Below are 230,686 nucleotides of genomic sequence, written 5' to 3'. Positions count from 1 at the left end.
GGCGGCACACAGTGGCGCGACCGTGCCGGGCTTTCACCGGACTTCCGTGGCGCCGTCGTCCTTGTCGCCCCAGATGTTAGGGGCAACGGGGACTTCGGCCAATATGGCGTGCACCACCTGCGACCGCCCGGGCCTCGGCCCGGGCATCTGACGAAGGGACTCTCCTTGACCGTCCGGCTCACGTTGCTGTGCGCCGCTGCCCGAGTGGAGCGCGTCGTACGGTTCGGCGACGCGTCCCTCGACGAGCGCGCGCTGCGGCAGGTTCAGGCAGCGGCTGGTTCGCTGCCCGCGGCAGCCGCCTCCTTGACGTATACGGCTCCGTCGGAGCGGTGCAGGCAGACCGCGGCGGTACTGGGCTGGGACGCGGCCACCGTCGAACAGGCGCTGCGCGACGTGGACTTGGGCGGCTGGCTGGGCCGGACGCTCGACGAGGTCGCGGCCGAGGACGGGGCCGGGCTCGCCGCGTGGCTGTCGGACCCCGATGCCGCACCGCACGGCGGTGAGTCGGTGACGCGGCTGTGCCTCCGGATCGCCGCCTGGATGGCGGGTCTGCCGGAGGATGCCGGGCGGGTGCTGGCCGTGGTCGAACCGGCCGTGGTGCGAGCGGCGGTCGTGACCGCGTTGGACGCGCCACGGCGGTCGTTCTGGCGTCTCGACGTCCCGCCCCTGGCTGTCGTACAGCTCAGCGGCCGGAGCGGGCGCTGGAATGTGCGGCTGGGCGACCTGTCCGCCGAACGCGGCCAGGGAGACGACGGAGACGGCTGAACGTCGCGCGCAGCGCCGCCGGGCCGGCCGCTGCTACTCGGCGATCTCCGTACGCTCCCACCATTCGTACACGCGCAGGGTGCCGTCCGCGGTGTCCTCCCTGCGCGGGGTCTCCCTGAAATGCTCGTAGCCGCCGCGGTGCAGGATCTTCAGATCCTCGCCAGGGGTCTCGATCGGGACGATCCGCTCCGGCAGGTCGTCCGGGCCGCCCTCCAGAAGTGCCTTCTGCGCCATGGCACCAGTCTCGCGACTTCCGCCGCGCCCCGCACGCGGGGGAGCGGGGGTGAGCCGCCCCGCCGCCGTACGAGTCGTCCGGGCGCGGGCTTGACGTCCTTTCGCTCCGTCGGCCCATCAGGGCCGCCCTCGGATGGCGCAGTGTCCCGAACTGCGCACTAGTTGTAGTCAAGGTGCACTCTCTAGTGCGAACGGAGCCTGCGACATGACCCCCGACCCCTTCAGCTTCAGCATCAGTCCGGCGGAGGACGACACGGAACGGAGCGCTGGGCCCGGCCCCGCACTCGACCCCCCACGCGCCGTCCCCCCGTACCCGGCTCCCGCTACGCCCCCTGCCCCTGCCCCGCCGGCCGTGCCCCCTGTCGTGCACAGCGCCCCGGTCGTGGCGGCGGCTCCGGTCGGCCCGAGCCATCCCTACGAGACCGTCCGTCCCGACGAGCCCAGCCGTCCCGACGAGACGGGCCGTCACGAAGAGACCGTCCGTCCCGACGAGCCCGCACGGCCGGTGCGGCCGGAGCGCGAGCCGGAGCACAAGCCGGAGCGCGAGCCGGCGGCGGGCCCCGTGGCCGCCTCGGAAGAGCCGGACAAGGACGAGACCGGCGACGAGGCGATACACACCCTCCTGTCGACGGCGGCGACCGAGCGCCCGGTGGAGGAGGTCGCGTCACTGGTCGCCCGGCTCCAGGCGAGCGGCGAGGTGTCCAGCCCCGCGGACGTGGCGCTCCGCGCCGCCGCCGTCTCGCGCCCCCTGGACGAGGTGCGGCAGCTGGTCGCACTGCTCAACGCCTCGGGGTACGACCTCCACCAGGCCGAAACCACGCTGCGCGCCGCGGCGGTGGGCCGGCCGATCGAGGACGTGGTGGAGCTCGTGAACATCCTGGGCACCGACGCCAGCGACTGGCGCTCCGCCGGCGGGCACGTCGAGGAGCGGAAGGCCGAGCCCGGCCAGGACGGCCGCGAGACGGCCGGCGGGGGCGCTGTCCCGGTCGTCGACGCCGCCCCGAAGCGGCGGCGAGGAGACGCGAAGCGGCCAAACTCGGGCCTGGACGGCGCACTGGCCTCAGGTCCCGGCAGCCACACCGCCTCCTCGGCGCTGCGGTCGGCCCTGCGCTGGCCGGCGGCGGTCGCGCTGCTCGCCTGCGGCCTCGTCCATGTGCCCTCGGATCTCGCGGATCTGCGGGCGGGCGGCCAGCCCGAGATGCTCTCGCTGGCGGTCACCGTGCTGTGCCTGCTGTGTGGCCTGTGGCTCGCGGTACGGGACACCATGATCCTCTGGGCCGCCGCCTCGGGCCTCGCCGTGAGCGTCGTCGTGCTTCAGGCGGTCGAGAGCGCCGGCATGACCGATCTGGTGAACAGCAGCCCGGCCTTCACGCTCACGTGGGCGAAGGCCACAGCACTGCTCACCGCCGCGGCCGTGGTCGCGGCGGCCGGTTCCACCCTGCTGCGCCACACGAAGACGACCGGCGCAGCGGACAACGCCTGACGCGCGGGGCGTGCCATCGGCACGCCCTCCGTCGGCACCATGAGCACGCCGACCCCGCGCGTCAGTCCTGGTGCGCGCTGGTCAGAGCGGTGCTGACCAGGCGGGTCGCGAAGTCGCGGTCGTCGGTGAGCCGGTTGATGTGCTCGGCGAGCAGGAAGGTCGTGGCTTCCAGGGCGTTCATCTCGTCCTTGGTCCAGTCACCGTACTGCTGGCGCCACAGGCTGGGGCTCAGCCCGGTGGCCGAGGCGATGACCAGGCCGGCCATGGTGGGGATGGCCTCGGGGCGGACGCTCTTCGGCATCATGCGCAGCGTGCCGACGAGGCTGGGCACCACGTACTCGATGACGTCCTTGTCGTGGTCCTCATAGGCCATCCGCAGCCACTTCACGAACATGAAGATGAGCGTGCACGCGCCGTCCAGCAGATCATGGGCTCCCCTGGGGCCCAGGGACGCGGCGAACTGGTCGATCAACTCCTGCAGTTCGGCGTCGGGCTCGGTCCTGCCGTCGTAGATGGCCTTGAGCCGGGAGTCGATCATCAGGAGTGCCGCACCCACATCGCCGGCGGGAGCGTTCTGGGGGTCACAAGGCGATGACACAGGATTCCTCCTCATGTGACAGCGGCAGGCACCGCGGCCTGTCCCTACGTACCGTAGACCGCTGATCGAGCGGGGGTCCGGCGAATGGCGGCGTCCAGCGGGGGGACCCTGCCATGCGTTCTGCGCCATATGCCCTATTTGCCCCGCTCTGGCGAGTGAAGCAGAACACTCTCTGCAACGCATTGCGCATGGATTTCAGGAGCCAGGGCAGGCGGCCGGATCGCCGGCACAACCGGCAGGGGGATTCAAAGGAACGAAAGGCCATACGCGACGTGACGGCAGCACAACAGAGCATCCATGTGGGCGGAGAGTGGCGCGCGGCCCTCTCCGGCGCCACGCGCGAGATCATCGACCCCGTCGACGCGACCGCCTTCGCGGTCGTGGCGGAGGGCGGTGTCAAGGACACCGACGACGCCGTGGCCGCCGCACGAGCCGCCTTCGACGACGGTGCCTGGCCGCGTACGCCGGTCGCCGAGCGGGCCGCGCTGCTGAGGCGCGTCGCCGCCCTGCTCGAGCGCGACCGCGAGCGGATCGGCGCCCTGGAGAGCCAGGACGCAGGCAAGACGCTGGAGGAGGGCCGCGTCGACGTCGACTGCGTCCGCGACGCCTTCCTCTACTTCGCCGACCTCGTGGCGAACGAGGACGGCGGACGGGTCGTCGACGCCGGCTCGGACGAGATCCGCAGTGTCGTCGTGCACGAGCCGGTCGGGGTCTGCGCCCTGATCACGCCGTGGAACTACCCGCTGCTCCAGGCCAGCTGGAAGATCGCGCCCGCCCTCGCCGCCGGCAACACGTTCGTGATCAAGCCCAGCGAGATCACCCCGCTGACCACCGTCGTACTGGTCGAACTGCTCCTGGAGGCCGGGCTGCCGCTCGGCGCCGCGAACATCGTCACCGGTCCCGGCGACACCGTCGGCGCCCGGCTCGCCGAGCACCCCGATGTCGACCTCATCTCCTTCACGGGCGGTCTCGTCAGTGGCACGAAGGTCGCCAGGGCGGCCGCCGACAGTGTGAAGAAGGTCGCCCTCGAACTGGGCGGCAAGAACCCCAACGTCGTGTTCGCCGACGCCTGTTCGACGCCCGAAGGGTTCGACACCGCCGTCGACCAGGCGCTCAACGCCGCCTTCATCCACAGCGGCCAGGTCTGCTCCGCCGGCTCCCGCCTCATCGTCGAGGAGTCGCTGCGCGAGCGCTTCGTCGCCGAGCTCGCCCGCCGGGCCGAACTGATCCGGCTCGGCCGCGGCACCGACGAGGGCGTCGAGTGCGGTCCGCTGGTCTCCGCGGCCCAGTTGGCGAGGACCGAGGAGTACGTGTCCTCCGCCCTCGGCGAGGGCGCGGTCCTGCGCGCGGGCGGCGAGAAGCCTGCGGGCCCCGGCTACTTCTTCCGGCCCACCGTCCTGGACCACTGCCACCGCCGCATGCGGGTCGTCCGCGAAGAGATCTTCGGCCCCGTCCTCACCGTGGAGACCTTCCGCACCGAGGAGGAGGCCGTCGCCCTCGCCAACGACACCGAGTACGGCCTCGCGGGCGCCGTGTGGACCGCCGACGAGGACCGTGCCCGACGGGTCGCGGCCCTGCTGCGCCACGGCACCGTCTGGATCAACGACTTCCATCCCTACCTGCCACAGGCGGAGTGGGGCGGCTTCGGGAAGTCCGGCATCGGCCGCGAACTGGGCCCCAGCGGCCTCGCCGAGTACCGCGAGGCCAAGCACATCTACCAGAACCTCGCTCCGCGCCCCGTGCGCTGGTTCGCGGGCGAGCAGCAGAAGGACCAGGCATGAACGACCAGCACGTGTACGACTACGTCGTCGTCGGCGGCGGTACCGCGGGCTCGGTGATCGCCTCCCGGCTGACCGAGGACCCGGACGTGAGCGTCGCCGTCATCGAGGGCGGCCCCAGTGACGTCGGCCGCGACGACGTCCTCACCCTGCGCCGCTGGATGGGTCTGCTCGGCGGCGAGCTGGACTACGACTACCCCACCATCGAGCAGCCCCGGGGCAACTCGCACATCCGCCACAGCCGTGCGCGGGTGCTCGGCGGCTGTTCCTCCCACAACACCCTCATCGCGTTCAAGCCCCTCCCCTCCGACTGGGACGAGTGGGCCGAGGCCGGTGCCGAGGGGTGGGACGCGGCGGCCATGGATCCGTACTTCGCCCGGCTGCGCAACAACATCGTCCCCGTCGCCGAGGCCGACCGGAACGCGATCGCCCGGGACTTCGTCGACGCGGCGCAGACCGCGCTCGGCGTTCCGCGCGTCGAGGGCTTCAACAAGCGCCCCTTCGACGAGGGCGTCGGCTTCTTCGACCTCGCGTACCACCCGGAGAACAACAAGCGGTCCTCCGCCTCCGTGGCCTACCTGCACCCGTTCCTGGACCGGCCGAACCTGCACATCGCCCTGGAGACCTGGGCGTTCCGCCTCGAGTTCGAGGGCACCCGCGCCACCGGCGTGCACATCCGTACCAAGGAGGGCGACGAGCACGTCGTACGAGCCCGGCGTGAGGTCCTGGTGTGCGCCGGTGCCGTGGACACCCCGCGCCTGCTGCTGCACTCCGGCATCGGGCCGCGCGCGGACCTGGAGAAGCTCGGCATCCCCGTCGTGCACGACCTGCCGGGCGTCGGGGAGAACCTGCTCGACCACCCCGAGTCCGTCATCGTGTGGGAGACCCACGGTCCGATCCCGGAGAACTCCGCGATGGACTCCGACGCCGGGCTGTTCGTCCGCCGGGACCCGGAGGCCGAGGGGCCGGACCTGATGTTCCACTTCTACCAGATCCCCTTCACCGACAACCCCGAGCGTCTGGGCTACGAACGGCCCGCGCACGGCGTGTCGATGACCCCGAACATCCCCAAGCCGCGCAGCCGTGGACGGCTCTACCTGACGAGCGCCGACCCCGAGGTCAAGCCCGCGCTCGACTTCCGGTACTTCACCGACGAGGACGACTACGACGGCCGGACCCTCGTCGACGGGATCCGCATCGCCCGGCAGATCGCGGCGAGCGAACCGCTGGCCGGATGGCTGAAGCGCGAGGTCTGCCCGGGGCCGGAGGTCACCTCCGACGAGGAACTCAGCGCGTACGCGCGCCACGTCGCGCACACCGTCTACCACCCGGCCGGCACCTGCCGGATGGGGGCCGACGACGACGAACTCGCCGTCGTCGCGCCCGATCTCAAGGTCCGGGGCCTCGACGGCATCCGGATCGCCGACGCGTCCGTCTTCCCGACCATGACCGCCGTCAACCCGATGATCGGCGTGCTCATGGTCGGCGAGAAATGCGCCGACCTGCTGGGAGGTACGACCCGATGAACACTCCGCCCCACCATACGAACGTCTTCTCCGTGCGCGACCTGTGGAAGGTCTTCGGTCCGAAGGCCGACCGCGTGCCCGCCGACGAGGAGCTCGCGACCCTCGGCGCCGCCGAGCTGCGCGAGCGGACCGGCTGCACGGCCGCCGTCCGCGATGTCTCCTTCGACGTCCGCAAGGGCGAGGTCTTCGTCGTCATGGGCCTGTCGGGCTCGGGCAAGTCGACACTCGTCCGCTGCCTGACCCGGCTCATCGAGCCGACCTCGGGCACGATCTCCATCGACGGCGAGGACGTGCGGTCCATGGACGCCGGCCGGCTCCGCGAGCTGCGCCGGCACCGGGCGGCGATGGTCTTCCAGCACTTCGGCCTGCTGCCGCACCGGACGGTGCTCGACAACGTCGCCTACGGTCTGGAGATCCAGGGCGTGGGACGCGGCGAACGGCGCGAGCGGGCGGCGGAGTTCGTCACCAAGGTGGGCCTGGAGGGCATGGAACACCGCAGGCCCAGCCAGTTGTCCGGTGGCCAGCAGCAACGCGTCGGGCTGGCCCGCGCGCTCGCCGTGGACCCCGAAGTCCTCCTGTTCGACGAGCCGTTCAGCGCGCTCGACCCGCTCATCCGCCGGGACATGCAGGAGGAGGTCGTACGCCTGCACCGGGAGGAGGGACGCACGATGGTCTTCATCACGCACGACCTGAGCGAGGCGCTGAAGCTCGGCGACCGCATCGCGCTGATGCGCGACGGCCGCATCGTCCAGCTGGGCACGCCCGAGGAGATCGTGGGCGCCCCCGCCGACGACTACGTCAGGGACTTCGTCCGGGACGTGCCGCGCGAACAGGTACTGACCGTCCGCTCGGCGATGCGCCCCGCGCTCGCCGACGAGCGCGAGGCCGGCCCCGCACTCGCCCCGGGCGCCACCGTCCACGAGGCCATCGAGGCCGTTGCCCGTACGGGCGAGAACGCGCGGGTCGTCGAGGACGGCCGCTGCCTCGGCGTGGTCGACCACGCGGGACTCCTCGGCGTCGTCGCCGGGTTCCCGGCCACGACGGGGAAGGCGGTGGCCTGATGTACGCCCATACGACCTGGCCCCCGCCGGGCGCCACGACCGGAGCCGACGCAGCGGGCGCGCGCCGCACCGCACGGCCTCTCCCGGGGCCTGCCCGTTGTGCCGGACGCACCATTGCCGGGCCGGCCGACGGGAGTACGAGTGTCCTCGCCCGCCGCGCGGGCAGGACGCACGACACTGGGCGGTGGGGCCGATGACCGCCACCGTCAGCCCCGCTTCTCCCGCGCCCACGACCGCCGCCGGGACCCGTGCGCTGCGTGCGCTCGCGCGTCACCGCAGCCGGCTGATCGGCGCGGGCGCGGCCGTCGCGCTCGTCCTCGGTGCCGTGCTTCTGGGCGGCGGCAGCTGGCCGGCGTCGCTCGCCGTCGATGTGTCCGGGCCGCTCGGACGCGCCGGCGACTGGATCATCGACAACCGTGACGGCCACCCGCTGTTCCTCTACTTCCTCGGGCACGTCAGCAACGTCGTGGTCGTCTCCGTCCGCGCCGTGTACCTCGTGCTGCTCGCCCTCGGCTGGGCGGGCGTCACCGCCGCCGCCGGGCTCCTGGCCTGGCGGGTCGCGGGCTTCCGGCTCGCGCTGACCTCCGTCGCCGCCTTCGCCGTGTGCGGACTGCTCGGCATGTGGGTGCCCACCATGCAGACGCTCGCCCTGATGGTGGTCGCCGTCGCCGCGTCCGTGCTGCTCGGCGGTCTCCTCGGGCTGGCCGCCGGCCTGTCCGAGCGTATGCACCGGGTCCTGCGCCCGGTCCTCGACACCATGCAGGTGCTGCCGGCCTTCGCGTATCTCCTGCCCGTCGTCCTCGTCTTCGGCATCGGTGTGCCCGCGGCCGTCCTCGCGACCGTCGTCTACGCCGCCCCGCCCATGGCCCGTCTCACCGCGCTCGGGCTGCGTGGCGCGGACGCCGGTGTCATGGAGGCCGCCGCGTCCCTCGGCGCGACCGGCAGGCAGCGACTGCTTACGGCCCGGCTGCCGCTGGCCCGCAAGGAGCTGCTGCTCGGCGTCAACCAGTCGATCATGATGGCGCTCGGCATGGCCGTGATCGCGTCCGTCATCGGCGCGGGCGGCCTCGGCGACCGGGTCTACCAGGCGCTGGCCTCCGTCGACGTCGGTGCCGCGCTCGCCGCCGGTGTGCCGATCGTGCTGCTCGCCATCGTCCTGGACCGGGTCACCGCCGCGGCGGGGGAGCGGATCGGCGCGGCCCCGGCCCGCCGGGCCGGGCTCCGCTGGGCCGTCGCTCTCGCGGCGACCGCTGCTGTCGCCGTCGCGGGCCGCCTGTCCGGCCGGCTCTCCTGGCCCGACGCGTGGACGGTGGACATCGCCGAGCCGGTCAACGGGGCGGTCGGCTGGATGACCGCCCACCTCTACTCCGGCGTACCCCTCGTCGGCGGTACGGCCGACTGGGCGGGACGTTTCACCACGTACGTCCTCAACCCCCTGCGTGACGGCTTGCAATGGCTGCCCTGGTGGGCGGTTCTGCTGACCGTCGGCGCGCTCGCCCTGCTCATCGGTACCTGGCGCACCGCCGCGACCGCCGTCCTCGCGATGGCCGCGATCGGCGTGCTCGGTGCCTGGGGCCCGGCGCTCGACACGCTGTCCCAGGTACTGGCCGCCGTCGCCGTGACGTTGCTGCTCGGCGTCGCGGTCGGGGTCGCCGCGGCCCGCAGCACCCGCCTGGAACGCGCACTGCGCCCGGTGCTCGACGTCTTCCAGACGATGCCGCAGTTCGTCTATCTCATCCCGGTGGTCGCCCTGTTCGGCGTGGGCCGCGCCCCGGCGGTCGCGGCCGCCGTGGTCTACGCGCTGCCCGCCGTCGTACGGATCACGGCCCAGGGCGTACGCGCGGTGGACCCGGCCGCTCTGGAGTCCTCGCGCTCGCTGGGCGCGACCGGACGGCAGCAGCTGTTCCAGGTCCAACTGCCGCTGGCACGCCCCGCGCTGCTGCTCGCCGTCAACCAGGGCGTGGTGCTCGTCCTCGCCGTCGTCGTCATCGGCGGCCTCGTGGGCGGCGGCGCACTCGGTTACGACGCGGTCTTCGGCCTCGCCCAGGGCGACCTGGCGACCGGCCTGGTCGCGGGCGCGGCGATCGTCTGCCTCGGCCTCATGCTCGACCGGGTCACCCAGCCGACAGAACGCCGCGAACTCGCGGGAAAGGGGGCCTGACATGGCTCGCACACGCCTCGCCGCACTCGCGGCCGCCATCGGACTGCTGGCCGTCACCGGCTGCGGCGCCGCCGACATGACCCGCCAGTCCTCCCCGTACGCCGACGCGAAGGGCGCCCGCACGGTGACCCTGTCCGTGCAGTCGTGGGTCGGCGCCCAGGCCAACGTCGCCGTCGCCCAGTACCTGCTCGAGCACGAGCTCGGCTACCGGGTCGACACCGTCCAGATCGACGAGATACCCGCCTGGGACGCGCTCAGCCAGGGCCGGGTGGACGCCATCCTGGAGGACTGGGGCCACCCGGAGCAGGAGAAGCGGTACATCGACGACAAGGGGACGATCGCGCGCGGTGGCGATCTCGGCGTGACCGGCCACATCGGCTGGTTCGTACCGACGTACTTCGCCGAGCAGCACCCGGACGTCACCGACTGGAAGAACCTGAACAAGTACGCCGACCAGCTCCGTACCGTGGAGAGCGGCGGCAAGGGCCAGTTGCTCGACGGCTCCCCGTCCTACGTGACGAACGACAAGGCGCTCGTGGAGAACCTGGACCTCGACTACCAGGTCGTGTTCGCGGGCTCCGAGGCGGCGCAGATCACGCAGATCAAGCAGTTCGCCAAGGAGAAGAAGCCGTTCCTGAGCTACTGGTACAAACCCCAGTGGCTGTTCGAGAAGGTCCCGATGACGGAGGTGAAGCTGCCCGCCTACAAGGAGGGATGCGACGCCGACCCGGAGAAGGTGGCCTGCGCCTACCCGCACACGCCGCTCCAGAAGTTCCTCAACGCCCGCTTCGCGGACGGCGGAGGTGACGCGGCCGCCTTCCTGAAGAAGTTCCGCTGGACGACCGAGATGCAGAACGACGTCGCCCTGATGATCGCGGACCAGAAGCTGTCGCCCCAGGAAGCGGCGGGCCGCTGGGTGAAGGAGAACGAGGCCACCTGGCGAGCCTGGCTCCCGTCCTGAGCACGAGGTCCGGAGCGCCTGCGCCCCGCGTCAGCGCGCGGCCGTCGGGTGCGGGCACTCCGGGAGCGCCGGCTGGTCCCTGGTGCGTACGGCGGGGAGCCAGGCCGCGGGGGGCTTGGAGCCGGGTGGGAGACGGACGCGGAACCAGGCGGTGGACCGCTGGTCCTCCTCGTCGATGATGGGCTGCCCGTCGGGCAACCGGCAGTCGGCGGCGAGGACGTCGCCGTGCCACACCCTGGTCCGTACGACGTTCTCCGCGGTGTAGGGCCGCACGGGATCGATCGCCAGGCCCAGACTGCACCGCGGGTCCCGGTCGGCCCGGTCCTGGCAGCCCCGCTCCGCGTTGAACACCCGGACCGTGCCGGCCGTCGCCCCCGCACGGGCGGCCGGCGCGGACGAGCTCACCCGTGCCGCGTCCGAGCACAGGGCCGCGCCGGCGATCCCGCACAGCGCGGCGGCGAGGACGGCGGCGCGGGCCCGGGCCCGCAGCCGCCCCGCCCCCGTCCCGGGCGTCCCCTCGTGGGCGGCGATGCGGGCGAGCAGCCTCTCGGCGGTGTGCGGGGCGCGCGCCGCGTGGGTCGGGGCGAGGCAGTCGGCGATCAGCGCGCGCCAGAACGGTGGTACGGCGTGGTCCATGCGCAACGGGGCACGCCCCTCGCCGTACTCCTGGACCGCGGCGCCCCGCGCCACGGGTGTGGCGCCGGAGAACGGTGAGGCGCCCGACGCGAACACCTCGTGGATGATGATGCCGAGGGCCCAGATGTCGGCAGTCGGCCGGACCCGCACACCGAGTTCGCCGAGGGGCGCCCTCCAGCGCTCGGGCGGGAGGTAGTCCAGGGTGCCCATGGGAGGCGCGTACCCGTGTGTCCCCGTCAGCTCGGTGGCGAGGCCGAAGTCCGAGAGCTTCACGGAGCGGTCCTTGCCCAGGAGGACGTTCTCCGGCTTGAGATCCGCGTGGACCCAGCCCGACCGGTGGAGATGGGCGAGTCCCTCGCAGATTCCCGCGATCAGCCGGCCGCGATCGGCCTCGGGCACCCCCGCGTCGACGAGTTCCCGCAGACTGCCGACGGCCCGTTCCATGACCAGCACGATCGCGCCCTCCAGGGAGGGGCGGTCGGGAGCGGTGAGAACGAACGACTCCAGGAGGCCGATCAGGCGCGGATGCCCGGCCCTGCGCCCGAGTTCGACCTCGCGGCGGGCGGATTCCACGATCCTGCGCGCCTGCCGCGGTGCGAGTCCGGCGGTCGGCATGATCTTGAGCGCGACGTCGGTGGGGCCCGAAGCCGGACTCTCGGGGGGCCCGCCGGTTCGGTCCGGGTGTCTGCGGTCCTGTTGCCCTTGGTCCCGGTGGCCGTGGTCCTGGGGCCCGTGGTCCCCGTGCCCGTCGGCCGGCCGCGCCGCGTAGACCGTGGACCAGCCGCCGGATCCGATCAGCTTGGTGACCACCCAGCCTCCCACCCGATAGCCGGGCGGGAGCAGGTCCGTTCGGTCCGTGGTGTCTCCCAGGCCGTACGGCGCTGTCATCGTGCGGCCTGCCGCTCCCGCCCGCCGGACCCTGTCAGAGGCGGCAGCAGCGCGAGGTCCTCCTCCCGTACGAGCCCGAACCGCAGCGCGAGCCCGACGATCTCCTCCCGCTTGCCGTTGCGGCGGTCGCCCTTGCCGGGTTCGCGGGCGTCCGGGACGCCGATGCGCAGTTTCTCCTCGGCGAGATAGTCGATGTGCGAGCTGACCGCCCGCGCGGTCAGCGCGCCGCAGGCGGCGTGCCCCCGGAGCCGCTCGACGATCTGGGGAGTGGTGGGGACCGCCACACGGGACTGGTCACGCAGGCGCGGTTCGCAGAGCGCGACCAGGACGAGGAAGTACGTGGCCGTCGCGTCCAGGGAGTACGCGGTGACCGTGCGGGCTCCCCAGGGGCCGCCCATGGCCTCCGGGTCCAGATAGACGTGGTCGGGGGCGAACACCTGGAAGGCGACGGGGACGTCACCGCGGGTGGGCAGCACCACGCGGGAGAACTCGAACGGGATGGGCGCCCCGACCCGTCGCGGCGGAACCCTCAGGTATTCCCCCGCTCCCTCCGGATTCTCCACGAGATAGCTGTGGGTGGTGCTGTGGTTCGTCAGCTGCCAGTGGTCGTCGGTCACACGAATCTCCCCGGCGAGCCGGGAGATCGCCGGATCGGCGAGGCGCAGCTCGACGGGGACCGTCGCGGAGCCGCGTCCGAAGCGGGCGACCTCGCCGGGGCCGAGCCGTAACGTCACCGCGTCACCGTGCGGTTCGCCCCCGTCGGCGCCACCGCCTCCCTGCGGCAGATGGACCACTACGCCACTCACCGCTCCCCCCGTTCCACGCGTCGCACTTGTCGGACGAGCGGAACGATACTCATCTGTCAGGGGAGTTCACCGGCGTACTTTGGCCACTTCGCCGGGCGGCAGTGGTCCGTCGAGGCCGGGGTGCTGTTTCCGGGCCTCTGCCGAGCTGCGCGGCCGGAGTTCTCACGCCGCCAGGCCCCGCAAGGTGGGGAAGATCACCGTGCGCGGAGGGACGGAAACGGGGTTGGGGGAGGTTCGTGGCGCCTGCGAAACCCCGATCGGCCCCGTTCACGTGGCGAGATCCGCACACTCTGGCGGGTCAGTCGAGGGCGGGGCCGGCGGTGGCGTTGAGCCAGGTCCAGTCGGACCAGGTGGTGAAGCCGGTCTGCCACGTGTGGAAGGTGCCGACGCGGTTGGTGCCGAAGACCTCGATGCGGCCGTCGGCGTTGGTGGCGGCGGTGACCTCGGTGCCGCCGGTGCCGAAGGGGGACCAGTCGCTGTAGGGGGCGTTGGCGGCGGTCTGCCAGGTGTGCATGGCCGTGTCGCCGTTCAGTGCGAAGACCTCGACGCGGCCGTCAGGGGTGCGTTCGCTGGTGAGCTGTGCGTCGGCGGGGCCGCCGGTGGGTTCCCAGCCCGACCAACTGGTGGGGCCGGTCTGGTACTTGTGGAACACGCCGACCGGGCCGGAGGCGAAGACCTCCAGGCGGCCGTCGGCGTTGTGGTCGACGGTCAGGTCGTGTCCGCCGCCGCCGAAGGTGTCCCACGCCGACCAGCCGCCGTTGGGGGCGGTCTGGTACTGGTGCTGGAAGGTGCTGCCGTTGAGGGCGAAGACCTCCAGGCGGCCGTCGGGCGCCTTCTCCATCTCCACGCGGCTGTCGGCGGGGCCGCCGCCCGTGGGCTCCCACTCCGACCAGCCGCCGTTCGCGGCGACTTGGTACCTGTGGAAGAGCCCGGCGGGTCCCGAGGCGTACACCTCGATGCGGCCGTCGGCGTTGACACCGGCCGCGGTGTCCCGGCCGCCACCGCCGAAGGTCTCCCAGTTCGACCAGCCGCCGGACGGGTTCACCTGCCAGCGGTGCTGGAAGGTGTTCCCGTTGAGGGCGAGCAGTTCCAGACGGCCGTCGGCGTTGGGCGCGATGGCCAGTTGGGCGTTGCCGGGCCCGCCGAGGGACTCCCAGGCCGACCAGTTGCCGTTGACCTCCTGCTGCCAGGCGTGGTGGACGCCGTCGGCTCCGGCGGCGAACACCTCGAGGCGCCCGTCCGCCGACCGCGCCGACACGACCCGGCCCGACTCCGCCGGATACACCAACGGTTCGGGCCGCGGACCGCTGCCCGGGGTGCAGGGCAGCACCACGCCGCGCTCCGCGAGGTAGGGCTCGGGGTCGATCCCGTAGGAGGCGGACGGGTCTCCCCAGATCCGCAGATGAAGGTGGGGTCCGGTGGAGTTCCCCTCGGCGCCCATGAGGGCGATCTGCTGGCCGGCCACGACGCGGTCGCCGACGGAGACGTCCCGCCGGGACATGTGACCGTACTCGGAGATCCGCCCGTCGGGGTGCTGGACGCGGATCCATTGGCCGTAGTCGCCGGTGTACCCGGAGATGGTCACCTCGCCGTCGCCCACGGCGTAGATCGGCGTCCCGACGTCGTTGGCGATGTCGACGCCGTTGTGGCCGCTGTGGAAGTGCTGGGTCACGATGCCGGCGGCCGGGCAGGCCGCGGTGAGACCGGCGGTCCGGGCCGCGGCCGGAGCCGCGGGCACCAGGGCCGGCAGCAGCAGGGCGGCCGCCGCCGCGAGAACAGAGGTCGGTGCGCGTCGGGATGGTCCAGGAAGCACGAGACGCTCCTCCCTTGGCCGTGGTCGGGGTGAGTGGGACGGACGTACGGGCGGACTGGAACGTAGCAACGGCACGGGGCTCGGGTGACCCCGGAAGATTCCGGACTGACAGGCGGGAGTACGTCGGCTAGGCCGCTTCGCTGGCGTCCCGGGGTGCGGCGGCATCATCGGGATTTCATCGGTCCTCCTTAGCGTGGCCGCGTTCGGACGACCGGCCTGTACGACAGGGGAAAGGAAGGCCCGATGGCGCGGAGGAGATTACGAGCGAGGCTGCCGATGGCGGTCATGGCCGCGGTGGCGGTGATGAGCACGATGGCGGCCACCGGTTCGACGGCCACGGGGGCGGCCGCCGCCGAACCGGGGCCGGACAAGCCGACGATCCGTTACACCGAGTACGGAATCCCGCACATCATCGCCTCGAACTGGGAGGATCTGGGAACGGGCTACGGATATGCGGCGGCCAAGGACAACATCTGCACCCTGGCCGACACCTATCTGATGGTCAATGCCCAGAGGTCCCGCTACCTGGGGCCCGAGGGGAAGGCGAGCCCCGGCCAGAACCAGAACACCACCACCAATCTCAACAGCGACCTGTACTTCCAGCGGATCAAGGACAACCGGGTGGTGGAGCGGCTGCTCGACCAGCCCGCCCCCAACGGGCCGGAGCCGGAGGTCGAAGAGGCCATTCGCGGCTACGTCCAGGGATACAACAGGTACCTGGCCGAGACCGGCGTGAACGACATCTCCGACCCGGCCTGCCGCGGTGCGGCCTGGGTGCGGCCGATCACGGAGCTGGACGTCTACCGGCACGCGCACGCCGAGATCATCATGGGCAGCGCCGACGCCCTCCTTGACGGTCAGGTGAACGCCGCACCCCCGGGGGCGTCGGCCGCCGCCGCACAACCGGCGTCCTCACCCGCGAAGACTACGGCGAAGACCGCCGCGAAGACCGCCGCGAAGACCGCGGCGAAGATCCGTGACGCGATGGCGGTGAGCCGCCAACAGAGCATGGGCAGCAACGCGTTGGCGGTCGGCTCGCAGGGCGTGTCCGGCGGCACCAGCATGCTGCTGGCCAACCCGCACTTCCCCTGGCAGGGCAAGAACCGGATGTGGCAGAGCCAGCTGACGATCCCGGGAAAGATCAACGTCTCCGGCGCCAGTCTGCTCGGCTTCCCCGCCGTGAACATCGGCTACAACGACGACGTCGCCTGGAGCCACACCGTCGCCACGGTGGCTCCGTTCGGTCTCTTCGACGTACAGGTGGATCCGCTGAACCCCACCAAGTACCTGGTCGACGGCGTCTGGGAGCAGATGACCTCGCAGCAGGTCGGAGTCGACGTACGCAACGCGGACGGCTCCATCGGCAAGGTCACCAGGACCTTGTGGTCCACCCGCTACGGCCCGATCACCACGTCGATGCAGGGCGTGCCCTTGCCCTGGGTGGTCAGCGCGCACGCCGTGCGCGACGTGAACATGGACAACCTGAGGGCGTTGAACACCTGGTTCCGCCTCGACCAGGCCAAGGACGTCCACGACGTGGTGAACACCCTGGAGACCACGCAGGGCGTCCCCTTCTTCAACACTGTCGCCTCCGACCGCAAGGGCAACGCCCTGTACGCGGACATCCAGGCCACCCCGAACATCACCGACGAGCACGCGCAGTCGTGCCTCACCATGACCGGTCAGCTGCTGTTCAACCAGTCGCTACGGCTGCCGAACGTGCCGCCGATCTCCATCTTCGACGGCAAGCGCAGCGCGTGCGACTGGCCCGACGACCCGAACGCGGTCGCACCAGGTCTCCTCGACCCGCACAAGCAGCCGCGCCTGATCCGGTCCGACTTCGTGGGCAACGCCAACGACAGCGCCTGGCTGGCCAACCCCGAGCAGCCGCTGTCCTTCCCCCGGGTGATGGGCGACACCGCCGCGCCCCGGTCGCTGCGCACCCAGGAGCTCATCCTGACCGCGCAGAACCGGATCAACGGCACCGACGGCCTGCCGGGCAAGGGCTTCACACCGGAGACCATGGGGCAGTTGCTGTTCGCCGACAACAGCCGGGCGGCCGACCTGGCCCTCAACGCCACGGTGACGATGTGTCAGAACGTCCCCTTCGGGCTCATTCTGGTGGACGGCACCCTGGTCAACGTCAGCGAGGCATGCCCGATCCTGGCCGCATGGAAGAGCCATGACTACTCGGCGGACAGCCGGGGATCCTGGCTGTTCGCGAACTACTGGTCCTTCCTGCTCGGTGGGAACGGGATCGAGAAACTGCCGTGGCGGGTTCCCTTCGACCCCAAAGACCCGGTGCACACGCCCAACTCGCTGGATTCCGGGAGTTCCGCCGTCCGTGACGCGTTCGGCCGGGCCGTTCTCGCGCTGCGCAAGGCGGGCATTCCACTGAACGCCCCACTGTCGGACATCCAGAAGATCACCCGCGGTGGTGAGCAGATCCCGATCCACGGCTCGCTCGGCCAACTGGGCGTGCTGAACGTGATCACTCCCGGCCAGGTCGACGGAAAGCTGGACATCGTCTTCGGCTCCAGCTTCATCCAGCAGGTGCGCTTCACCGCCGACGGCCCGCCACAGGCGCGCTCCGTCATGGCCTACTCCCAGTCGGCCAATCCGAACTCACCGCACTACGCCGATCAGACCAGGCTGTTCTCGGCAGGCCAGTGGGTCACCGAGCGGTTCACCGAGGAGCAGATCGCGGCCTCACCGGAATTGCAGATCAAGGTTCTGAACTGAGAATGCCGAAACACTCACGAGGGGGCACGCTGTGACAAGAAGCTCGAACTGGTGGCGCATCGTGGTGGCCTGGACGATCGCCGCGGTCGCCGTCGTCGCGCCGGCGGGTTCGGCACAGGCCGCCGACAGCGGCACCGCGCCGCCACCGATGACCAACGGGTTCGGACTGACCCAGGTCGGCACGGCGACAGGAAGTGCCACCGACTTCTACCTCACGGTGACCACACCCGAGGTCGCGGGCGAGCAGCACATCAAAATCATTCTGCCGAGCGGCTACTACGACGACCCGGGCAGGCGTTACCCGGTGATGTACTTCCTGCACGGTTCGCCCGACGACCCGATCCAGCAGAACTATCCGGCGCTGAGCATGTCGAACGAGATGATCACCGTCATTCCGGACGGCGGCGCTCGGGGCTGGTACGCCAACTGGCTCAACCAGAAGACCCAGGCCGGTGCCCAGAACTGGGAGAACTTCCACCTCAAGCAGGTGATTCCGTTCATCGACGCGAACCTGCGGACCCTCGCCACCAAGAAGGCCCGGGCCATCGCCGGCATCTCCATGGGCGGCTTCGGGGCCTTCCACTACGCCCAGGTCCGTCCTGACCTGTTCAGCCAGACCGCGTCCCTGTCCGGAGACATCGACCTGTCGGCCAGGTCCATGGACCTACGGCTGGCCGTCGTCGCCTCCCTCATCGACGCGACGGGCGCGATCTGCGGCTCGGCATCCGGAGCCTGCGACCCCGACGACTCCCCGTACAAGCCCGGTGTGGACAGTGACGCCGCGTTCGGCTCGCCCTACCCGGTGTTCAACGCCGACTGGCGGTGGAACGAGGTCGACCCGTCACAGCACATGGACAGGCTCGCCCAGGGCGGAGTCGGGGTCTCCATCTATACGGGTGACGGAGGCGGCTCGCCCCTCGAACCGGAGTTCTGGATCGCCGGCGCGGCCAAGAACGTCAAGGCCGCCATGGACGCTCTGGGCATGTCCTACTCCTATGTCAACTACGGCGACGGCTCCGGCTGGGGCACCCGGTGCAACGGCGGCCACAACTCCGGCTGCTGGGAAGAGGACCTTCGGGACCTGATCCCCAGGCTGGAAAGGGCCTTCGCCTCCTGACCGTACGAGCGCCCGCCGTCGTCCCGTCCACCGCTGGTGCGGTGCGGGACGACGGCAGGCGCGTTTGTCGAAGCGGTCAGTTGATCGCGGGGCCGGAATCGTTCAGCCAGGCCCATTCCGACCAGCTGGTGAACCCGGTCTGCCACCGGTGATAGACGCCCGCGTGGCTCGTACCGAACACTTCGACGCGACCGTCGGCGTTGTTGCCCGCACCGATCTCGGTGCCGCCGCCACCGAAGGTCTCCCACGGCGCGTACGACGCGTTCGGGCCGGTCTGCCAGGTGTGGCTCGCGGTGGTGGCGTTGATCGCGAACACCTCGACGCGGCCGTCGACCGACCGCGAGGTGGTCAGCTCGGCGTTGGAGATCCCGCCGGTGCCCGTCCACTCCGACCACGAGGTCGGGCTGGTCTGCCAGCGGTGGAACACACCGTCGGCGTTGGAGGCGAACACCTCCAGCCTGCCGTCCTGGTTGTAGCTCGTAGTGACGTCGTGTCCGCCGCCGCCGAAGTTCTCCCAGGCGGACCAGTCGCCGTTGACGCCGGTCTGGTAGAGATGCCCGAACGTCGAGTCCGACAGCGCGAACACCTCGAGTCGCCCGTCGGGCGCGTTCTCGACGGCGAGTCGGGCATTGGCGGGGCCGCCGCCGGCGCCTTCCCAGGTGGACCAGCCGCCGCTGGGCGCGGTCTGCCAGCGGTGGAACACCCCGTTGGTATTGGAGGCGAACACCTCGATACGGCCGTCGGCGTTGTTGCCCGCCGCCAGTCGGTACCCTCCGGTGCCGAAGTTCTCCCAGGCGGACCAGCCCGCACTGGGCGCCGTCTGCCACATGTGATCGAACGTAGAGTCCGACAGCGCGAACAGCTCAAGCCGGCCGTCCGCGTTGGACGCCACCGCCAGCTGCGCGTTGCGCGGACCACCCGCGAACCGCCACGGCGACCACGTGCCGTTCACCGCGGTCTGCCACGAGTGGTACACGCCATCGGCACCGGCGGCGAAAGCCTCGAGGCGCCCGTCCGCCGACCGCCCGGACACCACCCGGCCCGAGGCGTACGGGTGCCTGGGGCCGCCGCTCGTACCGGCCCACAGCGCGTTGGCGATGAGCGTGGCGTCGTCCGCCTCGATGCCGTAGAGGTGACGCAGGTCCTCCCTCGGCCGCTGAACGTTCCAGCACACGTAGCCGATCTCCGCGTCGTTCCACGAGCCGCCCGGGAACTGCTGCTCCATCGCGTCGAGGAAGGCGTTGGTGGCGTAGGCCGGATTCAGACGCTCCTCCCGCGTACCCCACCAGTCCTGCTGCTGGAACAGCCCGATGCTGGTGTGGTCGACGGCCTGGGAGTAGTTGTTCATGCTGCTCTCCACGATGATCGTGGCGATGGCGATCGCAGCCGCTCTCGGGTTGAGCCCCCTGTCCTTCACCGCCTGCGTGACCATCCGCGCGCAGGACATCTTGTACGCGTCCAGGTAGCCGGCCATCTTCGCGCGCAGCTGCGGGTTGAGCTGGTCGGCCATGATGCCGTCGGTGGCCGACGGGCCGGCCGGATCACAGGGCTCGGTCGGAATGGCCATCCCCTCCGGGCCACTGAAGTACCGGGAGACGCCCAACCGGTCCTCGCCCGGGCCCGGAACGGGCCCCGGCCGGGCGATGGCGACCGAGCCGGTCATCCCGATGACCAGCGCCCAGATTCCGGCCATGATGGCCAGTCCGGTGAATGCGCGGTATAAGCCACTTCTTGCCATGGTGTGCCTTTCCGTCGTGAACTCCGCTCGTATCGGCGGCCGACAGTAGAGGCCACCGATGAAATGCCGATGGAATCGCCCCCGCGCGGGTTTCATCGGGATGTCATCGGCCGCTGCCAATGTCATGACGCGTAGGCCGACCAGGTCGACCAAAAAGGGGAGGATCGAATGCGAGCAAGGAAAATCGCGGCCGCGTCAGCCGGACTTCTGCTGACAGCCGGGCTTTCGGTGGCACAGGGGTCCACGGCGCAGGCGGCGGCTCCGTGCGAGGGCACCTACACGATCGTCGTCGGTGGCACGGGCAGCTCGTGGAACAACGACGGCTTCACCGGCAACATCCAGCAGCACGTCGGGTACCCCACCCAGATCCCCAACGGCGCGAGCGCCCGGGCAGGCGTCAACGAGCTGAACCGGCTGGTCCGCGACCAGCGTGCCGCGTGCCCTGACCAGCACGTCAAGATGGGCGGGTACTCCCTGGGCGCCGCGGTGGTGCACATCTGGGTCACCGAGAACTGGCAGACGTTCGACAACGTCAACGCCGTTCTCATCGCGGACCCCAAGCGCCAGGGCCCTCCCGGCGCGAACGGCGGAGCCGTGCCGTTCGGCGGTTTCGTCGGCGCTCCGCTGGCCGGCGCCGACCGGTTCTTCGGAAACGTGCCGGTCAAGACGATCTGCCACTGGGACTACGTCTGCGACGAGTCCGCCGGCATTTGGACCTACCCGAACAACCACGTCAGGAACTACCCGAACGACTTCAACATGGATCACCACAACGACAGCGCCAATGAGCAGTGGTACAACGGCGCCTGGTATCCCGCCTCCTGGTAACCATGAGCCGCGGAAAGCTCGTCGGCCGGGTGCGGTGGCCGAATTCCCTCACCACCGGTCAACGCACCCGGCCGGCCACGGGGGTGAAGCCGAGGCCGGCTTCGTCACCGCGCAGAATCATCTGGTGTGTCCGCCGCAGCATCCGGCTCGGCGGCACCCCCAGGTCGTCGGCCAGACGGCGGCGGGCACGGTCGTACACGGTCAATGCGTCGGCCTGTCGGCCGTTGCGGTACAGCGCTCGCATCAGCATCGCCGCCAACGGCTCGTTCAGGGGGTGCGCCGCGGACAGGGCGAACAGCTCGGCGATCGCTTCCGCGTCCTGGCCGAGCCGCAGCTGCCACTCCAGCTTCCGCTGCACGATGGCGATCCTGCGCTCGGTGAGCCGCAGCCGCTCCAGTTCGGCGAGCGGCCCGGGCAACCCGGCCAGCGGCTCCCCGCGGAACAGCTCCAGCGCTTGGGCACACAGGCGGACCGCCTCGGCCGGTTCGCCCGCTCGCTCGGCCGTCCCGATGCCGGTGACCAATGCCTCCATACGCGCCACGTCCACGTCGACGGCGCCGGCGACCAGGTGGTAACCACGCCGGGCATGCTCGATGACGGAGTCCGGGCTGTCCCCGATGCGCAGGGCCTTGCGTAATCGGTAGATGTACACCGGCACCACGTTCGCGGCCGGCGGCTCCATCCCCCATACATCGTCGAGCAGTTCCTGCTGGCTGAGGGTCCGCCCCGGGCACAGCGCCAGCGCCGCCAGTACGGCTTGCTGGCGGAGATGCCCCAGGTCCAGGGGCCGCCCGTCCTGCCATGCCCGCAGCGGTCCGAGCACGGAGATCCGTACCTTCGGTCCGGCCGCCCGGCCGACGGCGGTCGGCGGCACCGGGCTCACCGACCGCGTCCGGGGGCCACGTCCGGGGACGACCAGGCCGCAGTCGAAGGCGTGGACGATGGCGGCGGCTCGGTCGCGCAGACCGAGCTTCACGAGGATCCGCGCGAGGTGTGCGGCCACCGCGCCCTCGGGGATCGCGAGGGCGGCGGCGATCTCGTCGTCCCGCAGGCCGCAGCCGACCGCGGAGAGCACCCTGCGCTCCTGATGCCCGAGCACGGTGGACGTGGGGCGGTCGGTGGTGGTGGTCGTCGGCATCGCTGCTCCCCCGGCGCCGTACTGGTCGGTCTGGCGGGCGCCGTCGACAAGGTAGAGGGGGGAGCGTCGGGCAGGGCATCCGGAACGATCCGGAGTGACACGCGGGGCCGGGACACCTGGGGAGGCGGTGGACGGCGCACGTGGTGCGTGCGACGGTCAGTGCGGGATGCGCCCGGTCGGCGCATCCGCCACCGGTATGCCGAAGTCGGGGCTGCCGTCGGCGTTCCACCGCAGAATCTGGATGCGGGTGTGCCGGTTCGGGTCGTGCAGCGGGTCGCCGTTGATCTCCTTGTACTGGCGGGCGTGGTAGACGAGGACGTCGGTGCGGCCGTCCTCGGCGACGGTGAACGAGTTGTGGCCGGGGCCGTACTGGCGTGTGGCGTCGCTGCTCGTGAAGACCGGGGCCGGGGACTTCCGCCACGAGGCCGGATCCAGCAGGTCGCTGCCGGCGTCGGCGGTCAGCAGTCCCATGCAGTAGCTGCTGTCGGTGGCGCTCGCCGAGTACGTCATGAAGACACGGCCGTTGCGGGCGATGACCGAGGGCCCCTCGTTCACCTTGAAGCCGCGGGTCTCCCAGTCGTACGTCGGCGAGGACAGCCGGACCGGGCGGCCGCTGATCGTCCAGGGGTTCGCCATCGGGGCGATGTAGAGGTTGGTGTTGTTGTCGATGCCGGGCTCGTGCTGGGCCCATGTCAGGTAGCGGACGCCGCGGTGCGTGAAGGTGGAGGCGTCCAGCGAGAAGGTGTCCCAGGCCGTCGTGATCTGCCCCTTCTCGGTCCACGTCCCCCGGAACGGGTCCGGGTGGGAGTTCTCCAGGACGTACATCCGGATCTTCCAGATGTCGTCGGCCCGGCCCGCGGCGAAGTAGATGTACCAGCGGCCGTCGACGCGGTGGATCTCCGGTGCCCAGATGTGGGCGCTCATCTCGCCACTGGTGTGCTTCCGCCACAGCACGGTTTCCGCTGCCCCGGTCAGGCCCTGCAGCGTCCTGGAACGGCGCAGGACGATGCGGTCGTACTCCGGCACGGTGGCGGTGAAGTAGTAGTGGCCGTCGGTGTGCCGGTGGATGTGCGGGTCGGCGCGCCGCGGCACCAGCGGGTTGGCGTACCGGCCGGCCGATGCGGCGGCCGGGCCTTCGGCGGCCCGGGCCACGGCGGGCAGACCCGCCGCCGTACCCAGGGCCAGGGCGCCCGCGAGCACTCCTCGGCGGCTGACGTCGTTGTGGTTCATGGTGTTCTCCTCAGTGCGTCTTGATCCGCATGAAGGTGATCGAGTGGGGCGGGAAGGTGTATGTGAAGGCGGTGTCGACACCGTCGATCGTCGACCGCCTCGGCCGGATCGGCTGCGACGAGGACGTGTTCTCGGCGTCGGGGTCGCCCTGGAGCGTGGTCAGGCGGGCGACCGGCGCGACGTCGGTCTCTCCGCCGAGGTCGATCCGCGTACGGGCGGCGGCGTCCTGCGCGTTGACGACCTTGACGATCAGCTCGCCGGTGGCCCGGTCGCGGGTGACGACCTGACGGAATGGTTCGGCCACCTTGTCGTCGGTGAAGCTGCCCCATTCCCTGCCGTCCAGGAACAGCGTGACGTGCCGTCCGCGGACCTCGATCCGCACGTCGTACGCACGGCCGCTCTCGATCGTCGTGCCGTCCTCGACCATGGTCTGCTTGGCGCCGCCGACGGATTTCTCCACGGCCGAGCGGGTGTTGCCCCAGCCTCCGAGGTTCCACCAGTAGTGGTTCCCGGTGTCCTTCACCCCGAAGGCGATCAGGAAGCCCTCGCGCCCGGACCGCTTGGTGGCCTTCAACCGCAGGTCGTAGTCCTGCCAGGCCGGGTCTCCGGCGGTGACCAGCGTGTTCTCGGCGGTGGCGTCGGACTGCACGTACGCGCCGTTCTCGACGGCCCACGCACCGCGTTCCGCGGCCCGCGTCCACTGACCGTCACCGCCCGAGAAGTCGTCGCCGAACAGGGTGCGGCCGTCGGGCGCGGTGACCGTGACGTCGTCGTACGCGGCGCTGGTGGCCCAGGTCGACAGGCCGACGGCACCGCCGATGGGGGCGATGGTGGCGGGCGTGGGGGAGGCCTCGCTGGGGACGACGTGGTCCCCGACGTTGGTCATGAACAGCTTCTGCGTCTCGTAGCTGGTCGACCCCCATGACCTCTGGTTGTCGAACCAGATCATGTCGGGGCGCCACTGGACGGAGTCCGTGCGCGCGAGCAGCGGGGCGTACGACGCCAGCTTGACGACGTCGGCGTTCCGCTCGAGACCGGTCATGTAGGCCGCCTCGGCCAGCGCGTTGGAGAAGCGGTTGTCGAGGGAGGCGTACTCGCCCAGGAACACCTTCGGTCCCTGGCGGTCGTAGGAGTCGTAGCGCCGGTTGTTCTCCAGGAACCACTGCGGGCTGTTGTAGTAGTGCTCGTCGACGAGCTTCACACCCGCCGCCCGGTTCAGCGCCCAGAGGCGGTCGAAGGTCCGGCCGGTGTCGTCGGGGCCGGAGTTGCCGACCACCGTGATCTCGGGATGCTCGGCCTCGATGGCCGTGCGGAACGCGGTGAAGCGCTCGAAGTACTCGTCGGGGAGGTTCTCCTCGTTGCCGACCGCGAGGTGGGTCAGGCCGAAGGGCTTCGGGTGCCCCATCGCCGCCCGCTTCGCGCCCCAGGTGGAGGTCACCGGCCCGTTGGCGAACTCGATCAGGTCGAGGGTGTCCTGGATGTGCCGCCGCAGGAGCTCGGGGTCGTCGGTCGCCCGGTTCTGGCCGCACCCGGTGACGAGCGCGGGCACGACCGGCAGGGGCATGGCGCCGATGTCAGCGGCGAACTGGAAGTACTCGAAGTACCCCAGGCCGTAGGACTGGTTGTAGCCCCAGAAGTTGGCGTTGGTCGCCCGCTGCTCGACGGGTCCGATGGTGTCCTTCCACTGGTAGGACCGCCGCCGTTCCCAGTTCGGGGCCTCGTACGCCTCGTGGCTTCCGGTGTTGACCAGACAGCCGCCGGGGAACCGCAGGAAGCCCGGCTTCAGTGCGGCGATCTTCTCGGCGAGGTCCTTGCGCAGCCCGTTGGGGCGGCCGCGGAACGTCTCCCGGGGGAAGAGCGAGACCATGTCGAGCCGGACCGTGCCGGAGCCGCCCGCGGTCACCGTGAGCCGGCCGGCCGTGCTCGTGGTACGAGCGGTGAGGGTGCCGGTGTACTTGGTCCAGCGGTCTCCGCGTACCGCGATGCGCAGGGGGTCGGCCAGGGCCGTGTCTCCGGAGGCGTCCCGCAGACCGACGGTCAGCGGTGTGCCGGAGGAGCGGTCGGTGCGCGCCCACACGGAGAAGTCGTACGTCTCGCCCGCGCGCACGGTCATGCCGGAGGCGTGGCCGGAGTTGGTCACCCCGAACCCGGCCCCGGCCCCTGCGCCCGTCTGGCCGTCGAGCCTCAGCCGCAGGTGGCGCCGGTTGCGCTCGGCCAGTCGGCCGTCGTCGTCCACGACCTCCGCGGTGCCCGTCGCGCCCCCGGTCGCGGTCGGGGACCACGCGGTCATCGGGGTGTACGAGCGGTGGTCCGCGGTGTCGTACTCGAAGGACCGATTCTGCACCAGCTCGGCGTACAGGCCTCCGTCGGCCGCGTGGTTGATGTCCTCGAAGAAGATGCCGTACATCGTGTCGTCGATGGCGGGGCCGGTACGGGCCGCGTCGACGGTGAGCGAGTAGTCGACCGCGGCTGCTTCCGACGCCGGCGCGCTCGACGCGGTGGCGGGAAGCGGAAGCAGTGTCGCGGCGAGCAGGACGCTCAGGGTGGGGGCGAGTCTGGACCCCCTGCGCGGTATGCCGAGTGTCATGGCGCGTCTCCCTCAGGTGGTTCGAAATATCGGACAACGTCTGGGATTTCGCTCGCCGAAGAATGTCGGTCCCGGTGACGTCACGTCAACACCCCCGAAATCCACGGGAGATGAATGACGCACGGACCGTTGACACGCTCCCCGCGGCGTCATTACGGTCACGCCACGATTTCGAACGTGTGTCGAAATATCGAACGTCCACCTAGAGGAGTCGGATCGGCATGACCATCAGCAGACGCACGGTGATGGCGGCGGGCGCCGCCGGAGTGGCGGCAGCGGCCGCGGGGACGGGCCCGGCGTTCGCCGCCGACGGCGCGGAACGGGTGGGCGGAAGGCCGGTGAGGGAGCACTTCGGGACCCTGGCCGACGGCACACGCGTCCACCGCTGGACGGTCGCCGCGGGCGGCACACGGCTGCGCGTGCTGTCGTACGGCGGCATCGTCCAGGCCCTCGAGATCCCCGACCGGCGCGGTCGGTACGCGAACGTGTCGCTGGGCTTCGACAACCTCGAGGACTACGTGGCGGGCAGCCCGTACTTCGGCGCGATCATCGGCCGCTACGGCAACCGCATCGCGGGCGGCGCCTTCACCCTCGATGGCAGTACGCACCAACTGCCCGTCAACGACGGCCCGAACAGCCTGCACGGCGGGGACGAGGGCTTCGACAAGCGGGTGTGGGACGTCGAGCCGTACGCGCAGGGAGCGGACACCGGCCTCACCCTGCGCTACGTCAGCGCGGACGGCGAGATGGGCTACCCCGGCACACTGCGCGTCCGGGTCGACTACGTCCTCACACTCCGCGGCGACTTCCGCATCCAGTACGAGGCCACGACGGACAGGACCACCGTCGTGAACCTCACCAACCACACGTACTTCAACCTGGCGGGAGAGGGCAACGGCAGCATCCTCGACCACACGCTGAGGATCGCCGCGTCCCGCTACACCCCCGTCGACTCCACCCTCATCCCGACCGGCGAACTTGCCAGGGTCGCGCACACCCCCTTCGACTTCCGCAGCGGCAAGCCCATCGGCCGGGACATCCGCGAGGCGCATCCGCAGGTCCTCTTCGGCCGCGGCTTCGACCACAACTTCGTGCTCGACAAAGGCCTCACCGACGCTCCGCAGCATGTGGTCACCGTGGCGGAGCCCGTGTCCGGCCGCGTGATGGAGATCGCGACCACCGAGCCCGGCGTGCAGTTCTACAGCGGCAACTTCCTCGACGGCACGCTGGCGGGCACCTCCGGGAAGGTCTACCGCCAGGGCGACGGCTTCTGCCTGGAGACCCAGCACTTCCCCGATTCGCCCAACCAGCCGTCGTTCCCTTCGACGGTGCTGCGCCGGGGGCAGACCTACCGCTCGACGACGGTGCACTCCTTCGACGCCCGCTGACGTGCCGGATCCTGCGCCGTGGTGCGAGCCTTCAGCCGTTCGTCGACCCGGGCGGCGGCGGCGCCGTGCTCTCGCGTACCACCAGGCGCGTCGGTACGAGCGTGGTGCCACGCTCCGCCGTGCTCCGGCGCACCTGGCGCAGGACGCCGTCGACGCAGAGTCGTCCCACTTCGGCGAAGTCCTGGTGAACGGTGGTGAGCGGCGGCAGGAAGGAGCCCGACTCCGGTATGTCGTCGAAACCGCCTCACTCCGCTCCGAAACCGGCCCCCGCCACCCACTGTCCGAGCTCCCCTTGGACGGCCGTGCGCTGCTCGGCCGTCGCCGGGGCGGCGCTCACCAGCGCGAAGTGGACTCCCTCAGGGGCGCCCGCGAGGAGGATGCGACGGGCGTCCGTGCCGCCGGGCTCGGGAGCGACCGTGATCGGTCCGGCGCCACCGGGTCCGGTCACCGTGCCGAGGTCCGAGACGACCGTGGTGGTGGCGGGATCGAAGCCGGCCGGGAGATGCAGCTCGGTCGGTGCGCTCGGACCGCTGCCACGCCAGACCAGCAGACCGTACGGAAGGTCCGAGCCGACCAGTCGCGCCAAGGCGGGCATGGTCGAAGGCACCTGACTCCACGTCACTACCTTGCCCGCGTCGCGTGAGCGGTCCTCGTAGAGGAACGCGAGCGTACGGCCGGCCACCGCGCTCGGATACAGACGGTCGAGGAGCCGTGCGTCCTGGCGGAGCCGGGGGACGCCCGCATCGTCCAGACGTACGGCGGAGAGGTCCTCGTCGTTCCAGGCGTCGCCCTCGGTGCGCAGCTTCTGCGGGTTGTCGTTCATCGCCTCGTGGTGGCGGCCGCTGTAGATGTCCCACTGCCACTGCGTCGCGGAGAGCACGGGCCCGGCGGCGGCCGGGTTCTGCCACCAGGTGCGTCCGCCGAGTCCACTGTCGAGTGCCTGGTACTGGCCCTTGAGGACGGAAGGCGCCTTGTCGGACGAGGTTCCGGTCAGGGGGTGGCCGAACTCGCTGACGACAGCCGGGGTGCCGAGCGCGGCGGACCGGCCGCGCACGGCGTTGAAGTCCCCGGCGTACTCACCGTCCTTCGCCTTGGTCAGATTGAAGAAGCCAGACATCCGCGCCTGGTCGTAGAAGTGCGTGTTGAACACATAGCGCGGCCCCAGGTCGCCCACGCCGGCGAGGCCGCCGGGCTGTTTCATGAAGGAGAGGTTGGAGTTCCAGAACATGTTCGGCTCGACCAGCGCGGGTTTGCCCTGCCAGCCCGCGGCGTCCATGCGTGCCCTGAACCTCTCGTAGAACGGCCAGAGCAGCCCCTGCTCCCAGCTGCCGCCGTCCTGCCCGCTCGCGTACTGGCCCGCGTAGGGCTCGTTGTACGGGTCGGAGCCGACGACCCCGGCGAACTCGGACCGGTCCAGGTGCTGGGCCAGGTACGTCATGGTCTTCTGCGCGGTGTCGAGAAAGGCGTCCTGGATGCCGTTCCGGTTGGTCCAGAAATCGCGCATGGCGTCCTTGACCGTCTGGTTCTGGGTGATGTTCTGACCCCAGTGGGCGCAGATCCCGCAGAACTCCCGTGGGTAGCCGCCCGCTCGGACGACCCAGGCCGGTGCGCCGTCGCCCGAGTACCAGCTGTCCTGGTCGAAGACGTGACGGGAGAAGAGGTCCTGGTGGAAGTCGGGGTACACGCGCAGCCCGACGGCCAGGAACTCTCGCATCTGTGCGGTCACCTGCCCCAGATACGTCTCGTCCACCTGCCCACGCGCGGGCTCGGCCGCCGCCCACGACAGCAGGAACCGCACCGAGTTGGCCCCGCCCAGCTCGCGGACCGCCCGGGCCGACTTCCGCGCGTCCTCGACACTGGCGAAGGGCAGCCCGCCGTTCTCGGCAAGCTTGGTCTCGCCGGACACGTTGAAGCCGCGGAGCACCACCTCACGACCGTAGCCGTCGACGAAGTGCGAGCCCTCGACGGTCAGTTCGGTCGCTCGATCGTCGTACGGCCCGACCTCGGCGGCACCCGCCGGCGCCCCCGCGCAGAGCGCCGAGGAGGTGAGGGTGACAAGCACCATGCCCCATGCCCACTGGATCCCCATGAGGCCACTGTCGGGCCGATCTGACGAACCGTCAATCATGCCCGCCGTCCGGGCCGGCGGGGAGTGGCTGTTCGGTCCAGATGACCTTGCCGTCCGCGGTGTAGCGGGTGCCCCAGCGGTCGGCGAACTGGGCCACCAGGAACAGGCCCCGCCCGCCCTCGTCGGTCGTCGCCGCGCGCCGCAGGTGTGGAGCGGTGCTGCTGCCGTCCGAGACCTCGCAGATCAGGGCGCGGTCGCGGACCAGACGTACCCGGACGGGCTCGGCGGCGTGGCGGATGGCGTTGGTGACGAGCTCGCTGAGGATCAGCTCGGTGGTGAACGACTCCTCCTCCAGACCCCATTCGGCCATCGTGCGCGCGGCGGCGGCCCGGACCTGGCCGACGGCCGACGGGTCGGACGCGACGTCCCAGACGGCCGTACGGTCCAAGGCGAGCGCACGCGTACGGGCGACGACCAGCGCGATGTCGTCCGAGGGCTGCTCGGGCAGCATCGCGTCCAGAACCGCGCTGCATGTCTGCTCGGGCGTGCGGCCGGGGTGAGCCAGCGTGCGCCGCAGGAGCTCAAGACCTTCATCGATGTCGCGGTTGCGGTCCTCCACGAGTCCGTCGGTGTAGAGCACGAGGCTGCTGCCCTCGGGGAGTCGTATCTCGGCTGTCTCGAAGGGGAGCCCACCGAGTCCGAGGGGCGGGCCGCCGGGTACGGCGGGGAACACCGCGCTGCCGTCGGGGTGCACCACGGCGGGCTCGAGGTGGCCGGCGCGGGCCATGGTGCACACCTGGGAGCCCGGGTCGTAGAGGGCGTACAGACAGGTGGCGCCGGTCACCGACGAGACGTCGCCGTCGCCGCTCTCGTCCTGGTCGATCCTGGTGACCAGTTCGTCGAGGTGCCACAGGAGTTCGTCGGGGGACAGGTCAAGGGCCGAGAAGTTGTGGACCGCGGTGCGCAGCCGGCCCATGGTGGCCGCGGCGTGCAGCCCGTGGCCGACCACGTCCCCGACGACGAGTGCGACGCGGGCGCCGGGCAGCGGGATGACGTCGAACCAGTCCCCGCCGACACCGCTGCCCACCTGCGCGGGCAGATAACGGTGGGCCACGTCGAGCGCATTCTGCTCCGGCAGGGCGCGGGGGAGCAGGCTGCGCTGCAGGGTGACCGCCATCGTGTGCTCGCGCGTGTAGCGCCGGGCGTTGTCGATGGTGACCGCCGCGCGGGCGGCCAGTTCCTCGGCGAGCGTCACGTCGTCCTGCTCGAACGGCTCGGGCTTGCGCGATCGCCAGAACGTGACGACACCCAGGATGACGCCCCGGGCGCGCAGCGGCGCGGCGATCATCGAATGGATGCCGGCCTCGACGAGTCTCCGGGCCCGTTCGGGGTCTTGGACCTGCCAGCCGGAGAAGGCGGTCATGTCCGCCTCCAGGACCGTCTCGCCCGAGCCGTAGCCGACGCTCTGCGGGGTGGACGGAAGGAAGTGGATGAGTTTGCCGGGCGCGTAGAGCGGTGTGTCGACCCGGATACCCCGGAACGCCACACGGCGCATGACCGCACCGCCCTCCGACGGCTCCTCGCCGCGCAGGACGGGGTCGGCCAGATCGACGGTGACGAAATCGGCGAACCGGGGGACGGCGAAATCCGCCAGCTCCTGGGAGGTCCGCTCGACGTCCAGGCTGGTGCCGATCTCCAGTCCGGCGTCGAACAGCAACTTCAGGCGTTCCTGCGCCACATCGGCCCGGCCGGTGACGGCCTGCAGCTCGGTGGTGTCCCGCAGCGTCACGACCCAGCCGGGCGGCCCGCCTCCCGGGTCGGTCGGCCGCTGGTTGACGGCCAGGAGGCGGCTCCCGGCCAGGTGCACCTCGTCGGTGGCCGAGCGCCCGGAAGCCAACAGCCGGGTGATGTCCGGGGTCAGTCCCAGATCACGGACAGGCAGCCCCTCGGCATCCGGGCTCAGGCCGAGGAGCCTGCGAGCCTCGTCGTTGGCCAGAGCCAGCCGACCGTCGCCGTCGAGGATCAGCACGCCCTCGCGTACGGCATGCAGCACCGCGTCGTGGTGCTCGTACATGCGGGTCATCTCGGCGGGCCCCAGGCCGTGGGTCTGGTGGCGCAGCCGCCTGCTGATCAGAGCGGTACCCAAGGTGGCGACAGCCAGCGCGGCCGCCGCGGCACCCAGCAGCAGGGGCAGCTGATCCTCGACCACTCCGCTCACCGCCTCGAGCGTGACCCCGGCGGACACCAGAGCGATCACGTCGCCCTCGGTGTCGGTCACGGGGACCACGGCGCGAATGGACGGGCCGAGGGTCCCGGTCACGGTCTCCCTGACGACACCGCCGGCCACCGCGGGGCCGATGGTGCCGATGTAGTGCCGTCCGATCTGTGCGGGGTTGGGGTGGGTGAGGCGGATCCCCTCCGTGGTCATCACCACGATGAAGTCCACGCCCGACGCCTCCCGCGCTCTCTCGGCGCGTGGCTGGAGCACCGCGGTCGGGTCGGGACCGGCCAGGGCCTCCTCGATGCCCGGCGCGGAGGCGAAGGTCTCGGCGACGGCGAGGGACCGGTTGCGCGCTTCCCGCTCGCTGTCGGCCCGGGACTGGAGCACGAGGGCGACCACGGCGGCTACGACGAGGAGCACCACGATCGCCGCCTGTAGCGAGAAGACCTGGCGGGCGACGGTGCGGACGCTCAACGCGGAGCGCAGGCGGCCGCGGAATCCGGCCATAGTCCATGTCTAGCACCGGCCCGTACGGCGGGCGAGCGATCGGACTAGTCCAACGAGCTCACGTACCGCTCGTGCTCTTCGGGGGAGACCCGGAGGCCCGAGGAGGGGAGGAGTTGCGGAATGCCGTCCACGATCGGGTAGCGGAGTCGCAGCCGCGGGTTGTAGAGCACGTCCTGCCCGGCCGGCAGTGTCAGCGGCCCCTTGTCGAGCGGGCAGGCCAGGATGCGCAGCAGCGGGTCGTCGGAGTTCATGAGGGTCCCCTGTGGTCGGTGGTGGGTGGGTTTGACGGTCGGGCGGTACGTCAGGTCTGCGGGTCGTGGCGCGGCATGACCAGCAGGACGGACAGGGCCAGTGTCGTCCCGGCGACGCGCAGGGTCAGCAGCAGCGGATCGTCCGGCAGCCTCTCGCCGAACGTCAGCGTCCCCACCACCGCCGTGAACAGGCACGTCACCGTCGTGCAGACGGGCACGATCAAGGAGGCACGGCACCTTTGCAGCGCCGCCTGGGACATGACGAGCCCGGCCCCGGCCGTGAACAGCAGCAGATACGGGTACGGGGAACCGAACAGCGCACGTGCGGCCGCGCCCGCGCTCTCGGCGGTCAGGCGGCCCGACGCTCCCTTGATGGCCAGCGAGCTGACACCGTAGAGCAGCCCTACGGCCACGCCGTAGCCGATGCCGCTGGTCGGCACCCGATGGCGTCTGCGCGCGCGCCGCTCGACCTGCCCGTACAGCAGCAGTCCGGCCGCGAGCGTCGGCACGCAGACGACGAGCACCAGGGCCCACGGCGCCCCTGTGCTCACCGCGTCGCCGCCCTCGCGCACCGACGCCACGACCATGAGCAGCGCGACGAGCACCGCCCCGAGCGCATGGCGCTCCCGGCCCGAGGGCTGTTCGCCGAGCACCGCCGACGACAGCAGGAGGAGAAGGACGAGGCCGGAGACGAAGATGCCCTGCGCGGCGGCGATCGGCAGCGCCCGGTAGACGACCAGCTGGGCCACGAAACCCGCGGCGAGCGCGAGGGAACCGGCCATCCACAGCGGGCTGGTCAGCAGCACCCCGACCACGCGCAGCGGCCGCCCGGCGGAGAGCGCGGGCAGCGAGCCGAGGGCCCGCTTCTCCAGCACGAAGCCGACGCTGTAGAGGAGGTTGGCGAGCAGCGCCGCGCCCACACCCCACCACATCCCGCTACCTCCGCCGGGCGTGCGCCAGCAGAATGGACGCCGCCGACGGCACGGCGCACGCGGCCCGGTCGATCAGACGCAGCCCGCGCGGCACCCCGTGGAACGGCGCCCCGGTGATCCGTACGTCCTCGAAACCGGCCGACAGCAGGAACGAGCGCAGCGCACGCGCCGTGAACAGCCGCAGATGGCCCACCACTTCGGAACCCGGCCGACCGTGGATGCCGCGCAGACTCACCTCGGAGAACACCGGCTGCCAGCCGGCGAGCAGCAGCCCGCGGTTGTACCAGGCGGCGAGGTTCGGGGTGGAGAGCATCAGATGACCGCCCGGCCGCAGGACGCGCCGCAGCTCGTCCAAGGCCCGGTCGGGGTCGACGAGATGCTCGACCACCTCGCTGAACAGCACCGCGTCCGCGCACCCGTCCGCGAACGGCAGCCCGCCGTGGTCCAGTTCGCCGCGCACTACATGGGCCAGGCGCGGCTGGGCGCGGCGCAGCGCGTCCTGCGACCAGTCGACCCCCACGATCCGGTGACCCGCGAGAATCGGCCCCGCGGTCGCGGCCGCCGTGCCGTCCCCGCAGCCGACATCGACGACGAGCGCGCCCGGCGCCGCCCCGAGCGCGGCGGCCAGCAGCCGCGCCTGCCGCCGACTCCGGGCGTCCCCGGACGCCACGGGCACGGCGGGGTTCTCGTAGAAGTCCCGCAGCCCGGGAGCGGGATCGGAACGGGTGCCCGCTTCGGGGGCCGTGGCCGCTTCCGCGGTATGCCTGTTCACAGCGCCTCCGCATCGGTCGCCGCCAGCCGGCCGGCGAACATCTCGCACAGCCGGGCGCCGTCCTCGTCGCCCAGCAGGGTCCGGGACCAGCGCAGTACCAGGTGGAGCCGGCCACCCGTCGACGCCGTGGTGAACGTCAACCCGCGCGGCATCCCGGCCGGCGCCGAGAACCAGACCGCGTGCGCGCGGCCCGCCGGGCCGAAGTCCAGCGGGTACGGGATCCGCCCGATGTTGCTGAGCAAGGTCGTGGACGTCCACGGCGCCGCGAGCCGCCGCACCCCCCGCGTCACCGCCGCCCGGGCGGCGACCGGCAGGACCGGGGCGGTCAGCACCGCGGCACCGCGCCCGAGTTGGGGACGGGCGCGTGCCTTCAGGGCGCGTGTGCGCTCCCCGGTGCTGCGTAACAGCGCGCCGAGGTCGGCGTCGGGGCCGGTCTCGGCGGGGGTGAATCCGACCTCGACCAGGCGGGTGCCGTTGCCGATCGGCATCGCGGGCCCGCGGGTGCGGTCGTCGACGGGCATGGTGATGCGCAACGGCCGCTCGGGAGCGCCCTGTCGCCGGTTCCATTCGGCGACGGTCAGCGCCGTGGCCACCATCAACTGGTCGTTCACGGTGTACGGGGCACCCGACTCCCGCCGGGGCACCGGGAGTTCGGCGACCAGCATCGCGTTTCCGGGCATGGGCCCGGGACTCCCCGCCGCGACCCGTGCGGGCCGCGCCACCGCCGGCACACCCCCTGGCCGGAGCGCCGGTCCAGCCGGTTTCGGGCGGACCGGCGCCGGGACGGGCGGCGCGGCGCGTCCGCTGTAGATCTCGGCGGCGGTCGCGGCGATCCGCAGGCAGGCGGGACCGTCGAGCGCCGTGTGATGGACCGTGAACAGCAGGACGCAGCCCTCGGAACCGGGCTCCTCGACCACCTCCAGAAGGAGGGGCGGCGCGGCGAACAGCGACGGAGCCTCGGTGAGGGCCCGCTGCCTGGCCCGTGCGAGGGCGCCGGGCGCGGCGGGCGGGAAGGAGACGGCGTCAGTGCCGGGACCGTCGGTCAGCTCCCACTCGTAGCGCCGTGCGAACGGTCTGCGCTCTCGCTCCCGCATCAACACCCGCGGATGCCGGGCGAGCGCCCGCTCGAACGCGTGGCGCAGCCGGTCCGGTCCGACCCGCCCCGGCAGATGGATCTCGATGTGCACCGTGTTCGGCTCACGCTCGTCGGCGCAGTGCCGGGCGATCTCGTCCACGACGGCGAACGGCACACGCGGCAACTCCCGCCCCGCCCCGGCGCGCGCGACGGCCGCGCCCTGATCGGTTGCCATCAAACACCCCTCCCCTCGGTCCGCCCCGCGTGGCCGCCCGGCGGCCCACCACGCGCGCGCCACCGGCCAGCTCCCTCGCCCGTTCCTCCACGACTCCAGGGACCGCCTGGACCGCTGGGGCCGCCTGGACCGCTGGGGCCGCCGGGGCCGCCGGGGCTGCCTGGGGCGCCGGGGCTGCCTGGGGCGCCGGGGCCGCCGGGGCCGCCAGGGCCGCCGGGGCTGCCGGTGCCGCCGGGGCTGCCAGGACCACTGGGGCCACCGGGGCTGCCAGGGCCGCCGGGGCTGCCGGTGCCGCCGGGGCCACCTGGGTCGCCAGGGCTGCCTGGGCCGCTGGGGCTGCCAGGGCCGCCGTGCGCCGCGTCCGGCCCGTTGCGCCCGTCCGGCCCGTCGCGCCCGTCCGGCCCGTCCGGCCCGTCCGGGGCCCGGGGGCCGGACGGCTCCGGCGTCCCCCTCGGTGCGCCCCCGCCCCGGCCCCCTTCGCGGTGCGCGCCCGTCCGGGTGCCGTGCTTGCGGCCGCGCACCGTCACGAGTGCCGCGAACAGCGCCGTCAAGGCCAGGAGTTGGGCTGTCGGCCCGTACGCGCCCCGGCCCAGCGCCGCCGCCTCGCCGCTGCCCGTGAGGGTGACGACTCCCGCGCCCGCCATCGCCGTGAAGGCGATCGGGCCGAGCAGCGCCGGACGCCACCAGGCGATCGCCGCGAGGACGGGTACGGCCACCGCGACGGGACCGGCGATCACCACGCCCACCAGCGTCAGCGCGACCGTTCCGAGCATCAGCCCAGGCGGGGGCGGCGCCTCGTCCGTGCCCGGCCCCGCACCCGCCGCGGCCGACGCCACCTCCGCCCCCTCGGCCGGCGCGCCGGACCGGCGGCGGCCGGCGAGCGCGAGCCCCGCGAGCACCACCAGCAGCGCCCCGGCGGCGATCAGCCCGGCGTCGTACACGCGGGACGGCTCGTACAGCAGCGTCACCGTGCCGCCCTGGCCGGCGGGAACGAGCCAGGCCTGCTGCCAGCCGTCGACGCGCAGCGGGCGCAGCTCCTCGCCGTCGAGCGTGGCCTTCCAGCCCGCGTTGTGGTTCTCGTGGAGCTGCAGGTACGAGGCCTCGCCCGCGCCCACCCGGAGGGTCCGCCGGTCTCCGCCGCCCGAGACGACCTCCACCGCGCGCGATGCGGACGCGGCGGCCCGCGCTTCACCGACCGTGAGCTCGATGCCGGTGACCGCCAGCGGACCGGTGTCACCCGCCTCGACGGTGTGCGTGCGGCGGTCGAGGGACACCCGGCTGCCGTCGGTGCACAGGGACACGGCGACCGGCCGGCGTTCCGTCAGGTCCCGTACAAGACCCTCGGCACGGGTCGCGAGGAACCGGCCGTCGACCGACACGATCGGACCCTTGCCACAGGGCAGCGTGAACCTCCTCGCCGGGTCCGGCTGCGGCGCCCGGTACTTCTCAAGGGCCGGGATGTGCAGCTCGCTCAGCCCGACCGGCAGCTGCAACTGCTCGTCGGCGACCGGGTTGTGCAGGGTCAGCGGCGCGACACGGGAGATCGTGATGTCCATCCGGTCGGTCTTGATGGGGGAGAACCGTGCCAGGCCGTTCTCGTCGACCGCCGCGATCGCCGTCCCGTCCGGGGAGCTGATCTGCACCTGCTCCGGCCGGGTCGCGAGCCCGCCGGCCGCGGCCAGGACGATCTCGCCGACCGCGGTCTTCTCCGGCCAGGTCAGATGCAGCACGGGCCGTTCGCCCGCGACCCAGGCCGTGGTCAGGTCGCCGTCCGTCAGATTGCGCGGACTGAGATTCGTCCCGAGCCGCGCGGTCGAGTCCGCGCTCACGACGATCTTCTTCCGTTGCCCGGTGAGGTCGAAGAGCAGGTCGTCGAGTTCCTTGCCCGGTACGGGCAGGGCGGTCGCGCGCACCGTGTAGTCACCGGCCCGGGCGGCCTCGAACCGCCGGTGCAGCCCCACCTCGGCGGACACGGCGGACAGCCCGCCGGGATCGCTGCCCCGGGACAGGGCGTACACGACCGGTCCTGCGACGTCGCGCGGCGCGTCGGCGGGCAGTTCCAGCATCCGGGTCACCTGAACGCCTGGGACGGAGATCTCGGTGAACCCGGCGCCGGTCAGCCCAGGGCGGCCCTGCTGCGACTGAAGGATCGTCACCTTCAGCCACGCCGCATCGCCCTCCGGCGCGGCGACCTGCTGGGTGCTGCCGTCCGGCCGCAAGGGGCTGACCCGGCTGCCCCGGTCGGTCTCCACCCGCACCACCGTGGGCGCGGCGCGCACGTTGCCGCTGGGCAGCGGCGTCAGGTCCAGTGTCCGGGGGATGCGGGTCGGGCCGGTGAAGTCGATCCGCAGCCACTCGCCCTCGGGGGAGCCGGGGGAGCCCTCGGCCCAGCCGGTGTCCGGATTGCCGTCGAAGGCGTTGACGGGGTCGTACTGCGGGAGATGGAACAGCCAGTTGCCCACCGAGGACGCGGTCACGGACGCCGCGCCGCGCAGTACCGCGGTCGTCTGGTGCCGGATCCCGGACAGGGGCAGGATCTGCCGTGGTTCGTCCCCCGGGTCCTGGACCGCCTGCTCCGCGTTGCGCTCCTCGCGGGTGTACGTGTGTGAGGTGCCCGAGTTCACCAGTCCGAACCGGGTGTCGGCCCGGCGCATCCCGTCGCCGGCCGCGTACAGCGACGGCCGGTCCACCCCCGGGTGCGCGTCGCCCGCGAGCACCGCCGGCCGGCCGGTCAGGGCGCCCGACGCGGACAGCGGCAGCAGGGACTCGGGGCCGCCGCTGACGACGGCGGTGCCGGAGACGGGCGTCATGCGTGCCGGACCGGGGCGGGCGGTTCCGGACGGCGGCTCGTAGATCTCGACCGCGCGCTGGCGCGGGTAGAGGCCCTCGACCTGGACGGGGGTGTCGTCGGCGATCCGGCCGTCGGTCAGCAGGGGGCCGAAGCCGGTCACGCGCCGGTAGCCGGAGGCCTCCAGCGTCCGCTTCACGGTCGCAGTGGGGACGTGCCCCAGCTGGTCCGGGTCCAGGTCGTTGCGTACGACGACGTGGTACAGCCCGGCCCGGGCGAGGTACGCGGCGAGCCCCGGCACCTCGCCGCCCGACGTCAGGGCCTTCTCCACGGCGTCCATCGCCCGCCGGTTGCCGGGGGTCCCGAACGGCACGTAGTCGCGCTGCGCCCACGGGGACCGGGCGAGGACGTCGAGGGGCTGGTCGATCGGCGAGCCCCAGGTGTAGATGCCGTGCGCGGTCGCCGGGACGACGAGGGCACGGTCGTCGGGCGCGTGCTCCTCCAGCCAGTCCGCGGTCGTCTCCCAGTACGCGGGCAGCCGGCTGAACGAACCCGGCTGCAGGATGGAGCCGTTGACGTACGGCCAGGCCAGGCCGGGCAGGACGAGCACGGCGGCCACGGCGGTCGCGAAGCGGCGGGACCGGACCGGTACGGACCGGGGGAGAGCCGTAGCCGTCAGGTGCATGAAGCCCAGCGCAAGCGCGAGGGCGAGCCCGGTCTGGAACTTGTAGATGTTCCGGAACGGCACCAGCGGCCCGTTCAGCCAGTCCTGCACCGTCTCGTGGAACGGGCCGCCCAGCGCGCCGCCGTACCCGGCGAGCGTGACCAGCGCGGCGACCGTCGCCGTCAGCACCAGCCAGCGCCGCTCGGGCAGGTCCCGCCGGGCGAGCCCGGCGAGGCCGAGCGCCGCGGCGAGGGCCGAACCGGCGATCACGACGGCCGACGTGGCGACGGTCCAGCCGGCGGGCAGCCAGGCCTCGCCGAAGTGCAGATAGCCCACCCAGTTGCCGGCCCCGCGCAGCACCTCCGCCGCCGACATCGTCGCCGTGGTGGTCTGCGAGGACTCCACGTACGGCATGAAGTTCTCGCCGTACGTCCCCAGGAGCAGCAGCGGCACGACCCACCAGGCCGTCGCGAGGATCACGCACGGCGTCCACCACGCGATCAGGGCGCGCTTGCGCCGGCCGCCCGGACGGGACAGCAGATACAGGCCGACGGGCAGCAGGGACGCCAGCGTCGACGCGGCGTTCACGCCGCCCATGAGCGGGATGATCAGCGCCGAGCGGGCGGCGGCCAGGCGCGGGCTCGTCCGCGGGTCCGTCAGTGGAAGCAGCACCCACGGCAGCACCGCGCCGGGCAGGGCGGCGGCCGACGTGGAGCCGACGACGATCGTGTACGTCGGCCACAGGGCGTACACCGCCGAGCCGACGAGCCGCGACCTGGACGAGCCGACGCCGAAGCGCTCAGCGAGCCGGAGTGCGCCCCAGAACGCGGTGGTGACCACGAGGGAGAGCCAGAGCCGCTCGGCCAGCCAGACGGGCAGCCGCACCAGGTCGGCGGCCGCGTGGAACGGCAGCATCGGGATCGCGTAGCCGACGTACTGGTCGGCGATGCCGCCGAAACCGGCCCGGTCGTGCCACAACTGGCCCAGGTCGCGCAGGAACCGCCATGGATCGGCGACGACCCCCAGCTTGGTCTCGAAGGTCATCCGCCCCGGTGACACGGCGAGGAACGCCACGAACACCGCCGCCCAGAAGCCGAGCATCCAGCGCCGGGAGCGCCGCCGCGGCTCCGGCGCCCCGGGCGCGGGCCCGGGCGCGGCCGGGGAGGCGGGCGGGCGGGCGTGGAGGGTGCTGGTCATGGACACCGCCGGAGGATGAGGAGGAGGTTCCACGTCGCGAACTCCCGCAGCCCCGGCACGCGCGGAACGACCGCCGGGAGGACCGGCCAGTAGCGGGAGCGGGCGGAGACGATCTCCACGTCGTCCCGGCTCCTGACGTGGCGCAGGGTCGGCCCGACCCCGATGGCGAACAGGTTCTCGCCGAGCCGGTGCTTGGCGGCCCGGCCGGTGCGCCGCTCGTAGCGGGCCCGGGCCCGCTCGGCGCCCAGGTAGTGCCACGGCGCCCACTCGTGGCCGCCCCACGGCGAGAGCCAGTTGGTGAAGGAGACGTAGATCAGGCCGCCGGGCCGGGTGACCCGGACCATCTCGCTGAGGAAGGTCCCGGGATCCCGCACGTGCTCAAGCACGTTGGACGAGAAGCAGACGTCGGCGGCTCCGTCGGCGAGCGGCAGCAGATAGCCGTCGGCGACGACCGTCCCCGCTCCCGGTACGGCAGCGAGTTCGGCGAGGTCCGGCTCGAACAGGTAGCCGTGGGCGCCGCGGCGGCGGAACTCCCGGGTGAAGTGGCCGCGTCCGCCGCCGACGTCGACGACGACCCGGCCGTCGAGCCGGACATGGCGTTCGACCTGGTCGGCCGCGTCGTGGGCCAGTAACTCGTACGCGGTGTGCGGATCGTCCTGCTCGCGCAGGAACGCCCGGAAGAGGGTGAGGGAACGGCGGAACGACGGGTCCTTCACGTCCGCGTGCCCTTCGCCTGCGCGGTCCGGGCCTGCGGGCGCTCCGCCTGCGTGCCCCGGGCCTGCGGGCGCGCGCGGTTCACCGCCTCCGCGGCGACGGCGCGGAACTGCCGCACCGTACCGCTCCACCGGAAGTCGGCGGCAAGCTCGGCGGCGGCCTTGCCCATGGCCTCGCGCCGGCCGTCGTCGAGCGCCAGCGTGCACCAGGCGGCGGCGAACGACGACTCCCCACGGGCCAGGAGACCGGTGACGCCGTCCTGGACCGAATCACGCAGCCCCGGCACGTCGAACCCGAGCGTCGGCGTCCCACGGGCACCCGCCTCGGTCACCACGAGACCCCAGCCCTCGACGGCCGCGGGATGCAGCAGCAGCCACGCCTCACACAGCAGCCGGTGCTTCTCCTCCTCGGACACATGCCCTCGGAACTCCACACCAGGTCCCGCGAGTTGTTCGAGCCGCTCGCGCTCGGGCCCGTCGCCGACGATGACGAGCCGGCCGCCGGTCACGGGCCGTACCCGCTCCCACAGCCGCAGCAGCAGATCGATCCGCTTGTAGTCGACCAGCCGGCCGAGGGCGACGAACATCGGCGTCGCCGACCGCGGGGCGCGCGGCCCCGGCTCGTGGACACCGTTGGGCACGACGCGGATCTGCTCCTGCGGCACGCCGATCGCGCGCAGCGCGCCCGCGGTCGAGGGCGACACGGCCACCAGCAGATTGCCGCGGTGGGCCCGGGCCAGGGCCCAGTGCTCAAGGAGACGGCCGGCGCGGGCAACGGGCCGGGGGAAGCGCAGGTCCCACAGATCGGTGTGCACATGGTTGACCAGGCACACCGTGGGGCCGTGATGCCACAGCGGGGACAGGTACGGCATCCCGTTGCACACCTCGACGAGCAGGTCGCAGGCGCCGACCTGTCGGGCGAAGGCGGAGCGCGCGCCGACGAAGTGGCCGAGCGCGCCGCCGGCCGACACGACGCGGTACGGCCGGTGCGCGGCGGGACCGCCGCACAGCAGCGTGACGTCGTGGCCCAGCTCGGTCAGTCCGGAGGCGAGCCGGTCGACCAGGAGCTCAGAGCCTCCCGCGGCCGGGTTGCCGAGGTCGCGATGGGCGAGAAAGGCGATGCGCCGGGGCGCTTCCGCCCCGCGCGCGCGGGCCGGGGTGCGGCTGTCCAGGGGCCGCGGGAGCGGCTGGGGAGCCAGGTGGAGCTGTGGGGGAGGAACGTGCTGGGGCATGCGTGCTCCAACTCGTGACGGGGTGCGGGGGGTTGGGGGGGAGAGAGACGAGCGGTGGGGGCGTGAGGTGGGGGGACTGCCTGGAGCGGTGGGGGGTGACCGGGGCGGGGCCGTGCTCGGTGGTGAAGAGCCAGTCTTCGGTACGTGTTCGATCCGCGGCTACTCACCGGTATGACAACTTCGGGTGAGCTCAGGCGGGTTGATTCGTCATCAAGTGAGCATCCGGGCGGTCGGGTTCGGTCCGACGCCCCCGTACGACGAGAGCGACGCCGACCAGTGCGAGCACCGCACCGAGCACCCCCGCCCCGAGGGGCGCCGTGCCGCCGAGCAGCTCCAGCTTCCTGCTGTCCGCCGAGGCCAGTTCCACCTGCTGCCGCTGGGTAGCGGCCGTGAAGGCGATCTTGTCGCTCGACAGCAGCACGATCGCGTCCTTCCCCGCGCCCGGAGCGCGCAGCGTCTTGCGCGGTCCGATCGCCGCGTAGACGATGCGCCCGGTGCGCCGGTCCGCGACCAGCTCGATCCGGCTGTTGGCGTACCACTCCTCGGCGAGCACCTGGGGCGTCTTCGGCCTGCCGACCAGCCGCCCCGGCACCTGCCGCACACCCGTCCTGGTGGGCGGGACACTGCCGGTGAAGCGCAGCCCCTCGTAGCCCTGCACGGTGCCCGGGCCCGCGTAGCGGAGTCGTACGACACCGCCGAGGGTGCTGTCCCACCAGCGGTAGTCGCGTTCCTCGACGTCGAAGGGGAACTTCAGGTACGCCTCGCCGTCGAAGGCCGGCGACTCGCGGCAGCAGTGCACCGGTTCATTGGTCCGCCGGTCGGTCACCCAGCGCTCGAGCGTCCACTGGAGGGAGTCGCGGGTGTCGGCGGCCGGAAGTGTGGCATCGGTGTCGACCGAGGTGGACACGTCCCAGACCGCGTTGCCGCTCCGCACGCTGTCCGCGACGTCGCCGCGGACCTGGCGCGTGATGGTGATCTTCCGGTCGTTCACCGTCCTGAGCAGGGAGGTGTCGAAGTAGCTGCCGGTGCCGGTGAAGACGGTCGTCGTGTCGATGTCGACCGGGGTGCGCTTGGCGTACGGCTGGACGTACGCCACCAACAACGGGGCGAGGACCAGCAGAAACACCCCTGCTCCCAGCAGGATCAGGGACATGGGTGAAGCGGTACGACGCATCCGGGCACTCCTGTTTCGAGAAACTCGCACGGAGACGCACGGACCCCAGGGCCGGTCGAGCCCTTGTGGCTGAAGACGGTAGGGAGCCCCTTGACGGATTGTCAATGACCTGCCAAGACTGACGTCCGGCCGGTGGGGGCCGGCCGGGGTGGGATCGTCTCCAACGAGGAGCTGACCCGACACAATGCGCAGACTGCTCGCCGCATCGACCACCGCGGTGATCGCCGCGGCACTCGCCGTGGGCACCGCCTTCGGGATCGTGGCACTGCTGAACGCCACCCCGGAGCAGCCCAACGTCCCCTTGATCACCTACGACACGGCCCCGCCCCTCCGATGAGCCGTCCTGCCTGGAGTGAGGTGCCCAAGCCGAAAGTGGAGCGGTTCGCCGCGATCGCCCTGGCCGAGGCGGCGGAGCTGGCCCAGGCGATCCTGCGGGAGATCCGGTGCGACTTCCCCGAACTACGGCTCGTGGGCGACGAGTCCGGCGAGCCGATGGCGCTCGTGGGCATCCGGCGTGCCATCGAGGGATTCGTCCAGCACCTGGCGTCCGGCGCGGCCGACCCCAGGGTGCCGCCCGAGGTCTTCCAGGAGTTCGGCAGGGGAGAGGGGCTGAACGGGCGCAGCCTCGACTCCCTCCAGGCCGTCTACCGGCTCGGGGTGCGCCTCGCCTGGCGCCGGTTCGCCGAGATCGGCCAGCAGGTCGACATCGCCGCACCCGCCATGTACGAACTCGCCGAATCCGGCTTCGAGTACCTGGACGGACTCGTCGAGCAGTCGGTGCGCGGATACGCGGAGGCGGCCGCCCGGCAGGCGAGCGAACGCCTGCGGCTGCAACGGCAGTTGATCGACCGCCTGCTGTCCGGGCAGCGCGGCGACCCCGCACACAGCCTCGGCGAACGCGCCGCCCGCATCGGCTGGGAGCTGCCCGCCACCATCGCCGTCGGCGTCCTGATCCGGCCGGCCAGGGAGGCCGTCGCCCCCGCCGTGGGCCAGGGCATCCTCCTCGACATGGAGAGCGAGCAGCCCCGCATGCTCATCCCCGAGCCGGACACCGCGGGCCGCGCGGACCTGGTGCGCCGGGCCACGACGGGCTGGTCCGGCGCGATCGGTCCTTCGGTGCCGCTCGCGGCCGCGGCGACGTCGCTGCGGTGGGCGGAGACCGCCGTGCGGCTGATCGAGGACGGCCTGCTGCCCCGGGGCGAGGTGCAGCACTGCACCGATCGCACGGAGGAACTCGTCCTGCTGCCCTCCAGGGAGCTGATAGACGCCGCGGCCCCGCGCTGCCTGACCCCGCTCCAGGACGTCGGCCCGGCCCAGGCCCGCCGCCTCGCCGCGACGTTGCTCGCCTGGATCGAGACCTCCGGCGGCGCCCCGGAGGTCGCGAACCGGCTCGGCGTACACCCCCAGACGGCCCGCTACCGGCTGCGCCAGATCCGCGAACTGTGGGGTGAGGCCATCGACGACCCGGACCGCCGCTTCGAGATGCTCCTCGTCCTCCGCGCCCAACGCCTACGTGGCGAACTCCCCGCGGGCCCCGACTGACGCGGGCGACGCCGACGGGGGCCTGCGCACCTCTGAAAGCCTTGCGTAGGTCGGGCATTAGCCCCTATAAGGATCGTGCAGGCATCGGTTGGGATGGCTGGAAGGCATCCATGCCACCGATCAGGGGGACCCTCCATTCCCGCCGGGATCAACAGCGTGCGCAGACCGACGGAGAGTGTGAGCACATGACCGACAACGCCTATCGCGATGCCATGACCCGGCTGGCGGTCGATCCCGCCTTCGCGGCGGAACTCGACGGTGACATCGACGAGGTGTCACGAAGACTCGGCCTGACGCCCGAGCAGGTCACCGAGCTGCGTGGGCTCCGCGTGGACTCCAGTACGGCCGACGGGCCGTCCACGCTCGACGCGCGGCTGTCCAAGTCGTCGCTCTTCTTCGGTAACGCGGCAAACGCGCTGGCGCACCACGACGTGTCCGTCGAGCCGGTTGCGGCCGATGCCGGGGCGCAGGACGTGGACGCGGCCGAACCGGGCGGCGACTACCGGGATCTGGCCGGTGACGTCGACGCGGAGACGGGCAGCCTTCTGAGCATGCTCGGCGATTCGATGGCGAACACGGGCTTCGGCGACGGGGGCGCCCTGTTGGACGACCTCGGTGACTCCGGCAACCCGGGCGGCTTCGGAGACTTCGGTTCCTTCGGGGACGCCGGCGGGTCGCTCGGCGACTTCGGCCCAGGCGGCCTGGGGGTCGACGGACCGGGCGGATTCGGCGAAGGCCCCGGCGGCGGCGACCTCGGTTCCGGCGGCGGGTTCGGCGGCGGGTTCGGGGACGGGTTCGGTGGCCACGGTGGTGGCGGCGACGGCTTCGGCGGTATCGGCGGCCCCGGCGGCGGCCTCGGAGGGGGCGGTGAAGGCGGCTTCGGCGACGGTCACGGCGGCGGTCCCGGTGGCGGCTTCGGAGGGGGCGGCGAAGGCGGGCTCGGAGGCGGCTTCGGCGACGGCTTTGGTGGCCACGGTGGTGGCGGCGACGGCTTCGGCGGTATCGGCGGCCCCGGCGGTGGCTTCGACGGTGGGCCCGGCGACGGCTTCGGCTGTGACGAGGGCGGTGCCGGCGGCTTCAGGCCCGGCGGCGTGTACGAGCGCGGCGAAGGCGGCGACTCCGGCGGTGGCAGCAGCGGTGGCAGCGGCGGCGACTCCGGTGGCAACAGCGGCGGCAGCCAGGAGAACGAACGACGACCCGGCCACGGCGGCAGTGGCGGAGGCGGCCAGGGCGGCGACAGCGGCAGCGGAGGCAGCCAGGGCGGCGGTCAGACCGGCCAAGGCGGCGGCCAGAACGGCGGTAACAGCGGCGGCGGTAGTGGCGGTTCCGGTGGTTCCGGCGGTGGTGACTCCGGTGGCAGCGGTGGCAGCGGCGGTGGCCAGGGCGGCGACAGCGGTGGCCAGGGCGGCGGCAACAGCGGCGGCGGTTCCGGTGGTTCCGGCGGTGGTGACTCCGGTGGCAGCGGTGGCAGCGGTGGTGGCGACGGCGGCGGCAGTGACACCGGCGGCGGAAGCAGCGGCGGCGGTGGGGACACCGGCGGCGGACGTGACGGTGGTGGCAACACCGGCGGCAGCCAGGAGAACGAACGACGACCCGGCCACGGCCCCGACGCCCCCGGCGGCGGGAGCGACGACGGTGGCGGGAGCGGCGGTGGCGACGGCGGCGAAGGGGGCGGCCGGGGCGGTGGCCACGCGGACACCCCGGCCCCCGACTCCGACGGCGCGGGCGGCGGAGTGTTCCGTCCCGGCATCGACCGCATCGGCAGCCACCTTCACCAGTCCGGCCCCGGCAATTCCGCCCCCGACGGCCTGTCCGGCGGTTCGTTCCTCCCCGGTTCCTGAGGCGACGGACCGACCGAATGCTCTGCCACGCCTGTCGCGTCCACGTACGGCGCGACTTCCCGTACTGCCTGCGCTGCGGCACGCTCCGCCGCGGCGCGGCGCCGACGTCGTTCGCCGCGCCCCAGCTGCGCGGCGTCGACGACCCCGCCCTGCTCGTACCGCTGACCGGCCAGGTCACGACCCTGGGCCGGGGCGCCGACAACGACGTCGTCCTGTCCGACGAAAGTGTGTCGCGCCGTCATGCCCGGATCGTCCGTGACGAGTCGGGCTTCCGGATCGAGGACCTGGACTCGTTCAACGGCACGGCCGTCGCGGGCGTGAACCTGCACGGCGGGTCGGCACGGCTCCCCGACGGCGCCGAACTGTCCGTCGGCGACGTCCGCATGGTGTTCGAGCAGCCGCGCGACGCGCGGATCGGCTCCCGCACCATGGTCGTCGGCACCCAGCTCACCGAGCTGCCCGCCGCCGTCCCCGAGGAGGAGGTGCCGGAGGCGACCGGCCCCCTCACCGCGCGGCCGCGCCGCCGCAGCGGGTGGGCGCTCAAGCAGGTGCCCACGGGCGGCGGCCGCGGGGGACCGCACTGGGTGCTGAACAACACGCGCACCGGCGCGTACCTCCAGCTGGACGAGCGCGAGGTGTTCCTGTGGAACGCCATCGACGGCGACACCACCGTGCGGGACCTGCTGTTCGCCTACGCCGACCGCTTCGGCGAGCTCGCGCTGCCGCGGATCGAGGCCGCGCTCGCGGCGTTCGCGGGTGCCGGCCTCCTTCGCGGTCTGCCAGGGCAGCAGGACGAGCAACAGACGACGGCCTTGCGGCGGTTCTGGCGGGCGGTGTACCGGGCCCTGCTCAAGCTGGAGCTGTCCGTACCGGGCCTCGACGGCGCCGTGACCCGCCTCTACGACGCCTTCGGCTGGCGCTTCTTCACCCGCACGGCGGTGACGCTCCTCTGGCTGTCGGTGGTCGGCGGCCTCGTCGCCTTCTTCACGGCACAGGGGCGGCAGAATCTGCTGGACTTCGGCGGAGCAGGCGTCTGGGGCCCGGTCACGCTCGTCGCCGGATACATCTCGGCCCTGGTGGTGCACGAGATGTCGCACGCGCTGGCCGTGAAGTCGTACGGTCGCAAGGTCCGGCGCGGTGGCTTCATGCTCATGATGGGGATGCCGTTCGCGTTCGTGGACACGAGCGACATGTGGTTCGGCTCCCGCTGGTCGAGGATCGTGGTCGCGCTGTCGGGACCGGTCTCCACCGCGGCCCTGGCGGGCTGGTGCGCCGTGGGCGCCGCGTACCTGCCGGTGGGACCGGTCTCGGCCGTGCTCTTCCACCTGGCCTTCGGGCTGTATCTGAACACCCTGTACAACTTCAATCCGCTGATGCCGCTCGACGGCTATCAGGCGCTGACCGACGCGCTGCGTGTGCCACGGCTGCGCGAGGAGGCCAGCGCGTATTTCCGCAAGGGGCTGTGGAAGGACCTGCGGGCGGGCCGTCGGCCCGGGCCGCGCCAGGCGGGCATGGCCGCGTACGGCCTCGCGGTGATCATCGGAACGTACGGCTTCCTGGTGCTCGCCCTGCTGGCCTGGCACTCCCGGCTGGGGGAGTGGCTGACGGGGCGGGTAGCGCCGCCCTGGGATTCGGTGATCGTGGCCGTGGTCGTCGGTCTCGTGGCGTTCCCCGTGTGGGCGGCGCCGGTCCGGTGGCTGATACGCGTGGTGAAGCGGCGTCGTCAGGCGGGCGGACGTCCGGCGCGCCTGGTGGACGGCGCGGCCGTGGAGGGGGCGGCATGAGAGACGTACAGGACACGCCGGGGAGCGGCGGCGACTGGGCCGTTCCCGGCTATGCCGCCGTGCGCAAGCTCGGGGAGGGTGCCGGGGGCCGTGTCGTACTGGCGCGGCACGAGGCTACGGGCGTACCCGTGGCGATCAAGTTCCTGAGCGAGCGGCTCCACGCCGACCAGGAGTTCCTGGCCCGCTTCCGCGCCGAGGCGCGGCTGCTCGGCGACCTGCGGCACCCGTGCGTGGTGCGGCTGTACGAGTACGTGGAAGCGCGCGCGGGCGCCGCGATCGTCATGGAGGCGGTGGACGGCGTCAGCCTCCGTGAACTGCTGCGGGCCCACGGGACCACCGGCCCGGAGGCGGCCCTGGTCCTGCTCAAGGGCTCGCTGCTCGGGCTCGGCGCGGCTCATACGGCCGGGGTGGTCCACCGCGACTACAAGCCGGAGAACGTGCTGGTCCGCGGTGACGGCACGAGCGCGCTCGCCGACTTCGGCATCGCCGTACGTACCGGCCGCGAGACGGAGACCGCCGGAACGCCCGCCTACATGGCGCCCGAGCAGTGGCGCGGCGAACCGGCGAGTCCGGCGAGCGACGTGTACGCCGCCGCGGCCGTGTTCTTCGAGTGTCTGACCGGCCGGCGGCCGTTCGCCGGCGACGACGTGACGGCGCTGCGGCTCCAGCACCTGCGGGCGCCCGTCGCGGTGGACGACGCCCCCGAGCCGGTACGCGACCTGCTGCGCAAGGGCATGGCGAAGGACCCGGCGGACCGGCCCGGCATCGACGCGTTCCTCGCCGAACTCGAACGCGCCGCCACCGAGGGGTACGGCGCGGGCTGGGAGGAGCGCGGGCGCCGCAGGCTCGCCCGACTCGCCACCCTGCTCGCCCTGTTGTTCCCGTTCGCGACGGCGACGGCGGTCCTCGAAGTGACGCCGGCGCTGACCGTACTGGGACGGCTCAAGCTCAACATCTGGAAGGCGGCGGCCGGGGTGGCCGTACTGGCGGCGGTCGCCGGGGGGCTGACGCTCGCGACGGCACGTACGTCCGACCCCGACACCACGACGACGACGGCCAGTTCCGTACCGTCCGGGACGCTCGCCCCCGGTTCGCCTACCGCGCCTTCGTCAGGTGCGACCACGCCGACGGCGAGCGGATCACCATCCGGCACCGCTACCGCCACCGCCTCGGCCGACCCGTCGCCGAGCGCCTCCCCGACCGACACGTCCACGGGCACGACGCCGCCCGTGACCGCCACCCCTGCCCCGGGCGGCGGGCCCGGACCGGCACCCTCGACCACCGCTCCGTCCCCGACGGCGAGCTCCCCCGCACCGCCGACACCGGGCACGATCACGATCGACATCGCCTCCTTGCGCCGGGGGCCGAACAGCACGCTGATCGCCGACGTGACCGTCCGCACCACCGGCACCGGGCCGCTGACGCTCACCGCGGACTTCTACGTCAACACACCCGCGGAACCCTACGGTTCGCAGAGCCGTCGACTGTCGGGCAGTACGGAGTACTCCGTGACCTTCACCGGCGACTTCTCGAACCACCCCTGCAGGGGCACCTGGAACATCGCCGTCACCAGCAGCCCGCAGTCCGCGAGCGGACGCCAGACGGCTTCCGCGGACGCGCCGCCGTGCTGAGCGACCACCGAGGAGAACGGAACACGATGACGACACCCGCGACGCCGCTTGCGGTCGCCGGTCGTGCCCTGTCGGACTGGTCACGCGACGGGCGGTTCGGCACCTGGCACGCCCTGGGGCCGGGCCCCGCCGACGAACTGCCGCTCGGCGTGCTGCGGATCGAGCGCGCGCTGATCGCTCCCCAGGGCGTACGGGAGCGGTTGGCGGCCGCCGTGGTCGCCGTGGCGAAGCTCCGGCTGCCGGGTGTGCCGCGTACGGTCGATCTGGTGCGGGAGGCCGGAGATGTCTGGCTGATCGTCGCCCGCCCGCCGGCTCCGACGGTCGCCGACCTCCTGACCGCCGCCTCCGCACCGGCGGACGCGGGCAGCGCGGCGAGCATCCTCAACGAGACCGCCCAGACCCTGCTCGCCCTGCACGCGGCCGGACTCGCCCACGGATCGCTCACCCCGGACTGTGTCGTACTGGCCCCTGACGGCACGGCCCTGCTCGCCGAGGCGATGCTGAGCACGGCACTGTCCGGCACATCGACCGTGTCGGCCCGCGAAGACGACATCACCGCGTGGGCGGCCCTCGCCCGTACGCTCGGCAACGCGTGGACAACGGCCGGCACACCGGCGGCCGACCTCTTCGCCCGCTGCTCCGCCACCGCCGAGTCCGGCGACCTCGCCGCGGCCCGCGCGACCCTCACCTCCGGACGCGCGGCACTCCCCCCAGACTTCCTACGCCGAACCGCCTTGCGCGCGGCGGCAGCCGCCGCCTTGACCGACCTCACCCAGCCGCCGCCCGGCCCCCGCGACACGCCGCCCCGCGACGCAACCGGACGGCAGGGGAGGGACGGTGGGTCGGTCGGCACCGGGTCGGTCGGCACCGGTACGGCCGGGACCGGGTCGGTCGGCACCGAGTCGGTCGGCACCGGGGTGGCGGGCACCGGGACGGCTGGCACCGGGCCGACCGGCGCCGAGTCGACCGGCACCGGGATGGCCGGCACCGAAGAGGCCTGCCCCGACACGACCAGCCCCGACACGACCAGCGTCGAGGTGACCGATGTCGAGGTGACCGACGCCGAGGCCACCGTTCTCGGTCGGCGTGGTCGGGCCTCGCAGCCTGCCACCGGCTCCGGCGAGCTGGCGACCGTGCTCGGCAAGAGGAATCGCGGTCCCGGCTCGTCACCGTCCCCGGCGACCGCCGGGGACGGTGACCGCGAGATCCTGTTGCGCTTCGGGCCCGGCGTTCCCCTCGGGGAGCAGGAAAGGCTGCGTGCCCTGTGGCCGGCCGCTGCGCCCGCCCCCACGCGCCGGCGCCGACGGCGAGCCGGCTGGCTCGGGGTGGGCGCGGTGATGGCGGCGGTCGCCGTCGGGCTGTGGCTGCTGTTGCGCCCGACGCCCGGCCCGGCCGTCACGGCGGCCGAAGTCAAGGCGCCCACACAGCGGTTGAGCTGCGGCGACACGGCCGACCTGGTCGGAGTCATGACCACCGACGGTCGTGGCGGGCCCATCACGTACCGCTGGCTGCGTAGCGATGGCCAGGCGTCCGGCGAGCTGACCCAGACGGCCCGCCGCGGCGACCGCACGGTCACCGTCCATCTCCGCTGGACAGTCCGCGGCCCCGGCGTGTTCCGGGGAACCGCCCGCCTCCAGGTCCTACGCCCCGCAAGCGCACCGATCGAGGCCGAGAGCACCTTCAGCTACTCCTGCACTTGAGGCGCTCATCAGCAGTCACCGCCGTGGAAGACGCACCCGACCGTGGCACCACCGCCCATGCTGACCACCCCCACGGCCGGATCCGTGCTGCCTCGTACGAAGCCTCCGGCGTACCCGTCGTCGTCGGCACTGCGTGCGCCCACGTAGATGCCCCAGTTGAGGAAGAGCTCCCGCAGGCCGCCGGCACCGTCGGGAAACGGCTCGGCGGCCGGACGTACACGGTGCTGGAGCACGAACGGGCCGTTCATCGCCGCGGTGACCCTGTCCTCCCACTCCGCCGCGTCCACCTTCCAGCCGGCGATGATTCCATTGCCCCCGTGCAGCAGCGTCGGCTTGAGGATCAGCTCGTGCTGGTGGGCCAGCGCGTGGGCGAGCAGGTCGACCTGGGTCCCGCCAGGGTCCGTGGCGCGTGGGCGCACGTACCGCGTCCATGGCAGGAGCCGGTCGATGCAGGCCAGTTCGGCGGCGTCGAACAGGTCACGGTGCCGCTCGTCGGAGAGCATCGCCAGGGTGCCCTTGTTGCCGTACAGTTCGGCGTCCAGCCGGCTGAACAGGCCCACCCTGCCCTGCTCGACCGCGGCCAGCAGCGGCTCCAGCAGGGCCGCCGAGGCGGGGTCGGTGAGGTCCTCGGGCAGGAAGTACCGGAAGACGACGTCGACGGCCCGGCCCGAGACCGTCGGGCGGCCGTTCGGGTACGTGAGCTCGCCGAGGTCGCACGCGATCCCCTCGACTCCGTGGTCGGCCAGCTTCGCGGCGAACACCCGCAGCCGGGGTCCCACGACGGCGAAGTTCTCCGCCGTGTCCACCACGGCGACGACGGGTGCCCGGTCGGTGGGGATGGCCGCGGCGCACTCGGCGTACATGGTCCGCACCATGCGGCCCAGCGTGTCCCGGTAGCGGAGCTTGTGCCGTCGTACGAACTCCTCGAGCGGTGGGTACGCCAGCATCGCCCGGTTGATGTCCGCGTTCTCGAAACCGCCGAGCGCGCTGGTGATATTGAATTCGAGAAGCCTGAACCCCGTACCGTCGTGATAGAGGTCGGCCCGCCCCAGCGGGAGGAGTGATCCGGTCCGGGCGCTCCGCGTGATCAGCGCGGATTGCAGGGGATCCATGCCGACTGCCGTGGCCAGTGCGGTGATGCTTCCGCCGAACACCCGCTCCGGCAGCGAGCGCAGCAGCTCATAGACGGTGTGGAGGTCTGCGACGACCGTGCGGCGCTCGGTCTCGCTGAGGAAGGCGGGGCTGTTCAGGAACCGGTCCTGGTACGCGAGCGTGAGTGTGGCCGACTCCCGGGCGGCGGCCGTGGGGTGGCCCGTCGGCGTATGCCGCGCGAGCTGCTCCCCGTACGCGTGGCCCAGGCGCGATCTGGGGGGCTCGGGCAGGCTCGTGGTCGTCATCGCATGTCCTTTCCGGAGCGGACCGTGTGTCAGGTACGGCGGTCCGGCGCACCGCGGCGCCGCGCCGGCCGGTCGCCCCGCTCAGTCCGTGTCCGCCGGTCGCGGAGTCTGTTCGGCGCTCTGCTCGGCGCGGGTGATCCACTGGTGGCGGGCGCCCACGAGGAGCGCCACCGCGACGACCGCCATGACGACGGCGCCGGCGCCGAACACGGCGCGGGTGCCGACCTCGGCGGCGACGATGCCGCCGGCCGCCGCACCGAGGGGCAGTCCGCCCCAGGCGACGAGCCGGTACACGCTGTTCGCCCGCCCGAGCAGGTGTTGCGGCACCAGGGTCTGCCGCAGGACGACCACGACGACGTTCCACGTCACCGTCCCGCACGCGAAGATCGCGAGGGCCGCGCCGGCCGCGTACACCGACGGCACGGCGGCCAGCACCGTCTCGCTCGTGGCGATCAGGACGGCGGTGGCGACCAGCGCCCCTTCCCGGCCGAGGCGTTCCGTCAGGGCGGGGGCGAATCGTGAGGCCAGGACGGCTCCGAGGGCCTGGCAGGCGAGCAGGACGCCGTACCCGAACGGGCCCAGGCCGAGCACCTTCCCGCTGTGCACCACGAGCACGGCGAGCATCGCGTTCCCGGCGAGGTTGATCAGACAGGACACCAGGGCGAGGCTGCGCAACAGGCGATGCGAGAACAGCCACTTGGCGCCGGCCAGCATCTCCGACAGCACGCCGCCGGCCCTGTCCGGTCCGCGCTCGACCGGCCGGGTGCGGCGGATGCGGCTGACCAGGACGGCGGAGCACAGGAAGGTGGCCGCGTCCACGCCGAAGGGCAGGGCCATCGCCACACCGAACATCAGCGCGCCGAGGAGCGGGCCGACGAAGCCGGTGCCGGCCTCCTGCGCGGCCATGATGCGGGCGTTGGCGGTGGCGAGCCCGGCCTGCGGGGTGATGAAGGGGACGAGCACCTGGGCGGCGTTGCGGCAGAGGACCTCGCCGACGCCGAGCAGGAACATGCACACGTAGAGCAGCGGCAACCCGCCCCAGCCGCCGAGGATCCCGACGGCGAGCACCGCGAGCAGGACGGCCCGTGCGATGTCGACGCGCACCATCATCGCCCGGATGTCCACGCGGTCGACCAGCAGCCCCGCCGGGATGCCGAACAGGATGAACGGCGCGGTGAAGGCGACCGAGGCCGCGCCGATCAGGCGGGGATCGTCGGTCAGCCGGGTGGCCAGCAGGGGGGCGGCGGCGATCGTGGCCCCGTCACCGAGCGAGGACACGGCGGCGGACCACCACAGCCGGGAGAAGTCGCGTCCCAGAAGCGGCCGTTGCGAACCGGCCTTCTCTGTCGTCGACGCGCTCATGACACCACGCAGCGCAGCCGGCAGTCCATTGCTCCCCCTTCGATTTGCCGCCCCGCCGCCGACGCCGCATCAGCCCGTCGTCGTTCGCCGAGGCCCGTACGGTCAGGTGCACGGGGTTGCCGAGAATAGTCGGCGTCCGCGGCGGCGTCGAGGGAAAGATCAGGTCCGTCGGCAGACAGTGCACCTGTCGCCCGAGCGGCCTCCGAGGAAGATCAAGTTCCATATGACTGAGGGGGGTTGCGTCCCCGAGTCTTCTGATATGTTCGCCGCCGCTGGCGCCGAAAACCGGCCGTCAGCGACAGGCGCGTGCATGGGAGGGCATGCCGTCGACGGGGCTTTCACACACTGCGCCAGGACCCCCGGTTCGTGCTCGGGGCCGATGGTTTCGGCCCGACGACACGTGGCCGAGTGGTCTTGGTTTCTTCGTCCTCCGGTCGCGCGACCACGCGTCGGCTTCCTCCCGCATCGTCTGGAGCGGACGGACATCCCGGTGAGGCACCTGAGTGCCTGCAGTCAGGGCTGCCCACAAGGCAGCCGCGCGCACATCGAAGGGTGAGGACAACGTTCATGGGAAGCTGCGCACAGGATGCGGCGAGACATACGACCGGCGCCCGCCGTTGGCTCTCACGTCATCCGCTGACCCGCCACCTCCGGTTCCGCGGAGGCATACGTTGAGTCCCGCGGCGGGCCTGGCGAGCGCCCGTCCGGACGTCGTCGAACCGGTGACGGTCGCCGTCATCGGCACCGGGGCGATCGGCCGGGATCTGGTCAGCAAGATCGACCGGTCACCCGCGCTGGACTGCCGACTGGTGGCCGGACGCAATCCGGAGTCGGCGGGCCTGCGGTACGCCGAGAGCCTCGGCTATGCCACCACCGCCGCCGGCATCGAGGCCGTACTGGCGGCCGCGCGCCCGTTCGACGTCGTCTTCGACGCCACCAGCGCCGCGTCCCACCGGGATCACTGGCCGCTGCTCGAGCCGCTCGGGACGCTGGTGATCGACCTGACGCCCAGCAAGGTCGGGCAGATGGTGGCGCCCACGGTGACCGGGGTGTCGGCGGCGACCGGACGCAACGTCAACCTGATCAGCTGCGGCGGTCAGGCGTCCGTCCCGGTCGTGCACGCGCTCGCGGCCCGCTTCCCGGTGACGTACTTCGAGGTCGTCTCGACCGTGGCCAGTGACGTCGCGGGCCGCGCGACCCGGCTGAACCTCGACGAGTACGTGGCGACCACCGGTCACGCCGTGACGACGTTCTCCGGCGTGACCGACGTCAAGGCGATCCTCAACATCAGTCCGGCGGTGCCGCCGGCGACCTTCCGGACCGCCATCCACGCCCGCATGGCCGGCGCCGACGCGGCGGCGGTGCGCGCGGTGGTCGACCGGGTGGCCGAGCAGGTGCGGTCCTTCGCTCCCGGGTACGAGGTCACCGCCTGCACCGCGGTCGACGACCTGGTGACGATCACCCTCCAGGTCATGGCGCACAGCGACGTCCTGCCGCCGTACGCCGGAAACCTCGACATCATCAACTCCGCCGCCGTCATGGTCGCCGAGCAGTACGCGGCCCGGCCGGACCGGGCGTCCCGGACAGGGGTGACCTCATGAAGCACGTGGTGCTCCACGACCCGACCTTGCGCGACGGCCAGCACGCGGTACGGCACCAGCTCGGGCTGACCGCACTGCGCCGTTACGCGGAAGCGGCGGACGCGGCGCGCATACCCGTGGTGGAAGTCGGCCACGGCAACGGTCTGGGCGCCTCCTCGCTCCAGGTCGGGACGGCCGCGGCGAGCGACGACGAGATGCTGTCGACCGTCCGGGAGGCGCTGCGCCACAGCCGGATGGGTACCTTCATGCTGCCCGGCTGGGGCACCTCCGACGACCTCCGGCGGGCGATCGCCCACGGGGTCGACGTCTTCCGGATCGGCGTACACGCCACCGAGACGTCACTGGCCGAGCGCCACCTGGGCTTCCTGCGAGACGCCGGCGCCGAGGCGCACTGCGTACTGATGATGAGTCACATGGCCTCCCCGGACGAGCTGGCCGAGCAGGCCGCGCAGGCCGTCGGATACGGGGCGCAGGCCGTGGGGATCATGGACTCCGCGGGCCACTTCCTCCCTCCGGACGTCACCGCGCGGATCAGCGCGATCGCCGAGGCGGTCGACGCCACCCCGGTGATCTTCCACGGGCACAACAACCTCGGTATGGCCGTGGCCAACTCGGTGGCCGCGGCCGACGCCGGCGCCCTGATCATCGACGGCTGCGCCCGGGGCTTCGGCGCCGGAGCGGGCAACACCCAGCTCGAGGTACTCGTCCCGGTGCTCGAGCGGAGCGGGTTCGCCACCGGCATCGACCTGTACGCGCTCCTCGACGCCGCCGACCTCGCCGAGCGCGAACTCATGCCCGCACCACCGGTGACCGCCTCGATGAGCATCGTCAGCGGCCTGGCGGGAGTGTTCTCCGGATTCAAGCACCGGGTCGTCGAACTCTCCGCGGCCGCCGGTGTGGACCCGCGCGACGTCTTCTTCGAACTCGGGCGGCGGCAGGCCATCGCCGGCCAGGAGGACCTGATCGTGGACGTGGTGGCGGAGCTCAGCGACCGCCGGACCGATGGCTGACGAATTGTCACCCGGCTTTGGAGAAAGGAGGACAGACGACATGGCAGTTCCCGAAGCTGTGCCCGAGTCGAACGGGTCGGCGGGTGTGGAGGTCACCCGCATGTCGTTCGACGCATTCATGGCCGTCGGCCCCAAGGGGCTGTACAAGGCCGACGTACCCGTGGTGATCGAGCTGCCGAGCAGCGTGCGGGGACTCGGCCGGGACGAAGTGGCGGCGCGCCTGGCCGAGATGACCGTCACCCTGTTCACCGAGCCGGGCGACAAGAACCACCCCGGGCGCTGGGAGACACGGGACATCAAGCTCCGCGAGTTCTTCGCCGACGAGCGGCACCTGACCAGCGCGGACACCTGGCACCGGGTGGTGTCGAACATCCGCAGTAGTCCCTCCGACGTGAACGCCGTCATCGGCTTCGACGCCGAGGAGTTCTTCGGCTACGGCGACTCCCTGTACGCGGCCAACCTGTGGATCAGCCACCGCGGCGTGTTCACCAAGAACCACTTCGACGAGTTCGAGAACTTCAACATCGCGCTCGAGGGCCGCAAGCGGTTCATCATCGCCCCACCCGGTGTGCGGGACTACTACCCGAGGTCGGTATGGCGCGGCTTCGGGGACAAGTCCCAGGTGGTCGACCTCGACGACGTCGACCTGAAGCGCTACCCGAGGCTGGCGGCCAAGCTCGCCCAGCGCCGTGACTTCGTCCTCGAACCGGGTCACATGCTCTACCTGCCGCTCGGCTGGTGGCACCAGGCCGAGTCGCTGGACGAGATGAACATCAACGTCAACTTCTGGCTCAAGTCCAAGAAGATCCTCCACCGGCCGCACGTGCTCGGCGTCGCCCTGTACACGTACGCCTACCGGAGATTCAAGGGCGTCTACAGCTACCAGCCCACCGAGGTGAACTCCTGATGAGCGAGCGCAAGACCATCACTCCCACCCACCGGTACCGCAACAACGACCGGCTTGTCGGGATCGGGAACACCTTCTGGAACATGTCCTACGAGCACGGGGTCGCCGGCATCGTCGGCGACCTCGAGGACGGCGTGTTCCACATGCCCGACGGGCACGAGTTCGTCAACTTCACGGTCTGCTCCTACCTGGACCTGGACACCCACCCCCAGGTCATCGACGGCGCGGTCGCCTCACTGCGCCGCTTCGGCGTGCTCGACCACTGCATCCCGCGCACCCGCGTCCAGACACCGGTACTCCTCGAGCTGGAGGAGTCACTGGGCGAGCTGTTCGACGCGATGGTGATCAGCGCGATATCCACCGCGGCGGCCAGCACCGGCCTGCTTCCGCTGATCTCGTCGGGGCACCTCGGCAACGGCACCCGGCCGCTGATGGTCTTCGACAAGAACGCCCATGTCTCGATGGCCAACGCCAAGCCGAGCTGCGCCGACGAGACCGAGGTCGTGACCTGCCGCCACCACGACCTCGACTTCCTCAAGGACATGTGCCGCACCTACGAACGCGTCTGCTACGTGGTGGACGGCTCGGACAGTCTCGGCGGCTACGCGCCCGTCGACGAACTGGCCGAACTGCAGGAGAAGTACAACCTCCTGGTCTTCTACGACGACTCGCACTCGCTGTCCGCGTACGGTGACCGCGGCATCGGCTACGTACGCTCGCACTCCCCGGTCCTTGACGAGCGGACCATCACCGTGGCGACCCTGAGCAAGGGATTCGGGGCCGGCGGCACGGCGATCCTGCTCGACGGATACCCCGAGGAGACGCGGCGGCTCATCGAACGGTTCGCGGGCCCGCTGGGCTACTCGCAGAAGATGAACGCCGCCGCGGTCGGCGCGGCGCTCGCCTCGGCCGAGATCCATCGCACCGAGGAACTCACCCGGCTGCAGGGGCGGCTGCGTTCCAACATCGCGCTGTTCGACTCGCTGGTCACGACCGAGCAGTCCGGCAGCACGTACCCGATCCGGGTGGTGCCGATGACCGACGAGACGGTCGTCGACGCCGCCCAGCAGGTCTTCGCGGCCGGGTTCTACACCTCGCCGGTGTTCTTCCCGATCGTCTCCCGCGGCACCGCCGGACTGCGCGTGATGCTGCGAGCCGGCCAGACCGAGGAGCAGATCAAGCGGCTCTGCTCCGCGCTGGTCCAGGCCGGGGCCCGCACAGCGGCCGCGCCGCCCGAGTCGGCGGCCCGGTGACCGGCGTGGTACGGGCGATCCCGCGCAGCATCCTGTACACCCCCGCCCTGTCCCTGGAGCGGGTGGTGAAGGCCTGGTCGTACGACGCCGACGTCCACCTGATCGATCTCGAGGACTCCGTACCGCCCGCCGACAAGCCGGCCGCCCGCACGGTCTGCCGGGCCGCGCTGGAGAAATCGGCGCGGCCGGCGAACGTCGCCGTGCGCATGAACGAGCTCGGCAGCCTCGCGGCGGTGCACGACGTGCTGATGCTGACCGACAGTCCGGTGAAGCCCGGCATCGTCATGATGACGATGGTGACGACGGCGGCCGAGGTCGACCTGCTGCGCCGGATCCTGGCGTCGGCGGGCGCGCATCCGGAGATCTACGTGACCGTGGAGACGGTCGAGGCGGTCACCGGCATCGACGCCCTCGCGCGCTCCGCCGACGGCCTGGTGCTCGGCTCGGCCGATCTGGCCGCCACGCTCGGGGTCGAGATCAGCTGGGAGGCCATGCAGGCCGCCCGGCAGGCGATGGCGATGGCCTGCGCCCGGTACGGCACGGCGTGCATCGACACGGCCAACTTCCGGCTCGCCGAGCCGGCGGTCCTCGCCGAGGAGACCACCCGGGTGCGGGCACTCGGCTTCCACGGCAAGGCGACGGTGCACCCGGGCGAACTCGACGTGATCAACCGCATCCTGCGGCCCCGGCCCGATGAGCTGGGACTGGCGCGCCGGGTGACGGAGGCCGTCACGGCGGCCGACGGCGGGATCGCCGTCCTGGACGGCAACATGGTCGGCCCGCCGTTCGCCCGGCTGGCCCGCACCACGGTGGCGCGCGAGGACGCCTGGACGAGCAGGTTCGGCAGCGACGGCGGGACCAGTCGGTTCGGCAGCGACGGTGGAACCGCATGACCGCGCCGGTGATGGTCCACGCCGCCGACATGTCCGGTACCCGGCGGATGACCCGCGTGATCGACGTGCTCGGCGAGATGTTCGCGGACCTGGCCGCCGGCCGCACCCGCTCCCCGGCCCGCACCGTCGTCGAGCACGGCGACCAGCGCGTGCTCCTGGTCAGCCCCGCCGTCTGGGAACAGCGCGGGGTGGGCAGCGTCAAGGTCACCACGCTCACCCCCGACAACCCGGCACGCGGGCTGCCGCTGATCCACGGCATCGTCGCGCTCACCGACCTGGAGACGGGGCGGATCACCGCCCTGCTCGACGGCGCCGAGCTCACCGCCGTCCGCACCGGCGCGGTCGCCGCTCTGGCGACCCGCTGGTGCACCCCCGACGACACCGACGACATGGCGGTGATCGGCGCGGGCGTGCAGGCGCGTGCCCTGATCCGGGCGGTGACGGCGGTCCGCCCGATCCGCACCGTCCGGATCCACTCGCGTACGCGTGCCGCCGCCGAGAAGCTCGCCGACTGGATCCGGGACACCGCACCCCACCCCGTCCGCGTGACGGTCTGCGACACGGCCCGGGACGCCGTCACCGACGCGCCGCTCCTCTGCACGGCCACCTCGACCGACGACAGCACTCCCGTGGTGGAGGCGGACTGGGTGGCCTCCGGGGCGCATGTGAACGTGATCGGGGGAACCCACCCGGACGCCGTCGAGCTCGACCCGGCCCTGCTGACCGATGCCGTGACCATCGTCGAGGACCGGGCTGCGGCGCTGGACGGCGCGGGTGAGATCCGGGCCGCGCTCGCCGGCGGCCTGATCAAGGCCGAGGACCTGTACGAGCTGGGCGGGCTGGTGACCGGGGAGGTCGGCGTCGCGGGCCGGACCTCGGTCCTGCGCACGGTCGGGATGGCCATCGAGGACACCGCCGCCGCGGTGGCACTGTGGGAGGGAGTGTCGGATGGACACGTATGAGGACCTCGGTACGGGAAACGGGCACCCGTGGTTCGGGAGTCACCGGCTGCGGCCCGCCGCGCCGGCGGACACGATCCGGCAGATGCTGCGGCACGAACTCCGGGACACCGGCTGGCCGTACCAGCGGCTCCTTCCCGCGACACCGATGGCGATCCCGCGCGCGGCCTACGCCGAGATCTTCCGGGCGAGCGTCGCCCTGACCGAGCTGTTGCGCCGTACCGCCCTGGAGACCGGACCCACCACCGCCGACAGGCTGGCGGCCTACGCCATGCCCGCCACCGAGGACCGGCTGTGGGTGCGCGACCCGTTCATCGAGGAGCGGTACGCCGACTGTGTGGTCCGACCGGATCTGGTCATCGGGCCGAACGGGCCGCAGTTCCTGGAGTTCAACGTCAGCGGCGCGCTCGGTGGCGTGGTGGAGACGCAGAGCCGTCTGTCGGTGTGGCGCAGGCTCCACGCCGACGAGGAGGGCCGGACCCCGTTCCGCTCTCCGAGCCCGTTCGCCGTACGCGCCGAGATGTTCCGGTCGCTCAGCGCGGAGCTGGCCCTTGCCCCGCGGGTGGCCGTCGTCGGCAGTGCCCGGGTGACCGGCGTGGAGCGGCGGTACTTCGAGATGGAGGCCGACTACTACAACCACCACGGCCTGACCGCACGCTTCTTCGAGCCGGAGGAGCTGCCCGAGGCGTGGGACTGCGCCCCGCATCTGCGTCATCCGGTCGGACTGCGGAACTTCACCATTCCGGACTGGCTCGAGGCGGGCCTCGACACCGCGCCGGTCCAGGACGCCCTGGACAACGGCTGCCTGCTTGTCGGCACCCAGACATCGACCTTCCTGCACAGCAAGGTCACCATGGGTCTCCTGTCGGAGGGGCGGCCCTGGATGACCGAGGGCGACCGCAGGCTCGTCGAGCGGTACCTGCCGTGGACGCGGGTCCTCTCGGAGCGCAAGACCGACCGCGAAGGGCAGCAGGTCGACCTGCTCCCGTTCGTGCTGGGGAACCGTGACCTGCTCGTGCTCAAGGCCGGCCTCGGGGAGAGCGGGAAACAGGTGGTCATCGGCCGTGAGGTCGACCAGGCCGGGTGGGAGTCCGCCGTCCGCGACGCGGTCGACGGCGGCACCAGCGTGGTGCAGGAATTCGTGCGGCCGCAGACCTGCCGGGTCGCGCTGATCGCCGACGGCTCCGACGAGCCGCACGACGTCGAAGTCGCCCCGGTCCTCGGCCCCCTGGTGTTCGGCGGGCGCCCGGCCGGGCTGTTCTGCCGGTTCTACGGCGACGGTTCCGCCGGCATCGTCAGCGTCCGGGCAGGAACGAGCAGCTCCGACAACGTGATGGTGGCGATCTGAGAATGACCCTGCGTCAAGTCAACGACAACGAGTACGTCGAGGAACACGGCGGGGACTACGAGGACTTCGAGCCCGGCATGGTGATCCGGCACTGGCCGGGCCGTACCGTCTCCGAGGCCGACAACACCTGGCTGACCCTGCTGACGATGAACCAGCACCCGCTCCACTTCGACCAGCACTACGGCGCCGGCACCGAGTACGGGAAGGTCCTGGTCAACAGCGGCATCACACTGTGCCTGATCGGCGGGATGACCGTACAGGCGCTGTCGGCGCGGGCGGTGGCCAACCTGGGCTGGGACAAGGTCCGTCTGAAGAGCCCCGTCTTCGTCGGCGACACCCTCTACGCGACGAGCCGGATCCTCGACAAGCGGCTGTCCCGCTCCCGGCCGGGGCAGGGAATCATCACGGTGGAGACGACGGGCACGAAGTCGACCGGAGAGACCGTCATCGTCTTCGAGCGGTCGTTCATGGTCCGCTGCCGCGAGGCGGTCGACCCGCCGATTCTGAGTGATCATCAGTTTGATCGAACAGGGGTCCGTATGGCTGACGGGTCTGCCAGGATGTCCGGCATGACGAGCGAGAATCAACCCAAGGCCGGCCACCGAGGCACCCCCACCAGCACCGAGTTCCGCGCGTTCATGGCCTCCGGATGGGCGACCGACGACCGTTCGCCCACGCCCCGTGCGGAGGTCGCCGACCACGCGGCCCGCCGACGGGCGGACCTGTCCCAGCGGTTCCCCGGCGAGCGGCTCGTCATCCCCGGTGGCGGCCTGAAGGTACGCAGCAACGACACCGACTACACCTTCCGGCCGCACACCGCCTTCGCCCACCTCTCCGGGCTCGGCGCACACGCCGAGCCCGACAGCGTCCTCGTACTGCACCCCAGCCCCGAGGGCGGACACCAGGCCGTCCTGTACTTCCGCCCGCCGGCGCCGCGGGACACCGAGGAGTTCTACACCGACTCCCGGTACGGGGAGTTCTGGGTCGGCTCCCGCCCGACCATCGCGGACGTCGAGTCGCAACTCGGCCTCACCGCCCGCCACATCGACTCGCTCGCCGACGACCTGGCCAAGGACGACGCCGCCGCCCGGCTGCGCGTGGTCCGGTCCGCCGATCCGCAGCTCACCGAGCTCGTCGACACCACCCGCGCCCAGGCGGGCACGTCCCTGTCCGGTGAGCAGCAGGAGGAGGCCGACGAGGAACTGGCTCGCCACCTGTCCGGCATGCGGATCGTCAAGGACGAGTGGGAGATCGGCGAGATGCGCAAGGCGATCGCCGCCACCCACGAGGGATTCGACGCGATGATCGCCACCCTGCCGGAAGCCGTGCGCAAGCGGCGCGGTGAGCGGTGGGTCGAGGGGATCTTCGGCCTGTACGCCCGGCACGAGGGCAACGGGGTCGGATACGAGTCGATCTGCGCGTCCGGCGACCACGCCAACACCATCCACTGGACGAAGAACACCGGCGAGATCCGCGAGGGCGACCTGATCCTGATCGACGCCGGGATCGAGATCGACTCCCTGTTCACCGCCGACATCACCCGCACCCTTCCGGTGACCGGTCGCTTCACCGACGTACAGCGCAAGATCTACGACGCGGTCCACGAGGCACAGCAGGCCGGCATGGCAGCGGTGAAGCCGGGCAACAAGTTCAGCGACATCCACGCCGCCGCGAACGAGGTCATCGCACGCCACCTGCACGCGTGGGGACTGCTGCCCGAGGGAGTCACGCTCGAGCAGACCCTCGACCCGGAGCACGGCGGCTGGCACCGCCGCTGGATGGTCCACGGGACCTCCCATCACCTGGGCATGGACGTGCACGACTGCCAGCTGCTGCTGCGCGAGGAGTACATGGACGGCGAACTGAAGCCGGGCATGATCCTCACGGTCGAGCCGGGCCTGTACTTCAAGGCGGACGACCTGCTGGCACCGGAGGAGTTCCGCGGCATCGGCGTACGCATCGAGGACGACGTGCTGGTGACCGAGGACGGTTACGAGAATCTCTCCGCCGCGATGCCGCGCGGTTCCCACGAAGTGGAGGAGTGGATCGCGCGGGTGCTGCGGTAGGGGCTCGCACATGGCCCTCCCGGCCGTGCCCCTGCCGGCGATCCGGCAGAGGCACGGCCGAGCTGTTTGCACGGAGGGTTCATCGGTTGCCCGGGCCGCGGAGTGAGTGGCGCTGGACGAGCCGGGCGATGTCACGTGCGGTGATGATGCCCACCAGAAGCCCGCCTTCCGTGACAAGGATCCGTATGCCGCTCCTGCTCGGGCGGACCTTCTCGAGCGTGTCCTCCACGAGGTCCTCCGGCGCGCAGGTCGTGCACTGCGACAGCGGGGTCGCCACGTCACGTACACGCAGTTCGGTGCGCTGCGAAACGGGGATCCGCGCGAACCGCGACAGGTCGACCAGGCCGCTGGGGCGGCCCTCGAAGTCGATCAGGGGCAGGGCGGAATGGCGGGCCCGCATCGCCACGTCCTCGACACACCGTTCCACGGTGAGCCAGTCGGGGCAGGTCTCCACAGGGCTCGACATGGCGTCGGCCGCCCGTACCCCGTGCAGGGCCGAGGACATTCCGGCCTGCCGTCGCTCCGCGTTGGCGACGATCAGGACGAAGAACCCGACGACCATCAACCACAGACCGCCCAAGGCGCCGAGCAGCACGTAGACCCAGCCGCCGGCGATCAGCAGGAAGCCGAGTACCTGCCCACTGCGGGCGGCCGCTCGTTCGGCCCGCTCCCGGTCCCCGGTACGCCACCAGATCAGCGACTCCACCACACGCCCTCCGTCGAGCGGCGCGGCGGGCAGCAGATTGAACACTCCCAGCAAGAAGTTCACCCATGCCAGCCACACCAGGACGGCCGCCGGCATCGCCCAGCCGAACAGCGCGTTCAGCCCGACGCCCGCACCGAGCGCCGCCCCGCCGACGACAAGGCTGGTGAGCGGCCCGCCGACAGCCACCAGAAAGGCCGCGCCGGCGGTGCGCGGCTTGCCCATCTCGGTCATCCCGCCCAGCGCCCAGAGCGTGACGTCCTCGACACGGATGCCCTTCCTCCGGGCGATGATCGCGTGCGCGGCCTCATGAGCCAGCAGGCTTCCGATGAGCAGCAGGGCCCCCACCATGCCCGCGACCGCGTACGCGGCGTTCGGCTGGTCCGGAACCCAGGCAGGGAGCGTCTGCGCCCCCAGGCTGTATCCGAAGAGGACCACGAGCAGGGGCACGGTCCAGTGGATGCGCAGCGGCACACCGAGAACTCGTCCGATCCGCACCGAGCCGTTCATCGCCGTCTCCTCTGGCTGAAGCAGTCGTCCTCCGCCCGAGCCGAGGCCGTCCGCCTACTCACAGTGTTGCTCGACCCGCGCACCCGGGTACGGACTGGGCACATGATGGAGACATGGCCGACGACACACAACGAGGCAGGCAGGGGGAGAGCGGTCACCGCACGGTCCCGCACACGGCCGATGTGCGGATCGAGGCGTGGGGAGCGAGCCGGGAGCAGTGTCTGGCGGAGGCTGTGCTCGGGATGGTGGCGTGCTTCGCGGACGTCTCCGGCGTGCGGCCGACCGCGGTGCGGCAGGTGGAGCTGGCCGAGTCCGACGACGACGATCTGCTGATCGCGTCTCTGGACGAGGTCATCTACCGGCTGGAGGTACACGGCGAGGTGCCGGTGGATGTGGAGGCGGAGGCGACGGACGGGGGACTCGACGTACGGCTGGCCGTAGCCGACCTGGCAGCGGTACGGATGATCGGCGCCACGCCCAAGGCCGTGTCGTGGAGCGATCTGCACCTTGCCCCGGGCCCGTACGGCTGGTCCTGCGCGGTGACGGTCGACGTGTGACGGAGTGATCCATAACGGTCCGATCCATGACGATCCGATCCGTGACGGCCCGGCCTACCCCTTCACCACCCCCAGCGGGACGAGCCGGACCACCTTGCGGCACAGCCCCGCGCCCTCGCTCGCCTCCACCACGGCGGAGACGTCCTTGTACGCCTCCGGTGCCTCCTCGGCCAGGCCCTGCAAGGACGCGCCGCGTACCGCGACCCCCTGCGCCTCCAGGCGGGACCGCAGCTCCCGGCCGCGCACCGCACGCACGGCCGCGTGGCGGCTCAGGACCCGGCCGGCCCCGTGGCAGGTGGAGAAGAACGCATCGCCGTCGGGGACCCCGGTCAGGACGTACGAGGCGGTGCCCATGGTGCCGGGAATGAGCACCGGCTGCCCGGCCCCGCGCAGATCCTCCGGCAGGTCGGGGTGGCCGGGCGGCAGCGCCCTGGTGGCACCTTTGCGGTGGACGCACAAGGTACGCGGTTTCCCCTGCACGAGATGGGTCTCGATCTTGGCCAGGTTGTGGGACACGTCGTACACCAGCGAAAGACGGGCGCCCAGCTCGCGGCGGAAGACACGGCGGGCCGCTTCGGAGAGAAGCTGACGGTTGGCGCGGCCGTAATTGGCCGCGGCTCCCATCGCGCCGAGATACGCGCGCCCTTCCGACGAGTCGACCGGGGCGCAGGCCAGCTGCCTGTCGGGAACGGTGATGCCGTGCCGAGGCATGGCCTGGTTCATCGTTCGCACATGGTCCGTGCAGACCTGGTGCCCCAGACCGCGCGAGCCGCAGTGGATCATCACGCAGATCTGGCCGAGGGCCAGTCCGAAGGCGGCGGCGACCGGCTCGTCGTAGACCTCGGCGACCTCCTGCACCTCCAGGAAGTGGTTGCCCCCGCCCAGGCTGCCGACCTGTCCGAGCCCCCGCTCCATCGCCCGCTCGCTCACCTGGGACACGTCCGCGTCGGGTACCGCCCCGTCGTCCTCGCAGCGGCTCAGATCGCGAGGCTCTCCATGGCCCTTCTCGACGGCGTACCGGGATCCCCCCTCCAGCACCCCCTTGAGCTGAGCGGTACTGCTCAGCTGCCAGACCGCGCCGCGTCCGGCACCGCGCGGAGTGTCCCAGCCCAGTCCGTCCATCAACGCGGACAGCGCAGGTGCGAGGTCCTGCCGGTCGCAGTCCGCGGCCAGCAGGCGCACGCCGCAGGAGATGTCGAACCCGACACCGCCGGGTGAGACCACCCCGCCCTCCTCGACGTCGGTCGCGGCCACCCCACCGATGGGAAAGCCGTAGCCCCAGTGAACGTCCGGCATCGCGTACGAGGCCGTCACGATGCCCGGCAGCGTCGCCACATTGGCGACCTGCTCCAAGGCCTTCTCGGCGTCCCGCAGCAGTACGGACGAGGCGAACACGATCCCGGGCACCCGCATGCCGGGCCGCGGATCGATGCGGTAGCGGTACGGGCGCTCCTCCACGAGCTCCATGGCAGCCTCCAGGGTTCTCCGAACCTGCCCCGCGGCGCGAGTGCCCGCTTTCGCGCCGCGGGATGCGCCGCCACTCCGGCCTCGCCCCAGGCAGGGCGAGTGAATGGCGCCTGACGGGCGAAAGCCCAGGTCAGGCGCCCGTCGTCGGGTCGGCACGGGGCGGTTCGACGACCGAGAGGGCTGCCCGATGCGCCTCGGCGTCGTACGAGATCACGGCCAGGACCGTACCGTCCGCGGACCAGGACAGTCCGCGGTCGGCGAGCCGGTGGTCGCGGGGGGCCCGGTAGTGGACCTCCCGTGCGCCGTTGACCAGAGGGTGGAGGACGACCGAGGCGCCGTCGGCCCGGGCGGTGTGCGTGCCGCTCGCGAGGTAGGAGCCGTCCGGGGAGGCGGCCACCGCCGTCGGTGCGTGCCCGGTGTGCCATACCCCCTTGCCGGACAGGTCCGCGGTCGCGAAGCCGTCGATGCGGTCCTGCGACCCGGCGGCCGTGTACAGCGTCGTCCCGCCGGGGCTGACCGCGAGGTCGGTGAGGTTGCTGCCGCCCCGGTCCTCGCGGACGCCCGGGACGAGGGCGCCGTCCTTCACCTCGTAGACCCGGACGTTCACCGGGCTGATGTGGGGTTGGCTCGCGACGAGGGTCGCCGGCGTGGATGCCCCGGCCGTCGGCCGGCTCGTCGCGAGGAGCGGGGCCCGTTCGAATCTCTGCGGGTCCGTGGCGAGGTCCTTGGGCGGAACCTGCTGGTCGAGCGTCACCTTCGCGGGCCGGCGCGCGTCGTCCAGCCGGCCGATCGCGCCTGTCCAGGCGTCGCATCCGTAGCCGAACCAGACATCGGTACCGGTACGGGTGAGGTGGGTCGGACAGGTGTGGGCACCGGTCGCGTGGCGCGCCTTCTCGGTGAGGGTCGCGGTGTCGAGGGCGACGATGGCGTCGGCGGCGGCGAGCGCCACGTAGAGCGTCGAGCCGTCCTCGCTCAGGACGAGGCCGGAGGCCCCGGGCAGGTGCTCCACGGTCTGCCGCAGCCGGCCGTCGTACCCGTAGACGTCGATCGCGGAGGCGGAGGGGCCCGTGCTGACGTAGACCTGCCGCTGTCCCTGGTCGACGGCGGAAGCGAAAGGGGCCGTCCCGTGGGCCGGTTCGCCGACGGCGGCCGGTACCCGGTCCGCCGCCCTGCCCGTCGCACCGGCCGCACTCGTCGCACCGGCCCCGGCCGCGACGATGCCGATCAGTACGGCCGCGCGCACCCGCTGTCTTCTCATGCTGCACCTCGCTTGTGTCGGTGATCTCTTCACGGCAGTTCCGGCAGCAGTGCCGGCCACGCGCCGACCTCGTCACGGAGCGGTCCGGGCTCCATCAGCGGATGGAGGTCGGCGATCGGCCTGAGGAGGTTCTTCAGCCGCCGCAGCGCGCGGATCTCCGGCAGCGTGCGCGCACGCCAGTCCCGCGCCGAAGTCCGCGCCTCGGACAGTGACATCCCCGCCTCCTCCAGGAAGGTCCGGGCGGCGTCCTCGGGATCGAGGAGCCGGACGCCGGGCGTCAGGTCCCCGGGGCGCAGCCGCAGCAGCAGCGAGGTGAGGTTCAGCCGGCGCACGAGGCATTCGTCGTGCGGCACCGCACCCGACGCCTCGGCCCGCTCCAGGAGGAGGTCGACCGCGATCGCATAGTCGCGGACCTCCGTTCCGTCGCCCGTCTCGGCGTGCGCGACCGCGCGCCGCGTCAGCGTCAAGATCAACGCAAGCCATTGGTTCGTCGCGGAGCTCGGATCGTTCGGCGATCCGGCGACCGCGACCCGTTCCCCGGATCCGAGCCGCTCGGTGAGTTCCCACGGGGCGAGGTCGCTCAGTTCGCGCATGCTCAGGGCCATGGCCATCAGAATTCCACCCCGTGCTTCCGGAACGCCTCTTTGCCGATCTCCAGGCTTTCGAGCGACGGCTGGAAGTGACCGCTGTGGTTGTTGATGTCCAGCCCGAAGTACTGACCGCGCGAACCGGCCACACTGGCCTCTCCCGCCGCGCGTACGGGAGCGCCTCCGCTGAGGACCGCGTGCGAGATCTCCTGGCCCTGGGCGAACTTCGGCATCACGACCAGGCGTCCGTCCTCCAGCACAGCCCATTTCAGCTGCTCGCCGCTGTCGACGAGGTCGTCGAACCCCTGCGTGCCGGGTGACACGGGGCGTACGCCGTGGCGCTCGGCTGTGGCCAGTTCCTCGCCGAGCGTCTTGTCCATCCGATTGGGGAACAGGCCGTTCCCGCCGCCCGGGCTCCCCGACTCCGACAGCATGCGGTTGACGTCGGAGCCGAACTCGGCCGCGCCGTGCATCACCATGCCGAACCCGAGGCCCGCGAGACCGATACCGGCGGCCGCACCGCCCGCTCCGGCGGCGCACGACCCCGCCGTCACGGGCGCGCCGACACCGGTGGCGAGCAACGGAACACTCAGCCCACAGGCGGCCGCACCGCCCGCGATCAACAGCCCGCCGCCCACCACGGCGGCGCCGCCGAGCAGGCCCTCCGCGACGTCGGTGGCGAGTTCGAGGGTGTCCAGGGCGACCTCGCCGACGTCCGCGAGGAAGTCGAAGAAGTCGTGACCGTCGATCTCCACGTTGCTGACGGGGTTGCCGCCCGCGAAGGCGTAGCGGTTCGCCGTCCACGGATCGGTGGTCAGGCGGAGGTCGGACAGGGCCCCGTTGTACATGTCCCGGGAGAGGAACTGGTTCAGCTCCGGGCGGTAGTCGCGGAAGCCCATGTCGTACGTCCCGGCGCGGGCGTCCCACCGCTTGGCGTTGTAGCGGTGGACGTTGTACGGCTCCTTGTCGGGATGCGCCGGGTCCGGCCGGTCGACGCCGGTGAAGGCCTTCTCGTCGTTCTGCCCGTAGGCGGTGTAGCCGTAGGTGGCCCTGGTGTCGCCGGACTCGTCGGTCAGCGTCTCGACGTCACCGCGCGATCCGTAGCCGAAATACGTGGTCTCCTGTTCGGCGCTCCCCTCCCTCCTCGGCTTCGTCTGGGACAGGCGCTCGCCGCCGGGCCCGTACTCGTAGCGGGCGCGCCGAGTGCCGTCGACCTCCTCCGAGAGCAGCCGATCGGTCAGCCCGATGTAGTGGGAGACGGTCGTCCTCCCCTTCGCCTCGGTGGTGATGCGGCGGTCCAGCGGGTCGTAGGTGTACTCGGTCGGGGACGTCTGCAGTCCGACGCCGGTGGGAGCGTGGTGCCGGACCACCCGGTCGAAGCCGTCGTACGCGTACTTCTCGGTCTCGTGACCGGCCTGGGTCACCCGGCTGAGGCGGCCGAAGGGGTCGTAGTGGTACGAGGCCGTGGCGCCGGACGCGCTCGCCGAGACCAGCCGGTCGCGGTCGTAGCGGAAGGTGGTGGTACGGCCGTCGACCGACTGGTGCACGACGTTGTTGCGGGCGTCGTGGCGGTACTCCTCGGTGCGCTCCGCGCCGTCGCCCGTCTTGGCGACCTTCTCGATCCGGCCGCGCGGGTCGTAGTCGAACGTCGAAGTGACGTCGCGATGGGCGCCGTGGTCGTCGGCGTCCATGGTGCGCGCCTTGTCGAGGCGGCGGTGGCCGTCGGGCGTGTACTCGAGCTCGTGCCGGGCGACGAGCGTGCCGCCGGACTTCTTCTCCTCGATCAACAGGGGGAGGCCGTCGAGGTGGTACGTGTGGCGCAGGACGTTGCCGTTGTCCTTGACCTGCCGGTCAAGGCGCCCGAGGAGGTCCCAGGCGAAGGTCGTGGTGGTCGTCTTCCCCGCGCCGGGCTCGGGTGTGGTGACGGCGGTGCGGAGCAGGTCCCGTTCGTCGTACGCGAACGTCGACTCCTCCTCGTCGTACGTCCGTCGGGTCGGGTTGCCGTTGGAGTCGTAGCGGTACGTGGTGGTGTGGCGGGGCTCCGGATCGTTCGGGGAGGCGTACTCGCCGACGGTCGTGGGGCGGCCCAGCTCGTCGTGGGCGACGGCGTACTTCGCGACCTGCGGGCTGGTCCCGGAGTCGTGCATGGCGATGAGGTTGCCGTCCGGGTCGTAGTCGTAGCGGAACGCCTTCCGGTCCTTCTCGACACCGGGGTTGTCGCGGACGAGCCGGACGGCGTCGGCCAGTACGGCGGCGTCGGGTCCGTCCGTGAGGGTGACGCGCCGGACCTTCTCGTCGTCGAAGGCCCAGCGGCCCAGCGACGCCCAGGTGCCCGCGGCCTGTTTCTGATCCACCGTCACTGTCGCCGTGCCGCCGTCGTGTTCGACGGTGTACGTGGCGCGTTCCGCCGTCGCGCCGACGGGCACGTGGGCGAACACCTCGTACGAACCGCCGGTCGGGATGAGGGCGTTCCAGGTGAAGGCGGCCGGGCCGCCGCCCGGCTCGTGGCGTACGAAGCGGTTGCCCCAGCCCCCGGTGGCCTGTGGTTCCCAGGGCCCGGTGGCGGTCGTGCGGCCGAGGTCGGCGTCGTCGACCAGGACCGTGTCCGATCCGACCGGCGTGCCCTGGTCCCGGCGGCTCAGGATGCGTCCGTCGGCCGCGTACTGCCAGTGCATCTCCCGGAAGGAGCCGCCGTCTCCGGTGAGCCTGCGGCTCGTCTGGTGGCCCACGGGGTCGTAGTCGTACTCCGTCCGGACCTGCCACGGGTCGGTGCTCGTCCGGACCCAGCCGTTGTCGAAGTGGGTGAAGACGGTCTCGTCGGGGGACGGGCTGCCCTGCGGCGCGGGCGCGCCCGTCCGGACGAGACGGCCGACCGGGTCGTACGCGTAGCGGAGGACGTCCGGCCGGTCGACCCGAGGGTGCGACGGGTCGTAGGGAAGGCGACGCTCCGTCAGTCGGCCGAGGGCGTCGAAGACGGAGACCTCGGCGAGGCTCTCCTTGTCCTCCGCGACGGCCCGGGGCGAGTACACCTTCGTCCGGTTGCCGGCCTCGTCGTAGACATAGCGGGTTGTGCGGTGCTCGACGGAGCCGTCGGCGGCGCGCCGGTGCGGCACCTTGACCTCGACGGGGGCGCCGAGGGCGTCGAGCGTGACGAGGGTCTCGTTGCCGAGCGCGTCGATGGTGCGCACGACGTGGCCGTCACGGTCATGGACCTGCCGCCGGGTGGCTCCCGCCGCGTCGGTGACGGCGACGACGCGGTGGGCGAGATCGTAGGTGGTGCGGGTGGTCGGCGCGTGCGGCTCCTCCAGGGTGTTGGTGCGCGGGTCCCACTGGGCGACGGCGTTGCCGACCGCGTCGTAGCGGAAGGTGGTCCGGCCGCCCAGCGCGTCGCGGTGCTCGACGACCTGGCGGAGCTCGTCGTAGGTGATGCGGGTGGTGAAGTCGTCGGGGTCGGGGGTCAGGGCGCCCTTCGGCGAGGTGCTGCGGACCAGGTTGCCGACCGGGTCGTACGCGTAGGTGGTGAGGCGTTCGGGGTCCTCCGCCCGGTCCTTGGGCTCCCGCGCGGAGACCATGAGGTCCCCGGCGTCGTACCCCAGGGTGGTGACGGCGCCGCTCGCGGAGGTGGAACGGAGCACGTTGTCGTTGCGGTCGTAGACGGGGGGAGGGGTCACGGCGTAGCGGCCGGCGGCCCGGTCGATCGGCTGACGGGTCTCCAGCGGGCGGCCGCGGACGTCGTAGCCGTAGGTGCTCGTGCTCCCGGCCGCGTCCGTGACGGAGAGGACGTTGCCGACCGCGTCGTACCGGAAGGAGGTGGTGTGGCCGAGGGCGTCGACGATGCGCCGCGGCGAGCCCGTCGGGTCGTGGTCGGCGAACCTGGTGCTGCTGCGGCGTGCGTCCACGCTCTCAAGCAGCCGGCCCGCCGCGTCGTACACGTTGCGGCCGGTGCAGCGGTCCGGATTCCCGCCCTCCGCGTTGCAGCGCGGGTCGGCGATCCGGACGAGGTTCCCCGCGGCATCGTGGCCGAACGTCCAGCGCCGGCCCTCCGGAGTCACCTTCTCGACGAGGTCGGCGACATGGCCGCCCAGCGCGGTGCGGTAGCTGAGGCCGGTGGAGGACCTGTCGTGGGCGTTGGCGACGGGATCGGTGATGGACAGCGGGTAACCGGTGGCGTGGTCGTACGTCCAGGTCGTGCGAGCGCCGTTGGGCTCGCGCTGTTCGATGACGTTGTGGTCGGTGTCCCAGCCCAGTCGTGTGACGCCGCCCTTGGCGTCGCGGGCGCGCAGCGGTCGGCCGAACCCGTCCACGGTGTAGGCGGTCGGGTGCCCGGCGGCGTCGGTCACGGTCATGGTTCCGGTAGCGCTCGCCGGGGAGACAGCCCGGCCGTCCCGTTGCGCCGCCCCCCACGCGAAACGGGTCGTGCCGCCGCGGCGGTCGGTGACGCCGCGCACTCGGGCGGGGACGGCGGACGGTTGCGTGTAGGCGAGCTGCGTGGGATGGCCGAGCGGGTCCGACACCCGGTGCAAGAGGGGCCGGGCGCCGTGCTTCGGGGTGAGGTAGGCGAGGCTCAGGGAGCGTTCCGCGCCGGTGCCCGCGGCGTCGGTGACGCGGGCCAGGTGCCCCTGCGCGTCGTAGAGGAATGTGACGCGGCGTCCGGAGACGTCGACGACTGCGCGGAGGCGGCCGACGTGCGGACTCCCGGCCGCCACACGGCCCGTGCGCACGGAGCGCGCCCCCGTGGGGAGATAGTCGTACGTGTCACCCGCGCGCAGGTGATCGAGTGTCAGGACCACGCGTCCGGAGGCGTCCCGGACCTGGTGCAGCCTGCGGTCCCGACCGGTGTCGTACGCGAACCGCAGGGTGTTGCCGTTGCGGTCGACGATCGCGGTGGGCCGCCCGTCGACGGCGTAGAAGAACTGGGTTCGGTCGGGGCGGGTGAACGACCAGGCCCGGTCCCGGTCCTTGCTGCCGGTGCGCTGGAGGTGGAGATGGACGCCCGGAGGGTGTTCGTAGTCCCAGGCGGCCGGGTCGTCGCTGCCGTGGCGGTCGAGCCGGAAGAGGTGGCCGGTTCCGTCGCCGTCGACGAGCCGGACCGTCGCGGGCAGACCCGCTCCGCCGCGATCGGCCGGCCCGAAGGCCAGGGGTGTGCCGAGCCGGCTCAGGCCGGCGGCCGCGACCGACCAGCCGGGTCCGGCCGCTGTACTGCCCCGAGCGTCGAGGCTGTTGTACGTCACCCGGAGGAACGCCGCCGGTCCGAGGGACGGATGGGCGAAGACGTTCCAGCCGAGCACGGCGTTCCCGGTCGCCGCCTCGACCATGAGGGCGGCGCCCGCTCCGACCGGTACCTGCGTGTACTGGCGGAACTTCTCCAGGCCGAGAGCGTCCGACGCGGGTGAAGAGCCGGAGCGCGGGGGCCGGTCCACCCCTGCGGGTGTCCGCGCGGGCGGACGGTAGGCGGGCTCGCGGTGCGGAACGGGAACGCCGGAGGGAATGAGCCGTCCTCGGTGCCGCCCCGGCTCGGGCTTCCAGCGGATCGACCACGCCGACCGCTGTGGAGAGACGGAAGCGCCGGTGCGACCGACGGCAGCCTCCGCGGCGGGCGCGAGCAGGCTCAGCGCGACCACGACGACGCAGGCGATCCGGAACCGGGGCATCGGCGCTCGCTCCTTCGACATACGGACTGGGGTTCGTATGGGGTGACTCGATTGTCACAGTAAGTGATCAAATGTCGCATTGAGTGACGGCGCGCTCGAGCGGGCATCCGCGGTCGTGGCCTGACGGCTCGGCGAGCTCGATCGCGAGAGCCGGCAGTCCGGACGGTGACCGGTCCGGCTTGACCGATGGGTCTGCGGCAACGTACGTTCGGGCGCGCCGACTCGTGAGCTGCCGGAAGGAGGCGACGTCGGATGTCGACCTTCTCCGATCTGCATCGCCTCGCCCGACAGGCGGCCTGGGTTCCCGGTCGTGTAGCACACGGCTGCTGAGCAGCCCTCTTCCCGGCGTGCCCGTCTGCGGCCCCGGCATCCTTTTTTGATTTCTTTCACCCGCCCTGCGGCACGTCGTTGCGTGCCGGTCTGCGCTGCGGGTTCTCGAGCTGCGCCACCGAAAGGGAAGGCTCTTCAAGAATGGCGACGAGGACAATCAGATCGACCCTGGACCGAACTGGGGACATGTCATGACGGCCGCACGGATCACGGTCAATGGGAAAGAAACCCCGATGTCACCGGCTGCGCCCCACACGACCGTGCTGGATTTTCTGCGCGAGCGTGGCCTCACCGGCACCAAGGAGGGCTGCGCCGAAGGCGAATGCGGCGCCTGCTCGGTCCTGGTGGCCCGTCCGGGGGTGAACAAGCCCACCGACTGGGTGGCGGTCAACGCCTGTCTGGTCCCGGTCGCGGCGCTCGACGGTCAGGAGATCGTCACCTCCGAAGGGCTCGCCACCGTCGGCGAGCCCGGCACGCCGCCCGAGCTGCACCCTGTGCAGGAGGAGATGGCGGTCCGCGGCGGCTCCCAATGCGGTTACTGCACGCCGGGATTCATCTGCAGCATGGCCGCCGAGTACTACCGGCCCGACCGCTGCGCGCACGCGGATTCCGACTCGGCCGACAGCACCGACCCCGAGCACGGTCCGAACGGCACCGACCCCGAGCACGGTCCGAACGGTTTCGATCTGCACGCGCTGAGCGGAAACCTGTGCCGCTGCACCGGTTACCGCCCGATTCGCGATGCCGCGTTCGCCGTCGGGGCACCCGCTGACGAGGACCCGCTGGCCCAGCGCCGCGAGCAGTTGCCGCCCGCGCCGGTCGCCACCGAGTACAGCCAGGACGACAGCACGTTCCTGCGCAAGAACACCCTGGCCGAGACACTGCAGTTGCTGCGCGAGCGGCCCGACGCGGTCGTCGTCGCCGGCTCCACCGACTGGGGCGTGGAGGTGAACATCCGTTCCCGTCGGGCGGATTGCGTGATCGCCATCGACCGGCTGCCCGAACTGCGGGAGCTGCGCGTCGAATCCGACCGCATCGAGATCGGCGCGGCGCTGACGCTCACCGAGATCGAGCGCCGCCTCGACGGTGACGTCCCGCTCCTTGCGGAGCTGTTCCCGCAGTTCGCATCCCGGCTCATCCGCAACGGCGCGACCCTCGGCGGAAACCTGGGTACCGGCTCGCCGATCGGCGACAGCCCGCCGGTGCTGCTCGCCCTGGAGGCGTCGGTGGTGCTCGCCGACGCCGACGGTGAGCGTGTGGTCCCGCTGGCGGAGTACTTCACCGGCTACCGGCAGAGCGTCCGTCGCCCCGGTGAGCTGATCCGCGCGGTGCGCATCCCGCTGCCGCTGTCGCCCGTCACGGGCTTCCACAAGATCGCCAAGCGGCGCTTCGACGACATCTCCAGCGTGGCGGTCGCCTTCGCGCTGGACATCGAGGACCGCGTCGTCCGCAAGGCACGCATCGGCCTGGGCGGCGTGGCCGCCACCCCGATCCGCGCGCTCGCCACCGAGGCGGCCCTGGAGGGCAAGCCGTGGTCGGCGGAGACCGTCGAGGCCGCGGCCCGGGTGCTGCGCGGCGAGGGCACACCGATGGACGACCATCGCGCCAGCTCCCTCTACCGTTCCGCGATGCTCGGCCAGAGCCTGCTGAAGCTGTACGCACAGACCACCGAGGCGGTGTCGTCATGAGCCAGTTGTCCGAGCGTCCCGAAAAGCCCGTCGTCGGCGTTTCTATGCCGCACGAGAGCGCCGTCCTGCACGTCACCGGCGCCGCTCTCTACACCGACGACCTGATCCACCGCACCAAGGACGTGCTGCACGCCTACCCGGTCCAGGTCATGAAGGCCCGCGGCAGGATCACCGCGCTGCGCACCGAGCCCGCGCTCGCCGTGCCCGGTGTGGTCCGCGTGCTGACCGGCGCCGACGTGCCCGGCGTCAACGACGCCGGCATGAAGCACGACGAACCGCTGTTCCCCGACGAGGTCATGTTCCACGGCCACGCGGTCGCCTGGGTGCTCGGCGAGACCCTGGAGGCGGCGCGGCTCGGTGCGGCGGCCGTCGAGGTGGAACTCGAGGAACTGCCCTCCCTGGTAACGCTCCAGGACGCGATCGCGGCGGGCAGCTACCACGGCGCCCAGCCCCTGATGGAGACCGGCGACATCGACGCCGGCTTCGCCGATTCCGCGCACGTGTTCACCGGCGAGTTCCAGTTCGCCGGTCAGGAGCACTTCTATCTCGAGACGCATGCGGCGCTGGCCCTGGTCGACGAGAACGGGCAGCTGTTCATCCAGAGCAGCACCCAGCACCCCTCGGAGACCCAGGAGATCGTCTCGCATGTGCTGGGCGTACCAGCCCACGAGGTGACCGTGCAGTGCCTGCGGATGGGCGGCGGCTTCGGCGGCAAGGAGATGCAGCCGCACGGGTTCGCGGCCGTAGCCGCGCTCGGCGCCAAGCTGACCGGTCGGCCGGTCCGGTTCCGGCTGAATCGGACCCAGGACCTGACCATGTCCGGCAAGCGGCACGGTTTCCACGCCACGTGGAAGATCGGCTTCGACGCGGACGGCCGCATCCAGGCCCTGGACGCCGCCCTGGTCGCGGACGGCGGCTGGAGCCTGGACCTTTCCGAGCCGGTGCTTGCCCGAGCGCTGTGCCACATCGACAACACCTACTGGATCCCCAACGCCCGCGTCGCCGGTCGCATCGCCAGGACCAACACGGTCTCCAACACCGCCTTCCGCGGCTTCGGCGGACCGCAGGGCATGCTGGTGATCGAGGACATCCTGGGCCGCTGCGCACCGCAGCTCGGCCTGGACCCCATGGAGCTGCGCGAGCGCAACTTCTACCGGCCGGGCCAGGGCCAGACGACGCCGTACGGACAGCCCGTCACGCAGGCCGAGCGGATCTCCACCGTCTGGCAGCAGGTGCAGAACGACGCCCGCATCGCCGACCGCAAGCGCGAGATCGCCGCCTTCAACGCCGCGCACCCGCACACCAAGCGGGCGCTCGCGCTCACCGGCATCAAGTTCGGCATCTCGTTCAACCTCACCGCCTTCAACCAGGGCGGCGCGCTGGTGCTGATCTACAAGGACGGCTCCGTCCTGATCAACCACGGCGGCACCGAGATGGGCCAGGGCCTGCACACCAAGATGACGCAGGTGGCCGCGACCACGCTGGGCATCCCGCTGCACAAGGTCCGGCTGGCCCCGACGCGTACCGACAAGGTGCCCAACACCTCGGCCACTGCCGCCAGTTCCGGGGCGGACCTCAACGGTGGGGCGATCAAGAACGCCTGCGAGCAGCTGCGCGAGCGGCTGCAGCAGGTGGCCGCCAGCCGGCTGGGCGCGAACGCCTCGGACGTACGCATCGTCGAGGGCGTCGCGCGCGCCCTGGGAAGCGACAAGGAACTCGCCTGGGACGACCTTGTCCGCACCGCGTACTTCCAGCGAGTTCAGTTGTCGGCGGCCGGGTTCTACCGGACCGAGGGTCTGCACTGGGACGCGAAGACGTTCAGGGGCTCGCCGTTCAGGTACTTCTCCTACGGCGCAGCCGCAACCGAGGTGGAGGTGGACGGCTTCACCGGCGCGTACCGCATCCGGCGGGTGGACATCGTGCACGATGTCGGCGACAGTCTGTCCCCGTTGATCGACATCGGTCAGGTCGAGGGCGGTTTCGTGCAGGGCGCGGGCTGGCTGACGCTCGAAGACCTGCGCTGGGACACCGGTGACGGGCCGAACCGCGGCCGACTGCTGACCCAGGCCGCGAGCACCTACAAGCTGCCGAGCTTCTCCGAGATGCCCGAGGAGTTCAACGTCACGCTCCTGGAGAACGCCACCGAAGAGGGCGCGGTGTACGGGTCCAAGGCGGTCGGCGAGCCTCCGCTGATGCTGGCGTTCTCCGTGCGGGAAGCGTTGCGGCAGGCCGCCGCGGCGTTCGGGCCGAGCGGGGTCAGCGTCGACCTGGCCTCGCCCGCGACGCCGGAGGCGGTGTACTGGGCGATCGAAGCAGCCCGCAGCGCCGACAAGGGGAGCGAGACCCCCGCCGACGCAACCGTTCTGAGCCATGCCTGACATGACCTGGGTCGCCGCGGTCGCGCGGTTGCGAGCACGCCGGGAACCCGGCGTGCTGGTGACCGTCGCGACCGTGCGCGGCCACGCCCCCCGCCGGGCCGGCGCCAAACTCGTCGTGGGTCGGACCGAGACCTGGGGCTCGATCGGCGGCGGCAACATCGAGGCCGTCGCGATCGACCGGGCTCACGAGCTGATCGGCACGCTCGATGCGGAGCCGGAGCTGATGGAGTTCGCGCTCAACGACAAGATCACCGGCCGACACGGCGTGCAATGCTGCGGCGGGGCCGTCACCGTACTGCTCGAACCGCTGCCGGTGGTCCCGGCGGTGGCGATCTTCGGCGTCGGCCATGTCGGGCTTGAGCTGGCTCGCATCCTGGCCCGCCACGACCTGGACCTGCATCTGACAGACACCCGCCCCGACATGCTCACCGACCAACGGCTCGACGTGCTCGCGGATGCGGTGGCGCAGATCCACGTGCGCCACACACCGCTGCTGCCGGAGGAAGTGCTCGAGGAGCTGGCACCCGGCACCCACATCCTGATCATGACGCATGATCACGCCGAGGACGCCGCACTGTGCGACGCCGCCCTGCGCACCACCGGTCTCGGCACAATCGGACTGATCGGCTCGGCCGCGAAATGGGCGCGCTTCCGGCAGCGCCTGGCCACCGAGGGCGGCCACGACCCCGCCACCATCGACCGGATCAAGACCCCGATCGGAATGACCGGGATCACCGGCAAGGAACCCGCCACGATCGCGGTGAGCGTCGCGGCGGACCTGCTCCGCATCTTCGAACGGGACAGCCACTGAGCCACCTGCCTCGGGCTGCGTTCACCGGCCCGCGGCACGGCCTCTCGCCGGCATGACATCAAGGCGGCGGCGGCGCGTTGCGGGGCCGTCGCGCGGGTCGATCGGCGATCCTGGGGCGACCATGCGGATGCTGCTCCTTGTCGTCTCGGTCCTTGCCGTCGCGAACGCGGTCATCAACCGGCTGGCACCCGGCCTTTACGTGCCCGTCTGCGTCACGACGACAGTCCTTCTCGTGCTGATCGCCCAGCGCTCCGGCCTGACGGCGGACGATCTGGGGCTCGGCAGGGACTCCGTCCGCCGCGGACTGCGCTGGGGGCTGATCCTGGCCGCGGCCGTCGTCATGGTGTTCCTGGTGGGGATCGCCGTGCCGTTCACCCGGGAGGCCTTCCAGGACGAGCGTGCCACGAGGCTGACCGCGACGGGGCTGGCGTACCACGTGCTGGTCCGAGTGCCGCTCGGCACGGTGCTGCTGGAGGAGCTCGCCTTCCGCGGTGTGCTGTGGGCCATGGCGGAACGACGGTGGGGCCACCTCCGGGCGACGGCCCTCTCCTCCTTCCTCTTCGGCCTTTGGCACGTCCTGCCGTCACGCGGGTTGACCCGTGCAAACGCGGCGGCCGCGGCGGTTTTCGGCACCGGCCCCGCCGGCGTGGCCCTGTCGGTGGCGACGGCTGTCGTCGGCACTGCCCTTGCCGGGGTGCTGCTCTGCGAACTCCGCCGCCGATCGGGCAGCCTGATTCCGCCCGTGGCGCTGCACTGCGCGCTGAACAGCACGGGGTACGTGCTGGCTTGGGCGGCGGGACGTTGGTGGGGCTCAACCGACTGCTGTTGATCCATTGACGTCCGGAGACTCCGCTCCTACGTTTTCGTTCGGACACACGGCCGTTGGCCGAAATATCGAACGAGAGGGAATCGCGTGCCCCGCACCGAGCGCACCGAACGTGCCACTCGCACCGCTCGTTTCACCCTTGATCCCGACTTCACCGTCGGCCCCGTCGATCCGCGCCTCTACGGATCCTTCGTGGAGCACCTCGGGCGCTGCGTCTACACCGGCATCCACGAGCCGGGCCACCCCGCCGCCGACGAGGACGGACTGCGCACCGACGTCCTGGAGCTCGTCCGCGAGCTCGGCGTCACCGCCGTGCGCTACCCCGGCGGCAACTTCGTCTCCGGGTACCGCTGGGAGGACGGCGTCGGTCCGGTCGAAGAGCGGCCGCGCCGGCTCGACGTCGCCTGGCGTTCCACCGAGAGCAACCGCTTCGGACTGAGCGAGTTCATGGCCTTCCTGCGCAAGACCGGACCGCAGGCCGAGCCGATGATGGCGGTCAATCTCGGCACCCGTGGCATCGCGGAGGCCATGGACCTCCTCGAGTACGCCAACCACCCCGGCGGCACCGAGCTCTCCGACCGCCGGATCGCCCACGGCGACAAGGACCCCTTCGGCATCCGCCTCTGGTGCCTCGGCAACGAGATGGACGGCACCTGGCAGACCGGGCAGAAGACCGCGGCGGAGTACGGCCGGCTCGCCGCCCAGACCGCTCGCGCACTGCGGCAGATCGACCCCGGTCTCGAACTCGTCGTCTGCGGCAGCTCGGCCCGCGACCTGCCCACCTTCGCCGCCTGGGAGGCGACCGTCCTGGCGGAGACGTACGAGGTCGTCGACCACGTCTCGCTGCACGCCTACTACGAGGAACTGGACGGCGACCGGGACTCCTTCCTCGCGTCCGCCGTCCACATGGAGGCCTTCATCCGGGAGGTGATCGCCACCTGCGACCACGTCGGCGCCCGGCTCAAGTCCCCGAAACGGCTCACCCTCTCCTTCGACGAGTGGAACGTCTGGTACCAGCGCCGGCCCAGTCCGCACCCGGTGGAGGACTGGCAGGAGGCGCCCCGCCTCCTGGAGGACGTCTACACGGTCACCGACGCCGTCGTCCTCGGCACCCTCCTGATCGCCCTGCTCCGCCACGCCGACCGGATCGCCGTGGCCTGTCTCGCCCAACTCGTCAACGTGATCGCCCCGATCATGACCGAGCCCGGCGGCCCCGCCTGGCGCCAGACCACCTTCTTCCCCTTCGCGCAGGCCTCGCGGTACGGCCGCGGCACGGTGCTCGACGTGCGGGTGGACGCGCCCACGTACGCCACGCAGCGGTACGGGGACGTACCGCTGCTGCATGCCACGGCCGTGCGCGGCGAGGACGGGGCAGTGACCCTCTTCGCCGTGAACCGCGACCGCCACGCGCCGCTGCCTCTGGAGGTGGCGCTGCGCGGTCTCGACGTGAGCCGGGTGGTGGAGCACACCGCGCTCGCCGACGCGGATCCCGAGGCCCGCAACACGCTCGACGCGCCGGAGCGGGTCGTGCCGCACGCCGTCCAGGGCGCCACCGTCGAGGACGGACGGCTGCGGGCGGTCCTGGAGCCGATGTCCTGGAACGTCGTCCGGCTGGCCTGACCCGTTCGTTTGAATCCTTTCATCACGGGCTGGGGTGTCGGCCCGTGGAGCGCTTCAGGAGATCTTGTCCGAAACGTTGACGTGGCTGACGGGCGACCCTACCTTGTCTCAGCAAGCGCTTTCCTGAAACGTTCTAATCACACGCGCGGAGGACGAACTGTGCGTACTCAAGGCACTGTTGACCGTCGGAGTCTGCTGAAGGTAGCGGGCGGCTCATTGGCGGCTGTCGGCCTGACCGCGGCGGGCTGTGGCACCGGCTCCGGCTCAGGGGACGGAACCGTCACCCTCCGGTATGCCTGGTGGGGCTCCGACGACCGGGCCAAGCGGATCAACCAGTCGATCGCCCTCTTCGAGAAGAAGTACCCGAAGATCAAGATCAAGACCGACTTCCAGCCCTACGCCGACTTCTGGAAGAAGTTCAACACCCAGGCGTCGGGCGGGAATCCGCCGGACGTCTTCCAGAACGCCATCGGCTTCCTGCGCAAGTACGACAAGAAGAACGTCCTCCTCGACCTGCGCGAGCAGGTCGAGGCCGGGCACCTCCGCCTCGACGGATTCCGGGCCGGACTCGAGAAGTTCGGCGACGTCGACGGCAAGCTGCTCGGCATCCCCGTCGGCAGCAACTCGATGGCCCTCGTCGTCGACCAGGCCGTGTTCACCAAGGCCGGCGTCACCCCGAAGCCCGGCTGGACCTGGGACGAGTACCACGCGGCCCTGGCCAAGATCCAGGACACTCAGGGCCGGGCCGGCGACGCGGGCCCGTACGGGATCATGTACCTGTACGACCTCTACCTGCGCCAGCACGGCAAAGCCTTCTTCACCACCTCCGGACTCGGCTTCAGCGAGGCCGATCTGACGGACTGGTGGGCCAAGGCGTACGACCGCGTGAAGTCCGGCGTCTACGCCGACCCGAGGAAGACCATCCAGGCCAAGCCCAAGTCGGCGGTCACGGCCGAACTCGCCGGATGCGAGTTCACCTGGGACAACTTCGCCGTCCGCTACACCTCCGAGGGCAAGAGCCAGTACGGACTCGCCCCCATACCCACCACGGACGGCCGCAAGACGGGCCAGTACCTCGGCTCTCTGATGCTCAGCGGCTCGCGCCGCACCAAGCACCCCAAGGAAGTGGCCCAGTTCATCGACTTCATGGTCCACGACCCCGAGGTCGGCAAGATCATGGGCTACGACCGGGGCGTCCCGGCCACCGAGGCCCAGTACCAGGCGTACGTGCCCGCCGACCCGGTCGGCAAGCAGATCGCCGCGTACGAGAAGCAGCTCGTCGAGTCCCGCGTCCTGGAACCGATCACGCCGCACCCGGCCGGCGCCGACGTCTGCGAGTCCGCCTTCCTGCGGCTCTCCGAGGAGATGTCCCTGGGCAAGCGGCCCGTCGCGGATGCGGTGAAGCAGTACTTCACCGAGGCGAAGACGGCGCTCTCCTCCTGATGGACGCCGCCGTGACCTCCGCACCGAACCCCGCGACCGGGCCGGCGACCGGCCCGGCGACGCCCGCCCTCCCGGACGGGAAGCCCGCCCGCGCGGACTCCCCGTCCGGCGGCGGGCGTCCGCCCCGGGTGGACCGTCGTCGCCGGGCGGGCCGCGCCACGCGGTCCGCCACCGCCCGCCGTGAGAACCTCGCCGGCTACCTCTTCATGTCCCCCTGGATCGCGGGCTTCCTGCTGCTCACCGCGGGACCCATGGTCGCCTCGCTCTACTTCGCCTTCACCGACTACAACCTCTTCGACGCCCCGAAGTGGATCGGCCTCGACAACTTCACCGAGATGTTCGGCGACCCCCGCTGGCGCACCTCCGTCGAGGTCACCGGCTGGTACGTGGTCATCGGCACCCCGCTGAAGCTGGCCGCGGCCCTCGGCGTGGCCCTGCTGCTCAACCAGAGCCGGCGCGGACAGGGCTTCTACCGGGCCGCGTTCTACGCCCCCTCGCTCATCGGGGCCAGCGTCTCGATCGCCATCGTCTGGCGCGCGCTCTTCTCCGACGGCGCCGCCGTCGACCGCGCCCAGCAGGCCCTCGGCATGGACGCCGGCGGCTGGATCGGCGACCCCGACCGGATCATCTACGCCCTGATCGGCCTGACCGTCTGGCAGTTCGGCGCCCCGATGGTCATCTTCCTCGCCGGACTCAAGCAGGTGCCGCGCGAGCTGTACGAGGCGGCCGAGGTCGACGGCGCGGGCCCGTGGCGGAGATTCTGGAGCATCACCCTGCCGATGATCTCCCCCGTGCTCTTCTTCAACGTGCTCCTGGAGACGATCCACTCCTTCCAGATCTTCGGCTCCGCCTACATCATCGGCAGCCAGGGCAACGCCTGCGGCCCGGCCGACGGCACCCTCGTCTACACCTGCTACCTCTACATCCAGGGCTTCGAGAACAGCCGGATGGGGCTGGCCTCGGCGATGGCCTGGATGCTGCTGCTCGCCGTCGCCCTCGTCACGGCCGTCCTGTTCTGGTCCCAGCGACGCTGGGTGCACTATGAGGAGGGAGGCCGATGAGCCTCGCACGTACAGGGGCGCACACGGCTCCCCCTACCGGGGCGCGGACGACTCCCCCTACCGGGCCGCGGACCGGCTCCGCGCGCCGGGGCGGCCCTCAGCGCCGGGCCGGCTCCCTCGCCTGGCACGTCGGGGCGCTTGCCGTCCTCGCGGTCGTCCTCTACCCGGTGGTGTGGGTGATCGGCGGATCCTTCAAGCCGAACGACGAGATCGTCGGCAGCCTGGAGCTCTTCCCGACCGAGCCCATCACCGACAACTACCGCCGGCTCACCGACGGCATCGCCGACATCCCCATCTCCACCTTCTTCTCCAACTCGCTCCTCCTCGCGGTCGGTTCGGTCATCGGCGTGCTGCTCTCCAGCTCGCTCGCCGCGTACGCCTTCGCCAAGGTCGGCTTCGCGGGCCGGGGGCTGCTGTTCACGCTGATGATCGGCACGCTCCTGCTGCCGTACCACGTGCTGCTTATCCCGCAGTACGTGCTGTACCAGAAGCTCGAACTCATCAACACCTACACGCCGTTGCTGCTCGGCAAGTACCTCGCCACGGACGCTTTCTTCGTCTTCCTCACGCTTCAGTTCATGCGCGGACTGCCGAGGGAGCTGGACGAGGCGGCGCGCTTGGACGGCTGCGGGCACTTGAGGATCTACTGGTCGATCGTGCTTCCGCTGTGCCGGCCGGCGCTCATCACCAGCGCGATCTTCACGTTCATCAACGCGTGGAACGACTTCATGGGTCCGCTGATCTACCTCAACGAGCCCGAGAAGTACACGGTCTCGCTCGGTCTGAAGATGTTCGTCGACCAGGACGGCGTCGCCAACTACGGCGGCATGATCGCGATGTCGCTGGTGGCGCTGCTGCCGGTGGTGGCGTTCTTCGTCGCCTTCCAGCGGTACCTGATCGACGGCATGGCGACGTCGGGCCTCAAGGGATGAGGGACCGCTTCCTGGCCCGCTTCGGGGTCTTCGCCGAGTGCCTCCTCGTGGGGGTGTGGATCGCGGTCGCCGCGCTTCCGCTGGTCACGCTGCCGGCGGCGCTGGCCGCCGGCGCGGGGCACCTGCGGCGCTGGACGGAGGACGAGGAGACCGGTCTGCGGACCTTCGCCGCGGATCTGCGCGCGGCGGTACGGGGCGGCGGGTGGCTCGTGGGGCTCGGGTTCTGGGCTTCGCTCGCCCTCCTGTGGGTGGACCTCACGCTGGTCCGGGCGGTGCCGATCCCCGGCGGACGCCTGGCGGGCGCCCTCGGGGTCGTGGCGGCGCTCTGGCTGGTCGTCACCGTCCTGCGGGCGGCGACGGCCTGGCGCCCGGGCGGCGTCGGCTGGCGCCGTCTGCTTCCGGCCGCCGGCCGTCGCGCCCTGCGTGACCCGGCGGGTTCCTTCCTGGTCGTCTGCGGCCTGGCTGTGATCGCCGCCTCCGCCTGGTTCTCCGGCCCGCTGGGCGTCCCGGCCCTGGGCGTCGTTGTTGCCGCGGCGCTTGCGGCGGAGCGGCGGGTTTCCGCCGCCGAGCCGCTCATCGTCTGACCTCTGCATACCCCCCGGACCGGGGGCCCGATTCGTCGCGCCCGGGTTCCCGGTCCGGGGTCCGCGTGGGCCGCTCCGGGGTCCGCATTCGGGACTGCATGATTTACGGCGCGGATCCGGCCCTCGCCCACTGAACGCCCTTGGCGCGCCACAAATCACGCTTTACGTCCCGAACGCGGCCCCCTGCGCGTCCCCCGCTCCCGTTCGTCTTCCGTCGAAAGGACCGTTCATGTCCGCCATACCCCGCCGCTCTCTTCTCAGGGCCGCCGCCGTGGCCGGTGCCGCCGCGCAGTTCAGCTGGGTGCTCGGGCGCGACCGGGCATACGCAGCCGCGCCCGCCGCCGATCCCGGTCGGCCCGCCACCGTTCGTTGGTTGGAGCCCGGCGGGCTCGGGGCCGCCGGTGGGTCGACCTTCGGCGCCGCCTGGCCCAAGGGTGTTCATCCCGCCGATCAGGAGTTCGCCCTCACGACCGTCGACGGCGCCCCCGTCCCCGTACAGACCTGGACCACCGCCAGATGGCCCGACGGTTCGCTCAAGTGGACCGCCCATGCCGTCGGGCCCGGAGCGGCTGCCGGAGTTGAGCTGTTCTCCCTTGCGCCCGGCACCGCTGTGACGGGGGCGAAGACGGTCGCCGTCAGCGAGACCGAGCGTCGGATCACTGTCGACAGTGGTGTCGTTCGTGTCGTTGTTTCCAAGGACGGTGGCAAGCTCGTCGAGTCCGTGACCCGCGACGGCGTGAAGATCGCCACCGACGGCCGGCTCGTCCTGCTCCGGCAGAGCGACCTCGACGACGGCGACCAGGGCAACGCCAAGTGGGAGCGGTTCGACGGTGAGATTTCGGGAGCCGTCGTCGAACAGCGCGGACCCGTCCGGGCCGTGGTCCGGATCGATGGCAAGCACCGTAAGGGGAGCCGCAGTTGGCTGCCGTTCTGTGTGCGTCTCTATTTCTATGCGGGGTCCGAGTCCTTCAGGATGATCCATACGATCACTTATGACGGGGATCAGAACAAGGACTTCATCCGCGGGCTTGGCGTCCGCTTCAGCGTGCCTCTGCGCGACGCCCACTACGACCGGCACGTTCGCATCGCCGGCGAGGGCGACGGGTTCCTCACCGAGGCCGTGAAGGGCATCACCGGTCTGCGCCGCGACCCCGGCGCCGCCGTCCGCAAGGCGCAGGTCAGGGGCGAGAAGCTGCCCGATCCCGCAACTTGGGACCAGCGCGTCACCAGTCGGCTGCAGTACATCCCTACCTGGGGCGACTACACCCTCTCCCAGCTCTCCGCCGACGGCTTCACCCTGCGCAAGCGCACCAAGGCGGGTCACGGCTGGATCCCGGCCGGAGGAGGCCGGCGGGCGAGCGGCTTCGGCTATGTCGGCGGTGTGAGCGGTGGGCTTTCCTTCGGGCTGCGGGACTTCTGGCAGAAGCACCCCGCCCAGCTCGACATCCGCGGCGCCGCCGGAGACGAGGCCGAGGTGACGCTGTGGCTGTGGTCGCCCGAGGCCCAGCCCATGGACCTGCGCTTCTACCACGACGGCATGGGGCAGGACACGTACGCTGAGCAGCTCGAAGGTCTCAACATCACGTACGAGGACCACGAGCCCGGGTTCGGTACCCCTTACGGCATCGCCCGCACCAGCGAGTTGATGTTCTGGGCCAATGCTGCGACTCCTGCCGCCGACGTCCTCGTCGCCCAGGCTGCCGCCGTGCGTACCCCGCCGCAGCTCGCCGTCGCCCCCGAGGACCTCGTCCACGCCCGTGTCCTCGGCGGACTCTTCTCGCCCGTCGACCGCTCCACCCCCGCCAAGGCGAAGATCGAGGACCATCTCGACTACCTGTTCACCTACTACAAGGACCAGGCGGAGCAGCGCCGTTGGTACGGCTTCTGGGACTACGGCGACATCATGCACACCTACGACGAGGACCGGCACCAGTGGCGGTACGACGTCGGCGGCTACGCCTGGGACAACTCCGAGCTCTCGCCCGACCTGTGGCTCTGGTACGCCTATCTGCGCTCCGGCCGCGCGGAAGTCTTCCGTTTCGCCGAGGCCATGACCCGTCATACCGGCGAGGTCGACGTCTACCACCTCGGCACCTGGGCCGGCCTCGGCACCCGGCATGGCGTCCAGCACTTCGCCGACAGTGCGAAGCAGCAGCGGATCTCCACGGCTGTGTATCGCCGGCCCTACTACTTCCTCACCGCCGACGAACGCGTCGGTGACCTCATGCACGACCTGGTCGATTCGGATGAGACCTTCCTCGTCCTCGACCCCATCCGGAAGATCCGTACCGCGCCCTACACGCCCGACCGGCATGCCCTCTCGATCGGGTTCGGTACGGACTGGAGCGGGCTCGCCGCGGCCTGGCTCACCGAGTGGGAGCGTGGCGGGCCGAAGGCCGCCAAGGCCGAGGCGCGGCTGCGGTCCACCATGGAGACCATCGCCGCCCAGCCCAACGGCTTCGTCCAGGGCACCGGCCTCTACGACCTCGACACCGGGCGTTTTGCGATTGCCGACAAGCCGGTGGTCGGTGTCTCTCATCTTTCCGCCATGTTCGGCCTCGTCGAGATGTGCGCCGAGCTCATCGATCTCATCGACATGCCCGCGTTCAAGAGCGCCTGGCTGGACTACTGCCGCTACTTCAACGCCACCAAGGCCGAACAGGCCGCCCGCTACGGGCAGAACTTCGGCACTCTGCTTCTCTTCCAGGGGCATTCCCGGCAGGACGCCTACGCGGCGGCCCAGTTGAACGACACCAAGCTCGCCCAGCGTGCCTGGGCCAAGTTCGACAAGAGCGACGGCTACACCGCCGCCATGGTCTGGGACAAGACGCCCGTCCAGGGCTCCGACGCCCTCGAACCCGGCTACGAGCACCTGTGGATCAGCACCAACACCACCGCCCTGTACGGCCTCGCCGCCATCCAGAACCTCGCCCTCGTCGGCGACCACCTGCCCAACTGACCACCGGGAGCAGCCTGATGAGAAAGACAGCCCTCGTCGCCGCGGCGGCGACCCTGCTCGGCGCGCTCGCCGCCGCACCCGCCGCCCACGCCGACGGTTCCTACGGCCAGGGCCTCGACCACTGCGCCCCCACCGACACGGGATCGCTCGCCTGCCACTTCGACGTCGCCCCCGGCACGTACGACGTGACGGTGACCCTCGGCGGCGACACCGCCGGCTCCACCTCCCTCAGCGGCGAGACCCGGCGCGCCCTGCTCGACGAGACCCATACAGAGGCGGGGGAGCGGCTCCGACGCTCGTTCACCGTCGACGTCCGCGACCCCGAGGGCGAGCCCACCGGTGCGGCCGGTACCCCCGGCCTGGACCTCGTACTCGGCGGCTCCGACCCGCGCGTGAGCTCGCTGCGGATCACCCCCGCTCCCGCCGCCCGGCGCCTCTTCCTGGTGGGGGACTCGACCGTCTGCGACCAGCCGGGCGCCCCGTACACCGGCTGGGGCCAGATGCTCCCCGTCCATCTGCGGCGCGGGATCGCGGTCGCCAACCACGCCGACTCCGGCGAGAGCACTGTGACGTTTCTTGCTAACCCGGCCCTCTTCGACCGGGTCGAGGGGGAGATTCGCCCTGGCGACCCCGTGCTCATCCAGCTTGCCCACAACGACAAGCAGACGGACGCGGCCACCTACCGTGCCAACCTGACCACCCTGGTCGAGCGGGTACGGGCCAAGGGCGGCGAACCCGTCCTGGTCACCCCCATCGTGCGCAGGTGGTTCAACACCGACGGCACCCTGAACAACGGGATCGCCCTGCTCGTCAACGGCCTCGGGGTCGACCACCCCGCCGAGATCCGTTCTCTGGCGGCCTCCCTCGGCACCCCGCTGATCGACCTCACCGCCCTCACCAAGGCACGCGTCGAGCAGCTGGGTCCCGAGGCCTCCAAGGCGCTCTACCTCACGGCGGAGAAGCGGGACAACACCCACACCTCGGTACGCGGGGCCACCGAGTACGCGGCCCTCGTCGCCGAGGAGCTGCGGGCCCGGGGCATCGTCCCGGACGCGCTCATCCGCTGATCGCTGCTCCGGGCCGCGCCTGGCGGGCCAGACGGACCGTCACCGCCAGGCCGGCCCCGGACAGCACGGTGAGCAGCACCGGTACCGCCCCGATCCCCCACACCTCGATGCCCAGGCCGAGCAGTGGCGGAGCCGCCACGCCGCCGACCATGGAGGCCGCGATCACCCACGCTCCCGCGCTGCGGGCCGTCGGCAGCGCCCGGTGCAGCCAGGGCAGGCCCGTCGGGAAGACAGGGGCGATGAACAGACCCGCCCCGGCGTACGCGACCGGCGCCGCCCCCGGCACCAGGGCCAGCAGCAGACAGCCCGTCATCCCGGCCGCGCACACGGTCAGGATGCGCTCCGGCGGATACCGCAGGGCGAGTGGCACCACGAGGAACCGGCCCGCGGTCAGCATCAGCCAGTACACCGAGGTCGCCGAGGCCGCTGCGGCGGCGGAGAACCCGACCGTCTCCAGGTGCGTCGGCTCCCAACCGCCCACGCCCGCCTCGACGCCGACGTTCAGCACGTACAGGGCCACGAATCCGAGGAACAGCGGCGACACCCCCATCCTGGCCCGGGAATCGGCCCGTGGCTGCTTCTCGATGTCCGAAGCGTTGTCCGCGACGCCCCGCGTCCCCAGAACCAGGGCGCCCGAGAGCACGGCGCAGCCCAGGAAGGCGTACGCCCACCGGTCCGGGCCGAGCGCCGCGAGGACCGCGGGTCCGAGGACCGCGCCGATCCCGAAGTGCGCGTTGAGGATGTTGAGCATGGCCGGGGAGCGCTGCCCGAAGCCGACGGCGAACAGCTGGTTGAGCCCGTAGTCGATCCCGCCGAAGCCGAGCCCGCCGAGGAACGCGGCGACGAGCGCCGACGGCCACCCCGGAGCGAGCGCGAAGCCCGCGGAGCCGACTGCCATGAGGCCGTAACTCACCAACAGAAGGTGCCGGTTGCGGATCCGCGCGTGGACCGCGTGGAAGCCCAGGACCCCGATGACGCCACCCGTGAAGTGCAGGCTCAGGGCCAGGCCGGCCGAGGCCGCGTCGAGTCCGTGTGCGCCGCGCAGGGCCGGGACCACCGGGCCGTACAGCGACTGGAGCGCGCCGATCAGGACGAAGGCGAGGTAGGAGGCCGCCGTGGCCGGCCGGCTGAAGAGCCGGTCGGCCACGGGGCGGGCGTCCGTGGCGGTCACACGGCGTCCTTCGTGCGGGCCTGGTCACCGAAGCCCGAGAAGGTGAAGGAGAAGTCGGCCGGGGCCGCCTCCAGCCGGTGCTCGGGCAGCACACCCGGTCCGCAGGACTGGGAGCCGATGCCGTGCTGGGCGTGGTCCAGGTGCACCCAGAGCGTGTCGCCGGGCACGAGGTCGGTGCGGTGGGCGGCCGCGTCCAGCTGCTCGGTCGTCCAGCGACGGGCCGTGAACCAGAACGCCGGCGCGCCGTCGACCCGTACTCCTTCGGTCCCGTCGCTCAGCGCGAGCCACCGGGTGTCGATCCGGGACCCGTTCTCCTGCGGGCGCACGTACGGGGTCTGGAGGGCGTCGACCGTGGCCTCCCAGCGGCCGAGCCGGGCCGCGGCCCGGGTGTCGGGGTACGCCTCGCCGGGCCCGCCCCCGTACCAGACCACCTGGTCCAGGGCGGCCGGCAGGCCGAGGCGGACGCCGAGCCGGGGGAGCGGCACCGTCCATTCGCCCTCGGGCTCTACGGTGACCCGGAGGCTCAGCGCCGCGCCGTCCGAGGTCCAGCGGTACGTGGTGCGCAGGCCGATGTCGCGGGCGGCGGGCGCCACCCGTGACCGCACGGTCAGGCCGTCCCCGTCGACGCGCACCTCGTCGGTGCGGTGCTGCATCCGGTGCAGGCCGAGCGCGCGCCACAGGGCGCCGTGGCGCATGTCGGGCTGCCAGGGCGCTCCCTCGTCGTTGTCCGTGGGCGCCCGCCACACGTCGAGTCGGAGCCCGGTGACGGGGAGGGAGCCGAGCGCCAGTGGTTCGCCGGTGCGGGCGTCGAACACGCCGGGGCCGAGCACGATCCGGCCCGCCTCCCGGACGGGCCGCGCGCCGGTCGCCGGGCGCGGCGCGGGCGCGGGTCCGGTGACCGGGATCTGTCCCCACGCGATCTCGTGCCCGGCCGGCGCCCAGGCGGTGTCGCCGGCGAGGGACGCCCGTACCGTCCACAGCGTCTCGGCCCCCTCGGGATGCGGGGGAGGGGCCGGAAGGGCGACCCGCGCACTCCGCCCCGCTGCCAGTTCGGGGACGTCCAGGGGGCCGGTGGCGAGGGTCTCGCCGTCGGCCAGGAAGGACCAGGTGAAGGCCAGATGCGCGAGGGCGGCCACGTCGTACCCGTTGTGCACCAGAACCGAGCCCGGGGCGTCGGGGGTGATCCGGACCGGCTCGATCACCTTCTTGTACTCGAGGAGACCCGGCGACGGCGTCCGGTCAGGGAAGAGCAGCCCGTCGCAGACGAAGTTGCCGTCGTGCAGCTCCTCGCCGAAGTCGCCGCCGTAGCCGTATCCGTACGCCGGGTGGACCAGGCCGTGGTCGATCCACTCCCAGACGAAGCCGCCCTGGCAGCGCTCGTATTTCTCGAAGAGTCGCTGGTACTCGGCCAGTCCGCCCGGGCCGTTGCCCATGGCGTGCGCGTACTCGCAGAGGATGAAGGGGAGTTCGCGGCGCGCCTCCGGGCCCTCGTCGGCGCGCCGGCCGATCTCCTCGACCTCCGCGTGCGGCGGGTACATGCGCGAGTAGACGTCGGTGTCGCGGCAGGAGCGGTCGCCCTCGTAGTGCACGGGCCGGGACGGATCCCGCTCGTGGATCCACTCCGCCATGGCGGTGAGACCGGCGCCCGTGCCGCACTCGTTGCCCAGCGACCACATGATCACCGAGGGGTGGTTCTTGTCCCGCTCGACGAGCCGGGCCGCCCGGTCGAGCAGGGCGGGGGTCCACCGCTCGTCGTCCACCGGGTTGCCCCGCCAGGCCAGGTCCTCGAAGCCGTGGGTCTCCAGGTCGCCCTCGTCGATCACCCACAGGCCGTAGGCGTCGCACAGGTCGAGGAAGGCGGGGTGCGGCGGATAGTGGGAGGTGCGGACGGCGTTGATGTTGTGACGTTTCATCAGCTCGACGTCCTCGCGCATGGTCGCGAGGTCCAGGCTCCGCCCGCGCTCCGGGTGGAACTCGTGCCGGTTCACGCCCCGGAAGAGGATCCGGCGTCCGTTGACCTTCAGGACCCCGTCCTCGACGTACACCGATCGGAAGCCGATCCGCAGCGGGATCCGCTCCCCGCCGGCCGTCAGCTCGCCCTCGTACCGACGGGGGACCTCGGCGCTCCACGGCTCGACCGGGACCACGGCCGTCTCGCCGGTCGCGAGGTCCAGCCCCAGCTCGGGCACGGTCACCCGGCCGGGCACATCGCAGTCGACGCGCAGACTGCCCGTGCCGTCGGTGTGGTCGTACGAGGCGTGGACGAAGAAGTCGCCGGGGGCGCCCTCCGGCCGGTGCAGCAGCGTGACGTTCCGGAAGATCCCCGGCAGCCACCACTGGTCCTGGTCCTCCAGGTAGGAGCCGGAGGACCACTGGTGGACGCGGACGGCGAGCACGTTGTCCCGTGCACGCAGCAGGTGGCCCACGGCGAACTCGTGGGCCAGCCGGGAGCCCTTGAAGTCTCCGAGCTCCGTGCCGTTGAGCCAGACCCGGGCGCAGGACTCCACCCCGTCGAAGCGGAGGACGGCCCCGCCCGTCGTCGGCCAGTCCTCGGCCAGGTCGAAGCGGCGCAGATGGTCGCCGGTGGGGTTCTCGGAAGGGACGCGCGGCGGGTCCACGGGGAAGGGGTACGCGATGTTGGTGTACGCCGGGCCCCCGTACGCGCCGTCCTTGCCCTGGAGGACCCAGTGGCCCGGCACGGCGAGCGTGTCCCAGCCGGTCGCGTCGAACTCCGGGGCGGCGAAGGATTCGTCCTCGGTGTCGGCGGCCGGCGAGAGACGGAAGGCCCAGTCGCCGTCGAGGGAGAGGGAGGTGGCGTCCGAGCGCGCGTACCAGGCGCGGGGCGGGAGGGTGCCGCGGCCGGGGGAGACGTCTTCGTACCAGGGTGAGGCGGACATGGTCCTCCTGTGGGAGAGAGAGGGGGAGTAGGGGCATCGGCCGCAGAAACCGCTTGCCGTGCGCACGATTCATCCCACCCTGCCGCAGGCCCGCGCACAACCCCGGCCGGGCGCCGGACCCTTGGACTCTTCTCGCCCGGCCTGGACAAGTCGCCGAAGAATTTGAATCGTTTCGAAGCGTCCCGGCAACCCTCGCCCGTCCGGCGGCGACCTACGGCTACCCCCACACACCACCGAAGGAGCCGCACCCATGAATCCGTACGACAACCCGTCACTTCCCCTGCGCCGCCGCACCCTCCTCGGTGCGGCGGCGGCCGGGACCGCCCTGGCCGCCACCGGGGGACTCGCCCCCGCGCCCGCCGCGGCGGCCGCGTTCGGGTGGAGCGACGACGGCACCCAGTACGTCATCGACACCGGCGCCGGGCTCGTCCTCAAGGTCTCCAAGTCCACCGGCGACATCACCTCCCTCGCCTACAAGGGCAAGGAGTACGAGGGGTACGGAGGCAAGCACTCGCACGTCGAGTCCGGCCTCGGCGCCTCCACCGTCACCCTCCGGCAGACCGGCTCCACCATCCTCGTCACCGTCGTCCACGGCACGCTCCGCCACTACTACGCGGCCCGCGCCGGACTGAACAACGTCTATCTGTGGACCGACAAGGCCGACACGTCCTTCACCGCCACCCGCTACATCGTCCGCCTCAAGCCCGGGATCTTCCCCAACGAGGGCCCCGACGCGTGGGTCGAGGGCGCGGACACGGTCATCGAGGCCGGGGACGTCTGGCAGCGGGCCGACGGGCAGACCCGCTCCAAGCACTACTCCGGGCTCCGCGTCATGGACTACGACCACATCGGCTACACCACCGGAACGGTCGGACTCTGGATGGTCCGCTCCAACCACGAGAAGGCCTCCGGCGGTCCGTTCTACCGCTCCCTGCTCCGCCACTCCAACGAACTCGGCGTCGGCCTCTACGAGATCCTCCACTACAACCAGTCCCAGACGGAGCCCATGCGCTTCGGTCTCCAGGGCCCGTACGTCCTCGCGTTCACCGACGGCGGCACCCCCAACCCCGCGCTGTCCGCCGCGAACCACGACACCTCGTGGGTGGACGGCCTGGGCATCGCGGGCTGGGTCGGTGCCGCGGGTCGCGGCCGGGTCGCCGGCGTCGGGCTCAAGGGCATGGACCCGGCCCACCCGTACACCGTCGGCTTCGCCAACGCCGACGCCCAGTACTGGACCCGCGCGGCCGCCGGGACCGGCGCCTTCTCCTGCCAGGGCATGCTCCCCGGCACGTACACCCTCACTGTTTTCAAGGGCGAACTCGCCGTCCACACCGGCACGGTGACGGTCACCGCCGGCACCGCGACAGCGCTGCACACGATCACCCTGGCCGGCGACCCGAGCACCGCCCCCGCGATCTGGCGGATCGGCGACTGGGACGGCACGCCAGGGGGGTTCAAGAACGCGTCCCTCATGACGTACGCCCACCCCGCCGACGTCCGCGCGGCGGCCTGGACCGGCAATGTCGTACTCGGCGGCTCGGACGTGTCCGCGTCCTTCCCCTGCTACCTCTGGAAGGACGTCAACGACGGCGTCCTCGTGTACTTCAGGCTGACCGCCCAGGCCGCCGCCGCGCACACGCTCCGGATCGGGGTCACCACGGCGCTCCTCAACGGACGCCCCCAGGTGACGGTCAACGACTGGGTCTCCGCGATCCCGTCACCGCCGACCCAGCCGTCGACCCGCTCTCTCACGACCGGCTCCTACCGGGGCAACAACCACACCTTCACCTACGTCGTCCCGGCGAGCGCCTGGAAGACCGACCCGAGCCAGTACAACGTGCTCCGGCTGAACGTCGTCAGCGGCTCGACCGGGACCGGCTTCCTCAGCCCGGGCACGTCGATCGACTGCATCGACCTGCTTGTGTGATGCGGTGACGCGCCGTCCGTACGTCAGACCTCCTCGGCCTCGGGCCAGGTGATCCGGTCGACGGGGATCTCGTCGTCCAGACGGCGCGTCTCGCCGGGCGCGAGGAGCTCGGCGCGTACCAGTGCCGTCGCGACAAGGCGTGCCACGGCGATCGCCCCCGGCGGGTTGAAGTGCGTGTTGTCCTGCGCGGTCGCAGTCCAGTGGAAGTACTTCTTCGTGGCCTCCGGGCCGAGTTCCTGCCACAGGGCCAGCGACGCGGCCTCGATGTCGAGCAGCGGTACGTCCGTCTCCTTCGCCACCTCGCGCATCGCCTCCGGGTACGCCCCGAGCGTGCGCAGGGCGGTGCCGGACGAGTCGAACTGACGCCGCTCCACAGAGGTGGCGAGGACCGGCAGCGCGCCCCGGGACCTCGCCCCCTCCACGTACACCCGCAGGTTGTCCTGGTACGCGCTCCAGGGGTCCGTGTGGCGGGTCGGGTCGTCGGACTGGTCGTTGTGGCCGAACTGGACGAGGAGCAGGTCGCCGGGACGTATCGCCGCCAGGATCGTGTCGAACCGGCCCTCGGCGAGGAAGGTCCTGGTACTGCGACCGTTGATCGCGTGGTTGGCGACCTGCGTCTCCCCGTTCAGGAAGAAGGGGAGGGCCATGCCCCAGCCGGTCTCCGGGGCCGCGTCGGCGTACTTCTGGGCGGCGGTGGAGTCTCCGGCGATGAACAGGGCGCGGGGGCGGGGGTGGGCAGGGTCGAGGACGGTCATCGTCGCTCTCCTCTCTCGGGGTCTCGCGGGTCTCTCGGGGGTGGATGCGGGGGAGTTGGGAAGACCGTACGCGTCGCCGAGGACGGCCGGAGGCGCCGCTCAGGGGCGCCCCGCACGGGTGGTCGCCGGTGGCCCCGGCCCCGGCGGCCGTCGCAATGGATCACACGGTCACCGCCTTGCGGACCAGCGCGGCGGCCCCGTCCCGGTCGAGCCGGCCGTCGGCGACGACGGTGACCACTCGGCGTACCAGGGTCTCGCCGGCGGCCACCGGAAGCCGGTCGTCGTGGGCGAGGGAGGAACCGACTCCCGGGTACTCGGCGGCGCGCACGAACCACGGTTCGCGCCGGGTGGCCTCGGTCGCCCCGGCGAACACCAGCGTCCAGCCCCCGCCCGCGAGGGCCACCCAGTCGGCGCGGATGCCGTGCACGGCCTCCTCGCCTTCGCCCGCCGCGCCGAAGACCACCGCGGGGCGGGCCTCCTTGGGCGCGCGCCAGAAGAAGCCGCCGTAGGCGGCGTCCGGTCGGCCGTTGGTGGCGGGGCTGCCGATCGACAGGTCGCGCCCCGAGACGTTGGTGAGCGAGAAGGTGAGGTCGAGTGCCCATGCCGAGTCGGTGAGGGCGGCGGCCGCCACCGTCCGGTACTCGCGAAGCAGTCGCTCGCCGCCCGCCGTCCAGCTCAGCTCCTCCACGAAGCCGTCCGGGTCGCACAGCTTGAACCCGTCGTGCCGCTGGACCCCGTGGTTGTCGAGCTCGGCATAGCCACGGCCGCGTACGAAGGTCGGCCCGCCCCAGAAGTCGTACCCGGCGACATCGGGCACGGCGACGCCGGCCCCGAGGTGGTGCGGGTGGTCCTCGGGCAGCGTCTCGGTCACGGTCCGTCCGGCCAGGGTGGTGACGGGGTGCAGATACGGCCGGGGCGCGTGGCCGGGGGGCAGTGCGGGGCGCGTGGTGTAGTGGGCGACGGTCCGCCCGGCGCAGCGCAGGACGACGGTTCCGTCCGTGGGCTTCATCGGGCCTCCGCCCGGGCCGACGATGCCCACGGGACCCCGAGTTCGGAGAAGAGCCGGAGGGAGTCGGCGCTCGCGTCGACGAGGGCGTCGATGCCGTCGACGACCCGGCGCGGGGCGCTCTCGCCGGGCTCGGTGTGCCAGTGGGCGGCGGGCAGTTCGCGGGGGTCGGGCGCGGTCCGTACCGCCTCGACGACCCGCATGAAGGCGCCGGTCGCCTCCGGGGGCACCCACAGCGGATCGCCGCCGATGACGTGTGCGACGAGGTTCTCGAGCAGATCGGTGCGCCCGTATTCCTTCTCCACCGGGCCGCTGTGCCCGTCCCGCCGCACGAGGACCCGGTCCCGGAGGTACCAGAAGGTGATCCGGCCTCGGGTGCCGTGCACGAGGACGTACGGCTCCGCCGGCCTCTCGGCGCAGAGCGTGGCAGCCACGGTGACCCGGGTGCCGGCGGCGGTCACGACCCGTACCGCCGAGGTGTCGTCGGACTCGATGGCATTCACGCGCAGGAGTTCCGTCCGTATGTGCGCGACGTCCTCGGCCCGGGTGGCGCCCGCGAGCGCGAGCGCGGTCGCGACCGCGTGGGCGAGTGGGTTGGTGAGCGCGCCGTCGACGACGTCGGAGCCGTTCAGACGGCGGCGCCCCGCTCAGGGGGCGCGCCGGAAGTAGGCCTCGTCGCGAACCCAGGCCCCGGCCGCGCCGACCCCCACGAGCTCGCCGATCACGCCCTCCTCGATCATTCGGCGGATCGCGGGCACGGCGTGAGAGCCGAGCGACTGGAAGCCGATCTGACAGGCCACACCGGCGGCCTCGACGCCGTCGGTCATCCTGCGGAACTCGGCGTACGACGGGGCGGGCGGCTTCTCCAGGAGGACGTGCGCCCCGTGCCGGGCGGCGGCCAGGGTCATGTCGGTGTGGGTCTGGATCGGGGTGCTGAGCACGGCGATCCGGGCGCCGGTGGAGGCGAGCAGCGCCTCGAAGTCGTCGGACTGCTCCGGGTTCCCGGCGCCGTCCAGCTCGGCTGCGTCGAGCGGGCGCAGTTCGCAGATTCCGGCGAGGCGGACGAGCCCGAGCTCTTCGAGCCGGAGGATGTTGAGGAGGTGACTGCGGCCATGACCGCGGGCGCCCGCGAGGACGAGGGGGAGCGGTTCGCGCCCACGTATCGGGTGCGTCGTGCTCATCTCTTCACCGCCCCGCCGCTGTCGTGGTGCCGTCCGTCTGGACGGCGAGCGCGGCCTTCACCGCGGCGATATCGGGCATGTCCACCTCGAAAGTCGCAATGAATCGATTCAGTTCACTCGGTCGAAGCTAGCCAGCAGCCAGGGGTGCGTCAAGGCTCTTGACCATGGGTAGCAGTGAGCCATAGCGTCCGAAGTCCCGGGAAGCCGGGAGATGAAACATTTCATCCCAGAGGTGGGACGGCGAGCGCGCGCGGGCCGCATAGGATGAAACGCGAGGCGGGGACCCCGTACGGATGGGCCGGCCGGGGAGAACGGACCAGGTGGGACGGATGGCGGGCACCGCGCGGACGGTCGGCATCAAGGACGTGGCACGCGAGGCGGGCGTCTCGGTCGGCACCGTGTCCAACGTGATCAACCAGCCGGACCGGGTCTCGCCCGCGACCCTCCAGCATGTGCGCCGGGTCATCGAGCACCTCGGCTACGTGCGCAGCGAGTCCGCCCGGCAGCTGCGGGCGGGCCGCAGCCGGATCATGGCGCTGCTCGTCCTCGACATGGGCAACCCGTTCTTCGTGGACATCGCCCGGGGAGCCGAGCGCACCGCGCGTGCGGCCGGCCTGGGCGTCATGGTCTGCAACAGCGACCAGAACGCCGACGACGAGGCCGACTACCTCGCGCTCTTCGCCGAGCAGCGCGTCCGCGGCCTCCTTGTCACCCCTGCCGACCCGAGTGGGGCGAACCTGCGCGAGTTCCGCCGCCACGGCATTCCGTACGTCCTCGTGGACCGCGTGGCCGGAGACGGAGACGGCGAGAGCGCGGGCTGCTCGGTCTCCGTGGACGACGTCGTGGGCGGCTCCCTGGCGATCCGTCACCTGACCGCGACGGGCCACCGCACCTTCGCGTACGTCAGCGGACCTTCCCACCTCCAGCAGATCCGCGACCGCCGCGAGGGCGCCCTGCTCGCACTCGCCGAGGCCGGGCTGCCCGCCTCCACCCTTCAGGAGATTTCCGTGGAGCGCCTCGACGTCGCCTCCGGGCGCGACGCGGGCTCCAGGCTCCTCGGCCTGGCAGACCGTCCGACCGCCGTCTTCTGCGCGAACGACCTGCTGGCCCTCGGTGTGCTTCAGGCGCTGTACACGGCGGGGGTGCGGGTGCCGGAGGACATGGCGATCGTCGGCTACGACGACATCGAGTTCGCGGCGGCGGCCACCGTACCCCTGACCTCCGTGCGACAGCCGGCCGTCACCCTGGGCGCGCGCGCCGCCGAGCTGCTCCTGGAGGAGAGCGGCGAGCAGGCGGAGGACCACCGCCACGAGCATGTGGTGCTCCAGCCGGAACTGGTCGTCCGCCGTTCGACCCTCTCTCCCCGCTGAGCCTCTGACGCGGGAGGCCGGACCGCTCATTTCCGTGCGCCCCCTCCCGTGCGCCCCCCCATTCAGTCCGTCAGCGTTGCCGGGCCTCGTCAAGGCCGTGAGAGTGGGCTGAGGCGGCCTGCCGGGCGCCGCGGGCACCGGGCATCGCGGACAGGGGGCGCGTGGAGGAGTCAGCGGTCGCAAGGGGGCAGCATCTGCGCGAGGAGCAGTCATGGCACTCGGAGACGGCATTCGCCGCAACATCGCCACCGTGGACCCCAAGGAGCGCACCCTGCTGCGCGACGCGATCCTGAAGCTGAACAGGACCAAATGGGACGGCAAGCGCGACGACGCCGTACCGGGCGGGGTCACGTGGTGGTTCAAGCAGGATGAGATCCACAAGGCCACCCACGTCCACGGCGGACCGGAGTTCCTGCCGTGGCACCGCGAGATCGTCAACCGGTTCGAGGACCAGCTCCGTGTGATCGACCCGCGCGTGTCGCTGCACTACTGGGACTGGACGCAGGACCCGCGCAGCATCCCGAACGCCAATCTCGGCAACAGCAACTCCGGATCCCTGAGCCTCTTCACCCCCGACTTCATGGGCTACGGCGGACAGGCCCTCCAGCCCATCGGACAGCCTTTCGAGGGTGCGGGATTCTATGACCCGCAGGCGAACCCGTTCCGCTCCGACAACGCCTTCGACCCGAACAACAACCCCGCCGACAAGCCGAGGGTGGTGCGCCGGCAGGTCAACGGCCTGCCCATCGACCCGGTGCGGGACCAGAACGTGCTGGCGGCCGATGACTACGCGGACATGACCTCGCTGCTCGAGGACAGCCACAACGAGATGCACGGGTTCGTCAACATGGGCAACTCCCACATCTCCTTCCGTGACCCGTTCGTCTTCCTCCTGCACGCCAACGTGGACCGGCTGTTCGCCCTGTGGCAGCTGCAGCCGGGCAGCCCCGAGCGGCTCGACCCCGAGCAGGTCTACGGCACGATGAGCGCGGATCCCGAGATCAACGGCAACATCGAGCCGTGGGCGACAGGGTCGACGAACAAGGTCCGCCCGTGGGGTGGACCCGAGAATCTGGGCATCCCCAAGACCTACAAGGACCTTTCGGTCGTCATCCCCCGCCGCTATGACACGAACCCGGGCGTCGTCTGAGAAGCTCGTCGCTGGTTCCGGGGCGGTGGCGATCGCAGGTGTCAGATTCGGGTCTGGATGAAGCCGATCTTGTCGACCTCGTCTCCGGAACGGCCGTGGAAGCCGGTGATCTGCCGGCCCGGGGGAGCGGTGTGGGTGACGCAGTCGGGGGTCGGCGTGCCGCCGGCCAGGGTGCGGCCGAGGTTCGTCGTGAATCTGACGTGGAAGATCCGTGTGCGGCCGTCTTTCTGGGCGCGGCACAGGTGCGCGGTGGTCACGTGTGAAGGCGCCCGAGTCGGCGGCCGTCGCCGGCGGTGCCAGGGCGGTGAGCCCTGCCAGAGCGGCTGCCATCGCTGTCAGGCAGGTGAGGAGTCTGCGCATGGGTGTCTCCCTGGTGGGCTGGGGGCGTTTGGCGGTGGTGCGGCGCGCCGGCCGGGCCCGGACGGAGTCGTCCGCCCGGGCCCGGCCGGCAGCGGATCAGGCGCAGGCGCTTCCGTTGAGCGCGAAGGACGTGGGGGAGGGGTTGGTGCCGGTGTGGGTGCCTTGGACTCCGAAGCTTGCTGTCGCACCGGGGGCGATCGCCCGGTTCCAGTCGGCGTTGCGGGCGCTGACGGCGGTGCCGTTCTGGGTGACGGTCGCGTTCCAGGCGCTCGTGACGCGCTGGCCGCCGGGGTATGTCCAGGTCAGCTGCCATCCGTCCACGGCCGTCGGGCCGGTGTTCTTGACCGTGACGGTCGCGGTGAAGCCGGTGCTCCAGACGTTGTTCACCGTGTACGTCACCGCGCAGGCCGCGGTGGGCGGTTCGCCGGTGGAGGTCCGGTCGGCGGCGTAGGCGGCGAGCCAGGCCAGCGGGGCGTTCCAGTTGACCGCCACCTCGTTGGTCGAGTACGAGCCGATGTCGTCGACGTAGCAGGCGGCGGGGGCGCAGCCGGTCAACTTCTCCAGCGCCACCGGGTCCTGGAGCGCGCTGTTGGGACCGCCCGCGAGCGACCCGGCCGGCGGGTGGGGCAGGGAGGCGTCCAACTGGTGTGCCCAGAAGCGGTGGTGCTGGTTCTGCGAGGACGTCTCGCCGTAGCCGGTCACGTACGACAGGCCGAGGGCGTTGCGGCCGAGCAGGTAGTCCATCGTCTCCAGCGCGCCGGCGCGGTAGCGCCGGTCGCCCGTCAGCTCCCCGGCGACGGCCATGACGACCGCGTCGTTGGCGACCTCGCCGTTGGAGCCCCAGAAATACCCGTCCGCCGGGACCGGCACCGCGTATCCCTGACCGGCCATCCTGGACAGGTAGCCGTCGGCCGCCGCGGTCACCGAGGAACGGACCCGGGACAGGTCGGACGCGGGCAGCCCGTTGGGGACCGTGGCAAGCACGAGCCGGCCGAGCGCGGCCGTGTCGGCCCAGCCGAAACCGTAGGGGCTGAAGGCGTCGGCGGAGGTGTGCCAGGACGAGGAGGTGACCGCGTCCCGGTAGGCGCTCTCGCCGGTCGCCGCGTACAGCTCGGCGGCCGCCCAGTAGAACTCGTCGGTGACCCGCGTGTCCCCGTAGGCCCCGCCGCCCGTGCTGTCCGAATCCGGCGCGTACAGGGCCGGGTTGGCCTGCGCCGCCGTCCAGGCCCGGCGGGCGGCCGACAGGCAGCGGTCGGCGTACGCGGAGTCGTACGGCCTGAAGACCCGGGCGCACTGCGCGGCGGCCGCCGCGAGGTTGAGGGTCGCCGCTGTGGACGGGCGGTGCAGTTCGCGGAGTTCGGCGTCCTGTTCGGGGCGCATCGGCATGGCGGTCCACGCCGCGTCATGGATCTTGTGGAACGCCATGCCCGCGTACGGCTTTCCCTCGGGCACCTGCATGCGCATCAGGAAGTCGAGTTCCCACCGCGCCTCGTCCAGGACGTCCGGCGTTCCGTTGCCGCGCTCGGGGACGCGCAGCGTCGAGTCGCCGAGCGCCGCGTCCTTCCCGGCCCGCTTCGCCCGCTCGAAGGAGTTGACGACCAGCCAGGTGGAAATGCCGCCGTTCACCACGTACTTGCCGTGGTCTCCCGCGTCGTACCAGCCGCCCCTGACGTCCTGGGCGTACTCGCACACGGTGGCCTGGCAGGGGACGGAGGTGTCGCCCTTGTTGGGCGCGACGCCGAGGTGTCCGGCCGGGCGCGCGTACGCGGAGCCCACCAGGGAGGCGTCGATGGCGATGCCGCTGCGCTGGTGGTGGAAAAACGCCATCGAGTCGGCGCGCAGCGCGTCGTAGAGGTCCGCGCGGATGTCGAACGGCGCGCTGCTGCTGCCGTCCACAGCCAGGACGTATCCCGAGCCCGTCCCCTGGTGCGTGGAGAAGTCGGCCACGTGGACGGACTGCCCGGACGGCGTGTCCGCGCCGCGCGGGACGGTCGCACCGGAGGCGACCACGGTCCCCGACGCGTTCCGCAGCTGCCAGGTGAGGGACTGCGTCGCCGTGGTGGCGACGGTGGCGCGCTTGGGGCCGTCCGGCAGATAGCCGACCTGGTTGACGCGTACGGCCGTGGTCGCCGCCGCCGTGGCGGGGACGCCGACGGCGGCCGGTGCGGTCACGAGACCGCCGAGGAGGAGGGCCCCCGTCAGCAGGGCGGCGGAGAGGCGTAAGGGGCGGCGTAATGAGGAGGTGGTGGTGCGGGGCATGAGCGGCTCCTGTGTGTCGTCGTGCGTGATCAGCGTCGGCCCCCGTGTGGGAGCGCTCCCAGATGACGAAATATCGAACAATGGTCGATAGGCCGGAGATCCGAAGCGCACAGTAGTGACCCCTGCTGTCACCGTCAACGGCAGCAGCTGCTCCAAGTGCGGGCCCCGGCCGGCGGGTTCCGGCGGCCGGGGCGAGGAGGAATGCGGTCAGGAGGCGGTTCCGGTCACCGAGGTGCCCGACTTGGTCACCCGGTACGTGAAGGTGGCGCCGCTGTAGAAGTGGAAGGTCAGCGTCGCCGTGTCGCCGTCGCGGAGCGCGTTCAGGAACTCGGGGGTGAGGATGATCGTGCCATTCGGGTAGTCCGGCGAGAAGGCCTTGTTGAACTCCTGGTACGGGGTCCAGCTCGTCTGGCCGGCGTTGGTGCCGTCGGCGTACGTGGCGTGCATGGTCGCCAGGTCGTTACCCCGGTACTGGGTGGGGATGGTGAACGCACTGGTCGTGCCGGTGGCGTTCGACAGCACCGGACTGTCGTAGGTGACGATGCCGATGTTCCAGGGCAGCCCGCCGGAGAACCGGGCCTGGAGCGTCGCGTTGACCCCGTACGCGCGATCGCCGGCCAGCCGGGTCAGCGCGGCGGACGTGAACGTGAGCCGGTCGCCGGAGAGGGTGTAGTCCCGCCCGTACACCAGCTTCGTGCCCCCCTGCCACAGGCCCCGGAAGCTGAGGCCGTTCCGGTTCAGGGTGAGGGTCTGAGAGGTGATGGGGCTCCCCTTCGGCAGGAAGACCTTGTCGAAGGAGGTGGTGCCGGAGCGGGTGGTCCAGCTCGACTTGATCCAGTTGAACAGGGCCTGGTCGCGCCACTGGAGGGTGTCGCGGTTCAGGTAGCCGAACGGGTCCCACAGCGCGGTGGTGACACCGATGGTGCGCGCCGTGTAGTTGACGTGCTCGTAGTACTTCAGCGCCTCGCCCCGCTCGGTCCGGGAGGGGTGGAAGTGGTTCGGGTAGTCGAGCAGACCGTACTCACCGATGTAGACCGGGACGCCCCGGGCGACGAAGGTGTTGCGGATGTTGGCGAAGGTGTCGTCCAGGTACTTCTGCGCGGTGGCGTCGTAGTGGGTGCCGCCCGCCACGTTCACGCTGAACGGGTACCAACTGTAGAAGTGCACCTGCGCCACGAGCTGACTGTCGTTCAGCGCGGTGATCGTGGTGTACAGGTCGTCCATGAAAGCCTGGTCGGGGCTGCCGGCGGGCGTGGTCAGACTCAGCAGGCGGCTCGCGTTCGCGCCGCCCGAGGCGCGGACCACGGTGTGGAACGAGGTCTGCAGCTCCCTCAGGTACTGGAACTTCTGAGCATCCGTGGCGCCGGCGAAGCTCGGCTCGTTGATGCCCTCGAAGACCAGGGCGCGCGGAGCGTCCCGGAAGGTCGTGGAGATCTGGGACCAGGTGGAGTTGAACCGGGCCATCACGTTGTCGTGGTCGCTCGTGATCTTCTCGACCCACATCCACGAGTCGTGGTGGACATTGAGCACGACGTACAGGCCGCTGTCCAGCGCCCAGTCGACGATCTGCTTGACGCGGGCCATGTACGTGGCGTCGATGGTGTACGGCGCGGTGGTGGCCTGGTGGTCGCTCCAGGTCACCGGGACGCGGACGCTGCGGAACCCCTGCGCGGCGATGGTCTCGAACGTCGCCTTGCTGGTCTGCCCGTTGCCCCAGGAATCCTCGTTGGGGATGGCGTCCAGGGTGTTGCCCAGGTTCCAGCTGGGCTGCATCGCGGCAACGGCTTCCTTGGCCGAGGCCGGGACCACGACGGCCGGGCGCGACGGTTCCCGCTTGCCGCCGGGGCCGGCGAGCGCCGTGCCGCCGGACAGCCCAAGCAGGACGACCAGCGCCAGCAGCAGGGCGGCCAGGCGTCCGGGGCCGCGACTGCGGTGGTACGAGTGTTGCCGTATCTCGTTCACGTGTATCCCTTTCGGTCGGTCGTACGGTGTGGTCGGAGCGGTGGTCAGGGGTCAGCCGGCGAGCGGCTCGTAGTCGAACCAGTCGAAGTGGACGGTGTCTTCGGCGGCGTACATGCCGATGACGCGGCCGGTGAAGCCGCCGGCGACCTCGGTCGACAGGTACCGGCCGTCGAGCGTGCCGAGCGCGGTGAACGTTCCGTCGGGCGCCTCGACGCCGAAGGCGAGGAGGTCGGGTCCCGTCCGCGCGTCCCCCGGCGGCTGGGGGGTGATGTGGATGCCGAGGACGACAGGGCCGTCGGGCGTCGGGGCGGCCGCCACCTCGGTGCGCAGCGGCCCGATGCGGGCGAACACCCTCACCTCGCCGGCGGACGCCTCGATCTCGTAGTGATGCCGCTCGTCCAGGCGGACGGCCAGGCCGCCGCGGCCCTCGGCGGGGTCCACGAGGGTGCGCACGGTGCAGGACAGGTGCTGCTGGCGGCGGCCGACGAAGACCAGGTCGGGCTCGTCGGGGGAGGCGCCGACGGCGTGGAGGGTGAGCCAGCCGGAGCGCTCCTTCGTGGTGCAGAGTCGTGCCGGGCGCTCGCGCAGCGAGATCCAGCAGGGCTGGAGCTCGGCCTGGTCGAAGTCGTCCCGGACCGGCGGGACGGGGCCGGGCCGGAGGGGCCAGGCGGGCACCGGCAGGTCGGGGGAGAGCTCGCCGACGACGGGCCAGCCGTCCACCCACTCCACGGGGGTGAGAAAGGTCTCGCGCCCGAGCACGTGCCAGCCGGGGGTGCCGCCGCGCGGCCGGACGCCGAGCAGCACCATCCACCACGAGCCGTCGGGCGCCTGCGTCAGGTCGGCGTGGCCGGTGTTCTGGATGGGGTGGCCGGTGCTGCGGTGCGTCAGGATCGGGTTGGCCGGGCACGGCTCGAACGGACCCGAGGGCGTGCGGCCGCGGGCGACCGAGACGCCATGGCCGCGCTCGGTGCCGCCCTCGGCGATGAGGAGGTACCAGTAGTCGCCGATCCGGTACAGGTGCGGGGCCTCGGGCGCCTGCGCGCCCGGAGTGCCGGACCACAGCCGGTGCGGCTCGCCGAGCGCTTCTCCGCTGTGCGGGTCGATGCGGAGCTGGGACACCCCGGCGACGGTGCACCAGCAGGTGCCGTCCTCGTCCCAGGCGAGGTCCGGGTCGATACCGGGGACGCCGGGCAGCCGTACCGGTTCGGACCAGGGCCCGGCCGGGTCGGTGGCGGTGAAGAGCATGTTGCCGTCGTCGCCGACGTTGGTGACGATCAGCCAGAACCGGCCGTCGTGGTGGCGGAGCGTCGGCGCGTAGATGCCCGCGGAGGAGGGCATGTCGCGCGGGAGCCGCAGCTGGCTCGGCCGGTCGAGGGCGTTGCCGATCTGGGTCCAGTGCACCAGGTCGCGGCTGTGGAAGACGGGGACGCCGGGGAAGTACTCGAAGCTGGAGCACACCAGGTAGTAGTCGTCGCCGACACCGCAGATGCTGGGATCGGGGTGGAAGCCGGGGATCACCGGGTTGGTGACGGTGCCGGCGCGGGGCGGCAGTTCTGACATTCCGTCAGATTCCTTTCGTCGTCACTGGCCGTGAAGGCGCAGCAGTACGGCGGACGGTGCCGTGGGTCTCAACTGCCCGTCGAAACGCTTGACTTGGCAGGGGAACGTAACGGACTTGTTTCGCGCGAAACAAGAGGGTCAACAGCAAGAAACTTTCATTGCGGCTTCCATTGACAGGTCGTTGAGGCGAATGGGACCGTCGAAGCGCTTCGACGATGGCCATCGTGCCCAACCCGCCTGAGGGGTTTTCACGTGAGTTCCGTGTCCGCGTCCGCATCCGAGCTGCCCGATTTCCGTGATCCCGCGCTGCCGCCGCAGAAGCGCGTCGACGACCTGCTGTCCCGGCTCACGCCCGACGAGCGGATCGCGATGCTGCACCAGTACGCGCCGGCCGTCCCACGGCTCGGCATCGCCGCCTTCCGCACCGGCAGCGAGGCCCTGCACGGGGTCTCCTGGATGGGCGTGGCGACGGTCTTCCCGCAGGCCGTCGGTCTCGGCGCCACCTGGGACGAGGCCCTGGTGCACCGGGTCGCCGAGGCGATCTCTGTCGAGCTGCGCGCCTTTCACCACCACCGCACGCCCGCCATCGGCAGCGGCGCCCACAGCCTGCAGGCCTGGGCGCCCGTCCTGAACCCGCTGCGCGATCCGCGCTGGGGGCGCAACGAGGAGGGTTACTCCGAGGACCCGGTGCACACCGCCCGGCTCGGCGAGGCGTTCTGCACGGGCCTGGCCGGCGATCACCCGGCCTACCTGCGGGCGGCCCCGGTGCTCAAGCACTTCCTCGCCTACAACAACGAGGACGACCGCTGCACCACCTCCTCCCGACTGCGCCCGCGCGTCCTCCACGAGTACGACCTGGCAGCCTTCCGCCCCGTCGTCGCCTCCGGCGCCGCGACCGGAGCCATGGCCGCCTACAACCTGGTCAACGGCCGTCCCTGCCACGTCGGTCCGCTGATCGAGACGGAGCTGCGGCGCTGGGCACAGCCGACCGGCCACGAGCTGTTCGTGGTCAGTGACGCCGAGGCCCCCTCCAACCTGGTCGACCCGGAGCGCTACTTCGACGACCACGCCGAGTCCCACGCGGCCGCGCTCAAGGCCGGCATCGACAGCTTCACCGACCACGGCGAGGACAGCGCCACACCCGTCGGCCGACTTCGCGAGGCACTCGAGCGCGGCCTGATCGACCAGACCGATGTGGACCGCGCCGTGCGCCGACAGTTGGAACTCCGCTTCCGGCTGGGGGAGTTCGACCCCGAACTCGACCCGTACGCCGGGATCGGCCCGGAGGCGATCGACTGCCCCGAGCATCGCGCCCTGGCGCGGGACGCGGCGACCGAGTCGGTGGTGCTGCTCAAGAACGACGGCCTGCTTCCCCTGGACCCGGCACGGGCACCGAGGATCGCCGTCATCGGCCCGCTCGCCGACACGCTGTACGAGGACTGGTACAGCGGCACCATGCCCTACCAGGTGACCCTCGCCGACGGCCTCGCCGCCGCCCTCCGCGCCCACGACGGCGAGGTGGCACGTGTCGAGGGCGCCGACCGGATCGCCCTGCGCTCCCGCACCACCGGCGAACTCCTCGGCAAGACGACCTTCGACGTGACCGACTGGGGCCGCGGCGTCCTGACCCTCCGCGCCGCCGACACCGGCCGCTACCTGAGCGTCAAGGACGACGCCACCGTGGTCGCCGACCAGGAGGTGCTCAAGAGCTGGGAGATCCACGAGACCTTCCGTTTCGAACCGGCCGGGGAGGACAGCGTGCTGCTCCGCTCCGTGCTCACCGGTCGCTACGCCGCCGTGGACCCGGCCGATGGCCGGGTCACCCTGACCGCCGATGCCCCGGACTCCGCCGAACGCTGGGAGCGGGAGCTGCTCCGCGACGGCGCGGCCGAGGCCCGGGCAGCCGCCGAGGCTGCCGACGTGGCGGTCGTCGTCCTCGGCAACCACCCCATGATCAACGGCCGCGAGACCGAGGACCGCGCGGACATCGACCTGCCCGAGACGCAGGAGGAGCTGCTGCGTACGGTCGCGGCTGTACGCCCGGAGACGGCGCTCGTGGTGATGAGCAGCTACCCGTATGCCGTCGACTGGGCCGACGAGCACCTGCCCGCCGTGGTGTGGACCTCCCACGGCGGGCAGGAGACAGGCCACGCGCTGGCCGCCGTACTCCTCGGCGAGGCCGAGCCCGCCGGCCGCCTGCCGCAGACCTGGTACCGGGGGGACGATCCGTTGCCGGCCCCGCTCGACTACGACATCATCAAGGCGGGCTGGACCTACCAGTACCACCCGACCGCGCCCCGCTACCCCTTCGGCCACGGCCTGTCGTACACCGACTTCGCCCACCGGGACCTGCGGCTGTCACGGTCGTCGATCGGCCAGGACGGCGCGGTCGACGTCACGGTGACCCTGGCCAACAGCGGTGCCCGGTCCGGTAGCGAGGTGGTGCAGCTCTACGTCCGGGCGTTGGACGCCCGTCACGAGGCGCCCAGGCTCCGCCTGGCCGACTTCCGCAAGGTGCGCCTGGAACCGGGGGAGAGCCGCGAGGTGGCGTTCCGGCTGCCCGCCGAACAGCTCGCCCACTGGTCCGTCGCGGCCTCCGCCTTCACCGTGGAACCCGGCGGCTACGAGATCATCGTCGCCCGCTCCGCCGATCACCCGGTCCTCACCGCACCGCTGACGGTGACCGGGACGGCCTCGGTGCCCCGGGTCGTCGTGGAACGGCGCACCCTGGCGGTCGACTTCGACGACTACGAAGACGTCACCCTCGTCGACGCCACCCGCCTCGACGGTGACGCGGTCACGCCCACCGACCCCGCCCGGCCCGCGACGCTCCTCTTCCGCGACGTCGACCTCTCGGGGGCCGTCCGGATCGAGGCCGAGACCGCCCGCGAGGCCGCCGGAGCCGGCGAGGCGCGGCTCGTCCTCCGGGCGGGCGACCAGGTGCTGGCCGAGCTCGGTGTCCTCGTCACGGGCGACCGCTACGCGTGGACGACCGTCGCCACCGACCTGGCCGCCCTGCCCGTCGGCGTCCACGACCTGCGCCTGACCCTGCATGGCGACTTCCGCCTCGCCGCCTTCCGCTTCCGGAGAGCCGGCAAGGCCGACTGACAGCCGGCGCCCGGCGGAGACCGGCGGCCCGCCCACGGAGGGGAGGACGGGCCGCCACTCCCGTCCCCGGCCGCGGAACCGGACCCGCGAGCCGCGCCGTCCGGGTGTCCTCGACGCCACACCGTCCCAAAAAGGACTTCCCGTCAACTCTTCGATCGCAGGAGACCTCATGCCGCTCACCGACTTCGAGCCCGGCGAACTCGCCGGCTACCGCCCGGAGCTGTCCGCTCCGGAGGATTTCGACACGTTCTGGCAGGACACCCTCGCCGAAGCCAGGTCCTACGACGGGACCGTCAAGTCCCAACGAGTCACGTCCGCGCACCTGCTGCACACCGTCGAGGTCGACGACGTGCGCTTCCCGGGCTGGAACGGCGAGCCGGTGGCCGCCTGGCTGCTGCGCCCGCGCGGCGCGGACGGACCGCTGCCGGTCGTCGTCACGTACATCGGCTACAGCGGCGGTCGTGGTCTGCCCACCGACCACCTGTTCTGGTCCGCCGCGGGCTACGCACAGCTCGTCGTCGACAGCCGGGGCCAGGGCCACGACACCCCGGACCGCACGGCGGGCGACGGCACGCAGTGGGTCGGGGGATTCATGACCCGCGGCATCGACTCCCCCGAGAACTACTACTACCGGCGGCTGATCACCGACTGCGTGCGCGCCGTGGACGCCGTCGCGGAACTGCCCGGCCTCGACCCCCGCAGGATCATCGTGGCCGGAGGCAGCCAGGGCGGCGGCCTGGCCCTCGCCGTCGCCGGTCTCTCCGGGGACCGTGTGGCGGCGGCGCTGTCGGACGTCCCGTTCCTGTGCCACTTCCGCCGGGCCGTACAGATCACCGGGGAGGGCCCCTACCCGGAGATCGTCGAGTACCTGCGCCGGCACAGCCGCGACCGCGTGGAGCAGACCTTCGCCACCCTCGACCACTTCGACGGCGTCCACTTCGCCCGGCGGGCCACCGCACCGGCACTGTTCAGCGTCGCCCTGATGGACCCGGTCTGCCCGCCCTCGACGGTCTACGCCGCCTTCAACCACTACCGGGGGCAGGACCGCACCATGACCGTCTGGCCCTTCGGGGACCACGGCGGCGGCTGCGGCTCCAACCCGCCGGTCCAGCTGTCCTGGCTGCGCGAGCGCGGTCTCACGCCGGAGCTCTGACCACCGTATGTACACGCCTGATCACCGCGCATCGTGCGCGGGCGGAGGAACCTGACCGATGAAGTTCACCGACGGCTACTGGCTGATGCGTCCGGGAGTGACCGCCCGCTACGCCACCGAGGTCGCCGACGTGCGGTCCGACGAGCACCGGATGACCCTGTACGCGCCCGTGAAGCACGTGCGCGGCCGCGGTGACACGCTCAACAGCCCGCTGCTGACGGTCGAGTGCTGGTCGCCGGCCGAGGGCGTGATCGGGGTACGTGCCACCCATCACGCCGGATCGGTCCGGCGAGGACCGGAGTTCGCGCTGACAGGCGCGCAACCGGAGGTGGGAAAGGTGCACCGGGACGGCGACGTGGTGGAACTCGCCTCCGGCGAACTGACCTTGCGGGTGGACACCGCACAGCCGTGGCGCCTGGAGTTCACCGCCGACGGGCGGGTGCTGACCTCGGCCGGCGCGCGCGGGACCGGCTTCGTCACCGACGCCGACGGCCGGCACCACATGCTGGGACAACTCGCCCTCGGAGTCGACGAGCTGGTCTACGGACTGGGGGAGCGGTTCACCCCGTTCGTCAAGAACGGGCAGGCGGTGGACATCTGGCAGGCGGACGGCGGCACCAGCAGCGAACAGGCCTACAAGAACGTCCCCTTCCACCTGACGAACCGCGGCTACGGCGTCTTCGTCAACCACCCGGGCAGGGTGAGTTACGAGGTCGGCTCCGAGTCCGTGGGCCAGGTCCAGTTCAGCGTCGAGGACCAGACCCTGGAGTACTTCGTCGTCCACGGCCCCACCCCGAAGCAGGTCCTGGAGCGCTACACGGCCCTCACCGGCCGCCCCGCGCTACCCCCCGCCTGGGCGCTCGGCCTGTGGCTGACCACCTCCTTCACCACCGACTACGACGAGGCCACCGTCAACCGCTTCGTCGGCGGCATGGCCGAACGCGGCATCCCCCTCAGCGTGTTCCACTTCGACTGCTTCTGGATGCGCGCGTACCAGTGGTGCGACTTCGACTGGGATGCCGACACCTTCCCCGACCCGGCCGGCATGCTGGCGCGCCTCAAGGAACGGGGGCTTCGGGTCTCTGCCTGGATCAACCCCTACGTCGCGCAGAAGTCGGCGCTGTTCGAGGAGGGCATGCGTGACGGCTACCTGGTGCGGCGGCCGGACGGCAGCGTCTGGCAGTGGGACCTGTGGCAGCCCGGCATGGCCCTGGTGGACTTCACCAACCCGGCCGCCCGCGACTGGTACACCGGCAAGCTCCGCACCCTCCTCGACATGGGCGTGGACTGCTTCAAGACCGACTTCGGCGAGCGCATCCCCACCGACGTCGTCTGGCACGACGGCTCCGACCCGGAGCGGATGCACAACTACTACACCCACCTCTACAACCAGGCCGTCTTCGACCTGCTGCGCGCTGAGCGCGGCGAGGGCGAGGCGCTCCTCTTCGCCCGGTCGGCCACCGCCGGTGGCCAGCAGTACCCCGTGCACTGGGGTGGCGACTGCGAGTCCCACTTCAACGCCATGGCCGAGTCCCTGCGTGGCGGACTCTCCCTCGGTCTGTCCGGCTTCGGCTTCTGGAGCCACGACATCGGCGGCTTCGAGGGCACCCCGACCCCCACCGTCTTCAAGCGCTGGGTGCAGTTCGGCCTGCTCTCCTCGCACAGCCGGCTGCACGGCAGCAAGTCCTACCGCGTGCCGTGGGACTACGGCGAGGAGGCCGTCGACGTCACCCGCGAGTTCACCCTGCTCAAGCACCGCCTGGCTCCCTACCTCCAGAGCGCAGCCCAGCAGGCGCACTCCACGGGCGTCCCGGTGATGCGGGCCATGGTCCTCGAGTTCCCGGACGACCCGGCCGCGGCCACGCTCGACCGGCAGTACCTGCTCGGCGACGACCTCCTCGTCGCCCCGGTCTTCACCGACGACGGCACGGTCGAGTACTACGTGCCCGAGGGGACGTGGACCAACGTCCTGACCGGAGCCCAGGTCACCGGCCCACGATGGGTGCGGGAGCGGCACGGCTTCCACACCCTGCCACTGCTCGCCCGCCCCGACTCCGTCATCCCGCTCGCGGCGGACGACCAGCACCCGGTCTCGGCCTGGGCGGACGGCGTCGAACTCCGGGTCCACGCCTTCGCGGACGGCGCGGAGCGCACCGTCGTGATCCCCCGCACCGACGGCCCCGGCGAGACCGCCCGCTTCCACCTGCGCCGTACGGGCGACCGCCTCCGGGTGACCACCGACAGCCCACACGCCTGGCGGCTGCGCATCGGCGGACCGGACGGCGCCCTGCACACCAGCCCAGCCGGCACCCAGCGGACCGACGTCCCCTACCCGGCCTGAGCCGGTACGGATGCGAGTCCCTGCGCCGCACAGCGCGGGGCCTCGCCCGTGCGCCTACGCGAGCGGGGACGGAAACCCGGTCATCCAGTGGTCCGCCAACGGCGGCCCCGCGCAGAACTGGAACATGGCCAAGACCGGCTGAGCGCCCCGGCGTGCCATTGGCACGCCCCTCGCCCGCGACTCCGTGACCGGCTCGACCTCCGACACCCACCACCTCCCCGTCCCGGCCGCCGGAGTCCAGGACCGGATCCCGGCGGCCGTGACCCCAACGTCACTGGAGGGGCTTCGCATGACTGATCTGCCCGCGCGCGTCCTGTTCGGCGCCGCCTACTACCACGAGTACCAGCCGTACGAGCGGCTCGAGACCGACCTCGATCTGATGGCGGAGGCGAAGTTCACCGTCATCCGCGTCGGCGAGTCGGTCTGGTCCACCTGGGAACCGGAGAACGGCCGGTTCGAACTCGACTGGCTGCAACCCGTCCTCGACGGCGCCCACGAGCGCGGCATCTCCGTCGTCCTCGGCACTCCCACCTACGCGGTGCCGCCGTGGCTGGCCCGGCAGTACCCGGAGATCGCCGCCGAGGACGCCACCGGGCGCCGCGCCGCGTGGGGCGCCCGGCAGGAGGTCGACTTCACGCACCCGGCCTTCCGTTTCCACGCGGAGCGGGTGATCCGCGCGATCGCCGCCCGTTACGCCGCCCACCCCGCGGTCATCGGCTTCCAGGTAGACAACGAGCCCGGCCCGCGACTGCCGCACAACCACGGTGTCTTCCAGCGGTTCGTGGACGACCTGCGGCAGCGGTACGGCGATGTGGAGACCCTCAACCGCGAGTGGGGTCTTGTGTACTGGTCGCACCGGCTGTCCACCTGGGCCGACCTGTGGACCCCCGAGGGCAACGCGCAGCCGCAGTACGAGCTGGCCTGGCAGGCGTTCCAGGCGCGCCAGACCACCGAGTTCATCGCCTGGCAGGCCGGCATCGTGCGCGAGTACGCGAGGCCCGGCCAGTTCGTCACCACATGCCTCGCCTGCGGCTCCCCGGGCCTGGAGGACGACGAGCTCACCGACAGCCTGGACATCACCGCGGGCAACCCGTACTACGACATGCAGGACAGCCTCACGATGCCCGAGCCGCCGCGCGAGAAGCTGCCGCACCAGTGGATGGCGTACGGGGCGTGGGCGCTGCACCACAGCGCCGACCGGATCTACTCCTCGCGCCAGGAGCCGTTCCTGATCACGGAGACCAACGCCCAGGCAGTCGGCGGCAGTTCCGACAACCGGCCCGCCTTCGACGGGCAGTGGCGGCAGGCCGCGTGGGCGCTGGTCGCGCGCGGGGCCCGCATGATCGAGTACTGGCACTGGCACACGCTGCACTTCGGCACCGAGACGTACTGGGGCGGGGTCCTGCCGCACAGCGGACGACCGGGGCGCGCGTACCGCGAACTCGCCCGACTGGGCGCCGAGTTCGAGCAGGCCGGTGACCTGGTCGCCGGGATCGCACCGGACGCGGACATCGCCATGGTGTACTCGGCGCCGAGCAAGTGGCTGATGCGCAAGCACCCGCCGCTCGCCGGCCCCGACGGCGGTCCGGACGCGTATGCGTACGAGGGGATCTTCGAGCCGTTCTACCGGGGCGCGTTCGAGGCGGGGCGCCAGGTACGGATCCTGCACGCCCGCCAGTTGCACGACCCGCGCGGCGAACGCCAAGGAGCGGCACCGGAGTCGGCGGCCGAGCTGCACCCCGTGCTCATCGCGCCGGGGCTGTACGTGGCGGACGACGGGATGCTCGACTGGCTCGGCGCCTACGCGGAGGCGGGCGGCCACCTCGTCCTCGGTCCCCGCACCGGCTACGGCGACCATGAGGCGCGGGCACGCCACGAGGCGACACCGGCGCGGATGGTTCGGGCCGCGGGCGTCCGGTACGACGAGTTCAGCAACCTGGACGCCGACCTGCCGCTGCGCACCGCACCGGACAGCCCGCTCCAGCTGCCCGGCGACGCGGTGGCCACCCGTTGGGTGGAGGGCCTGGCCGTCGAGGACGCCGAGATCCTGGCCGAGTATGACCACCCGCACTTCGGGCGCTGGCCCGCCGTCACCACCCGCCGCCACGGCGCGGGCAGCGTCACGTGCGTGGGCACCGTGCCCGGCCGCGATCTGGCCCGCGCGCTCGCCGCGTGGCTCGCGCCCGCCCCGCGCAGCGGCTGGCGGGATCTGCCCCGCTCGGTCACGGTCTCGACCGGCACCGCCCCCGACGGCCGGCGCGTCCATGTCGTCCACAACTGGAGCTGGCAGCCGGCCACCGCCCATGCCCCGGTGGACCTGACCGACGCCCTGGACGGCAGCGTGGTCCCCGCCGGTACGCTCGTGCGGCTCGGTGCCTGGGACGTCCGCGTCCTCGCCGCCGCACCGGGGTCCGCCGCACAGGACCGATGACAGCGGTGGCTGGACCTCCTCAGATACATGGGATCTCCCTGGGGCGGAGCGATGAGATTTCGAAGCGCTTCGATGCTCATCAGATGCCAGAGCGAATGCCAAGAGATCAGCACTTTGCACCTACCAGGGCATGCGGGAGAGACCCCTCCAGGCCTCGGAGGAATCTTGGAAGCGACCCTTGTGTGCCCATGGGTGTTCACTTAACCTCACAGCAACATCGAAGCGCTTCGACTGGCATCGCGCCGCAGTAGGTGGATGTCTGCTTCAGCTCAGCTCAGCTCAGCTCAGCCAGTTCCAGTCACGACACCGCACCCGACGGCCCACCGCCCGGGTGTCCAGGTGCGCCACGAAGGGTTGACGCAATGACGCCGAATGCCGCCTCCTCCGGACCGAGCCGGAGAAGCTTTCTCGCCTCCACGGCGGTCGCCACCGCAGCGGTGGCCGGGGGAATCCCGCTGCTCGCCGCCTGCGGCGGTTCGGACAGCGGGTCGCGAGAGGGCACCACGTCTCGCAAGGCCGCCGACAAACTGCTCCCGACCTACGTCGCCAGCACGGCCGCCAAGCCGGACCTTCCGTCGAAGAACGGTTCATCGGACGGCTACACCGGCAAGGTCGACCTCGCGGCCCTCGCCGTCTCGGTTCCGGCCAAGCTCGGCACCGGCGCTCCCTTCAAGGTCATGTCCCCGTTGTGGGGAGCCCTGCCGAAGCCCGGGTGCGCCTACTACACGGCGCTCGACGCCGCGGCGGGCACCAAGGTCACCTGGCAGAACCAGAACGGCAACGCCTACGGCGAGAAGCTCGGCGCCGTCCGAAGTACCCGAACCTGGCCGCGATACCGACCGACTCCTGGCGCATGAGCATCTTCGGCGGCGCGCTGCGCGGCATTCCGATGCCCGCGGCCCCCTCGTCCTTCATCGTGCCCTACTACCGCAAGGACATCTTCGACAAGAAGGGCTACTCCGTACCCAAGTCGCCCGCCGAATTCCTCAGCTGGGCCAAGGAGGCCACCAGCGCCAAGGCTAGGGTGTGGGCCTGCGGTGACCTGTCCTGGATCTCGGGATCCTTCTTCGGCGGTACGCCGTCCGGGACACTCGGCTGGAACATCGGGGACGACGGCAAGTTGAGGCACAGCATCGAGCTGCCCCAATACCTCGAAGACCTGGAGTGGACCCGCAAGCTCTTCGATGCCGGCGTGGTCCATCCCGATGACAAGGCGGGCTCCGGCGACGTGACCCAGCGCTTCACCGCCGGACAGGTCCTGGTCTTCAACAGCGACATGTCCGCCTGGTACGTCAAGTCCGCCGAACAGGCCCAGAGCAACCCGGGCTTCCAGATGGACGCCATGGACATCTTCGGCGCCGACGGCGGCAACCCGACGCTGTACGCGTCCCAGCCCGCCAACATCTGGTCGGTGATCCGCAAGGGCGCCTCGAAGGAGACGGTCGAGAACGCGCTGGCCGCCGCCGACTTCGCGGCGGCGCCCTACGGCACCAGGGAGCGGATGCTCGTCGACTACGGCGTCGAGGGCACCCACTACACGGTCAAGGACGGCGTCCCGGCCAAGACCGACCAGGGCAACTCCGAGGTGATCAACGCCTGGGGGATGCTGGCGGCCCCGGCTCCCTACCTCGCCCACCCCGACCTCCCCGAGGTCGCCCGCAAGCAGGTCGAGTGGCAGCAGCGGATGGGTGCCTTCGTGAAGAAGACGTCCACGTACGGCATGAACATCGTGGAGCCGAGCCGCTACGCCAACCTCCACACCCCGTTCGAGCAGTTGCAGAAGGACTACGTGCGGGGCCACAAGAGCCTGTCCGACGTGCAGGCCGCCATCTCCACCTGGAAGTCCTCCGGCGGCGACAAGCTGCGTGACTGGTACAAGGAGCTCCTCGACAAGAACGGCAGCGGCAACTGATGTCACTCACGGCCGGGAGCAGGCCCGGCGGGACTCGTCCCCCCGCGGCCGTCGAGGAATCGACGGCCCCGGTCGCCGCCGCGCAGGTGCGGGCGCCGAGCAAGAAGAGCAAGGCCGGCAAGGTTCCCTGGCGGATCCGGCTGCGCCGTGACCGCGCGCTCATCTTGATGACCCTGCCCGTGATCGCCCTGCTCCTCCTCTTCAACTACGTCCCGTTGTTCGGCAACGTCGTCGCCTTCCAGGACTACGACCCGTACGCGGCCGGCAACGGCATCACGGCGATCTTCCAGAGCCCCTGGGTCGGCGTCGAGCAGTTCTCGCGGATGTTCGAGGACCCGCTGTTCTGGGACGCGACGCAGAACACCCTTGTCCTGTTCGTGCTCCAACTGGTGCTGTTCTTCCCGGTCCCCATCGCCCTCGCGCTGGTCATCAACAGCGTGATCCGGCCCCGGGTGCGGGCCGTGGCGCAGGCGATCATGTATCTGCGCATTTCTTCTCGTGGGTCCTCGTGGTCACCGTGTTCCAGCAGATCCTCGGCGGCGCGGGCATCATCGCCCAGACCCTCCAGGACCACGGGTGGAGCGGCTTCGACCTGATGACCGACGCTGACCTGTTCAAGTTCCTGGTCACCGCGCAGGCCGTGTGGAAGGACGCCGGCTGGGGGATCATCGTCTTCCTCGCGGCCCTGTCCGCCGTCAGTACCGACCTGTACGAGGCCGCCGCCATGGACGGCGCGGGACGCTGGCGCCGCATGTGGCATGTGACGCTGCCCGCGCTGCGCCCGGTGATCGCACTGCTCCTCGTGCTGCGGGTGGGCGACGCGCTGAGCGTCGGATTCGAGCAGTACCTGCTCCAGCGGGACGCGGTCGGCGCGGGGGCCAGCGAGGTTCTCGACACGTACGTGTGGAGCATGGGTATCCAGAACGGCGACTTCAGCTACGCGGCCGCGGTAGGCCTGGCCAAGGGAGTCATCGCAGTCGGTCTCGTCCTGGGCGCGAACAAGTTCGCGCACCTGCTGGGCGAGCAGGGGGTGTACAAGAAGTGAGCCTCAACACGCAGCTCATCCGCAGCCTCAAGGCTCCCGCCCGCCCCGTGTGGGAGGAGCCGCCGAGCAAGGCCGGGCTCACCGCCAAGAGCGGCTTCCTGCTGCTCTGCTGCCTGGGGGTGCTCGGTCCGCTGTGGATCGTGATCGTCACCAGCCTCTCTCCCAAACCGGCGATCGACCAGGCCGGCGGCCTCGTCGTGATCCCTCAGGGCATCACCTTCATCAACTACACCGAACTGCTCAGCGGTGGCCAGGTCAGCCGGGCGATCATGGTCTCGGTCGGTGTCACGCTCTTCGGCACGCTGTTCTCGATGGCGGTGTCGGTACTGGGGGCCTACGGCCTGTCACGCCCGGGGTCTCTGGGCCATCGGTTCTTCCTGATGGTCATGCTGGCGACCATGTTCTTCGGGGCCGGGCTCATCCCGACGTACCTTCTGGTGCAGTCCCTGGGCCTCACCGACACCTACCTGTCGCTGATCCTGCCGAGCGCGGTCAGCATCTTCAACATCCTCGTCCTGCGGGCCTTCTTCATGGGGATCTCGCCCGAACTCACGGAGTCCGCCCGCATCGACGGGGCCAGTGACCTGCGCATCCTGCTGACCATCATCATGCCGCTGTCGCGGGCGGTGCTTGCCGTCATCTCGCTGTTCTACGCGGTCGGCTACTGGAGTGCCTGGTTCAACGCCTCTATCTACCTCTCCGACCAGCAGATGATGCCGCTGCAGAACCTGCTCATCCAACTGGTCCAGAAGAACACCGAGGCGCCGACCGGCCTCCAGCAGGCGGTCCGCACCGGTGAACTCTCCCCGCTGGGACTGCAGATGGCCGTCATGGTCCTTGCGCTGATCCCCGTCGCCGTTGCCTCCCCCTTCGTCCAGCGGCACTTCAAGAAGGGCATGCTCACGGGGGCGATCAAGGGCTGAATGGCGCCGTACAGCCCCGCGCCCTTTAGGTTCTCCACTCCCCCTCTTGCCGAAGACCGAGGTACGTCTGATGCCTGATCTGAGTGACGCGACACGAGGCCGTCTGCTCTTCGGCGGCGACTACAACCCGGAGCAGTGGCCCGAGGAGACCTGGCACGAGGACGTACGGCTGATGAAGGCGGCCGGGGTCAACTCGGTCACCCTCGGTGTCTTCTCCTGGGCGAAGCTCGAACCCCGGCCGGGGGAGCGCAACTTCGGCTGGCTGGACCAGCTGATGGACCTGATGCACGAGAACGGCATCGGCGTCGTCCTCGCCACCCCGACCTCCTCGCCCCCGCCCTGGATGGGCCGGCTGCACCCCGACACCCTGCCCGTCACCGAGGACGGCCGCACCGAGTGGTGGGGCGGCCGGCAGCACTTCTCGCACTCCAGCGCCACCTACCGGCGATACGCCGCCGCCATCACCGAGGACCTCGCCGCCCGCTACGGCGGCCACCCGGCCCTGACGATGTGGCACATCAACAACGAGTACTGCACCTTCGACTACGGCGACGAGGCCGCGGCCGCCTTCCGCCGCTGGCTGCGCGAGAAGTACGGCACCCTCGGCGCCCTCAACGAGGCCTGGGGCACCGCCTTCTGGAGCCAGGGCTACGACACCTGGGACGGCATCCTGCCGCCCCGCCTGCCCCACTACATGCGCAATCCCACCCAGGTCCTGGACTTCCGGCGCTTCACCTCCGACATGCTCCTGGAGTGCTACGTTGCCGAGCGGGACATCGTCCGCCGCCACACCCCGCACCTGCCGGTCACCAGCAACTTCATGCCGCTGTGGATCGGCCAGGACGCCTGGCGCTGGGCCCAGGAGGAGGACGTCGTCTCCGTCGACATCTACCCGGATCCGCGCGACCCGCTGGGCGCCCAGAGCGGCGCCCTCGTCCAGGACATGACCCGCTCCCAGGCGCGCGGGCCGTGGATGCTCATGGAGCAGGCGGCCGGGCCCGTCAACTGGCGGGGCGTGAACCACCCCAAGCCCCGGGGCCTCAACCGGCTCTGGTCCCTGCAGGCCGTGGCCCGGGGCGCCGACGCCGTCTGCTACTTCCAGTGGCGGCAGTCCCGGCAGGGCGCGGAGAAGTTCCACTCCGGCATGGTCAGCCACGCCGGGGAGGAGGGCCGTACGTACCAGGAGGTCAAGCAGCTCGGCGCGGACCTCGCGCGGATCGCCCCGGAGATCTCGGGCCGGCACGGCACCGCCGACGTCGCCGTCCTGCACGACTGGCACGCCTGGTGGGCCGGAGCCCAGGACGGCCGCCTGTCCCAGCAGGTCGACCACGCGGACATCCTCAAGGCCTGGCACCGTGCCCTGTGGCAGGCCCACCTCACGACCGACTTCGCCCACCCCGAGCACGACCTGTCCGCGTACCGACTCGTCGTCGTACCGCAGCTGTACCTGCTTGACGATGCGGCGATCGGGAACCTCCTCGCGTACGTCCGCCAGGGCGGCACCCTCGTCTGCGGCTTCCTCACCGGCGTCGCCGACGAGGACGACCGGGTGCGCCCCGGCGGCATGGACGCCCGGCTGCGCGAGTTGTTCGGCATTCGCACCCTGCACGAGTGGTGGCCGCTGGACGCGGGGGAGACCATCGCCTGCGAGGGCTTCCCGGGAACCCTGTGGTCCGAGGAACTGGAGGCCGACGGCACCGCCGACGAAACCCTCCCGTACAAGGGCGGCGAACTCGACGGACTGCCCGCCGTCCTGCGAAAGGAGCGGGCCTGGTACGTCTCCACGCTCCCGGAGCCGGAGGAGCTGCGCGACCTGCTGGCCCGGATCGCCGCCGGCGCGGGCGTCCGGCCGGTGCTCGACGGCCTCCCGGAGCACGTCGAGGCGGTACGCCGGGGCGAGGTCCTGTTCGTGCTGAACCACGGCCGCGAGCCGGTGACCGTGGAGGTGCCCGGGACCCACCACGACCTGCTCACGGGGGCGGCCGTCACGGACCGGGTCACCCTCGGCCGCTACGACGTGGCGGTGCTCCGGCCGTGACCGCGATCAACGGGCCCGTCCACGGCACCTGGGAGCCGCACCCGGCCGCCCGCTGGGAGGACGCCTTCCTCAGCGGCAACGGCCACCACGGCACCCTGGTGTTCGGTGACCCGAACGACGAACGTGTCATCGTCACGCATCACACCCTGGTGCGCCCCAACGACAGCGACACCCGGCCCCCGCGGCTCGCCGCCGAACTCCCCGCCCTCCAGGACCGCCTCCTGGCCGGCGACCGCACCGCCGCGGAGAGCTTCACCGACGGCCGCCCGCTCCAGTGGGTGCGGCCCTTCCACCCCGCCTTCCAGATCCGGCTGCACCGGCCGTCCGGCGAGGGGCACGGCTACCGCCGGTCCGTCGACTTCGCCACGGGCGTCGTCCGGGCGGAGAACGACGGCTCGACCAGCCAGGTCTTCGTCTCCCGCGCCGACGACGTGATCGTCCAGCACGTCACGGCACCCGGCCGCACCCTCGACATCTCCCTGGACCACGGCCTTCCCGGCGCCCCTCTCGGACTGGGAGTCGGCCACGGAGCGGTCCTCACCCCCGAGGGCGCACTGCTGAGCCTGCGCGCCCGCTACCCCGAAGGCGACCGTGCCTTCACCGGCGTCACGCTGATCGCCGTCACCGGCGGTACGACGGCCCTCGCCCCGCCGGGCGCGCACATCGAGGGAGCCCGGTCCGTACTGCTCATCACCCGGGTCCGCCGGCACACGGGCGAACTCGACGTGACCGCGGAAGGCCGGGCCCTGCGCGACCTGCCGACGGAGTACGAGGAGCTCCTCGAGCGCCACGTCGCCCTCCACCGCACCGCCTACGAGCGCGTCACCCTCGACCTCGCCGCCGCCCCGGCCGAACGAGCGCTGCCCGGATCCGAGTTGCTGAAGCGCCCGCGTGGCGCCGCCCTGCTGGAGCGGCTGTTCGCGGCCGGCCGCTACCACCTGCTGTCTGCCGCCGGCCTCTTCCCGCCCCGCCTGACCGGCCTGTGGACCGGCGACTGGAACACGGCCTGGTCGGGGGCGTTCACCAACGACGCCAACCTCAACCTCCAGACCGCCTCCGCCGCGGCCGCCGACCTGCCCGAGGTCACCGCGGCCCACGCCGCGCTGATCCAACGCCAGCTGCCCGACTGGCGCGACAACGCGCGCGCGGTCTTCGGCACCCGGGGCGTGGTCGCTCCCGCCCACACCGACGGCGAGTCCGGCCACTCGTACCACTTCAGCCGCGAGTACCCCCTGCACCTGTGGACGGCGGGCGCCGACTGGCTGCTCAAGCCGCTCGTCGACCACGACGAGACCCAGGGAACCCGCGACCCGCGCACCGCCGCCGCCCTCGCCGAAGTCGCCCTGTTCTACGAGGACTTCCTCACCCGCACCGACAGCGAGGGCAACCTGGTCGTCGTCCCCTCCTACTCACCGGAGAACCGCCCGGCGAACGCGAGCTGGGGCGCGGTCAACGCCGCCATGGACCTCTCGGCGGCCCGCCACGCCCTGCGCACCGCGGCCGACTACCACCCGGACACCCCGGACGCCGACCGCTGGCGCGCCCTCGCCGACCGGCTCCCGGCGCACCGGATCAACGAGGACGGGGCCCTGGCCGAATGGGCGTGGCCGGGCCTGGCGGACTCCTACGACCACCGCCACCTCAGCCACCTGTACGGCGTCTGGCCGCTCGAGGAGATCACCCCCTACGACACGCCCGACCTGGCGGCCGCCGCCCACCGCGCCCTCGAACTGCGCGGCGCCGAGAACGACTCCGCGCACGGCCACCTGCACCACGCGCTCATCGCGGCCCGGCTCAGGGACGCCGAACGCGTCGCCCACGCCCTCGGCCAGGTCCTGGACGGCGACTTCTTCCACGCCTCCCTGATGAGCGCCCACTACCCGAACCGCCACGTCTACAACGCCGACGCCGCGCACACCCTGCCCGCCGTACTGATCGAGATGCTTCTCCAGTCGACCCCCCACCGACTGGTCCTCCTGCCGGCGCTGCCGCCGTCCCTCCCGGCGGGCCGGCTCGCGGGCGTACGCACGCGGTTCGGCGCCGAGGTCGAACTGACCTGGACGCCCGACGGGGCGACGGCGGTCTTGAAACCGACCCGCACCGCCCGTATCGAACTCAGGACTTCTTCCGGCGACGCCGAGTCGATCGACCTCGTCGCCGGAGAGGACCACGTCCTCAGCATGGAGGCGTGGTAGCACCCCCACATTTCCCCCCACCCATGGAAGGGACACCATGGTCAAGAGCACGATCCGCAAGATCACCATGGCCGTGCTGGCGCCGGCGATGGCTCTCGGTGCCACCGTCGGCCTGGCCTCCGCCCCCGCTTCGGCAGCAGTCTGGAACTCCTGCGACCGATGGGGCAGCACCAGCCTGGACGGCTACAAGCTCTACAACAACATCTGGGGCTCCGGCGCGGGCAGCCAGTGCATCTGGGCCAACTCCGGGACCGGCTGGGGCGTCTGGGCCAACCACCCCAACACCGGCGGCATCAAGTCCTACCCCAACTCAACGAAAACGATCAACAAGACGATCGACTCCCTCGGCCGGCTCACCAGCAACTACAACGTCAGCGTCCCGTCCTCCGGCGCGTACAACACGTCGTACGACATCTGGGACACCGACCACCAGTACGAGATCATGCTCTGGGTCAACTACAACGGAGCCGTCGGCCCGATCGGTAGCTGGCAGGCCAACGTCACGCTCGGCGGCCACAACTGGAACGTCTACAAGGGCACCAACGGGTCGAACCAGGTGTTCTCGTTCCTGCGGACGTCCGACTCCAGCTCGGGCACCGTGGACATCAAGCCGATCCTCAACTGGATCGCGTACACCAAGGGCTGGATGCCCGGCAACGAGACCATCGGCGACGTCCAGTTCGGCTATGAGATCACCTCGTCGTCCGGCGGACTCAACTTCAACACCAACAACCTGATCATCAGCGGCGGCTGACCCGACAACAGGGCCGAGGTCGGTCCGCGTCCTCCTCAGGCGCGGTCGACCTCGGCCCGCAGCGCGTTGTAGTCCGCGAAGGCGGCCTCGACGTCCGCGGCTCGGGTCGTAGGTGTGCTTGCGGGTGCCCGTGGGGGGGCCACGGCCGCGGGGAGCCGGGCCGCGTCCGCCTCCGTCCACGGAGCGCCGACGGCCGCGTAGAGCTTCGGGGCGCCGGAGCCCGGATCGGAGCCCAGCCAGGAGTACGGCACGGCGGTGACCGGGTCGCGGTGGCACCACACGATCGTGGCGTCGGGGAACACCGTGCGCAGCGCGTTCAGGTTCTCCAGATGCATGGGAGATTCAGCCTCGTCCAGGGCAGGAGCGGCCGTCGCGGCGCGGTGGCACTGACCGGGGCCCGGTGGCCCCCTCGGACCGGAGTTCACCGCTGGGCGCGGTGAGGTCGGTCCAGCCGACGACGCAGGTGATGGTGTGCGTCGATCGTGGTCATTCCATGTACCGCCTGGCTGCAGGGCGCCGTGGCGGGCAGCGCCCGCCCGTCACTTCCGTGCTGTCGGCCCGAAGGGGAGGGGTTCGCCGGAGCGCAGGTGTTCCCTCAGCCACTGCTCCGTGTTGCTCACGTGGAGCAGCGCGGCGGCCTGGCTGAGGGCGGCGTCACGGGTGGACAGGGCGTTGAAGATCGCCTCGTGCTCGGCGAGGGTGCGGCCCGCGGCCTTGTCGTCGACCAGACCGCGCCAGATGCGGGCGCGCAGAGTGCGGCCGGAGATCCCTTCCAGGAGGGTGAGGAGGGTCTCGTTGCCCGTGGCCGAGACGACGGCGCGATGGAAGGCGGCGTCGTGGGCGTTGAGCTGTTCGATGTCGTCGCGGGCTCGCGCATGGCGTCCAAGTGACTTTTCACCTCGGCCAGTTGGGCGTCGGAGATCCGGGTCGCGGCAAGCGCCGTGGCGACTGGTTCCAAGAGTCGCCGTACCTCCATGAGGTCCTGCAGGGCGACCGAGTCGCCCTGGAGCAGTTCCACCGCGCCGCCGAGCCCCTCCAGCAGCAAGCTCGGCTGGAGGCTGGTCACATACGTGCCGTCGCCCCGCCGGACCTCCAGGATCCGCGCGACGGCGAGGGCCTTGACCGCTTCTCGGGCGAGGTTGCGGGACAGTCCCAGCTGAGCGGCCAGGTCCGGCTCCGGTGGGAGCTTCGAGCCCGGCGGCAGGGCACCGGTCCGGATCAGCTCACGGAGCTGCTCGATGGCCTTGTCCGTCAGAGACACCGCTCATCCCTCCCCCCACCGTGCCCCGTGAGCACGGCCGACCTGACCAGCCCCTGAGTATGGAGATCGTCCCAGAGGTCGTCCGGGACATGCTGATCATGGAGTTCCACGTGTCGTCCGACCTGATCAACAGACGCCATTTCCCGGCCGGGAGGCGTACCGGGGTGCTCGCTGCCGTGACCGCCTTGATGGCGGCGTTACTGGGCGGACTCGGTGCCGCTGGGACGGCGCAGGCGGCCACCGTGGATACGAACGTGTGGTACGTGCTGGTCAACCGGGGTAGTGGCAAGGCGCTCGACGTGTCGGGCGCGAGCACCGCCGACGGGGCGGCCGTCCAGCAGTGGACCCGCCACGACGGGGCCAACCAGCGGTTCCAGTTCGTCGACTCGGGTGGCGGCTACTACCGGCTGAAGGCGCAGCACTCGGGCAAGGTGCTGGACGTCTACAGCTACTCCGCCGCCGACCACGCGGACATCGTGCAGTGGTCCGATGCGGGCGGCGCCAACCAGCAGTTCCGGCTCGCCGACTCGCCGGACGGTTACGTCCGTCTGATCAACCGCAACAGTGGCAAGGCCGTCGACGTCCAGAACGCCTCCACCGCGGGCGGCGCCAAGGTCGTGCAGTACGCCGACTGGGGCGGGGCCAACCAGCAGTGGCAACTGGTCCGCGCATCGGGCGTGCCGGCGCAGGTGCACACCGCGGGGCGGGTCAAGGACGCCGGAAACGCGGTGCAGTACAGCTGGCCCGGTGTGTACTTCGAGGGCCGCGTCAGCGGCACCGGCGTGGGGATCGTGCTCAACGACTCGGCCGCCGACTACGACGTCCAGGTCGACGGAGCCACCGTCGCCACGCTCGTGACGCCCGGCAACACCACACACTGGATCAACGACCTGCAGGACCGTACCCATACCGTCCGGCTCGTCAAGCGCAACGACACCCCGGGGGACACCAGCACGTTCGGAGGCTTCGCCGCCGCGCCCGGCGGTGCCGTACTGAGCAAACCGGCCGCCCGCAGCCGTCAGATCGAGTTCATCGGTGACTCCCTCACGGTGGGCTACGGCAACCTCTCGACCTCCCGCACCTGCACCTGGGATCAGCTCAAGCGGAACACCAACTCCGATGTGAGCTACGGCGCCCTCACCGCCCGGCAACTGAATGCCGACTACCAGATCAACGGCTATTCGGGCCTTGGCATGGTGCGCAACGTCAGCGGAAGCTCGCCGGATGTCACGTACCGGACCTTCTACGACCGCGCCCTGTTGAACGTGTCCGGCGACGTCTGCGGGGCCGGGACGACCATCGTGGCAGTCGGCGCCGGCCAGTACGCCGGCCATGTCCAGCAGGTGGTCAAGGCGCGCAACGACGCCGGGGACAGCGGGGTCCGCTACTGGTTCCTCGACGACTCTGGCCTGGACTTCCTCGGCTGCGACTGGCGCTACTCGGCCCATGACGACCGGCTCATCGCCGACCGGCTCACCTCGTTCATCGCCGGTTTGCCGACAGGCTGGTGACGGCACCGACGCCTGCACTCGGATCCCAGAGACCGCTTAGGGCAGGGCCTGCGCGCACCAGATCGTCTTGCCGTTGGTCGTGTGGCGGGTGCCCCAGCCTTGGGTGAGCTGGGCGACGAGCAACAGGCCCCGGCCGCCCTCGTCGAAGAGGCGGGCCCGGCGCAGGTGCGGAGAGGTGTTGCTCGCGTCGGAGACCTCGCAGATCAGGGAAGCATCGCGAATCAGCCGCAGCCTGATCGGCGGCTCGCCGTACCTGATGGCGTTGGTGACCAGCTCGCTGACGACCAGTTCGGTGACGAACGACGACTCCTCCAGGCCCCAGGCGTCCACCTGTTCGACGGCGAACTTCCTGACGCGCGGGACCTGCGCGGGGTCGGGCTCGACGTTCCAGTCGGCGACGTGGTGGGGATCCAGCGCGTGAGTGCGGGCGAGCAGCAGGGCGGCGTCGTCGGTGCGGCGTTCGGGGAGCATGGCGTCCATCACCGTGTCGCACAAGGCCTCCAGTGAGGTGGCCGAGTGGTTGAGGGCCCGCTGCAAGTCGGCGATCCTCTGGTCGACGTCGCGCTCGCGGCTTTCCACCACTCCGTTGGTGTAGAGAGCGACCAGGCTGCCCTCGGGCAGCTCGAGCTCGGTGGCCTCGAAGGGCAGCCCACCGATGCCGAGCGGCGGGCCCGGCTCTGCGCGTACCGGTGTCCTGGTGCCGTCCGGGGAGATGACCAGCGGCAGCGGATGGCCGGCGCTCGCCAGCGTGAAGCGCCGGGAGACGGGGTCGTAGACGGTGTACAGGCAGGTGGCCCCGGACTCGCCGGTCGGCTGGAAGTGGCCGACGGGCCGCTCGCCGGCGAGGTGGAGGACCAGGTCGTCCAGGTGGGTCAGCAGCTCGTCCGGCGGCAGGTCGACGTCGGCGAGGGTGCGGACCGCCGTGCGCAGCCGGCCCATGCTCGCCGAGGCGTGCAGGCCGTGGCCGACGACATCGCCGACGACCAGGGCGACCCGGGCGCCGGACAGCGGAACGACGTCGAACCAGTCACCGCCCACTTCCGCGCCGGCACCGCCGGGCAGGTAGCGGGATGCCACCTCGACCGCCTCCTGGTTCGGCAGCCCCTGCGGCAGCAGGCTGCGTTGCAGGGTCAGCGCGGTCGTGCGCTCGCGCGAGTACCGGCGGGCGTTGTCGATGGCGACGGCCGCCTTGGCGGTCAGCTCCTCGGCGAGGATCAGGTCGTCGGCGGTGAAGGCCTCGGGCCGGTCGCGGCGGGAGAAGGCGACGACGCCGAGCAGCGCGCCGCGCGCCCGGAGCGGCACGGTGATCCGGCCGGTCAGCCCGTCCGCGGCGATGGACCCGTCGATCAACGGGTTGCCCGGTGGCCAGTGGGCCGGGTCGGCGGCGAGCCCGGGCCCGAAGGCCCATTCGCTGCCCTGGCCGGGCTCAGCGGCGAGCTCGACCGTGGACTTTCCGCTGGCCATGCAGCGGGCGGCGACGGAACCGGGAGTGTGGCTGACTGGCGTCGTGGGCCCGGGCGCCCGGTCGGTGTCCTCCTTCGCGCTGTGCCGGGCGGCACGGCTGAGCGCGATGGTCTCGCCGGGGGTGAACGCGGACGCGGAGGGCGGTTCCTCTCCGCGCAGCACCTCGTCGAAGAGATCCACGGTGACCAGGTCCGCGAATCCCGGCACCGGGGTCCTGGCCAGTTCCTGAGCCGTGCCGATCACGTCGAGTGTCCGGCCGATGCCGCCGCCGGCCTCGTTGAGGATGAGCAGGCGCTGCCGGGCCCAGTACTCGGCGCTCATGTCGAAACCCCAGTTGGCGACCGCGCGGATCCTGCCCTCGGCATCCCGGACGGGCCACATGCTGGTGGCCCAGGCATTGGCGTAGTTTTTGCCGAGCGGGCGGATGACGGTGATGAGACGCGCGGGTTCGCCCGTCCTCGCCACCTCGGAGAGCTGGTCGGTGTAGGCCGTGTCGTCCAGTTCGGGGAACAGCTCGCGGTACTTCTCACCGAGCACCTGCTCCTCGGAGTGCGCCATCACCCGGCACGCGGAGGCGTTGACCCACAGGAACCGCAGCTCAGGGTCGTAGACGCCCAGGGCGAAGGGACACTGCTCGAAGGCCCGGTCGGCGATCACGGGGCGGCGTCCCCACGGCTGGGCGGTCACCACGTGGCCCAGCGCACGGCCGTCCGCGCCGCGCAGCGGATGAGCCGTCAGCACGGCGTCCACCGTGGAACCGTCCCGGTGGCGCAGCGGGACGACTCCCGTGAGGCCGGAGCCGATGCCATGGCTTTCGGGGAAGTCGGGTGGGCGATCGACCAACAGGTCGGTCAGGGGCCGCCCCACGGTCTCCTCCGCCGTCCAGCCCAGCAGCAGCCGACTGCCCTCGCTCCAGCCGCTCACCATGCCGTCCGGGTCGACCACGACAGCGGCAGTCGGGGCATCCTGCTTGGCAGCCATCTCCACGCGCCACGCCTCCGTCCGGACCTGCTTCCAGCCTAGGTCCGCTCCGTCCGGTACGCCGCCCCCGGTCACGGTTCGTATCGAGTGGTGGACATCGCGTGACCGGTGCCGGGGGCGCCGGTGAACGCGTGGATGCTGGGGACGCGCGTGGGTTCACCGATCCGTGCTGTCGCGCGGGGCGGGACCGGCGGTACGGATGCCGCGCGGTGACGCCCCGAGTTCGCGGCGGCAGGCCTTGTTGAACGCCTGGAGGTCCGGGATGCCGACCGAGGCGGCGACGGCGGGGATGGAGAGCGTGGTGGCCCGCAGGAAGTGGCGTGCGCGTTCCATCCGGCGGGCCCGGATGTAGCCGACGACGGTCTCCCCGGTGGCGGCGCGGAAGAGCCGGGTCAGGTGGTTGTGGGAGACGCCCGCTGCCTTCGCGATCTCCGGCACCGTGAGGGACTCCGTCAGCCGTGCCTCGATCAGGGCCGTCGCGGCCGCCACTGCCGGATGAACGGCCCGGGCGCTCTGCTCCAGCAGTGGGGTGAGCCGGGCGATCCGCCACAGGGCGGCCCAGACCTCGGCGGTGGCCCGGGCCGGGGTGTTCGGCCGTAGCGGTAACGCACCTCGGTTCCGGGCGGTACGAGGCTGACCCGCCCGGGGCGGATCGCGTGCTCGGTGCCGTCGACCGTCAAGTCGGCGTCGTAGCCGTACAGATGGAGCTGCCACAGGTCCGGCAGCGAGAACACGTCCACCTGGCCGGCCGGACCGTGCACGCCGATGCCGAGGGCGGCGAGAGTGGGAGGCTCGTCGAGATGGGCGAGGACCGTCTGCATGGTCACGTGTTCTACCACGGCGTACGCAGCCCCCTCCTGGGGCACGGTCCTCGATGTGCCTGCCGGACGACATGGTGAGAATCAACCAGTAGAGGGTGAACACGGCCCACGCGGAGGCGACGCGGCCGGACCTAGCGTGGCCGTCATGGAGAACAGCCAAGAACTGCTGAACTCGGTGCAGATGGCGCGTTTCGTGGCGCGCGGGTCACTGCGGCTGGACGCGGTGGTCCCGGCGGAGATGAACGCCGAGGGCTTGGCGGTACTGGCGGGCGGGGTGCCGCCGGTGCCGTACGGGACGCCGCTGTCCGACGCGTATGCGAAAGGCTCCTTCGTCCGCAGGCTGCTGGAACTGCCACAGGTGACAGGCGCCCTGTGCAGTCTGGTCGGCCCGGAGCCGTGGGTGGACCACCACTTCGTGCACACCCGCGAGCCTCACGGCGGCGCCGCGCAGGCGCTGCACGGGGACGCCATCATCGACGTCCGACCGGACGCCTTCGATGTCCAGTTGATGTACTACCCGCAGACCGTGACGCTGGAGATGGGCGGAACGCTCAGCGTGCCGGGCAGCCATCTGCGGCGGATCAACGAATCGGACACCGGCCGCTACCAGAACCTGCGCGGTCAGGACCGGTTGGTCTGCCCGGCCGGCACGGTGGTGTTTCTGCACCACGGCATCTGGCACGGGGGCAGGCGCAACGACAGCGACACCCTCCGCTACATGTTCAAGATCCGCTTCAATCCCAGGGTGCGTCAACGGCGTCTGTGGGACACCTCGGATCTCCACGACCCGCAGGTGACCGCGGAGTTGGACGCGATGTTCCCGTGGTACGAGGGAGCGACCGGCCGCCTGGAGCGGTACAACCGCATCCTGCTGTGGCGGGAGCTGACCGGCGACAATGGCTTCGACCTCGACCACTGGGTGACCAGGGTCTCCAACCGCCCGAAGGAGACCGTGGCATGACGACCGAAGCGATCCTGCCGACGCGGGCGGACGACGACGGAGACACCACCGCCGCGGTGCTGCGACAGCAGGTGCTCGTGCTGTACCTGGCGGACTCGGCGCTGGACTCCCATGTCGTCGGCTGGTCGCGCTACGACGGCACCGGCCGCACCTCGCCCACCACGGGCGACAGCGACGAGCCGCCGTACGAGTCGGGGGTGGACGCCCTCCGGGACGGCTGGCGGCTGTTCCAGGCCGCCCAGCTGATCCCGCCGTACCCGGGTCACGAGTACGACGTCTCCTTCCTCAAGCACGAACTCTTCTTCGAACGGCTCGTCGACGTGCGGGCGCAGCCGCGGCGAGCGGACCCCTAAGGCTGAACCGCCGGGGAGATGGCGGACGTCAACAGCAGGCGTGGGCTTCCCCCGCCCGTCGCAGGCAGTGACCACAGGTCGCCGCCGAAATCGCCCGGCAGCGAGTAGAGCAGCGTCCGGTCGTCGTACCAGAGGGCCTGGTCGTCGACGCTGCGCCGCTCCGCCAGCGCGGTTTCGGCACCGGTGCGCAGATCCAGGACGTGCAGCCGCCAAGGGGCCTCGGCCGGCAGGCCGGCCACCCGCTTCTTGAACGCGATCCGGGTACCGTCGGGGGAGAGGGAGGGGCACTCCGCGTTGACGCGCAGCACGCGCAGTTCGCGAGCCCGCAGGTCGCCCTCGACCAGGTGGGTCCGGCCTCCCGTGGCGAGGGTCGCGTAGAAGCGGTTGTCGTCGGCGGCGAAGGTCACCCCCCAGAAGTTGTGGTCGGGCGCCCGGCGGCGCTTGCCCCCGTCGAACACCGCGAAGTCCTCCAGGCTCGGGACGAGCGCGCCCGACCGCGTGTCGTAGAGGGCGGTACGGGTGGAGAAGTCGCCGCCCGCGTACGAGTCCCCGCTGACGAACACCGTCCAGGCGAGCAGCCGGCCGCTGGGGGAGACCCGCGCGCGGGTGGGCGTACCCGGGACGTCGAACGAACGGACCCGCCGGAGCGCGGAGTCGAGGACCAGCGCCTCGTAGCGGGGGACGACCCCGCCCGCGCGGCGCAGGCAGACGCCCGTGCCTGCAGCCGCGTGGAAGCGCAGGCAGTCCTGGGGCGCGGTGGTACGCGCACCCGTGGGCGCGGCCAGCGGCACCGAGGCGATCATGTCGCGGCCCGGTCCCCACGCCAGATTGCGGAAGAGCAGCCGGCCCGGCTGCTTCAGGCTCACCGCGCCGGACTGGGCGCGGGGCTCGCCCGGTCGGGCCACTTCGCGATCGCCGGCCCGGTCCGAGGCCCGGACCACCGAGACCACGGCCGTCGCCGCGAGCAGGGCGGAGAACAGGACCAGGAGGAGGACCTTCCGCAGGGTGTGCGTCATCGCAGAGCTCCCTTGCCGAGCACCCCGACTGTCGCCAGTGACAGGGTGAGACCGATGGCCGCGCCGGCCAGCGCGGCGCCGGGACCCGCGTACGTCCAGCCGGCGCCGAAGAGCAGCGCCCCCGCGAAACGGGCCAGCGCCTGGGCCGTCTGGACCAGGGCCAGGCCGCTCGCCCGTAGCCGCACGGGCAGCAGCGGTCCCGCGGCCGCCATCAGGACGCCGTCGGTGGCCGCGTAGAACGCGCCGAGGAGGAACAGGACGAGCATGGCAGGGGCCGCGCCGCCCAGCGGGGAGAGGAGCAGCAGGTACGCCGCCGCCAGCGCGGCATGGCCCGCAAGGAAGACGCGGCCGCGCCCGGCCCGGTCCGCGAGTCTGCCCAACGGGACGGCGAGCAGCAGGAAGCCGGCCGCCGTCGCCACCGGGAGCAGGGGGAAGGCCGTGGCGGGCAGGTCGAGCCGCCGCTGCAGCAGCAGGTAGACGAAGGAGTCCCCGACCGTGAACACGCCGAGCAGGGCCGCCGCCAGCGCGAGGCGCCGCACACCGCGGTCGCGGAGCACGGCGGTCAGCCCCCGCGCACCGGCCGCGGCGGGAGTCCGGGCAGGCCGGGACCCCCGCGCGCCGGCCGCAGCGGGAGTCCGGGCAGGCCGGGAGCGGACGTCCCGTACGAACAGCGCGAGCAGCAGCACTGCGAAGGCCGCCGCACAGAAGCTCACCGTGAACACGGCGTCGTAGGCGTCGCGCGCCACCCACAGCACCCCGAAGGCCGCGAGCGGGCCGAGCAGCGCGCCCGCCGTGTCCATGGCCCGGTGCACTCCGAAGGCCCGGCCCTGCCCCTCCGGCGTGGCGGACAGGGAGATCAGCGCGTCGCGGGGCGCGGTACGCAGGCCCTTGCCGGTCCGGTCGACGGTCAGGACCGCCGCCACCGCCAGCGGGGTGGAGGCCGCGAGCAGCCCCAGCTTGCAGACCGCGGACAGGGCGTAGCCCGTACCCGCCACGAGCTTGTGGCGCTCTGTCCGGTCGGCGATCTGGCCGCCGGCCAGCCGCAGGAGGGCGGTCGCGCCCTGGTACAGCCCGTCGAGTGCGCCGAAGGCCAGCGGCGACATGCCGAGGCCCACGACGAGGTAGAGCGGCAGGACCGCAGTGACCATCTCGGCGGAGACATCCGTGACCAGGCTGACCAGGCCGAGCACGAGCACGTTCCCCGCGACGGCCGGGCCGGCCGCCGGGCGCGGTAGGCCCGTAGCAGCATCGGCGGCGCGGTTGGCCGACAGGTACACGGATGCCTCCTTCCGGTTCCGTCAGAACCAGTTGAGAGTGAGGGGGAAGGTGGTGCCGGCCGACTTGCCCGCCGCATCGGTGACCGAGGCGGTGATCTGGAGCGTCCCGGACGCCCACGGCTTTCCGCTGATCCGGCCGGTCGAAGCATCCATGGCCAGACCCCACGGCAGCCCGGTCGCGGTCCATCGAAGCGGGGCGGAGCCGCCCGTGGCCGTGACCTGGATCGTGCAGGACTGGTTGAACTTGCAGGTCTGCGCACCCGGGTTGACGACGACCGGGCCGCCGCCCGGCGGCGGCTCCTCACCACCGGTCCCGAAGACCTCCGCGATCGGCTGGGCACTCGCCGCATTGCCCGCGTGCCCCGTCCCGAAGAGGTCCTCGAAGGTCCGCAGCAGGTTGAAGTGGTTGTACGCGCTGCTGTACCGGCCCTGCTTGACGTGCGCGCCGTAGAAGACCGTGGCGATCTGGTTCGACCCCAGGAAGTTGTCCTCGTCCCAGGTGAGCACCAGAAGGCTGTTGTTGGCCTTCGCCCACTGCGCGTACGCGTCGAGATTGTTCTTGAGCCACGTGTCGCCCGTGTTCACCGAGCACGAGTGCATGTCGTTGCACTGGTTCGGGACGATGAACGACAGGTGCGGCAGCGCGTTGAAATCGGTCCGCGGGAACTGCGCCCAGGTTTTGCCGGTGGTGAGCGGCACGTTCTTGAAGGCGAACCAGGGGTTGTGCTTCTGCGCGTACTGGCCGTTGGTGCAGACCGTGGACCCCTCGCTCGGCAGGTCCTCGTTGTACGTGGCGAACGTCTTGCCCGCCGCGATGAGTTCCTGGCCGAGATTCGGTGCGGTCATCGACTGCGGCGTGTAGCAGCCGTCGCCCGTGATGCCTTGGGTGCCGCCCGAGAAGAGGTTGAAGTAGTTCGGCTGGCTGGGGTGGGTCAGCGCCTTCATCGCTGTGAGGCTCGCGCCGGCGTTGGCCAGCTGGTTGACGTACGGGGCGTTGGCGCTGCCGATGATCTCGCCGTACTGCTTGTTCTCGAAGACGACCACCACCACGTGGTCGTAGCTCGGCAGGGCCGCGGCGGCCGCGGCCGCCGGCGCCGCGGTGACGTCGGCAGCCTCGGAGCTGCCGATGGTCATGGCGCTGACCAGGCCGAGGGCGCAGGCGAGGCCGGTCGCGGTGGCCCGCCACCTCCTGCCTCGCCCGCGTGGTGGTGTGACCGTGATGTCCGGTGCCAGGTGTCCGGTTCGCATGGCTGATGCCTCCCGCGTTCTCGGGTTCTCGGTCATTCCTCTCGCCGGGCCGCTCCGGCCACGGCGATGTTCACGAAGCGCGGCATTGGCCGGCCCCGGCCGGGGAACTCGTCCGCGACCGCCGCCCGCACCGCCGTCAGCCGGTCCCCGGGCAGCAGCATCAGGACGCTGCGGCCCGCCCGGCTGCCCGGCGGCCACGCGCTGAGCGCGCCTGCCCGTCGGGCGCACTCCACGGCCCGTGCCAGGCCGTCCCTGCGGTCCTCCTCCGATCCCCGCACGGCCATGAGCACCAGGCGCGTCCCCGAGGAGGGCGGGTCGAAGGGCACACTCCGCCGAGCCCCGCCCGACCCGATGTGCAGGGCGGTACCGGGTCGTGCGAACAGCACGGCGCTGCGCAGGGCGTCGTCGTCCCGCGGAGCCACCTCCCTGATGAGCGCGGCGAGTTGCTCCCGCGCGGGCCGTGCCTCGCCCTCTGGGGTGTGGACGTCGGCCACGGCGAGCGCGACCGCGCAGTCGAGCGGTTCCGGGAGGCGGAGTCCGGCGGCCTCGGTGAGGGTGCCCTGGACGTGCAGGTCCGTGCCGGCGCGGCCGTACCCGGCCCGGGCGAGGGCACGTAGCAGGGCGTAGGGGCGGGCCGCCCAGTCCGGGGTGTCCGGGTAGGGGCCGGCCAGCGGCAGCTCGCAGCTCTGCGCGGGATGGCTGAGCGAACTCAGGCGCACCAGGCCGTCCTCGCGCGGGGCCGCGGCCGCCGCGACCGGCCAGCCGGCCGCGGCCACCAGGCCCGGCGAGCCGAGGTGGAAGGCGTGCGGGGCGCTCCACACCGCGGCCGGCGGCCGGCCGTGCGCGGTCTCCAGCGCATGGGCGACCAGGCGGAACAGCGGGTCGGCGGTGGCCCGGTGGGATAGCGGCTGCGGCACACCCGCCGCTGCCGCGGTCGGGGCGTTCACCGCGACTCCTTGCGGGCGAGCAGCCGGTACGCGTTGCCACCGTCCGTGCTCCGGGCCACGGCACTGCGTACGGCGTCCAGCACGCCCGCCGCGGCCAGGCACGGCACCGCGGCCGCCCGCACGGCCTGCCGGGCCGCGCGCCGCGCGGGCCGGGCCAGGGACAGGTCCGCCCACGGGCTGTGCGGGTCGGGGGCGAGCCGGTTCGCGACGAGGGCCACGGCGCCCACGAAATCGTTGTGCTGATGGGCGGGCCCGTGTTCCTCGGCCAGTACGGTGAAGCCGCGCTCGACCAGCGCCGCGCGGAGGTTGGCCGCCGGGATCAGGTGCTGGTGCTGCGGCTGGAACCACGGTAGCCAGTGCGGACCCAGCAGACGGGCCATCCTCGACTGTGGATCGGGCAGTTCGATCAGCAGATGCCCCCCGGGCACCAGGACCTGCGCGGCCGCGTCGAGCTCCGCGAACGGGTCTCGGGTGTGCTCCAGATAGTGGTACATGCTGACCGCCTCGTACTGGCCCGCGAGTTTGCCGGCGAGGTCCGGGAACTGGCCCTGGTAGCCGGTGGCGACCCAGCCCCGCCGCTCGGCCTCCTGGATCCCGTCGCCCATGTCGAGCCCGTCGAAGCGGGTGTCCGGCCACACGTCACGGGCGACATCGCAGAAGTGCCCGTGACCGGTGCCGACATCGAGCCAGGAGACGGGGCGCGCGTACGGGACGAGCATCGCGGCGCGCGCCCGGTAGGAGGCGCCGAGCCGGCCGAAGACCACCCCTGCGCCCTCGCCGCCCCGGCCGTCGTAGAAATCGCGGTAGTAGAAGTCAAGACCCTCCACCGTCAGCCGGGGGTTCTGGAAGACGTGCCCGCAGGACGCGCACTCCTCCAGCGTGAAACGGCCCGGCTTGCCCTGCAGCAGATCCGGCATCCGCACCCGCACCGCCGGCCCCGGTGAGCCGCACCACGGACAGTCGGCGCGCCGCGGTTCGAAGAACCGGTCGGTACCGCCCGCGAGTTCGGCTGCGTACTCGGCCCGGCCGTCCGCCTCCCCGGCCTGCCGCGGCGGCCGGGCTCCTGCGGCCGTACGCAGTGCCGCGCGGAGCGACCGCAGCGGCCGGGCCGCGCTCGCACCGGCCAGGTCCGCGGGGCGCAGCGGGCCGCCGGTGGCAAGCACCAGCAGGGGCTGCAGCCAGTACAGCCCGGCCGCGGCCACACCCCAGCGGCCGTCCCGTACGGCTGCCGCGGCCAGCAGCGCGAGACCGGCCACCTGGACCGCCGACAGCAGTCCCGGCGGCAGGCCCTGCGCGCGCAGCTCGGCAGCGCGGCTCCCCGCACCGGCGGACACCGCGCGGGCGCTCAGTCCGGGGGCGACGGCCAGATCCGTCGAGGCGGTGGCGTACTCCTTCAAACGGCGGGTGAGCTCCAGGAGTTCCACCCGGTCGAAGGGCCGGTCCGGATCCACACCGGCCCGCTCCAGGACGTCCTCGCGGACGAGCACGGCGTACCCCGCTCCGCGCCCGGCGGCCAGCCGGTCCTGCCGGTACGTGGTCGGGTCGACCAGCCGCAGCAGCCCGAGGGCGTCCTCCGCGGGCAGGTCCGCCGGCAGCAGCTCCAGCACATCCAGGCCCTCCCGGTCGGCGTGGGCGCAGGCGGCCGCGAGGACCCCCGCGTCCGCCGCGACGCCCCGCGCGGTGAGCAGCCGCCGGCGCGGCCCCGGGGAGGCCTCCCCGGCGGGGTGCTCCCCGTCGGGGGGCAGGGCCGGCAGCGCGTGCAGGCGGCGGCGCGCCCGCACGGTCCCCGCGCCGAGGGCCGCCATGATCACGAAGGAGACCCATGGGCTCATGACAGCTTCTCCAACCTGTCGGCCGCGGTGGCGGCACCGCCCGCGGCGGCGAAGGACGCCTGGATCCGCCGGGCCGCGCGGCGGTGCGGACCGAAGTCCTCCAGTACGGCGGTGAGCGCGTCGTACAGGTCGGCCGGCCTGGCCCGGCCGAAGCGCACCCGGATCCCGGCGCCGGCGTCGGCGACCTGCTGCGCGACGATCGGCTGGTCGTCCCGGATCGGGGCCACGACCAGCGGGAGGCCGTGGGCGAGTGCCTCGCACACCGTGTTGTGGCCGCCGTGACTGACGACCGCGTCGAGGTGGGGCAGCAGCCGCAGCTGCGGCACGGCCTCCTGGAGCAGGGCGTGCGCCGGAACCGGGCCGACCAGGTGCCGGGGGGCGGCCACGATCAACTGGACCCGGTCCGCGAGCTGTTCTCCGGCGGCCAGGACCGCGCCGTAGAACCGCGAGCCCGTCTCCTGGTTGAGCGTGCCGAGCGAGACCAGCACCCGGCGGCGGTCGGAGTCGAGCCGCTGCCACGGGAAGTCCGTGCCCGGCGGGCGGGACCCGAAGGCGGGCCCCACGCAGGCGTAGTGGTCGGGGAAGGGCTCGGTGCCCCCGATGAGCTCCGGCGTGGAGAAGACCAGCACCAGCCGGTCCGAGAACCGGGGATCCCAGCCGGGCGGCGCCCCGCACGCGGCGAGCAGTCCGGCCAGCTGGTCCGCCACCCATGCGCCGACCTTGGGAAACCCGGCGAACGGGCGGGTGAACTCGGCCGAGGTGCTCGCCGAGGTGGCCCAGGGGATGCCGAGCCGCCGGGCGACCACGGCCCCGGCCAACGCCTGCTGGTCGGCGACCACCACGTCCGGGGCGAAGGCCAGGGCGGCCCGCTCTACGCCCGGCACCATCGCGAGGGCCAGCGGCACCAGCGCCTCCGCCCACAGGAACCGCAGCGCGGCGACACCCCGCAGGTCGCGCCACCGCCCGTGCAGCGCGGCGTACCCGCCGGGTTCCGGACCCGCGGCGTCCCCGGCGGGGAACAGCCTGGCATGCGCGGGCAGGAGCCCGGACAGCACGTCCGCGGGACCGGCCCAGGCCGTCGCGTGCCCGCGGGCGGCCAGTTCGGCGGCGACGGCGACCGTCGGATTGACGTGCCCGGCGAGCGGGGGGACGACGAACAGGAACCTCATACGATCAGCGCTCCCGTCCCGGCCCGGCTCACGGCCGCGGCGTGCGCCAGGAGGGCCTCGCGCAGCACCCCGCTGTCCTCTTTGAGTACGTCGTGGCCGAGCCCGGGCAGGATCCGCAGCGTGCAGCGCGGAGTGTGCCGGGCCAGTTCCACGGCGCCCGGGACCAGTTCGGAGTGCTCCCCGCAGACCACCAGGACCGGGCAGTCGATCCGGGCGTAGTCGGCGGGTGTGAAGCTGCGGCCGGCCGCGATGTCGTCGATGAGGGTGGTGCGGTTCAGGAGCGCGTCGGCGATGGCGGTCAGCTTCGCCGCCTTGCGAAGCCGCAGCGAGAACAGTTCGGCGGGGACCTGGCTGTTCTCCAGGCTGAGCGCGGCGACGGACAGTGTGTCGACCATGTTCTCCACCCAGGGGCCGCTGAGCGGCGGTTCGAGCAGGGTCAGGCCCGCGACGAGATCGGGGCGGGCGAGGGCCGCGTGCAGGGCGAGGGTTCCGCCGTAGCTGTTGCCGATCAGGTGGACCGGCCGGGCGTCGAGCCCGAGGGCGGACAGCAGGGCGAACAGGTCGCGGACGGCGCTGCGGCTGTCGTATCCCGAGGGCGGGCGTTCGCTGAAGCCGTGGCCGCGCAGGTCGTACAGCACCACCTCGTGCCCGGCCCGGGCCAGCGGCACGGCCAGCGGGCAGTAGAAGCTGGAGAGGTTGTCGACGACGAGGCCGTGCAGGAACACGACCGGAGTGCCGGGGCTGCCCTCCGTACCGTCGGACGCCGGGACTTCGGCCGCGGGGAGTCGCTGTACGTGGAACCGCAGCGTGTTGGCGAGGATCTCGGCCATGGCGGTCAGGCCGCCGTGACCGGGCGGACCGGCAGGGCGGCCAGTGCGCCCTGCGCGATCCGCGCGATGTGGTCGACGAGCTCGCCGACCGACATGGCCAGGATCGCCTCCATGTCCTTCTCCGCGAGGAAGCCCATCAGGTCGACCCGGGATCCGTAGCGCTCGTGCAGCAGCTCGGCGAGAGCGACGAACTCGATGCTCTCCAGCGCCAGATCCTCGTTGAACGTGGTCTTCATGGTGACCTCGTCGGCGAGGAGGAACTCGTCGCCGACGATCCGGACGAGCATGCCGGTGATCTCGGCGAGGATGTCAGATGCCATGGCTGTTCTCCGTCGGGGTCGAAAGGGCGGTCGGTGCTGTCGGCGCGGTCGGGACATGCGGAACGGTCCAGGCGACCTCATGGCCCTCGTACGTCGTCGTGCGTACGCGGTGGGTGCGGCCGGCGGGGGAGAGGACACGCAGCCCGCCCGCGGGGTCCTCGGTCACCTGCCAGCGCACGAGCTGCCCACCCAGTCCCGTGCCCTCCGCCTTCGCGGCGGCCTCCTTGGCGCACCAGACGGTGGTGACGGCGGCCGCGAGACCGGTCCCGTCCCGGGCCGCGAGCCGCTCGGCGAGGCGGTGTTCGTCCGCGGTGAGTGCGATCCGGATCAAGGCGCCGGGGTCTTCGGCCACCGGCTCGACGTCGATGCCCACGGGGGCGTCGGTGTGCGCGAGGGCGACGGCGATCCGGTCCTTGTGGGCCAGGGTCACGTGCAGGCCGCGGGCCAGGCCGCCGGGGACCGGGCAGCCCGCCTCGTCGTGGTCGACCGTGACCTCGGCCGGGAAGACCGGGCCGGCGCCCCGGTCCCACAGCAGCTGCCGCAGGGCGTCCTTGGCCGCGATCCGGCCCAGCAGCCAGGGGGCGCGGGTGCGCGGCGCCAGCCGCTCGTACGCGGCGCGCTCGGCGGCGCCGAGGTAGCGGCGCATGACCAGTTCCTGCGAAGCGGGGTCGCCCCACCGACGCGTGGCCGCGCACCAGCCGCCGGGCTGCGGCTCGCCGATCCCGGACACCTCCGGGGTGAACTTCATCGGCCACACCCGCTCGTCGGCGGCGAACCGGCGGTACGTCCAGCCCTCAAGGCGTGCCCAGACCGCGCCGTCAGGGGTACGGAGCTCCACATCGCCGCGTACCGAGGCGGGCCGCACCTCACGGATGCGGGCTGTGGCCGCGAGCAGTGTGCCCGCTGCGGGCGGGGGGCCATACAGGCGGGTCCGCTCGAGTACGGCCGGGAACACCAGGCGGTCGGAGTCCAGGCGCAGCTGCATCCAGTGGCCGAGGAGCTGACCGGCGGCGTCGAGGAGAGCGCCCGGGGCCGGCAGGGCCCGGAGTACTCCGCGGATTCCGTCGTCGGCGACGGCGGTGACCTCGTGGACGCCGGCGAACCGGGGGCCGTGGAACATCCAGCGGTCCCGGTAGAGCGCCTCGGCGGAGACGGGTGCGGGGCGTTCGGCGGTGAGGGGGGCCGGGTCGGGTGCGGGAGGTGAGCCGTGGCCGGACCCGAGGCGCACGGTGACCGACGCGCAGTCGCCGATGTCCACCCGGACACGGCCGTCGCCGGCCGGGCGGGTGGTGAACTCGACGTCGACGGCGGGCGCGACGGGCAGCCAGCGCAGGGCGCGCATGTCGTCGAAGCCGGTGACGAGCTGCCCGGGCCGGGTGGCGAGCGCGGCCTCGGCCGCCAGCTCCAGCATGGTGGTCATGGGGACGACGGGGAAGCGGTCGGAGTCCTCCGGCCAGTCCTCGGGCTGCAGGTAGAGGCAGTGGTCACGGACGGAGGGGAGGGTGACGAGGGAGAGCCGGCGGATGTCGGTGCGCGGCGCCTCGGCGACGGCGCGGGTGGTTGAGGTTCCTGCCGGGGCGGGGGGTGTGCCGGCCGGGGTTTCGGTGGCGGCGTGGGCGGTCGAGGCTCCTGCCCGGGCCAGGGGAGTGCCGACGGCGGCTTCGGCGGCGGGCGCTCGTGTGGCGGCCCCTGCCGGGGTCGGTGTGCTGGCCGGGGCTTCGGTGGCGTGGGCGGCTGAGGCCTCTGCCGGGGTCGGGGGTGTGTCGGCCGGGGTTTCGGTGGCGGCGTGGGCGGTTGAGGCTCCTGCCGGGGCGGGGGGTGTGCCGACCAGCGCCTCGGCGGCGGTCGCTCGTGTGGCCCCTGCCGGAGCCGGGGGCGTGTCGGTCAGGGCTTTGGCGACGGCGTGGGCGGCCGCCTCCGTCTCGTCGAGGACGGCGTCCAGGGCCGACAGAAGCACCGGGCGGCCGGAGGCGGGCGGGCGGTGCGGGCCGCGCTCCCGGAGGGGCTCGGCGGCGCCGTTCAGGTGCACCAGGGGGGAGCCCAGGTCGAGCAGGACCGGACGCCCGGTGCGCTCCGGTGCGGGCCGGCCGGTGAGCCGGTCCCAGCGCGGTTGCAGGCCCTCCGTCCACAGCGCCGCCGCCAGGTGCCGCAGGGCGTCCATGCCCGAGACGCGCGGGGTCGAGGCGGCGGCGGCAAGGTGCCCGATCCCGCGCAGGGTGTCGTCCACGAAGCCGGTCAGGCTGCCCGGCCCGGCCGAGACGAAGGCACGTGCGCCCTCCTCGTACAGCCGCAGCGTCAGGGCGCGGAAGTCCACCGGCTCCAGCAGGTGCCGGATCACCAGCTCCCGGATCCCCTCCGGATCGGACGGGTACGGGGCGGCCGTGGTGGCCGACCAGACGGGGAGCTCGGCCGCCTGGAGCGGCAGGCGCTCGAAGGCGGCCCGCACCTGGCCGAGGTACGGCTCCCACATGGGCGTGTGGAAACCGGACCGGAACGGCAGCTCCTGGCCCAGCACGCCCTCGCGGGCCAGCCGGTCAAGGACCGACGCGATCTGCCGTGGCGGTCCGCAGACCACCGACTGGTGGGGGCAGTTGTCGTGGCTGACGGCCACGCCCTCCAGGCCGTGCAGGGCGGCCGCCGCCTGCGGCGCGCCGCAGGCGAGGGCCGCGTACACGAGGTCCGGCACCGCGAGCGAGCCGGGCCGCAGCGAGCCGAGGAAGCTGTCGACCGCCTCCTGCGGGTACATCCCCGCGGCCACCATCGCGGCCCACTCGCCGAGGCTGTGCCCCGCCAACAGGTCCGGCCGGATGTCCAGTTCCGCCAGGACCCGGGCGAAGAAGCGACCGGTGGCGAGGGCGTCGAGGGCGCGCTCGACGAGCTCGCCGCCGCCGGTGAGGGCAGGGGCCGCAAGACCCAGGCGGTCGGCCACTTCGTCCAGGGCGGGTGCGAACTCCGGCTCCAGGCCGGGGAAGAGGAGGGCGAGCTTGCCGCCGGCCTCCGCGGCGTACGGGCCGAGCAGCGGACGGGGCGTGAACCACACGCCGCCCCGGCCGCCCCAGTGGCGGCCGCGCGCGACGACCTTCGCCGCGAGTGCCCGGCGCTCCGCGGTCGGTTCGGCGATCGCCAGCCGGCACGGACCGCCGCGCTCGGTGGCCGCCGCGTCCGGAGCGGCCAGGAGCCGGGCCAGCGCCTCCGGGTTCTCGGCCGTGAGGAGGAGTACGGACGCCGGGCCGGCGGCCTTCCGCGGGCGGACCGTGGTGCGCGCGGTGGGCAGCGGGAGGAAGCGGCGTACCGGAAGCCGCGCCGCGCGGGGACGGGGCGCCTCCTCCAGGATCACGTGGGCGTTGATGCCCCCGAATCCGAAGGCGTTCACCGCGGCCCGGCGGGGCTCCCCGCCCGGCTCCCAGGGCTCGGCCGTGCGGACCGGGCGCATCCGGGTCCGGGCCAGGCCCTCGTGCGGATCGTCGAGGTGGAGGGTCGGCGGCAGCACCCCCTCGTGGACGGCGAGCGCCGCCTTGATCAGCCCGGCCATGCCGGAGGCCTGCATGGTGTGCCCGAGCATGGATTTGACCGAGCCGAGCGCGATGGGTCCGGCGGGACCGGGCGGCCCGAACACGCGTGCCAGCGTGGCGAGTTCGGCCTCGTCGCCGACCGGGGTACCGGTGCCGTGGGCCTCCAGGAGGTCGATCGAGCCGGAGGCCGCCGGATCAAGGCCCGCCGTCGTCCAGGCCCGCTCCAGCGCCTGGACCTGGCCGTCCACCAGCGGGCTCATCAGGCTCGCGGCGCGGCCGTCGCCCGCCACGCCGACCCCGCGGATCACCGCGTACACCCGGTCGCCGTCCCGCTGGGCGTCCGCGAGCCGCTTGAGCACTACCACGCCCGTCCCCTCGGACAGGAGTGTGCCGTCGGCCCGCCGGTCGAAGGGGCGGATGCGCTCGCTGGGACTGAGCGCGCCCAGCTGGGTGAACACGCTCCAGAGCGTGGCGATGTGGCAGTGGTGGACGGCGCCCGCGACGACCAGGTCGCAGCGGTCGGAGGCCAGCAGGGCGACCGCCTGGTCCACGGCCAGCAGAGAGGAGGCACACGCCGCGTCCAGGGTGTAGGCGGGGCCGCGGAAGTCGAGGCGGTTGGCGGTCCGGGCCGCGGTGAAACTCGGGACCAGGCCGATGGACGCCTCCGGCTGCTCCGGGCCCAGGGCTCCCTGGAAGGCCTGCCTGATCGCGGCGATCCGGTCGGCGCCCAGCTCCGGTGCCAGCTCGCGCAGAGTGGCGCTCAACTGGTGGGCCGTGCGAACCCGTTGGTCGAGGCGGGCGGTCGCCACGCCCATGAATCCGCCCCGGCCGAGCACCACGCCGATCCGGGACCGGTCGGCGGGCAGCCGCTCCTCGCCGCCTGAGTCGGCGATGGCCTCGGCCGTCGCGTGCAGGGCCAGCAGCTGGTCGGGCTCGGCCCCGGCGACGGCTGCGGGCATGATCCCGAAACGGGTGGGGTCGAAGGCGGCGAGGCCGTCGACGAAGCCGCCGCGGCGGCAGTAGAAGCGGTCGCTGCCGGGGGGCCCGTCGGGGGCGTAGTACACCTGCGGATCCCAACGCCCGGCCGGCACGTCGGTGATCGCGTCGACACCGGCGAACAGGTTGTGCCGGTAAGCGGCGAGGTCGCCGGCACCGGGGAACACGGCGCCCATGCCGACGATCGCGGCATCGGTCGGACGCGGATCAGCGACCATGGCGGGCCTCCGGGTCCGTCGCGCCGGTCCGCTCCGGGCCATCCGCCCGCTCTGGGCCGTCCGTTCGCCGCGGGCCGCCCGTACGTCCCGTATCGCCCGGGCCTCCCGTACCACCGGGGCTGTCGGTCGCGTCCGGCCCGTCCGCGCCGCCAGGGCCGTCCGCCCCGTCCGCCATGAGGACGACCTGCGGATCCGTGCCGTGGGTCAGTTCCGCCAGGAAGGCCTCCGCGCCCGCGTTGGGCTGGATGAGCGCGATGCCCCGCCCGGCGTATGCGCGCTCCAGCTCCGGGGTGACCATGCCGCCCGCCTCCGCGGCCCACGGGCCCCAGTCGATGGCGAGGACGCGGCCCGGAGAGGCTGCGGACCAGGCGTGGGCCAGGGTGTCCAGGGCGTCGTTGGCGGCCGCGTAGTCGCTCTGGCCGCGGTTGCCGTACACGCCGGCGACGCTGCCGAAGAGGACCAGGAAGGCCGGGGCGGGCGCCGCTGCCGTGCCCTCGTCGGCGACGGCGACGGCGGCGGCGAGGTTGCGGGCACCGTCCACCTTGGTGGCGAAGACTTCGGCGAAGGACGCCGGGTCCTTGTCACGCAGGAGGGAGTCCCGGAGCAGGCCTGCACCGTGCACGATTCCGTCGAGCCGGCCGTGGCGCGCCCGGATGTCGGCCACGACCGCGCGTACGGCGGCCTCGTCGGTGACGTCGGCGCAGTGGTAGCGGACCGACGCCGCCGTGCCGAGGAGAGCGGCCAGGGTGGCCCGTACCTCCCGGGCGGTCAGGATCCCGGTCGCGGCCGCCTCGATCTCCGCCGGGGTGCGCAGCCCCCCGGCGATCAGTGCGGCGCGCAGGGCGACGCGGTCGTGTGCCGAAGCGAGGGCGGGGTCCTCGGCGGCCTCGGGCGGGGGAGTACGGCCGATCAGTTCGATGTGGCAGCCCGTGGCGCGTGCCAGGGCGAGGGCGACGCGGGCGGTGATGCCGCGGGCCCCGCCGGTGAGCAGGACCACGCAGTCGCGGTCCAGGTTCACCCGCGGGGGTGAGGTGTACGGGAGCGGCGCGGGTACGGTGCGCAGGACGGTACGGGTGCCGTTGGTGTAGGCGACGGCCACCGGCTCGTCCGGGGCGCACAGTTCGGCGAGCAGGTGGGCGGCGATGCGTTCCGGGCGGTCCTTGGGGTCGATGTCCACGGCCCGCACGAGGACCCCGGGGTATTCGAGCGCGGCGCTGCGGGCGAACCCGTGCAGCCCGAGACCCGGAACCGGATCGGGCGCGGCCGGGCCGTGTCCGAACGCCCCGCCCGCCGCGGTGACGACCATCAGCCGGTGCACCCCGCCGACCAGTGCCCCGCGCAGCCTCCCGAACGCCTCGGGCAGCACGGGATCCGGCCCGGGCTGCAGGGCACTCAGATCGACGAGGCCGTCCACCCCTTCGGCGTCCGCCGGCCGATCGGCCGGGACCGTGCGCACCCGTGCGCCGTGGGACTCCAGCTGCGCGGCGAGTACGGGCCCCACCCCGAGCCCGTCCTCGACCACGGCGAACGTCCGCCCGGCCAGTGCCTTTCCGGGATCGCCCGCGACGGGCGGCCCGGCGGGGGCCGTCTCGACGCGGAGCCGGACCGGCCGGCGTACGAGGGCCCTGCCGGGTTCGGCCCGGGCCCCAGCCCGGGCCTGGGCGTGGACAGCGGGCCGGACCGGGTCCGGGACTGCGTCCGGTGCGGACGTGGCCTCGTCCGAGGTCCGGGCCTGGGCGTGGACGGCCGTCCGGACAGGGTCCTGGACCGCGTCCGGCGCGGACGGGGCCCCGTGCGGGGCAGTGGTCGGCGGCGCCGGTTCCCGGGCGGCGATCCAGTCCACGATCCCGCGGAGCGTCTTGATCCGGGACAGCTCCTCCACGGCCGACTCCGCGCCGCCGTCGAGCTGTCGGGGCAGGCCGATGCGGTCGGCCAGGGCCCCGACGATCTCCACGCGCTTGATGGAGTCGACCGAGAGGTCCGCCTCCAGGTCGAGGTCGGGGTCCAGCATGTCCCGCGGGTAGCCGGTGCGGGTGTGGACGATCTCCAGGACCGCGTCCATGACCTCGTGCGGGGTGAGCGGCCCCCGGTCGGCCGGGACTACTGCGGGCAGCGGCCCCCGGTCGGCCGGGACCACCGCGGGCTCGGCCACCTCGGCAGGCGCCTGCGCCGCTTCCCCCGCGGATCGCGCCGAGACCGGACGAAGCGGCGCCGCGGGCGCGTCGGCGCCCAAGTAGCCCAGCAGGACCTCGCGTTGGGCCGCCACCAGCTCCCGCGCCCCGCGCAGGTACTCCAGTACGGTCTCCTCGCGGCGGTCCGTCGCGGCCGCGGGTTGCGGCACGTGCACGCGCCGGGCGGGCCGCAGGCCGCCCGCCACCGGCGAGCCGTCCGCCGTGCGCACCAGATGGCCATCGACCAGCCAGCCGGGCCGGCGGGGCGCCCGCTCGGGCAGCAGGGCCGTACGCCCCTTGAAGAGCGCCTCCGGGTCGACCGGCACCCCGGCCGCCGCCAGTTCCGCGAGCGCGGCGAGCAGCCGAGGCAGGCCCGGCTCCCCGGGGACGTCGCAGGCGACGGCCGTGTGCGGGCGGTCGCCCAGGATCCTGCCGACGAGGCCCGTCAGCACCCGGCCGGGCCCCGCCTCGACGAACGTCCGTACCCCGGAGACGTACATGGCCTCGATCTGGTCCACGAAGCGCACGGGTTCGGCCACTTGCCGGGCGAGCACCTCGCGCACCTCCGCGGGATCCGCGGGATACGGCCGGGCCGTGGCCGTGGACCAGACCGGGACGGCGGGCCCCACCACCGCCGTCCCGGCCAGCTCGGCGGCGAGGGCGCCCACTGCGCCGGCCACGACCTCGCTGTGGAAGGCGCAGGCCACCGGGAGGCGTTCGCCGCGCAGCCCTGCGGCGTGCAGCTCGGCCAGGGCGGCCTCGACGGCGGGTGTCGGACCCGAGACCACGCACTGGGACGGCGCGTTGTGGTTGGCGATCACGCACCCCGCGCGCGCCGCGATCTCCCGAACCTGCTCGGGGGCGGCCGTCACCGCGGCCATCGCCCCGGGGTCCTCCCCGGCGGCGTCCAGGATGGCCGACGCCCGACGCCCGCTCAGCCGGAGCAGCGCCGCGGTGTCGAGGGAGCCGGCGGCCCAAAGCGCGGTCAGCTCCCCGTACGAGTGTCCGGCGGTACAGTCCGGCCGGACGCCCAGCGAGCCGAGCAGCAGGTGCGCGGCCGCGCCCGCCAGGCCCAGCGCAGGCTGTGCGACGCGGGTGTCGGTGACCGCGGCCCGCTGCTCCGACCGCTCCTGCGGTGTGAAGGCCGCCGGCGGGAACATCGCTGCCACCACCTGCGCCGGAGCCTCGTCCAGCAGGCCCCGCAGCGGGGGGAACGCGACGTACAGGTCCCCCAGCATTCCCGGGCGCTGGCTGCCCTGTCCGGGGAAGAGGAACGCCACCTTCCCGGGATCCGCCCCCGGTGCCCGTACGTACACCCCGTCCCCGGCAGTGAAGCCGCGGGCCCGCTCCAGTTTGGCGGCGAGGTCGTCCAGGCTCTCGGCGATCACCGAGACCTGCACGGGGCCGGATGCCGACGCGGCCGTTTCGGCGGCCAGGTCGCGCAGCGGCCAGGGCCGCCCCGCGCTGTCGTTCTCCTCCAGCCGCGCCACCAGCCGGTCCATCGCCCTCGCCGCCGCGCGGTGGTCGGCACCACGGAAGCAGAAGAGCTCCGCCGGCCAGGCGTCAAGGCCGTGAGCGGGCTCCTCCTCGTAACCCGCCAGCACGGCGTGGTAGTTCGTGCCGCCGAAGCCGAAGGCGCTCACGCCGGCGATCCGCTGCCCCGCGGGCGCCGCCCACGGCCGGACCTCGGTGTCGAAGAAGAACGGGCCCGCCCCCGCCCGCCAGTCGGGATGCGGGCTGTCGAGGTGCAGCGTCGGCGGCCGTACCCCGGCATGGACCGCCCGCGCGGCCTTGATCAGCCCCGCAAGGCCGGCCGCGCACTTGGTGTGGCCGATCTGGGACTTGACCGAGCCGAGGGCGCACCCGGTATTCCCCGCGGCATCGAACAGCGCGGTCAGCACGCCCAGTTCGGTGCCGTCGCCGACCACGGTGCCGGTACCGTGCGCCTCGACAAGACCCACGTTGGCCGGTGCGACGCCCGCCCGCTCGTACGCCCGCTCCAGGGCGCGCCGCTGGCCGTCGGCCCGGGGTGCGGTCAGCCCGAGGGAGCGCCCGTCGCTGGAGGCGCCGACGGCCTTGACGACCGCGTACACCCGGTCGCCGTCCCGCTGTGCGTCCTCCAGCCGCTTGAGCACCACCGCGGCGACCCCCTCGCCCAGCGCGATTCCGTCGGCGGCCGCGTCGAAGGGGCGGCACCGGCCGGTGGGGGACAGGGCCCGCACGGCGGCGAACATCAGATAGTCGTTGATGCCGTTGTGCACGTCGGCCCCGCCGCACAGCACCATGTCGCTGTCGCCGGACCGGAGTTGGCGGCACGCCAGGTCCAGCGCGGCCAGCGACGAGGCGCAGGCCGCGTCGACCGTGCAGTTCGCACCGCCGAGGTCGAGCCGGTTGGCGATCCGGCCCGCGATGACGTTCGCCAGCACGCCCGGGAAGGAATCCTCGGTGAGCCTCGGCAGCGAGGCGTCCAGTTCCGGAGGCATGTCGCCGAGATAGCCGGGGTAGAGGGCGCGGAACCCGTAGGCGTCCGCCAGGTCCGTGCCCGCTTCCGCGCCGAAGACCACCGAGGTGCGCGAGCGGTCGTACCGGCGTTCGCCGCCGTAGCCGGCGTCCGCGAGGGCGCGGGCGGCGATCTCCAGGGCGAGCAGCTGCACCGGTTCGATCCCGGACAGCGAGGCCGGCGGGATGCCGTGCGCGAGCGCGTCGAAGGGCACCGGGGGCAGGAAGCCGCCCCACCGCGAGGGCGTGCGCTCCCCGGCCCGGGCCGGGTCGGGGTCGAAGTAGAGCGCCGGATCCCACCGGTCGTCCGGCACCTCCGTGACGGCGTCCCGGCCCGCGACGATGTTCGCCCAGAACGCGGCCAGGTCCCCCGCACCCGGATACGCGCAGGCCATTCCGACGATCGCGATGTCCAGCGGCTCGGCAGCCTCCGCCCTAGGCGGTGCGGCCGGGGCGAGTTCCCGCGCCCGCTGCTCCAGGAAGGCGCTCGCGCCGTCCGTCACCTGCCCGTGCAGGGCCGCGACCGTGGTGGTGGCGGACCGGGCGGTCGCGACCTGGCCGAGCATGAAGAGGCCGTCGCGTCGCTGCTCCTCCTCGGTCGCCGGCACCGGGCCGGCGCTCCCGTGGCGCAGCCCCTTGCTGGCGATGCGCAGCCGCCCGAGATTGAGCCGCTCCAGCTCCTCCCACACCTCGCGCGGGCTCGCACCCTCCTCCGTCATCCGCAGCCGGGCCCTCTCGAAGGTGTCGGCGTACTCGGTCGCCGCGCAGCGCGTGGCGTGTCCGGGCGCGGTCCGCAGCAGGACGGTCGCCTCGCAGTCGAGCGCGGCGGCCTGAAATCCGGGCAGTACGGCCCCGGCGGTGACCGCCTCCGCCGTGAAGAGGTAGGCCGTGCCCATCAGGACCCCGATCCGGGCACCCCGCTCGGCGAGCGGCGCGGCGGCGACGGCGGCCATGGCGGCGGACCGCTCGTCGTGGATGCCGCCGGCGAAGAGCACGTCCAGGGCCGGGATGTCCTCGCAGACCAGCAGCCGATCGATCTGCTCCTCCCACAGGGTGAAGGAGGCCCGAGGGCCGATGTGGCCGCCGCATTCCAGGCCCTCGAAGACGAACCGCCGGGCGCCGTCGGCGAGATACCGTTCCAGCAGCCCGGGGGAGGGGACGTGCAGATACGTCCGCGTGCCGCCGGCCTCCAGTGGGGCCGCCTGAGCCGGCTGCCCGCCCGCGATGATCGCGTACGGGGGGCGGATCTCGGCCACCGCGGCCAGTTGCTCGGCCCGCAGCTCCGGCGGCGCGAAGCCGAGCAGGCCGACGCCCCAGGGCCGGACGCCCAGGCGCCGTGCGGTCTCGCCGAGCAGGGTGCGGACCTCGTCGCCCGGCATGACGGCCAGCGCCAGGTACGGGACCCCGCCCGCGCCCGCGACGGCCTCGGCGAACGCCGCCTGGTCGCTGACCCGGGTCATCGGGCCCTGGGCCACGGGGAGATGCGGGGCCGAGGATCGCGGCCGCAGGGGGGCGCTCTCCACGGCTGCGTCCAGATGGGTCGTGACCGCCTCGCGTACGGCCTGCACCACGCCGCCCGTGGTGCGGTGGCGGGCCGCGAGACGGGCGGCGAAGGCGCCGTCCTGACCGACGGGCAGGGCGTGGGTGTGCAGTCCGCGGGCGCCGAGCCGGTGGACCAGGTCCCCGGGGTCGGGCGGGGTGAGGTCGGGGCGCGTGTAGATCCGGTGGCCCGCGACGATCAGGGTCTCGCTGCCGTCCATCGCGCGGAGGGCGGCGGATATCTCACCGGGGAGGCCGGCCTCGCCCTCGGTGGTGAGGGCGAGTTGGGCGTCGAGCACCACCCCGGCGGCGCCGCCTGCGACGGCCGCGGCTGCGGTGTGCGGGCCGATGCCGCCCTGGGCGAGGACGGGGACCGTGACGTCCGGGTCGGCCAGCAGTCGCTGCAGCAGGACGAACGCCGTCAGTTCGCCGATGCGCCCGCCCGCCTCGTGCCCCTTCGCGACGACCGCGTCCGCTCCGGCAGCCACGGCGGCCGCCGCCTCCTGAGGGCTGGTCACCTCGGCCCAGACCCTCCGGGCGCCGCCGGCCGCCCAGGCCGCCGGGCGCAGCTGCTGGGCGGGATCGGCCAGGAGCACGGTGTCCACCTCGGTCGGCAGCTCGTCCGGCCAGACCGGGCAGCCGACCGGCACGCGTGCGCCGTAGGGCTGCCGCAGGGTCCGCGCCGCTTCGGTCAGGGCCCGGCGGGCAAGGCCGGCATCTCTGCCGAGATCGAGCAGGCCGAGCGCGCCGGCGCGTTCGGCGGCCACGACGATCCTGGGGTTGGGCTCCTCGAAGGGGCTGACCACGACGACGAGGTCGCGGACGGCGGAACGGGTCGGCTGGGGGGTCACAGGCGCTCCTGACAGGCCGAACGGGCAGGGCGAACGGGCAGGGTGAACGGGCGGGGCCAACGGGCCGGGGAACGGCAGCGCGAGCGGGCAGAACAGACGGGGCGCGGAGCGATGGCGCGGACTGTGCGGCGGGGACGGTGCGGCGTGGAGCAGGGCAGGTGAACGGGGGTCGAGAGGGTCCGCCCACGCCGCTTCGGAGGGGCACTCACCATGGGTGACCGGCGGTAACCCCGTCGTGCCGCGTTGCATCGTGCGGTGGCCGCCTCTGAGTGTCAACGGCCATGTCGGTAGGGTCCATTTGTCCCCGGACGCCCGGCGATCGCTGCGAAATCCGCAGCCTGCGACCGCTCCCACTGCTTCGGCCTGCGTGGTTGCACGCACCGGAGCCACTCCTTCCGCACGGCGGCGCGGCCCGGCCGTGCGGCGGGGCATGCCGTGTCGGTATGGCTCACAGCCGACCTGGTATGAGGGCTTCCGCAATCGGTCGGTTGTTCACTCCGCTGCCCCTTACACCTGAACGATCCGGGGGTTACCGTCCGGTCATGACCCCCACACTCGCGCAGCTTCGATACCTCGTCGCCGTCGCGGACTGCCGCTCCATCACCGGCGCGGCGGCTTCGGTGTTCGTCGCCCAGTCAGCCCTCTCCCGGGCCGTTCAGGCCATGGAGCGCGACCTCGGAGTGGAGCTGCTCGCCCGGCGCGGGCGCGGCGTGGACCTCACGCCCGAAGGCACCCGCGTGGTCCGGCTCGCCCGTACGGTACTCGACGCGGTGGAGGCGATCGAGGACGTCGGAGCCCCGCACGGGCAGAACACCCGTGCCACCCTGCACGTCGTGGCCACGCCGACCCTGGCGCTCGACCTCGCCGTCGATCTCGTACCGGCCTTCACCGAGCGCAGCCCCGGCGTTGACGTACGCCTGCACCAGCACGACAGCCGGGAGGTTCTTGTGCAGGAACTCGTCGACGGAACCGCCGAGTTGGGGCTCGTCGACCTGCCGGTGGACAAGGAGCTGTCGGCGCACCACATTCAGGAGCGGGAGGTCGTCCTGATCTCGCCGCTCGGCTCCCAGCTGCCCGACCCGCTGCCCTTCCGGATGCTCGACGGTCTCGACATGGTGCTGCCGGCGCCGGGCACGGGCCGCCGTACGGAGCTGGAGGCGATGTTCAGCAGTCTGGGGGTACGGCCCGTGCCCACGCTGGAGGTCAACGAACGGTTGGCCTGGGTGACCGGAGTGATCGACGGCCGGGGCTCGCTCATCTGGTACCGGGACGTCGTCTTACGGGCCTTCGGCCGCCGCGCCGAGGTCCGCTCCTTCACACCGCCGCTGCTCCGGCCCGTGGGAATCGTGCACGCCAGACGCCCCCTGAGCCGTGCTGCGCGGGCCTTCCTCGCACACGCTCGGCACAACTCGCCCGTCCGCGAGCCCAGTCGCTGATTCCCCTGTCCGACCATGGGAGTTGCGTTGGGCGCGCCATGCCCGCCCGGCATCGGTCCATGCTCAACGCGCAGCTGTCCGACGCTTGGGAACTGCGGCTGTCGACGCCACATTGTGCGCATGTCCCGACTCCTCGCACCCCCACGCGCCGCGGCGGCCGCCGCGAGCCTCGTCCTGCTCTGGCCGATACCGCAAGCCGCAGCCGCAGTCGCATCCGCAACCGCACCCGCATCCGCATCCGCATCCGCACCCGGGAAGGCCGGGCGGCCCGCGGTGCTCTCGGTGCCCTCGGCCCCGGAGCGTACGTGCACCCTGCCCGCAGGCCTGGCGGAGATCAGCGGGCTCGCCATGAGTACGCGCCACCCCGGCGTCTTCTACGCCGTCAACGACAGCGGCAACAGCAACCAGGTGTTCGCGGTCGACTGCAGCGGACCCACCGGACAGCTCAAAGCCACCCTCACCGTCGCCGGCACCTCCAACACGGACTGGGAGGGGCTCGCCGTGGGCAGGGACACGGCCGGCCGGCCGGTGATCCTCGTCGGCGACATCGGCGACAACTTCAGCGGCCGCGCCGAGCTCACCGTCCACGCCTTCCCCGAACCCGACACCCTCGCGGGCGCCACCGTCACACCCGTCACCTACCGCTTCGCCTACTCCGACGGCCGTCACGACGCCGAATCGCTCCTCGCCGACCCCACGACCGGGCAGTTGTACGTCGCCAGCAAGCTCATCGGCGCCCCCGGCCAGCTCTACAAGGCGCCGCTGCCGCTCCAGCCCGGACAGCTCAACACCCTCACCCCGGTGCGACCCGGACCCGTCTTCGCCACCGACGGTGCCTTCTCGCCAACCGGAAAGTCCTACACCCTGCGGAGCGGCGGACCCCTAGGGGCGAACACGGCCTCGGTGTACGACGCGGCGACCGGAGCCAAGCTGGCCGACGTGGCGCTGCCCGCCCAGCCCCAGGGCGAGATCGTGACGTACGCCGACTGCGCCACGCTCCTGGTGGGTTCCGAGAACGACAACCAGATCTGGCGTGTGGCGCTGCCCGCGGAGGCTGCACCCGGCTGCGACGGCACCACGCCGCCGCCCACCGGGGACCTCAAGGTCGCCAACCCCGGCCCGCAGACATGCAAGTTCAACCAGAGCTGCACGATCCAGCTCACCGCGACCGGGGGGAGGCCTCCGCTGCGCTACAGCGCGAGCGGGCTGCCCTGGGGGCTGACTCTGGACGCCGCGACGGGTCGGATCAGCGGCAAGCCGTGGGGCTCGGGGACCGTTCAGATCACCGTCACCGCCGCAGACACGACCGGAGCCTCTGCCGGCACCGCCTTTCCGCTCACCCTCAACTGGTTCTGACGTCGCCTGAGGTGGACGACGACGAAGTGGAGCCAGGATCATCCTGGCTCCACTCCATGGTGCGGGCGTGTCACTGGAACTGTGCGAAGAACCTCCACTCTCGCCGGGGGAGCCGTCGACCGGACCGGGTATGTGGCCTCCGTCGAACGCGGCCGATTGGACCGGGTACCCGGCACGGCAGCTGGCGTAGGTGGTGGTGATGTGCGTCCGGCTGCCCGGAGCGGGCTCGCGCGGGCCCTGGGGCGTGCAGCCGTTGTTGCATCGGTTCACCCCTTCGCTGTGGCAGGTCAGGTGCGGGTCCAGCGTTGGTTGCTGCCGTTCCAGCAGGAGTAGAGCTGGATCAGGGTGCCGTTGGCGGTGCCGTTGGCGGCGGCGTCAAGGCAGAGGCCGGACTGGACGCCGACGATGGATCCGTCGGAGTTGAGGCGCCATTTCTGGTTGTCGCCGCCCCAGCAGCTGTATATCTGGACTTTGGTGCCGTTGCCGGTGCCGGCGGCGTCCAGGCACTTGTCGCCGTAGACCCTGAGCTCACCTCCAGCGGTGTAGGTCCACTGCTGGTTGGTGCGGCCATTGCAGTCCCACAGGTTGACCTGGGTGCCGTCGGTGGTGCTGGCGCCGGGCACGTCCAGGCAGCGGCCTGAACCGACGCCCTTGATCTGTCCGGAACCGGGCGAGGGGGTCGGAGTGGGGGTAGGGGAGGCGGCGTTGAGTGCGTTGAGGACGGACGTGTAGGCGGGCTTCTTGCTGCCGTCGCCGTTGAACAGCAGCGGCGAGTGCTCCGGTCGCCAGGAGTCGGTGTCGCGCACACCCCAGACGGTGATGCCGAGGCAGCGCGGGACGGCCAGGCAGTCGTTGGTCACGTTGGCGTAGGTCGTGGCCGAGGCGCCCTGGATGTCGAGTTCGGTGACGGCCACATCGACGCCGAGCGCGGCGAAGCTCTGCAGGGTGGTGCGGAAGTTGCTGTTGTACGGACTGTCGCTGTTGAAGTGCGACTGGAAGCCGACGCAGTCGATCGGCACGCCGCGCTGCTTGAAGTCTCGGACCATGGCGTACATGGCCTGGGTCTTGGCCCAGGTCCAGTTCTCGACGTTGTAGTCGTTGTAGCAGAGCTTGGCGGCCGGGTCGGCGGCGCGCGCGGTACGGAAGGCGACCTCGATCCAGTCGTTACCGGTGCGCTGCAGGTTGGAGTCGCGCCGGGCTCCGGAGGTGCCGTCGGCGAAGGCCTCGTTCACGACGTCCCACTGGGCGATCTTGCCCTTGTAGTGCCCCATCACGCCGTTGATGTGGTTGGTCATCGCCTGGCGCAGCGCGCTGCCGCTGAGGTTCTGCATCCAGCCGGGCTGCTGGGAGTGCCAGGCCAGGGTGTGGCCCCGCACCTGCTTGCCGTTCTGCACCGCCCAGTTGTAGACGCGGTCACCGGCGGTGAAGTTGAACTGGCCCTGCTGGGGTTCGGTGGCGTCGATCTTCATCTCGTTCTCGGCCGTCACCGAGTTGAACTCGCGGCCCGCGATCGTCGTGTACGTCGAGTCGTTGAGCCGGCCCGAGGCGATGGCGGTCCCGAAGTAGCGGCCGCTCTGCGCCGCCGCGCCGCCGAGCGTGCTCTCGGCGGCGTGTGAGGTCAGCGGTGCCACCAGCACGGCGGCCGAACCGAGGACGCCGACGATCAGCGCCGCACACAGGCCGCCGATCTTCCGGCGGACGGTGGGTGGGGGAATGGCATGTGAGCGCATGACTGAGCCTCCAGGATGGGAATCACGGAAGGATTTGAGCGCGGCAGAATGAATCCGCGTGAGCGACGCCGGCGTCCATTGACAAAGGACGCTCACCAGCAGGGCGTAACGAATCCAAGGCTGGTATCCGGCACTTGGGCAGAGGGGCGACACCGCCTCGGGATTCAGTGTGGAAACCCCGCCGAAACAAGTCAAGAGTTTCGAAAGAATTTCGAGCATCCTTCCCTCGGGGAAGGCTAGTTGGCGGCTTTCGGTTGCCCAAGGGTTATCGAAAGTCTTTCGATGAGGATCGCCCGATCTGATCGGCGGCTCCTGAAGAGAGATCCCGCAATAAACGAGTATTTTCCTTCAGTTCGTATCTCTGGGGCGCCGATATCCGTCGCGGTCGGCTGGGGCGCCACCTGGAGCCAGTTGTGGTCGGCGGTGCCGGAGTCGGTCCAGTGCAGAGCGAGGCCCGTCGACGGTGGACATGACGGGTGCCGAGCGGGCTGCCGTGCGCGGTCAACAAACGGGGCGGAACCCGGGCAGCACGGAATCACCGCACAACGTGGTCATGGAACCGGCACGATCTCGACCGGCACGGACAGCACCCGGTCGGCCGCCGGGTGACGTACGGGGCCCTCCAGAGTGAAGGAGCCCTGGAGCGGAAGATCGCCGCTGGACCGCCCGACGGCCACGCCGATCTCCCCCGGCTCCACTCTCCTCCGCAGGTCGAGCCCGGTGAAAGAGGTCCGGTCGGCATGGACGGAGAAGGTGATCCGGGCGGCCGCGCCCGGCTGCAGCTCGACCCTGCCGAATCCGGCGAGCCACCGCTGCGGCCGGACGACGGACGCCTCGGGGTCCGAGAGGTACAGCTGGACCACCTCGGTCCCGGCCACCTCTCCGACGTTGCGTACGGTGACCGAAACGGCGACGACCCCGTCCGTCGCGGCGACGGGATCCACCGAGAGCTCCGAGCAGGTGAAGCTGGTCCAGCTCAGCCCGTGCCCGAAGGGGAACAGCGGGGTCGGGTCCACCGAGCTCCAGTCGGTGTGCCCGCCGAGCCTGGAGTGCAGGTAGGTACCAGGCTGTCCGCCGACCTGGCGGGGGATGGAGACGGGCAGCCGCCCGGACGGTTCCGCGGCCCCGCTGATGATCCTGGCCAGTGCCGTCCCTCCCTCCTCGCCGGGGAAGAAGCCTTGCAACACGGCCGATGCGCGCTCGGCCAGCGAGCCGAGCGCGTACGGCCGTCCGGAGATGAGGACCAGGACGGTCGGCACCCCGGAGTCCAGAACGGCGGAGGCGAGTGCGGCCTGGTCGCCGGGCAGGTCGAGGGTCTCGGCGTCGCAGCCCTCTCCGGAGGTGCCCCGGCCGAACATGCCGGCCCGGTCCCCGAGCACCAGCACGTTCACGTCCGGATCGTCCGCGGTGACGGTGAACCCGGCAGCGGTGAGCGCCTCGCCGAGGGTCGGGATCTCAAGGCCGAGGTCGCCGGGCAGCGCGACGTGGTTGGGGAAGGAGTAGCAGCCGAGGAAGGACTGGGGGTCGTCGGCGTACGGCCCGCTGATCGCGACCCGGCACGGCCGCAGCGGCAGCGTGCCGTCGTTGGCGAGCAGTACGGTGGACCGTTCGGCCAGGAGCCTGGCCAGTGCCCGGTTCTCCGGCGGGTCGAGGTCGACCGGCTCGGGTTTGACGGGTTCCCAGTCGGGGTCGAGGAGGCCGAGCTCGGCCTTCTGCAGCAGGACCCGTTCCGCGGCCCGGTCGATGAGCTCCTCGGGTACGCTTCCCGACCGCACGAGCTCGGTCAGCGGCTCGCCGTAGCAGCGGGCCGTGGGCAGCTCGACATCGATGCCGGCGGCCAACGCCAGCGCGCCGGCCGCGCCGGCCGATCCGGTGACGCCGTGCCGGGTCTCCAGGAAAGAGACGGAGTAGTAGTCGGCGACGACGACACCACTGAAACCGAGCTCACCTCTGAGCAGTTCGGTCAGCAGCCGTTCGTCGGCGGCCACCGGGACGCCGTCCACGTCGGTGTAGCTGTTCATCACCGACCGGGCGCCTCCCTCGCGCAGTGCCCGTACGAAGGGCTCGACCAGCACGTCGGCGAACTCGCGCGGCCCCGAGGCGACGGGGGCCATGTTCCGGCCGCCGCGCGAGGCCGAGTACCCGGCGAAGTGCTTGAGCGTCGCCACGACCCCGGCGCCTTCCAAGCCCTGCACATAGGCGGTGCCGATCGCTCCGACGAGATAGGGATCCTCGCCGATGCACTCCTCGGTCCTGCCCCACCGGTAGTCGCGGACCACGTCGAGGACCGGAGCCAGCCCTTGGTGGACGCCGACCCGCCGCATCCCCGCGCCGATGGCGGCGGCCATCTGTCGCACGAGCCCGGGATCGAAGGACGCACCCCAGGCCAGCGGCCCGGGGAAGACCGTCGCCCCGAACGTCATGAACCCGGTCAGGCACTCCTCGTGAGCGACCGCCGGGATCCCGAACCGGCCGGATCCGGTCACCTGACGCTGGAGCGAGGCGAGCCGCTCCATTCCGGCTTCCGCGGTGATCGGCGCGGTTCCGTACACCCGGGTGAGCTGGCCGAGCCCGTGGGCGACGATGTCGTCGAGGCCCGGCGCGGACTCGCCGGAATCGTCCTCCATCGGCGCGACAGGTGCTCCCGGATTCGAGGGCAACGCCCAGAAGCCGGCGAGTTGCCCTGCCTTCTCCTCCAGCGTCATACGTCTCAGCAGATCGGCGACTCGCACGGACGCGGGCAGGAGGGGGTCACGCCAGGGCTCGGTCAAGGGGTTCTCCTAGGGACGAGGCGGGGCGGTGGAGAGCCGGACCTTGAGCTCGGTCGAGAGCTCCATCCGGGGGCTGACCAGGGGCTGGTCCTCCAGAAGCTGGAACAGTGTGCGGGCGGCGAGTCGGCCCATCTCCTCCAGCGGCTGACGCACCGTCGTCAGCGGAGGTGACAGCCATTCGCACATCGGCAGGTCGTCGAAGCCGACCACGCTGAGGTCCTGCGGGATGCTCAGCCCGCCCTGCCGGGCGGCTTCGTAGACGCCCATCGCCTGCTGGTCGCTACCGGCGAAGATGGCGGTCGGCGGCTCGGGGAGGGCGAGCAGTTCCTGGGCGCGCTGGAACCCACCCTCGTGCTGGAAGTCGCCGAACCGGATCAGGTCGCGGTCCACCTCGATCCCGGCCCGCTCCAGCGCGGCCCGGTACCCGTCGATGCGGGCCTGGCTGCAGAGCATCTCCTTGCGCCCGCCGATCGCGGCGATCCGGCGGTGCCCCATCTCCAGCAGGTGCTCGGTGGCGGCGAGGCCGCCCGCCCAGTTGGTCGCGCCGATGCTCGGCACCCCGTTGCCCGGCAGGTCGATCGGGTCGATGACGACCAGCGCCACCCCGGCCCGTTCGACCTGGGCGCGCTGGGCCTGGGTGACCGAGGCGGTGACGAGGATGACGCCGTCGCTGTGGTGCAGGACCGGCAGTGCGGCCCAGCTCGACGGCGTGGCCTCGCCCGGCGGGACGAGCGACACGACGGTGCCGACGCTCCGCTGGGCGCACTCGGCCTCGACGCCGCGCAGTATCTCCACCGCCCAAGCGCTGTCCAGACCGCCGATGATCAGGTCGACGAGGCCCGACCTGCGGGCCCTGCCCTGCCGGCCGGGCTGGAGGTAGTTGTGAGACCGCAGCAGGGTCTCGATCCTTTCGCGTGTCGAGGATGCGACATCGGAGCGGCCGTTGATCACCTTGGACACGGTGGCCTGGGAGACCCCTGCCTCCGCGGCGATGACGGCCAGGGTCGGACGCTGCTCGCTCAACTTCTCTCCTCTGCGCGGACGCCTGGGGCCGGCGACAAGTACCGCAAACTTTTCGAAGAGTTTCAGGTCGGCGTGACCTGCTTGTCAAGCCTGGAACAGCCGTTGTTTTTGGATAAGTTGGCGAGAGGTCTTGACCGAGAAGCCCCGCGTTCCTAGTTTGTGGCAGCACAGAATTCGAGAGTGTTTCGAAATGTTTTCGGGCGCGAACACGGCATTTCCCCACCCCGGAGGTCTCATGGCCAGCACCCCCCCGAGTCGACGACGCTTCCTGGCGCTCTCGGGCCTGACCGCACTGTCCGTCTCGCTGACCGCGGCCTGCGGCGGTGACGACTCCGGCGACAAGCCGGCGGCCGACGGCAAGGTGACGTTCGAGTGGTGGAACATCGCCACGACGGAACCGGGCAAGTCCCTCTTCCCGCAGATCTCCTCGGCGTTCACGGCCGCTCACCCGAACATCGGGATCGAGACGACCTCGTTGGAGAACGAGGCGTTCAAGTCCAAGCTGACCGCCACCACCTCCTCGGGCAAGCTCCCCGACGTCTTCCAGACCTGGGGCGGCGGCGTGCTGCAGCAGCAGGTCGACGCGGGTCTTGTCGAGGACCTCACCGACGCGTTCGACTGGTCGTCCGACCTCACCCCGGTGTCGCTGCAGGCCTATCAGTTCGGGGGCCGGACCTACGGGGTGCCCTACGACATCGGCATGGTCGGCTTCTGGTACAACAAGAAGCTCTTCGCCAAGGCCGGGATCACCGCGCCGCCGGCCACCTGGGCCGAGCTCCTCGAAGACGTCAAGAAGCTCAAGGCGGCGGGCGTCACTCCGATCGCCCTCGCGGGCAAGGAGAAGTGGCCAGGCCACTACTACTGGGCCTACCTCGCGATGCGCGTCGCGGGCCTCCCCACGCTGCAGCAGGCCGCGACCAGCAAGGACTTCACCGGCGCCGGCTTCGTCCAGGCGGGCACCCACCTCAAGGAGCTGGTCGACCTCCAGCCGTTCCAGGCGGCCTTCCTCGGCGCCGGATACGCCACCCCGGGAGGCCAGGCCGCGACCATGGGCAACGGCAAGGCCGCCATGGAGCTGATGGGCCAGTGGGGACCGTCGGTACAGAAGGACGCGGGGGCCGACCTCGGAGCGGACCTTGGTTTCTTCCCCTTCCCGACGGTCGACGGCGGTGTCGGCCAGGTCACCGAGGTGTTCGGCGGTGGCGGCGGCTTCGCACTGCGCAAGGGCGCCCCGAAGGAGGCGCTGGACTTCCTGAAGTTCTTCGTTCTGGAGAACGAGTCCAAGCTGCTGGCCTCCAACGGCTACCTGCCGGTGGTCAAGGGGGCGGAGCGCCAACTCACCGACGCCAACAAGAAGGTGGTGGCCGACAGCCTGGTCAAGGCGACGGGCTTCCAGCTCTTCCTCGACCAGGCCTACCCGCCGGCGGTCGGCCAGGAGGTCAACGACAGCGTCGCCGACCTCATCGCGGGCAAGAAGACGCCCGAGCAGGTCACCCAGTCGATCACCGAGGCTGCGAAGGGTGCCTAGCTCCGTGGCTACCCCGACCAAGGACCCGGCCGAGGACCCGACCAAGGACCCGGCCAAGGACCCGGCCAAGGACCCGGCCGAGGACCCGACCAAGGACCCGGCCGAGGGCCCGACCGAGGAGCGGACGAAGGACGCCGTACGGGTGCACTCGCCCGCCCCGGCCCGGTCGCTCCCGCGCGAGCTGGGAAGCTGGGCGTCGATCGCGTGGTTCCTCGTCCCGGCTCTGGTCCTCTTCCTCGTCTTCGTCCTCGCCCCGATCGCCGTCGCCGTCCACACCAGCTTCTTCAAGTGGGGCGGAATCGGCTCCATGGACGACTTCGTCGGCCTCGAGAACTACGCCAAGCTGTTCGCCGATCAGGTCTTCCTCGGCGATATGGGGCGCGGGCTGTACCTGATCGTCCTGTCGATCACGGTGCAGTTGCCCTTCGCGCTGTTCACCGCGGTCCTGCTCAACCAGAAGCTGCGCGGCCGGGCCGTCTACCGCATGTTGTTCTTCGCGCCGTACATCCTGTCCGAGGTGGTCACGGCGGTCCTCTTCACCATGATCTTCCTTCCCGGCGACGGCATGGCCGACCACCTTGCCGGCGCCCTCGGCCTGGAGGGACTGCAGGGCAAGTGGCTCGCCGAACCCTCGACGGTCATGCCGACCCTGTTCGTGGTCATGACCTGGAAGTACTTCGGCTTCCACATGATGCTCTTCCTCGCCGGACTGCAGAGCATCCCGCGCGAGATCCTCGACGCCGCCTCCATCGACGGCGCCGGCGCCTGGCAGCGCTTCCGGTACGTGACGCTGCCGCTGCTCGGCCCGACGATCCGGATCAGCGTCTTCCTTTCGGTCATCGGGGCCATCCAGCTCTTCGACCTCGTCTGGGTCATGACCGCGGGCGGGCCCAACCACTCCTCCGAGACGATGGCGATCTCGATGTTCCAGTTCGGGTTCAAGCGCTACCAGGTCGGCTACGCCAGTGCGATCAGCGTGGTGCTGTTCATGATCAGTCTGGTCTTCTCCCTCTTCTACCAGCGTTACGTGCTCCGCCGTGACCTGAGCGGGGCCGTCACCACGGGAGGTGGCCGATGAACGCCCGCAGGACGGCACGCGGCCTGTCGTTGCACGCCGTGGTATGGCTGATCGCCGCGTTCGTCGTCGTGCCGCTGATCTACGCGGTGATCTCCGGGTTCAAGAGCACCGGGGAGCTGACGACCAATCCGTTCGGGCTGCCGGAGCACTGGAAGACCGGCAACTACACCGGCATTCTCGGCGACGGAATGTTCTGGCGGCAGATCGCCAACAGCGCGGGCATCGCGATCGGCACGACGTGCTGCACGGTGGCGGCCTCCGCAATGGCGGCGTTCGTACTGGCCCGCTACGCCTTCCGCGGCAGGGAGCTGTTCTACACGCTGTTCACGATCGGGCTGATGTTCCCGTTCGCGGTGGCCGTCCTGCCGCTGTTCCTGCTGCTGCGCAATTTCGACCTGCTCGACAACCCGCTCGGAGTGATCCTCCCGCAGGCCGCCTTCGGGCTCCCTATGACGATCATCATTCTGCGCGGCTTCTTCCGGACCATCCCGGCGGAGGTCGAGGAGGCGGCCATCATGGACGGCTGCGGCAAGTTCCGCTTCTTCTGGAAGATCCTGCTGCCGATGGCGCGGCCGGCGCTCGGCACGGTCTCGGTGCTGGCGATCGTCGCCAGCTGGAACAACTTCTTCCTGCCGCTGCTGGTGTTCAACGACCCGAAGTGGCAGACGATCCCCGTCGGCGTCCAGCAGTTCCAGGGCCAGTACTCGACCGACTACGCGCTCGTCCTCGCCTACATCGTGCTCGCCATGGTCCCCGCCCTCGCCTTCTACGCCGTCGCCGAGCGCCAGCTGATCGGCGGCCTCACCGCGGGCGCCACCAAGGGCTGACCCCTTCCGAGCGACCTCCACCCCCGAGGAGACCTTGTGAAACGCCTGACTGCACTAGCACTCGCACTGATGTTCGCGTTACCGTCGCAAGCCGCGGCCGACCCCGCGCGACCCGCCATCGACTTCCACGCCGAACTCCAGCCCATCGACGGATTCGGCTTCTCGATGGCCTTCCAGCGGGCCGACCTGCTGCACGGCGCGCGCGGCCTCAGCCCTGCCAAGCAGCGCGAGGTGCTCGACCTGCTGCTCAGCAAGGACAAGGGCGCGGGCCTTTCGATCCTGCGCCTGGGCATCGGGTCGTCGACCGACAGGGTCTACGACCACATGCCCACGATCCTGCCGGCTGATCCCGGCGGGCCGGACGCCACGCCGACGTACGTCTGGGACGGCTGGGACGGCGGCCAGGTCTGGCTCGCCAAGGAGGCCAAGGCCTACGGCGTCGAACGGTTCTTCGCCGACGCCTGGAGCGCACCGGCCTTCATGAAGACCAACGGCAGCGAGAACGACGGCGGCGAGCTACGGCCCGAATGGCGTCAGGCCTACGCGAACTACCTCGTCCAGTATGCGAAGTTCTACCAGCACGAAGGCATCAGGATCACCGACCTGGGGTTCACCAACGAACCCGACTGGACGGCGACCTACGCCTCGATGCGGTTCACCCCGCAGCAGGCCGTCGACTTCCTCAAGGTGCTCGGGCCGACCGTTCGCGCGTCCGGACTGAAGACCGGGGTGGTCTGCTGCGACGCCGCGGGCTGGGACCGGCAGGTCGCCTACACCGAGGCCATCGAGGCGGACCCCGCGGCCGGCAAGGCCGTGCGGACCATCACCGGCCACCGCTACAGCGGTCCGACCGAGGTCCCGCAGCCAGCCGACAAGCACGTGTGGATGTCGGAATGGTCGCCGGACGGCTCCACCTGGAACGAGAACTGGGACGACGGCAGCGGCTACGACGGTCTCACCGTCGCGGCCGACATCCAGAACACCCTGACCCTCGGCAACGCCAACGCCTACATCTACTGGACCGGCGCGTCCCTCGGCGCGACCCGAGGGCTCATCCAGCTCGCCAACCCCGGTGACGACTACCGGGTGTCCAAGCGGTACTGGGCGCTTGCCGCCTTCAGCCGGTTCATCCGCCCCGGCGCCGTCCGCGTGCCGGCCACTCACGCCGACCCGGCACTGCGGATCACGGCCTTCCGCAACACCGACGGCACCCGCGTGATCGAGATCCTCAACACCGCGACCACCGAAAGCTCCGCAGAGTTCTCACTTCGCGGCGGGCACGACCGGCACCCCGACGGCTACGTCACCGACGAGACCCGCTCGATCACCCCGACCGACATCGTCTCCACGCACGGCACGACCCTCACGGCGAAGCTCGCCCCGCGCGCGCTCACCACGATCGTCCTCGACTGAACCGCCCAGCACCCGAGGAGCAATCTGTCATGTCCATGTCCCGGCATCTCATCGCTCTGTCCGCCGCCGTCTGCCTCGCGGCCGGTCTCGCCGCCGCGCCCGCAGCCGCCGAGCCCCGTCCAAGGACGCTCGGCGAACTGGCCAAGAAGCACCACAGGTACTTCGGCTCCGCCACCGACAACCCCGAGTTCACCGACGCCGCCTATCTGAAGCTCCTCGGCAGCGAGTTCGGGCAGACCACCCCCGGCAACGCCATGAAGTGGTACGCCACCGAGCCCCAGCGCGGCGTCTTCGACTTCACCGCCGCCGACGAGGTCGTCGCCTTCGCCAAGGCCCACCACCAGAAGGTCCGCGGCCACACACTCCTCTGGCACAACCAGCTCCCCGCCTGGCTCACCGAGGGCACCTGGACCGCCGACGAGCTGCGCGCCATCCTCAAGAACCACATACAGACGGTGGTCCGGCACTTCAAGGGCCAGGTGATCCACTGGGACGTCGTCAACGAGGCCTTCAACGAGGACGGCGCCTACCGGGAGTCGCTCTTCTACAAGACGCTCGGCCCCGGCTACATCGCCGACGCCCTGCGCTGGGCCCACGAGGCAGACCGGCACGCCAAGCTGTACCTCAACGACTACAACGTCGACTGGATCGGCCCCAAGAGCGACGCCTATTACACCCTGATCAAGCAGTTGAAGGCCGACGGCGTCCCGGTGGAGGGCTTCGGCATCCAGGGCCATCTGGCGCTCCAGTACGGCTTCCCCGCCGACGTCCAGCAGAACATGCAGCGCTTCGCCGACCTCGGGGTCGAGGTCGCGGTCACCGAGCTCGACATCCGGATGAACCTCCCGGCGACCCCGGAGAAGCTCGCCGCCCAGGCCACCTGGTACGCCGACTACGTCAAGGCCTGCCTGGCGGTCGAGAAGTGCGTCGGCATCACCATCTGGGACTACACGGACAAGTACTCGTGGATCCCCTCCGTCTTCCCCGGTGAGGGCGCGGCGCTGCCCTACGACGAGAACCTGCTGCCCAAGCCCGCCTACCACTCGATCAAGGAGGTGCTGGGCGGATGATCAGAACGGCGATCGTCGGGACGGGCGGGATCGCGGGCATCTGCCATGTTCCCGCCCTCCGGGCGCAGGCGCACCGGGCCGTGATCGTGGCAGCCGTCGACGTGGACGCCGCGCGCGCCGAGGCGTTCGCGGCCGAACACGGCATTCCCGCGGTCTACACCGACCTGCACACGATGCTCCAGGAGCAGAGGCCGGAGCTCGTACACCTGTGCACGCCGCCGTTCCTGCACGCCGAACAGGCCGTGGCCTGCCTGGAGTCGGAGGCGTGGGTGTGGTGTGAGAAGCCGGTGGCGCTGTCGCTGGCCGAGCTCGACCGGATCCGTGCCGCCGAGGGGCCCGCCGTCGCGGGCGCGGTGTTCCAGCACCGGTACGGCACGGGGGCCCGGTACCTGCGCGACCGGATCGCGGCCGGGACGCTGGGCCGTCCGCTGGTCGCGCAGTGCGTCACGGCGTGGTACCGCGACGACGCCTACTACGACGTGCCCTGGCGCGGCACCTGGCAGAGCGAGGGCGGTGGCCCGACGCTGGGCCACGGCATCCACCAGATGGACCTGATGCTCGCGGTGCTCGGCGAATGGGCCGAGGTACGCGCGATGGCCGGCCGCCTGGAGCGCGACGTCCAGACCGAGGACGTGTCCGCGGCCCTGGTCCGGTTCGACAACGGAGCCATCGCGACGGTCGTCAACAGCGTCCTTTCCCCACGCGAGGAGAGCTACCTGCGGTTCGATCTCACCGACGCCACGGTCGAGCTGCGGCATCTGTACGGCTACTCCAACGCGGACTGGACGTTCACTCCCAGGTCGTCCGGCGTGAAGTGGGACCCGCCGGACGACCTGCCCAGCTCGCACACCGCCCAGCTTGCGGCCTTCCTGGACGGCTACGAGGCGGGGATCCGGCCCGACCTCGGCAGATCCACCATGGAACTGGTCACTGCCTTGTACAAGGCCGCGATCACCGGCCTGCCGGTCCGGCGCGGGGAGATCGACGCGGCCGACCCGTTCTACGGCTCGCTCAACGGAGGGCGCCCGGAGGTGTTCCGATGACGTTCGAACTCCTCGAGAACGAGGACTCGCTGATCGTCCGAGCTCGCGGCGTCGACCTCTTCCGGTACGTGCACCGGCCGGTCATGGACCCCTTCGAGGCACCGAAGCCCTATCTGCATCCGGTGCGCACGCTCGCCGGCGACGTGGTCACGGGGTACCGGCCGCACGACCACCGCTGGCACAAGGGCCTCCAGATCACGGCGTCGTGGGTGTCGGGGCAGAACTTCTGGGGCGGCGGCACCTACCTGCGCGGCCAGGGCTACGTGGACCTGCCCAACCTCGGCACGATGCGCAGCCTCGCCGTATCCGCCGAAACGGGCCACGGCCGCGCCGTCATCACCGAGGACCTGGCCTGGCACACGATGGCGGGGGAGCACTGGATCGACGAGCGCCGCACGCTGACCGCCCGCGACGTCGAGGCCGACTCCTGGACCCTGGACGTCACCATCGCGCTGACCAACGTCCACGACACCGATCTGATGTTCGGCAGCCCCGGCACTCAGGGCAGAGAGCTCGCCGGATACTCCGGTCTGTTCTGGCGCGGCCCGCGCGACTTCACAGGCGGCGACGTGATCGGCCCGGCGATGGGCGAGCAGGGCGACTGGTTGGCCTTCATCGGCACGCACGACGAGGTCGACCGCTCCTCCACGCTGCTGTTCCTGGACGATCCGGACGCCCCCTGCCACTGGTTCGTCCGCAGTGAGCCCATCCCCGCCGTCAACCCGTCTCTGGCGTTCGACAAGGAACTGCCGCTGGCCCCGGGCGACACCCTGTCGCGCCGCTACCGGATCGTCGTGGCCAACGGCGTGTGGACCCCCGGGCGCCTGACCCGCCATATCGCGGAACACCCGTGGTGACCCCGCTCCCCGGCGGCGTGGGGATCTCCGGGTTGACCGTGTACGACTGGGAGGCCGCCGACGGGCTGTGCGGCGGCACACCCCACATGCACCTCGTCTGCTCCGAGGCCTACGTCGTCGTCGACGGCACGGGCAGCGTCCAGACCCTCACCACCTCCGGCTTCGCCGACACCCCGCTTCACCCCGGCGACGTCGTCTGGTTCACCCCCGGCACGATCCACCGCCTCGTCAACGACGGCGGCCTGCGCCTCGTGGTGCTCATGCAGAACAGCGGACTCCCCGAGGCCGGCGACGCCGTCTTCACCTTCCCTGCTCCTGTGCTGGCCGATCCCCACGCCTACCAGACGGCGGCCGCCCTGACCGGCGACCATTCCGCGGCAGCGCGCCGCCGCCGCGATCTGGCACTCGAGGGTTTCCTGGCCTTGCGCGAACGCGGGCTGCAGGAGTTCCACATCGCGGCCCACCGCCTGAAAAGCGCGCTCCTGGACGACTGGCATATCCGCTGGCGTGACGGCCCCCTGGCCGCGGCCGTCGAGACCGGCCGTCAGCTGGAACGGCTGAAGGCCGGAGACCTCTCCCACCTCGGCCACGGCGCAGTGTCACGCCTGGAACGCCCGGAGCACGAACTCTTCGGCATGTGCGGCCGCCTTCACCCCTATTCCGTCCCCGACCCCCCGACGCGGCCGGTCCGCGGTTCGTCGGAGTCACCTCACCTCCGTCCCCCAAAGGAGCTCTTCTGATGCGGTTTCGCCATCCACCCCTGGTCCTGAGTCTCGTACTCGCGGTCCTGTCGTCCTTGCTGCTCGGGGCCACTCTCCTCAGTGCCCCGCCCGCCGCCGCGGCGACCGTCGACCCCAACGCCTCGTACGTGCTGGTCAACCGCAACAGCGGCAAGGCCCTGGACGTCTACAATCTGGCGACCAACGACGGCGCCCGCATCACCCAGTGGACCAGGAACGACCAGAACCAGCAGCTGTGGCAGTTCGTCGACTCCGGCGGCGGTAACTACCGCATCAAGTCCCGCCACTCCGGCAAGGTGCTGGACGTCCAGAACAGGTCCACCGCCAACGGCGGCCCGATCGTCCAGTGGACCGACCTGAACGCCACCAACCAGCAGTGGAGTCTGGCCGACAGCTCGGACGGCTACGTGAGGTTCATCGCGCGCCACAGCAACAAGGCCCTCGAAGTACAGGGCGGCTCCACCGCCGACAACGCGAACATCGTCCAGTACGACGACTGGGGCGGCACCAACCAGCAGTGGCAGCTCGTCCGGGTCGGCGCCGGCACCCCCAACCCGACGTGCGATCTTCCGTCGACGTATCGCTGGACGTCAACGGGCGCGCTCGCGCAGCCCAAGGCGGGATGGGCCTCGCTCAAGGACTTCACCGTCGCCCCCTACAACGGCAGGCATCTCGTCTATGCGACGACGCACGGCGCCACGGGAACGGGAACGGGCTGGGGTTCGATGAACTTCACCCCGTTCACCAACTGGTCGGAGATGGCCTCGGCCGGCCAGAACACGATGTCGACGTCCGTCGTCGCGCCCACGCTCTTCTACTTCGCGCCGAAGAACATCTGGGTGCTCGCATACCAGTGGGGAGGTGGGAGCGCCTTCTCCTACCGGACGTCGAGCGACCCCACCAACCCCAATGGCTGGTCATCCCAGCAGGTGCTCTTCTCCGGAAGCATCACCGGCTCCACAACAGGCCCCATCGACCAGACGCTCATCGCTGACGGCACGAACATGTACCTGTTCTTCGCCGGTGACAACGGCAAGATCTACCGGGCCAGCATGCCAATCGGGAACTTCCCGAGCAGTTTCGGCTCGACCTACACAACGATCATGAGCGATACGACGAACAACCTGTTCGAAGCCCCGCAGGTCTACAAGCTCCAGGGCCAGAACCGCTACCTCATGCTCGTCGAGGCGATCGGCTCGCAGGGCCGGTACTTCCGCTCGTTCACGGCCACCAGCCTGAACGGCTCATGGACACCCCAGGCCGCGACCGAGAGCAACCCCTTCGCCGGCAAGGCCAACAGCGGCGCCACCTGGACCAACGACATCAGCCATGGTGAACTGATCCGCGCCGGCGCCGATCAGACCTTCACCGTCGATCCCTGCAACCTGCGGTTCCTCTACCAGGGGCGCGACCCCAACTCCGGCGGCGAGTACGGCCTGTGGCCGTACCGGCCAGGTCTGCTGACCCTGCAGCGCTGACGACGTGAGACGGGTCCGGCTCCGGAGCGGAGCCGGCGTGGCGGTCCCGGCGAAAGGCCGGGCCCGCCAGCGGCGCCGCCCACCACGACGGCGGCAACGCCTCCACCCGCCCTGAGGAACCCGCGCCGGCTGGTGGCGCGCTTCGCTGATCCGTCGGTACGCGTGACAAACTTCCCATCGCTGAACACAATCGCATGACGGACGCCGATGCCGGGCCCCCGGACAGCCTCCGGAACGGTCTCGCGGAGACCTGACCCGGCGCCGACGAGGGGAGAGCCGGTCTTGGCCCGTAGTCGCGCGTGCTGCCGGGCCGACGGACAAGACAGTGATGAGGGTGGTGGCCCGGCTCCTATGAGGTCACGCACACCCGCGAGCACCCGCGGTGGCATCGCACGGCGGCTGACAATTCAACAGACGGACAGCCGAAACGTCAGTCAGACCCGGAGTCAGACCCCCGAACGATGCCAAGGACGTCCTCGTTGTCAGACCCATCCCGTAGAACAGGGTTCACTGCAGTCGAGTTGTGCACGCCGACTCCCACCTGCCCCGATGAGCGAATAGCTACGGGGCCGGAGCCCCAGCCAGGTGTACGACGTGACGGCGCCGCCCTCTGCTGATCCCGGGAGATTGCCCTGCCATGAGCTCCACCCTCACGCCGCGCCGCGCGCCTGCGGCCGGCGACCGGATCGCCGACGCGGTCCTGGATGCCGCGTACGAGACGCAGCGCCTGTACCGGCATGGCGCGTACGGTGTTCCCTGCCCGACGTGCCGCGTGCCCGCCGGGAAGCTGTGCCTGGCCCGCCGCAGCGTCCACACCGAGCGGCGCGGGGCGTACCGGCAGACCCTGCAGGGCCGCACGCTCGTCCCGCTGCTCGTCGCGGCCGGCCGGTGACAGCACCTCACCTCCTGATCGCTGGGAGGGACCCGTCGCCGGCTACTACACCGAAAGCACGGCGGGCTCCGCGTACCAGCCCGTCACCCCGACGCGCCTCATGGACACCCGCACCGGCACCGGCGTGCCCAAGTCGAAGGTCCCGGCAGGCGGCACCGTCGCCCTGCCGGTCACCGAGCCGGGCGTCACCGCGGTCGCTCTCAACGTGACGGCGACCAGCTTCGTCTCCGTCTACCCGCACGGCACCGCCGGAATCGCGTTTCTCCTCCGCGGTGCTGGGTCTCGTAGGCTGCCGACAGGGGCGTGCCGTCGCGATCGAGTCGCCCTGTCCGCCATCCCGTGAAAATCCCGCGGAACCGTGGACGGCCGCGGTGCGGCTGACGTACTAGGACGAAGGGAACGGAGGGCGCCCGTTCCCACGGACATAGGGCCTGCTGCCGTCAGGACACTGTCAGCAGGTCGTGGGTGACCACCGGTGGAACGGAAGGGCGGATCATGGCACTTGGCTGAGTCGCGCTTGTCGGGGTGGCGCCGGAGGCACCGGTGGTGGCTTGATGACGGTCGGGGTGCGTTCACGCTGCCCCGCTTCTCATACCACCCCGTAGGCGCGCCGAGGTGATCTCCGATGGTGACAGACCGGTACGGCAACCCGCTGCACGAGTGCACTCCGGAAACGGCTGCACACCTGGACCGAGCAGTCGAGAACCTGCTCCACTTCAGCCCCGAGGTGGAGCAGGCTGTCGACGACGCTCTCAACAGTGGGCCGACCTCGCCCGTTGCCCAGTCCTTCGCCGCCTATCTGGGGATGCTGGGGACGGAGCCGGGCGACGCCGTCGCCGCACGGCAGCGGTTCGACCGGTACGCGGCCGGCGTTGACGTCTCGTCCCTGCCCGTGCGGGACCGCCTGCACGTTGCCGCGGCAGGGGCATGGCTGGCCGGAGATCTGCGGCGGGCCGGCGGGCTGCTGGAGGAGCTGTCCCTGGTGTGCCCGACGGACGCGCTCGCCCTGGCGGTCGGGCACCAGCTGGACTTCTTCACCGGTGACGCCGTGCGCTTGCGCGACCGCATCGGTGGCGCCCTCTCGGCCTGGGACGACGGTGATCCCCACCGGGGCCTGGTGCTGGGCATGTACGCGTTCGGCCTGGAGGAGTCAGGTCACTACCGCCTGGCCGAGGAGACGGGGCTTGCCGCGGTCGAACAGAACCCTCGCGACGTTTGGGCGATTCACGCCGTGGTCCACACCTATGAGATGCAGGGACGCGTGTCCGAAGGCATCGGCTACCTCGATGCCCGCCGCGAGAACTGGGCGCGGGGCAACTACCTCCACGTCCACAACTGGTGGCACTACGCCCTGTACGCGCTGGAGGCCGGAGATACCGGCACCGCCTTGAGTGTCTACGACGCCTCCCTGCACAACGACGCGTCGGCCGGGCTGGCCATGGAGCTGCTGGACGCAGCGGCACTGTTGTGGCGGATCCGACTCGCGGGAGCGGAGCCCACCGCCCGCTGGGAGGCGTTGGCCGATGCGTGGGCTTCGCGAGCCGATCCTCCCTTCTACGCGTTCAACGACGTGCACGCCGTCATGTCCTACGTCGGCGCCGGGCGGTTCGGGGAGGCGACGCGGCTCATCGACGACCGGCGGCGATGGATGGCCCAGGGGGGTGCGGACACGATCACCAACCGCCGGATGACCGCGGATATCGGCCTGCCCGCGTGTGAGGCGCTGGTGGCGCACGCGCAGGGGAAGCACAACACCGTCGTGGACCTGCTGTGGCCCCTGCGCCGTAGGCTGCACGAGTTCGGAGGCAGTCACGCGCAGCGCGATGCCCTGCAGAAGACCCTTCTCGACTCCGCACTCAGCTCCGGGCGCCACGAACTGGCCCGTGTGCTCATCAGCGAGCGGATCGGGCTTCGACCCGACAGCTCGTACAACTGGTCCGCTCAAGCTCGCCTCGCCGATGGCCTGGGCGACGCCGACCTGGCCACCGTCGCTCGCGATCACGCGAGAGACGCGGCGACGGCAGCGGCCGAAACCCTCCAGCCCCTGTCCCTGCTTTCCGACGCCGGCACACCTTCCGGCGACTGACCCGGCCGGGGCTGTACGCCCCACCACGCGGACCGCGCCGAGCCGCATCTGGAGGTCAGCGGTCGTTCTCCACCGGCCGGCCCTCGATGCGGTCCGTCGGCCAGTGGTCCGGATCTCGGGTCGGAGCGCTCGGCGGCGGGGCGCGCCCCCACCCTTTTCCGATGGACACCATCAGGCCGAAAGCGCCCCCTGGGCCTGGGTTCGACGCGCTCGGCGACAACGGCCAGGCGAGGGACGCAGTCAGGGTGAGGGCGAGCCGGCCAGCCGGCGTGGGCCTCGTGTGTGTGGGCGGCGCCCACCGCGCAGGCCGGCATGTGCTGTACGGCTGCACACCCGCCCGGGAGACGCTGGTGACGGCAGCAGGATCTTGAGCAGGTTCCGGCGCCGGGACGAAGGAGGGCGGGTTCACTTCATCGGCAGCCCCTTGGCCTTGGCCACGGCCTCGGAGAGCTCCTTCAGCCTGGCCTGGCTGGCGCCTTTGACGTTCATCAGGTCAAGCTTGACGCTCTGTTTCTTGCTGACCGTCTGCGCCATGGTGCCCTTGGACAGATCGCTGGGCAGCACCCCGGTGATCTGCGGGCGGCCCTCGTTGCCGGGGAAGCGGACCTTGCGCGGCTTGCCGTCGACGAGGATCTGGGCCGGGATGTCGTTGCCGTGGGCGTCCACGTCCATGCCCAGCCGCTGGGAGGTCTTGGTCGCCTGCCCCCACTCGCTGGTCTGCGTGAACTCCTTGGCCACGACGTCCATGACCTCCTTCTCGTGCTTGGCGATGATCTCGTTCAGCGGCAGCTTGCGGAGCTCGGGCTGGGCATGGCGCAACTCCCGGGCGGCAGCCCGGCGCAGCTCCGCCTGCTCCGCCTTGGGCAGGTCGGAGAAGTTGGTCTTGGCCTTCGTCGACAACTGCGACTTGACCTTGCCCGCCTTGGCCTCCAGCGCCCGGATCACCACGATCTCGTCGTCCCCGCGCAGCACCGCCACCATGCCGTCGGTCAGCTGGTCGCCGTGCACATCGCAGATCCGTGAGCCGTTGATGAACTCCGCCGTCCCCTCCTTCTCCGCCCCACGCAGCAGTGCCTTGCGGGCCGGATCGTCGGCCGTGGCGGCCAGTGTCCGCCTGATCTCGACCTCCATGACCTCCTCCAGGATCTGCCCCTTGATGCCGCCGATGTCGTTCTTGCCGACGATACGGGCGACCGCGATGTCGTCCAGGACGAGATCGGGCCCCATCGCCCGCAGCAGCGGCCCCACCTCCTCGTAGGCCTTGCGAGTCAGGGCGCCCTGGAGTCTGAGGGCGGCGACCGAGCCGCGGCCGAGGTCGTCGGCCAACTGCCTGGCGTTCTTGCCGCTTTTGGCCAGGATCGCCGCAGGGTCGCCGCCGGCCAGGGCGTCGAGCACCACCTGGGCCCGCTCGGCCTGTGGGATGTCGTCCCAGGCGGCAAGGCGTTCCAGGGCCTTGGAGACGGTCTGCTCGGGCGGCAGCGGAGGCAGCGCCTCGATCTCGGCGGCCACCTTGCCCACGATCTGCTCGGCCGTCGCGGGTGGGAGGTGCGGCACCTTGCCCACCTCCTCGGCCAGAGTGATCGCCGAGCGGGCCGCCTTGGCGCCGTCGACAGCGGTCTTCACAGAGGTGAAGGCCGACTTCAGCGCCCCCACCTCCAGGATCACACCGGCCAGGGTGACTGCCAGCCACAGCAGGGACGGATCCCCCGACGCGATCGCATGGGCCCGGTCCAGAGCCGTGTCCGAGGAGGCCTTCTGGAACTGGTACGCCCTCAGTTCGTCGTACGCCAGCGCGATCGTCAGCCCCGTCGATGCCGCCTGAGCGGTGGCCGCCATCCCGGCCAACAGCGTGGCCCCCGCAGCACCCACCGGGGCCAGCGCCGTCCCGAGGGTGAGCACGCCGGCGACCAGCGCCACGCCCAGGGTGATCTCGGCGAGCAACCGGGCGTTCTGGGCGGCCTCGGCGTGCATCCGCGCCGCCTCGGACTTGACCCACTGCTCCTGGTAGGGCGTGGCCGCCTTCCCCTTGACCGTCAGCTCGATCATCCTCGGCAGCGACCAGACCACGACGTCGTCGGCCATGTCATCGGCGGCGGACTGGTTCTTCAGCAGCCGGTCGACGCAGTTGTCGTAGATCTTGGCCTTCATCCGGCTGTCCGCGAACAGACCCCAGGTGGGCAGGGATTCGAGGCGGTCGGCCGCCTTGCCGTCCTCGTTCTCCGAGTACATGGCCAGCGCCGGAAACTTCCCCTCGTGCGTGGCACGGAGTGCGGCGTAGCCGCGTTCCTGCGACCACCAGGCCTCGTTGGCGGACCCGGCGGCCTCGCGCAGGGCGGGGTCGGGGAAATACGGCACGATCGGCGCCGGCGCGAACGCGCCCGGGTGGGCGGGGGTCTGGTTCTGCGTGCGCATCTTCTCCATGGCCGCCTTGGCGGCAGCGGCGGCATCGTCGGCAGTACGCCGCTTGGCCGCCAGCGCCTTCGCCGCGGCCCGCATCCCGTTCAGGTCCGGTGGCGGGCTGCCGGGTGTACCGTCCTCGGAGTACTTGTCCCGCTCCTTGACCAGTTCGGCCCGGCTCAGCTCCAGCACCTTGCGGGTGCCGGCCGCGGCCTCCGCCTCGAACCCCTTGAGGTAGTCCTTCCGTCTCTGCTCACCATCCTTCACGACCGGCTCGAAGACACGCTGCACCCGCTCCAGCTGCTCCATGTCGACACCGCTCAGCTGCAGCGAGATCTTCTCCTCGGCACTCATGCGCAAGAAGGCGTACGCCACCGTGGTGGCCGCGTTGTGGCCGCGCTCCCCGATGAGCGTCTCCAGCAGCGCCCGCAGTTGCCCAGGATCCTCGGTGAAGCGCTGGCCCCGGAACGACACCCCGCCGCCTGCCGCCGTCCCTTCGCGCTGCACCACGGGGGTGCGCTGTACGGCGGCGAGCGGGTGGTGGGGGAGGGGGCCGAGCAGCCGCGCAACGGCCCGGTTGCCGGCCCTGGACTGCAGCGCGAGCAGCCCGAACTCGCGCGATGCCCTCTTCGACCCGCCCTCGGCCCGGCTGCCTCGGTCCGGCAATTCCTGGTGCTGCTTGCTGTCCCGCACGGCGGTCCTCCGCGTCAGACGGCCTCGTGGGAGCGCGTGCCCCTGCTCCGCATCGAGCACCCCGGCGGCCGGCGGTGGCTCCGGCCTGGTCCATGGTGGCCTGCGGTGCCGTCATTGGCCAGATCTGCTCGGGTTTCTGCCGCGGCGGTCTGTCGTGCACGACCCTCGCGCCTCCGCAGACGACGCCCCGCGGCCCGGCTTCGTCCTGAATGCGGACCCGGTACGCTTCGGCGGACTCGGTCCACCATGTTGTTGAGGGCGTTGACGCTACAGGCGACATCGGGGCGTGGGCACATGGGGCCCGGGCCCGCGTGCGGGAGACCTGGTGCAGGAAGGGTGCTTGCTGCCGGTCGTCGTAGATCTCGGCGGCCTGCTCCAGAAGCCAGGCCTTGGTGGTTCCGGGTCGGCAAAATGGTTTGAGCTTGGGCGGCGGCACCGACAGGATCGGGTAACACCGATGAGTTCTTCCCGGCGCCGCGGTCTGTCAGTGTGACCTGCCACGTGCGGAGGACACTCACATGACGGAAGGCGCCATGCTCGCACCACACGCAACGCCCACGCTCTCGCCCGACCGCGTCACCGCCGTCCTGCGGATCCTCGTGCTGTCCACGTTCGTCGTCCTCCTCAACGAGACGATCATGGTCAACGCGATCCCGCGGCTCATGCGCGAGTTCGAGGTCACCGCGGCAGCCGCGGGGTGGCTGTCCACGGCCTTCATGCTCACCATGGCCGTCGTCATCCCGGTGACGGGGTGGTTCCTCCAGCGCGTGACGACTCGGACCGCCTTCGGCCTGGCCATGGCGCTGTTCCTCGCCGGCACGGCTCTGGCCGCGGCCGCGCCTGCCTTCCCCGTGCTGCTTGCCGCCCGCGTCATCCAGGCCAGCGGCACCGCCGTCATGATGCCGCTGCTCATGACGACGCTGATGACCCTCGTGCCCCCGCACGACCGTGGCCGTGTCATGGGCAACATCACCCTCGTCATCTCCGTCGCTCCCGCCCTCGGCCCTGCGGTCTCCGGTGTGCTGCTGCAGCTGGGGACATGGCGCCTGCTGTTCTTGGCCGTACTGCCCATCGCCGGAGCCATGGCTCTGTTCGGTCGGCGCAAACTGGTCAACATCGGCGAGCCGCAGGCTGGCCCTATCGACTGGTTGTCCGTCCCGCTGGCGGCAGCGGGCTTCGGCGCCCTGGTCTACGGCCTGAGCGAGCTCGGTGCCGGGAGCGCGGCCCAGGCCCCCATGCCCCCGGAGGCCACGACCCTGGCCGGTGCCGTGCTGATAGGCCTGTTCGTGTGGCGGCAGCTGGCACTGCAGCGCTCGTCCACACCGCTGCTGGACCTACGCGCCCTGACATTTCGTCACTTCTCCGTGGCACTCGGCCTGATGTGCCTGTCCTTCATGGCCCTCATGGGTGCGTTCATCCTGCTGCCGATCTATCTGCAGGAGGTGTGCGGCCTGACCTCACTGCAGACCGGGCTCCTCCTCATCCCCGGCGGCCTGACCATGGGCCTGCTCGGACCGCAGGTCGGCAAGCTGTACGACCGAATCGGCGCACCACGCCTGGTCGTACCCGGCGCCGCACTCACAGCGCTCTGCCTCGCACTGTTCGCCCTCACGGGCGAACAGACCTCGCCGTGGCTGGTGCTCGCCCTTCACGTGGCCTTGAGCGCCGGCATGGCGTTCGTCTTCACCCCCGTCTTCACCTCCGGCCTGTCCGTACTGCCGCCGCATCTCTATCCCCACGGCTCCGCCATTCTGGGCTCGCTCCAACAGGTCGCGGCCGCCGCCGGCACCGCCCTGGTCATCAGTGTCATGTCGGGACGCGCCGCCACGGCAGCAGCCGATGGCGCCGACCCCACCGGAGCCCTGGCCACGGGCATCCGGTGGGGATTCGGCATCGGCGCCGTGCTCGGGGGGCTGGCCGTGCTGGTGGCGTTGCTGGTCCGCACCCCGCCCGCTCCGCAACAGCCCGCTGCGTCGGAGGTCCAGGACGAAGACGGCACCACGACGAACAAAGCCGCCCATACCCCCACCTGACGTCCTGGGTGATCGGCCCGGTGCTCGCCGCGACGAAGGGGTGCCCGGGCGGGGCAGGGCCCGCACCGGCAGCTCACCTCGTCCTTCAGGCCCGTGATGTGGAGGGGCGTACGGGAGGGAAGCCGGCGACGTTGTCCGGAAGGGGTTCGTCGGCTGGCCTGGTCCTGGCCAGGGGGCCCGCGGAAGCCTGTCGTGCAGCCCGAGCCCAGGACACGTCATCGGCGGACCTGAGCCGGCTGCTGGGCAGCGGCGGCTGGAACGGCATGATGTCGATCCTCGCTCTCGACGACGTGCGGACGGCGCCTGACGCGAGGCACGGATTCGTCTAGCGGTTACGTCGAGGGATCCATCAGTCACGAGTCGAGGCTTACCTGCAATGCCGGGAACCGGGGTAGCGGTTGTGCCCAAGGGTGCGCACGACGCCTCATTGGGGCGTTCGACGAGCTGACCGGTCGACCCGTTCGAGTCACCACAAGCCTGGCGGGACATTCGACGTCGGCGGCCCGCACACGGTGTAGCCGCCGGCCCTCGGGTACAGCAGTGGCTTGCCCAGCGCGCCCAGGAGGCCCTGAGCGTCCCGGTTGGCTGGGAAGCTTCACGGGCGGAATGGACAACCCACCCCGCCCACGTCCGTGCCGGTGAGCAGCAGGCCTGCCTCAGACTGAGAGCAGGTCCACCACGAAGACCAGAGTCGAGCCCGCCGGGATCAACGGCGAGGGCGACTGCTTGCCGTAGCCGAGACGCGGGGGAACGATGATCTCGCGCCGACCACCGACCCTCATTCCCCTCACCCCCCGGTCCCAGCCCTTGATGACCCTGCCACCGCCCAGGGCGAACTTGAACGGCTGGCCCCGGTCCCAGGAGGCATCGAACTCCTTCCCGGACTCGAAAGTGACCCCGACATAGTGAACCCTGACAACCATGCCCGGCTTCGCCTCAGCCCCGTCCCCGACGACCAGGTCCCGGATGGTCAGCTCGGTGGGAGCATCACCCTCCGGAACGTCGACCTCGGGCTTCGTCAGTTCACTCATCGCAGCCTCATCACTCTCCGTCGGAAGCCCTGTCAAGGACCAGCCGGACACATGGACACTCCATGCAGCAGATGATCACGCTACCGAGAATGGCGATCCCCGGAGCACATCACGTGTGGTGTGACCACAGTCTCGCCCGAGCGGCCTCCCCACTGCCCGCTGTGACCAAGGTCTTCCGTCGAGGGCGACGTCGGACCCACGGGTCTGGTTCGTCCGGGCGTTGCCCGCTACGTATGTGTCGGAGCGCACCAGCAGCGCCGAGGGTCTGGAGTGGGCAACCCCCGCCAGGCCCTCGGCTTCCCGGTCAGAAGAGCCCGAGCGCCTTGGGCGAGTAGCTCTGGAGAATGTTCTTCGTCTGCTGGTAGTGGTCCAGCATCATCTTGTGCGTCTCGCGGCCGATGCCCGACTGCTTGTAGCCGCCGAACGCCGCGTGGGCCGGGTACGCGTGGTAGCAGTTCGTCCAGACGCGGCCCGCCTGGATCGCGCGGCCCGCGCGGTAGGCCGTGTTGCCGTCGCGGGTCCAGACGCCGGCGCCCAGGCCGTACAGCGTGTCGTTCGCCGTGCGGATGGCGTCGTCGAAGTCCGTGAAGGAGGTGACCGCGACGACCGGGCCGAAGATCTCCTCCTGGAAGATCCGCATGCGGTTGTCGCCCTCGAAGATGGTCGGCTGGACGTAGTAGCCGCCCGCCAGTTCGCCGTCGTACTCGATCCGCTGACCGCCCGTGAGGATCTTCGCGCCCTCCTGCTGCCCGATGTCCAGGTACGAAAGGATCTTCTGGAGCTGGTCGTTGGAGGCCTGGGCGCCGATCATCGTGTCGGTGTCCAGGGGGTGGCCCGGGACGATCCGTTCCGTGCGGGCGATCGCCGCCTCCAGGAACTCGCTGTAGTGGCCGCGCTGGATGAGGGCCCTCGACGGGCACGTGCAGACCTCGCCCTGGTTGAGGGCGAACATGGTGAAGCCCTCCAGCGCCTTGTCGCGGAAGTCGTCGTCCGCCGCCCACACGTCGTCGAAGAAGATGTTCGGGGACTTGCCGCCCAGCTCCAGCGTGACCGGCTTGATGTTCTCGGAGGCGTACTGCATGATCAGCCGGCCCGTCGTCGTCTCGCCCGTGAAGGCGATCTTCGCCACGCGCGGGGACGATGCCAGCGGCTTCCCCGCCTCCGCGCCGAAGCCGTTGACGATGTTGATCACGCCCGGCGGCAGCAGGTCCGCGATCAGGCTCATCCAGAAGTGCACGGATGCCGGGGTCTGTTCGGCCGGCTTCAGCACCACCGCGTTGCCCGCCGCCAGCGCCGGGGCCAGCTTCCAGACCGCCATCAGGATGGGGAAGTTCCACGGGATGATCTGCGCGACGACCCCCAGCGGCTCATGGAAGTGGTACGCGACGGTGTCGTCGTCGAGCTCGCTGAGCGCGCCCTCCTGGCCGCGCAGCGCCCCCGCGAAGTAGCGGAAGTGGTCGATCGCGAGCGGAATGTCCGCGGCCAGCGTCTCGCGGACCGGCTTGCCGTTCTCCCAGCTCTCCGCGACCGCAAGTTCCTCCAGATGCGACTCCATCCGGTCCGCGATCCGCAGCAGCACCCCCGCCCGCTCGCTCGGCGCCGTGCGGCCCCACGCCGGCGCCGCCGCGTGCGCCGCGTCGAGGGCGCGCTCCACGTCCTCCGCGGTGCCCCGGGCGACCTCCGTGAAGGGACGGCCGTCGACCGGGCTCGGGTTCTCGAAGTACTGACCCCGGGCCGGGGCCACGTACTCACCGCCGATCCAGTGGTCGTAGCGGGCCTGGTACGACATGAGCGCGCCCTCGGTACCGGGTGCGGCGTAACGGGTCATGGACATGGCCTCCCTCTGACCGCGCCGGCCGTCCCTGGCCGGCGCTCATCGCCGAGAGTGCCCGCTCCGACGTTGCAATGCCGTTGCGCCTGCCGACAGTTCCGTGTCCAGCGCCTGCAACCGGGCCAGTACAGGGGCCAGTCCGGACGCCGGCACCACCTCCGAGAGCGCCCGCCACATCTCCACGTCCTCCTCGCCCCACGCGCTGTACGTCCAGTCCGCGAGCAGCGCCGGGTCGCCCCGGTCCACCAGCGCCGCCCGTAGCCGGTCCGCGAGCCGCTCCCGCAGCCGTACGACCCCGGGGGCGCGGGACGCCGGCAGCAGCGGACCCGCGTAGTCGGCCAGGGCCGCCGACAGCGCACCTGAACCGAGGCGCCGGTCGACCGTGGCGAAGTCCGCGTCCACCGCCGCCGCCAGCCGGTACGGGCGGGAGCGCAGCAGCTCCGGGCCGAGGAGCCCGCGCAGCCGGGACAGCTCGGCCCGCAGCGTGACCGGGGTGACCGACTCGTCCTCGTACAGCAGCGTCAGCAGTTCCTCGCCGCTCACCCCCTCCGGGCGATGGGCCAGGACGACCAGGATCTCGCTGTGCCGGCGGCTCAGCCGCAGCCGGCGGCCGGCCACGGTCAGCAGCGCCTCGTCCCGGCCGAGCGCGGACAGCCGGACCCGGTCCGCGGCGGGCGCGGGGGAGAGCAGGGCGAGCTGGGACTCCGCCGCCCGCGCCACCGCCTGCACGAACGCCAGACTGTGCGGATGGGCCAGCCGGTCCCCGCCGGTGATGTCGACCGCGCCGAGCAGCCGTCCGCTGTGCGGGTCGTGGACGGGAGCGGCCGCGCAGGTCCACGCCTGCACCGGCCGCTGGAAGTGCTCCGCGCTGAACACCTGCACCGGGCGGTCCACGGCGATCGCCGTCCCGGGCGCGTTCGTCCCGGCCACCGACTCCGACCAGCGGGCCCCGGCGACGAAGTTCATCGACCGCGCCCGCCGCAGCGTCCCCGGATGGCCCTCCACCCACAGCATCCGCCCCGCCGCGTCGCAGACCGCCAGCAGATGTTCGCCATCCGTCGCGTACGCGCCCATCAGTTCCCGGATCACCGGCATCGCGGCGGACAGCGGATGCTCCTCGCGGTGCCCGGCGAGCTCGTCGCCGGCCAGCTCCACACAGGCCGCGCCGTCGGGGCTGACCCGGGCCCGCGCCGAGCGCCGCCACGACTCGGCGACCAGCGGCCGCACCGGCGGGAGGGGGACCTGGCCGCCGCTGGTGAACACCTCGTGCGCCCGCCGCAGCGCTCCGGCGTCCGGTTCCGACGCCGCCCACGCACCATCGATCAACTCGGCCTCCACGTCGAGGTCCCACCGTTCTGTGGCTGCCATCGTGGTGTGCGCACGGGACGCCGACAAGCGTTCCGGCACCCCCGCATATGCACCCTGTCCGGACACCGCCCCCCGAGCCTCGCCGAGGCCTCACGTAGAGTAGGGCTCGGGCCGTGACTGGCGCTTGAGGTGGATCACCACCGGGGAGCGGCCCGTCGGACCCCGCGCTCCCGCGCGGATCCGGCACTGCCGTGCGCCTGGGCGATCTCCCTGTCATCGACGACGCCCAGGAGTGGCCCATGTCCACCAGCACCGCTTCCCTCATGGACGGCACCGCGCTCGCCCGCCGTACGGTCGAGGAGACCGCCGCCCGTGCCGCCGAGATCACCCGCCGCACCGGCGTCACGCCCTGCCTCGCCGCGGTCCTCGTCGGCGCGGACCCGGCCTCCGTCACCTACGTGAAGATGAAGCAGAACCGCTGCGCGAAGGCCGGAATCCGCTCCCGGCACGTCGAGCTGCCCGCCGAGACGACGACCGAGGAGCTCGTCGCCGCGATCACCGCGCTCTCCCAGGACCCCGACGTCCACGGCATCCTGCTCCAGCACCCTGTCGGCCCGCACATCGACGAGCGCGCCGCCTTCGAGGCGATCGCCCCGGAGAAGGACGTCGACGGCGTCACCATGACCTCCTTCGCCGCCATGGGCTTCGGACTGCCCGGCTTCGTCTCCTGCACGCCCGGCGGCATCATGCGCCTGCTCGACGCGTACGACGTCGAACTGACCGGCAAGCGGGCCGTCGTCGTCGGCCGCTCCGCGATCCTCGGCAAGCCCGCCGGTCTGCTGCTGCTCGGCCGCGACTCCACCGTCACCTACTGCCACTCGCGTACGACCGAGCTGTCGTCCATCGTCCGCGAGGCCGACATCCTCGTGGCGGCCGTGGGCAAGCCCCGCTTCATCAAGGGCGAGGACATCAAGCCCGGCGCGGTCGTCATCGACGCCGGCTACAACCCCGGCAACATCGGTGACGTCGACTTCGACACGGCCGCCGAGCGGGCCTCCCTCATCACCCCCGTTCCGGGCGGAGTCGGTCCGATGACGATCGCCGTGCTCCTCGCGCAGACCGTCGAAGGTGCGGAGCGTCAGCTCGGCCTCTAGCACAGCGGGCGGCCGTGAACAGCCCGTACAGGCAAGGGAAGTGTCACGGTTCTGTACGGGCCGTGCTTCAACTCGACTGCAGAGCAGGGGCATCGGGGCCTTCCCGGGTGACCCTGGTCACCATGTCCCGACTCTCCGGTGAGATCGTGTCGTCGTCCCTTCGGTACCTCTTCGTACCGCTCCTCGTGCTGGCCGCGGCCGTCGTCGTCACGAACCGTCCCGGGCCCGAGAACCGGTCGTACGAGACCACCGTCGACGTCGCGCCCGCCGCCGGGGAAGGGCTCACGACTCAGGGCGGAACGGCCACGTCCCCCGCCGCCGTCGCGTACCAGCAGCTCAGGCCGGGGGAGTGCTTCGACATCGAGCGCGCGGCGCCCGGAACCGTCGTACGGCGCCACTGCGACCGGCCGCACGACGCCCAGCTCGTCGCGGTGGTCCGCCTGACCGGGGACCACCGCACCGACCTGGAGATACGGGACGCGGCGGCGGCCCTGTGCCGCGAGCCGCTGCGCCGCAAGGCCGCCGGGCAGCCGCGCGGCACACGCTGGACCACCTTCGTCCAGTACCCGTACCGCAGCGGCTACCTCCTCGGCTCCGACGCCGTGGCCTGCAGCCTCACCGCGTACACCGCCCCCGGCACCACCGCACGGGGGCTCACCGCACCCCTGCGGTGACCGCGCTCTCGGGTCACTCCTCGCTCGGTCACCGCGCCCTGCGATGATCGCGCCGTCGGATCACTCCTCGCCCGTCAGAACGCCCGCGAGCGCGGCGGCCGGATCCTGATCCGCGGAACCGGCAGGGACCCACTGGCCGCGCTCCTTGCGGAAGGGCCACCAGCGGCCGTCCTCGCCGAGCCTCACCTGCGCCTCCGCGCCGGTCACCGTCCAGCGCGCAGCCCCCGTCTGCCGCAGCACCGGCCGGTCGGCGCCCTCCCAGGCGTCCGCGAGAGCCGTCCTCGCCCGGGCAAGGGCCTCCGGACCCGGCGTCCAATCCTCCTCCAGTACGGAGAGGGCGGCAGCGCCCCCGAACCGCCACGCGCGCGTGGCCAGGCCGAGCTCCGCCCCGCGCCGGCCGGACCCCTCTGCGAGCCGCGCCGCCACAAACGACGGCGGAGACCCCGCAGCCAGCCGCGCGGCGTCCTGACCGACCGTCAGGGGCGGTTCCATCCCCACGCGTTCATGACCAGGCGCGAGCGCCTCGGCCAGCAACCGGTGCGCCCGGGCGGCCGCGTCCGCCGCCAGGAACTCCAGCGCCGCCGGGTCGAGCCCCGGCTCCGGCGCGGTCTCGGTGTCCAGCGACGGCGGCTCGCCGGGCGCCGGGGGGAGCACCGGAGGGGCCGGCAGCGGAGGCAGGACGTCCCGCGCGGCGAACGCCTCCTCCGCCGGTACGCCCTCGGTCACCGCCCCCTCGGCGGCGGACTCCTCGGTGGCCGCCCGCGCCGCGCTGCGCTCCTGCAACGCGTCCAGGAGCGCCCGCTCGCCCCGCCCCCGCATCAGCAGCAGCACGAACGGGTCCTCGTCGAGCAGCCGCGCCACCTGGTAGCAGAGCGCCGTCGTGTGCGGGCAGTGGTCCCATGCCTCGCAACCGCACTCCGGGTCCAGATCGCCGATCCCCGGCAGCAGTTCGAGCCCTGCCGCCGCCGCGTCCTCCACCAGGTGCGGCGGCATCTCGCGGTCGAGCAGGGCCGCGATGTGCCCCGCGCTCTCCACCGCCAGGTCGAGCAGCCGGTCCCAGTCGTCGTCCGACAGCTCCTGGAGCAGTACATCGCTGCGGTACGAGGAGCCGTCACGGTCCTTGACGACCGCCGTGATCCGGCCGGGCCGTACCGACACCGCGCCCACCGCGCCCGCCCGCGCCTGCCGCCGCCCCCGCTTCAGCTGCTCGCCGTCGAGCGCCGTGTCCTCCAGGGCCTTCAGCCAGGCCCGGCCCCACCAGGTGCGAGCGAAGGCCGAACCCCGGGCGGGCGGCAGCGCCGCGAACGTCCGCTCATCGTTGTATGCGTGCCCGCTCATCGTCCGTCCCCTCGCAGCTGGACCAGGTCCGCCAGCTCGGCATCCGTCAGTTCGGTCAGCGCCGCCTCGCCCGAGCCGAGCACGGCATCGGCCAGCGCCCGCTTGCGCAGCAGCATGTCGGCGATCCGGTCCTCGATCGTGCCCTCGGCGATCAGCCGGTGGACCTGCACCGGCTGGGTCTGCCCGATCCGGTACGCGCGGTCGGTGGCCTGCGCCTCCACGGCCGGGTTCCACCAGCGGTCGTAGTGCACGACATGCCCGGCGCGGGTCAGGTTGAGCCCGGTGCCCGCCGCCTTCAGCGACAGCAGGAAGACCGGCACCTCGCCGTCCTGGAAGCGGGCGACCATCGCCTCGCGCTCGGCGACCGGCGTGCCCCCGTGCAGGAACTGCGTGCGCACGCCCCGGGCCGCCAGATGCGTTTCGAGCAGCCGCGCCATCCGCACGTACTGGGTGAAGACGAGCACGCTCGCGTCCTCGGCGAGGATCGTGTCCAGCAGCTCGTCGAGCAGCTCCAGCTTCCCGGAGCGGCCGTCGATCCGGGGCCGCTCCTCCTTCAGGTACTGGGCGGGGTGGTTGCAGATCTGCTTGAGCCCGGTCAGCAGCTTCACGACCAGACCGCGCCGCTCCATGCCGTCCGCCTCGGCGATCGCCGCGAGTGTCTCGCGCACCACCGCCTCGTAGAGACCCGCCTGCTCCTTGGTCAGGGAGACGGCCCGGTCGGTCTCGGTCTTCGGCGGCAGCTCGGGCGCGATGCCCGGGTCCGACTTGCGGCGGCGCAGCAGGAACGGGCGGACCAGCGCGGCCAGGCGCTCGGCCGCCGCCGGATCCTCGCCGCTCTCGACGGCCGAGGCGTAGCGGGACCGGAAGGTGCCGAGCCGGCCAAGGAGCCCGGGTGTCGTCCAGTCGAGGATGGCCCAGAGCTCGGAGAGGTTGTTCTCGACGGGGGTGCCGGAGAGGGCGACGCGCGCCTTGGCGCCGATGGTGCGGAGCTGCCGGGCGGTGGCCGAGTACGGGTTCTTGACGTGCTGGGCCTCGTCCGCGACGACCATCCCCCAGGTGCGGGCGGCCAGTTGCCCGGTGTCCAGCCGCATCGTGCCGTACGTCGTGAGGACGAACTCGCCGTCGGCCAGGCCCTCCAGGCTCCGCGACGGGCCGTGGAAGCGGCGCACGGGTGTGCCGGGCGCGAACTTCTCGATCTCCCGTTGCCAGTTGCCCATCAGCGAGGTCGGGCAGACGACGAGGGTGGGGCCGGCGGCCGACGGGTCGCTCTGGCGGTGCAGATGGAGCGCGATGAGCGTGATGGTCTTGCCCAGGCCCATGTCGTCGGCGAGACAGCCGCCGAGGCCGAGCGAGGTCATCCGGTGTAGCCAGTTGAGGCCGCGCAGCTGGTAGTCGCGGAGCGTCGCGGCGAGCGCGGCGGGCTGCGCGACCTCCTGCGGGCCGCCCTCCGGGTCGGCGAGGCGGGTGCGCAACCGCTCCAGCCAGCCGGTGGCCTGGACCTCGACCCGTCGGCCGTCGACCTCGGTGGTCCCCGTGAGGACGGCGCCGAGCGCGTCGACCGGGGTGACCTTGCGGTCCTGTGACGCGCGGGCCCGGCGCACCTCGGCCGGGTCGACCAGCACCCACTGGTCGCGCAGTCGGACGACCGGCCGGCCGGCCTCGGCGAGCTGGTCCAGTTCGGCGCGGGTGAGTTCCTGGTCGCCGATGGCGAAACGCCAGTTGAAGGCGAGCAGGGCGTCGGCGGAGAGGAAGGAGGGGAGCGCGGAGGAGCGCGGGCCGACGGAGTCGGGGTCGGAGTCCGAGTCGGGGTCGGAGGCGGTGGCGTGGGCCGAGTCGAAGGCTTCGGTAGTGGAGGGGGCGTGGGCCGAGTCCGGAGCTTCGGCGGTGGAAGGGGCGTGGGCGCCGAGCCCGTCGGCCGCGTGGGAGCCCGTGTCCGGCGGGCCGATCACCGCGTGGGCGGTGAGCCGGTGGGCCAGGTCGCGCGGCCAGTGGATCTGGACGCCCGTCGCCGCCAGCGCCCGGGCCGCGGAGCCCAGGAGGTCCATGACCTCCTCGTCGGCCAGCTCGACGGCGTCCGGAACGGCCGCCGAGAGCAGCGGCGTCAGGGGAGCCCAGGCACGCGCGGCGCGGCGCAGCGCGAGCAGGGCGTCCATCCGCGCCCGGGGGCCGAACGCCGCGCCCGCCGGGCCCGATCCGGCCCAGACCTCCGCCGCGTCCGCGACCAGCGTCGGGTCGGCGACGCTGTGCATCTGGAGCACGGCCCGGAAGGCCGGAGCCGCGCGCTCGCTCAGCCCCGGCAGCTCCAGACGCAGGGAGAGCCGTACGCCGGCGTCATGGCCGGCCGCCACGTCCGCGGCCCAGGCTCGCAGTTCGGGCAACTCCTGCGGCTCGTCGGCCGCGAAGGCGGGCCCGCCCGCAGCGAGCGGCGCGGCCGGGGTGCGCGGCAGCCCGTCCACAACCGCGTCCAGGAAGGCACGCAACAGGCCCTCGGGCTCGGGAAGAAGCAGCGGACCGTCTCCCGGCACTCGCGCATCCCCGTCCACCCGACCGTCCCCCGGCACCGCCCCGTCCCCGTCCACCCGACCGTCTCCCGTCACGGGCCCGTCCCCGTCTCCCGGCGTCGAGCGCCCGACCGTCAGCGGTGCGGCGTGGGCGGCCGGCGGCATCGCGGCGGCGAGCGACCGGAGATCGGCCAGCTCCTCGGGACCCAGTGGCCCGGCCCTCCACGCGTCCCGATCGGTGCCGGTGAGGCCGGGCAGCAGGAGCCCCTTGGCCGCCAGGTGCAGCGCGAAGAGCGAAGCGGCGCCCCAGAACGCGGCCGCCGGCGAGGCCCCGTCGGAGAACCGGGCGCGAGTGAGGCGCGGCAGGGCGTCCCGTACAGGAAGCAGCACAGCCGGCACCGTCCGCGGAAGGACGTCGTCGGCCACCACGGTCAGCCGGCCGGTCCCCTCCGGAACGTCCTTGGTGGGCGACGTCCCGGCGGGGGACCAGAAGGCGATACGGCCGGAACGGGGCGGATCGGCGGGCAGGAAGACGGCGGAGCAGCGGGCGAGTTCATCGAGTCTCTGGGACGGCGACAACGCATTCCTCAAATTTGACTACTGGGGGCCGAGCGGCCGAGGGTACAGCAGCCCCCCGCCCGCCCGTGAGCGGAAACAGCGTGACCTGTCTCACGTCAGGAGCCCCCGGGGTGCAGCCAGCCCCACCCCCGCCCCCGGGCCATCCCCCCGCGATCTCGGGGGGTGACGCCATGGATGCGGAGGATCACCGGTCCGTACGTTCGAGGGAGTCCGGGCGGCCCGCGCCCGGCCACCGAACACGGACACCGGAGACCGCCATGCCCCAGGCCACCGCAACGCTCACGGCGCCCGATCGAAGCGCCGCCACCCGGCGCGGGGGCGGCAGCGAGTTCGCACCGCTGCTGCGCACCATCAAGGAGCAGGGGCTGCTCGAGCGCAGAGCCGGCTGGTACGCGCGCGGCATGGCGGTCAACTTCCTGGGACTCGGCGCCGTCGTCGCCGGCCTGGTGCTGCTCGGCCCCTCCTGGTGGGCCCTGCTTCTCGCCGTCCCCCTTGCCCTGCTCTCCGCCCGTGTCGCCTTCGTCGGACATGACGCGGGGCACGCGCAGATCAGCGCGGACCGGCGGCGGAACCGGATGATCCAGCTCGTCCACGCCAACCTGCTGCTCGGCATGAGCCAGGAGTGGTGGAACGACAAGCACAACCGCCATCACGCCCACCCCAACCACCTCGACAAGGACCCGGACGTCGCGGCCGACATCCTCGTCTTCGCCCAGCACCAGACGACCGGGCGTACCGGTTTCCGCCGCTGGCTCACCCGCCACCAGGCATGGCTGTTCTTCCCGCTGACCACCCTGGAGGGCATCGCCCTGAAGGTGTACGGATTCCAGGCCCTGTTCTCCAAGGACGGGCCCTACCGGACCCGGCGCGAGCGGCTCGTCGAGGGCGCCCTGCTCCTCGCCCATGTCGCCGGCTACGCGGCCCTGCTCCTGTCCACCCTCACCGTCGGTCAGGCGCTCGTCTTCGCCCTGATCCACCAGATGCTCCTCGGACTGCACCTGGGCATGGCCTTCGCACCCAACCACAAGGGCATGGAAACGCCCGACGCCCACCCCGACGGCGACAGCTGGGGCCATCTGCGCCGCCAGGTGCTCACCTCGCGCAACATCCGGGGCGGGTTCCTGACCGACTGGTTCCTCGGCGGACTGAACTACCAGATCGAGCACCATCTCTTCCCGAGCATGCCGCGACCGCATCTTCGACTCGCCCAGCCCGCCGTGCGTGCGCACTGCCGTACCGTGGGTATCCCCTACACAGAGACCGGTTTCGTCGAGTCCTACCGACAGGCGCTCGGACATCTGCACGAGGTCGGCGAGCCGCTGCGCTCGGCAGCGTGACAAGGAGGCGTCGCACATGTCGACACGGACGAAGGTTGTGATCGGGGGCGTGGCCATCGGCCTCCTCCTGATGCCCCTCATCGGATTCTGGATGTCCCTGCTGGTGGTGCTCGGCGTGCCCGCCGTTGCGTACCTGGCCCTCGACCCGAGCCAGCGGCGCCGGCTCCGCCGGATCTCCCGCAAGGAACTCCACCGCTGACCTCGGAGAACGTCTGACGTACGCTCGGAGGTGATCATCCGCATGTGGTCATCGGATCGGAGAAGGGGAGCTCCATCTCATGAGCAGCGCCATCGTCACGACGGTCAGCAGCAACGGCGTCTATTCGTTCACGAAGCCGAACCGGGACAGCATCACGATGCTCGCAGGGCTCGGAGTGGAGGGAGATGTCCACGCCGGTGTGACGGTCAAGCACCGTTCGCGGGTGGCCAAGGACCCGACCGTGCCGAACCTGCGGCAGGTGCACCTGATCCACGCGGAACTCTTCGACGAGGTCGCCGGGGCCGGGTTCGAGGTCACCCCCGGCGCCCTCGGCGAGAACGTCACGACGCGCGGCATCGACCTCCTCGGCCTGCCCACCGGCACCCGGCTGCACCTCGGCGCCGAGGCCGTCGTCGAGGTCACCGGCCTGCGCAACCCCTGTGTCCAGATCGACAACTTCCGGCACGGGCTGCTGAAGGAGGTCCTCGGCCGGGACGAGAACGGCCAGATCGTCCGCAAGGCCGGGATCATGAGCATCGTGCTGACCGGTGGCGAGGTGCGGCCCGGCGACCCGATCCGGGTCGAGCTGCCGGCCGAGCCGCACCGCCCACTGGAGATGGTCTGAGCCCTGGCTCTACGGCTCCAGCGCGCAGGGTCTGAGCGTGAACCTAAGCCTGAACCTGAGCCTGAGACTGAGCCCGGGCCCAGGCCCTACGGGGTCTCCAGCGCGCAGGAGTTGACCACGTCACCGCCCGCCGGCCGTGCGATCGTACGGTCCGCGGGCGGAGCCGTACCCTCCTCGACCCACGCCCGGAGCGCGGCGAACGCCGAGCGGTAGCAGGGCAGGATCGGCCGCAGCCGGTCCGGATAGGTGTCGTACAGCCCGTCCGTGTGCGTGCCGTCCTGGACCCTGTAGTACCGGTGCTTCCCGCCCCGGCCCCGCGCCTCGACCATCTCCGCGTACACGTCCGAGTCGGTCGCGATCGGCAGCAGCGTGTCCAGATCGCCGTGCAGGGTGATCAGCGGCTTGCCGATCCACCCCGTCAGGGCGACCTTGGCGACCGCGCGGCGCACGGACGCCGGACGGGAGGCGTAGTCGTACGAGGCGTCGGAGGCGCACGGGGCGAGGATCCGCTCGATCGTCGAACCGGCCGTGGAGCCCGGGCACTCGGGGTCGTACGACGGATCGAACTCGGCCCGGAAGACCTTCTGCGTCAGCCCCCAGTACGCCTTCTCGTGGTACGGCCACAGAAAGCGCGAGCCCGGCGCGAAACCGGCGTCGATCAGGTCCTCGTCGGAGGCCCGGCCGAGGGACCGCGCGACGGTGACCGGCAGACTCGTCAGCAGGTTGGGCCCGCGGGTCGTCCACAGGACGCCCTCCCAGTCGACCCCGCCGTCGTACAGGTCGGGGCGGTTCTCCAGCTGCCAGCGGGTGAGATAGCCGGCGTTGGAGATGCCGGTCATGTACGTGCGACGGGGCGCCCGGCCGTAGTGCTGCCGTACGGCCTTCTTGGCGGCCGTCGTCAGCTGGGTCACCCGGTGGTTCCACTCGGCGACCGCGTCGCCCGGCTCGCGCCCGTCGGTGAAGAAGTCCGGCCCGGTATTGCCCTTGTCCGTGGCGGCGTAGGCGAAGCCCTGGGCCAGGACATGGTCGGAGATGAGGGTGTCGGTGGAGTACTGGCGCCGGGTGCCGGGCGCGCCCGTGACGACGAGGCCGCCGTTCCAGTTCTCGGGGAGCCGGATCACGAACTGGGAGTCGTGGCCCCAGCCGTGGGTGGCGTTGAGGCGGGAGTCGTCGGGGAAGTAGCCGTCGATCTGGATCCCGGGAACCCCGGACGGGTTCTCGGTGCCCTTCGCCGAGAGGCCTGCCTGGTCGGCCATGTCGGTGTACGGCGTGCCGGCGAGCCCCGCGGTCGTCAGATCGGCGAGACACGCCGTCTCCTGGTGCTCGGCACCCTGGACATGGATCCGGTGCGGGCCCGCGCAGTGGGCCTGGGGGCCGGGCTCCGCTCCGGCCGGTACGGCGGGGCCGACGACGGCCAGACCGGTCAGACCGGTGAGGCCGGTCAGGAGCGCGGCGAGCAGGGGAACGCCTCGGAACAGGCGCGTGGACGGCATGGGCGGCCTCCGGTGGGACGGCGGGGAAGGGGACGCGCATTGGGGTGCGCCGCCACATCGTGCGGTCGGCCTTCCCGTGCGGCCATGGTTCCGCGCCACACCTCGGCCCCTTGGCCCATGTGGGGGTCAGGAGGGGCGTACCGCCATCGCGTCCAGGGCTTCCAGGAGCGCCGGCAGCTTGGGGCCGCGGGCCACGGGGAGGACCTCGCGCGGCTCGTCGTCCAGGAGGACGAAGGCCATGTCGTCGGTCCGCGCGACCAGGGACCAGCCGGGCCCGTCCGCCCGGAGCATCCGCGCCTCACCGGCCGCGAAACTCGACCGCACCCGTCCGACGGGCGGTGCGTCCTCCAGATAGCCGCGCAGCTCGGCCAGGGCGCGGCGCACACCGTCGTAGGGGTCGCGCGACGGGCCGGAGGCCCCCTCGGCGGGGGCTTGCGCGCCCGCGTCGGTTTCGGCGTCCCCGGCGTCCGGGGCGTCGTCGGCGTCCTCGGCCTCGTCCATCTGCGCCCGCCACGCAGCCCACTGAAGCGCCACCTCGTCGGCGCCGAGCCTGCGCTGAGCCGGGCCCCAGGAGTCGTCGTCCGGCGGGGACAGCGGGGCGCGGTCGCCCTCTTCCGGCTCGGGGTCGTGCGGGGTCGGCAGGCCGGGCGCGGCCGTGGCCACGGCGAGCGGCCAGCCGGGGAGCGCCGCCACGACCGAGCGCTCGTCGGGGGAGAGGTCGTACTCCATCCCGCAGTCCCAGGAGGCGATGGCCACGGCGACCAGCGACACGTCGTCGACGATCACCGTCCACCGGGCGCCGTCGCCGTCCTGGCCGAGCACGAGCCCGTAGCCCCCGGCGTACGGTTCGAGATCGAGCGCCGCGCACGCCGCCGGGTAGTCGTCGCCCAGCACGCTCGGAAACTGCGCGGGCGTCAGCAGCACGGCGGTCAGCACATACAGCGCGTCGTCGTCGGCGGTAGCCACGGCAGCCTCCCCATCTGGTCGTCGGCGCACCATAACCAGTGGGTAACCCGCGCGTCGAGAGTCTTCGGAAGGAAAGTGGTGCGGCCCGTTCCGTACGGCTCAGGCCGGAGGCAGCCCGAGCAAGCGGTACGGCTCAGATCCGAGGCAGCCCGAGCAAGCGGTACGGCTCAGATCCGAGGCAGCCCGAGCAAGCGGTGCGGCTCAGGTCTTGAGGCGGCGCGAGCAGCGGTACGGCTCAGGTCTGAGGCAGCCCGAGCAGCGACCGGGCGACGGTCTCGGGCGACTCGTCCCGCTCCCGGGCCAGCGCGATCACCGCCCGGCAGGCGAGCTCGTTGATTCCGAAGGAGAGGGCCTCGGGGGAGACCCAGGTGACGGCCTCGTCGATCCGGTCCTGGTCGTCCTCAACGCACCCCGTGACGTAGGTGGCCGCGGCCTCGAAGATGTTGTGCTGCCGTCGCGGCGGGACGGGCTTGCGCGGCTCGCCCGGCGCCCGTCGCGCGGTCGGCAGGAGGGCGTTGAGTATCGCTCGCACACGGGCCATGGCCTGCCGCCTTTCCCGGGCACGGTTGCCCGGCACCTCCACGGTAGACAGGGAAGTGCCGGGACAGAAGGGCGCCTCCGGCGTCGGCGGAGCCGCGCTCACCCGATCCTGGGCTCACTGATCCCGGCGAACGGCGAGCACCAGATAACGGTCGTCCTCGTCGACGTAACTGATCATCTGCCATCCGGAACCGGAGAGAAGCGGTCGGAGGTTGTGCTCGGCGCGCAGGTCGTCATCGGTGATCTGCCGTCCGTGGCGGGCGGCGAGCGCGACCCGGCCGATGGGGTGGAAGAGGGCGAGCCGGCCGCCGGGGCGCACGACCCGGGCCAGTTCGCGCAGGCCCGCGGCCGGGTCCGCCAGATGGGAGACGAGCCCGGCCCCGAACACCGCGTCGAGCGCCCCGTCGCGCAGCGGCAGCCGGGCGACGTCGGTCAGGAGCAGGGCCCCGGCCTTGTCGCGCCCCGCCCGTACCGCCTCTGCGAGCATCTCGGGGGTCAGATCGGCGCCGATGACGGTCCCGCCCGGCCCCACGGCCGCGCGCAGCGCGGGGAGCGCCCGGCCGGTTCCGCACCCCGCGTCGAGGACGGCGGCACCGGGGCGCAGGCCGAGATCGGCCACGGCCGCGGTATAGGCGGGACCGTCGTCCGGGAAGCGGGAGTCCCAGCCGGCGGCGCGGGGACCGAAGAACTCTTGGACGCGGGTCGGGTCTTCGCTCATGCGTGCATGATGCCTCAGCCTCAAGGGTGAACGCCCTGTGTGCATGTTCGAGCTCGGCACGATCGTTCTGGAACATCTCTGTGTCATATTCCATCAGGTTTCGAAATGCGCCCCTGATGCGCCCCCTTGTCCGGACTAGCGTCCCTGAGCCATGGGACACCTGGACCACGCCGCCTTCGGCTGGCTGACACCCGTGCTGTCGTACGCGATGGCCTGCATAGGCGCCGCCCTCGGGCTGCGCTGCACTGTACGAGCGCTCGACGCGACCGGCCGCTCGCGACGCAACTGGCTGCTCACCGCCGCGTCCGCCATCGGCACCGGCATCTGGACGATGCACTTCGTCGCAATGCTCGGCTTCGCCGTGACCGGGACCGACATCCGCTACAACGTTCCGCTGACCATCCTCAGCCTGCTCATCGCCATGGCCGTCGTCGGAGTCGGCGTCTTCGCCGTCGGCTACGGGCGTGACCGGGGGAGCTCACTGCTCATCGGCGGTCTGACGACCGGTATCGGCGTCGCGAGCATGCACTACATGGGCATGGCCGCCCTCCGCCTACACGGACAGGTGACGTACGACCCGGCGCTCGTCGCGCTCTCCGTCGCCATCGCCGTCGTCGCCGCGACGGCCGCGCTGTGGGCCGCGCTGAACATCCACGCGCCGGCCGCCGTGGCCCTCGCCTCGCTCGTCATGGGCGCGGCCGTCAGCAGCATGCACTACACCGGCATGCTCGCCGTCGAGGTGGAGGTCGTCCCGTCGACGGAGGAGCTTCCCGGAGCCACCGCCATGCAGTTCATCTTCCCCCTCGCCGTGGGCCTCGGCTCCTATCTCTTCATCACCTCGGCCTTCGTCGCCCTTTCCCCGACCGCCAAGGAGCGCGCCGCGTACGCCTCGGCCGAGCGGCTCACAGAGCCGGACGACCGCGCGGTCGACGTCGCGCCTCCCGGCTTCCGCGCTCGGCCCAGGGGAGCGGAGGCGGCGGCACACGAGAGCGCGCGAGACGGGACGCCCGAGGCCTCGTACGCCTACCCGGCGGGCCCGCTGGACACCGGCCCGCCCCGGCCCTAGAAGCCGAAGAAGCCTCCCGCTCGGGGACGGACCCTCCCGCACGGGGCACGCACATCGCACCAGGACAGACGCAGCCGGAACGAGGAGGCCATGCGAACTCCCCGCAAGACCCAGGACGCCGGGACGACGGCGCCGCCGCAGGCGGCGCGCGGACGGCGCGCGCATGCAGGGCCGCCCGCCGACGAACCACCCGCGCACGCCCCCGAGGCCCCGCCCGGCGCGCCCCTCCCGACCGCCCCACCACGGCGCCGTGGACTGCGCCCCCGTACCGTCCGCGCGAAGATCGTCTCGCTGCTGATGGTCCCCGTCGTCTCGCTCCTCGCCCTCTGGGGATTCGCCACCGTCACCACCGCCCAGGACATCTCCCGCCTGCGCCAGCTCCAACGGGTCGACGCCGAGATCCGCGAACCCGCCGCCGCCGCCGTCACCGCGCTGCAGGCCGAACGCCGCGCCGCCGTACGCCAGGTCGCCGCGCCCGGCACCGGACGCGCCACCGAGCTCAAGGACACGGCCCGGCGCACCGACGCCGCCATCGCCCGGCTCCGCCTCGACGACCGGCACACCGTCGGCACCACAGGAGACCTGCCCCGCGACGTCGCCGACCGGGTCGACCGGTTCGTCACCAAGGCCGAGGGGCTGCGCCTGCTGCGCGCCGCCGCCGCGGCGGGCAACGCCGACTGGGACCAGGTGTACGAGGAGTACACCGCCGCGATCACCGCCGCCTTCGCCGTCGGCGGCGCCCTGACCGGCATCCAGGACGCGGAGATCGGTGCCGACGCGCGCGTGCTCCTCGAATTCGGCCGCGCCGGCGAGATGCTTGCCCGCGAGGACGCCCTGCTCGGCTCCGCCCACCTCGGGGGAGAGCTGACCGCCGAAAGGCTTCGGCGGTTCACCGGAGCCGTCGAGACCCGCCGCACCCTCATCGAGTCCGCCACCGCCGACCTGCGCAGTCCGGAGCGCGCCGCCTGGCAGAAGCTCGCTGCCGAGCGCGGCTACCAGCAGCTCACCGCCGCCGAGGACCGGATCGGCGCCGCCGCCCCGGGCCGCAAGGCGGTCCAGGCCGTGCCCGCCACCACCTGGGACGACGCCATGGCCGTCGTACGGAGCGGGATGACGACCGTCGAGACCGACGCCCGCCGCGCGGCGGCCGACCGCGCGGACCCCTTCGGCGGAGGCGTCTTCACCGCCGGTGGAGCGGCCGTGCTGCTCGGCCTCGCCGCCGTGGCCGCCTCCCTCGTCATCTCCGTACGCATCGGCCGCGCCCTGGTCATCGAACTCATCAGCCTGCGCAACACCGCCCTGGGCATCGCCCGGCGCAAACTTCCCTCCGCCATGCGGCGCCTGCGGGCCGGCGAGGAGATCGACGTACAGGCCGAGACCCCGCCGGGACCCGCCCCGCAGGACGAGATCGGCCAGGTCGGCGAGGCGCTCACCACCGTCCACCGGGCCGCGCTCTCCGCAGCCGTCGAACGCGCCGAACTCGCCAGCGGCATCTCGGGCGTCTTCGTCAACCTCGCCCGCCGCAGCCAGGTCCTGGTCCACCGTCAGCTCAACCTGCTCGACAGCATGGAACGCCGGGCGGACGACCCGAGCGAACTCGGCGACCTGTTCCGGCTCGACCACCTCACCACCCGGATGCGCCGCCACGCCGAGAGCCTGATCATCCTCTCCGGCGCCGCCCCCGGGCGCGCCTGGCGGATGCCGGTCCCGCTGACCAACGTCGTACGGGCCGCCGTCTCCGAGATCGAGGACTACGCGCGCGTGGAGGTGCGCCAGCTCCCCGAGACGTCCGTCATCGGCGGCGCCGTCGCCGACCTCACCCACCTGCTGGCCGAACTCATCGAGAACGCCGCCCAGTTCTCACCGCCGCACACCAAGGTGCGGATCAGCGGCGAACCCGTAGGCAACGGCTACGCCCTGGAGATCGAGGACCGCGGCCTCGGCATGGGCAAGGAGAGCCTCGCCGAGGCCAACACGAGGATCGCGCAGTCCGAGGCCCTCGACCTGTTCGACAGCGACCGGCTCGGCCTGTTCGTGGTCAGCCGGCTCTCCTCCCGGCACGACATCAAGGTCCAGCTGCGGACCTCGCCCTACGGCGGTACGACGGCGGTCGTCCTGCTCCCCACGGACGTGCTGCAGAGCGCGCTCCCGCCCGGAAGGGGCACGGGCACGTCGAGCGGCCGGACGGCCGAGGCGGCGTACGGGGAAGGCCCGCAGGCGCACGCGGTGTACCAGGAACGTACGGGCGGCGACGAGGACCCGTTCCCGCACCAACGCCCGCAGCAGCCCGTCTCGGTGGGCTCCGCACCGCCATCCCGGTCCCCGGCCCTTCCTCATTCCGCTTCCTCCTCTCTGCCGCCGTCCCTGCCGCGCCCGCCCCGCATCCCCGCCCTCGCGGGGCAGCCGGAGACGCCGGAGCACCGTTCCCCCGAGCCGCCGCCGGCCGCCGTCACCACCCTCCGTCGGCGCGGCCACTCGGCCCCGCCCCCACCCCCGCCGCAGACGTCGGCCAAGACCGCTCAGCCCGTGCCCGGCCCGGCGGGAACCCCGGCCGACGACTCCGGCGACCTGCCCCGGCGCGTACGACAGGCCAGCCTCGTACCGCAGTTGCGTGAGGCGCCGCCCGCCGACCTCCCGTCCACCCCGGCGGTCCAGGGCGCGGACGAACGCACCCCCGAACAGGTCAGGGACCGGATGACCGCCTACCGCGACGGCTGGACGCGGGGCGGCGGCGCGGCACCCGGCACCAGACGACCCCTCGGAACCGGCTCCGGCCGCGACTTCGGCAACGACGTCAGCAACGACATCGGCAACGACATCGGCAACGACCCAGACGACCGCCCCGACCTCGGCCGCGACCTCGGCCGCGACCTCGGCCGCGACTTCGGCAGTGAAGGAGACCACGCATGATCGACCACGAGAGGATGTCCCACCACCGCTCTGGCGAACTCGACTGGCTCCTCGACGACCTCGTCCTGCGGGTCCGCGAAGTCCGGCACACCGTCGTGCTGTCCAACGACGGGCTCGCCGTCGGCGCCTCCAGCGGACTCAGCCGCGAGGACGCCGAGCACCTGGCCGCGATCGCCTCCGGGTTCAACAGCCTCGCCAAGGGCGCGGGCCGCCAGTTCCACACCGGCAGCGTCCGCCAGACGATGGTGGAGATGGACGACGGATTCCTGTTCGTCGCCGCCGCCGGGGACGGATCCTGCCTCGCCGTCCTCAGCACCGTGAGCGCCGACATCGGCCTGATCGCCTACGAGATGGCCCGCCTGGTGAAGCGGGTCGGCGAGCACCTGCACACCCCACCGCGGCTCACCGCGACCCCGCCGGCAGCCGGCTGACCGGAGACACCCCATGAACGAGGACAGCACCGGCGACGGCCAGGTCGTGCCGGGCAGTCAGTGGTACGACGCGGACGCCGGGCCGCTCGTCCGGCCGTACGCCATGACCGGCGGCCGTACGAAGCCGGGACCCAGCAACGTACGGTTCGATCTCATCGCACTCGTCGTCGTCGACGACGACCCGCCCGGCCGGGCCGAGGAGTCGCTCCTCGGCCCGGAGCACCGGGCCCTGCTCACCCTGTGCCGGGCCGAGACGCAGTCGGTGGCCGAACTCGCCGCCGACGCCGATCTGCCCGTCGGAGTCGTCCGGGTCCTCCTCGGCGACCTCCTCGAAGCGGGCTTCGTCAAGGTCAGCCGACCCGTACCGCCCGCGCAGCTGCCCGACGAACGGATCCTGAGGGAAGTCATCGATGGCCTACGAGCGCTCTGAGAGCACCGGTGCGGGCGGCGGCGTGGACACCACGGCCCTCGCGCTGAAGATCCTGGTCGCCGGCGGATTCGGCGTCGGCAAGACCACCCTGGTGGGCGCGGTCAGCGAGATCCGTCCCCTGCGTACGGAGGAACAGCTCAGCCGGGCGGGGGAGTCGGTGGACGACACCGGGGGCGTCGACCAGAAGACCACCACGACGGTCGCCATGGACTTCGGCCGGATCACGATCCGCTCCGGGCTCTCCCTCTACCTCTTCGGTACGCCGGGACAGGACCGGTTCTGGTTCCTCTGGGACGAGCTGTCCCAGGGGGCGCTCGGAGCCGTCGTCCTCGCCGACACGCGACGGCTGGAGGACTGCTTCCCTGCGGTCGACTACTTCGAGCACCGCAAGATCCCCTTCGTCGTCGCGGTCAACTGCTTCGCGGGCGCGCGCAATTACGGGGCGCACGAGGTCTCACGCGCACTGGACCTGGACCGTGGCACGCCCGTGGTGCTGTGCGACGCGCGCGACCGGGACTCGGGCAAGGAGGTGCTCATCAGACTGGTCGAGTACGCAGGGCGGATCCACACGGCGCGGATGCTCGACTCGGTGGGGTGAGGGGACGGGAGCGTGATGCCGGGACGCGGAGGCTCGGGGCGAGGGGCCGGGCCGACGCTCGGAGCCGTCGGGAGCCCCGGCATCACGTCGGGCGGGGTCAGTCGGAGACGCCGCCTTCCGCGGTCACCTTCTCGATCCGTACGCGTACGACGAGTTCGCCGGGGACCCCGTTGCGGGCGCCGAACTCCTCGGCGCGGTCCTCGCCCATGTACCGGCCGCCGATGCGGGCTGCCCAGTGGCGCAGTTCGACCGGGTCCTCGCTGATGTCGGCGCGGCCCCGGAGCGAGACATAGGCGAACGGCGGCCGGTCGTCGTCGACACAGACGGCCACCCGCCCGTCGCGCGCCAGGTTGCGGCCCTTCACGGTGTCCTTGCCGGTGTTGAAGACGATGTCGTCGCCGTCGAGCACGAACCAGATCGGGACCACGTGCGGACTGCCGTCGTCGCGCACGGTCGCCAGCTTCCCGGTGCGGGTTCCCGCGGACACGAAGGCCCGCCACTGTTCCTCGGTCAGCTTTGCCATGCGCCCCATGCTGCGCTACCGGTGCAACGGGCGGTACCCGCGCCACACGAGCCGTACAGGGGTGCTTGCCCTGTCCACGACAGTGCGTAAGGCTTGCCCGCGACACGCGGACCGCGGGGACTTCGGGTCGACGGGGACGCCACACACAGGGGGAAGGACCGACGCATGGCGCTGGACAAGGAACTGGACTGGCTCCTGGACGACTTGACCCGGCGGGTCGAGTTCATACGGCACGCGCTGGTGCTGTCCAACGACGGGCTGGTGACGGGAGCGAGCAGCGGTCTGGAACGGGAGGACGCCGAGCATCTGGCCGCCGTCTCCTCCGGCCTGCACAGCCTGGCGCGCGGTTCGGGCCGGCACTTCCAGGCAGGCCGCGCGCGGCAGACGATGGTCGAGTTCGACGAGGCCCTGCTCTTCGTGACGGCGGCGGGCGAGGGCAGTTGCCTCTGCGTGCTGAGCGAGGCGGAGGCCGATGTCGGTCAGGTGGCGTACGAGATGACGCTGCTGGTCAACAGGGTCGGCGAGCACCTCGGGGTGGCGGCGCGGCAGCCCGGCGTCGCCTGACTCTGAGTTATCCACAGGCCGAGCGGGGGCAGGGCCGCTCAGGGTACGGTCGTCACCGAGAGTAATCGTCGCTCACGGGGGAGACCGTCATGACAGGAGAAGAAGGCGTCCGCTCGCTGGCACCGACGCGGGCAGCGGAGGAACTGGAACTGAGGCGGGACGAGTTCCAGCTCGCCGTGCAGCTCGGCCTGGTGAGGACCGTTCCGGGCGCAGCGCCCGGGGCTCCTCGGGCACCAGGGGCCGCACCGGGGGTTCCCGGTGCCCGAGGTGGACGGCGCCGGGTGGAGCAGGCCGAGATCGACCGGCTCAGAGCCGCGCCGGACTTCCCGGACGGACTGCGCGACCGGGTCCGCACGGTCGGTACGACGGAGGGCGCCGAGCTGCTCGCGGTGCCGCCGGACCGCTTCACCAAGCTCGCCAGGACGGGGCACTTCAGCCCGGTGCGGTTCTATCTGAACCGCTACCGCGCGGTGGTCTGGCTCTATCTCGCCGGTGAGCTGGGCGAGTTCGCCCTGACGCATCCGGGGCTGCTGACCGGGAGGCTGCCGAGAGAGATCAGGGAGCGCCTCGACGGGGGCGAGGACCGGCGGCCGCGCAACTGGCGGGCCCGCCGCCTGGGGCTACTGCTCCGCGCGACCGAGGACCCATGGGGGCGGGCGGCTGCCATCGCCTCCCTCCTCGACCCCGCTCAGCTGGCCGAGGTCGTCGACGACCCGTACGAGCGCACCCACCTCGACCGGCTGCGGCCCGAACCGCCCTCCGGACGGCCCGAGTCGGCGACCGCCCGGGACATCGCGGACCGGCTGATGCTGGCGGACGACCCGGACGAGATCCTCTGGCATCGCATGAGCCTGGCCCTCGCCCTGGACGAGGCCCGCGCGGACCGGCCGGCCCCGTGCCCCGACGGTGGACCCGGGGCGTGGGGAGGTCCCGGGGCGGAGGGTGGACGCGTCGCATCAGGTGGAGTCGGGACGCCGGGAGGGGCCGGGGGCGCGCGTGGGCTGGTGGAGGCCAGCGGACCCGAGGCGGCCGTGGCCCGACCGCCCCGTGCGGCCACGCTCGCCCGCCCGCCCGCTCGGCGGACCCGCCGCGGGCTCCTCGACCGCCTGAGGCGCCGTAAGACGGTGGCCGGGGGAGAGGCGGAGGCGATGACCACGGGCTAGCGCTGAGCGGGTCGGCGCGGGTCGGTGCGGGGCGAGTTCGGGGCGAGTCGCGTTGAGTCGGGGTGCGGCGGGGCGAGTCGGGTCGAGTCGGGGCGCGGCGCAGCGGCTCGGGGCGAGGCGGGGGCGAGGCGCGGCGGCTCGGGGCGCGGGGGGCGAGACGCCGCAGGCCGGGGCGGGTCGGCACGGGTCAGGTCGGGCGCGGGGCCGCGCGGGGTGGGCCCGAACGTGGCGCGCGACCACCTCGTACCCCCATCCGACGTGCGGCTCCGGCATCGCCCGAGGGAGGATGGGCCCATGCTTCTGGCACGACTCGCGGACGCGTCCCGCCAGGTCGCCGCCACTTCCGCCCGCTCGCGGAAGATCGCGGTCCTGGCCGAGCTCTTCTCGGAGGCCGCGCCCGAGGAGAGCCCGCTCGTGATCGCCTACCTCTCCGGCCGGCTCCCCCAGGGGCGCATCGGTGTCGGCTGGAGCGTGCTCAAGAACGCGATCCCGCCCGCCGTGCCGCCCGCCGGGCACCCGAGTCTCACGCTCGCCGGCACCGATGCCGCCATGACCGAGCTCGCCGCCGTCTCCGGCGCCGGGGCCCAGGCCGAGCGCACCCGGCTCGTCCATGACCTGATGGCCGCCGCCACCTTGGAGGAGCAGGAGTTCCTGATCCGCCTGCTCTCCGGGGAGGTACGCCAGGGCGCCCTCGACGCCATCGCCCTCGAAGGGGTCGCGCGGGCCGCCACCGTGCCCTCCGCCGAGCTCCGTCGCGCCGTGATGCTCGAAGGTTCCCTGCCCCGCGTCGCCCAGGCCGTGCTCGCCGACGGACCCGCCGCCCTCGACACCTTCGCGCTGCGCGTCGGCGGCCCCGTCCTGCCCATGCTCGCCCACACGGCCGCCTCGGTCACCGAGGCCGTCGCAGGCCTCGGCGCCTGCGCGGTCGAGGAGAAGCTCGACGGCATCCGTATCCAGGTACACCGCCGCGGCGACGAGGTCAGGGTGTTCACCCGCTCCCTCGACGACATCACCGGAAGACTGCCCGAGGTCGTCGCCGTCGCCCGGGCGACGGCCGGCGATCCGTTCATCCTGGACGGCGAGGTCATCGCGCTCGACCCCGCCACCGCTCGGCCGATGGCCTTCCAGGACATCGCCTCCCGGGTCGGCTCCCGCGTGGACGTCGGCACCGCCAGTGCCACGCTGCCCCTCTCACCCGTCTTCTTCGACGTGCTCGCCGCGGAGGGCGAGGTCCTCATCGACCGGCCGGGCCGGGAGCGCCACGCCGTCCTGGCCCGGCTGCTCCCCGCGAACCGGCGGGTGCGCCGGTTCGTCGTCGACGACCCGGACGCGCCCGAACAGGTGGAGGCGGCAGAGCGGTTCCTCACCGACACCCTGGCCAGGGGCCACGAAGGAGTCCTGGTCAAGGCACTGGACGCGCCCTACGTGGCCGGCCGTCGCGGCCGCACCTGGCTCAAGGTCAAACCGGTGCACACGCTCGACCTCGTCGTACTCGCCGCCGAATGGGGCCACGGCCGCCGCACCGGGCTGCTCTCCAACCTCCACCTCGGCGCCCGGGCAGCCGACGGGACCTTCGTCATGCTCGGCAAGACCTTCAAGGGCCTCACGGACGAGATGCTGCGCTGGCAGACCGAGAAGCTGGGCGAACTCGCCGTGGACGACGACGGTTTCACCGTACGCGTACGCCCCGAGCTCGTCGTCGAGATCGCCTACGACGGTCTGCAGCGCTCCACCCGCTACCCGGCCGGGGTCACCCTGCGCTTCGCCCGCGTCGTCCGGTACCGTCCGGACAAGCCCGCCGCCGAGGCCGACACCGTCGAGCGGGTCATCCGCGGAGCGTGAAGCCCGGGGCTCACGTCTTGTTCCTGTCTTCACGGGTGTACCGGTGGCGCACCCAGAGCGGCAGCACGTACCAGCACAGCAGATACCAGGCGACCAGCCCCATCACCAGCCATGGCACGTACCCGTCGTCCGTCGCGGCCCGCAGGATCAGCAGCAGAGCCGAGGCCAGCGTCGCCAGCAGGAACAGAAGCCCGGTGAACGTCAGCCGCGAGGCCCACACCACGGCCTGGGGCTTGATCCGGCGCCCCGCCACCAGGCGGTGGAACGAGACCGGCCCGATCAGGGCCCCCGTCGCCGCGGCGCCCAGCGACACCGTGACCACGTAGATGGTCCGGTCGGTGTCCGACAACTCCGTGAACCGGGGTGCGAAGACGACCGTGAGGAGGAAGCCGAAAAGGATCTGCACGCCCGTCTGAGCGACCCTGATCTCCTGCATCAGGTCGCCCCAGCGCCGGTCCGCCCTCTCCTCCGGCGTCTCGTGACGCCCACGGTAGAGACCATCGGTCTCCGCCTGGTTCCGCTTCGGTCGAGTGGACACGGAACCTCCCGTAGTCGTCCTTCTCCGCGAATAACCCCCAGGGCCGACTTCAATCCCGAGCCCGCATGTCAGGAGGCGTGCGCCGGAACGTCGCGGGACGCCCCGACGCGAGGGATGCTGGAAGCGTGGCAGGACGACAGGAACGCCCGGCCGCGAGGAGATGAGCGACGTGTACGACACGCACATCGACACCGATGTCACCGTGCAGCTGAGCGACTGCAACCGCGAGGACGCCCAGGCGGTCTTCGACGTGCTCGACCACGTGTACAAGCTCGAGGACGTGCCCACGCCCGGGCCGCGGGCTGCCACCGCGCCCACCCCCACCGTCTGGGTGGCCACGTTCGACACGGCCGAGGGCCGCCGCGAGGAGACTGGCCCCGTGCATCTGGCCGGGATGGTCGGAGCACTGCTGACCGGCGGCTACCACGCGGTCGACGAGGTCGAGAAGACCCTCGCCGCCACCTTCGACATCCAGTCCCTGCAGTCCGTCTCGGGCGACCAGGAGACCGAGGCCCGGCTGCTGCTGGCCTCCCGCTGACTCGCGGCCCCCTGCCGGCACACAGACACCCCGGGCGGAGCGGACGGGCGCCGCCCGGGGCACATGTCTGCCCGCACCTCTGCCCGCACCCCCTATGCATGGCGTGTATACACCGTGTGTAGAGTGCTCGCATGCCACGCCGTGACACCCCTGACCAGGGGCGCGTGGGCATCCGAAGCCATCGACGGGGAAAGCGGGTTGCAGCATGTTCCGAACTGAAACGGTGAAGCGCCGGGGACCGGCCGTCGCCCTGCTGGCGGCGGCCTCTCTCGTGCTCGCGCTGAGCGGCTGCGGGGTCGACCCGATCAGCCCGGGGGACGCCCGGGGAAAGGCCGTCGGATCGGACGACAAGGCGGCCGCGGCGGGGGCGGGGGCAGGGGCGGGAGAGCCGGCCGGAGCGGTCGACTGCGCCAAGGCGAAGTGCATCGCGCTGACCTTCGACGCCGGTCCGGGCAAGGACACGCCCCGCCTCCTCGACGTGCTCAAGGAGAAGAAGGTCCCCGCCACATTCTTCCTGCTCGGCAAGAAGCATGTCGACCGCTATCCCGAGGTCGTCAAGCGCATCGCCGACGACGGGCACGAGGTCGCCAACCACACCTGGACCCACCGCATCCTGACCGACCTGGAGGCCGACGAGGTGCGCGACGAGCTTTCCCGCACCCAGGACGCCATAGAGAAGATCACCGGCCGCCGGCCCACTCTGATGCGGCCGCCGCAGGGGCGCACCGACGACACGGTCTCCGAGGTCAGCCGCGACCTCGGCCTCGCACAGGTCCTGTGGAGCGTCACGGCCAAGGACTACGCGACGACCGACTCGGCGCTCATACGGAAGCGGGTGCTCGACGGCGCCCAGGGGGACGGGATCATCCTGCTGCACGACATCTACGACGGGACCGTCCCCGCCGTCCCCGGCATCATCGACGAGCTGAAGAGGCGGGGATTCACCTTCGTGACGGTTCCCCAACTGCTCGCGCCCGGCAAGGCCGAACCGGGCGCCGTCTACCGTCCGTAATGTGAGATGTACGAACGGTGAAAAAGGGGTGAGGTGTCTCACATCGGTCACACCTGGTGCCATGGAACTCGCCCTGAAGGTTTATCGTTCATCAATGTGTGACGGTGAAGGGGCCCGGTCCCCGAGTCCCCCCTTGAGGTGACCGCTCTTCGTCGTCGCGGCAATCAGCCCCGGTTGGAATCCCCCGTCCAACCGGGGCTTTGTCGTTCCCGGAGGTGCGGAAGGCTCTCGTGCGGCGCGCGCTCCGGCGCGTTCGACACCTTCGAGTGACCCCGCGCATGCCCCATTCCTGCCCGGGCAGTGATCGTCACGGGCTGTGACGAACCCGTCGTCGGCCCGCTGACCAGGGACGTCACGAGGGGGCCGTCATGCGGGACACCTGCGCGCACATCCGTCGAGCCGTCGGCACCCTGGCTGCCGGGATCCTGCTCACGGGGTGTGTCACCGCGGTCCCCGGCCCGACTCTCCCTCCGACGCCCCAGGCGCAGGACCAGCTGCTCAGGACCGCCGAGCGCACCCTCGTCGACCGCTGCCTCGACGCCCGAGGACTCACCCTCGCCCGCCGGCCCGACACCCCCGAGGAGGACCGCCGCCTCCAGGCGGCGCTCTTCGGAACCGGTGCCCGCGAACTGTCTCTCACCCTCGCCACCGGCCACACCGTCACCGCCCACACCGACGGCTGCCTCGCCACGGCCAGACAGACGCTCTACGGCGACCAGACACGCTGGTTCCGCGCCCAGGTGACCGTGGACAACCTGCGCGTCGAGGCCCAGGACCGGATGAAGGACGACCCCGCCCACCGGGCCGCCCTCGAGCGCTGGAACCGGTGCGCGACCCCACCCGGCCGCCCGCGCTCCCAGCGCCCCGCCCCCGCCGTCGTCGCGCGCTGCGACAAGGAGAGCGGACTCGCCCAGGTGCGCGCGCGGCTGGAACCCGCCGAGCTGGCGAAGGTGCGCGCCTTGCGCGACGACCAGCTCACCACCTACCGGCAGCTGCGCAGCCGCGCACTGCGGCGGGCAGCCGCACTGTCCGCACCCCTCACCACACAGGAAGGCAACGCCACCTCATGAAGCGCATCCTCACCGCCGCCGCGGCCCTGCTCGCCCTCACCGGTGGGCTCGCCATGACCGCCCCCGCCCGGGCGGCCGACTGTCCGAGCGGCCACTTCTGCACCTGGCAGGAGGCCGACTTCGGCGGTCAGCGCGCCAACTGGAGCGGCGACGACGGCTGGTGGGAGAGCTGGATCGCCGACACCGACCCCTCCTGGGCCAACCACGGCATCTCCGGACCGGGCATCAAGGACCACGTCCGCGTCTACGAGAGCGCGCATCAGGGCGGCTCCATGACGATCTGCCTCACCCCCGGGCAGGAGGTCAACTACAACGGCGCGGCCAACGACCGCGGTGACTCCCACACCTGGGCGATGAGCTGCTGACCGTTCCCCTCTGCGACGCGGTCCCGCACCCCGCCGGGTGCGGGACCGGCGGGTAGGGTGGCGATGTGCAGAGGGTTGTGGAGGCAGGGCGGCAGTGACGGACTTCGAAGCGGTCGACGCGCTGCTCGCGGCCGTGGGCCCCGAGGCGGAACTCCCGGCCCCCGAGGATCGGGTACGGCTGCGGGAGACGGCCCGGCTGTCCAAGGCGCAGGTGGCCAGGGCGCTGGGCGTGAGCCCGTCGACCCTCGGCGCCTGGGAGACCGGTGGTCGGGAACCGACCGGAGAGCCCCGGACCCGGTACGCGTACCTCCTGGACGGCCTCCGCGAGAAGCTGACGCCCGAGCCGGAGCCCGAGCCGGAGCCAGCCGTCCGCCCGGCGGAGCACGCGGCCGCCGACGACGACGTCACCGAGCTGCCCGTCCCCGAACTCTGCGTCCTGTGCGGCAGGCCCGCCCGCCACCAGGTCGCGGGCTTCGCCCAGCACCTCACCCCCGAGGACTGCGCCCAGGCGGCGCCCCCCGCGCCCGCGCCCTCTGCCGCACCCGCACCAGCCCCTGCCCCGGCCCCCGTGCCCGCCCCGGCCCCCGCACCCGCACGCCCGCCCGTGACCGCACCGCGGCCCAAGGTCCCCACCCGCCGGGCCTTCCAGGAGCCCGCGCCCACCCCCGTCGGGCTCATCGAGGACCGCGTGCACCGGGCCCTCGCCCAGCACCAGGGCGACGCCGACGCGGCGACCGCCGAGCTGATCCGTACTGCGATCCCCGACGCGATGGCCCTGCTCGACGCCTGCCGCAAGGGCGCCCGCTACGAGATCGTCGCGCATCCGCCGCTCCCCGCCATCCTGCGCAAGAAGACCGCCCGCGGCGCGGACGAGATCTGGGAGGCGCGCCCCAAGTGGACCCGCGCCGCCCTGCCCGCCGGCTCGCACGAGATCACGGCGCTCGACATCAACGGCGCCTACCTCAGCGCCCTGAAGACGCATCTCCCGCTCGGCGCCCTCGAACACCACACCGGCGGCCCCCACGACCGGCGCCGCGCCGGGGTCCACCTGATCACCCCGCCGGCCTGGGAGCACGAGGACCACCTCCCCAACCCGCTCGGCGCCCGCGACGAACCCGGCCCGCTCTGGGTCACCGAGCCGACCCTGCGCCTGCTGCTCCGCCTGTCCTCACCCGCGTACGGGCTGTGCGAACCTCCCGTCGTCCACGAGTCGTTCACCTCGGGCGCGACCGAGAACCTCCTGGAGAAGTTCCGCAACGCGCTGCGCGACGCCCGCGCCGCCGCCGTCGAGGCCGAGGACGAGGTGACGCTCGAGTACGTGAAGGCGATGTACTCCAAGTTCGTCGCCACCATGGGGGAGTCGAACTACAACCGTGAGCTGTACCGCCCCGACTGGATGCACCTCATCCGCTCCCAGGCCTTCGCCAACCTCTGGATGAAGGCCTACAAGGCCCACGACGAAGGCCTCACCGTCGTCCGCGCCATGGGCACCGACGAGCTCCATGTCATCGGCGACTGGCGGCGGGTCTTCCCCGAGGGCCGGGGTGTCACCGAAGTGAAGGTCAAGGACGTCTACACCGCGGGGGAGGCGAGCTGAGTGCCCGATCACACCCATGATTTCGGCCATTACGGAGCGCGCGGCATCAAGGGCAGCGAGGCCGCGGCCCGCCAGCTCGACCGGCTCGTCGAGACCATCGCCTCGCCCGTCACCACGCGCCGTGGACTCCAGGCCCGGCTGCACTACCTGACCAGGTCCGCACATGCGCTGCGCCAGGCGCGGGAGGCCGGTCTCACCGCCACCGACCGCACGGTCAAGGCCTGGCTGGCCGGAAGACGGCAGCCGAACCGCGCCAACCTGGAGCGGATCGACCGCGTGTACCGGGCGGTCCGCCGCGTGAACGTCGCCCGCTACCTCCTGGCCCGGCTGAACTCGCGCGGCGGTACGCGCGTCGAACTGCACCCCCTCAACCAGTCCCAGGTGGCCCGGCCCCACCAGCGCGTGGTCGGCTTCCGCTCGCTGAAGATCCGCCGGTGGGACGGGATCGTGGCCGCCTGGGCGGCCGGTGACGAGCGCGCCCTGGACGACGCCTGGACCGACAAGATCACGGACCTCGGCTCGGACTGGGGCAAGTACGAGTACGTCACCAACCTCGGATTCGCGGCGTAACGGCATCAGTGGGCGCGGCGCGACGCGTGGCGGCGCCAGAGCCATACGCCGCCCACGACCACGGGAGAGATCACCAGCAGGAGGGCGATCAGCGGCCAGCGCGCATCGGCGAGCTCCAGGTCCGTGAAGACGACCAGGACCACCCCCGCCACCGGGATCAGGATCGACAGCAGGGCCCGCATGCCCGCCAGCACCATGTCCGGCTGGAGACGGCCGGTGCGGGGCGCAGGTCGGTCGCGGACGCCGAAGTAGAAGTGGGTGGCGCGGTCCGTCAGCCGGGTGGTGCCGCGGTGGTACGAGATCGCCAGGTACGGCAGCCACACCAGCGGCGCCACGAGACCGATCAGGATCACCAGGACCGTGACCGCCCACTGACCGATCTGGGCGAGTCTGCCCGGGCCGTCGTCGTCCGGCGTGAGGATGCCGAGAAGGCGTGCCATCCGCAGGATCAGGTCCCGGAGCGCGGCCTTCCGGGCGGGGCGGGGTGGCGTGGCGTCGGCGGATGCCGGGCGGGCGCGCAGACAGGCCATGGCCGCCGCGGTGTCCGCGTACACCCCCTGCAGGACCAGCAGTTCGGCGGCGCGCTCGGGGTCGGTGGTGTCCCGTCCGTCCAGGCCGGCCAGTTCGAGGATCGTCCGAGCCTGGAGCAGCAGCGCGCCGCAGAACGCGAAGGGGATGAGCACGATGAACGGGCCGCCTACGAAAGCCCCTTCGGCGCTGACAGCGCGTCGGCCCCGTTCCACGACCATGGCCCGGAGCTCTGCGGGACTCGCCTCCGGGTGCTCGCGGCGCAGTCGGTCCACGTGCCGGGCGGCCCTCGGGCCCATGTGCCGCAGGGCGAACGCGGCGAGCAGCTCCGGGAGGCGGCCCGGTTCGGCCCGCGCCTCCCGCACCAGAGAGCGGGAGAGCGCGGGGACCGTTGCGTCCGCGTCGTCGTTCGTCAGGACAGGACCTTGGCCTTCGCCTTCTCGAACTCCTCGTCCGTGATGGCGCCCCTGTCCTTGAGTTCGGCCAGCCGGGCGAGCTCGTCGGTACTGCTGCCCTTGCCCTCGCCGGCGGCCGCCGCCTGCCGGATGTACGACTGGAACGCGGCCTCGCTCTCCTTGGCCTGCTTGATGTCCCGCTGCGTCATGCTCTTGCCGCGGGCGATCACATAGATCAACACACCGAGGTAGGGGATCAGGATGCACAGGATGAGCCAGCCCGCCTTGCCCCAGCCGCTCAACTCGTGGTCCCGGAAGATGTCGGTGATGACCTTGAACAGAAGGAACAGCCACATGATCCAGATGAAGAACCAGAGCATGGTCCAGAAGACGTTGAGGAGGGGGTAGTCGTCCATTCCTGCACTCCGTTCCGCCGACGGCCGCTGCCGGACCGCGCGTACGACCGAGTTTCGCCGAACCCCCGTCCGCCCGCATGTCGAGATCGTGGATCACGGATATTGGATCCATGATCCACGATCCGATATCCCCGATCCTGGATCCGATATCCAGTCGTGGCCGGCGGTTCAGGCCGTGCGCGCCCGGAGCGCCGCCAGGGCGCGGTCGGCGTGGGCGCTCATCCGCAGTTCGCTGCGGACGACCTCCAGGATCCGGCGGTCCTCGTCGATGACGAACGTGACGCGCTTGGTCGGCGCGAGCGAGAAGCCCCGCGTCACCCCGAACCGGTCGCGGACCGCGCCCTCCGGGTCGGAGAGCAGCGGATAGCCGAGCGAGTGGCGGTCGGCGAACTCGCGCTGCCGCTCGACGACGTCGGAGCTGATGCCGACGGGGTGCGCTCCCGCCGCCCGGAACTCGGCCGCCAGGTCACGGAAGTGGCAGGCCTCGGCAGTGCAGCCGGCGGTCATGGCCGCCGGGTAGAAGAAGAGGACGACCGGCCCGTCCGCGAGGAGTCCGGTCAGCGATCGGGGTGTCCCCGTCTCGTCCGGAAGAGTGAAGTCCTCAACGATGTCGCCGACGTTCATCCGGCCCGCCCCATGTCTCCGACCGGCCCCTCCGGTCACCGACGGGTGACGCTACCGCAGGGTAGGGAGGGCGGTCATCGGTGGCCCCCGGAGGTCAGATCCGCTGCCGTGCGGCCTGCCGCTGGTCCAGGATCGCGAGGACCTGCTCGCCCCAGCGGAGGTTCTCCTCCTCGAGGGAACGGCCGCGCATCAGCGTGAGGTAGGGGCCGATCCGCTCCGCCTCGCGCAGGTACGTGGCCTCGTCCCGGCCGGCGAGCATCCACTCCCGCAGCCTCTCCCACCGCGCGAGCTTCCCCCGCGCCCACTCCATCCGCTCCTGGACGAAGCCGCGCACCGCCTCCGTGTCGCCCTCGTCGCACGCCTGCACCTGGACCATCAGCTCGTCGCGGATGGCGGTCGGCCGCGGCGGTCGGGCCGTGAACGCCATGAGGTCCTGCCGGCCCGCGTCCGTGAGGGAGAACATGCGCTTGTTGGGGCGCCGTTCCTGCTGCACGACGCGGGCGGCGATCAGGCCGGCCTCGGAGAGCCGGTCGAGCTCGCGGTAGAGCTGCTGTGGCGTGGCGGCCCAGAAGTTGGCCACGGACACGTCGAAGATCTTGGCCAGGTCGTATCCGGACGCCTCGCCCTCCAGGAGGGCTGCGAGGACCGCGTGCTTCAGGGACATTCCGACACGCTAGCAGCACCGTTGATCAGGTGGTTTCGCACCTATTCAACGGTTGGGTCCCCCCGTCCGGCTCCGGGAGACGCGGAGCGGTCCAGTCGGCGTGGCGCAGGATCATCCGCAGCGTCGCGCCCGACGGCGCGAGGCGCATGGCGGCGTTGCGGAGCGCCACAGCCCCCCGCCCGGAGAGCTGCTGGCCCATCAGCCCCGCCTTGCGGGCGGCGACGGTGACCGACCGGGACCGGGGACGCCGCTCGGCGTCGTACGCCATCAGTGCGGCGTCTGTGTCCGGGCCCCGCGCCAGCGCCGAGGCGAGGACGACGGCGTCCTCCAGCGCCTGGCACGCGCCCTGGCCGAGGTTCGGGGTCATCGCGTGGGCCGCGTCGCCGAGCAGCGCGACGCGCCCCACGGCGAAGGAGGGGAGAGGGGTGGCCAGCTCGTGGATGTCGTGGTGGAGGACGGCTTCCGGGCGGGTCGCGTCGAGCAGTTGCGGGATCGGCTCGTGCCAGCCGGCGAAGCGCCTGCTGATCTCCCCGAGCGGGTCGTCGTGCCGGACCCCGGCGGGCGAGTTGAGGACGGCGTGCCACTCGGCGCGCCCGTCCGCGAACGCGATGTGTCCGAACTCGGCGCCGTGCCCCCACGTGATCTCGAAGTCCGTGGTGAGGTCCAGTGGACGGTCCGTGAGGGCGCGGAGCACGGTCGAGCCGCTGTAGACCGGGCCGGGGTGGTCGGGGAAGAGGGCCGTCCGGGTGCGGCTGTTGACACCGTCGGCGGCCACGACCAGATCGGCGCGGAGGTCGCCGCTGACGCCCGTCCCGGCGCCCGCGCCCGCGTCCGCCCCCGTGGCGGCCGTGGCGCCGACCGCCCGCGTACGGACCCGGACGCGGCCCGGTTCCGTGCGGTCCAGGCCGGTCACCTCCGCGCCGACGATCAGGACCTCGGGCGGCAGGGCCGCGCGCAGCAGACGGTGCAGCGTGGCGCGCGGGATGCCGACGATGGGCGTGCCGAGGGCGCGTTCGAGGGCGGCCCCGTCCATGCGGGCGAGCCAAGACCCGTCCGGAGTGCGGGTACCGCCGGTGTACTGTCCGCGTGCGGCCGCGCGGACGGCGGCCCCGACCCCGAGGGCGTCGAGGGCGCGTATCCCGTTGGCGGCGAGCGAGATCCCGGCGCCCGCGTCGTCGAGGACGGGCGCGCGCTCCATGACCGTCACCTCCCAGCCGACGCGCCGCAGCCCGATGGCGGCGGCGAGGCCGCCGATGCCCGCGCCGACGACGACCGCGGTGTTTCCCATGATGCTCAACCTTTCTCCCGCTCTCCGCCCGGTCTTCTACATCTGTAGAAGACCGTAGCAGCACCCCTCTACAGGTGTAGAAAGAGGGGGTGACTCCAGATCGCCCCGCCGCGAGCCGCCCTGCCGGGACGCGCCCCGCCTCCGACCGCCGCACCCTCCTCGCCGACGCCGCGCTCGGCGTGCTCGCCGACGCCGGGATGCGTGGGCTGACCCACCGTGCCGTCGACGCCGCCGCCGGACTCCCGGCCGGTACCACCTCCGCGTACTACCGCACCCGTTCGGCCCTGCTGACCGCGCTCGTCCGGCGCCTGGTCGAGTTGGACCAGGCCGAGCTGCGCGCGGCGGGGGAGCGTGTCCACGAGCTGCGTTCCGCGGCCGAACTCGTCGACGGCGTCACGGCGCTCGTCACCGCGCGGCTCACCGGCGAGGGCCGGCGTCGTTCCCTCGCCCGCTATGCCTGCACCGTCGAGAGCGTGCGGGACCCCGAACTCCGCGAAATCCTGGTTCCACGGGAGAACCCGGGGCGCGACGCGGTCCGCCGCTTCCTCGCCGCCCAGGGTGTCGAGGACCCCGAGGGCCGGACGCTCGCGCTGCTCGCGTGCGTGGACGGGCTCGTGCTCGACCGGGTTGTCAGAGGTGGAGGTGTCTCGGTGGAGGAGGTGGAAGGCCTGGTGGTGGCGGCCCTGCGGCCGCCAGGGCGGTCGGTCGTCGGTGTGGGTCGTTGACATGCAGCCAATCGGCTGCCTATCGTAGAGGCAGCTAAAAGGCTGCATGTTGAGGTGGGGCGATGGACGAGGTGTTCAAGGCGCTGGCCGATGCCAGCCGGCGCCGGCTGCTCGACAGCCTGAACGCCCGCAACGGCCAGACCCTGCGCGAACTCTGCGCGGGCCTGGACATGGCACGGCAGTCCGTCAGCAAGCATCTGGCGCTCCTGGAGGCGGCGGGGCTGGTGGTCACGGTGCGGCGGGGACGGGAGAAGCTGCACTACCTGAACGCCGCTCCGATCCACGCCATCGGGGACCGCTGGATCAGCCGGTACGCCCGCGAGCGCGTCAACGTGCTCGCCGACCTGAAGTCAGCATTGGAGCAGAACCCGATGGACAGCAACGCGTTCGTCTACACCGCCTACATCCGCACCACCCCCGACGAGCTCTGGCAGGCCCTGACCGATCCCTCCTTCACCCGGCGCTACTGGGGCGTGGCCTTCGAGACGACCTGGCTCGCCGGATCGCCGATGGTCTGGGACGAAGGTGGCCGGAAGACGAGCGACCCGGAGCAGGTCGTCCTCGTGGCCGAGCCCGGCCGCCGTCTCTCATACACGTGGCACACCTTCACGCCCGCGTGGGCCGAAGCGGTCGGCATCGGTGACGAGGTGTACGCGAAGCTCGCCCAGGAGCGCCGCTCGAAGGTGACTTTCGACATCGAACCGGCCGGAGACATGGTCAAGCTCACCGTCGTCCACGACGACCTGGAGCCCGACGGCACGATGCGCGGCATGATCGGCGAGGGCTGGCCGGCCCTGATCTCCAGCCTCAAGTCCCTCCTGGAGACGGGCGAGGAGCTTCCGGAACCGCCGCGCTGAGGCAGCCGGAGCTAAGCCGGGGCGGGACGGGACGGGGCGGGACGGGGCGTGCGGGCCGGGGCCCGGGCCGCACGGCCGTCTGCGAGCGGGAGCGCGAATGTGGCGAAAAGCTCCCCGTCCCTGGCTGAAATCCGAGCGTCACGCAAGATCCCTCGCGCTAACGTGCGCCCATGACCGCCTCGTTGACCATCCTCACCGCGGGATACGTCGGCCCGCGTACCGCCTCCACCGTCAGCCTCCTGCGCGACGGGGACACCGTGGTCGTCGTCGACCCGGGGACGGTCGCCGACCGCAAGCTGATCCTCGCCCCGCTCGCCGCCGCCGGTCTACGGCCGGAACAGGTCACCGACGTCGTGTTCAGCCACCACCACCCCGACCACACCATCAACGCCGCCCTCTTCCCCGCCGCCCGCTACCACGACCACTGGGCCATCTACGAGGACGACCTCTGGATCGACCGGCCGGCCGACGGATTCGTGCTCTCGCCGTCCATCCGGCTCAAAGCCACCCCGGGACACACCTCGGAGGACATCAGCACCCTTGTCGACACGGCGGACGGCCTGGTCGTGCTCACCCACCTCTGGTGGTCCGCGGAGGGCCCCGTCGAGGACCCCTACGCCACCGACCCGGACGCCCTGCACGCCTCGCGGCGGGCCGTTCTCGACCTGGCGCCGGCGCTGATCGTCCCCGGTCACGGCGAGGCCTTCGCGCCCAGCGCGGACACCCCGCGCTGAACCCCGCCACGCCTCGGGAGCCTGGCTGCCCGCGCTCCGACCACCCCTCGGTGATACTGACGATCTGCTCGCCAGCCACCCCCGGAGGGAGCCGTGATGCGGGACGTCACCAGGGTCGAGGTCGAAGGCGCCGTGCTCTACGTGGAGGCGGAGCGGCTCGGCCCCGACTCGGAGCTCGAGGGGCTGGGCGACCGCGTCCCCGATCTCTCCGGCGTCACCCGCGCCCTGTCCTCGTTCGCCGGCCAGCTCAGCCACGCGCTGCGCCAGGCGGCGCCCGACAGGGCGACCGTGGAGTTCGGCTGCGAACTCGGCCTGGACGCGGGGGGACTGACCGCGCTCATCGTCAAAGGCAGCAGCAGCGCGAACCTCCGGGTGACGCTCGAATGGACCAGGTCCTCTTGACAGCCGCGCCGCTCAGCCCTCCGTCGCGCCGCCCGGGGTGACCAGGCCCGTCTCGTACGCGAGCACCACCGCCTGGGCCCGGTCGCGCAGCGCCAGCTTCGCGAAGATCCGGGCCACATGGGTCTTCACCGTCGCCTCGCTCAACGTCAGCACCTCGGCCAGCTCCGTGTTGGAGAGCCCGCGCCCCATCAGCGTGAGCACCTCCCGCTCCCGGGGTGTGAGCGCCGCCAGATCACGGTGGACCGCGGGCACACTGCCGACCGCGCCCGGAGCGCGGTCGCCGCCCGCGAAGCGCTCCACCAGGCGGCGGGTGATCGAGGGCGCGAGCAGCGCGTCGCCCGTGTCCACCAGCCGTACGGACGCGGCGAGATGCTCCGGCGTCACGTCCTTCAGCAGAAAGCCGCTCGCGCCCAGGGCCAGCGCCGCGTACACGTACCGGTCGAGGTCGAAGGTCGTCAGCATCAGCACCTTGCAGCGCGGCGACTCGGCCAGGATGCGGCGAGCCGCCTCCAGGCCGTCCATCCCCGGCATCCGGATGTCCATCAGGACCACGTCCGGGCGCAGCCGCCGGGCCGCGGCCACCGCCTCCGCCCCGTCCGAGGCCTCCCCGACGACCTCGATGCCGCGCGTGGTCAGGATCAGCCGGAATCCGGTACGGATCAGGGCCTGGTCGTCGGCGATGAGCACCCGAGGCGCCGGCGCGGCCACTCGCTCCGCCCCCGTGCCCGTCATGCGCCCTCCAGCGGGATCCGGGCCCGGACGCGGTAGCCGCCGCCCAGGCGCCGACGGGCGTCCAGCTCACCGCCGTACACCGCGACCCTTTCGCGCAGTCCGAGCAGCCCGCGGCCCGCACCCGCACGGTCCCCGGGCGACAGCTTCGGCGCGGCGTCGCCGGAGAGCACGCTCGGCCCGCTGTTGAGCACCTCCACCCGCAGATACCGCTCCCCGTACCGCACCGACACCTCCGCTCTCACCCCGTCCCCGTGCTTGAGCGCGTTCGTCAGCGCCTCCTGCACGATCCGGTACGCCGTTACATCCACCCCGGTCGGCAGCGGCCGCGGCTCGCCCGAGATCCGCACCTCCACCGGAAGCCCGGCGAAGGCGATCCGGTCGACCAGCGGACCGAGCCGGCCCAGCCCTGGCTGCGGGGCGAGCGAGGAGAGTTCCCCCGCGAGCGGCTCGTCGTACGGCGCGTCCTCGCCGCTCGCTGAGGGCGCCAGCAGCCCGAGCAGATGACGCAGCTCGGTCATCGTGTCGCGCCCCGCCGACTCGACCGCCTCGATGGCCTTCGCCGCCTCCTCCGGCAGCGTGGCGAGCACCTCGCGAGCCGCACCGGCCTGCACCACCATCAGCGCCACGTTGTGGCTGACGATGTCGTGCAACTCGCGGGCGATCCGGGCGCGTTCGTCCTCCACCGCGATCCGGGCCGCGCTCTCCCGCTCCCGTTCGAGCAGCCAGCGCCGGTCCTCCAGCGTCCTGCGCTGCAGCCGCCGGGCCCGTACCAGCGCGACCGCGAGCCATCCGGCGACGGCGCCAAGCACCGCTGAAGCTCCGGCCCACCACCCCACCCACGATCCACCCACGGGGTTCACCCTTGCAGAACGCCAGGTCATCCGCATCATCATCGGGATGCAGCCGCGTACATCCCCAGGATGACCCGGCCCGGCGGATACCTCGGGGGAGTGATGCCCTGCCCGGGACGCGGACCGTAGCTTCCTGCCATGACCACGGAAATCGGCACCGCCACCGACCGGGCGGACCAGATCGTCGTACGACTCGACGGCGTACGCAAGGAGTTCGGCGAGACGACCGCCCTGGACGGGGTCTCGCTGGAGATCCGCAGCGGCGAGGCCGTCGCCGTCATGGGCCCCTCGGGCTGCGGCAAGTCCACCCTGCTGAACATGGTCGCCGGACTCGACCGGCCCACCTCCGGAAGCGTGCTCGTCCACGGCGACGAGCTCACCGGCATGAAGGAGAAGGAGCTGGCCCTCTTCCGGCGGCGCCGGATCGGCATGGTGTTCCAGTTCTTCAACCTGCTCGACGACCTGCCCGCCCTCGACAACGTGGCCCTCGCCGCGCAGCTCACCGGCACCCCGGCCGCGCAGGCCCGCCGCCGTGCCCTGGAACTCCTCGACGAACTGGGCATCGCCGACCGCCGCAACGCCTACCCGGCCGTCCTCAGCGGCGGCGAGCGGCAGCGGGTGGCGGTCGCGCGCGCACTCATGAACCGGCCCGCGCTGCTGCTCGCGGACGAGCCGACGGGGGCCGTCGACACCCGGGCCGGCGAACAGATCATGGATCTGCTCCTCGACCTCAACCAGATCGGCCAGACCCTGCTCATGGTCACCCACGACGAGCGGATGGCGGCGCGCTGCGCCGGCCGGATCGTCGACATGGTCGACGGCCGGGTGGCCGGCGAGCGCAGCGTGGAGCGCACGGCATGAGCGCGGTGTGGCGCGCCTCGCGCGCGGCCGTTCGGCGCCGCCGGCTCCAGACCTTCGTCATCGGCCTCGTCGTGTTCTTCTCCACCGCCACCGTCGTCGTGGCGCTCGGGCTCCTCGACGCGGCGAACGGACCCTTCGACAAGGGCTTCGCCCAGCAACGCGGAGCGCACGCCGTCGCCGCGTACGACTCGGCCAAGGTCTCGGACGCGCAGCTCGCCAAGGCCTCTGGGACGCGCGGCGTCGAGGCGGCAGCCGGTCCGTACCCGGTGGCAGTCCTCCAGGTCCCCGAGGGCAACCCGCCCCCGTTCGTCGGTCCGTTCAACGTGGTGGGGCGCTCGGGCCCCGGCGGGGACGTGGACCGTGTCGATCTGTGGAAGGGCCGCTGGGCCACCGCGCCCGGTGAGATCGTCATCAACGGCCCGCGGCCCGCGGCCGCCCTGCTGCCCTTCCAGGCGGAGAGCCCCGGCTTCCCGCTCGGCGACACGATCGAGGTGCCCGGCCTGCCGAGCCTCACCGTCGTGGGGTACGCGCACAGTCTGAGCAACAGCGCCGACGGCTGGGTCTCACCGGACCAGGTCGACGCGCTCGGCCCCACCATGACCGAGATGCTCTACCGCTTCGACGCCCACGCGACGGACGCCGATGTGGCGGCCGGGCTCGCCGCGGTCGACTCCGCGCTGCCGTCCGAGTCGCTGCTCGCCTCGCAGTCGTACCTCACCATCAAGCGCGAGGTGGCGTCCGGACCCGGCTCGTACGTGCCGTTCCTCGTGGTCTTCGGACTCCTCGGCCTCGCGGTGGCCGTGCTGATCGTGGCGAACGTCGTCAGCGGCGCCGTCGTCTCCGGATTCCGGCACATCGGCGTACTCAAGGCCCTGGGCTTCACGCCCGGTCAGGTCATGGCCGTCTACCTCCTGATGGTCTCGATCCCGGCCGTCGCCGGCTGTCTGTTCGGCGCCGCCCTCGGCGACCTCACCGCCCGACCCCTGCTGTCCGGCGCCTTCCAGGGCAGCGGTCTGCGCGTAGAGGGCATCAGCCTCTGGGTGCATCTGCTCGCGCTGACCGGGATGCCGCTGGTGGTGCTGCTCGCCGCGCTCGTCCCGGCGCTGCGGGCGCGCGGGCTGTCCGCGACGGAGGCGATCAGCGCGGGCAGTGCTCCGCGCCGGACCGGGCGTGGACTGCGCGTCCAGCGCAGGCTGAGCGGGTCGCGGCTGCCGCGCGCGGTGAGCCTCGGCCTGGGCATGCCCTTCGCCCGGCCGGGCAGGACCGCCCTGACGCTGGCCGCCGTGGTCCTCGGTGTGATGACGGTGACGTTCGCGAGCGGCCTCGCCGACACGGTCGTGAAGGCGACGGAGGCCTCCGAGGAGGACGTCGACCTCACCATGCGGCCGGCGAACCCGTTCTTCGAGGAGGAGACGGCGAGGGAGCGGAGCGACACCGAGATGGAGAGGCTGCTGCGGTCCGTGCCCGGCGCGGCCGAGGTGACGCCGGACCTCATCGTCTCCCTCACGCTGGCCGGACGCACAGACGCAGTCGAGGGGTTCTTCCTGCGCGGCGATCACGCGAAGCTCGGATACGACAGGCAGCTCGTCGAGGGGCGGTGGCTGAAGGGGGCCGGGGAGACCGTCGTGGCCTCGGCGTTCCTGAACCAGACCGGCCGGAAGGTGGGCGACCGGCTCACCCTGGTCCTGGACGGGAAGCGGACCGAGGTGACCGTCGTCGGCGCGATCACGAACGGAAATCCCAACTGGCTGCAGTTCGACCGCGGGACCCTCACCCGGCTCGACCCGGACTACCGGCCCCAGACCCACCAGTACCGGTACCACATCAAGCTCGACCCCGGCACCACACCGCAGCAGTACGCGGCCGCGGTGGACAAGGCGGCCGGCGCCGGTCTCTACCCCATCTACCACGAGCCCGCTTCCTTCACGGTCGCCGTCGTCAGCCTCTCCACGGCCCTGTCCCTGATGCTCGGCACGGTCGCGGCCCTCGGCGTCTTCAACACCGTCGTGCTCGACACGCGGGAGCGCCGCAGGGACATGGGGATGCTCAAGTCGATCGGCATGACCCCACGTCAGGTGATCGCCATGGTGGTCACCTCCATGGCGGCGCTCGGACTCGTCGGCGGTCTGATAGGCGTCCCGCTCGGGATGGCCGCGCACCGGGTGGCCGTCCCGCTGGTGGCCGAGGCGGCGCTGGTCACCATCCCGAGGTCGGTCCTCGACGTCTGGGCCGCCCCGATGCTCGCCCTGCTGGTCCTGGCCGGGGTCACCCTCGCGGTCCTCGGCGCCCTGCTCCCGGCCCGACGGGCGGCGCGGCTGACGATCTCGGAGGCGCTGCGCAGCGAGTAGGGAGATCGCATGGGGCCGCGGGGCCGGAAGGGGAGACGGCACTTCCGTGCCCCGCGGGCTGAGGGGGTGTCACGCCGCGGACGAGCCGGTTTCCGGCCTCTTCACGCGGCACACCAGGGAGTCGTTCTGGACGTCCGCCAGGATCGTGTCGCCGGGGTCCGCCACGCCGCCGAGGAGCAGGTCCGCGATGCGGTTGTCCAGTTCTGTCTGGATCGTGCGGCGCAGCGGCCGGGCGCCGAACTCCGGCTGGTGGCCGTGGGCGACGAGCAGCTTCTTCGCCGCGTCGGTCACCTCCAGTTCCAGACCCTGGGCGTGGACGCGGTGTTCGCTCTGGCGCAGCAGGAGGTCGAGGATGTCGCCGAGATCGTCCTCGTCCAGACCGTGGAAGATGATCGTCTCGTCGATGACGCTCCTCCGGCCGGGCCGCCGGTGCGCCCTCCGCCCGCACCGCGCGCTCGGCGGTCGAACGCAGGCCGCCGACATCCGTCCCGTACGCCGTGAGCAGCTTCGCGGCCGCCGAGTTCGGGTCGTCGAGGAGGGCGCCCAGGATGTGTTCGTGTCCGATGTACGAGACCCCCGACTCCTGGGAGCGCTCGTACGCCCGCAGCAGGACGCGTTTGGCCGCCGGGGTGAGCCCGGGCTCCGCCGAGGGGGCGCCGCTCTCGCCGGGCAGCACCTCGGCGATGGACGCGGTCAGCTTGTCCGGCTCGGCGCCCGCCTGGGCGAGCAGACCACGGGCCGGGTCGACCTGGGTGCAGGCCCAGAGCAGGTGCTCGGTGTCCAGATCGGCGCTGCCGTCCTCGGACGCGCGGGCGGACGCGCGGCCGATCAGTTCCCGCGCCGAGTCCGTCAGGAGCCTGCCGATCGGTACGCGCTGGACGGCCGGGGGAGAGGCGGCGGGCGACATGCCGAAGAACCGGTTGAGGAGATCGTTGAACGGGTCCTGTCCACCGAAGGAACCGAAGGGAGACATGGTCATGAGATGCCGTCCAGGTGCGTCGACGTCCGGGCAGTGCTCCCTCCACTGGACCAGCCACCAGGGCTTCCCACCCGGCGGAGCCCGCATACGGAGCGTGGCCCCGGCGGGCGCCCACCGCCCCCGCACGCGGATTCAGCGCATCTCGTCCGTCGGGACCGCACCGCCGTCCCGTCCTCCGATCGGGTGAGCCGGGCCGCGGCCGCCCGGCGCGGGCTCGCCGACCTGGAACCGCGGCCGGCGCTGGAGACCCGCGCCGACGAGGACGCCAAGGGCGATGGCCGCGACGGTGATCACGGTGTCGACGAGACTGGAGAGCCCGGCCGTACCGCGTTCGACGATGAGCTCCGACACGGTGGTGAGACCCACGGCGCCGGGCACGAGCAGCCAGAAGCAGGGCAGGAACACCACCTGTTCCGGGGTTCGCGCACGGCGCTCGATCCAGGCGGCCATCGGCGGGAGCAGCATCCCCGCGGCGAACGCCCCGAACGTCGACCCGGCCAGATCGGTCGCCGCCGACTGGACGAACCGCTCCACCAGCAGGGCGGCGAGGAGCCAGCCGGTGACCCGTGGCGGCGCGGAGAAGTACAGCAGGAACCCGAAGCCGAGGAGCAGCACCCCCGCCCAGGCCGCCCAGGCGCCCAGCGTCTCCGACCGCGGTCCGCCGAGCGGCCGGGGCCGCAGCAGCTCGGTGCCGACCAGGATGCCGAGGGCGAGGAGCAGCAGGACGTTGACGGCGCCCGCGAGGCGCGCGATGCCCGACAGGGCGGCGCCCGTGGCGAGTTCGATCGCGCCGAGCGTGAGGGCCGCGCCCGGCAGGAACGCGATCAGCGGCGGAACGTAGAGCACGGTCGGCACCTCGTGCAGCAACGGCCCCGCCCAGCGCAGCGAGACCGTCGTGACCAGGACGGCGGCGACGACCGGAAGCGCGGTACGCGCGGCGGGAAGCCGGTCCCCGAAGAGCCGCAGCAGACCGACCCCGGCGCCCAGCACCGCGTACCCGATCACGGCCGCGACGGTGGCGTGCCGGATCACCCCGAGACCCACGGTGAGCAGCACGTAGCCGAGCACGGTGGCGGACGGGCTGAACCGTTCCGGCTGCTCCCGCTCCGCGCGCAGCGCCCGCCGTACGTCCTCGAACGGCATCGCCTCCTCGCGCATCCGCCCGACCAGGGACTGCAGGGTCTGCACCTGGTCCAGGCGCAGCGCGGGGCCCTCGACCGGGGCGAAGTCCAGCTCCCCGCCCCGCCCGTCGGGCCCGCCGCCGACCCGCACGAAGAGACCGGTCGGGACGATGAAGCAGCGCGCCCGCAGGCCGAACCGGGCGGCGATGTCGAGGAGGGCGCGCTCCACCTCCGCCGTCCGCTCGCTGGCCCGCAGTAGCTCCGATCCCAGCTCGCACAGGAGGGCGGCGAGATCCCGCAGCCGCTCCCGCTCGACGTCACCGGCCTCGGGGAGCGTGACCGTGCCGGCACGCCGCCTCCGCCACGGCAGGAGGGCGACGACCTTGCGGAAGAGCCCCCGCGGATCGATGGGCGGGGGCTTCATTCCACTTCGGCCTGCCTGCGCGGCATTTGTCGCATTCGGGAAACGTAGCAGCGCGCCTGGGGCTCCGCAGAGCACCCGCCCGGCCGGTGTCGGTGCGTCAGCGGTACTCGACCGTGAGCGTCACCGGGGTGTCCTTGTTCACGAAGAGATACGCGGTCGAGGCAGGCGCCGACTCGAAGCGCAGCCGCACCTGCGTGGTGCCGCTGCGGTCGAGGGCCGCGAGGGCGGGCGCCGACAGGTCCGTGGAGGTCGCGGAGCCCGAGGAGAACGCGGCGATCTGCCCCCCGCCCCCGGCAGTCGCGGGCGCCGACCAGTCCGAGGGCTCGACCGCGCACCCGCCGAAGCAGCCCGTCGTGAAATCCGCGAGGAGCCGGTTGCCCGCGGGCGACGCCCACGGATCACCCGAGCCGCTGCTGCGCGCCCCGGTCAGATACGCGCGGGTGATCTCCTTGCCGGCCGGGATCTTCGAGGTGTCGAAGGAGAGCAGCGTCCGGTTCACCTTCGCGTCCGTGCCACGGCCGAGCGCCAGACCGTACGTGTCCTCCAGCGTGCCCACAGCCGCACCCGCACCGTCGGCCGCCGCCTTCACATAGCCGTCCTGCGCGTCCACGCTCGGCAGCGTCACCCGGTCGGTCACCGGCGGGGGAGCGGAGCCGCGCAGCGCCCGCACCATCCCCATGATGGTCTCGATCTGCTTACCCCCGTGCCGGGCGTACGCGGAGTCGCCCAGATAGCCCCACCAGTTCCAGCAGCCGTTGGGGTTCTCCAGCGTGGCCGTCGCCTCGGCCTGCGGATAGAGCACGATCATGTCGTTGGTGTCGGCGTACTCGTTGAGATACGCCTTGTCGACGAACTGGGTCCCGAAGCCCTGGTACCCGTACCCCTGCTTGCAGCCGTGCAGCGCCACCATCAGGGAGCAGGTCGCGCCGTCGGAGCAGGACTTCGGTACGTAGAGGAAGCCGTTGTCGTCCAGCGACAGCGCGGCCGCGGCGCCGCCCGGGGCGTAGACGTTCTGGTCGAACCGGATCAGCGTGCCGCCGGGGGTCGTGCTCGGAGCGGCGACGGAGCCCCGCAGATGGCCGAGCAGATCCCGCTCGGCGTCGATGCCGCAGTTGTTGATGAACGGACTCTGCGTGACGGTGCAGGAGTTGGGGCCGAGCGGGCTGATCCAGGCGTGACCGGCCGCCGTGCTCCGGTCGTACCGGACGCGCGCCCCGAACCGTCCGTAGTAGTCGGCCAGCGCGTCCGCCACCGGACGCTTCACCGTCGCGTCGCCCGAGCCGCTGAAGACGTACACCGGATCGCCGGCGAGGTTCGCGACCGGGTCGACGAGGCCCTGCGCCGACCAGTTCCGCGTGGTCTGCTCCAGCTGCGCGAGCTGAAGGTCCTGGGTGGTGTTCATACAGGCGTTGAGGGCGGTGGAGAGCGTGTTCTGGGCGCAGTTGTACGGTCCGGAGGCGAACACCGCCGAGCCGCTGAACATGCCCGAGTACGCCACATGGAGCTGCGTGGCCATGTAGCCGCCCGACGAGATGCCCGCGCTGTAGACGGCGTCGACGTTGTACGGCTGAAGCTGCCCGGGGACGGGCACGGGGGCGGCGGCCGCCGCGGGGGTCGCGATGGGGAACAGGGTCGCGGCGGCGAACAGCAGCAGGGCTGTCAGCCGGCGGAGGGGGTGGGGTGGACGCATGGGATCTCCCGGCATGTCGGGGTGGTGGTGGCCGGGAGACTAGGGGCGGGCCGCGCGGGCCACCTATGGGCCCGGCCGCCATAACCACCGGGCGGGAGTGTGGCGTTCCGTCATCTGGCAGCCACCGCTCGGACCTCGTCGGCCACCTGCGACGATGCGTCCATGGACGTACGCATGAAGGACGACGAGCGGGACGGCCTGCTCGCCGCGGCGGTCGCACTGCGCGAGCAGGGCCGTCAGGAGGAGGCACGGGACCGGCTCGTGGAGCTCGCCGCACGCCGTCCCGACGACGCCGAGGTGGCCTACCAGACCGCCTGGGCGCATGACGTGCTCGGCCTGGAGGCCGAGGCCGTGCCCTACTACGAGCGGGCGCTGAAGCCGGCCGGCGCCACCGGACTGTCCGAGGAGGACCGCCGGGGCGCGCTGCTCGGTCTCGGCAGCACCTTCCGCGTCCTCGGCCGGTACGAGGACGCCGTCGCCACCTTGCGCGGCGCGGTCGAGGAGTTCCCGGACGACGGCGCTCTGCGCACGTTCCTGGCGATGGCGCTGTTCAACGCCGGGGAGCACCACGAGTCGACGCGCCTGCTGCTGCGCCTGGTCGCGGCCACCAGCGAGGACGCTCGGGTACGCCGGTACCGACGCGCCATCGAGCACTACGCCGAGGACCTGGACGCGACCGTCTGAGCTCAGGTCCTAATCGTTGACGGCGGTCAGCAGGACCACGGCGTCCTCCAGGGCGGCGAGTCCGTGCCGCTCCTTGGGGATCATCTGGAGGTCTCCCGCCGAGAGCTCCTCGGACCACCCGGCCGCCGTCAAGTTCACCCGCCCCCGCAGCACCTGCAGACTCCCGGCCGGCGGCGCGTTGTGCTCGTCGAGCGCCGTGCCGGACACCAGCGCGATCACGCTCTGCCGGAGCACCCCGTCGTGGACCACCACATGGGCGCTCCGGCCGTGCGGGTCGGTGCGCGCGTTGGCCAGATGTTCGTCGGCGAGGGCCGCGAGGTCAGGCATCGTCTCTCCCTGCGGGGGTGCGCGGGTGGTGAGTCCCAGCCTCGCGCGTGTCGCCCGGTACGCAACTCGGGGCGGTACGGCGTGTCACCGCGACCACCAGGCCGGCCGACGCCGTGAACCCCGTCGCGGCCACCACCGTCGCCGTCCAGCCGTACGCTCCGTACAGCCACACCGCCGTGAGCGAGCCGACCGCGCCCCCACCGAACGTGGACAGCATGAAGACGGTGTTGACACGGGCCGCGACCTGGGTGCCGAGGCCGAAGATCCGCGCCTGGTTCGCCACCTGACAGGCGCTGGTCCCCAGGATCAGCAGATTCGCGCCGATCACGAGTGCCACGGGGGAGAGCGCCCCGAACCCGACGACGGCGCAGGAGGCCGCCACACAGAGCAGCGACCAGGCATTCACCGTGCCCGCTCCGTAGCGGTCGGTGAGCCGTCCCGCGTACGCCGAGAGCAGCGCCCCGGGCAGGCTCAGGAGCCCGAAGAGCCCCGCCACCCCCGGGCCGAGGCCCAGCGGAGGGGCTGCCAGATGGAAGGCGAGCGTCGCCCAGAAGACGCTGTACGCGGCGAAGACCGCGGCGCCGGTCAGCGCCGAGACCCGTACCTCAGGGTGCTCGGCGAAGAGCCGGGACAGGCTCGCGAGGAGCCGTGGGTACGGCAGCCGGTGCGCGGCGGGCCCGGCGCGCTCGGGCAGGTTGCGGGGCACCACGAACAGCAGGGCGGCCGTCGCCGCCGCGGCCAGCAGATAGGCGGTGCGCCAACTCCCGCCGGCGTCGGAGACGGCACCCGAGACGGCACGGGAGACGGTCGAGCCCAGGGTGAGCCCCAGGCCGATGAGCCCCACGACCCGGCCGCGGTCCCCGGGCCCGGCGAGGGCGGCCGCCACCGGGGTGAGGACCTGCGGCAGCACGGTGGTCGTGGAGACGGCGAGGGTCGCGACCGTGAGTGTCAGGACGTTCGGCGCCGCCGCGGCCACCAGCAGCCCGCCGCTGGTCACCGCGAGCAGGACGGTGGTGAGGCGGCGCAGCCGGGCGGAGTCGGCGAGCGGGACGATGAGCAGGATGCCGAGCGCGTACCCGAGCTGGGCGGCCGAGGAGACGAGCCCCGCGGTGTGCTGGGAGACGTCCAGGCCCCGGGCGATGGCATCGAGCAGAGGCTGGGGGAAGTAGATGTTGGCGACGGTGACGGCCCCCGCCACCGTCATGACCATGACGTTCGGCCGCATGGCTGGGCGGGTTCCCGGGCGGGTGGCGGCTTGTGACGCGGCGGTGGCGGGCGGATGCATGACCACCAGGCTGCTGTCCGCGGATCCTGCCGATCAAGGTGCAAGAATGCAAGCGGCGTTTAGCGCAACTCAACGATGGAGGTCGTGGCGATGCTCGAACGGCACGAACTGGAGGCGTTCCTGACGCTCGCCGAGGAACTCCACTTCGGCCGCACGGCCGAGCGTCTCGGCGTGTCCACCGGCCGGATCAGCCAGACCGTCAAGAAGCTGGAGCGCCGCGTCGGCACGCCTCTCTTCGAGCGCAGCAGCCGAAGCGTCCGCCTGACCCCGGTGGGCCGCCACCTGTACGACGATCTCCACCCCGCCCACCGGCAGATCCTCGCCGCCCTGGAACGGGCCACCGCGGCGGGCCGGGGAGCACGGGGCACACTCCGGGCGGGCTTCGGCACCCCCTGGGGCGGCGAGCTGCTCACTGCCGCCGCCGACGCCTTCCTCGCCCACCACCCGGGCTGCGAGATCACCGTCCGGGAGGTGCCGCTCG

The 230,686-nt window shown here is 71.9% G+C and carries 167 protein-coding genes, 9 pseudogenes and 1 riboswitch (1 of these 177 running past the window's edge); of the genes and pseudogenes, 97 read left to right on the top strand and 79 right to left on the bottom strand.

The features are described 5' to 3' along the window. Positions 1-165: 165 nt before the first annotated feature. The gene (locus tag ACZ4VI_RS01370) at positions 166-765 is read left to right on the top strand and encodes a histidine phosphatase family protein (protein ID WP_467995544.1); all 600 of its coding nucleotides are present in this window, start codon (positions 166-168) and stop codon (positions 763-765) included. 33 nt (positions 766-798) lie between these two features. On the opposite strand, the gene ACZ4VI_RS01365 is transcribed toward ACZ4VI_RS01370, so the two are convergent. Further along, positions 799-999, bottom strand: coding sequence for a DUF5988 family protein (locus ACZ4VI_RS01365; protein ID WP_467995543.1), 201 nt, complete (start codon positions 997-999; stop codon positions 799-801). Between the two features lie 352 nt (positions 1,000-1,351). Between ACZ4VI_RS01365 and ACZ4VI_RS01360 the strand changes: the two genes are divergently transcribed. Further along, positions 1,352-2,482 carry a hypothetical protein gene (locus ACZ4VI_RS01360; protein ID WP_467995542.1) on the top strand — a complete coding sequence of 377 codons (1,131 nt, stop codon included), beginning with the start codon at positions 1,352-1,354 and terminating at the stop codon, positions 2,480-2,482. A 61-nt stretch (positions 2,483-2,543) separates the two neighbouring features. Here the strand turns inward: ACZ4VI_RS01360 and ACZ4VI_RS01355 are convergent, their stop codons facing one another. Further along, positions 2,544-3,080, bottom strand: a complete 537-nt coding sequence (locus tag ACZ4VI_RS01355; protein WP_467995541.1) for a hypothetical protein — start codon at positions 3,078-3,080, stop codon at positions 2,544-2,546. Between the two features lie 272 nt (positions 3,081-3,352). On the opposite strand from ACZ4VI_RS01355, the gene ACZ4VI_RS01350 reads away from it, so the two are divergent. From ACZ4VI_RS01350 to ACZ4VI_RS01330, 5 genes are all read left to right on the top strand, one after another. Next, on the top strand, positions 3,353-4,861 hold the full coding sequence (locus ACZ4VI_RS01350; protein ID WP_467995539.1) for an aldehyde dehydrogenase family protein: 1,509 nt from the start codon (positions 3,353-3,355) through the stop codon (positions 4,859-4,861). Continuing rightward, positions 4,858-6,384 (top strand): GMC family oxidoreductase, encoded by a 1,527-nt coding sequence (locus tag ACZ4VI_RS01345; RefSeq protein WP_467995537.1) that lies wholly within the window; start codon positions 4,858-4,860, stop codon positions 6,382-6,384. Before ACZ4VI_RS01350 ends, ACZ4VI_RS01345 begins: the two co-directional genes overlap by 4 nt. Beyond that, positions 6,381-7,445, top strand: a complete 1,065-nt coding sequence (locus ACZ4VI_RS01340) for a quaternary amine ABC transporter ATP-binding protein (protein ID WP_467995535.1) — start codon at positions 6,381-6,383, stop codon at positions 7,443-7,445. The genes ACZ4VI_RS01345 and ACZ4VI_RS01340 overlap by 4 nt, the downstream gene beginning before the upstream one ends. Positions 7,446-7,638: 193 nt before the next feature. After that, complete coding sequence (locus ACZ4VI_RS01335; RefSeq protein ID WP_467995533.1) at positions 7,639-9,606, top strand: ABC transporter permease subunit; 1,968 nt, start codon at positions 7,639-7,641, stop codon at positions 9,604-9,606. 1 nt (position 9,607) lies between these two features. After that, positions 9,608-10,567 carry an ABC transporter substrate-binding protein gene (locus ACZ4VI_RS01330; RefSeq protein ID WP_467995531.1) on the top strand — a complete coding sequence of 320 codons (960 nt, stop codon included), beginning with the start codon at positions 9,608-9,610 and terminating at the stop codon, positions 10,565-10,567. A gap of 30 nt (positions 10,568-10,597) precedes the next feature. On the opposite strand, the gene ACZ4VI_RS01325 is transcribed toward ACZ4VI_RS01330, so the two are convergent. The 3 genes from ACZ4VI_RS01325 to ACZ4VI_RS01315 form a co-directional block, all read right to left on the bottom strand. Further along, entirely contained in the window at positions 10,598-12,091 is a 1,494-nt protein-coding gene (locus ACZ4VI_RS01325; RefSeq protein ID WP_467995529.1) for a serine/threonine-protein kinase, read from the bottom strand. After that, positions 12,088-12,897 carry an FHA domain-containing protein gene (locus tag ACZ4VI_RS01320; protein WP_467995527.1) on the bottom strand — a complete coding sequence of 270 codons (810 nt, stop codon included), beginning with the start codon at positions 12,895-12,897 and terminating at the stop codon, positions 12,088-12,090. Before ACZ4VI_RS01320 ends, ACZ4VI_RS01325 begins: the two co-directional genes overlap by 4 nt. A gap of 298 nt (positions 12,898-13,195) precedes the next feature. Further along, positions 13,196-14,710, bottom strand: a complete 1,515-nt coding sequence (locus tag ACZ4VI_RS01315) for a DUF8189 domain-containing protein (RefSeq protein WP_467995525.1) — start codon at positions 14,708-14,710, stop codon at positions 13,196-13,198. Between the two features lie 243 nt (positions 14,711-14,953). On the opposite strand from ACZ4VI_RS01315, the gene ACZ4VI_RS01310 reads away from it, so the two are divergent. Beyond that, the gene (locus tag ACZ4VI_RS01310; protein ID WP_467995524.1) at positions 14,954-17,452 is read left to right on the top strand and encodes a penicillin acylase family protein; all 2,499 of its coding nucleotides are present in this window, start codon (positions 14,954-14,956) and stop codon (positions 17,450-17,452) included. 31 nt (positions 17,453-17,483) lie between these two features. Then, positions 17,484-18,569: an alpha/beta hydrolase gene (locus tag ACZ4VI_RS01305; protein WP_467995522.1), complete on the top strand. Its 1,086-nt coding sequence runs from the start codon at positions 17,484-17,486 to the stop codon at positions 18,567-18,569. A gap of 76 nt (positions 18,570-18,645) precedes the next feature. Here the strand turns inward: ACZ4VI_RS01305 and ACZ4VI_RS01300 are convergent, their stop codons facing one another. Further along, positions 18,646-20,307, bottom strand: a complete 1,662-nt coding sequence (locus ACZ4VI_RS01300; protein WP_467996258.1) for a PLL family lectin — start codon at positions 20,305-20,307, stop codon at positions 18,646-18,648. 168 nt (positions 20,308-20,475) lie between these two features. On the opposite strand from ACZ4VI_RS01300, the gene ACZ4VI_RS01295 reads away from it, so the two are divergent. Beyond that, the gene (locus ACZ4VI_RS01295; protein WP_467995520.1) at positions 20,476-21,135 is read left to right on the top strand and encodes a cutinase family protein; all 660 of its coding nucleotides are present in this window, start codon (positions 20,476-20,478) and stop codon (positions 21,133-21,135) included. A gap of 58 nt (positions 21,136-21,193) precedes the next feature. On the opposite strand, the gene ACZ4VI_RS01290 is transcribed toward ACZ4VI_RS01295, so the two are convergent. The 3 genes from ACZ4VI_RS01290 to ACZ4VI_RS01280 form a co-directional block, all read right to left on the bottom strand. Continuing rightward, positions 21,194-22,273 (bottom strand): BTAD domain-containing putative transcriptional regulator, encoded by a 1,080-nt coding sequence (locus tag ACZ4VI_RS01290; protein ID WP_467995518.1) that lies wholly within the window; start codon positions 22,271-22,273, stop codon positions 21,194-21,196. Between the two features lie 156 nt (positions 22,274-22,429). Then, on the bottom strand, positions 22,430-23,503 hold the full coding sequence (locus ACZ4VI_RS01285; RefSeq protein WP_467995516.1) for a glycoside hydrolase family 43 protein: 1,074 nt from the start codon (positions 23,501-23,503) through the stop codon (positions 22,430-22,432). Positions 23,504-23,513: 10 nt separating this feature from the next. After that, on the bottom strand, positions 23,514-26,090 hold the full coding sequence (locus ACZ4VI_RS01280; protein WP_467995515.1) for an alpha-L-arabinofuranosidase C-terminal domain-containing protein: 2,577 nt from the start codon (positions 26,088-26,090) through the stop codon (positions 23,514-23,516). Positions 26,091-26,311: 221 nt separating this feature from the next. Here ACZ4VI_RS01280 and ACZ4VI_RS01275 point away from each other — a divergent pair, with 221 nt between their 5' ends. Then, positions 26,312-27,478, top strand: coding sequence for an aldose epimerase family protein (locus ACZ4VI_RS01275; RefSeq protein ID WP_467995513.1), 1,167 nt, complete (start codon positions 26,312-26,314; stop codon positions 27,476-27,478). A gap of 31 nt (positions 27,479-27,509) precedes the next feature. Here the strand turns inward: ACZ4VI_RS01275 and ACZ4VI_RS01270 are convergent. The 11 genes and pseudogenes from ACZ4VI_RS01270 to pgfA all read right to left on the bottom strand — a co-directional run. Next, positions 27,510-27,719: pseudogene (locus tag ACZ4VI_RS01270) on the bottom strand (substrate-binding domain-containing protein); the annotation flags it as partial. Positions 27,720-27,722: 3 nt separating this feature from the next. Further along, positions 27,723-29,567 (bottom strand): cellulase family glycosylhydrolase, encoded by a 1,845-nt coding sequence (locus ACZ4VI_RS01265; protein ID WP_467995511.1) that lies wholly within the window; start codon positions 29,565-29,567, stop codon positions 27,723-27,725. Positions 29,568-29,598: 31 nt separating this feature from the next. Beyond that, positions 29,599-32,274, bottom strand: a complete 2,676-nt coding sequence (locus ACZ4VI_RS01260) for a SpoIIE family protein phosphatase (protein WP_467995510.1) — start codon at positions 32,272-32,274, stop codon at positions 29,599-29,601. 44 nt (positions 32,275-32,318) lie between these two features. Then, entirely contained in the window at positions 32,319-32,525 is a 207-nt protein-coding gene (locus ACZ4VI_RS01255) for a Trm112 family protein (RefSeq protein ID WP_467995508.1), read from the bottom strand. 50 nt (positions 32,526-32,575) lie between these two features. Further along, positions 32,576-33,457, bottom strand: a complete 882-nt coding sequence (locus tag ACZ4VI_RS01250) for a hypothetical protein (protein WP_467995507.1) — start codon at positions 33,455-33,457, stop codon at positions 32,576-32,578. Positions 33,458-33,461: 4 nt separating this feature from the next. Further along, on the bottom strand, positions 33,462-34,229 hold the full coding sequence (locus ACZ4VI_RS01245) for a class I SAM-dependent methyltransferase (RefSeq protein ID WP_467995506.1): 768 nt from the start codon (positions 34,227-34,229) through the stop codon (positions 33,462-33,464). Further along, positions 34,226-35,539 (bottom strand): condensation protein, encoded by a 1,314-nt coding sequence (locus ACZ4VI_RS01240; protein WP_467995505.1) that lies wholly within the window; start codon positions 35,537-35,539, stop codon positions 34,226-34,228. The genes ACZ4VI_RS01245 and ACZ4VI_RS01240 overlap by 4 nt, the downstream gene beginning before the upstream one ends. Then, positions 35,539-40,188, bottom strand: coding sequence for an alpha-(1->3)-arabinofuranosyltransferase domain-containing protein (locus ACZ4VI_RS01235; RefSeq protein WP_467996256.1), 4,650 nt, complete (start codon positions 40,186-40,188; stop codon positions 35,539-35,541). The genes ACZ4VI_RS01240 and ACZ4VI_RS01235 overlap by 1 nt, the downstream gene beginning before the upstream one ends. After that, complete coding sequence (locus ACZ4VI_RS01230; RefSeq protein ID WP_467995503.1) at positions 40,185-40,904, bottom strand: class I SAM-dependent methyltransferase; 720 nt, start codon at positions 40,902-40,904, stop codon at positions 40,185-40,187. The genes ACZ4VI_RS01235 and ACZ4VI_RS01230 overlap by 4 nt, the downstream gene beginning before the upstream one ends. Further along, positions 40,901-42,133, bottom strand: coding sequence for a glycosyltransferase family 4 protein (locus ACZ4VI_RS01225; RefSeq protein ID WP_467995501.1), 1,233 nt, complete (start codon positions 42,131-42,133; stop codon positions 40,901-40,903). The genes ACZ4VI_RS01230 and ACZ4VI_RS01225 overlap by 4 nt, the downstream gene beginning before the upstream one ends. A 190-nt stretch (positions 42,134-42,323) precedes the next feature. After that, a complete protein-coding gene (pgfA, locus tag ACZ4VI_RS01220) occupies positions 42,324-43,307 on the bottom strand; it encodes a cell envelope lipid trafficking protein PgfA (RefSeq protein ID WP_467995499.1) in 984 nt (327 codons plus the stop codon). A 184-nt stretch (positions 43,308-43,491) separates the two neighbouring features. Between pgfA and ACZ4VI_RS01215 the strand changes: the two genes are divergently transcribed. From ACZ4VI_RS01215 to ACZ4VI_RS01190, 6 genes are all read left to right on the top strand, one after another. Continuing rightward, the gene (locus ACZ4VI_RS01215; protein ID WP_467995497.1) at positions 43,492-43,644 is read left to right on the top strand and encodes a hypothetical protein; all 153 of its coding nucleotides are present in this window, start codon (positions 43,492-43,494) and stop codon (positions 43,642-43,644) included. Beyond that, positions 43,641-44,849 (top strand): PucR-like N-terminal domain-containing protein, encoded by a 1,209-nt coding sequence (locus ACZ4VI_RS01210; RefSeq protein WP_467995495.1) that lies wholly within the window; start codon positions 43,641-43,643, stop codon positions 44,847-44,849. Before ACZ4VI_RS01215 ends, ACZ4VI_RS01210 begins: the two co-directional genes overlap by 4 nt. Before the next feature lie 185 nt (positions 44,850-45,034). Then, positions 45,035-46,690, top strand: a complete 1,656-nt coding sequence (locus ACZ4VI_RS01205) for a hypothetical protein (RefSeq protein WP_467995493.1) — start codon at positions 45,035-45,037, stop codon at positions 46,688-46,690. Between the two features lie 17 nt (positions 46,691-46,707). Next, positions 46,708-48,474, top strand: coding sequence for an FHA domain-containing protein (locus tag ACZ4VI_RS01200; protein WP_467995492.1), 1,767 nt, complete (start codon positions 46,708-46,710; stop codon positions 48,472-48,474). After that, positions 48,471-50,105, top strand: coding sequence for a serine/threonine-protein kinase (locus ACZ4VI_RS01195; protein ID WP_467995491.1), 1,635 nt, complete (start codon positions 48,471-48,473; stop codon positions 50,103-50,105). The genes ACZ4VI_RS01200 and ACZ4VI_RS01195 overlap by 4 nt, the downstream gene beginning before the upstream one ends. A gap of 26 nt (positions 50,106-50,131) precedes the next feature. After that, entirely contained in the window at positions 50,132-51,805 is a 1,674-nt protein-coding gene (locus ACZ4VI_RS01190; protein WP_467995490.1) for a hypothetical protein, read from the top strand. An 8-nt stretch (positions 51,806-51,813) separates the two neighbouring features. On the opposite strand, the gene ACZ4VI_RS01185 is transcribed toward ACZ4VI_RS01190, so the two are convergent. Both ACZ4VI_RS01185 and ACZ4VI_RS01180 read right to left on the bottom strand, forming a co-directional pair. Continuing rightward, positions 51,814-53,202, bottom strand: a complete 1,389-nt coding sequence (locus ACZ4VI_RS01185) for a hypothetical protein (protein WP_467995488.1) — start codon at positions 53,200-53,202, stop codon at positions 51,814-51,816. 81 nt (positions 53,203-53,283) lie between these two features. Further along, positions 53,284-54,564, bottom strand: coding sequence for an MFS transporter (locus tag ACZ4VI_RS01180; protein WP_467995487.1), 1,281 nt, complete (start codon positions 54,562-54,564; stop codon positions 53,284-53,286). Positions 54,565-55,235: 671 nt separating this feature from the next. On the opposite strand from ACZ4VI_RS01180, the gene ACZ4VI_RS01175 reads away from it, so the two are divergent. The 9 genes and pseudogenes from ACZ4VI_RS01175 (at position 55,236) to ACZ4VI_RS01135 (ending at position 64,601) form a co-directional block, all read left to right on the top strand. Beyond that, positions 55,236-56,165, top strand: coding sequence for an acetaldehyde dehydrogenase (acetylating) (locus tag ACZ4VI_RS01175; RefSeq protein ID WP_467995485.1), 930 nt, complete (start codon positions 55,236-55,238; stop codon positions 56,163-56,165). Next, positions 56,162-57,175, top strand: a complete 1,014-nt coding sequence (dmpG, locus tag ACZ4VI_RS01170; protein WP_467995484.1) for a 4-hydroxy-2-oxovalerate aldolase — start codon at positions 56,162-56,164, stop codon at positions 57,173-57,175. Before ACZ4VI_RS01175 ends, dmpG begins: the two co-directional genes overlap by 4 nt. 40 nt (positions 57,176-57,215) lie before the next feature. Further along, positions 57,216-58,082 carry a cupin-like domain-containing protein gene (locus ACZ4VI_RS01165; RefSeq protein WP_467995482.1) on the top strand — a complete coding sequence of 289 codons (867 nt, stop codon included), beginning with the start codon at positions 57,216-57,218 and terminating at the stop codon, positions 58,080-58,082. Next, positions 58,082-59,335 carry an 8-amino-7-oxononanoate synthase family protein gene (locus tag ACZ4VI_RS01160; protein ID WP_467995480.1) on the top strand — a complete coding sequence of 418 codons (1,254 nt, stop codon included), beginning with the start codon at positions 58,082-58,084 and terminating at the stop codon, positions 59,333-59,335. Before ACZ4VI_RS01165 ends, ACZ4VI_RS01160 begins: the two co-directional genes overlap by 1 nt. After that, positions 59,332-60,228 (top strand): HpcH/HpaI aldolase/citrate lyase family protein, encoded by an 897-nt coding sequence (locus ACZ4VI_RS01155; protein ID WP_467995479.1) that lies wholly within the window; start codon positions 59,332-59,334, stop codon positions 60,226-60,228. The genes ACZ4VI_RS01160 and ACZ4VI_RS01155 overlap by 4 nt, the downstream gene beginning before the upstream one ends. Continuing rightward, positions 60,225-61,190 carry an ornithine cyclodeaminase family protein gene (locus ACZ4VI_RS01150; protein ID WP_467995477.1) on the top strand — a complete coding sequence of 322 codons (966 nt, stop codon included), beginning with the start codon at positions 60,225-60,227 and terminating at the stop codon, positions 61,188-61,190. Before ACZ4VI_RS01155 ends, ACZ4VI_RS01150 begins: the two co-directional genes overlap by 4 nt. Continuing rightward, a complete protein-coding gene (locus tag ACZ4VI_RS01145; protein WP_467995475.1) occupies positions 61,177-62,535 on the top strand; it encodes a hypothetical protein in 1,359 nt (452 codons plus the stop codon). Before ACZ4VI_RS01150 ends, ACZ4VI_RS01145 begins: the two co-directional genes overlap by 14 nt. 2 nt (positions 62,536-62,537) lie before the next feature. Then, a pseudogene (locus ACZ4VI_RS01140) lies at positions 62,538-63,017 on the top strand (MaoC family dehydratase); the annotation flags it as partial. A gap of 87 nt (positions 63,018-63,104) precedes the next feature. Then, a complete protein-coding gene (locus ACZ4VI_RS01135; RefSeq protein WP_467996254.1) occupies positions 63,105-64,601 on the top strand; it encodes an aminopeptidase P family protein in 1,497 nt (498 codons plus the stop codon). Between the two features lie 79 nt (positions 64,602-64,680). Here ACZ4VI_RS01135 and ACZ4VI_RS01130 read toward each other — a convergent pair whose 3' ends face one another. Beyond that, complete coding sequence (locus ACZ4VI_RS01130; protein WP_467995473.1) at positions 64,681-65,814, bottom strand: site-2 protease family protein; 1,134 nt, start codon at positions 65,812-65,814, stop codon at positions 64,681-64,683. 113 nt (positions 65,815-65,927) lie between these two features. Here ACZ4VI_RS01130 and ACZ4VI_RS01125 point away from each other — a divergent pair, with 113 nt between their 5' ends. Further along, positions 65,928-66,371, top strand: coding sequence for an archease (locus ACZ4VI_RS01125; protein WP_467995471.1), 444 nt, complete (start codon positions 65,928-65,930; stop codon positions 66,369-66,371). Positions 66,372-66,425: 54 nt separating this feature from the next. On the opposite strand, the gene ACZ4VI_RS01120 is transcribed toward ACZ4VI_RS01125, so the two are convergent. From ACZ4VI_RS01120 to ACZ4VI_RS01105, 4 genes are all read right to left on the bottom strand, one after another. Continuing rightward, a complete protein-coding gene (locus ACZ4VI_RS01120; RefSeq protein WP_467995469.1) occupies positions 66,426-67,838 on the bottom strand; it encodes an RtcB family protein in 1,413 nt (470 codons plus the stop codon). Positions 67,839-67,968: 130 nt separating this feature from the next. Next, positions 67,969-69,096 carry a hypothetical protein gene (locus ACZ4VI_RS01115; protein WP_467995467.1) on the bottom strand — a complete coding sequence of 376 codons (1,128 nt, stop codon included), beginning with the start codon at positions 69,094-69,096 and terminating at the stop codon, positions 67,969-67,971. 29 nt (positions 69,097-69,125) lie between these two features. Then, the gene (locus ACZ4VI_RS01110) at positions 69,126-69,701 is read right to left on the bottom strand and encodes a hypothetical protein (protein ID WP_467995465.1); all 576 of its coding nucleotides are present in this window, start codon (positions 69,699-69,701) and stop codon (positions 69,126-69,128) included. Positions 69,702-69,706: 5 nt separating this feature from the next. Then, entirely contained in the window at positions 69,707-75,334 is a 5,628-nt protein-coding gene (locus ACZ4VI_RS01105; protein WP_467995463.1) for a golvesin C-terminal-like domain-containing protein, read from the bottom strand. Between the two features lie 521 nt (positions 75,335-75,855). On the opposite strand from ACZ4VI_RS01105, the gene ACZ4VI_RS01100 reads away from it, so the two are divergent. The 11 genes from ACZ4VI_RS01100 (at position 75,856) to ACZ4VI_RS01050 (ending at position 91,033) form a co-directional block, all read left to right on the top strand. Then, the gene (locus tag ACZ4VI_RS01100; RefSeq protein ID WP_467995461.1) at positions 75,856-77,352 is read left to right on the top strand and encodes a xanthine dehydrogenase small subunit; all 1,497 of its coding nucleotides are present in this window, start codon (positions 75,856-75,858) and stop codon (positions 77,350-77,352) included. Next, entirely contained in the window at positions 77,349-79,730 is a 2,382-nt protein-coding gene (xdhB, locus tag ACZ4VI_RS01095) for a xanthine dehydrogenase molybdopterin binding subunit (protein WP_467995459.1), read from the top strand. The genes ACZ4VI_RS01100 and xdhB overlap by 4 nt, the downstream gene beginning before the upstream one ends. Position 79,731: 1 nt before the next feature. Next, entirely contained in the window at positions 79,732-80,541 is an 810-nt protein-coding gene (gene xdhC / locus ACZ4VI_RS01090; RefSeq protein ID WP_467995457.1) for a xanthine dehydrogenase accessory protein XdhC, read from the top strand. A 121-nt stretch (positions 80,542-80,662) separates the two neighbouring features. Continuing rightward, positions 80,663-81,370: a lysostaphin resistance A-like protein gene (locus ACZ4VI_RS01085; protein ID WP_467995455.1), complete on the top strand. Its 708-nt coding sequence runs from the start codon at positions 80,663-80,665 to the stop codon at positions 81,368-81,370. Between the two features lie 84 nt (positions 81,371-81,454). Further along, positions 81,455-82,987 (top strand): arabinosylfuranosidase ArfA, encoded by a 1,533-nt coding sequence (arfA, locus tag ACZ4VI_RS01080; protein WP_467995453.1) that lies wholly within the window; start codon positions 81,455-81,457, stop codon positions 82,985-82,987. Positions 82,988-83,146: 159 nt separating this feature from the next. Then, on the top strand, positions 83,147-84,430 hold the full coding sequence (locus tag ACZ4VI_RS01075; RefSeq protein ID WP_467995452.1) for an ABC transporter substrate-binding protein: 1,284 nt from the start codon (positions 83,147-83,149) through the stop codon (positions 84,428-84,430). Beyond that, on the top strand, positions 84,430-85,491 hold the full coding sequence (locus ACZ4VI_RS01070; protein WP_467995450.1) for a carbohydrate ABC transporter permease: 1,062 nt from the start codon (positions 84,430-84,432) through the stop codon (positions 85,489-85,491). Before ACZ4VI_RS01075 ends, ACZ4VI_RS01070 begins: the two co-directional genes overlap by 1 nt. Beyond that, on the top strand, positions 85,488-86,423 hold the full coding sequence (locus ACZ4VI_RS01065) for a carbohydrate ABC transporter permease (RefSeq protein WP_467995449.1): 936 nt from the start codon (positions 85,488-85,490) through the stop codon (positions 86,421-86,423). Before ACZ4VI_RS01070 ends, ACZ4VI_RS01065 begins: the two co-directional genes overlap by 4 nt. After that, positions 86,420-87,007: a hypothetical protein gene (locus tag ACZ4VI_RS01060; RefSeq protein ID WP_467995447.1), complete on the top strand. Its 588-nt coding sequence runs from the start codon at positions 86,420-86,422 to the stop codon at positions 87,005-87,007. Before ACZ4VI_RS01065 ends, ACZ4VI_RS01060 begins: the two co-directional genes overlap by 4 nt. Positions 87,008-87,236: 229 nt before the next feature. Next, positions 87,237-89,966 (top strand): exo-rhamnogalacturonan lyase family protein, encoded by a 2,730-nt coding sequence (locus tag ACZ4VI_RS01055; protein WP_467995445.1) that lies wholly within the window; start codon positions 87,237-87,239, stop codon positions 89,964-89,966. Positions 89,967-89,983: 17 nt separating this feature from the next. Beyond that, positions 89,984-91,033 (top strand): rhamnogalacturonan acetylesterase, encoded by a 1,050-nt coding sequence (locus tag ACZ4VI_RS01050; RefSeq protein WP_467995443.1) that lies wholly within the window; start codon positions 89,984-89,986, stop codon positions 91,031-91,033. On the opposite strand, the gene ACZ4VI_RS01045 is transcribed toward ACZ4VI_RS01050, so the two are convergent. Next, complete coding sequence (locus ACZ4VI_RS01045) at positions 91,023-92,204, bottom strand: MFS transporter (protein WP_467995442.1); 1,182 nt, start codon at positions 92,202-92,204, stop codon at positions 91,023-91,025. The two genes, ACZ4VI_RS01050 and ACZ4VI_RS01045, sit on opposite strands and share 11 nt — an antisense overlap. Then, positions 92,201-95,101 (bottom strand): glycoside hydrolase family 2 TIM barrel-domain containing protein, encoded by a 2,901-nt coding sequence (locus tag ACZ4VI_RS01040; RefSeq protein WP_467995441.1) that lies wholly within the window; start codon positions 95,099-95,101, stop codon positions 92,201-92,203. Before ACZ4VI_RS01040 ends, ACZ4VI_RS01045 begins: the two co-directional genes overlap by 4 nt. A gap of 250 nt (positions 95,102-95,351) precedes the next feature. Here ACZ4VI_RS01040 and ACZ4VI_RS01035 point away from each other — a divergent pair, with 250 nt between their 5' ends. Next, a complete protein-coding gene (locus tag ACZ4VI_RS01035; protein WP_467995439.1) occupies positions 95,352-97,028 on the top strand; it encodes a rhamnogalacturonan lyase B N-terminal domain-containing protein in 1,677 nt (558 codons plus the stop codon). Positions 97,029-97,051: 23 nt separating this feature from the next. Here ACZ4VI_RS01035 and ACZ4VI_RS01030 read toward each other — a convergent pair whose 3' ends face one another. From ACZ4VI_RS01030 to ACZ4VI_RS01020, 3 genes and pseudogenes are all read right to left on the bottom strand, one after another. Then, entirely contained in the window at positions 97,052-97,783 is a 732-nt protein-coding gene (locus tag ACZ4VI_RS01030; protein WP_467995437.1) for a rhamnogalacturonan acetylesterase, read from the bottom strand. Positions 97,784-97,943: 160 nt separating this feature from the next. Next, positions 97,944-98,792, bottom strand: a complete 849-nt coding sequence (locus ACZ4VI_RS01025; RefSeq protein ID WP_467995435.1) for a DUF6807 domain-containing protein — start codon at positions 98,790-98,792, stop codon at positions 97,944-97,946. After that, a pseudogene (locus tag ACZ4VI_RS01020) lies at positions 98,789-99,970 on the bottom strand (Gfo/Idh/MocA family protein). The gene ACZ4VI_RS01025 and the pseudogene ACZ4VI_RS01020 overlap by 4 nt, the downstream one beginning before the upstream one ends. Before the next feature lie 329 nt (positions 99,971-100,299). On the opposite strand from ACZ4VI_RS01020, the gene ACZ4VI_RS01015 reads away from it, so the two are divergent. Continuing rightward, entirely contained in the window at positions 100,300-101,340 is a 1,041-nt protein-coding gene (locus ACZ4VI_RS01015; protein ID WP_467995434.1) for a LacI family DNA-binding transcriptional regulator, read from the top strand. Between the two features lie 211 nt (positions 101,341-101,551). Continuing rightward, positions 101,552-102,490, top strand: coding sequence for a tyrosinase family protein (locus ACZ4VI_RS01010; protein WP_467995432.1), 939 nt, complete (start codon positions 101,552-101,554; stop codon positions 102,488-102,490). Between the two features lie 41 nt (positions 102,491-102,531). On the opposite strand, the gene ACZ4VI_RS01005 is transcribed toward ACZ4VI_RS01010, so the two are convergent. The 4 genes from ACZ4VI_RS01005 to ACZ4VI_RS00990 form a co-directional block, all read right to left on the bottom strand. After that, on the bottom strand, positions 102,532-102,747 hold the full coding sequence (locus ACZ4VI_RS01005; protein ID WP_467995430.1) for a jacalin-like lectin: 216 nt from the start codon (positions 102,745-102,747) through the stop codon (positions 102,532-102,534). Positions 102,748-102,946: 199 nt separating this feature from the next. Then, a complete protein-coding gene (locus tag ACZ4VI_RS01000) occupies positions 102,947-105,109 on the bottom strand; it encodes a glycoside hydrolase family 9 protein (RefSeq protein WP_467995429.1) in 2,163 nt (720 codons plus the stop codon). A gap of 207 nt (positions 105,110-105,316) precedes the next feature. Continuing rightward, complete coding sequence (locus ACZ4VI_RS00995; protein WP_467995427.1) at positions 105,317-107,071, bottom strand: cellulase family glycosylhydrolase; 1,755 nt, start codon at positions 107,069-107,071, stop codon at positions 105,317-105,319. A gap of 51 nt (positions 107,072-107,122) precedes the next feature. Beyond that, positions 107,123-108,631 carry a glycoside hydrolase family 43 protein gene (locus ACZ4VI_RS00990; RefSeq protein WP_467995426.1) on the bottom strand — a complete coding sequence of 503 codons (1,509 nt, stop codon included), beginning with the start codon at positions 108,629-108,631 and terminating at the stop codon, positions 107,123-107,125. 261 nt (positions 108,632-108,892) lie between these two features. Between ACZ4VI_RS00990 and ACZ4VI_RS00985 the strand changes: the two genes are divergently transcribed. From ACZ4VI_RS00985 to ACZ4VI_RS00935, 11 genes and pseudogenes are all read left to right on the top strand, one after another. Beyond that, positions 108,893-111,739: a glycoside hydrolase family 3 C-terminal domain-containing protein gene (locus ACZ4VI_RS00985; RefSeq protein ID WP_467995425.1), complete on the top strand. Its 2,847-nt coding sequence runs from the start codon at positions 108,893-108,895 to the stop codon at positions 111,737-111,739. Between the two features lie 169 nt (positions 111,740-111,908). Then, positions 111,909-112,892, top strand: a complete 984-nt coding sequence (locus ACZ4VI_RS00980) for an acetylxylan esterase (protein ID WP_467995423.1) — start codon at positions 111,909-111,911, stop codon at positions 112,890-112,892. 58 nt (positions 112,893-112,950) lie between these two features. Next, on the top strand, positions 112,951-115,233 hold the full coding sequence (gene yicI, locus ACZ4VI_RS00975; protein WP_467995422.1) for an alpha-xylosidase: 2,283 nt from the start codon (positions 112,951-112,953) through the stop codon (positions 115,231-115,233). A 10-nt stretch (positions 115,234-115,243) separates the two neighbouring features. Then, entirely contained in the window at positions 115,244-115,375 is a 132-nt protein-coding gene (locus ACZ4VI_RS00970) for an RICIN domain-containing protein (protein WP_467995420.1), read from the top strand. A 147-nt stretch (positions 115,376-115,522) separates the two neighbouring features. Next, a complete protein-coding gene (locus ACZ4VI_RS00965) occupies positions 115,523-117,664 on the top strand; it encodes a beta-galactosidase (RefSeq protein WP_467995419.1) in 2,142 nt (713 codons plus the stop codon). A 362-nt stretch (positions 117,665-118,026) separates the two neighbouring features. Continuing rightward, positions 118,027-119,576: pseudogene (locus ACZ4VI_RS00960) on the top strand (type 2 periplasmic-binding domain-containing protein). Beyond that, positions 119,576-120,621 (top strand): annotated as a pseudogene (locus ACZ4VI_RS00955) (ABC transporter permease). Before ACZ4VI_RS00960 ends, ACZ4VI_RS00955 begins: the two co-directional pseudogenes overlap by 1 nt. Continuing rightward, complete coding sequence (locus ACZ4VI_RS00950; protein WP_467995417.1) at positions 120,618-121,544, top strand: carbohydrate ABC transporter permease; 927 nt, start codon at positions 120,618-120,620, stop codon at positions 121,542-121,544. Before ACZ4VI_RS00955 ends, ACZ4VI_RS00950 begins: the two are co-directional and overlap by 4 nt. Positions 121,545-121,614: 70 nt before the next feature. Beyond that, positions 121,615-123,582: a beta-galactosidase gene (locus ACZ4VI_RS00945; RefSeq protein WP_467995416.1), complete on the top strand. Its 1,968-nt coding sequence runs from the start codon at positions 121,615-121,617 to the stop codon at positions 123,580-123,582. Further along, positions 123,579-125,777, top strand: a complete 2,199-nt coding sequence (locus tag ACZ4VI_RS00940) for a glycosyl hydrolase family 95 catalytic domain-containing protein (protein WP_467995414.1) — start codon at positions 123,579-123,581, stop codon at positions 125,775-125,777. Before ACZ4VI_RS00945 ends, ACZ4VI_RS00940 begins: the two co-directional genes overlap by 4 nt. A 37-nt stretch (positions 125,778-125,814) precedes the next feature. Next, a complete protein-coding gene (locus ACZ4VI_RS00935; protein WP_467995412.1) occupies positions 125,815-126,531 on the top strand; it encodes a glycoside hydrolase family 12 protein in 717 nt (238 codons plus the stop codon). A 35-nt stretch (positions 126,532-126,566) separates the two neighbouring features. Here ACZ4VI_RS00935 and ACZ4VI_RS00930 read toward each other — a convergent pair whose 3' ends face one another. Together ACZ4VI_RS00930 and ACZ4VI_RS00925 are read right to left on the bottom strand one after the other, a co-directional pair. Then, positions 126,567-126,866, bottom strand: coding sequence for a hypothetical protein (locus ACZ4VI_RS00930; protein WP_467995411.1), 300 nt, complete (start codon positions 126,864-126,866; stop codon positions 126,567-126,569). Between the two features lie 204 nt (positions 126,867-127,070). Then, positions 127,071-127,792: pseudogene (locus tag ACZ4VI_RS00925) on the bottom strand (FadR/GntR family transcriptional regulator). A 188-nt stretch (positions 127,793-127,980) separates the two neighbouring features. Here ACZ4VI_RS00925 and ACZ4VI_RS00920 point away from each other — a divergent pair. Next, complete coding sequence (locus ACZ4VI_RS00920; RefSeq protein ID WP_467996252.1) at positions 127,981-129,303, top strand: RICIN domain-containing protein; 1,323 nt, start codon at positions 127,981-127,983, stop codon at positions 129,301-129,303. Between the two features lie 36 nt (positions 129,304-129,339). Here the strand turns inward: ACZ4VI_RS00920 and ACZ4VI_RS00915 are convergent, their stop codons facing one another. Both ACZ4VI_RS00915 and ACZ4VI_RS00910 read right to left on the bottom strand, forming a co-directional pair. Further along, on the bottom strand, positions 129,340-131,748 hold the full coding sequence (locus tag ACZ4VI_RS00915) for a SpoIIE family protein phosphatase (protein ID WP_467995410.1): 2,409 nt from the start codon (positions 131,746-131,748) through the stop codon (positions 129,340-129,342). Positions 131,749-131,904: 156 nt separating this feature from the next. After that, positions 131,905-132,569: pseudogene (locus ACZ4VI_RS00910) on the bottom strand (helix-turn-helix domain-containing protein). Positions 132,570-132,714: 145 nt separating this feature from the next. Here ACZ4VI_RS00910 and ACZ4VI_RS00905 point away from each other — a divergent pair. Continuing rightward, positions 132,715-133,530 (top strand): phytanoyl-CoA dioxygenase family protein, encoded by an 816-nt coding sequence (locus ACZ4VI_RS00905; RefSeq protein WP_467995409.1) that lies wholly within the window; start codon positions 132,715-132,717, stop codon positions 133,528-133,530. Positions 133,531-133,589: 59 nt separating this feature from the next. After that, the gene (locus tag ACZ4VI_RS00900) at positions 133,590-133,883 is read left to right on the top strand and encodes a hypothetical protein (protein WP_467996251.1); all 294 of its coding nucleotides are present in this window, start codon (positions 133,590-133,592) and stop codon (positions 133,881-133,883) included. Here the strand turns inward: ACZ4VI_RS00900 and ACZ4VI_RS00895 are convergent. The 10 genes from ACZ4VI_RS00895 to ACZ4VI_RS00850 are packed head-to-tail and all read right to left on the bottom strand — an operon-like array spanning position 133,880 to position 154,308. Then, positions 133,880-134,899, bottom strand: coding sequence for a TolB family protein (locus tag ACZ4VI_RS00895; protein WP_467995407.1), 1,020 nt, complete (start codon positions 134,897-134,899; stop codon positions 133,880-133,882). The genes ACZ4VI_RS00900 and ACZ4VI_RS00895 overlap by 4 nt on opposite strands. After that, complete coding sequence (locus ACZ4VI_RS00890; protein WP_467995405.1) at positions 134,896-136,176, bottom strand: MFS transporter; 1,281 nt, start codon at positions 136,174-136,176, stop codon at positions 134,896-134,898. The genes ACZ4VI_RS00895 and ACZ4VI_RS00890 overlap by 4 nt, the downstream gene beginning before the upstream one ends. 21 nt (positions 136,177-136,197) lie before the next feature. Beyond that, a complete protein-coding gene (locus ACZ4VI_RS00885; protein WP_467995403.1) occupies positions 136,198-137,424 on the bottom strand; it encodes an alkaline phosphatase family protein in 1,227 nt (408 codons plus the stop codon). Between the two features lie 32 nt (positions 137,425-137,456). Beyond that, complete coding sequence (locus ACZ4VI_RS00880; RefSeq protein ID WP_467995402.1) at positions 137,457-138,371, bottom strand: galactokinase; 915 nt, start codon at positions 138,369-138,371, stop codon at positions 137,457-137,459. Then, positions 138,368-140,203 carry a methyltransferase domain-containing protein gene (locus ACZ4VI_RS00875; RefSeq protein ID WP_467995400.1) on the bottom strand — a complete coding sequence of 612 codons (1,836 nt, stop codon included), beginning with the start codon at positions 140,201-140,203 and terminating at the stop codon, positions 138,368-138,370. The genes ACZ4VI_RS00880 and ACZ4VI_RS00875 overlap by 4 nt, the downstream gene beginning before the upstream one ends. Next, positions 140,200-141,372 carry a glycosyltransferase gene (locus tag ACZ4VI_RS00870; protein ID WP_467995399.1) on the bottom strand — a complete coding sequence of 391 codons (1,173 nt, stop codon included), beginning with the start codon at positions 141,370-141,372 and terminating at the stop codon, positions 140,200-140,202. The genes ACZ4VI_RS00875 and ACZ4VI_RS00870 overlap by 4 nt, the downstream gene beginning before the upstream one ends. Further along, entirely contained in the window at positions 141,369-142,202 is an 834-nt protein-coding gene (locus ACZ4VI_RS00865; RefSeq protein ID WP_467995397.1) for an alpha/beta fold hydrolase, read from the bottom strand. Before ACZ4VI_RS00865 ends, ACZ4VI_RS00870 begins: the two co-directional genes overlap by 4 nt. A gap of 5 nt (positions 142,203-142,207) precedes the next feature. After that, positions 142,208-142,522, bottom strand: coding sequence for an acyl carrier protein (locus ACZ4VI_RS00860; RefSeq protein ID WP_467995395.1), 315 nt, complete (start codon positions 142,520-142,522; stop codon positions 142,208-142,210). Continuing rightward, positions 142,512-147,248 (bottom strand): type I polyketide synthase, encoded by a 4,737-nt coding sequence (locus tag ACZ4VI_RS00855; RefSeq protein WP_467995393.1) that lies wholly within the window; start codon positions 147,246-147,248, stop codon positions 142,512-142,514. The genes ACZ4VI_RS00860 and ACZ4VI_RS00855 overlap by 11 nt, the downstream gene beginning before the upstream one ends. After that, a complete protein-coding gene (locus ACZ4VI_RS00850) occupies positions 147,238-154,308 on the bottom strand; it encodes an SDR family NAD(P)-dependent oxidoreductase (protein ID WP_467995391.1) in 7,071 nt (2,356 codons plus the stop codon). Before ACZ4VI_RS00850 ends, ACZ4VI_RS00855 begins: the two co-directional genes overlap by 11 nt. A 542-nt stretch (positions 154,309-154,850) precedes the next feature. Here ACZ4VI_RS00850 and ACZ4VI_RS00845 point away from each other — a divergent pair. Continuing rightward, complete coding sequence (locus tag ACZ4VI_RS00845; protein WP_467995389.1) at positions 154,851-155,744, top strand: LysR family transcriptional regulator; 894 nt, start codon at positions 154,851-154,853, stop codon at positions 155,742-155,744. Positions 155,745-155,864: 120 nt separating this feature from the next. After that, the gene (locus ACZ4VI_RS00840; protein ID WP_467995387.1) at positions 155,865-157,100 is read left to right on the top strand and encodes a putative Ig domain-containing protein; all 1,236 of its coding nucleotides are present in this window, start codon (positions 155,865-155,867) and stop codon (positions 157,098-157,100) included. A 69-nt stretch (positions 157,101-157,169) separates the two neighbouring features. Here ACZ4VI_RS00840 and ACZ4VI_RS00835 read toward each other — a convergent pair. From ACZ4VI_RS00835 to ACZ4VI_RS00820, 4 genes and pseudogenes are all read right to left on the bottom strand, one after another. Further along, positions 157,170-157,358 (bottom strand): annotated as a pseudogene (locus tag ACZ4VI_RS00835) (RICIN domain-containing protein); the annotation flags it as partial. 29 nt (positions 157,359-157,387) lie between these two features. Then, positions 157,388-158,830, bottom strand: coding sequence for an endo-1,4-beta-xylanase (locus ACZ4VI_RS00830; RefSeq protein WP_467995385.1), 1,443 nt, complete (start codon positions 158,828-158,830; stop codon positions 157,388-157,390). 551 nt (positions 158,831-159,381) lie between these two features. Beyond that, positions 159,382-161,601 (bottom strand): glycoside hydrolase family 3 N-terminal domain-containing protein, encoded by a 2,220-nt coding sequence (locus ACZ4VI_RS00825; RefSeq protein ID WP_467995383.1) that lies wholly within the window; start codon positions 161,599-161,601, stop codon positions 159,382-159,384. 9 nt (positions 161,602-161,610) lie between these two features. Then, entirely contained in the window at positions 161,611-162,624 is a 1,014-nt protein-coding gene (locus tag ACZ4VI_RS00820; RefSeq protein ID WP_467995381.1) for a LacI family DNA-binding transcriptional regulator, read from the bottom strand. A gap of 235 nt (positions 162,625-162,859) precedes the next feature. Here ACZ4VI_RS00820 and ACZ4VI_RS00815 point away from each other — a divergent pair, with 235 nt between their 5' ends. From ACZ4VI_RS00815 to ACZ4VI_RS00760, 12 genes are all read left to right on the top strand, one after another. Further along, positions 162,860-164,152: an extracellular solute-binding protein gene (locus ACZ4VI_RS00815; protein ID WP_467995380.1), complete on the top strand. Its 1,293-nt coding sequence runs from the start codon at positions 162,860-162,862 to the stop codon at positions 164,150-164,152. A 181-nt stretch (positions 164,153-164,333) separates the two neighbouring features. Beyond that, positions 164,334-165,230: a carbohydrate ABC transporter permease gene (locus ACZ4VI_RS00810; protein WP_467996250.1), complete on the top strand. Its 897-nt coding sequence runs from the start codon at positions 164,334-164,336 to the stop codon at positions 165,228-165,230. Then, positions 165,227-166,057 carry a carbohydrate ABC transporter permease gene (locus ACZ4VI_RS00805; protein WP_450260187.1) on the top strand — a complete coding sequence of 277 codons (831 nt, stop codon included), beginning with the start codon at positions 165,227-165,229 and terminating at the stop codon, positions 166,055-166,057. The genes ACZ4VI_RS00810 and ACZ4VI_RS00805 overlap by 4 nt, the downstream gene beginning before the upstream one ends. 69 nt (positions 166,058-166,126) lie before the next feature. Beyond that, positions 166,127-167,470 carry a glycoside hydrolase family 30 protein gene (locus tag ACZ4VI_RS00800; RefSeq protein WP_467995377.1) on the top strand — a complete coding sequence of 448 codons (1,344 nt, stop codon included), beginning with the start codon at positions 166,127-166,129 and terminating at the stop codon, positions 167,468-167,470. 29 nt (positions 167,471-167,499) lie between these two features. Beyond that, the gene (locus tag ACZ4VI_RS00795) at positions 167,500-168,540 is read left to right on the top strand and encodes an endo-1,4-beta-xylanase (RefSeq protein ID WP_467995375.1); all 1,041 of its coding nucleotides are present in this window, start codon (positions 167,500-167,502) and stop codon (positions 168,538-168,540) included. Beyond that, positions 168,537-169,583, top strand: coding sequence for a Gfo/Idh/MocA family protein (locus ACZ4VI_RS00790; RefSeq protein ID WP_467995373.1), 1,047 nt, complete (start codon positions 168,537-168,539; stop codon positions 169,581-169,583). Before ACZ4VI_RS00795 ends, ACZ4VI_RS00790 begins: the two co-directional genes overlap by 4 nt. Continuing rightward, positions 169,580-170,440 (top strand): DUF6807 domain-containing protein, encoded by an 861-nt coding sequence (locus ACZ4VI_RS00785; protein ID WP_467995371.1) that lies wholly within the window; start codon positions 169,580-169,582, stop codon positions 170,438-170,440. The genes ACZ4VI_RS00790 and ACZ4VI_RS00785 overlap by 4 nt, the downstream gene beginning before the upstream one ends. After that, positions 170,437-171,180, top strand: a complete 744-nt coding sequence (locus ACZ4VI_RS00780; protein ID WP_467996248.1) for a cupin domain-containing protein — start codon at positions 170,437-170,439, stop codon at positions 171,178-171,180. The genes ACZ4VI_RS00785 and ACZ4VI_RS00780 overlap by 4 nt, the downstream gene beginning before the upstream one ends. Beyond that, positions 171,180-172,658 carry a non-reducing end alpha-L-arabinofuranosidase family hydrolase gene (locus ACZ4VI_RS00775; protein ID WP_467995369.1) on the top strand — a complete coding sequence of 493 codons (1,479 nt, stop codon included), beginning with the start codon at positions 171,180-171,182 and terminating at the stop codon, positions 172,656-172,658. Before ACZ4VI_RS00780 ends, ACZ4VI_RS00775 begins: the two co-directional genes overlap by 1 nt. A gap of 637 nt (positions 172,659-173,295) precedes the next feature. Continuing rightward, positions 173,296-173,550, top strand: a complete 255-nt coding sequence (locus ACZ4VI_RS00770; RefSeq protein ID WP_467995367.1) for a zinc finger domain-containing protein — start codon at positions 173,296-173,298, stop codon at positions 173,548-173,550. Between the two features lie 100 nt (positions 173,551-173,650). Then, the gene (locus ACZ4VI_RS00765; protein WP_467995365.1) at positions 173,651-173,893 is read left to right on the top strand and encodes a hypothetical protein; all 243 of its coding nucleotides are present in this window, start codon (positions 173,651-173,653) and stop codon (positions 173,891-173,893) included. Between the two features lie 282 nt (positions 173,894-174,175). Further along, entirely contained in the window at positions 174,176-175,636 is a 1,461-nt protein-coding gene (locus ACZ4VI_RS00760; RefSeq protein ID WP_467995363.1) for a tetratricopeptide repeat protein, read from the top strand. A gap of 405 nt (positions 175,637-176,041) precedes the next feature. Here ACZ4VI_RS00760 and ACZ4VI_RS00755 read toward each other — a convergent pair whose 3' ends face one another. Then, complete coding sequence (locus ACZ4VI_RS00755; protein ID WP_467995361.1) at positions 176,042-178,726, bottom strand: hypothetical protein; 2,685 nt, start codon at positions 178,724-178,726, stop codon at positions 176,042-176,044. A 518-nt stretch (positions 178,727-179,244) separates the two neighbouring features. On the opposite strand from ACZ4VI_RS00755, the gene ACZ4VI_RS00750 reads away from it, so the two are divergent. Beyond that, on the top strand, positions 179,245-180,759 hold the full coding sequence (locus ACZ4VI_RS00750; RefSeq protein WP_467995359.1) for a DHA2 family efflux MFS transporter permease subunit: 1,515 nt from the start codon (positions 179,245-179,247) through the stop codon (positions 180,757-180,759). A 656-nt stretch (positions 180,760-181,415) separates the two neighbouring features. Here ACZ4VI_RS00750 and ACZ4VI_RS00745 read toward each other — a convergent pair. The 3 genes from ACZ4VI_RS00745 to ACZ4VI_RS00735 form a co-directional block, all read right to left on the bottom strand. Next, a complete protein-coding gene (locus tag ACZ4VI_RS00745) occupies positions 181,416-181,790 on the bottom strand; it encodes an FKBP-type peptidyl-prolyl cis-trans isomerase (protein ID WP_467995357.1) in 375 nt (124 codons plus the stop codon). A gap of 304 nt (positions 181,791-182,094) precedes the next feature. Continuing rightward, positions 182,095-183,618 (bottom strand): acetaldehyde dehydrogenase ExaC, encoded by a 1,524-nt coding sequence (exaC, locus tag ACZ4VI_RS00740; protein WP_467995355.1) that lies wholly within the window; start codon positions 183,616-183,618, stop codon positions 182,095-182,097. Positions 183,619-183,663: 45 nt separating this feature from the next. Then, on the bottom strand, positions 183,664-184,989 hold the full coding sequence (locus tag ACZ4VI_RS00735) for a GAF domain-containing protein (RefSeq protein WP_467995353.1): 1,326 nt from the start codon (positions 184,987-184,989) through the stop codon (positions 183,664-183,666). A gap of 103 nt (positions 184,990-185,092) precedes the next feature. Further along, positions 185,093-185,199, top strand: a riboswitch (ZMP/ZTP riboswitch). A gap of 29 nt (positions 185,200-185,228) precedes the next feature. Between ACZ4VI_RS00735 and ACZ4VI_RS00730 the strand changes: the two genes are divergently transcribed. Together ACZ4VI_RS00730 and ACZ4VI_RS00725 are read left to right on the top strand one after the other, a co-directional pair. Continuing rightward, entirely contained in the window at positions 185,229-186,083 is an 855-nt protein-coding gene (locus ACZ4VI_RS00730) for a bifunctional 5,10-methylenetetrahydrofolate dehydrogenase/5,10-methenyltetrahydrofolate cyclohydrolase (RefSeq protein WP_467995351.1), read from the top strand. A gap of 122 nt (positions 186,084-186,205) precedes the next feature. Continuing rightward, positions 186,206-186,757, top strand: coding sequence for a hypothetical protein (locus ACZ4VI_RS00725; protein ID WP_467995349.1), 552 nt, complete (start codon positions 186,206-186,208; stop codon positions 186,755-186,757). 60 nt (positions 186,758-186,817) lie between these two features. Here ACZ4VI_RS00725 and ACZ4VI_RS00720 read toward each other — a convergent pair whose 3' ends face one another. Together ACZ4VI_RS00720 and ACZ4VI_RS00715 are read right to left on the bottom strand one after the other, a co-directional pair. After that, a complete protein-coding gene (locus ACZ4VI_RS00720) occupies positions 186,818-188,095 on the bottom strand; it encodes an SWIM zinc finger family protein (protein ID WP_467995347.1) in 1,278 nt (425 codons plus the stop codon). Further along, positions 188,092-191,175, bottom strand: coding sequence for a DEAD/DEAH box helicase (locus tag ACZ4VI_RS00715; RefSeq protein WP_467995345.1), 3,084 nt, complete (start codon positions 191,173-191,175; stop codon positions 188,092-188,094). The genes ACZ4VI_RS00720 and ACZ4VI_RS00715 overlap by 4 nt, the downstream gene beginning before the upstream one ends. 257 nt (positions 191,176-191,432) lie before the next feature. Between ACZ4VI_RS00715 and ACZ4VI_RS00710 the strand changes: the two genes are divergently transcribed. The 3 genes from ACZ4VI_RS00710 (at position 191,433) to ACZ4VI_RS00700 (ending at position 193,336) form a co-directional block, all read left to right on the top strand. Beyond that, positions 191,433-192,512 carry a fatty acid desaturase family protein gene (locus ACZ4VI_RS00710; protein ID WP_467995343.1) on the top strand — a complete coding sequence of 360 codons (1,080 nt, stop codon included), beginning with the start codon at positions 191,433-191,435 and terminating at the stop codon, positions 192,510-192,512. Positions 192,513-192,528: 16 nt separating this feature from the next. Then, positions 192,529-192,711, top strand: a complete 183-nt coding sequence (locus ACZ4VI_RS00705; protein ID WP_467995342.1) for a hypothetical protein — start codon at positions 192,529-192,531, stop codon at positions 192,709-192,711. Positions 192,712-192,790: 79 nt separating this feature from the next. Continuing rightward, on the top strand, positions 192,791-193,336 hold the full coding sequence (locus ACZ4VI_RS00700; protein ID WP_467995340.1) for an MOSC domain-containing protein: 546 nt from the start codon (positions 192,791-192,793) through the stop codon (positions 193,334-193,336). Between the two features lie 86 nt (positions 193,337-193,422). Here ACZ4VI_RS00700 and ACZ4VI_RS00695 read toward each other — a convergent pair whose 3' ends face one another. The 4 genes from ACZ4VI_RS00695 to ACZ4VI_RS00680 form a co-directional block, all read right to left on the bottom strand. Next, complete coding sequence (locus tag ACZ4VI_RS00695) at positions 193,423-194,829, bottom strand: tannase/feruloyl esterase family alpha/beta hydrolase (protein ID WP_467995338.1); 1,407 nt, start codon at positions 194,827-194,829, stop codon at positions 193,423-193,425. 126 nt (positions 194,830-194,955) lie between these two features. Further along, positions 194,956-195,828 carry a hypothetical protein gene (locus ACZ4VI_RS00690; RefSeq protein ID WP_467995336.1) on the bottom strand — a complete coding sequence of 291 codons (873 nt, stop codon included), beginning with the start codon at positions 195,826-195,828 and terminating at the stop codon, positions 194,956-194,958. Between the two features lie 202 nt (positions 195,829-196,030). After that, the gene (locus ACZ4VI_RS00685; protein ID WP_467995334.1) at positions 196,031-196,336 is read right to left on the bottom strand and encodes a hypothetical protein; all 306 of its coding nucleotides are present in this window, start codon (positions 196,334-196,336) and stop codon (positions 196,031-196,033) included. 114 nt (positions 196,337-196,450) lie between these two features. Further along, on the bottom strand, positions 196,451-197,053 hold the full coding sequence (locus ACZ4VI_RS00680) for a class I SAM-dependent methyltransferase (protein ID WP_467995333.1): 603 nt from the start codon (positions 197,051-197,053) through the stop codon (positions 196,451-196,453). A 151-nt stretch (positions 197,054-197,204) separates the two neighbouring features. Between ACZ4VI_RS00680 and ACZ4VI_RS00675 the strand changes: the two genes are divergently transcribed. The 5 genes from ACZ4VI_RS00675 (at position 197,205) to ACZ4VI_RS00655 (ending at position 202,488) form a co-directional block, all read left to right on the top strand. After that, the gene (locus ACZ4VI_RS00675) at positions 197,205-198,119 is read left to right on the top strand and encodes an MHYT domain-containing protein (RefSeq protein ID WP_467995331.1); all 915 of its coding nucleotides are present in this window, start codon (positions 197,205-197,207) and stop codon (positions 198,117-198,119) included. A gap of 90 nt (positions 198,120-198,209) precedes the next feature. Continuing rightward, on the top strand, positions 198,210-201,029 hold the full coding sequence (locus ACZ4VI_RS00670; RefSeq protein ID WP_467995329.1) for a nitrate- and nitrite sensing domain-containing protein: 2,820 nt from the start codon (positions 198,210-198,212) through the stop codon (positions 201,027-201,029). Continuing rightward, on the top strand, positions 201,026-201,460 hold the full coding sequence (locus ACZ4VI_RS00665; protein ID WP_467995327.1) for a roadblock/LC7 domain-containing protein: 435 nt from the start codon (positions 201,026-201,028) through the stop codon (positions 201,458-201,460). Before ACZ4VI_RS00670 ends, ACZ4VI_RS00665 begins: the two co-directional genes overlap by 4 nt. A 13-nt stretch (positions 201,461-201,473) precedes the next feature. Next, positions 201,474-201,890, top strand: a complete 417-nt coding sequence (locus ACZ4VI_RS00660) for a DUF742 domain-containing protein (RefSeq protein WP_467995326.1) — start codon at positions 201,474-201,476, stop codon at positions 201,888-201,890. After that, entirely contained in the window at positions 201,871-202,488 is a 618-nt protein-coding gene (locus ACZ4VI_RS00655) for a GTP-binding protein (RefSeq protein WP_467995324.1), read from the top strand. Before ACZ4VI_RS00660 ends, ACZ4VI_RS00655 begins: the two co-directional genes overlap by 20 nt. A 97-nt stretch (positions 202,489-202,585) precedes the next feature. Here ACZ4VI_RS00655 and ACZ4VI_RS00650 read toward each other — a convergent pair whose 3' ends face one another. Beyond that, positions 202,586-203,011 (bottom strand): PPOX class F420-dependent oxidoreductase, encoded by a 426-nt coding sequence (locus ACZ4VI_RS00650; RefSeq protein WP_467995322.1) that lies wholly within the window; start codon positions 203,009-203,011, stop codon positions 202,586-202,588. Positions 203,012-203,176: 165 nt separating this feature from the next. Here ACZ4VI_RS00650 and ACZ4VI_RS00645 point away from each other — a divergent pair, with 165 nt between their 5' ends. From ACZ4VI_RS00645 to ACZ4VI_RS00635, 3 genes are all read left to right on the top strand, one after another. After that, on the top strand, positions 203,177-203,575 hold the full coding sequence (locus tag ACZ4VI_RS00645; protein WP_467995320.1) for a roadblock/LC7 domain-containing protein: 399 nt from the start codon (positions 203,177-203,179) through the stop codon (positions 203,573-203,575). An 89-nt stretch (positions 203,576-203,664) separates the two neighbouring features. Further along, positions 203,665-204,738, top strand: coding sequence for a DUF6397 family protein (locus tag ACZ4VI_RS00640; protein WP_467995318.1), 1,074 nt, complete (start codon positions 203,665-203,667; stop codon positions 204,736-204,738). Between the two features lie 294 nt (positions 204,739-205,032). Beyond that, entirely contained in the window at positions 205,033-206,580 is a 1,548-nt protein-coding gene (locus ACZ4VI_RS00635; RefSeq protein WP_467995316.1) for an ATP-dependent DNA ligase, read from the top strand. A 10-nt stretch (positions 206,581-206,590) separates the two neighbouring features. Here ACZ4VI_RS00635 and ACZ4VI_RS00630 read toward each other — a convergent pair whose 3' ends face one another. Beyond that, positions 206,591-207,118 (bottom strand): DUF6328 family protein, encoded by a 528-nt coding sequence (locus tag ACZ4VI_RS00630; RefSeq protein WP_467995315.1) that lies wholly within the window; start codon positions 207,116-207,118, stop codon positions 206,591-206,593. A 160-nt stretch (positions 207,119-207,278) separates the two neighbouring features. Here ACZ4VI_RS00630 and ACZ4VI_RS00625 point away from each other — a divergent pair, with 160 nt between their 5' ends. The 6 genes from ACZ4VI_RS00625 (at position 207,279) to ACZ4VI_RS00600 (ending at position 212,270) form a co-directional block, all read left to right on the top strand. Next, the gene (locus tag ACZ4VI_RS00625; protein ID WP_467995314.1) at positions 207,279-207,656 is read left to right on the top strand and encodes a hypothetical protein; all 378 of its coding nucleotides are present in this window, start codon (positions 207,279-207,281) and stop codon (positions 207,654-207,656) included. 205 nt (positions 207,657-207,861) lie between these two features. Continuing rightward, positions 207,862-208,668 carry a polysaccharide deacetylase family protein gene (locus tag ACZ4VI_RS00620; protein ID WP_467995312.1) on the top strand — a complete coding sequence of 269 codons (807 nt, stop codon included), beginning with the start codon at positions 207,862-207,864 and terminating at the stop codon, positions 208,666-208,668. A gap of 368 nt (positions 208,669-209,036) precedes the next feature. Then, positions 209,037-209,738 carry a jacalin family lectin gene (locus ACZ4VI_RS00615; RefSeq protein ID WP_467995310.1) on the top strand — a complete coding sequence of 234 codons (702 nt, stop codon included), beginning with the start codon at positions 209,037-209,039 and terminating at the stop codon, positions 209,736-209,738. Next, complete coding sequence (locus ACZ4VI_RS00610; RefSeq protein ID WP_467995309.1) at positions 209,735-210,103, top strand: peptidase inhibitor family I36 protein; 369 nt, start codon at positions 209,735-209,737, stop codon at positions 210,101-210,103. The genes ACZ4VI_RS00615 and ACZ4VI_RS00610 overlap by 4 nt, the downstream gene beginning before the upstream one ends. Before the next feature lie 94 nt (positions 210,104-210,197). Continuing rightward, positions 210,198-211,700: a helix-turn-helix domain-containing protein gene (locus ACZ4VI_RS00605; protein ID WP_467995307.1), complete on the top strand. Its 1,503-nt coding sequence runs from the start codon at positions 210,198-210,200 to the stop codon at positions 211,698-211,700. Beyond that, the gene (locus tag ACZ4VI_RS00600) at positions 211,701-212,270 is read left to right on the top strand and encodes a transcriptional regulator (protein WP_467995305.1); all 570 of its coding nucleotides are present in this window, start codon (positions 211,701-211,703) and stop codon (positions 212,268-212,270) included. 5 nt (positions 212,271-212,275) lie between these two features. Here ACZ4VI_RS00600 and ACZ4VI_RS00595 read toward each other — a convergent pair whose 3' ends face one another. The 5 genes from ACZ4VI_RS00595 to ACZ4VI_RS00575 form a co-directional block, all read right to left on the bottom strand. Then, complete coding sequence (locus tag ACZ4VI_RS00595) at positions 212,276-213,163, bottom strand: hypothetical protein (RefSeq protein WP_467995304.1); 888 nt, start codon at positions 213,161-213,163, stop codon at positions 212,276-212,278. A gap of 47 nt (positions 213,164-213,210) precedes the next feature. Further along, positions 213,211-213,609, bottom strand: coding sequence for an SHOCT domain-containing protein (locus ACZ4VI_RS00590; protein WP_467995302.1), 399 nt, complete (start codon positions 213,607-213,609; stop codon positions 213,211-213,213). 168 nt (positions 213,610-213,777) lie between these two features. Beyond that, positions 213,778-214,233, bottom strand: a complete 456-nt coding sequence (locus ACZ4VI_RS00585) for a peroxiredoxin (protein ID WP_467995300.1) — start codon at positions 214,231-214,233, stop codon at positions 213,778-213,780. Positions 214,234-214,327: 94 nt separating this feature from the next. Next, positions 214,328-214,897 carry a PadR family transcriptional regulator gene (locus tag ACZ4VI_RS00580; RefSeq protein ID WP_467995298.1) on the bottom strand — a complete coding sequence of 190 codons (570 nt, stop codon included), beginning with the start codon at positions 214,895-214,897 and terminating at the stop codon, positions 214,328-214,330. A 25-nt stretch (positions 214,898-214,922) separates the two neighbouring features. Further along, positions 214,923-216,185, bottom strand: a complete 1,263-nt coding sequence (locus tag ACZ4VI_RS00575; protein ID WP_467995296.1) for an FAD-dependent monooxygenase — start codon at positions 216,183-216,185, stop codon at positions 214,923-214,925. A 197-nt stretch (positions 216,186-216,382) separates the two neighbouring features. On the opposite strand from ACZ4VI_RS00575, the gene ACZ4VI_RS00570 reads away from it, so the two are divergent. The 4 genes from ACZ4VI_RS00570 to ACZ4VI_RS00555 all read left to right on the top strand — a co-directional run bounded on the left by ACZ4VI_RS00570 (position 216,383) and on the right by ACZ4VI_RS00555 (position 218,903). Next, positions 216,383-216,910: a TetR/AcrR family transcriptional regulator gene (locus ACZ4VI_RS00570; protein WP_467996247.1), complete on the top strand. Its 528-nt coding sequence runs from the start codon at positions 216,383-216,385 to the stop codon at positions 216,908-216,910. Between the two features lie 62 nt (positions 216,911-216,972). Next, positions 216,973-217,767 (top strand): ArsR/SmtB family transcription factor, encoded by a 795-nt coding sequence (locus ACZ4VI_RS00565; protein WP_467995294.1) that lies wholly within the window; start codon positions 216,973-216,975, stop codon positions 217,765-217,767. Positions 217,768-217,937: 170 nt separating this feature from the next. After that, a complete protein-coding gene (locus ACZ4VI_RS00560) occupies positions 217,938-218,501 on the top strand; it encodes an MBL fold metallo-hydrolase (protein ID WP_467995292.1) in 564 nt (187 codons plus the stop codon). Positions 218,502-218,597: 96 nt separating this feature from the next. Next, positions 218,598-218,903 carry a CU044_2847 family protein gene (locus ACZ4VI_RS00555; RefSeq protein WP_467995291.1) on the top strand — a complete coding sequence of 102 codons (306 nt, stop codon included), beginning with the start codon at positions 218,598-218,600 and terminating at the stop codon, positions 218,901-218,903. Positions 218,904-218,915: 12 nt separating this feature from the next. On the opposite strand, the gene ACZ4VI_RS00550 is transcribed toward ACZ4VI_RS00555, so the two are convergent. Both ACZ4VI_RS00550 and ACZ4VI_RS00545 read right to left on the bottom strand, forming a co-directional pair. Further along, complete coding sequence (locus ACZ4VI_RS00550) at positions 218,916-219,635, bottom strand: response regulator (RefSeq protein WP_467995289.1); 720 nt, start codon at positions 219,633-219,635, stop codon at positions 218,916-218,918. Continuing rightward, on the bottom strand, positions 219,632-220,444 hold the full coding sequence (locus ACZ4VI_RS00545; RefSeq protein WP_467995287.1) for a sensor histidine kinase: 813 nt from the start codon (positions 220,442-220,444) through the stop codon (positions 219,632-219,634). The genes ACZ4VI_RS00550 and ACZ4VI_RS00545 overlap by 4 nt, the downstream gene beginning before the upstream one ends. Positions 220,445-220,624: 180 nt before the next feature. Here ACZ4VI_RS00545 and ACZ4VI_RS00540 point away from each other — a divergent pair, with 180 nt between their 5' ends. Together ACZ4VI_RS00540 and ACZ4VI_RS00535 are read left to right on the top strand one after the other, a co-directional pair. Further along, on the top strand, positions 220,625-221,347 hold the full coding sequence (locus ACZ4VI_RS00540) for an ABC transporter ATP-binding protein (protein WP_467995285.1): 723 nt from the start codon (positions 220,625-220,627) through the stop codon (positions 221,345-221,347). Beyond that, positions 221,344-223,695 (top strand): FtsX-like permease family protein, encoded by a 2,352-nt coding sequence (locus ACZ4VI_RS00535; protein ID WP_467995283.1) that lies wholly within the window; start codon positions 221,344-221,346, stop codon positions 223,693-223,695. Before ACZ4VI_RS00540 ends, ACZ4VI_RS00535 begins: the two co-directional genes overlap by 4 nt. Before the next feature lie 69 nt (positions 223,696-223,764). Here ACZ4VI_RS00535 and ACZ4VI_RS00530 read toward each other — a convergent pair whose 3' ends face one another. From ACZ4VI_RS00530 to ACZ4VI_RS00515, 4 genes and pseudogenes are all read right to left on the bottom strand, one after another. Then, the gene (locus ACZ4VI_RS00530; RefSeq protein WP_467995282.1) at positions 223,765-224,178 is read right to left on the bottom strand and encodes a hypothetical protein; all 414 of its coding nucleotides are present in this window, start codon (positions 224,176-224,178) and stop codon (positions 223,765-223,767) included. Continuing rightward, a pseudogene (locus tag ACZ4VI_RS00525) lies at positions 224,108-224,674 on the bottom strand (Clp protease N-terminal domain-containing protein); the annotation flags it as partial. The pseudogene ACZ4VI_RS00525 and the gene ACZ4VI_RS00530, both read right to left, overlap by 71 nt. Before the next feature lie 132 nt (positions 224,675-224,806). Then, complete coding sequence (locus tag ACZ4VI_RS00520) at positions 224,807-226,219, bottom strand: threonine/serine exporter family protein (protein ID WP_467995280.1); 1,413 nt, start codon at positions 226,217-226,219, stop codon at positions 224,807-224,809. Positions 226,220-226,316: 97 nt separating this feature from the next. Then, positions 226,317-227,909, bottom strand: coding sequence for an extracellular catalytic domain type 2 short-chain-length polyhydroxyalkanoate depolymerase (locus tag ACZ4VI_RS00515; protein ID WP_467995279.1), 1,593 nt, complete (start codon positions 227,907-227,909; stop codon positions 226,317-226,319). Between the two features lie 162 nt (positions 227,910-228,071). Between ACZ4VI_RS00515 and ACZ4VI_RS00510 the strand changes: the two genes are divergently transcribed. Beyond that, on the top strand, positions 228,072-228,593 hold the full coding sequence (locus ACZ4VI_RS00510; protein ID WP_467995277.1) for a tetratricopeptide repeat protein: 522 nt from the start codon (positions 228,072-228,074) through the stop codon (positions 228,591-228,593). 9 nt (positions 228,594-228,602) lie between these two features. Here ACZ4VI_RS00510 and ACZ4VI_RS00505 read toward each other — a convergent pair whose 3' ends face one another. After that, the gene (locus ACZ4VI_RS00505; RefSeq protein WP_467995275.1) at positions 228,603-228,920 is read right to left on the bottom strand and encodes a cupin domain-containing protein; all 318 of its coding nucleotides are present in this window, start codon (positions 228,918-228,920) and stop codon (positions 228,603-228,605) included. Then, entirely contained in the window at positions 228,913-230,145 is a 1,233-nt protein-coding gene (locus ACZ4VI_RS00500; protein WP_467995273.1) for an MFS transporter, read from the bottom strand. The genes ACZ4VI_RS00505 and ACZ4VI_RS00500 overlap by 8 nt, the downstream gene beginning before the upstream one ends. A gap of 150 nt (positions 230,146-230,295) precedes the next feature. Here ACZ4VI_RS00500 and ACZ4VI_RS00495 point away from each other — a divergent pair, with 150 nt between their 5' ends. Continuing rightward, on the top strand, positions 230,296-230,686 hold the start of the coding sequence (locus ACZ4VI_RS00495) for a LysR family transcriptional regulator (protein ID WP_467996245.1). 509 nt of this gene lie beyond the right edge of the window; the window shows 391 of its 900 coding nt (coding positions 1-391); it begins with the start codon at positions 230,296-230,298; its stop codon lies beyond the right edge, outside the window.

The sequence above is a fragment of the Streptomyces sp. NPDC029169 genome, from assembly GCF_055563935.1.
Note: the sequence above shows the minus strand (reverse complement) of the source record. Positions and strands in the feature narration are given on the sequence as shown.

Bases quoted from the DNA above. Each gene is read 5' to 3' on its own strand.
- ACZ4VI_RS01290 (WP_467995518.1), bottom strand. From the start codon at position 22,273: ATGCCGACGACCACCACCACCGACCGCCCCACGTCCACCGTGCTCGGG.
- ACZ4VI_RS00830 (WP_467995385.1), bottom strand. From the start codon at position 158,830: ATGCGCTCACATGCCATTCCCCCACCCACCGTCCGCCGGAAGATCGGC.
- ACZ4VI_RS00750 (WP_467995359.1), top strand. From the start codon at position 179,245: ATGACGGAAGGCGCCATGCTCGCACCACACGCAACGCCCACGCTCTCG.
- ACZ4VI_RS01025 (WP_467995435.1), bottom strand. From the start codon at position 98,792: ATGAAGCCCACGGACGGAACCGTCGTCCTGCGCTGCGCCGGGCGGACC.
- ACZ4VI_RS01160 (WP_467995480.1), top strand. From the start codon at position 58,082: ATGAGCGAGCGCAAGACCATCACTCCCACCCACCGGTACCGCAACAAC.
- ACZ4VI_RS00725 (WP_467995349.1), top strand. From the start codon at position 186,206: ATGTCCCGACTCTCCGGTGAGATCGTGTCGTCGTCCCTTCGGTACCTC.
- ACZ4VI_RS01240 (WP_467995505.1), bottom strand. From the start codon at position 35,539: ATGGCAACCGATCAGGGCGCGGCCGTCGCGCGCGCCGGGGCGGGGCGG.
- ACZ4VI_RS00655 (WP_467995324.1), top strand. From the start codon at position 201,871: ATGGCCTACGAGCGCTCTGAGAGCACCGGTGCGGGCGGCGGCGTGGAC.
- ACZ4VI_RS00700 (WP_467995340.1), top strand. From the start codon at position 192,791: ATGAGCAGCGCCATCGTCACGACGGTCAGCAGCAACGGCGTCTATTCG.
- ACZ4VI_RS00930 (WP_467995411.1), bottom strand. From the start codon at position 126,866: ATGCATCTGGAGAACCTGAACGCGCTGCGCACGGTGTTCCCCGACGCC.
- ACZ4VI_RS00645 (WP_467995320.1), top strand. From the start codon at position 203,177: ATGGCGCTGGACAAGGAACTGGACTGGCTCCTGGACGACTTGACCCGG.
- ACZ4VI_RS00745 (WP_467995357.1), bottom strand. From the start codon at position 181,790: ATGAGTGAACTGACGAAGCCCGAGGTCGACGTTCCGGAGGGTGATGCT.
- ACZ4VI_RS01300 (WP_467996258.1), bottom strand. From the start codon at position 20,307: ATGGCAAGAAGTGGCTTATACCGCGCATTCACCGGACTGGCCATCATG.
- ACZ4VI_RS01135 (WP_467996254.1), top strand. From the start codon at position 63,105: ATGACGAGCGAGAATCAACCCAAGGCCGGCCACCGAGGCACCCCCACC.
- ACZ4VI_RS01285 (WP_467995516.1), bottom strand. From the start codon at position 23,503: ATGAACCACAACGACGTCAGCCGCCGAGGAGTGCTCGCGGGCGCCCTG.
- ACZ4VI_RS00915 (WP_467995410.1), bottom strand. From the start codon at position 131,748: ATGGCTGCCAAGCAGGATGCCCCGACTGCCGCTGTCGTGGTCGACCCG.
- ACZ4VI_RS00515 (WP_467995279.1), bottom strand. From the start codon at position 227,909: ATGCGTCCACCCCACCCCCTCCGCCGGCTGACAGCCCTGCTGCTGTTC.
- ACZ4VI_RS01190 (WP_467995490.1), top strand. From the start codon at position 50,132: ATGACGACACCCGCGACGCCGCTTGCGGTCGCCGGTCGTGCCCTGTCG.
- ACZ4VI_RS01250 (WP_467995507.1), bottom strand. From the start codon at position 33,457: ATGTGGTGGGGTGTGGGCGCGGCGCTGCTCGCCAACCTCCTCTACAGC.
- ACZ4VI_RS00935 (WP_467995412.1), top strand. From the start codon at position 125,815: ATGGTCAAGAGCACGATCCGCAAGATCACCATGGCCGTGCTGGCGCCG.
- ACZ4VI_RS00620 (WP_467995312.1), top strand. From the start codon at position 207,862: ATGTTCCGAACTGAAACGGTGAAGCGCCGGGGACCGGCCGTCGCCCTG.
- ACZ4VI_RS00560 (WP_467995292.1), top strand. From the start codon at position 217,938: ATGACCGCCTCGTTGACCATCCTCACCGCGGGATACGTCGGCCCGCGT.
- ACZ4VI_RS00875 (WP_467995400.1), bottom strand. From the start codon at position 140,203: ATGAGCCCATGGGTCTCCTTCGTGATCATGGCGGCCCTCGGCGCGGGG.
- ACZ4VI_RS00550 (WP_467995289.1), bottom strand. From the start codon at position 219,635: ATGACGGGCACGGGGGCGGAGCGAGTGGCCGCGCCGGCGCCTCGGGTG.
- ACZ4VI_RS00730 (WP_467995351.1), top strand. From the start codon at position 185,229: ATGTCCACCAGCACCGCTTCCCTCATGGACGGCACCGCGCTCGCCCGC.
- ACZ4VI_RS01100 (WP_467995461.1), top strand. From the start codon at position 75,856: ATGACGGCCGCACGGATCACGGTCAATGGGAAAGAAACCCCGATGTCA.
- ACZ4VI_RS01085 (WP_467995455.1), top strand. From the start codon at position 80,663: ATGCGGATGCTGCTCCTTGTCGTCTCGGTCCTTGCCGTCGCGAACGCG.
- ACZ4VI_RS01310 (WP_467995524.1), top strand. From the start codon at position 14,954: ATGGCGCGGAGGAGATTACGAGCGAGGCTGCCGATGGCGGTCATGGCC.
- ACZ4VI_RS01050 (WP_467995443.1), top strand. From the start codon at position 89,984: ATGAGAAAGACAGCCCTCGTCGCCGCGGCGGCGACCCTGCTCGGCGCG.
- ACZ4VI_RS00510 (WP_467995277.1), top strand. From the start codon at position 228,072: ATGGACGTACGCATGAAGGACGACGAGCGGGACGGCCTGCTCGCCGCG.
- ACZ4VI_RS01000 (WP_467995429.1), bottom strand. From the start codon at position 105,109: ATGCCCCGCACCACCACCTCCTCATTACGCCGCCCCTTACGCCTCTCC.
- ACZ4VI_RS01205 (WP_467995493.1), top strand. From the start codon at position 45,035: ATGACCGACAACGCCTATCGCGATGCCATGACCCGGCTGGCGGTCGAT.
- ACZ4VI_RS01120 (WP_467995469.1), bottom strand. From the start codon at position 67,838: ATGGAGCTCGTGGAGGAGCGCCCGTACCGCTACCGCATCGATCCGCGG.
- ACZ4VI_RS00660 (WP_467995326.1), top strand. From the start codon at position 201,474: ATGAACGAGGACAGCACCGGCGACGGCCAGGTCGTGCCGGGCAGTCAG.
- ACZ4VI_RS00785 (WP_467995371.1), top strand. From the start codon at position 169,580: ATGACGTTCGAACTCCTCGAGAACGAGGACTCGCTGATCGTCCGAGCT.
- ACZ4VI_RS01145 (WP_467995475.1), top strand. From the start codon at position 61,177: ATGGACACGTATGAGGACCTCGGTACGGGAAACGGGCACCCGTGGTTC.
- ACZ4VI_RS00970 (WP_467995420.1), top strand. From the start codon at position 115,244: ATGCGAGTCCCTGCGCCGCACAGCGCGGGGCCTCGCCCGTGCGCCTAC.
- ACZ4VI_RS00760 (WP_467995363.1), top strand. From the start codon at position 174,176: ATGGTGACAGACCGGTACGGCAACCCGCTGCACGAGTGCACTCCGGAA.
- ACZ4VI_RS01365 (WP_467995543.1), bottom strand. From the start codon at position 999: ATGGCGCAGAAGGCACTTCTGGAGGGCGGCCCGGACGACCTGCCGGAG.
- ACZ4VI_RS01340 (WP_467995535.1), top strand. From the start codon at position 6,381: ATGAACACTCCGCCCCACCATACGAACGTCTTCTCCGTGCGCGACCTG.
- ACZ4VI_RS00965 (WP_467995419.1), top strand. From the start codon at position 115,523: ATGACTGATCTGCCCGCGCGCGTCCTGTTCGGCGCCGCCTACTACCAC.
- ACZ4VI_RS00565 (WP_467995294.1), top strand. From the start codon at position 216,973: ATGGACGAGGTGTTCAAGGCGCTGGCCGATGCCAGCCGGCGCCGGCTG.
- ACZ4VI_RS00575 (WP_467995296.1), bottom strand. From the start codon at position 216,185: ATGGGAAACACCGCGGTCGTCGTCGGCGCGGGCATCGGCGGCCTCGCC.
- ACZ4VI_RS01235 (WP_467996256.1), bottom strand. From the start codon at position 40,188: ATGACCAGCACCCTCCACGCCCGCCCGCCCGCCTCCCCGGCCGCGCCC.
- ACZ4VI_RS00590 (WP_467995302.1), bottom strand. From the start codon at position 213,609: ATGGACGACTACCCCCTCCTCAACGTCTTCTGGACCATGCTCTGGTTC.
- ACZ4VI_RS01065 (WP_467995449.1), top strand. From the start codon at position 85,488: ATGAGCCTCGCACGTACAGGGGCGCACACGGCTCCCCCTACCGGGGCG.
- ACZ4VI_RS00870 (WP_467995399.1), bottom strand. From the start codon at position 141,372: ATGAGGTTCCTGTTCGTCGTCCCCCCGCTCGCCGGGCACGTCAATCCG.
- ACZ4VI_RS01125 (WP_467995471.1), top strand. From the start codon at position 65,928: ATGGCCGACGACACACAACGAGGCAGGCAGGGGGAGAGCGGTCACCGC.
- ACZ4VI_RS00865 (WP_467995397.1), bottom strand. From the start codon at position 142,202: ATGGCCGAGATCCTCGCCAACACGCTGCGGTTCCACGTACAGCGACTC.
- ACZ4VI_RS01010 (WP_467995432.1), top strand. From the start codon at position 101,552: ATGGCACTCGGAGACGGCATTCGCCGCAACATCGCCACCGTGGACCCC.
- ACZ4VI_RS00705 (WP_467995342.1), top strand. From the start codon at position 192,529: ATGTCGACACGGACGAAGGTTGTGATCGGGGGCGTGGCCATCGGCCTC.
- ACZ4VI_RS01185 (WP_467995488.1), bottom strand. From the start codon at position 53,202: ATGACGACCACGAGCCTGCCCGAGCCCCCCAGATCGCGCCTGGGCCAC.
- ACZ4VI_RS00500 (WP_467995273.1), bottom strand. From the start codon at position 230,145: ATGCGGCCGAACGTCATGGTCATGACGGTGGCGGGGGCCGTCACCGTC.
- ACZ4VI_RS01210 (WP_467995495.1), top strand. From the start codon at position 43,641: ATGAGCCGTCCTGCCTGGAGTGAGGTGCCCAAGCCGAAAGTGGAGCGG.
- ACZ4VI_RS01260 (WP_467995510.1), bottom strand. From the start codon at position 32,274: ATGGCCGGATTCCGCGGCCGCCTGCGCTCCGCGTTGAGCGTCCGCACC.
- ACZ4VI_RS01015 (WP_467995434.1), top strand. From the start codon at position 100,300: ATGGCGGGCACCGCGCGGACGGTCGGCATCAAGGACGTGGCACGCGAG.
- ACZ4VI_RS01280 (WP_467995515.1), bottom strand. From the start codon at position 26,090: ATGACACTCGGCATACCGCGCAGGGGGTCCAGACTCGCCCCCACCCTG.
- ACZ4VI_RS00990 (WP_467995426.1), bottom strand. From the start codon at position 108,631: ATGTCAGAACTGCCGCCCCGCGCCGGCACCGTCACCAACCCGGTGATC.
- ACZ4VI_RS00735 (WP_467995353.1), bottom strand. From the start codon at position 184,989: ATGGCAGCCACAGAACGGTGGGACCTCGACGTGGAGGCCGAGTTGATC.
- ACZ4VI_RS00790 (WP_467995373.1), top strand. From the start codon at position 168,537: ATGATCAGAACGGCGATCGTCGGGACGGGCGGGATCGCGGGCATCTGC.
- ACZ4VI_RS01055 (WP_467995445.1), top strand. From the start codon at position 87,237: ATGTCCGCCATACCCCGCCGCTCTCTTCTCAGGGCCGCCGCCGTGGCC.
- ACZ4VI_RS01335 (WP_467995533.1), top strand. From the start codon at position 7,639: ATGACCGCCACCGTCAGCCCCGCTTCTCCCGCGCCCACGACCGCCGCC.
- ACZ4VI_RS01345 (WP_467995537.1), top strand. From the start codon at position 4,858: ATGAACGACCAGCACGTGTACGACTACGTCGTCGTCGGCGGCGGTACC.
- ACZ4VI_RS01330 (WP_467995531.1), top strand. From the start codon at position 9,608: ATGGCTCGCACACGCCTCGCCGCACTCGCGGCCGCCATCGGACTGCTG.
- ACZ4VI_RS00505 (WP_467995275.1), bottom strand. From the start codon at position 228,920: ATGCCTGACCTCGCGGCCCTCGCCGACGAACATCTGGCCAACGCGCGC.
- pgfA (WP_467995499.1), bottom strand. From the start codon at position 43,307: ATGCGTCGTACCGCTTCACCCATGTCCCTGATCCTGCTGGGAGCAGGG.
- ACZ4VI_RS00800 (WP_467995377.1), top strand. From the start codon at position 166,127: ATGTTCGCGTTACCGTCGCAAGCCGCGGCCGACCCCGCGCGACCCGCC.
- ACZ4VI_RS00845 (WP_467995389.1), top strand. From the start codon at position 154,851: ATGACCCCCACACTCGCGCAGCTTCGATACCTCGTCGCCGTCGCGGAC.
- dmpG (WP_467995484.1), top strand. From the start codon at position 56,162: ATGAAGCACGTGGTGCTCCACGACCCGACCTTGCGCGACGGCCAGCAC.
- ACZ4VI_RS01295 (WP_467995520.1), top strand. From the start codon at position 20,476: ATGCGAGCAAGGAAAATCGCGGCCGCGTCAGCCGGACTTCTGCTGACA.
- ACZ4VI_RS00665 (WP_467995327.1), top strand. From the start codon at position 201,026: ATGATCGACCACGAGAGGATGTCCCACCACCGCTCTGGCGAACTCGAC.
- ACZ4VI_RS00905 (WP_467995409.1), top strand. From the start codon at position 132,715: ATGGAGAACAGCCAAGAACTGCTGAACTCGGTGCAGATGGCGCGTTTC.
- ACZ4VI_RS00685 (WP_467995334.1), bottom strand. From the start codon at position 196,336: ATGGCCCGTGTGCGAGCGATACTCAACGCCCTCCTGCCGACCGCGCGA.
- ACZ4VI_RS00710 (WP_467995343.1), top strand. From the start codon at position 191,433: ATGCCCCAGGCCACCGCAACGCTCACGGCGCCCGATCGAAGCGCCGCC.
- yicI (WP_467995422.1), top strand. From the start codon at position 112,951: ATGAAGTTCACCGACGGCTACTGGCTGATGCGTCCGGGAGTGACCGCC.
- ACZ4VI_RS00535 (WP_467995283.1), top strand. From the start codon at position 221,344: ATGAGCGCGGTGTGGCGCGCCTCGCGCGCGGCCGTTCGGCGCCGCCGG.
- ACZ4VI_RS00610 (WP_467995309.1), top strand. From the start codon at position 209,735: ATGAAGCGCATCCTCACCGCCGCCGCGGCCCTGCTCGCCCTCACCGGT.
- ACZ4VI_RS00690 (WP_467995336.1), bottom strand. From the start codon at position 195,828: ATGGTGCGCCGACGACCAGATGGGGAGGCTGCCGTGGCTACCGCCGAC.
- ACZ4VI_RS00770 (WP_467995367.1), top strand. From the start codon at position 173,296: ATGAGCTCCACCCTCACGCCGCGCCGCGCGCCTGCGGCCGGCGACCGG.
- ACZ4VI_RS00805 (WP_450260187.1), top strand. From the start codon at position 165,227: ATGAACGCCCGCAGGACGGCACGCGGCCTGTCGTTGCACGCCGTGGTA.
- ACZ4VI_RS01060 (WP_467995447.1), top strand. From the start codon at position 86,420: ATGAGGGACCGCTTCCTGGCCCGCTTCGGGGTCTTCGCCGAGTGCCTC.
- ACZ4VI_RS00840 (WP_467995387.1), top strand. From the start codon at position 155,865: ATGTCCCGACTCCTCGCACCCCCACGCGCCGCGGCGGCCGCCGCGAGC.
- ACZ4VI_RS00540 (WP_467995285.1), top strand. From the start codon at position 220,625: ATGACCACGGAAATCGGCACCGCCACCGACCGGGCGGACCAGATCGTC.
- ACZ4VI_RS00555 (WP_467995291.1), top strand. From the start codon at position 218,598: ATGCGGGACGTCACCAGGGTCGAGGTCGAAGGCGCCGTGCTCTACGTG.
- ACZ4VI_RS01035 (WP_467995439.1), top strand. From the start codon at position 95,352: ATGAATCCGTACGACAACCCGTCACTTCCCCTGCGCCGCCGCACCCTC.
- ACZ4VI_RS01215 (WP_467995497.1), top strand. From the start codon at position 43,492: ATGCGCAGACTGCTCGCCGCATCGACCACCGCGGTGATCGCCGCGGCA.
- ACZ4VI_RS00695 (WP_467995338.1), bottom strand. From the start codon at position 194,829: ATGCCGTCCACGCGCCTGTTCCGAGGCGTTCCCCTGCTCGCCGCGCTC.
- ACZ4VI_RS00570 (WP_467996247.1), top strand. From the start codon at position 216,383: ATGCGTGGGCTGACCCACCGTGCCGTCGACGCCGCCGCCGGACTCCCG.
- ACZ4VI_RS00860 (WP_467995395.1), bottom strand. From the start codon at position 142,522: ATGGCATCTGACATCCTCGCCGAGATCACCGGCATGCTCGTCCGGATC.
- ACZ4VI_RS00720 (WP_467995347.1), bottom strand. From the start codon at position 188,095: ATGAGCGGGCACGCATACAACGATGAGCGGACGTTCGCGGCGCTGCCG.
- ACZ4VI_RS00670 (WP_467995329.1), top strand. From the start codon at position 198,210: ATGCGAACTCCCCGCAAGACCCAGGACGCCGGGACGACGGCGCCGCCG.
- ACZ4VI_RS01070 (WP_467995450.1), top strand. From the start codon at position 84,430: ATGGACGCCGCCGTGACCTCCGCACCGAACCCCGCGACCGGGCCGGCG.
- ACZ4VI_RS01225 (WP_467995501.1), bottom strand. From the start codon at position 42,133: ATGCCCCAGCACGTTCCTCCCCCACAGCTCCACCTGGCTCCCCAGCCG.
- ACZ4VI_RS01275 (WP_467995513.1), top strand. From the start codon at position 26,312: ATGACCATCAGCAGACGCACGGTGATGGCGGCGGGCGCCGCCGGAGTG.
- ACZ4VI_RS01030 (WP_467995437.1), bottom strand. From the start codon at position 97,783: ATGACCGTCCTCGACCCTGCCCACCCCCGCCCCCGCGCCCTGTTCATC.
- ACZ4VI_RS00585 (WP_467995300.1), bottom strand. From the start codon at position 214,233: ATGAACGTCGGCGACATCGTTGAGGACTTCACTCTTCCGGACGAGACG.
- ACZ4VI_RS01130 (WP_467995473.1), bottom strand. From the start codon at position 65,814: ATGAACGGCTCGGTGCGGATCGGACGAGTTCTCGGTGTGCCGCTGCGC.
- ACZ4VI_RS00980 (WP_467995423.1), top strand. From the start codon at position 111,909: ATGCCGCTCACCGACTTCGAGCCCGGCGAACTCGCCGGCTACCGCCCG.
- ACZ4VI_RS01265 (WP_467995511.1), bottom strand. From the start codon at position 29,567: ATGGGGATCCAGTGGGCATGGGGCATGGTGCTTGTCACCCTCACCTCC.
- ACZ4VI_RS00650 (WP_467995322.1), bottom strand. From the start codon at position 203,011: ATGGCAAAGCTGACCGAGGAACAGTGGCGGGCCTTCGTGTCCGCGGGA.
- ACZ4VI_RS00640 (WP_467995318.1), top strand. From the start codon at position 203,665: ATGACAGGAGAAGAAGGCGTCCGCTCGCTGGCACCGACGCGGGCAGCG.
- ACZ4VI_RS00680 (WP_467995333.1), bottom strand. From the start codon at position 197,053: ATGAGCGAAGACCCGACCCGCGTCCAAGAGTTCTTCGGTCCCCGCGCC.
- exaC (WP_467995355.1), bottom strand. From the start codon at position 183,618: ATGACCCGTTACGCCGCACCCGGTACCGAGGGCGCGCTCATGTCGTAC.
- ACZ4VI_RS01195 (WP_467995491.1), top strand. From the start codon at position 48,471: ATGAGAGACGTACAGGACACGCCGGGGAGCGGCGGCGACTGGGCCGTT.
- ACZ4VI_RS01180 (WP_467995487.1), bottom strand. From the start codon at position 54,564: ATGAGCGCGTCGACGACAGAGAAGGCCGGTTCGCAACGGCCGCTTCTG.
- ACZ4VI_RS00920 (WP_467996252.1), top strand. From the start codon at position 127,981: ATGGCGGCGTTACTGGGCGGACTCGGTGCCGCTGGGACGGCGCAGGCG.
- ACZ4VI_RS01110 (WP_467995465.1), bottom strand. From the start codon at position 69,701: ATGGCCCTGAGCATGCGCGAACTGAGCGACCTCGCCCCGTGGGAACTC.
- ACZ4VI_RS01165 (WP_467995482.1), top strand. From the start codon at position 57,216: ATGGCAGTTCCCGAAGCTGTGCCCGAGTCGAACGGGTCGGCGGGTGTG.
- ACZ4VI_RS00895 (WP_467995407.1), bottom strand. From the start codon at position 134,899: ATGACGCACACCCTGCGGAAGGTCCTCCTCCTGGTCCTGTTCTCCGCC.
- ACZ4VI_RS00675 (WP_467995331.1), top strand. From the start codon at position 197,205: ATGGGACACCTGGACCACGCCGCCTTCGGCTGGCTGACACCCGTGCTG.
- ACZ4VI_RS00625 (WP_467995314.1), top strand. From the start codon at position 207,279: ATGAGCGACGTGTACGACACGCACATCGACACCGATGTCACCGTGCAG.
- ACZ4VI_RS01255 (WP_467995508.1), bottom strand. From the start codon at position 32,525: ATGAACTCCGACGACCCGCTGCTGCGCATCCTGGCCTGCCCGCTCGAC.
- ACZ4VI_RS00815 (WP_467995380.1), top strand. From the start codon at position 162,860: ATGGCCAGCACCCCCCCGAGTCGACGACGCTTCCTGGCGCTCTCGGGC.
- ACZ4VI_RS00615 (WP_467995310.1), top strand. From the start codon at position 209,037: ATGCGGGACACCTGCGCGCACATCCGTCGAGCCGTCGGCACCCTGGCT.
- ACZ4VI_RS01040 (WP_467995441.1), bottom strand. From the start codon at position 95,101: ATGTCCGCCTCACCCTGGTACGAAGACGTCTCCCCCGGCCGCGGCACC.
- ACZ4VI_RS00520 (WP_467995280.1), bottom strand. From the start codon at position 226,219: ATGAAGCCCCCGCCCATCGATCCGCGGGGGCTCTTCCGCAAGGTCGTC.
- ACZ4VI_RS01200 (WP_467995492.1), top strand. From the start codon at position 46,708: ATGCTCTGCCACGCCTGTCGCGTCCACGTACGGCGCGACTTCCCGTAC.
- ACZ4VI_RS00795 (WP_467995375.1), top strand. From the start codon at position 167,500: ATGTCCATGTCCCGGCATCTCATCGCTCTGTCCGCCGCCGTCTGCCTC.
- ACZ4VI_RS00635 (WP_467995316.1), top strand. From the start codon at position 205,033: ATGCTTCTGGCACGACTCGCGGACGCGTCCCGCCAGGTCGCCGCCACT.
- xdhB (WP_467995459.1), top strand. From the start codon at position 77,349: ATGAGCCAGTTGTCCGAGCGTCCCGAAAAGCCCGTCGTCGGCGTTTCT.
- ACZ4VI_RS01150 (WP_467995477.1), top strand. From the start codon at position 60,225: ATGACCGCGCCGGTGATGGTCCACGCCGCCGACATGTCCGGTACCCGG.
- ACZ4VI_RS01115 (WP_467995467.1), bottom strand. From the start codon at position 69,096: ATGAGAAGACAGCGGGTGCGCGCGGCCGTACTGATCGGCATCGTCGCG.
- xdhC (WP_467995457.1), top strand. From the start codon at position 79,732: ATGACCTGGGTCGCCGCGGTCGCGCGGTTGCGAGCACGCCGGGAACCC.
- ACZ4VI_RS00885 (WP_467995403.1), bottom strand. From the start codon at position 137,424: ATGCGAACCGGACACCTGGCACCGGACATCACGGTCACACCACCACGC.
- ACZ4VI_RS01105 (WP_467995463.1), bottom strand. From the start codon at position 75,334: ATGCCCCGGTTCCGGATCGCCTGCGTCGTCGTGGTCGCGCTGAGCCTG.
- ACZ4VI_RS00855 (WP_467995393.1), bottom strand. From the start codon at position 147,248: ATGGTCGCTGATCCGCGTCCGACCGATGCCGCGATCGTCGGCATGGGC.
- ACZ4VI_RS00530 (WP_467995282.1), bottom strand. From the start codon at position 224,178: ATGTCGGCGGCCTGCGTTCGACCGCCGAGCGCGCGGTGCGGGCGGAGG.
- ACZ4VI_RS01325 (WP_467995529.1), bottom strand. From the start codon at position 12,091: ATGACAGCGCCGTACGGCCTGGGAGACACCACGGACCGAACGGACCTG.
- ACZ4VI_RS00765 (WP_467995365.1), top strand. From the start codon at position 173,651: ATGGACACCCGCACCGGCACCGGCGTGCCCAAGTCGAAGGTCCCGGCA.
- ACZ4VI_RS00775 (WP_467995369.1), top strand. From the start codon at position 171,180: ATGCGGTTTCGCCATCCACCCCTGGTCCTGAGTCTCGTACTCGCGGTC.
- ACZ4VI_RS00945 (WP_467995416.1), top strand. From the start codon at position 121,615: ATGCCTGATCTGAGTGACGCGACACGAGGCCGTCTGCTCTTCGGCGGC.
- ACZ4VI_RS00580 (WP_467995298.1), bottom strand. From the start codon at position 214,897: ATGTCCCTGAAGCACGCGGTCCTCGCAGCCCTCCTGGAGGGCGAGGCG.